General features: G+C 41.7%; 165 protein-coding genes, 1 rRNA gene, 2 pseudogenes and 1 riboswitch (1 of these 169 cut by a window edge). Of the genes and pseudogenes, 59 read left to right on the top strand and 109 right to left on the bottom strand.

Annotated elements, in window-relative coordinates:
• Together IQ19_RS10290 and IQ19_RS10285 are read right to left on the bottom strand one after the other, a co-directional pair.
• A 16S ribosomal RNA gene (locus tag IQ19_RS10290) occupies positions 1-181 on the bottom strand; the annotation flags it as partial.
• Positions 182-457: 276 nt separating this feature from the next.
• A complete protein-coding gene (locus IQ19_RS10285; protein ID WP_144542349.1) occupies positions 458-1,333 on the bottom strand; it encodes a nucleotidyltransferase-like protein in 876 nt (291 codons plus the stop codon).
• 150 nt (positions 1,334-1,483) lie between these two features.
• Here IQ19_RS10285 and IQ19_RS10280 point away from each other — a divergent pair, with 150 nt between their 5' ends.
• Positions 1,484-1,840: a YgzB family protein gene (locus IQ19_RS10280; protein WP_144542335.1), complete on the top strand. Its 357-nt coding sequence runs from the start codon at positions 1,484-1,486 to the stop codon at positions 1,838-1,840.
• A gap of 136 nt (positions 1,841-1,976) precedes the next feature.
• On the opposite strand, the gene perR is transcribed toward IQ19_RS10280, so the two are convergent.
• The 9 genes from perR to IQ19_RS10240 all read right to left on the bottom strand — a co-directional run bounded on the left by perR (position 1,977) and on the right by IQ19_RS10240 (position 8,307).
• Positions 1,977-2,414, bottom strand: coding sequence for a peroxide-responsive transcriptional repressor PerR (gene perR, locus IQ19_RS10275; protein WP_198029704.1), 438 nt, complete (start codon positions 2,412-2,414; stop codon positions 1,977-1,979).
• A 109-nt stretch (positions 2,415-2,523) separates the two neighbouring features.
• Positions 2,524-3,081, bottom strand: a complete 558-nt coding sequence (locus IQ19_RS10270) for a cob(I)yrinic acid a,c-diamide adenosyltransferase (protein WP_144542334.1) — start codon at positions 3,079-3,081, stop codon at positions 2,524-2,526.
• Position 3,082: 1 nt separating this feature from the next.
• Positions 3,083-3,736, bottom strand: coding sequence for a D-2-hydroxyacid dehydrogenase (locus IQ19_RS10265; protein ID WP_338422645.1), 654 nt, complete (start codon positions 3,734-3,736; stop codon positions 3,083-3,085).
• A 48-nt stretch (positions 3,737-3,784) separates the two neighbouring features.
• Positions 3,785-3,862: a hypothetical protein gene (locus IQ19_RS29100; RefSeq protein ID WP_338422647.1), complete on the bottom strand. Its 78-nt coding sequence runs from the start codon at positions 3,860-3,862 to the stop codon at positions 3,785-3,787.
• Between the two features lie 415 nt (positions 3,863-4,277).
• The gene (gene bcp, locus IQ19_RS10260) at positions 4,278-4,748 is read right to left on the bottom strand and encodes a thioredoxin-dependent thiol peroxidase (protein WP_144542333.1); all 471 of its coding nucleotides are present in this window, start codon (positions 4,746-4,748) and stop codon (positions 4,278-4,280) included.
• Positions 4,749-4,830: 82 nt separating this feature from the next.
• Positions 4,831-5,241: a potassium channel family protein gene (locus IQ19_RS10255; protein WP_144542332.1), complete on the bottom strand. Its 411-nt coding sequence runs from the start codon at positions 5,239-5,241 to the stop codon at positions 4,831-4,833.
• Between the two features lie 438 nt (positions 5,242-5,679).
• Positions 5,680-6,465: an ABC transporter permease gene (locus IQ19_RS10250; RefSeq protein WP_144542331.1), complete on the bottom strand. Its 786-nt coding sequence runs from the start codon at positions 6,463-6,465 to the stop codon at positions 5,680-5,682.
• A 3-nt stretch (positions 6,466-6,468) separates the two neighbouring features.
• Positions 6,469-7,260: an ABC transporter permease gene (locus IQ19_RS10245; protein ID WP_144542330.1), complete on the bottom strand. Its 792-nt coding sequence runs from the start codon at positions 7,258-7,260 to the stop codon at positions 6,469-6,471.
• A 39-nt stretch (positions 7,261-7,299) separates the two neighbouring features.
• A complete protein-coding gene (locus IQ19_RS10240) occupies positions 7,300-8,307 on the bottom strand; it encodes an ABC transporter ATP-binding protein (RefSeq protein WP_144542329.1) in 1,008 nt (335 codons plus the stop codon).
• A 455-nt stretch (positions 8,308-8,762) separates the two neighbouring features.
• Here IQ19_RS10240 and IQ19_RS10235 point away from each other — a divergent pair, with 455 nt between their 5' ends.
• From IQ19_RS10235 to IQ19_RS10225, 3 genes are all read left to right on the top strand, one after another.
• A complete protein-coding gene (locus IQ19_RS10235; RefSeq protein WP_144542328.1) occupies positions 8,763-10,058 on the top strand; it encodes a glutamate-1-semialdehyde 2,1-aminomutase in 1,296 nt (431 codons plus the stop codon).
• Between the two features lie 409 nt (positions 10,059-10,467).
• On the top strand, positions 10,468-14,940 hold the full coding sequence (locus IQ19_RS10230) for a glutamate synthase-related protein (protein ID WP_144542327.1): 4,473 nt from the start codon (positions 10,468-10,470) through the stop codon (positions 14,938-14,940).
• Positions 14,941-15,572: 632 nt separating this feature from the next.
• Positions 15,573-16,652: an FUSC family protein gene (locus tag IQ19_RS10225; protein ID WP_144542326.1), complete on the top strand. Its 1,080-nt coding sequence runs from the start codon at positions 15,573-15,575 to the stop codon at positions 16,650-16,652.
• 65 nt (positions 16,653-16,717) lie between these two features.
• Here the strand turns inward: IQ19_RS10225 and nikC are convergent, their stop codons facing one another.
• From nikC to fabL, 10 genes are all read right to left on the bottom strand, one after another.
• Positions 16,718-17,545 carry a nickel transporter permease gene (gene nikC, locus IQ19_RS10220; RefSeq protein ID WP_394137913.1) on the bottom strand — a complete coding sequence of 276 codons (828 nt, stop codon included), beginning with the start codon at positions 17,543-17,545 and terminating at the stop codon, positions 16,718-16,720.
• 88 nt (positions 17,546-17,633) lie between these two features.
• Positions 17,634-18,638 carry an ABC transporter permease gene (locus IQ19_RS10215; protein ID WP_144542324.1) on the bottom strand — a complete coding sequence of 335 codons (1,005 nt, stop codon included), beginning with the start codon at positions 18,636-18,638 and terminating at the stop codon, positions 17,634-17,636.
• Between the two features lie 158 nt (positions 18,639-18,796).
• Entirely contained in the window at positions 18,797-20,407 is a 1,611-nt protein-coding gene (locus IQ19_RS10210; RefSeq protein WP_144542323.1) for an ABC transporter substrate-binding protein, read from the bottom strand.
• Between the two features lie 80 nt (positions 20,408-20,487).
• Positions 20,488-21,462 carry an ABC transporter ATP-binding protein gene (locus IQ19_RS10205; RefSeq protein WP_144542322.1) on the bottom strand — a complete coding sequence of 325 codons (975 nt, stop codon included), beginning with the start codon at positions 21,460-21,462 and terminating at the stop codon, positions 20,488-20,490.
• Positions 21,437-22,453 (bottom strand): ABC transporter ATP-binding protein, encoded by a 1,017-nt coding sequence (locus IQ19_RS10200; protein ID WP_144542321.1) that lies wholly within the window; start codon positions 22,451-22,453, stop codon positions 21,437-21,439. Before IQ19_RS10200 ends, IQ19_RS10205 begins: the two co-directional genes overlap by 26 nt.
• A gap of 336 nt (positions 22,454-22,789) precedes the next feature.
• A complete protein-coding gene (locus IQ19_RS10195; protein WP_144542320.1) occupies positions 22,790-24,538 on the bottom strand; it encodes an ABC transporter ATP-binding protein in 1,749 nt (582 codons plus the stop codon).
• A 292-nt stretch (positions 24,539-24,830) separates the two neighbouring features.
• Entirely contained in the window at positions 24,831-25,361 is a 531-nt protein-coding gene (ntdP, locus tag IQ19_RS10190; RefSeq protein ID WP_026581721.1) for a nucleoside tri-diphosphate phosphatase, read from the bottom strand.
• Positions 25,362-25,685: 324 nt separating this feature from the next.
• On the bottom strand, positions 25,686-25,937 hold the full coding sequence (locus tag IQ19_RS10185; protein ID WP_144542319.1) for a YgaB family protein: 252 nt from the start codon (positions 25,935-25,937) through the stop codon (positions 25,686-25,688).
• Between the two features lie 401 nt (positions 25,938-26,338).
• Positions 26,339-26,539 (bottom strand): gamma-type small acid-soluble spore protein, encoded by a 201-nt coding sequence (locus IQ19_RS10180; RefSeq protein ID WP_144542318.1) that lies wholly within the window; start codon positions 26,537-26,539, stop codon positions 26,339-26,341.
• 87 nt (positions 26,540-26,626) lie between these two features.
• A complete protein-coding gene (gene fabL, locus IQ19_RS10175) occupies positions 26,627-27,376 on the bottom strand; it encodes an enoyl-[acyl-carrier-protein] reductase FabL (RefSeq protein ID WP_144542317.1) in 750 nt (249 codons plus the stop codon).
• Positions 27,377-27,553: 177 nt separating this feature from the next.
• On the opposite strand from fabL, the gene IQ19_RS10170 reads away from it, so the two are divergent.
• Positions 27,554-27,778 carry a hypothetical protein gene (locus IQ19_RS10170; RefSeq protein WP_144542316.1) on the top strand — a complete coding sequence of 75 codons (225 nt, stop codon included), beginning with the start codon at positions 27,554-27,556 and terminating at the stop codon, positions 27,776-27,778.
• A gap of 38 nt (positions 27,779-27,816) precedes the next feature.
• Here the strand turns inward: IQ19_RS10170 and mutY are convergent, their stop codons facing one another.
• Positions 27,817-28,908 (bottom strand): A/G-specific adenine glycosylase, encoded by a 1,092-nt coding sequence (gene mutY / locus IQ19_RS10165; RefSeq protein WP_415801804.1) that lies wholly within the window; start codon positions 28,906-28,908, stop codon positions 27,817-27,819.
• Between the two features lie 54 nt (positions 28,909-28,962).
• The gene (locus IQ19_RS10160; RefSeq protein ID WP_144542314.1) at positions 28,963-29,274 is read right to left on the bottom strand and encodes a hypothetical protein; all 312 of its coding nucleotides are present in this window, start codon (positions 29,272-29,274) and stop codon (positions 28,963-28,965) included.
• 340 nt (positions 29,275-29,614) lie between these two features.
• Between IQ19_RS10160 and IQ19_RS10155 the strand changes: the two genes are divergently transcribed.
• Positions 29,615-30,595, top strand: coding sequence for a metal-dependent hydrolase (locus tag IQ19_RS10155; protein WP_144542313.1), 981 nt, complete (start codon positions 29,615-29,617; stop codon positions 30,593-30,595).
• 38 nt (positions 30,596-30,633) lie between these two features.
• On the opposite strand, the gene IQ19_RS10150 is transcribed toward IQ19_RS10155, so the two are convergent.
• Positions 30,634-30,903 (bottom strand): YfhJ family protein, encoded by a 270-nt coding sequence (locus IQ19_RS10150; protein WP_144542312.1) that lies wholly within the window; start codon positions 30,901-30,903, stop codon positions 30,634-30,636.
• A 128-nt stretch (positions 30,904-31,031) separates the two neighbouring features.
• Here IQ19_RS10150 and IQ19_RS10145 point away from each other — a divergent pair, with 128 nt between their 5' ends.
• Together IQ19_RS10145 and IQ19_RS10140 are read left to right on the top strand one after the other, a co-directional pair.
• Positions 31,032-31,202: a small, acid-soluble spore protein K gene (locus tag IQ19_RS10145; RefSeq protein ID WP_144542311.1), complete on the top strand. Its 171-nt coding sequence runs from the start codon at positions 31,032-31,034 to the stop codon at positions 31,200-31,202.
• 19 nt (positions 31,203-31,221) lie between these two features.
• Positions 31,222-31,380 (top strand): YpzG family protein, encoded by a 159-nt coding sequence (locus IQ19_RS10140; protein ID WP_144542310.1) that lies wholly within the window; start codon positions 31,222-31,224, stop codon positions 31,378-31,380.
• Between the two features lie 24 nt (positions 31,381-31,404).
• Here the strand turns inward: IQ19_RS10140 and IQ19_RS10135 are convergent, their stop codons facing one another.
• The gene (locus IQ19_RS10135) at positions 31,405-31,731 is read right to left on the bottom strand and encodes a YfhH family protein (RefSeq protein WP_144542309.1); all 327 of its coding nucleotides are present in this window, start codon (positions 31,729-31,731) and stop codon (positions 31,405-31,407) included.
• A gap of 224 nt (positions 31,732-31,955) precedes the next feature.
• Between IQ19_RS10135 and IQ19_RS10130 the strand changes: the two genes are divergently transcribed.
• Complete coding sequence (locus IQ19_RS10130; RefSeq protein ID WP_144542308.1) at positions 31,956-32,633, top strand: SDR family NAD(P)-dependent oxidoreductase; 678 nt, start codon at positions 31,956-31,958, stop codon at positions 32,631-32,633.
• A 25-nt stretch (positions 32,634-32,658) separates the two neighbouring features.
• On the opposite strand, the gene recX is transcribed toward IQ19_RS10130, so the two are convergent.
• Positions 32,659-33,468 carry a recombination regulator RecX gene (recX, locus tag IQ19_RS10125; RefSeq protein WP_144542307.1) on the bottom strand — a complete coding sequence of 270 codons (810 nt, stop codon included), beginning with the start codon at positions 33,466-33,468 and terminating at the stop codon, positions 32,659-32,661.
• 102 nt (positions 33,469-33,570) lie between these two features.
• On the opposite strand from recX, the gene IQ19_RS10120 reads away from it, so the two are divergent.
• The 3 genes from IQ19_RS10120 to IQ19_RS10110 all read left to right on the top strand — a co-directional run bounded on the left by IQ19_RS10120 (position 33,571) and on the right by IQ19_RS10110 (position 35,009).
• A complete protein-coding gene (locus IQ19_RS10120) occupies positions 33,571-34,476 on the top strand; it encodes a TIGR01777 family oxidoreductase (RefSeq protein ID WP_144542306.1) in 906 nt (301 codons plus the stop codon).
• A 126-nt stretch (positions 34,477-34,602) separates the two neighbouring features.
• Positions 34,603-34,728 carry a YfhE family protein gene (locus IQ19_RS10115; protein ID WP_144542305.1) on the top strand — a complete coding sequence of 42 codons (126 nt, stop codon included), beginning with the start codon at positions 34,603-34,605 and terminating at the stop codon, positions 34,726-34,728.
• Positions 34,729-34,820: 92 nt separating this feature from the next.
• Positions 34,821-35,009 carry a YfhD family protein gene (locus tag IQ19_RS10110; RefSeq protein WP_144542304.1) on the top strand — a complete coding sequence of 63 codons (189 nt, stop codon included), beginning with the start codon at positions 34,821-34,823 and terminating at the stop codon, positions 35,007-35,009.
• 139 nt (positions 35,010-35,148) lie between these two features.
• Here IQ19_RS10110 and IQ19_RS10105 read toward each other — a convergent pair whose 3' ends face one another.
• Positions 35,149-35,655: a DoxX family protein gene (locus tag IQ19_RS10105; protein ID WP_144542303.1), complete on the bottom strand. Its 507-nt coding sequence runs from the start codon at positions 35,653-35,655 to the stop codon at positions 35,149-35,151.
• A gap of 713 nt (positions 35,656-36,368) precedes the next feature.
• Between IQ19_RS10105 and IQ19_RS10100 the strand changes: the two genes are divergently transcribed.
• The gene (locus tag IQ19_RS10100; RefSeq protein WP_144542302.1) at positions 36,369-37,430 is read left to right on the top strand and encodes a M20 family metallopeptidase; all 1,062 of its coding nucleotides are present in this window, start codon (positions 36,369-36,371) and stop codon (positions 37,428-37,430) included.
• Between the two features lie 86 nt (positions 37,431-37,516).
• On the opposite strand, the gene IQ19_RS10095 is transcribed toward IQ19_RS10100, so the two are convergent.
• The 8 genes from IQ19_RS10095 to IQ19_RS10060 all read right to left on the bottom strand — a co-directional run bounded on the left by IQ19_RS10095 (position 37,517) and on the right by IQ19_RS10060 (position 47,361).
• Positions 37,517-39,346 (bottom strand): ABC transporter ATP-binding protein, encoded by a 1,830-nt coding sequence (locus tag IQ19_RS10095; protein WP_144542301.1) that lies wholly within the window; start codon positions 39,344-39,346, stop codon positions 37,517-37,519.
• Positions 39,339-41,069 carry an ABC transporter ATP-binding protein gene (locus IQ19_RS10090; RefSeq protein WP_144542300.1) on the bottom strand — a complete coding sequence of 577 codons (1,731 nt, stop codon included), beginning with the start codon at positions 41,067-41,069 and terminating at the stop codon, positions 39,339-39,341. The genes IQ19_RS10095 and IQ19_RS10090 overlap by 8 nt, the downstream gene beginning before the upstream one ends.
• A gap of 438 nt (positions 41,070-41,507) precedes the next feature.
• Entirely contained in the window at positions 41,508-42,488 is a 981-nt protein-coding gene (locus IQ19_RS10085; RefSeq protein WP_144542299.1) for a glycerophosphodiester phosphodiesterase family protein, read from the bottom strand.
• Between the two features lie 109 nt (positions 42,489-42,597).
• Entirely contained in the window at positions 42,598-43,308 is a 711-nt protein-coding gene (locus tag IQ19_RS10080) for an ABC transporter ATP-binding protein (protein ID WP_144542298.1), read from the bottom strand.
• Positions 43,301-44,074: an ABC transporter ATP-binding protein gene (locus IQ19_RS10075; RefSeq protein ID WP_144542297.1), complete on the bottom strand. Its 774-nt coding sequence runs from the start codon at positions 44,072-44,074 to the stop codon at positions 43,301-43,303. Before IQ19_RS10075 ends, IQ19_RS10080 begins: the two co-directional genes overlap by 8 nt.
• Positions 44,046-45,023 carry a branched-chain amino acid ABC transporter permease gene (locus IQ19_RS10070; protein WP_144542296.1) on the bottom strand — a complete coding sequence of 326 codons (978 nt, stop codon included), beginning with the start codon at positions 45,021-45,023 and terminating at the stop codon, positions 44,046-44,048. Before IQ19_RS10070 ends, IQ19_RS10075 begins: the two co-directional genes overlap by 29 nt.
• 12 nt (positions 45,024-45,035) lie before the next feature.
• Positions 45,036-45,911: a branched-chain amino acid ABC transporter permease gene (locus IQ19_RS10065; RefSeq protein WP_144542295.1), complete on the bottom strand. Its 876-nt coding sequence runs from the start codon at positions 45,909-45,911 to the stop codon at positions 45,036-45,038.
• A 295-nt stretch (positions 45,912-46,206) separates the two neighbouring features.
• Positions 46,207-47,361 carry an ABC transporter substrate-binding protein gene (locus tag IQ19_RS10060; protein ID WP_144542294.1) on the bottom strand — a complete coding sequence of 385 codons (1,155 nt, stop codon included), beginning with the start codon at positions 47,359-47,361 and terminating at the stop codon, positions 46,207-46,209.
• Positions 47,362-47,639: 278 nt separating this feature from the next.
• On the opposite strand from IQ19_RS10060, the gene IQ19_RS10055 reads away from it, so the two are divergent.
• The 3 genes from IQ19_RS10055 (at position 47,640) to IQ19_RS10045 (ending at position 51,556) form a co-directional block, all read left to right on the top strand.
• Positions 47,640-48,557: a proline dehydrogenase family protein gene (locus IQ19_RS10055; RefSeq protein WP_110066651.1), complete on the top strand. Its 918-nt coding sequence runs from the start codon at positions 47,640-47,642 to the stop codon at positions 48,555-48,557.
• Between the two features lie 187 nt (positions 48,558-48,744).
• A complete protein-coding gene (gene putP, locus IQ19_RS10050; protein ID WP_144542293.1) occupies positions 48,745-50,208 on the top strand; it encodes a sodium/proline symporter PutP in 1,464 nt (487 codons plus the stop codon).
• Between the two features lie 118 nt (positions 50,209-50,326).
• The gene (locus IQ19_RS10045) at positions 50,327-51,556 is read left to right on the top strand and encodes a PucR family transcriptional regulator (protein ID WP_144542292.1); all 1,230 of its coding nucleotides are present in this window, start codon (positions 50,327-50,329) and stop codon (positions 51,554-51,556) included.
• A gap of 316 nt (positions 51,557-51,872) precedes the next feature.
• On the opposite strand, the gene IQ19_RS10040 is transcribed toward IQ19_RS10045, so the two are convergent.
• Positions 51,873-52,058, bottom strand: coding sequence for a histidine kinase (locus IQ19_RS10040; protein WP_144542291.1), 186 nt, complete (start codon positions 52,056-52,058; stop codon positions 51,873-51,875).
• Positions 52,059-52,299: 241 nt separating this feature from the next.
• Here IQ19_RS10040 and IQ19_RS10035 point away from each other — a divergent pair, with 241 nt between their 5' ends.
• Positions 52,300-53,148, top strand: coding sequence for a YitT family protein (locus IQ19_RS10035; RefSeq protein WP_144542290.1), 849 nt, complete (start codon positions 52,300-52,302; stop codon positions 53,146-53,148).
• Positions 53,149-53,204: 56 nt separating this feature from the next.
• On the opposite strand, the gene IQ19_RS10030 is transcribed toward IQ19_RS10035, so the two are convergent.
• On the bottom strand, positions 53,205-53,717 hold the full coding sequence (locus IQ19_RS10030) for a ferritin (RefSeq protein WP_144542289.1): 513 nt from the start codon (positions 53,715-53,717) through the stop codon (positions 53,205-53,207).
• 340 nt (positions 53,718-54,057) lie between these two features.
• On the opposite strand from IQ19_RS10030, the gene IQ19_RS10025 reads away from it, so the two are divergent.
• From IQ19_RS10025 to IQ19_RS10005, 5 genes are all read left to right on the top strand, one after another.
• On the top strand, positions 54,058-54,687 hold the full coding sequence (locus IQ19_RS10025; protein ID WP_144542288.1) for an NAD(P)H-binding protein: 630 nt from the start codon (positions 54,058-54,060) through the stop codon (positions 54,685-54,687).
• Between the two features lie 15 nt (positions 54,688-54,702).
• The gene (locus IQ19_RS10020) at positions 54,703-56,310 is read left to right on the top strand and encodes an FMN-binding glutamate synthase family protein (protein WP_144542287.1); all 1,608 of its coding nucleotides are present in this window, start codon (positions 54,703-54,705) and stop codon (positions 56,308-56,310) included.
• Positions 56,311-56,687: 377 nt separating this feature from the next.
• The gene (locus tag IQ19_RS10015; protein WP_415801806.1) at positions 56,688-57,068 is read left to right on the top strand and encodes a DUF1360 domain-containing protein; all 381 of its coding nucleotides are present in this window, start codon (positions 56,688-56,690) and stop codon (positions 57,066-57,068) included.
• 207 nt (positions 57,069-57,275) lie between these two features.
• Entirely contained in the window at positions 57,276-57,656 is a 381-nt protein-coding gene (locus IQ19_RS10010; protein WP_242020951.1) for a hypothetical protein, read from the top strand.
• The gene (locus tag IQ19_RS10005) at positions 57,653-58,165 is read left to right on the top strand and encodes an endolytic transglycosylase MltG (protein WP_144542286.1); all 513 of its coding nucleotides are present in this window, start codon (positions 57,653-57,655) and stop codon (positions 58,163-58,165) included. Before IQ19_RS10010 ends, IQ19_RS10005 begins: the two co-directional genes overlap by 4 nt.
• 247 nt (positions 58,166-58,412) lie before the next feature.
• Here IQ19_RS10005 and IQ19_RS10000 read toward each other — a convergent pair whose 3' ends face one another.
• Together IQ19_RS10000 and IQ19_RS09995 are read right to left on the bottom strand one after the other, a co-directional pair.
• Positions 58,413-59,204 (bottom strand): alpha/beta fold hydrolase, encoded by a 792-nt coding sequence (locus IQ19_RS10000; protein ID WP_144542285.1) that lies wholly within the window; start codon positions 59,202-59,204, stop codon positions 58,413-58,415.
• A 14-nt stretch (positions 59,205-59,218) separates the two neighbouring features.
• Positions 59,219-59,500: a GNAT family N-acetyltransferase gene (locus IQ19_RS09995; RefSeq protein ID WP_144542284.1), complete on the bottom strand. Its 282-nt coding sequence runs from the start codon at positions 59,498-59,500 to the stop codon at positions 59,219-59,221.
• A gap of 259 nt (positions 59,501-59,759) precedes the next feature.
• Between IQ19_RS09995 and IQ19_RS09990 the strand changes: the two genes are divergently transcribed.
• The gene (locus IQ19_RS09990; RefSeq protein ID WP_144542283.1) at positions 59,760-60,971 is read left to right on the top strand and encodes a CynX/NimT family MFS transporter; all 1,212 of its coding nucleotides are present in this window, start codon (positions 59,760-59,762) and stop codon (positions 60,969-60,971) included.
• A 90-nt stretch (positions 60,972-61,061) separates the two neighbouring features.
• Here the strand turns inward: IQ19_RS09990 and IQ19_RS09985 are convergent, their stop codons facing one another.
• From IQ19_RS09985 to IQ19_RS09970, 4 genes are all read right to left on the bottom strand, one after another.
• Positions 61,062-61,670, bottom strand: coding sequence for an ankyrin repeat domain-containing protein (locus tag IQ19_RS09985; protein ID WP_144542282.1), 609 nt, complete (start codon positions 61,668-61,670; stop codon positions 61,062-61,064).
• An 88-nt stretch (positions 61,671-61,758) separates the two neighbouring features.
• Positions 61,759-62,982 (bottom strand): amidohydrolase, encoded by a 1,224-nt coding sequence (locus tag IQ19_RS09980; protein ID WP_144542281.1) that lies wholly within the window; start codon positions 62,980-62,982, stop codon positions 61,759-61,761.
• A 26-nt stretch (positions 62,983-63,008) separates the two neighbouring features.
• Positions 63,009-64,247, bottom strand: a complete 1,239-nt coding sequence (locus tag IQ19_RS09975) for an amidohydrolase family protein (protein ID WP_144542280.1) — start codon at positions 64,245-64,247, stop codon at positions 63,009-63,011.
• Between the two features lie 101 nt (positions 64,248-64,348).
• Positions 64,349-65,926: a glutathione ABC transporter substrate-binding protein gene (locus tag IQ19_RS09970; protein WP_144542279.1), complete on the bottom strand. Its 1,578-nt coding sequence runs from the start codon at positions 65,924-65,926 to the stop codon at positions 64,349-64,351.
• Positions 65,927-66,223: 297 nt separating this feature from the next.
• Here IQ19_RS09970 and IQ19_RS09965 point away from each other — a divergent pair, with 297 nt between their 5' ends.
• The 7 genes from IQ19_RS09965 to IQ19_RS09935 all read left to right on the top strand — a co-directional run bounded on the left by IQ19_RS09965 (position 66,224) and on the right by IQ19_RS09935 (position 72,979).
• Complete coding sequence (locus tag IQ19_RS09965; RefSeq protein ID WP_144542278.1) at positions 66,224-67,126, top strand: ABC transporter permease; 903 nt, start codon at positions 66,224-66,226, stop codon at positions 67,124-67,126.
• 24 nt (positions 67,127-67,150) lie between these two features.
• Positions 67,151-68,071 carry a nickel ABC transporter permease gene (gene nikB, locus IQ19_RS09960; protein WP_144542277.1) on the top strand — a complete coding sequence of 307 codons (921 nt, stop codon included), beginning with the start codon at positions 67,151-67,153 and terminating at the stop codon, positions 68,069-68,071.
• 22 nt (positions 68,072-68,093) lie between these two features.
• Positions 68,094-69,110 carry an ABC transporter ATP-binding protein gene (locus IQ19_RS09955; RefSeq protein ID WP_144542276.1) on the top strand — a complete coding sequence of 339 codons (1,017 nt, stop codon included), beginning with the start codon at positions 68,094-68,096 and terminating at the stop codon, positions 69,108-69,110.
• A 1-nt stretch (position 69,111) separates the two neighbouring features.
• Positions 69,112-70,104 (top strand): ABC transporter ATP-binding protein, encoded by a 993-nt coding sequence (locus tag IQ19_RS09950; protein ID WP_144542275.1) that lies wholly within the window; start codon positions 69,112-69,114, stop codon positions 70,102-70,104.
• Between the two features lie 165 nt (positions 70,105-70,269).
• The gene (locus tag IQ19_RS09945) at positions 70,270-70,968 is read left to right on the top strand and encodes a sensor histidine kinase (protein WP_242020950.1); all 699 of its coding nucleotides are present in this window, start codon (positions 70,270-70,272) and stop codon (positions 70,966-70,968) included.
• Positions 70,965-71,657, top strand: coding sequence for a response regulator transcription factor (locus IQ19_RS09940; protein ID WP_144542273.1), 693 nt, complete (start codon positions 70,965-70,967; stop codon positions 71,655-71,657). The genes IQ19_RS09945 and IQ19_RS09940 overlap by 4 nt, the downstream gene beginning before the upstream one ends.
• Entirely contained in the window at positions 71,654-72,979 is a 1,326-nt protein-coding gene (locus IQ19_RS09935; RefSeq protein ID WP_144542272.1) for an SLC5/6 family protein, read from the top strand. The genes IQ19_RS09940 and IQ19_RS09935 overlap by 4 nt, the downstream gene beginning before the upstream one ends.
• Positions 72,980-73,123: 144 nt before the next feature.
• On the opposite strand, the gene IQ19_RS09930 is transcribed toward IQ19_RS09935, so the two are convergent.
• From IQ19_RS09930 to IQ19_RS09890, 9 genes are all read right to left on the bottom strand, one after another.
• Positions 73,124-73,498: a cupin domain-containing protein gene (locus IQ19_RS09930; RefSeq protein WP_242020949.1), complete on the bottom strand. Its 375-nt coding sequence runs from the start codon at positions 73,496-73,498 to the stop codon at positions 73,124-73,126.
• Positions 73,499-73,794: 296 nt separating this feature from the next.
• The gene (allE, locus tag IQ19_RS09925; RefSeq protein WP_144542271.1) at positions 73,795-74,559 is read right to left on the bottom strand and encodes a (S)-ureidoglycine aminohydrolase; all 765 of its coding nucleotides are present in this window, start codon (positions 74,557-74,559) and stop codon (positions 73,795-73,797) included.
• Between the two features lie 25 nt (positions 74,560-74,584).
• A complete protein-coding gene (allC, locus tag IQ19_RS09920; protein WP_144542270.1) occupies positions 74,585-75,847 on the bottom strand; it encodes an allantoate deiminase in 1,263 nt (420 codons plus the stop codon).
• Between the two features lie 179 nt (positions 75,848-76,026).
• The gene (allB, locus tag IQ19_RS09915) at positions 76,027-77,415 is read right to left on the bottom strand and encodes an allantoinase AllB (protein ID WP_144542269.1); all 1,389 of its coding nucleotides are present in this window, start codon (positions 77,413-77,415) and stop codon (positions 76,027-76,029) included.
• Positions 77,416-77,652: 237 nt separating this feature from the next.
• Positions 77,653-78,882, bottom strand: coding sequence for an amidohydrolase (locus tag IQ19_RS09910; RefSeq protein ID WP_144542268.1), 1,230 nt, complete (start codon positions 78,880-78,882; stop codon positions 77,653-77,655).
• An 81-nt stretch (positions 78,883-78,963) separates the two neighbouring features.
• Positions 78,964-80,529 carry a glutathione ABC transporter substrate-binding protein gene (locus tag IQ19_RS09905; RefSeq protein WP_144542267.1) on the bottom strand — a complete coding sequence of 522 codons (1,566 nt, stop codon included), beginning with the start codon at positions 80,527-80,529 and terminating at the stop codon, positions 78,964-78,966.
• A 128-nt stretch (positions 80,530-80,657) separates the two neighbouring features.
• Entirely contained in the window at positions 80,658-82,136 is a 1,479-nt protein-coding gene (locus tag IQ19_RS09900; protein WP_144542266.1) for an amidohydrolase family protein, read from the bottom strand.
• Positions 82,133-83,647 (bottom strand): amidohydrolase family protein, encoded by a 1,515-nt coding sequence (locus IQ19_RS09895; RefSeq protein WP_144542265.1) that lies wholly within the window; start codon positions 83,645-83,647, stop codon positions 82,133-82,135. Before IQ19_RS09895 ends, IQ19_RS09900 begins: the two co-directional genes overlap by 4 nt.
• A gap of 143 nt (positions 83,648-83,790) precedes the next feature.
• A complete protein-coding gene (locus tag IQ19_RS09890; protein ID WP_144542264.1) occupies positions 83,791-84,171 on the bottom strand; it encodes a DUF488 domain-containing protein in 381 nt (126 codons plus the stop codon).
• Between the two features lie 133 nt (positions 84,172-84,304).
• Between IQ19_RS09890 and IQ19_RS09885 the strand changes: the two genes are divergently transcribed.
• The gene (locus IQ19_RS09885) at positions 84,305-84,529 is read left to right on the top strand and encodes a hypothetical protein (protein ID WP_144542263.1); all 225 of its coding nucleotides are present in this window, start codon (positions 84,305-84,307) and stop codon (positions 84,527-84,529) included.
• Between the two features lie 225 nt (positions 84,530-84,754).
• On the opposite strand, the gene hemG is transcribed toward IQ19_RS09885, so the two are convergent.
• Positions 84,755-86,140, bottom strand: a complete 1,386-nt coding sequence (hemG, locus tag IQ19_RS09880; RefSeq protein WP_144542262.1) for a protoporphyrinogen oxidase — start codon at positions 86,138-86,140, stop codon at positions 84,755-84,757.
• A 119-nt stretch (positions 86,141-86,259) separates the two neighbouring features.
• Here hemG and IQ19_RS09875 point away from each other — a divergent pair, with 119 nt between their 5' ends.
• Positions 86,260-86,622 carry a DoxX family protein gene (locus tag IQ19_RS09875; RefSeq protein WP_144542261.1) on the top strand — a complete coding sequence of 121 codons (363 nt, stop codon included), beginning with the start codon at positions 86,260-86,262 and terminating at the stop codon, positions 86,620-86,622.
• A 297-nt stretch (positions 86,623-86,919) separates the two neighbouring features.
• On the opposite strand, the gene IQ19_RS09870 is transcribed toward IQ19_RS09875, so the two are convergent.
• From IQ19_RS09870 to IQ19_RS09845, 6 genes are all read right to left on the bottom strand, one after another.
• Positions 86,920-87,984: a C45 family autoproteolytic acyltransferase/hydrolase gene (locus IQ19_RS09870; protein ID WP_144542260.1), complete on the bottom strand. Its 1,065-nt coding sequence runs from the start codon at positions 87,982-87,984 to the stop codon at positions 86,920-86,922.
• Between the two features lie 124 nt (positions 87,985-88,108).
• Complete coding sequence (locus tag IQ19_RS09865) at positions 88,109-88,825, bottom strand: LutC/YkgG family protein (RefSeq protein WP_144542345.1); 717 nt, start codon at positions 88,823-88,825, stop codon at positions 88,109-88,111.
• The gene (locus tag IQ19_RS09860; protein WP_144542259.1) at positions 88,825-90,252 is read right to left on the bottom strand and encodes a LutB/LldF family L-lactate oxidation iron-sulfur protein; all 1,428 of its coding nucleotides are present in this window, start codon (positions 90,250-90,252) and stop codon (positions 88,825-88,827) included. The genes IQ19_RS09865 and IQ19_RS09860 overlap by 1 nt, the downstream gene beginning before the upstream one ends.
• A gap of 17 nt (positions 90,253-90,269) precedes the next feature.
• Entirely contained in the window at positions 90,270-90,986 is a 717-nt protein-coding gene (locus tag IQ19_RS09855; protein WP_144542258.1) for a (Fe-S)-binding protein, read from the bottom strand.
• A gap of 153 nt (positions 90,987-91,139) precedes the next feature.
• A complete protein-coding gene (locus IQ19_RS09850; RefSeq protein WP_144542257.1) occupies positions 91,140-92,924 on the bottom strand; it encodes an L-lactate permease in 1,785 nt (594 codons plus the stop codon).
• Positions 92,925-93,114: 190 nt separating this feature from the next.
• Complete coding sequence (locus IQ19_RS09845; protein WP_144542256.1) at positions 93,115-93,834, bottom strand: FadR/GntR family transcriptional regulator; 720 nt, start codon at positions 93,832-93,834, stop codon at positions 93,115-93,117.
• Positions 93,835-94,264: 430 nt separating this feature from the next.
• On the opposite strand from IQ19_RS09845, the gene IQ19_RS09840 reads away from it, so the two are divergent.
• The 4 genes from IQ19_RS09840 (at position 94,265) to IQ19_RS09825 (ending at position 96,130) form a co-directional block, all read left to right on the top strand.
• The gene (locus tag IQ19_RS09840; protein ID WP_144542255.1) at positions 94,265-94,741 is read left to right on the top strand and encodes a glutathione peroxidase; all 477 of its coding nucleotides are present in this window, start codon (positions 94,265-94,267) and stop codon (positions 94,739-94,741) included.
• Positions 94,742-94,767: 26 nt separating this feature from the next.
• Positions 94,768-95,202: a MarR family winged helix-turn-helix transcriptional regulator gene (locus tag IQ19_RS09835; protein ID WP_144542254.1), complete on the top strand. Its 435-nt coding sequence runs from the start codon at positions 94,768-94,770 to the stop codon at positions 95,200-95,202.
• Positions 95,203-95,313: 111 nt separating this feature from the next.
• Positions 95,314-95,616, top strand: a complete 303-nt coding sequence (locus IQ19_RS09830) for a DUF5634 family protein (protein ID WP_144542253.1) — start codon at positions 95,314-95,316, stop codon at positions 95,614-95,616.
• Positions 95,617-95,713: 97 nt separating this feature from the next.
• Entirely contained in the window at positions 95,714-96,130 is a 417-nt protein-coding gene (locus tag IQ19_RS09825) for a VOC family protein (protein WP_144542252.1), read from the top strand.
• 51 nt (positions 96,131-96,181) lie between these two features.
• Here IQ19_RS09825 and IQ19_RS09820 read toward each other — a convergent pair whose 3' ends face one another.
• The 10 genes from IQ19_RS09820 to IQ19_RS09775 form a co-directional block, all read right to left on the bottom strand.
• Positions 96,182-96,937: an AAA family ATPase gene (locus IQ19_RS09820; protein ID WP_144542251.1), complete on the bottom strand. Its 756-nt coding sequence runs from the start codon at positions 96,935-96,937 to the stop codon at positions 96,182-96,184.
• Positions 96,938-96,980: 43 nt separating this feature from the next.
• Entirely contained in the window at positions 96,981-97,820 is an 840-nt protein-coding gene (locus IQ19_RS09815; RefSeq protein ID WP_415801809.1) for an SPL family radical SAM protein, read from the bottom strand.
• 130 nt (positions 97,821-97,950) lie between these two features.
• Positions 97,951-98,304 (bottom strand): VOC family protein, encoded by a 354-nt coding sequence (locus IQ19_RS09810; RefSeq protein WP_144542249.1) that lies wholly within the window; start codon positions 98,302-98,304, stop codon positions 97,951-97,953.
• Positions 98,305-98,517: 213 nt separating this feature from the next.
• The gene (locus IQ19_RS09805) at positions 98,518-99,984 is read right to left on the bottom strand and encodes a protein adenylyltransferase SelO (protein ID WP_144542248.1); all 1,467 of its coding nucleotides are present in this window, start codon (positions 99,982-99,984) and stop codon (positions 98,518-98,520) included.
• A 209-nt stretch (positions 99,985-100,193) separates the two neighbouring features.
• A complete protein-coding gene (locus IQ19_RS09800; protein WP_144542247.1) occupies positions 100,194-100,349 on the bottom strand; it encodes a DUF1540 domain-containing protein in 156 nt (51 codons plus the stop codon).
• 256 nt (positions 100,350-100,605) lie between these two features.
• Positions 100,606-101,988: a 23S rRNA (uracil(1939)-C(5))-methyltransferase RlmD gene (rlmD, locus tag IQ19_RS09795; protein WP_144542246.1), complete on the bottom strand. Its 1,383-nt coding sequence runs from the start codon at positions 101,986-101,988 to the stop codon at positions 100,606-100,608.
• A 19-nt stretch (positions 101,989-102,007) separates the two neighbouring features.
• Positions 102,008-102,889 (bottom strand): DNA-3-methyladenine glycosylase family protein, encoded by an 882-nt coding sequence (locus IQ19_RS09790; RefSeq protein WP_199749439.1) that lies wholly within the window; start codon positions 102,887-102,889, stop codon positions 102,008-102,010.
• A gap of 304 nt (positions 102,890-103,193) precedes the next feature.
• Positions 103,194-103,985: a delta-lactam-biosynthetic de-N-acetylase gene (gene pdaA / locus IQ19_RS09785; RefSeq protein ID WP_144542244.1), complete on the bottom strand. Its 792-nt coding sequence runs from the start codon at positions 103,983-103,985 to the stop codon at positions 103,194-103,196.
• 121 nt (positions 103,986-104,106) lie between these two features.
• Complete coding sequence (locus tag IQ19_RS09780; RefSeq protein WP_144542243.1) at positions 104,107-105,660, bottom strand: fumarate hydratase; 1,554 nt, start codon at positions 105,658-105,660, stop codon at positions 104,107-104,109.
• Positions 105,661-105,973: 313 nt separating this feature from the next.
• The gene (locus IQ19_RS09775; protein ID WP_144542242.1) at positions 105,974-106,159 is read right to left on the bottom strand and encodes an SE1561 family protein; all 186 of its coding nucleotides are present in this window, start codon (positions 106,157-106,159) and stop codon (positions 105,974-105,976) included.
• 180 nt (positions 106,160-106,339) lie between these two features.
• Here IQ19_RS09775 and IQ19_RS09770 point away from each other — a divergent pair, with 180 nt between their 5' ends.
• Complete coding sequence (locus tag IQ19_RS09770; RefSeq protein WP_144542241.1) at positions 106,340-106,855, top strand: DUF421 domain-containing protein; 516 nt, start codon at positions 106,340-106,342, stop codon at positions 106,853-106,855.
• 12 nt (positions 106,856-106,867) lie between these two features.
• Here the strand turns inward: IQ19_RS09770 and ggt (IQ19_RS09765) are convergent, their stop codons facing one another.
• The gene (gene ggt / locus IQ19_RS09765; protein WP_144542240.1) at positions 106,868-108,574 is read right to left on the bottom strand and encodes a gamma-glutamyltransferase; all 1,707 of its coding nucleotides are present in this window, start codon (positions 108,572-108,574) and stop codon (positions 106,868-106,870) included.
• 415 nt (positions 108,575-108,989) lie between these two features.
• Positions 108,990-109,682: a YtxH domain-containing protein gene (locus IQ19_RS09760; protein WP_144542239.1), complete on the bottom strand. Its 693-nt coding sequence runs from the start codon at positions 109,680-109,682 to the stop codon at positions 108,990-108,992.
• A gap of 163 nt (positions 109,683-109,845) precedes the next feature.
• Between IQ19_RS09760 and yfkAB the strand changes: the two genes are divergently transcribed.
• Positions 109,846-110,967, top strand: coding sequence for a radical SAM/CxCxxxxC motif protein YfkAB (gene yfkAB, locus IQ19_RS09755; protein WP_144542238.1), 1,122 nt, complete (start codon positions 109,846-109,848; stop codon positions 110,965-110,967).
• Positions 110,968-111,003: 36 nt separating this feature from the next.
• Here yfkAB and IQ19_RS09750 read toward each other — a convergent pair whose 3' ends face one another.
• The 3 genes from IQ19_RS09750 to IQ19_RS09740 all read right to left on the bottom strand — a co-directional run bounded on the left by IQ19_RS09750 (position 111,004) and on the right by IQ19_RS09740 (position 114,756).
• Positions 111,004-111,825, bottom strand: a complete 822-nt coding sequence (locus tag IQ19_RS09750) for a YfkD famly protein (protein ID WP_144542237.1) — start codon at positions 111,823-111,825, stop codon at positions 111,004-111,006.
• Between the two features lie 473 nt (positions 111,826-112,298).
• Positions 112,299-113,360 carry a calcium/proton exchanger gene (cax, locus tag IQ19_RS09745; protein ID WP_144542236.1) on the bottom strand — a complete coding sequence of 354 codons (1,062 nt, stop codon included), beginning with the start codon at positions 113,358-113,360 and terminating at the stop codon, positions 112,299-112,301.
• Between the two features lie 253 nt (positions 113,361-113,613).
• Positions 113,614-114,756, bottom strand: a complete 1,143-nt coding sequence (locus IQ19_RS09740) for an acyl-CoA dehydrogenase family protein (protein ID WP_144542235.1) — start codon at positions 114,754-114,756, stop codon at positions 113,614-113,616.
• Between the two features lie 161 nt (positions 114,757-114,917).
• Between IQ19_RS09740 and IQ19_RS09735 the strand changes: the two genes are divergently transcribed.
• Positions 114,918-115,337, top strand: a complete 420-nt coding sequence (locus tag IQ19_RS09735; RefSeq protein WP_144542234.1) for a pyridoxamine 5'-phosphate oxidase family protein — start codon at positions 114,918-114,920, stop codon at positions 115,335-115,337.
• A gap of 67 nt (positions 115,338-115,404) precedes the next feature.
• Here the strand turns inward: IQ19_RS09735 and IQ19_RS09730 are convergent, their stop codons facing one another.
• Complete coding sequence (locus IQ19_RS09730; RefSeq protein ID WP_144542233.1) at positions 115,405-115,788, bottom strand: OsmC family protein; 384 nt, start codon at positions 115,786-115,788, stop codon at positions 115,405-115,407.
• A gap of 191 nt (positions 115,789-115,979) precedes the next feature.
• Between IQ19_RS09730 and IQ19_RS09725 the strand changes: the two genes are divergently transcribed.
• From IQ19_RS09725 to IQ19_RS09715, 3 genes are all read left to right on the top strand, one after another.
• Entirely contained in the window at positions 115,980-117,158 is a 1,179-nt protein-coding gene (locus IQ19_RS09725; protein ID WP_144542232.1) for an MFS transporter, read from the top strand.
• Positions 117,159-117,428: 270 nt separating this feature from the next.
• Positions 117,429-118,256, top strand: coding sequence for a DUF4362 domain-containing protein (locus IQ19_RS09720; protein ID WP_144542231.1), 828 nt, complete (start codon positions 117,429-117,431; stop codon positions 118,254-118,256).
• Positions 118,257-118,547: 291 nt separating this feature from the next.
• Complete coding sequence (locus IQ19_RS09715; RefSeq protein WP_144542230.1) at positions 118,548-120,470, top strand: heavy metal translocating P-type ATPase; 1,923 nt, start codon at positions 118,548-118,550, stop codon at positions 120,468-120,470.
• Positions 120,471-120,720: 250 nt separating this feature from the next.
• Here IQ19_RS09715 and IQ19_RS09710 read toward each other — a convergent pair whose 3' ends face one another.
• Together IQ19_RS09710 and IQ19_RS09705 are read right to left on the bottom strand one after the other, a co-directional pair.
• Entirely contained in the window at positions 120,721-121,545 is an 825-nt protein-coding gene (locus IQ19_RS09710; RefSeq protein ID WP_144542229.1) for a YihY/virulence factor BrkB family protein, read from the bottom strand.
• Positions 121,546-121,564: 19 nt separating this feature from the next.
• Positions 121,565-121,945: a YtxH domain-containing protein gene (locus IQ19_RS09705; protein ID WP_110066719.1), complete on the bottom strand. Its 381-nt coding sequence runs from the start codon at positions 121,943-121,945 to the stop codon at positions 121,565-121,567.
• A 493-nt stretch (positions 121,946-122,438) separates the two neighbouring features.
• Between IQ19_RS09705 and IQ19_RS09700 the strand changes: the two genes are divergently transcribed.
• The gene (locus IQ19_RS09700) at positions 122,439-122,669 is read left to right on the top strand and encodes a DUF1128 domain-containing protein (protein WP_144542228.1); all 231 of its coding nucleotides are present in this window, start codon (positions 122,439-122,441) and stop codon (positions 122,667-122,669) included.
• Positions 122,670-122,709: 40 nt separating this feature from the next.
• On the opposite strand, the gene IQ19_RS09695 is transcribed toward IQ19_RS09700, so the two are convergent.
• The 5 genes from IQ19_RS09695 to IQ19_RS09675 all read right to left on the bottom strand — a co-directional run bounded on the left by IQ19_RS09695 (position 122,710) and on the right by IQ19_RS09675 (position 127,561).
• Positions 122,710-123,702 (bottom strand): HD-GYP domain-containing protein, encoded by a 993-nt coding sequence (locus IQ19_RS09695; protein WP_144542227.1) that lies wholly within the window; start codon positions 123,700-123,702, stop codon positions 122,710-122,712.
• Positions 123,703-123,858: 156 nt separating this feature from the next.
• On the bottom strand, positions 123,859-124,371 hold the full coding sequence (locus tag IQ19_RS09690) for a type 1 glutamine amidotransferase domain-containing protein (protein ID WP_144542226.1): 513 nt from the start codon (positions 124,369-124,371) through the stop codon (positions 123,859-123,861).
• A 95-nt stretch (positions 124,372-124,466) separates the two neighbouring features.
• Complete coding sequence (gene treR, locus IQ19_RS09685) at positions 124,467-125,192, bottom strand: trehalose operon repressor (protein WP_144542225.1); 726 nt, start codon at positions 125,190-125,192, stop codon at positions 124,467-124,469.
• A gap of 72 nt (positions 125,193-125,264) precedes the next feature.
• Positions 125,265-126,254: a class I SAM-dependent methyltransferase gene (locus IQ19_RS09680; protein ID WP_144542224.1), complete on the bottom strand. Its 990-nt coding sequence runs from the start codon at positions 126,252-126,254 to the stop codon at positions 125,265-125,267.
• A gap of 17 nt (positions 126,255-126,271) precedes the next feature.
• A complete protein-coding gene (locus IQ19_RS09675; protein ID WP_144542223.1) occupies positions 126,272-127,561 on the bottom strand; it encodes an FAD-dependent oxidoreductase in 1,290 nt (429 codons plus the stop codon).
• Between the two features lie 237 nt (positions 127,562-127,798).
• Between IQ19_RS09675 and mnmH the strand changes: the two genes are divergently transcribed.
• Positions 127,799-128,857: a tRNA 2-selenouridine(34) synthase MnmH gene (mnmH, locus tag IQ19_RS09670; protein ID WP_144542222.1), complete on the top strand. Its 1,059-nt coding sequence runs from the start codon at positions 127,799-127,801 to the stop codon at positions 128,855-128,857.
• Positions 128,858-129,015: 158 nt separating this feature from the next.
• On the top strand, positions 129,016-129,336 hold the full coding sequence (locus IQ19_RS09665; protein ID WP_144542221.1) for a helix-turn-helix domain-containing protein: 321 nt from the start codon (positions 129,016-129,018) through the stop codon (positions 129,334-129,336).
• A 160-nt stretch (positions 129,337-129,496) separates the two neighbouring features.
• Here the strand turns inward: IQ19_RS09665 and IQ19_RS09660 are convergent.
• From IQ19_RS09660 to IQ19_RS09650, 3 genes and pseudogenes are all read right to left on the bottom strand, one after another.
• Positions 129,497-129,776: pseudogene (locus tag IQ19_RS09660) on the bottom strand (pseudouridine-5'-phosphate glycosidase); the annotation flags it as partial.
• Between the two features lie 14 nt (positions 129,777-129,790).
• The gene (locus tag IQ19_RS09655; RefSeq protein ID WP_144542220.1) at positions 129,791-130,888 is read right to left on the bottom strand and encodes a carbohydrate kinase; all 1,098 of its coding nucleotides are present in this window, start codon (positions 130,886-130,888) and stop codon (positions 129,791-129,793) included.
• Positions 130,889-131,196: 308 nt separating this feature from the next.
• Complete coding sequence (locus IQ19_RS09650) at positions 131,197-132,582, bottom strand: alanine/glycine:cation symporter family protein (RefSeq protein WP_144542219.1); 1,386 nt, start codon at positions 132,580-132,582, stop codon at positions 131,197-131,199.
• Between the two features lie 212 nt (positions 132,583-132,794).
• Between IQ19_RS09650 and IQ19_RS09645 the strand changes: the two genes are divergently transcribed.
• Together IQ19_RS09645 and IQ19_RS09640 are read left to right on the top strand one after the other, a co-directional pair.
• The gene (locus IQ19_RS09645; RefSeq protein WP_144542218.1) at positions 132,795-133,232 is read left to right on the top strand and encodes a MarR family winged helix-turn-helix transcriptional regulator; all 438 of its coding nucleotides are present in this window, start codon (positions 132,795-132,797) and stop codon (positions 133,230-133,232) included.
• Positions 133,233-133,276: 44 nt separating this feature from the next.
• Positions 133,277-134,473 carry an MFS transporter gene (locus tag IQ19_RS09640; RefSeq protein ID WP_144542217.1) on the top strand — a complete coding sequence of 399 codons (1,197 nt, stop codon included), beginning with the start codon at positions 133,277-133,279 and terminating at the stop codon, positions 134,471-134,473.
• 533 nt (positions 134,474-135,006) lie between these two features.
• On the opposite strand, the gene motB is transcribed toward IQ19_RS09640, so the two are convergent.
• The 6 genes from motB to IQ19_RS09610 all read right to left on the bottom strand — a co-directional run bounded on the left by motB (position 135,007) and on the right by IQ19_RS09610 (position 139,271).
• Positions 135,007-135,804, bottom strand: coding sequence for a flagellar motor protein MotB (gene motB / locus IQ19_RS09635; protein ID WP_144542216.1), 798 nt, complete (start codon positions 135,802-135,804; stop codon positions 135,007-135,009).
• The gene (gene motA, locus IQ19_RS09630) at positions 135,797-136,591 is read right to left on the bottom strand and encodes a flagellar motor stator protein MotA (protein ID WP_144542215.1); all 795 of its coding nucleotides are present in this window, start codon (positions 136,589-136,591) and stop codon (positions 135,797-135,799) included. Before motA ends, motB begins: the two co-directional genes overlap by 8 nt.
• A gap of 391 nt (positions 136,592-136,982) precedes the next feature.
• Positions 136,983-137,333, bottom strand: a complete 351-nt coding sequence (locus IQ19_RS09625; protein ID WP_144542214.1) for a hypothetical protein — start codon at positions 137,331-137,333, stop codon at positions 136,983-136,985.
• Positions 137,334-137,483: 150 nt separating this feature from the next.
• Positions 137,484-137,945 carry an STAS domain-containing protein gene (locus IQ19_RS09620; protein WP_144542213.1) on the bottom strand — a complete coding sequence of 154 codons (462 nt, stop codon included), beginning with the start codon at positions 137,943-137,945 and terminating at the stop codon, positions 137,484-137,486.
• Positions 137,946-138,003: 58 nt separating this feature from the next.
• Complete coding sequence (locus tag IQ19_RS09615; protein ID WP_144542212.1) at positions 138,004-138,378, bottom strand: DnaJ family domain-containing protein; 375 nt, start codon at positions 138,376-138,378, stop codon at positions 138,004-138,006.
• 284 nt (positions 138,379-138,662) lie between these two features.
• Positions 138,663-139,271, bottom strand: a complete 609-nt coding sequence (locus IQ19_RS09610) for a peroxiredoxin (protein WP_242020953.1) — start codon at positions 139,269-139,271, stop codon at positions 138,663-138,665.
• A 161-nt stretch (positions 139,272-139,432) separates the two neighbouring features.
• Here IQ19_RS09610 and IQ19_RS09600 point away from each other — a divergent pair, with 161 nt between their 5' ends.
• Positions 139,433-139,621 (top strand): hypothetical protein, encoded by a 189-nt coding sequence (locus tag IQ19_RS09600; RefSeq protein WP_144542209.1) that lies wholly within the window; start codon positions 139,433-139,435, stop codon positions 139,619-139,621.
• Between the two features lie 36 nt (positions 139,622-139,657).
• Here the strand turns inward: IQ19_RS09600 and hutH are convergent, their stop codons facing one another.
• Together hutH and IQ19_RS09590 are read right to left on the bottom strand one after the other, a co-directional pair.
• On the bottom strand, positions 139,658-141,151 hold the full coding sequence (gene hutH / locus IQ19_RS09595) for a histidine ammonia-lyase (protein ID WP_199749444.1): 1,494 nt from the start codon (positions 141,149-141,151) through the stop codon (positions 139,658-139,660).
• Between the two features lie 359 nt (positions 141,152-141,510).
• Positions 141,511-142,362, bottom strand: a complete 852-nt coding sequence (locus tag IQ19_RS09590) for an STAS domain-containing protein (protein ID WP_144542207.1) — start codon at positions 142,360-142,362, stop codon at positions 141,511-141,513.
• Between the two features lie 259 nt (positions 142,363-142,621).
• On the opposite strand from IQ19_RS09590, the gene IQ19_RS09585 reads away from it, so the two are divergent.
• From IQ19_RS09585 to IQ19_RS09570, 4 genes and pseudogenes are all read left to right on the top strand, one after another.
• Positions 142,622-144,715, top strand: a complete 2,094-nt coding sequence (locus tag IQ19_RS09585; protein WP_144542206.1) for a DNA topoisomerase III — start codon at positions 142,622-142,624, stop codon at positions 144,713-144,715.
• 181 nt (positions 144,716-144,896) lie between these two features.
• A complete protein-coding gene (locus IQ19_RS09580; protein WP_144542205.1) occupies positions 144,897-146,213 on the top strand; it encodes a short-chain fatty acid transporter in 1,317 nt (438 codons plus the stop codon).
• A 120-nt stretch (positions 146,214-146,333) separates the two neighbouring features.
• Positions 146,334-146,768, top strand: a pseudogene (locus IQ19_RS28450) (MFS transporter); the annotation flags it as partial.
• A gap of 285 nt (positions 146,769-147,053) precedes the next feature.
• Positions 147,054-148,286, top strand: coding sequence for an aminopeptidase (locus IQ19_RS09570; protein ID WP_144542204.1), 1,233 nt, complete (start codon positions 147,054-147,056; stop codon positions 148,284-148,286).
• A 41-nt stretch (positions 148,287-148,327) separates the two neighbouring features.
• Here the strand turns inward: IQ19_RS09570 and IQ19_RS09565 are convergent, their stop codons facing one another.
• The 5 genes from IQ19_RS09565 to queF form a co-directional block, all read right to left on the bottom strand.
• Positions 148,328-149,521, bottom strand: coding sequence for a hypothetical protein (locus IQ19_RS09565; RefSeq protein ID WP_144542203.1), 1,194 nt, complete (start codon positions 149,519-149,521; stop codon positions 148,328-148,330).
• Between the two features lie 278 nt (positions 149,522-149,799).
• Positions 149,800-151,242 (bottom strand): sodium/pantothenate symporter, encoded by a 1,443-nt coding sequence (gene panF, locus IQ19_RS09560; RefSeq protein WP_144542202.1) that lies wholly within the window; start codon positions 151,240-151,242, stop codon positions 149,800-149,802.
• A complete protein-coding gene (locus tag IQ19_RS09555; protein WP_144542201.1) occupies positions 151,239-151,529 on the bottom strand; it encodes a YhdT family protein in 291 nt (96 codons plus the stop codon). Before IQ19_RS09555 ends, panF begins: the two co-directional genes overlap by 4 nt.
• A gap of 183 nt (positions 151,530-151,712) precedes the next feature.
• The gene (locus IQ19_RS09550) at positions 151,713-152,345 is read right to left on the bottom strand and encodes a queuosine precursor transporter (RefSeq protein ID WP_144542200.1); all 633 of its coding nucleotides are present in this window, start codon (positions 152,343-152,345) and stop codon (positions 151,713-151,715) included.
• Between the two features lie 18 nt (positions 152,346-152,363).
• Positions 152,364-152,861 carry a preQ(1) synthase gene (gene queF / locus IQ19_RS09545; RefSeq protein ID WP_026584082.1) on the bottom strand — a complete coding sequence of 166 codons (498 nt, stop codon included), beginning with the start codon at positions 152,859-152,861 and terminating at the stop codon, positions 152,364-152,366.
• A gap of 113 nt (positions 152,862-152,974) precedes the next feature.
• Positions 152,975-153,020, bottom strand: a riboswitch (PreQ1 riboswitch).
• A gap of 198 nt (positions 153,021-153,218) precedes the next feature.
• Between queF and mscL the strand changes: the two genes are divergently transcribed.
• Together mscL and IQ19_RS09535 are read left to right on the top strand one after the other, a co-directional pair.
• Positions 153,219-153,590: a large conductance mechanosensitive channel protein MscL gene (gene mscL / locus IQ19_RS09540; RefSeq protein WP_144542199.1), complete on the top strand. Its 372-nt coding sequence runs from the start codon at positions 153,219-153,221 to the stop codon at positions 153,588-153,590.
• A gap of 72 nt (positions 153,591-153,662) precedes the next feature.
• Positions 153,663-154,307: a Bax inhibitor-1/YccA family protein gene (locus tag IQ19_RS09535; RefSeq protein WP_144542198.1), complete on the top strand. Its 645-nt coding sequence runs from the start codon at positions 153,663-153,665 to the stop codon at positions 154,305-154,307.
• Between the two features lie 220 nt (positions 154,308-154,527).
• Here the strand turns inward: IQ19_RS09535 and IQ19_RS09530 are convergent, their stop codons facing one another.
• On the bottom strand, positions 154,528-155,253 hold the full coding sequence (locus tag IQ19_RS09530) for a 5-formyltetrahydrofolate cyclo-ligase (RefSeq protein ID WP_144542197.1): 726 nt from the start codon (positions 155,251-155,253) through the stop codon (positions 154,528-154,530).
• A 458-nt stretch (positions 155,254-155,711) separates the two neighbouring features.
• Here IQ19_RS09530 and IQ19_RS09525 point away from each other — a divergent pair, with 458 nt between their 5' ends.
• Positions 155,712-156,053, top strand: coding sequence for a DUF3243 domain-containing protein (locus IQ19_RS09525; RefSeq protein ID WP_144542196.1), 342 nt, complete (start codon positions 155,712-155,714; stop codon positions 156,051-156,053).
• A gap of 45 nt (positions 156,054-156,098) precedes the next feature.
• Here IQ19_RS09525 and IQ19_RS09520 read toward each other — a convergent pair whose 3' ends face one another.
• From IQ19_RS09520 to IQ19_RS27725, 7 genes are all read right to left on the bottom strand, one after another.
• Complete coding sequence (locus IQ19_RS09520) at positions 156,099-156,380, bottom strand: hypothetical protein (RefSeq protein ID WP_144542195.1); 282 nt, start codon at positions 156,378-156,380, stop codon at positions 156,099-156,101.
• Positions 156,381-156,452: 72 nt separating this feature from the next.
• The gene (locus IQ19_RS09515) at positions 156,453-156,989 is read right to left on the bottom strand and encodes a GNAT family N-acetyltransferase (RefSeq protein WP_144542194.1); all 537 of its coding nucleotides are present in this window, start codon (positions 156,987-156,989) and stop codon (positions 156,453-156,455) included.
• Between the two features lie 288 nt (positions 156,990-157,277).
• Positions 157,278-158,636 carry a TldD/PmbA family protein gene (locus tag IQ19_RS09510; protein WP_144542193.1) on the bottom strand — a complete coding sequence of 453 codons (1,359 nt, stop codon included), beginning with the start codon at positions 158,634-158,636 and terminating at the stop codon, positions 157,278-157,280.
• Between the two features lies 1 nt (position 158,637).
• The gene (locus IQ19_RS09505) at positions 158,638-160,029 is read right to left on the bottom strand and encodes a TldD/PmbA family protein (protein ID WP_144542192.1); all 1,392 of its coding nucleotides are present in this window, start codon (positions 160,027-160,029) and stop codon (positions 158,638-158,640) included.
• A 323-nt stretch (positions 160,030-160,352) separates the two neighbouring features.
• On the bottom strand, positions 160,353-161,864 hold the full coding sequence (gene cls / locus IQ19_RS09500; protein WP_144542191.1) for a cardiolipin synthase: 1,512 nt from the start codon (positions 161,862-161,864) through the stop codon (positions 160,353-160,355).
• 167 nt (positions 161,865-162,031) lie between these two features.
• A complete protein-coding gene (locus IQ19_RS28080; RefSeq protein ID WP_199749438.1) occupies positions 162,032-162,202 on the bottom strand; it encodes a hypothetical protein in 171 nt (56 codons plus the stop codon).
• A gap of 122 nt (positions 162,203-162,324) precedes the next feature.
• Positions 162,325-162,495 carry a hypothetical protein gene (locus IQ19_RS27725; protein ID WP_158638757.1) on the bottom strand — a complete coding sequence of 57 codons (171 nt, stop codon included), beginning with the start codon at positions 162,493-162,495 and terminating at the stop codon, positions 162,325-162,327.
• A gap of 116 nt (positions 162,496-162,611) precedes the next feature.
• Between IQ19_RS27725 and IQ19_RS09495 the strand changes: the two genes are divergently transcribed.
• Both IQ19_RS09495 and IQ19_RS09490 read left to right on the top strand, forming a co-directional pair.
• Positions 162,612-163,061 (top strand): SRPBCC family protein, encoded by a 450-nt coding sequence (locus IQ19_RS09495; RefSeq protein ID WP_144542190.1) that lies wholly within the window; start codon positions 162,612-162,614, stop codon positions 163,059-163,061.
• Positions 163,062-163,074: 13 nt separating this feature from the next.
• Positions 163,075-163,572 carry a GNAT family N-acetyltransferase gene (locus IQ19_RS09490; RefSeq protein WP_144542189.1) on the top strand — a complete coding sequence of 166 codons (498 nt, stop codon included), beginning with the start codon at positions 163,075-163,077 and terminating at the stop codon, positions 163,570-163,572.
• Positions 163,573-163,676: 104 nt separating this feature from the next.
• Here the strand turns inward: IQ19_RS09490 and ggt (IQ19_RS09485) are convergent, their stop codons facing one another.
• Positions 163,677-165,458, bottom strand: a complete 1,782-nt coding sequence (ggt, locus tag IQ19_RS09485; protein ID WP_144542188.1) for a gamma-glutamyltransferase — start codon at positions 165,456-165,458, stop codon at positions 163,677-163,679.
• A 332-nt stretch (positions 165,459-165,790) separates the two neighbouring features.
• On the bottom strand, positions 165,791-166,303 hold the full coding sequence (locus IQ19_RS09480; protein ID WP_144542187.1) for an acyl-CoA thioesterase: 513 nt from the start codon (positions 166,301-166,303) through the stop codon (positions 165,791-165,793).
• 159 nt (positions 166,304-166,462) lie between these two features.
• Here IQ19_RS09480 and IQ19_RS09475 point away from each other — a divergent pair, with 159 nt between their 5' ends.
• Together IQ19_RS09475 and IQ19_RS09470 are read left to right on the top strand one after the other, a co-directional pair.
• Complete coding sequence (locus IQ19_RS09475; protein ID WP_144542186.1) at positions 166,463-167,035, top strand: TetR/AcrR family transcriptional regulator; 573 nt, start codon at positions 166,463-166,465, stop codon at positions 167,033-167,035.
• A gap of 76 nt (positions 167,036-167,111) precedes the next feature.
• On the top strand, positions 167,112-168,068 hold the full coding sequence (locus IQ19_RS09470; protein WP_144542185.1) for an SDR family NAD(P)-dependent oxidoreductase: 957 nt from the start codon (positions 167,112-167,114) through the stop codon (positions 168,066-168,068).
• A gap of 15 nt (positions 168,069-168,083) precedes the next feature.
• Here the strand turns inward: IQ19_RS09470 and IQ19_RS09465 are convergent, their stop codons facing one another.
• Positions 168,084-168,884, bottom strand: the 3' portion of a protein-coding gene (locus IQ19_RS09465; protein ID WP_144542184.1) for a magnesium transporter CorA family protein. The gene runs 138 nt beyond the window's last position; only the last 801 of its 939 coding nucleotides appear in the window; the start codon falls outside the window, past its right edge; its stop codon occupies positions 168,084-168,086.

Genomic DNA, 168,884 nt, shown 5'->3' with positions numbered 1-168,884 from the left:
AATTATCCGGTATTAGCTCCGGTTTCCCGAAGTTATCCCAGTCTTACAGGCAGGTTGCCCACGTGTTACTCACCCGTCCGCCGCTGACTTCCGGGAGCAAGCTCCCATCCGTCCGCTCGACTTGCATGTATTAGGCACGCCGCCAGCGTTCGTCCTGAGCCAGGATCAAACTCTCCATATAAGAGTTGATTAAGCTCATAAGTTGTCTTTTTAAAAAAGACTAAAGAATTAACGTTGACGTTTTTGTTCGTTCAGTTTTCAAAGATCAATTTCTCTTTGTTATATTTTGCCTTATCGCTCAGAAGCGACTTTATTAATATAACATGTTTTGTTTCTAACTGTCAACACTTTTTTGAAAGAAATCCGTCAGCTGTGAAAATGTTTTTTGTTCATATCGCAGCGACGGATATAAATATAACAAGGATTTAAATAAAGGTCAATAGCTTTTAATGTTTTTTTACGATAATTTTTTTCCGAGTTTATAATACCGGTGATATATCCCTTGTCCCTTCGTTTCTATATTCACTACTTCTATAATATGTTTATCAATTAGATATTCAAGAAGCATACTTAAGTCAACTGAATATAAATGAAGTTCTTCATGGCTCATAATATCATGGATAGACCATTCTTCTTTTTCACCAAGAATATCTGTAAGATGGGTAATACCTTGTTTAGTCCTTGAATGAATCAAGAACTCACTGGCCAAAAATAACAGTTCCAGTCTTTTTTCCAACGGTTCCTGGCTATTTACAAGCTCTTCATATAACTTCATAATTTCTGGCTCAATTTGTTTCACTTGGTTCCAAACGGTTACCTCGGGATGAAAACCATTTTCGATCACTGCAAGCCTGGCCAGATGATGGAGAGAATGAACAATATGATTATAGGCGTCAAAATAATGGCGGTTCTCAAAAAATGCTTTGCCATCCATGTACCGGCGGATCAGCTTCGCAAACTCCAGCCCCATCTTTAATTTCCTGCCGTAGAACGGAAATTCCCTTAATTCTACTTTCAAATTATGAATATATTCATTTCGATCAAAAAGAACTTTTCCATTATAGAGCCAATCAAAGATCTTGCGGTTTGATCCCAAAAGGATCCATTCACGCAGCTGCTTATCTGTAACTATATGAAGAGCTGCTTTTTTATCCTTATATGTGTAATGTTTAACAAACACCGGTTCATCTGCTTCCTTTACAAGAATCAGGAGCACAGCATCAAAGGTATCTGTAGCAGGAAGTGCTTTTTGCATCTTCTCGGTCATGATCACTCCGAGAGTATTCGCCTGGCTTGCCCGTTCTTGATAAATAGGACGGAGAATATCTTCCATCATAATTCCTCCAGTTTATTGATAGCGTATATCTTCGACAATTATAAATGAAATCCTCCCTAAATGTGAGACATTTTTCGACACCATTCTATATTAATATTTATTTACGTAAAGAGGTTATGGTATAGTTAGCTTTTAGGAGGGAACAGAATGGCTAAGTACTCAAGTAAAATCAATAAAATTCGTACATTTGCCCTAAGTTTGATTTTTATCGGATTTATCGTTATGTACGTAGGAATCTTCTTTAGAAACTCCCCTCTTCTCATGACAATATTTATGCTGCTTGGAATGCTGTTTATCCTTGCAAGCACAGGTGTATATTTTTGGATCGGCATGCTTTCAACAAAAACCGTGCAAGTGGTTTGTCCAAATTGCGGCAAGCATACCAAAATGCTAGGCCGTGTTGATATGTGCATGTATTGTAAAGAGCCTTTAACGCTTGATCCAAAACTTGAGGGCGTTGAATTTAATGAAAAATACAACAAAAAAGATACGAAGCAGAGCTGATAACCTCACCGCTTCATATTCGCGATTCGAATGGCCGGCTAGCTTATAGCCGGTTTTTTATTATAAATTGTTCAGTTTACACTTAAGCAAAAAGAAAAAGCTGTCAGCATCCAGCCGGCAGCTTTGTACTATTTTATTAGTGGGCTTCTTTGCTTGCACATTCAGGACAGGTTCCATAGATCTCCATTCTATGATGGCTGATTTTAAAACCTGTTACATGCGAGGCAAGATGCTCTACTTCATCAAGGCCAGGATAGTGGAAGTCTACAATCTTGCCGCAGCTTTCACAAATGACATGGTAGTGATGAGTAGTTACAAAATCGAAGCGGCTCGATGCGTCTCCGTATGTTAGCTCCTTTACCAGGCCGACCTCACGGAATACTCGTAAATTATTGTAAACTGTAGCCACACTCATATTAGGGAATTTACCTTCTAATGCTTTGTATATATCGTCTGCAGTCGGGTGTGACATGGAGTTTATTAAATATTCAAGTATCGCATGACGCTGCGGAGTGATACGGACTCCTGTTTCTTTCAAAGTATCCAGCGCCTCTTTTAATTCCATTTGCGCCACCGCCATGCACCTCTTTTCCAACAAATATTATTACTTTATAATCTTTATAAATAGTGTACTAATTTTTTACCACATTTGTCAATATTGCAAACACTTTAATAGAGGGAAATCAGCTTTTATCAGCATGCAATGTATGCTCGCTGGATCCTAAATGATGATTTACAATGCGAGCTGAGACAAATAACAAATCGGATAAACGGTTTAAATAGGCAAGAACAAGTGGGTTTACATCTTCCCCCAGTGAGACCGCACAGCGCTCAGCCCTTCTTACGATTGTTCTTGCCACATGGAAGGCAGCTCCAGATGTCTGGCCGCCAGGCAGAATAAAGTTAGTGAGGGCAGCAAGTTCTGTATCCCATTCATCGATTTGTTTTTCCATGAAGGCAATATCCTCTTCTGATATGACCCATTTAACTTCCTTTCCTTTGGGCGTTGCAAGCTCAGCGCCTGCGTGAAACAAATCAGTCTGTACTTTGTGAAAAACTTTTTCTATCTTTTCTTTATTAGTTAAAAATTCAGCTGTTAAGTGGCTTAGCGCCATCCCAATCATTGAGTTGGCTTCATCACATGTGCCATAGGCTTCAACACGGATATCATCTTTATTGACCCTTTGCCCATATACCAAAGAAGTTGTTCCCTTATCTCCAGTTTTTGTATAAATTTTCATCTTAATACCCTCTTTCAAGATCAATCACATTAATATAATCTTTGTTATTTTTAATATATGTATGAAGGTTATGCTTAAAAATTTCAAAAGATCTGGGTAAATAATTTTTAGTAATGCTTGAGTGGTGTGGTGTGACTGTCACATTTTCCATTTTCCAGAACGGATGCGCTTTTGGAAGCGGCTCATTAGCGAAAACATCCAGGTAGGCATGTGAAATCTGGTCTGTTTTTAATACAGAAAGAAGAACCTCCTCCACAAGATCACCTCTCCCTATATTTATAAAAACAGCGGAATCCTTCATGGCTGCAAAATGTTCTTTCTTAAGCAAAAACCTTGTTTCAACTGTACTAGGCAAAACAGATACAAAAAAATCAGCTTTAGGAAGTATTTCACTAAGCTGGCTAATACTATAGATACGGTCTCCCCCAGCTGCGTCTTTCCCGCTCCTATTCACTCCTGCTACATTCATTCCAAAGCATTTAGCTAACCTCGCGATTTCCCCTCCGCTAGCACCGATACCCAGTACCAATAAAGTCTTGCCTCGCAGTTCCTCCATAGGCAGTTTTCTATCCCAAACCTCATCCCGCTCATTTCTCGCCAATGCAGCCATTTGTTTAACATGGCCCAACATTGTACCCAGCGTGAACTCCGCCATCGCAATTTTATGGATTCCCCTCGCATTCGTAACAAGGATTCCTTTTTCCTAGCATGCTTTAAAAGGCATTTCATCCATTCCAGCGGACATTACCATAATCCATTTTAATTTTTTCGATTTATGTATATGTTCCTCCGTTAAATCTTCTCCGTATGAATAAATATTTCTGCATCATAAAAAGATTCCCCGGCCGTTTCAATCCCTTTATAAAACAGAAACTCTGCTTGCGGAAATCCTTTTGCACCTCTTCACGGAGTGCTTCTGGGGGCAATATAGAAGACACAATTTTCATAGGACATCACTCCATCTTCGCTTTTTTCATCATATCACCGATGTCTGAATTGTAGAAACAATACGTTTTTTATTTTAGTACTCTTATTATAAAAAAAAACGGACCAGATAAGGTCCGCTTCGAAAAAAGTATCTGAGGAGGTATGCCCTAATAAAATGATATGCAAAACTTGTTTTTAGGAATGGACAAAAGCCTTGATCCCCTAAAAATAGGCCACCCATTTGCAAATTTATTTTCATTAAACCAGCGCTAGGCCAGGTTTTCCTTAATATATTCAAGAGCTTCCTCTACATGCCCTTTTACTTTCACTTTCCGCCACTCTTTAGTGAGTTTGCCTTCCTGATCAATAATAAAAGTGGAACGTTCAATTCCCATATATTCTTTCCCAAAATTCTTCTTCAGCTTCCATACATCATACTCTTCAGCGGTTTTATGATCTTCATCAGCAAGCAGCAAAAATGGTAAGCCGTGTTTTTCGATAAACTTTTCATGTCTTGTGAGCGGATCGGGGCTTACACCTAAGATAACTGCATTCACGCCCGCAAAGTTCTCATGCTGGTCCCTGAAATCACATGCCTGTGTTGTACAGCCTGGCGTCATGTCTTTCGGGTAAAAATAAAGAACCACATTTTTACCGCGGTAATCTGAAAGCTTTATCTTTTTGCCATTGCTGGCCTCTAGCTCAAAATCCGGAGCAAGGTCTCCAATTGCAACTGCCATACTCTATCACTCCCGTTGGATAAGTTTTTCTTCCTTTAAGACTATCCAACTTTTCACTTAAAAACAACTATTAGGCAGGCAGTCATGTCTGCTTTTCCGCATCAAAAACAACTCTCGCCACAAAGGCTGCAGGTATGACATAGCCAATCAGCGCTTCCATAACAGCAATCATCCTGCCAATCCCAATCGGGCTAATATCTCCATATCCAACTGAAAATAGAGTGACTGCACTAAAGTAAAACCCCGTCTCAAGCCGTTCCAGAAAACCTGCTTCAATATAGTTTGTTCCATCTATTAAAACAACAAGCCCATGTAAATCAAGCAAAATATAAATTAGCCCAAAACCAATCATGATCGTAGCATACAAACTTATCAGATAGAGAAAATTCTCCATAGAAACCCATCTGCCCTTTATCTTTGTTGATGAAAAAAGGGTTTGCAGACTCATGATCATGCATAAAACAATTAGGATTAACGACAAATAAAATGCCATAATGTAACCTCATTTCGAAATGGCTTCAATTTATTTATACGCTTTCAACCCATGCTGTATGACTGCCTGTCTGCACACAAGAAAGCGCAGGCGCCCTTCGGAACAAGCAAATGCCGCTTGTTCCTGCGAAGCTGATTCCAAGGAGCTTGCCTTAGTGCGCATCGACGGAGTGTGGCGGCTGAGGCCTACAGGACAAGAAAGACTTCGTCAACTTTTACATCGCACGACCAAAAGCGGGAGCTTTTGGGAGGAAGTGGCGTTCTTAGTCTGAGTTCCTTTTTGAGATAAAGGAAACACGAAGAGCGATAGCAATTCGATGTTTCCTTATTTTATTGAAGGAAGCACGTCGAGTCGATAGGGTGCGGCAGCTAGACAGTTATCGAAGTTAAAAGTTTTACAGGCACATTAAAAAGCCAGGGATATCCCCCGGCTCTTGTTTCAATTACCTGCACCCCTATACCGTTTTACGCCTGAATTCCAAATCAGGATTGAGATTCCGAAGAATACGATTCCGATAACTGGAGTTAAGAATGAGTAGAGAAACCACTCTTCCTTTCCTAAAAAGAAAGCGGCAGGATAAACACCGACAAAGGCGAATGGCAGCACCCAAGTTAAAACAAAGCGAATAACGCTATTATAAATATCTACTGGATACCTGCCATAATTTCCGATGTTGTACATCATCGGCATAATCGAAGTTCGGGCATCAGCCCAAAAACTGATGCACGCAATCATGATAAATATGCCGCCATACACGAGCATTCCTCCTAATACAAAAAGAAGGAATAAGAACGGGTCTGCCCAGGATAGCTTCAGGCCAAGGCTGTTTCCGGCATAAAACATTACAGCGATTCCTGTAACGGCCCCGAATAGGGATTCAAGCTCCATCCGTTCCAAAACAATTTGAAACAGGCTATGGATCGGACGGGTCAATATCCTATCAAGTTCACCTTTGACAATATACCTTTCATTAAAATCCCAAATATTAAAGAAAGAAGAGAACAGTGCATATGGTACAAGGAAAAATCCGTAAATGAAAATGATCTCATCCCTCGTCCAGCCTCCAAGAAGATTGGTATGGCCGAAAACGACTAATATAAAAATTAAATTGACTGCCTGAAATAATAGGTCTGAGAATATCTCCACAAATAAATCTGCTCGGTATTGCATTCTCGTTTTCATATATTGGGCGACATATTGGAAAAAAATTCTTATATAAAACATCCGTCACCCTCCCTGAATAATAAGCTGTTTTTTCGCAATCACCCATAGAATCTGAATGGGGATCACCAGAATGATTACCCAGACACCCTGAAGAATAATCGCTTGAATGGCTTCATTATTTGAAAAGCTATTTGTAAAGATCATACTCGGTACATAACTGATTCCCTGAAAGGGGAGATACTTCAATATATCCTGTGCCCAATTCGGGAAAAAGCTGATGGGAATAAGAAGGCCTGAAAAGAGATCAATCACAACTCTTTTCGCCCGGATAAGCCCCGTATTATTAAATAGGAAGAAAGTGGTAATACCTGTCAGCAAATTAATTTGTGTATTAATAAAGAAACTTAATAAAATCGACACCGCAAAAAAGAGCCAAGTGGTTAAATCTGCGGAAAATTGGAGCGGGAAAATGAACGAAACAATCACCATACCAGGAACCGAGAAGAAGAACAGCCGGAATACCCCCTCGCCAAGCCCCTGCATTGTTTTCATGCCAAGGTAATTGTACGGGCGTATCAGTTCCACCGCTACCTTCCCTTCTTTAATTTCAGCAGCCATTTCACGGTCAATATTATTAAAATAAAATGCCCTTGCCATCCACGCTACTGCTACATAGGTAGACATTTGAATAACAGACATGCCTTCAATTGCATCCTTTTCGCCATAAATCGCCGACCATAAAAAATAATAGGCCCCGATATTAATGCTGTAAATCAAAATACCTGTATAATAATTAGTTCTGTAAGCCAGCATCATCAGAAAACGGATCCGGATCATTTCAAGATATTTATCCATGAGAACACCCCCAGTTATGGAGTGGAAGGAACCATCCCATTACGATATCCCCCGGTCATAAATATTTCGGATGATTTCCTCTGTCGAAGTTTCTTTAATGTTGATATCTTTTATTTTTAAAGCGGCAACCACCTTTGCAATTAATAGTGATATGAGCTCATCATCATCCTCCACTACTGCCGTAAAAATGGCTTTCTTCTCATCCTTCTCCCATTTCACTTCAGATGATGCTGTAATTTTATTAAGATCAGCAAGTTCCACTTCTTCGAGGAATTGAAATTCTATTTCTTTTCCTTCTCCCCATTTTTCCTTTAGGCTTTTTAATGCACCATCGTAAATGACCTTACCATCATCAAGCATAACCACCCGTTCACACAGGGCCTCGATATCTGTTAAATCATGTGTGGTCAGCAGAATGGTTGTATTATATTTTTTATTAATCTCTTTTAAGAACTCCCTGATTCTCAGCTTAACCAGTACATCAAGCCCGATGGTGGGTTCATCTAAAAACAAAAGCGGAGGGTTATGGATCAGTGCCGCAGCAAGTTCGCATCTCATTCTTTGCCCAAGCGAAAGCTTCCGGACCGGCTTATCCAGCAGGGGTTCTATATCCAATGTTTTTATGACATGTGCCATATGGCTTTCATATTGCTCATCAGATACTTTGTACACCTTCTTCAGAAGCCTAAAAGACTCCTGAACAGCGATGTCCCACCATAGCTGCGATCTTTGTCCAAAAACCACACCAATGGTGCTAACGAACTTTTCACGGTCTCTATGCGGGTTCATTCCATTTACAATGACTCCACCGCTGGTTGGGGTTAAAATTCCAGTCAGCATCTTAATGGTCGTTGACTTGCCTGCTCCATTTTCGCCAATATAGCCGACCATTTCTCCTTGCTTCACATTAAAGCTGATGTCGTTAACAGCTGGTACAATCTTATAGTTTCTTGTTAAAAGGTCCCGAAAAGCACCTTTTAATCCTGAGCGGCTAGAATAAGCTTTAAACTCTTTCTTTAAGTTCCTGACTGTTATTGCATCTTTCATGATTACTCCTCCTGCCAATTAATGCCCTAATGAAATAGTTTAGACAAACAAGCACACCAACACAAATAGAATGCACCCTTTTTTTTTGGCTTTGTTAAACCTGGGTGTTGATTTCAGCTACAGTCACTCGCTATCCGCGGGGTCGAACGGCCCTCGGCGTTCAATGCCTGCGGGTCTCCTTTAGGTACGCTTTTCCGGCAGGACTTTGAACATGCACCTTCGAATAAACTCCGCACGAAGGAATGCGAATATATTTCGTGGATCTCGCGCCTTCCCCTCCAATATTAACAGTGCTAAATCAACAATTACATTAACACAGCCCTATTAAACGCCAGTCTGTTTTCATAGCAATATACAGAATTCTCTGCTTTCCCCTTTAGATTGGACTAACTGCCTTTCGATCATGTTAAAATAATAAATGTACGACTAATTGGATTCATGTCAGGAGGATAATAATGCAATTTACTAATTCTGAAAGATTACATAAACAAGCTCTTGAACATATTGTCGGGGGAGTCAACAGCCCTTCCCGCTCTTATAAAGCAGTTGGCGGAGGTTCCCCAGTCGCGATGGAACGCGCTCAGGGCGCATATTTTTGGGATGTTGACGGCAACCAATATATTGATTATTTAGCCGCCTACGGACCGATCATTACCGGCCATGCCCATCCGCATATTACTGAAGCGATTAAAACTGCTGCAGAGCGCGGAGTTTTATATGGAACTCCAACCCCACATGAAGTGAAATTTGCTGAAATGCTAAAGGAAGCAATGCCTAATTTGGATCAAGTCCGTTTTGTAAACTCGGGAACAGAAGCAGTTATGACAACCATCCGTGTTGCACGGGCTTATACAGGCAGAGACAAAATCATTAAGTTTGCTGGCTGCTACCACGGCCATTCCGACCTTGTTCTTGTTGCGGCAGGCTCAGGCCCCTCAACATTAGGCACTCCCGACTCTGCTGGAGTACCTAAGAGCATCGCTCAGGAAGTTATAACAGTTCCTTTTAATGAAATCGAGCCGTATAAGGAAGCTTTGGAAAAGTGGGGAGACCAGATTGCAGCAGTTCTCGTTGAACCGATTGTCGGCAATTTCGGGATTGTAGAACCTAAACCAGGATTTTTGGAACAGGTAAATGAATTAACCCATGCTGCAGGAGCGTTGGTTATTTATGATGAAGTTATTACTGCTTTCCGTTTTATGTATGGCGGAGCACAGGATTTGCTAGGAGTTAAACCAGATTTGACTGCTATGGGTAAAATCATTGGCGGAGGACTGCCTATAGGTGCTTATGGCGGCAAAAAGGAAATCATGGAAACCGTTGCTCCTCTAGGACCTGCGTATCAAGCCGGAACTATGGCAGGCAACCCTGCTTCCATTCTGTCCGGCATCGCCTGCCTTGAAATACTTAAACAGCCAGGTATCTATGAATATTTGGACCGCCTGGGCGAAATGCTTGAAGAAGGCATTAAAGCCGCTGCAGCAGAATTTAACATCCCGATCACCATTAACCGTTTAAAAGGTGCTCTCACCGTTTATTTTACAGATGAAATAGTTGTAAATTATGAACAGGCAGAAAACACAGATGGCGAAATGTTTGCAAAATTTTTCAATCTAATGCTAACCCAAGGAATAAACCTGGCTCCATCCAAGTATGAAGCATGGTTTGTAACGATCGCCCACACAGAGGAGGATATTCACGCAACTATCCACGCAGTCCAAAATGCATTTCAGCAATTAGGCTCCGAATAAATATTCATTATTTTATACATTAACGGGAGCCATAAGGTTCCCGTTTTCTTTATTAACAGTTATGAAAACGTTTACAATCTTAGTGTTTTTTTATACATCATCAGTTTTGTCCACCTAAACTCTATCCAACTTTTTGTATAAATAATTGATTTCTGAAAATTCATATGATATGATAGGAGAAATCTTTTCTGTAAGTGCGGAGTACGCCAGCAAAAAGATGGGTATAAAGGCAAAAACCTTTCCCAAATAATCACACTATTCATTTAATAAATGCATGATGCATTTATCCTTTCAAAAACATGACTTTTTGAACAACCTCATTTAAAACCCGTAAACAACTAATTTTTAATAGATTACTAATCAGGAGGTGAACGGCTTTAAGGCAAAGCCTTATTTTCAGCCGAATACTATGACATTACAACAATGGAGTCCTTCACTTTTTAAAGAGTTTAACCGTCAGGAGCATGATGCGTGCGGCATCGTTTCTGCTATGGAAAAAAAGAAAGTACCTACACGGGAGAATATTTTCAGCTGTATCAATGCCCTTGTCACAATGAATCACCGTGCCGGCTTTATTAACGGAGAAGGAGACGGTGTTGGCATTCATATCGATATCCCGAGAGAGCTTTGGAAAGAAAAGCTAAAAGAAGCAGGAGCCGATCCGGCAGCTGCAACCCGTGAGGGGTTTGTCGTTGGACATGTATTTATGTCTAGAAGCAAGGACACAGAATCTTTTAAAAAGCATTTAATGCAAAAGCTTGCCGATTCTCAGATTGAAGTCATTTTTGAATCTGAAGAGGTAACAGAATCCTCTGCCCTTGGTCCAATTGCCATTCAGGAAAACCCTGTATTTTGGCAGTTTGCATGTTTATCAGAACAAACCGGAGGAGAGCTTTCTAAAAAGCTTTTTGAATTGATTGTTGATTTTGAAGAAAATGAGCATGTGCATGTCGCTTCCCTAAGCCAGCATCATGCTGTTTATAAAGTAATGGGCGCTGGAGATATTTTGCCTAAATATTATCATGATTTAGCAAACCCGCTTGTTGCTTCAACAATGACACTTGGACATAACCGCTATTCAACTAATACATTATCAAGCTTCTTTCGCGTGCAGCCATTCAGTATCCTTGGCCACAACGGCGAGATCAACACGATTGCAAAGCTAAGAGATGAAGCGAAAATGGTTGGCGTTCCGCTTGTAAAAGACGGAAGTGATTCACAGGATTTGAGCAGAACGCTTGAAACGTTTATTTGCCGTGACGGTTATTCACTATTCGAAGCGATGGATGTCTTGTTCCCGCCAATCGTGAATGAAATCAAATCTTACCCGGAACACCTTCAGGATATGTACTCATATATTCGTGAAGCATGGGGACATTTTGCTCAAGGTCCAGCAGGAATTATCTCCCGCTTTGCTGACGAAGCTGTGTTTAGTGTAGATGCTTTGGGCCTTCGCCCACTGTGGATGCTTGAAACAGAAAGCTCTTACCTATTCTCATCTGAGCCAGGAATTTTTCCATCAAGTGAATATGTCAACGAACCAAAGCCGCTTTCACCTGGTGAAAAAGTTGGATTGAAATGGGATGGCGATACTCTTGCCGTTTATGAACACAGCAATTATCAAGCTGCAGTTTTTGAAAGATTTTCAAAACGTGTTAATGCTGATAACTTCCGTATTCGCCTGCAGGAGCCAAAATTAGAAAAAACAATTTCTATTAACTATCCGGATAAAGTCCATAATGGACAATATAAAGCGTTTGGCTGGGAAAGAGACCATGTCCAGCTAGTAGAACAAATGGCAGAAAAAGGAGCAGAGCCAATCCGTTCACTCGGACACGACTCTCCTCTTGCAGCACTAAATCCGCAACGGAAAAATATTTCAGATTTTATCAAGGAAAGCGTTGCAGTTGTTACAAACCCTGCGATTGACCGCGACCGTGAAACCGAGCATTTCTCAACACGTACCATTATTGGGCAGCGTCCCTCATTATTCGAAAAACAGCAGCCTGGTGCTGTAATTGAATTGCAGACTCCTATTTTAATAGAAGGAAAAGCAGGTTTTGAATGTTCTGATGCTCTTAAACAGCCAAGCTACGATCAGGTAACCAGCTTTTATCAGGAGCAAAAGCTTATTTCTTATCTGTCTACCACTTTTAAGAAAAATGAAACAGTAAAAGAAGCTTTGGACCGTTTATCAGCAGAAGCAGTTGAAGCTGTCCACAACGGAAAGACCCTGCTTGTGCTCGATGATGCAAATGCCCATCAGGAGGATACTTATTGGATTGATTCGCATTTAGCCGTGTCTGCTATTGACCAGGCCCTTGTAAAAGAAGCTTTACGCCGCGAATGTTCTCTTTTGGTGCGCTCTGCTTCCATCAGGTCCTTGCATGATATCATCACAGCATTTGGCTTAGGTGCAGATATAATCAGTCCGTACTATATGTTTATGACAGTGCTTGGCGATTCTGTAACGCCACTAACCAATTTATATTCAGCCCTTACTAAGGGTCTTGAGAAGGTTATTTCAACGATCGGCATTCACGAGTTAAGAGGCTATGGCCGTTTGTTCTCTGCAATCGGTCTGCATGAAGACGTGGCCGAGTATCTGAATATCGTAAACTTCTTCGGTTCAAAGGAACTTGCATTTAATTTCGACGCCTTAAAAGAAGATGCTTTTGCGAGAGCAGAAGATTATCAAAATGAAAAAGAGCGGATCGGGAAGACATTCAGCCTTTTCCCTCGTATCTGGAAAGCTATCGGAGAGGTTGCATCAACAGGCGACTATAGTGCATACAAGGAAAAAATCTCTGAGCAGGAGGACCAAAACCCTACGACAATCCGCCATTTAACTGGATTTAAGGAGACGGCTTCAAACCTAAAGCCGGAGGATATTAGCTTGAATGTAGGAGAGCATGACCTTCCGTTTGTCATCTCCTCCATGTCCTTTGGTTCTCAGAATGAGACAGCGTTCAGGGCCTATGCAGAAGGTGCAGACCGTTTGAACATGGTCAGCTTGAATGGTGAAGGCGGGGAAATTAAGGATATGCTTGGTAAATATCCGAAAACTCGCGGACAGCAAGTGGCATCCGGACGTTTTGGTGTAAATGCCGAGCTGCTCAATTCATCCAACTTGCTTGAAATTAAAATCGGGCAAGGTGCAAAGCCTGGTGAAGGCGGACACCTTCCAGGTTCAAAGGTTACAGCAAAAATTGCCGAAGCACGTAATGCAACAATTGGTTCAGATTTGATTTCACCTTCAAACAACCATGATATCTATTCAATTGAAGATTTGGCACAAATGATCCATGAGCTTAAGACAGCCAACGATAAAGCAAAAGTAGCCGTTAAGGTTCCGGTAGTACCGAATATCGGGACAATTGCTGTCGGTATCGCAAAAGCCGGTGCAGATATTATCACACTAAGCGGATTTGACGGCGGTACTGGTGCAGCCAGAATCCACGCGCTCCAGCATGTAGGCCTGCCGGTTGAAATCGGCGTAAAAGCCGCTCACAATGCCCTATTGGAAGCAGGCATCCGCGATAATGTCGAGCTATGGGCTGACGGCGGAATCAAGAGTGCAGCAGACGTATTAAAGGTAATGCTTCTCGGAGCTAACCGAGTTGGCTTTGGTACATTATCCATGCTAGCCATTGGCTGTACAACATGCCGCGGCTGCCACCTTGACACTTGCCACGTGGGTATTGCTACACAAATTGATTCTGAAGCACAGGCTAAGGAGCATGGTTTAAGAAGATTCGTTCCTCGCCAATTTGACCTTGCTGTCCAAGGCATCATGAATTTGTTTACAGCATTTGGCGAAGAGCTTAAAGCACTTTCAGCTTCTATTGGAGTAAAAAATCTTCAGGATGCTGTTGGACGTTCTGACCTTCTGGTACAAACCAAAGGTGAAAACCAGCTTAATCTGACTCATCTGTTAAAGACACTTGAAATCGGCCAATTCTCTCCACAGGAAGCTCCGGCAGCCCTGCATGAAGCACAGCTACAGGTAGCCGTTGGAGCAGAATACCTGGATGCAAGTGTCGAAGAGTTGCATCAATCACGCGAATTCCAGAGTATCACTTCTGAACAGCGTGTGTTAGGCAGCCGTGTTTCCTGCCACCGCGTAAGAGGCCGTTTGGATGGTTCCTATAAAGGGCTTCCGCCGGTTGACTTAAAATATAAAGGCGGATCCATTCCTGGAAATGGCCTGGGAGCTTACAACAGCTTTGGCATTAATATCGAAGTTGCCGGAGGAGCCCAGGATGGAATCGGTAAGACGTCATTTGGCGGCCAAATCAAGATCTTTAAGGCAAAAGGAAAGAACGGCAAGTTTTATAACGGCTCTGTCGGAAAAGGCTTTGGCTACGGAGCTCAGCATGGTTTGCTTGTAGCCCAGGGAAATGCTGATGCACGCGCAGGAATCAGATTATCCGGAGCCGACATGATTATTGGCGGCCAACTGAAAAAGCCGATTCCTGAAAAGGAATACGGTAATATCGGAACAAACGCCAATATTAAGGGCTTTGCCTTCGAATATATGACAAACGGAAGAGGCCTTGTCCTTGGTGACCCTGGTCCATGGATTTGCGCAGGTATGACTGGCGGTGTTGTTTACTTAAGACACCAGCCGGAAATGGGCTTAACAAAAGAAGCCATCCAGCGCAGAATTGCAAAAGGAGCAAAAGTTTCTGTCACTTCCCTTTCAGAAAAAGGAACGGAAGATGTAAGAGAACTCCTTGGCCAATATATTGCGATGCTGAAAGATCAAGGCCAGACTGATGAAGCTTCCCAGCTTGCTGCCCTCCTTGATCATCCGGCTGACCACTTCGTACAGGTTATTCCGGTTAAAGAACAAGCTGACCCATCTGTTTCTACAGAGTGATTGTTTAGCAGCATAATGAAGAACCGTCCGTGCCTGCGGACGGTTCTTTTTATATTTATTAGTTTGAGATCTAAATGGATACACGGGGTTATTTATGTTTTATTTGCCAATCTTGGCTGTATTCCCGGTTCATAGGCACTATTCCTCGGCTTTAGTTCCCTTCAACGCTCGTATACTCCATTCAACGGCTCTATTCACTCGCTTTAGTTCCCTTTATTGCTCGTATACTCTATTCACTCGCTTTAGTTCCCTTCAACGCTCGTATACTCTATTCAACGGCTCCATTCCCCCGCTTTAGGTCCCTTCATGACTCGTTTACTCTGTTCAACGGCACTATTCCTCCGCTTTAGGCCACTTCATGGATACTTTTCTCCGTTTTCGGAATTAATCCACACTATAAGTCCAAAAAATGTGCATTTAAGCTATCAAAAGTAAATACCCCTTTTACTTTTTCTTAATAAAATTTCATTAAAATGCCCCTTGAACTTCTTTCCATATCCCTGTATAGTACAATATTGTTTAATAATGAGCAAAATCGTTTAAAGTATGTATAATTAGCACTTTAAACGGACCAATCGGTGAGACTATTAATCAACCAGAAGAATGCTTCTGGAGGAAAGGACATATATTGTATGAAGCTTGGCGCCCGCATACTTAAGACGGGAATCGCAATTATATTATCTTTATTTTTATCGGAAGTGTTTAACCTTCCCTCCCCTATCTTTGCAGGGATTGCGGCTATTTTCGCCGTTCAGCCGACCATTTACAGATCTTATCTTTCCATTATTGAGCAGATCCAAGGGAATGCCATTGGCGCATTAATTGCAGTTATTTTCGTGCTTTTGTTTGGAAATGATGTCTTTATTATCGGGCTTGCAGCCATTATGGTTATCACGATTAATCTGAAACTGAAAATTGAAAATACGATTGGTTTATCACTGGTAACCCTGATTGCTATTATGGAAACACCAGGAGACACCTTTTTGCAGTTTGCACTTATTCGCTTTTCCACTATCATGCTTGGGGTATTGTCTGCATTTATTGTTAATCTGGTGTTTTTGCCTCCTAAATACGAAAACAAGCTTTACAATAGGATTTCACATAACACAGAAGAGATTACGAAATGGATCAGGCTTAACATCAGGCACGCCTCTGAGCACAAACTCCTGAAAAATGATATCGACAAAATGAAAGAAAGCAATGTAAAGCTTGAACAATTGTATTTAATGTACAAAGAAGAACGGAATTATTTTAAGAGAAATGATTTGGTTAAGTCACGAAAGCTTGTGATATACAGACAGATGATCTCAACCGTAAAGCGTTCACTTGAGACCTTAAAGAAATTGCATCGCTTTGAAAATGACTTGCAGCAAATGCCTGAAAACTTTCAGCATGCAGTTCAGCAGCAGCTGGATATTCTGATTCACTACCATGAGCATGTAATGCTTAAGTTTATCGGGAAAGTCCGACCGAATGTGGTATTTGAAGAAGGGGACTTCAACTTAAGTAGAAAAGAACTTGTAAACCTTTTTCTGTCACAGCAAAAGGAGCTCAACCTTGAAGATGAATCAATACTCCCTCATACTATGCAAATCATCTCTGCTATTGTGGATTACGATGAGCATGTAGAGCATCTCGATAAGCTAATAACAAGTTTTCAGGCTTATCACAAGGACGAAAATGAGGTTACTATACAGGAGAATTTTGAATAAGAATAGCCCCATGCATCTGGAGCAAGGGCAAGAAAAAAGCAGCTGGGTCTCAGCTGCTTTTTTAATTAATTCTTCATTCGCGGATCGAGAGCATCTCTTAACCCGTCACCCATTAAGTTAAACCCGAGAACAGTAAGCATAATCGCCAGCCCTGGGAAAATCATCGTCCATGGAGCCTGTACGAGATATGCTTTTGCATCAGCCAGCATTTTTCCCCACTCAGGGTTCGGAGCCTCAGCACCGAGTCCCAGGAATCCTAATGCAGCTGCTTCAATAATGGCAGTCGCAATAGCAAGGGTTCCCTGCACAATGATCGGCGCCATACTATTCGGCAGCACATGCTTGAAGAGAATACGGCTATTGCTCATTCCAACTGCTTTGGCAGCCATAATATACTCTTCCTGTTTTACACTAAGCACCCGCGAGCGGATGAGCCTTCCGAAGTTAGGAATATTAATGACCGCGATCGCAATCAGGGCATTTCGCAATGAAGGTCCCAAAACAGCTACAATCGCGATTGCAAGCAAAATACTAGGAAAAGCAAGCATAATATCAAAAACACGTGAAATAATCGCATCAACCCATTTACCGTAGTAGCCTGCGACTACACCCAGAAGGCAGCCTACAACAATGGATCCCATTACTGCAAGGAATCCGACCCATAAAGAGATTCTCGCTCCATAAATAACCCTTGAGAAAATATCCCTTCCAAAGTCATCAGTCCCAAACCAATGCTCGCTAGATGGGGCTTGCAGCCTTTTGGATAGCATTTGTTCATTTATCCCCTGCGGTGCGATAACCGGCGCAAAAACAGCCAGAAGAATAAAGAATAGGACGATGATTGACCCAATCAAAGCCAATTTATTTTTTCTAAAACTTCTCCATGCTTCCATCCAGGGGGAAACCACTTTTTCATCAGCTGGCAAAATCGGCGGCTGAATATCTTTTTGAGTTGAAAGTTCCAAGCTTATCTCCCCCTCCCTAGTTATATTTAATGCGCGGATCTATTGCTGCATACAGCAAGTCCACCACTAAATTGATCATGACAAAGATAAAAGCGATAACAAGAATTCCTGATTGAATAACAGGATAATCCCGGTAGTTAATGGCTTCATAAATATAACGGCCGATTCCAGGCCAGCTGAAAATCGTTTCGGTCAATATCGCTCCCCCCAGCAATAAGCCCATTTGCAGGCCGATTATCGTTAGAACGGGAATAATTGCATTTTTTAATGAATGTTTATAAACAACCCAGAACATTCTTAAGCCTTTTGCCCTTGCAGTTCTGATAAAATCGGATCTCATAACCTCAAGCATTGTCGAACGCGTAATTCTCGCAATAATAGCCATAGGTATGGTGGCTAATGCAAATGCAGGCAAAATCAAATGCTTGACGACATCCCAGAATTGATCTATCCTCCCTTGCAGAAGGGTATCAATCATGTAAATATGTGTAATGGCCGTAATCGGGTTTCTTACCTCTTCCCTGCCCGAGGTAGGCAGCCAATCCAGCTTTATGGCAAACGCCCATTGCTCCATTAAGCCAAGCCAGAAGATCGGCATGGATACGCCAATAAGTGCAAGCACCATGGCAACATAATCAAACCATGAGTTTTGGTACCAGGCACTGATAATTCCTGCATTTACACCTATAAAAACCGCAATTAACATCGCTACAAATGTCAGCTCCATAGTGGCAGCTAAATATGGCCAAATTTCCTGGCTAATCTCAGATTTTGTTCTAATTGATTCTCCAAGATCACCAGTCAAAAGTCCGCTAAGATATGTAAAATATTGAAGGTACCACGGCTGATCCAGCCCCAGCTGCTTCGTTAATGCCTCCACAGCCTCTTTTGTTGCCAATTGCCCCAGAATAATCTGTGCCGGATCTCCCGGAATTGCCCGAATCATAAAAAAGACGATTAGGGAAAGTCCCAGTAATACCGGTATAAGTGAAAAAATTCGTTTGATCGTATAGGACATCATTTACATTTTCACCTCTCTTGAAGGTTGGTACAATATTTTGGAATAGAAAAGGGAGATACAAAACTGTACTCCCCTTTCCCTGGATTATAAGAAGTATGACTCTCTTGCAATTTTCATTGTCTTAGCTGAAAGTCCGCATATCTCTTCAGCCTATAATCTTATTTAAATTCAACAGTTGATAATAAATCAGAACCTGTTGGATGCGGCTTGAATCCTGTTATATCTGCTTTACCCGCAAGGATTGGTCTTGAGTGAACAAGCGGAATCCAAGGAGCATCTTCTTTAATGAGAAGCTGAGCTTGTTTGTATAGTTCTTCTCGCTCTGCCTGGTCTGCACTTGCTTGTGCTTTCACCAATAAGTCATGCACTTCAGGGTTTTGGTAGTAAGAGTAGTTATTGGATCCAATGCTGTCCTGGTCGAGAAGTACGTATAAGAAGTTATCCGCATCTCCGTTGTCGCCTGTCCAGCCAAGCAAGAATGTATCTGCTTCACCATTCTTAGCTTTATCCAGGTAAGTACCCCACTCGTAGGAAACAATTTTAGCTTTTACACCGATCGCATCAAAGTTGGCTTGAAGAGCTTCTGCCACTTTTTGTCCATCTGGCATGTATGGTCTTGGAACAGGCATAGCCCATAGTTCCATTTCAAACCCGTCTTCATATCCTGCTTCTTTTAATAGTTCTTTCGCCTTTTCAGGGTTATATTCATAATCTTGAACATCATCGTTATATCCTGCTACGACCGGAGGCATTGGGTTCTTCGCAGGTTCAGCTGCGCCTGCATAGAAAGCATCGATTAATGCTTGCTTATCAACTGCATAGTTCAGTGCCTGGCGTACCAGCTTTTCTTTCAATGGTCCACGAGTGCTTGTTAATCCAAGATAAGCAACGTTTAGTGTTGGGCGCTCAAACACCTGTAAATCAGGATTTCCTTCAATTTGTCCTACATCACTGAAGTTAACGCCATCAATCAGGTCAACCTCGCCTGTTGCCAATGCATTCAAACGTGCAGAGTTTTCAGGAATAACTCGGAAGATGACTTGATCTAACTTAGGTAAGCCTTCTTGCCAGTAATCTTCATTTTTCACAAGAGTGATGCGGTCATTTGGCTTCAATTCCTGGAATTTGAATGGACCAGTTCCAACTGGATTTTGAAGGAACTTATCACCGTGCTTTTCAACAGCAGCCGGGCTGGCAATTCCGAATGGAGACATAGCCAGGTTCTTTAGGAATGGAGCAATCGGCTTGTTTAAAGTAAACTCTACTGTATAATCATCAACTGCTTTAACTTCAGAGATTTTGTCTCCGAATTGGGAGTTATAATAGTAGAATTGCTCAGCGCTTCCTGCTTTCCATCTTTCAAAGTTAAAGACAACCGCTTCAGCATTGAAATCTGTTCCATCATGGAATTTAACACCTTCGCGAAGCTTTAATGTGTGCTTTAGGCCATCTTCGCTTGTTTCCCATTCAGTAGCAAGGCCTGCTTCAATTTCTGTATCCTGCTCACCAAAGTTAATAAGTGTTTCATAGATATTTTTAGTTACTTTAAAAGATTCACCTTCTGTTGTAATAGCCGGGTCAAGTGAAGTGGAATCACCGCCGCGTCCAAAAACAAGCGTACCTCCTGAAGTTGTTTCTTCTGTATCTGTTCCTTTCTCATTATCCTCTTCTTCCTTCGTTCCGCTGCTTGAGTTGCTGCTGCAGCCGGCAAGTGCCAGTGACAGAAGCATGGCTACAATAAGGAACCAAATACCATTGCGCTTTTTCATTGTTTTCCCCCTTTTTCTTTTGCCTGTTTTACAGGCGTCTTTACATATTTATCATCCATGCAGTGAGCCATTTTGCCAGCTCATCGAGAACTGTACAAATGGCAGGCTGCAAAGTGACCAGGTTCAATTTCCTCTAATTGAGGTCTGTCAGTTTTACAAATATCCATGCATTCTTTGCATCTCGTGTGGAACGCGCATCCAGCCGGAGGATTCTGCGGGCTTGGAATATCGCCGGTTAAAAGCTCCCTGTCTTTCTTTAAAGTCGGATCAGGAATTGGAACTGCACCAAGCAAAGCTCGCGTATATGGATGCAGCGGTTTGTCATAAAGCTGGTCGGATGTTGTGATTTCTACCAGCCTTCCAAGATACATAACTCCAACTCTATCACTGATATGTTTAACCACCCCTAGATCATGGGCAATGAATATATAAGTAAGCTGAAACTCCTTTTGCAAATCTTCAAGCAGGTTTAATACCTGTGATTGAATCGATACATCGAGAGCTGAAACTGGTTCATCAGCAATGATCAGCTTCGGCTTTGTCATAAGTGCTCGTGCAATTCCGATTCTCTGCCTCTGGCCGCCGCTGAACTGGTGAGGATAACGCTTTGCATGGTAGCTGCTGAGACCAACAACCTCTAGCATCTCCCTTACCCTTCGCTTTCGCTCCTCTTTATCGCCAATGCCATGGACGATAAGCGGCTCCTCCAAAATCTGTTCAACAGTATGGCGGGGATTCAGAGAAGCAAATGGATCCTGGAACACCATCTGCATTTCCTTTCTCATTTTGCGCATTTCCCCGGAGCTTAAGCTTGTCAGGTCTTTGCCTTCGAAAACCACGTTTCCATCCGTTGGTTCAATCAGGCGCATTAGCATTCTTCCTGTTGTGGATTTGCCGCATCCCGATTCTCCGACGAGACCAAGCGTTTCTCCTTTATTGACAAAGAAACTGATGTCGTCAACTGCTTTAACATCACCTGTTTTTCTTCCAAAAAGTCCGCCTGTAACCGGAAAGTACTTTTTTAATTGATTAACTTCCAACAGCACTTCGGTCATTCACTACACCTCCTGACTCGTGCAGAAAACAGCGTACAGTGTGCTGTTCTGCTTCTTCAACATTGTAAAGCGGAGGACTTTCAGCCATGCAGCGGTCATGGACAAACTCACAGCGTGCTGCAAATCGGCAGCCTGTCTTGATTGACCCCGGCTTTGGCACATTTCCCGGGATGGAATAAAGACGTTCTTTCTTTTCCCGGACATCCGGTACAGATTGAAGCAGCCCCTGCGTATAAGGATGCTTCGGATTCTTAAAAATCTCTTCTACCCGCGCTTCTTCGACAATTTTTCCAGCATACATCACGATGACCCGCTCGCAGACTTCAGCGACCACGCCTAAATCATGGGTGATCATAATAATTGCTGTATCTAATTTCTCGTTAAGGTCCTTCATCAGGGAAAGGATTTGAGCCTGTATTGTCACGTCCAAAGCGGTTGTCGGCTCATCGGCAATCAGGAGGCGCGGATGGCAAGACAACGCCATGGCAATCATAACCCTCTGCCTCATCCCTCCGGATAGCTGATGAGGATATTCCTTCATAATTTGCTCAGCTCTCGGCAGTCCGACAAGCTTCAGCATTTCAACTGCCTGCTGGGCCGCAGCCTTCTTGTTTACTTTTTTATGTATTTTGATGCCTTCTATCAGCTGGTCGCCAATCGTGAATAAAGGATTCAATGAAGTCATCGGCTCCTGAAAAATCATCGCCACTTCATTGCCTCTTATTTCACGCATTCTTTTTTCTGAAGCGTTCACCAGATTTTCGCCGTCCAAAAGAATTTCTCCTCCAACAATTTTTCCTGGCGGCTGTGGAATCAGCTTCATTATGGATAGGGAAGTAACACTCTTACCGCAGCCGGATTCCCCGACTATTCCAAGGACCTCTCCTTTATTAACGGAGAAGCTTATATCATCCACGGCCGGTACTTCACCATCCGAAGAGAAAAAGGAAGTCCTAAGCTGCTTTACATCTAAAACTGGAGCTTGAGTCACACGGATACTCCTTTCTTAATCATCCTTTTCTATGAATTAGGACATTTTTAACAATTTTGGACCTTAGGTCACTATCTTTTTCTCATTCTATAAAAAAAGATAGTTTAAGTCTACTCATTTTTCTAAATTATTTAAATATAGTAAACATTATATATTTTCCGACAAGATTTTGTGTCATTCTACCTATAAAAATAATAGTTTTCTAATAATATGTATGAAAAGGATGTATATTAATGACTGTTTTTTTCACTTAAATATTGTTACACTATAGCAATTTAAAGCACTACCATAAAAAAGCACACGAAAGCCGACCCTCTTTAGAGCCGGCTTATAGTCCTAATGTTCAAGCTGCTGAACTTGAAATAGCTTATAATAATTTCCTTGTTTTTTCATTAATTCTTCATGGCTTCCTGCTTCCGAAATTTCTCCATGCTCTATTAGGATAATTCGATCAGCATGAGTGATCGTGGAAAGACGATGTGCCACGATAAACGTCGTGCGATCCTTTGCCAATTTTTCCAAGGCTTCCTGTATGAGATGTTCACTCTCAAGGTCTAAAGCAGAAGTTGCTTCATCCAAAACAAGGATGGGCGGATTCTTTAAAAAGATTCTTGCAATGGCAATCCGCTGTTTCTGCCCCCCCGATAGTTTGACACCTCGTTCGCCAACCTTTGTTTCATACCCATCAGGCAAGTTCATAATAAATTCATGTGCGTTGGCAGCCTTGGCAGCTTCGATCACTTCTTCATCTGTTGCTTCCGGCTTCCCCAGAAGGATATTAGTTTTTACTGATTCACTAAACAAAATATTATCCTGGAGCACCATGCCGATTTTATCGCGCAGACTGCGGACTTTAAAGGAACGGATATCGGTGCCATCAAGCAGGACTCTTCCTTCGGTAACATCATAAAAGCGCGGGATCAGGCCCACCAATGAAGACTTTCCGCCGCCGCTCATCCCTACTAGCGCAACCGTTTCCCCTGCTTTCACATCAAGGGATATGTCTTTTAATACAGAAGCTTCATTCTCATTGTATGAGAAGCTTACTTTTTCAAACTGGATATGGCCCTTCACATCCCGGCATTCAATTGCATCAGGTGAGTCATCTATATCGTATTCCTCATCTATCAATTCGAAAACCCGGTCCATGGAGGCAATCGATTGGGTTAAAGTTGTCGATGAATTTACAAGCCTTCTGAGCGGGCTGTACAATCTGTCTATATAGGCAATAAAGGCCATCATCACACCGAGTGAGATATCGCCCTGGATCACCTGATAGCCTGAATACCCAATGACAAGAAGCGGTGAAATATCTGTAATTGTATTAACCACAGCAAACGCCTTTGCATTCCATTTTGTATGGTCAATTGCTTTCGTCAGGAAGTTTTTATTTTGCGTATCAAATTGGGTTTGTTCATAATCTTCAATGGCAAAGCTTTTCACTACAGCCATCCCTTGGACCCGTTCATGCAAATATCCCTGAACTTCCGCCAGAGCCTGCGAGCGGGCTCTCGTCAGCTTTCTGAGATTCCCGAAAAAGTATTTAACCGAAAAAGCATAAAACGGAAATAAAAGCAGCGACACAATTGTCAAAGTAACATCCATATTCAGCATGATCACAACAGCAATTAAAATGGTCGCCACATCAAGCCAAAGATTCATTAATCCGGTTACAACAAAGGTTTTGGTCTGCTCCACATCATTAATAACCCTTGAGATAACTTCCCCAGTCCGGTTATTTGCGTAAAACCTAAAGCTTAGCTTTTGAATATGGGTATATAGCTTATCACGGATATCAAATAAAATTTTACTTGCCACCCACTGGGCAAAATATTGCCGGTAATACTCAATCGGCGGACGTGCAATGGCAAACACCGCGATCATAATGCCCATTACGATTAAGAGTGTGTTTGTTTTATCACTTTGGCTTAATGCCTCATTGCCAATAATATCATCAATGACATATTTGATCAGAAGCGGAATCAATAGCGGAATGGCAAACTTGATAATGCCAATTATGATTGTTCCGATAATCTGAAGGCGATACGGCTTTACAAAATTTAAATATCTTTTTATACTATCCAACCGGCTCGCTCCCCCTCTCTAATACAGCTCTATATTTTCGTTGATAAAAAAGGTGATTTCGTTGAAATATCCTTTTTCCCGTTAATAAATGGACCAAATTGGTTATTGCCGGTACATGCTTCCCGGTAAAAGTAAGAACTTGCTGGTTTAAAAGGCTGTTTTCTCCTTAAAAGGACAGTTATTTTCTTAAAATTACCCCTAATCTCAGCAAACATGCAAAAATAAGGCCAAAAATAAAAACCTGCTGACTCGAAGGTTCAACAGGCGTTATTTTGGCATTTATACCACTTTTTTAGCGTCTGTAAGTTAAGTATCGTTCATACCATATATCAATAAAGTCCGGTGCAAAAGGGCCCTTTCTCTGGCGGATCCAATGGATGAGATTGTCCACATTGGATTTTAAGATGCTGTCAATTACATCGGGATAATTCATTTCCTGACGGTGCCGTTCATACTCATCTTCATCCAATAGATTAAACGTCATATCCGGAAATACTTTAATATCCAGATCATAGTCAATATACTTTAACGCTTCTCCGTCAAAAATAAATGGCGAGCTAATGTTGCAGTAGTAATATACTCCGTCCTCCCGAATCATTCCAATCACATTAAACCAGTGCTGGGAATGAAAATAACAAATGGCCGGCTCTCTTGTAACCCATGTTCTTCCGTCAGATTCTGTTACAATCGTCCGGTCATTACCGCCAATCACTAAATTTTGTGTCCCTTTTAATACGGTTGTTTCCTCCCAGACGCGGTGGATATGCCCATTATGTTTATAGCTGTGAATTTGCATTGGTTCGCCTTCTATGGGTACCGCCATTTTTTCCCCTACTTTCCTATTCCGGAAGCTTTGCAACCTGTAAAAAATTTTCGGCGCTTTTTTAAGCGCCCTCTCCTCCATGCTGAAGCTTTACGCTTTGCAGCATGAGCTCAATACTATTAATAGACAAAAGGCAACAAAGTACGATTCCTGTTTTCTACTATTATAACGGTAAAAGGAAAATTTTAAAACAAAAGAGCCATTGAATTGTATCAACGGCTGCCAAAAAAGGATATAATAGCTGATTTTAACCTTTTAAAATCCTTTAATTGTTTATGTTTTTAAGCTGATTTAGAATCAAACAGTATTTAGAGATAAGTCATTTTAAACGGTTACATTCACTTCCTGGTAGGAGCGGATAACCTCTTCTGTCTGTTCCTCAAAAACACGGTGAATCTCTTTCAGCTCAGATTTCATCCTTGCAATTTCGTACTGGACACTTTCCAGTTCCGTTTCCTGCTGGATAGCTTTAAGTTCTTCCTCAATCTCCTGGCAGCGTTCCAATTCACTTTGCAGATAAAGAAGCTTTTCCATCGTTTTCATTTGCTCTGACACCAGACTGTTAAAGTTTTCCATGATCGTTTCACCGTCCCATTTATTTTTCCTAGTATGTATTATTCGATGCCCCTTCTTCCAACCCTTTGACTACTTATGTTGACTTTATGGAAGTTTTGTCGATTCCTTTTTTCTTGGTCAATTCCAATATAAGTTGTTTCCTTCTTAAGTGGAAAATAAAACTGTTTCCACAAAAACTCTGTAAATTTGTCTGTTGATCAGCTCCAGCGCTCGCTTTCCGCGGGCGGCCCGGGAGCGTCCTTGGCGCATGCGCGCCTGCGGGGTCTCCCTTTGACTCGCGCCTTCCGCTCCAATCAACATAGTGCCAAAATAAACAATGAGCTTTTAACATAGTCTCCACAAAAAAAGAAACCGCCCTTTCCGAATGAAGGACGGTTTCAATTAAGTACAGCTAAATTTAATTAGCGGCTTTGACGGCCAGCGTTTTGGCCCTTTTTAGCTTCAGCTTGCTGGTTTTGCTGTCTTACTTCTGCAGCGTTAGTTTCACTGGCAAATTCAGTGCCGAATTGACCTTGGCCAGCTTGGCCAGCAGATTGAGCGTTTTGTTGTCTCACTTCTTGAACGTTAGTTCCAGCTTGAGTTTGGTTTGGTTGTTTAGCCATTATAATCACCTCCACGCTCATTAATTTAACCCGGTGGGGAGGAAACTATCCTACCTTTTTTATAACCAAAAATATCCAATAGCTGTTCTACACGAGCAGCGAAATGCCGCCATCCACAATAATAGTCTGGCCGCGGATCATGCTTGATTCTTTTCCAATTAGAAACATTACCGTATTTACCATATCTTCAATTTCTACCATGCGCCCTGCAGGCGTCTTGGTTTTTGCTTCTTCCAGAAGCTCAGCACGATTAGGAAAATGCTTTAATGCTTCTGTATCGACCGCACCACCTGAAACAGCGTTTACAATTATATTTTTAGGTGCCAATTCAACTGCCAAATAGCGTGTGAGTGCTTCTAAAGCTGCTTTAGAAACACCGACTGTGGTGTAATTTTCCAGATAGCGGATAGATCCCAGAGAGCTGATGCTTACTATTCTTCCGCCTTCGTTTTTCTCCATTAGCTTTGCTGCTTCCTGCGCACAGAATAATAAAGCTTTGCTGTTAATGTTCATGGTCCAATCCCAATGGGATTCTTCCAATTCCATCGCCGGACGCAAAACACCTGAAGCTGCGTTATTCACAAAAACGTCCAGCCTTCCAAATTCACGGTCAATTTCCTGAAAAAGCCCTTTAATTTTTTCCACGTCGCCAACATTTGCTTTTACTACCAGCACCTTTCTTCCCAGTGCCTCAATTTCGGCAGCTGTCTCATTGGCGGCTGATTTGCTGCGTGCATAATTGATGACAATATCATAGCCTTCTTTTGCAAGCCTAATGGCTGTGGCCTTTCCAATCCCTCTGCTGCTTCCTGTTATAAGCGCTACTTTTTGTGTCATGATTCATTTCCTTTCTTTTATGAATTCCTTTTTCAAAATTAGTTTAAGGATCGCTATCCCGGAAATCTAAAAATAAATTCCCTGTTTCGCTTATCATTTTAGCTTTTTCCATGTATAGATGGCAATTCGGATTAAAACACTATCAGTAATTAAATCGAGATGAAAGGAAGATAGCAAATGTATGTTGGCCGTGATATGACCGAGCTTTCCATGATGCCAAAAACTGACTGGAAGGACAGTGAACTTGCTTTTTATCATCATTCATTTCAGCAAATTATGCCCTATTTAAATGCCGAGGGACAAACCATCCATAGGGAAATAATTGAAGAAATTGAGAGTCGGGGCGGGTTAAAAAGACAGGAAGCCGATTATACCCATGGAACGCGTGTAAGCTACGATTAAGCGATAACCTTTAAAGAGGGGGATACCCCCCTTTTTTTCTATACTTTACTGTCCAAAAATTGCTTGAACATCTTCTGGTGGGAAACCGGAAAAGGGAATTCTTTGATTTCTTCAAGGGTAACCAATTTTAAATCGGCTTCTTCCTTTACAACCGAAATAATTTTCCCTTTGTAAACATTGATATTCCACGTTAAATGGGAAAAAACATGCTCGATTTGGCCTGTCATTTCATCAATTTCGATTTTTGCACCATATTCCGTGTGGAATGCATCCTTCATTTGCTCTTTTTCACTTACATAAGCAAGATTAATCTCTACCATCGGAAACTCCCACAGATTTGCGAGGAGGCCTTTTTCCGGACGTTTATGAATGAGGATTCTTCCTTGATTGTCTGCGAGAACCGCCGCCGCCAATTGCACATTACGCTGCTTTTTTGTTTTCGTTTTTATAGGAAGCTCTAGCTGTGTCCCTTCATGAAAAGCGGTACAATGCTCCCGGACAGGACATAATAAGCAGGAAGGTGACGTCGGTGTACAGATTAAAGCCCCGAGCTCCATCAGCGCCTGATTGAAATGGGATGGATTTTCGTGTGAAATCAGTTTTCGGACCGCAGCTTCAAAAACCTTTCTTGTCGAAGGCTTTGCAATATCGTCCCAGATGGAAAGAATACGGGAAAGAACACGCATAACATTGCCATCAACGGCCGGTTCGGGAATGCCGTAAGCGATGCTTAAAATTGCTCCAGCTGTATATGGTCCCACTCCTTTTAATGAGGAGATTTCTTTGGGTGTATCCGGAACTTTTCCGCCATATTTTTCGTGGACTTCCCGGACAGCCGCCTGCAGGTTTCTTGCCCTTGAATAATAGCCCAAACCTTCCCAGGCCTTTAACACCTTTTCTTCTTTTGCTTCAGATAGATCTTTTATCGTAGGAAACTGCTCAATAAAACGATGAAAATAAGGAATGACGGTATCCACTCTGGTTTGCTGCAGCATGATTTCCGAAACCCAAACCTTATAGGGATCCTGGTCCTTTCTCCATGGGAGATCCCTTTGTTCTGCTTGAAACCAGCATAACAGATCATCCTGAAAACCTTTTATATCAATTGAATCAATATTGTTTTTGCTTATTTCTTTCAATTTTTGCTCCTCCTGATGTTAAACAATCGGAAATATGGGAATATATTAGTACAGTTGCTTTTTTAAAGCCCAGCAATCCATTTTGGCCAATCCGCCAGAAATAAATGGATCCAACCTGCCAAATACATTGTGCTTTTTGGATTTGCGAAGTTTTTTCAAAGCAAAATAATGGGACTCAGTTGGAAGTATAAAGGATTCAATAATCTTGTATGAATCCGCATTATAGTGAGAGATATTAATTTCTGCCGCATCATAATAAGGCAGCCTATTAATCACATTAGACATCACTTCCTGATACTGGGAAAATAATGTGTTTTTCACTTCATATTGCACAATCATTTGAACATTTTGTTTCATTTTAAGCAACTCCTTTAAAGGTACCCATAATTAGCTGTTAATACAAGAAATTTGTTGATACACTTTAGAAAAGCGGAGGCGCCTTGGTCAAACGGAACGAAGACCGCCACGTCCTCCCAAAAGCTAACGCTTTCGGTCGTGCGATGAAAATGCTGACGCAGCGTTCCTTATTCATGCGGGCCTCAAACTTAAGACGTAAACCTCGAAGGGCCTGCCCTCCGAAGGGGAACGACTGCTTAAGATCTCCAAGGGCTAGGCGCCGTAACTAGACAATTATTGAATTTTAAAATTCACACATTCCTACTTAAATCATGTTCCCAAGGAAGGAGGTACTTTCCTCTTGGATACCGGCACACATGTAGTAATGGGGCTGGCGATTGGCGGCATTGCCACTCTTGATCCGGTTGTTGCACAAAGTTCGGCAACTGCAACCAGCGTCATGATTGGAGCAATCGTAGGTTCACAAATACCAGATATTGATACAGTTTTAAAGCTTAGAAATAACGCCGTTTATATACGCAACCATAGGGGAATTACCCATTCCATCCCAGCTGTTCTGCTATGGCCGCTGGTGATATTAGCGGTTATTTATCCGTTTTTTCCGGATGCTAACTTGCTTCATCTTTGGATTTGGACATTTTTGGCCGTTTTCCTGCATGTATTTGTCGACATTTTTAATGCATATGGAACACAGGCACTGAGGCCTTTTTCGTCGAAATGGGTCGCATTGGGAGTCATTAACACGTTTGACCCATTTATTTTCGGGATTCATGTTGCCGGATTATTTATTTGGGCATTTGGTGCCCATCCCGGATATACATTTTTAGTCATATACGGAATTATAGTGGTGTACTATCTGCTGCGTTTTGCAACCCAAAGGAGCGTCCTAAAAGCTGTAAAGGCCATCATTCCAGATGCAACCGAAATCATCATTGCCCCAACCATGAGATTTAACCACTGGCGGGTTGCGGTAATGAGCAAGCATCAGTTTTTCGTAGGACGCGCTGTTAAAAATCACGTCCGGATTCTCGATCAATTCAATCGCGTTCCCGTTCCTGAAACCCCGGTGCTTGAAGCAGCAAAGAAAGATAAGAACCTATCTGCATTCCTATCCTTCTCTCCTGTTTACCGCTGGGAAGTGGATGAATATGATGATTATTATGAAGTGCGTTTCATTGATCTGCGTTATCGAAGCAATGGCCATTACCCGTTCGTGGCTGTTGTCCAGCTTGACCGGGAATTAACCATTCAGTCTTCCTACACGGGCTGGATTTTCAGTGAAGAAAAACTCCGTAAAAAACTGGATATTATTCCCGGGTAAATTTAAAAACAGGCTGCCTTTCCTGAGGCAGCCTGTTTTTAATTAAGTTTATTTTTGTCCTGTTCAAGCAAATGTTTGTATTTAGGATTATTAGCCACAAATTCATGGAGTCTGCTGCCGTAATTTTCTACCCATTGCCTTACAATACGCTCCGTCATTTCGCTGCCTTTATATTCTCTGCCGGCTTTGGCATATGTTGCTTCAAAGTCCTCCCAAAGAAGTTCAATCCATGTTTGGGCCTGGCCGGCTGACAGCTTATCATTTTTTTTCACTAAAAGTTCATAAAGCTTTTGCTGGTATTCATTCATAAAAATCACCTCATTACCATTTATTAAAGGGCTTTAATCATCATAGCCTAGCTTACAAAAACAAATAATAGTACTACGTGAATGGCATTAATGCTGTTCACTCTCTATTCCGTTTTAGGAGGCTGCTTATGCGCAATAAAGCAAGAAATTTCCCAAATCAAAACAACAATAAATTAGAGGGCGAGCCACGGGCTAAAGCGGAGTACGCTTCACGCCGGGCTGATGGCACCATCAATACACACCCTCAAGAACGGATGAGAGCTTCATCAAACCGAGAGAACGATACACCTGATTTTTAAAATTTGAGGAGGCTTGGTTATGGGAAACAGCAAAAAGTTTTTTGGCGACAATCCGTACTCCAGTCCATTTACTTCTCCAAACTTCCGGCCTAAAAAGGCCCATTCACAGGTGAATGGAGAAACCCAGCAAACTCAAGACCTCATCATTTTAGAAAGACAAACTAGAAAGAGATCATAAACTGGTTGAAAGAGGATGTTCAAATCATCCTCTTTTTTCCATTTTTTTAAGCATAGAAATCGGCAAAGCCTCTTCTCCCTTTCCATTTAACCGATATCCCCAAGCAAATACTCCATTCATATATTCAATTTTAAAATACACTCCTGGATCCCCTTCAATTTGATATAATTCCCCTGGCTTAAAATCATCCGGATTGAGCAGGTAGGACTTAGCCATTATCACTTTTCGCTCCAGTACCGCAAACTCATTCACCATACCCATCTGTTCTGCTTTCCTGGCTTTTTCATTCAGGCTGGCGATTTCCTGCTGCAATTCATATGTCGTCATTGTGCTATATCTTTTCTCCTGCATAACGATCCCTCTTACTTTCTCTAGATAATTAAATCCTGTTTGGAACACTCTAACCTATAGAGGATTTATTATTTAAAAAACTTTTCTACATAGCTAAGTATATGGGAAAAAACATGGTTAGAAAAGACTGGAGCTTTCAGACCTAAAGCCTACGAAAAGAAATACACTGCCGATTTTGCTAAAATGATTTTTATAGAATAGTTCTCAAAAGGAGTGATACAAATATGAAATCCCTTATAGTTACGGGTGCAGGATCAGGATTAGGAAGGGAACTTGCATTATTATACGCAAAACAAGGCTTCCATATCATTTTGACGGGACGGACACTCGAGAAACTTAAGAAAGTGGAAAGGGAAATACAAGATGCCGGCGGAAGCGCACAATCCTTTTCTGTTGATGTCACCAAGCTCGAAGAAGTCCGCCAATTTATAGAGGATGCAGTCCGAAGCTATCCTCTCTTCGGCTTGATTAATAATGCCGGAGTTGGCCACTTTGGCCCATTTGAAGAAATGGCTGAAAAAGAAATTAGCGAAATGCTTGATACTAATGTACTTGGCACTATTTATATGTCACAGGCAATTTTGCCTTATTTAAAAGAAAGAAACGAAGGATTGCTGATGAATATCATTTCCACAGCGGGCCTAAAAGGAAAGGTAAATGAAGCTGGATATGTGGCAAGCAAATTTGCTGTAAGAGGGCTCACAGAGAGCCTGCAGAAAGAGCTTGAGGATACAAATATCAAGGTCAAAGCCGTATATATGGGCGGCATGGACACACCTTTCTGGGATGAAAGCGACCACATCAAGGATAAATCAAGGCTTCGCTCTCCTAAAGAAGTTGCAGAGTTGATTTTGGACAGCATTGATGAAGATACAATTGTGATAGAGTCTAACAGAAAATAACACATGGCTTTATGCCATGTGTTTCTTATATATCCTCTTCTTCATTTAAATACTGCGCAATTAAGTCAAATGAAAATCCTTTGCGGAATAAGGTTTGTTTCATTTTCTGCTTGTATTCAAATTTTGGCAGCTTTACATATTTTCTCTTGGCTTTTTCTGCCTGGAATTTTAGAGCTGCCATCTCTTCGTCCTCTTCTTTTTCAAGCTCAGTTTCCGCAATGGCTGCTTGAATAATTTCAAAATTAAAACCTTTGCGCATGAGCATTTGTTCTAGTTTTTGCTTGATTATCTTTGAGGAATCACGGGAAAGTTTTTGTGCCTGTTTACCGCAAAGCTTTATTGCTGTATCGAGCTCAATTTCCATGGGATACTCCTCCAATGCTTCCTCAATTAATTTTGAGGAAATTCCTTTTTCCCTGAGTTCATTGCGGATTAATCCTTTGCCTTTATCTGAAGTGTTCATTTGTGTACGCACGAAAGCTTTTGCGAATTCTTCATCGTTTAAAAATTTATAGTCATATAATTTGTGTATAACTTCCTGTATAACAGGTTCTTCAACTTCTTTTTCAGCTAAATGTTTGCGGACTTCGGTTTCTGAGCGCATCCTTCTGGATAAATACTGAATAGCAGTGTTATAGGCTTTGCGTATATCATCCTTGTAGCCAATTTCACTAAGTGCGAATTCATCAAGCTCCAGTCCTTTTTTCAGCTGGTGTTTAATTAAAACATCTTCATCCACACTAAACGCGTATTCTTCACCCTTGCCATAATCCATATATATATTGTAGCGGTCTGTTTTCTTTTTCTGTACAGTGATTTTCGTAATAATCGGCATTTTCTCCACCTCTTTTTTAATGTAACACATTTAAAAAAGGTTTTAGAAAGAAAAACGTCGTAAGATGTAAGAAAGTATTGCCACTTGAAAGGGGAATTTCCCATGAGAATAGCCATAACAGGAGGTACCGGTTTCGTTGGAAGCGCCTTGACGAAAAAATTATTGGAGAACGGACACGAGCTTTTTATTTTAACGAGAAATGCTGGGAACAAACAAAATTCCAAAAATCTTTATTATGTACAGTGGTTGAATAAAGCTGATTCACCGGAGGATGAGCTTGAAGGAATAGATGTATTTATCAATCTGGCTGGGGAATCCATTAACAGCGGCAGATGGACATTGGAACGCAAGAAGCGTATTTTCAACAGTCGGATTACAGCAACCAAGGAAGTGCTTCGCATTATCAGCCGTCTGGCAGAAAAGCCCTATACCTTAATTAACGCAAGTGCAGTCGGATACTATGGGACTTCAGAAAATGAAACTTTTACGGAAGTATCCAAAAACGCAGGCTCTGACTTTTTAGCTGAGACAGTAAGGCGATGGGAAATGGAGGCCTCCAAAGCGGAAGAATGGGAGGTCCGTACAATTTTTTGCCGTTTTGGTATTATTCTCGAGAAAAATGAAGGTGCCCTTCCACGAATGGCGCTCCCCTATAAATTATTTGCTGGTGGTACAGTTGGATCTGGCTGTCAATGGGTTTCCTGGATCCATTTGAATGATGTTGTCAGCGGGATCCTATTTTGCATAGAAAAAGAACAGCTGCAAGGGCCGGTCAATTTTACTTCGCCAAATCCGGTTACAATGTATGAATTTGGCCAGATCCTTGGAGAGGTTCTCCATCGCCCTCACTGGATTCCTGCTCCAGGCTTTGCTTTAAAAATAGTCCTGGGAGAAATGAGCACCCTTGTATTAGAGGGCCAAAAAGTGCTGCCGAAGAAACTGACAGCATACGGGTATGAATTTTTGTTTAAGAGCTTGAAGCCAGCATTAACGGATATATACTTATAATTGGATTATTTGCGAAGTTTATTCTAAGCAGCAAAATCCATTTTTTCGCGGAATCTTCAGTATCAATTCTTTCAAATAAGGGAAAAATAAGGAAAGTTGAAGCATATTTTGAAAGGATGATACAAAATGGACAAAAAGAAAAAAGACAAATCCAAAAGTACATTATCCAGCATGCAGGAAGTAACCTATTCCAGAGAATTCAAAAGAGCTGACAAAGCCGGCGGATTTGCTGGAAGACAGCCAAAACATTAATTACCACCTATACCAGCCTTATAAATGGCACATGATAAAAGTACGGAAGCAATCTGTTTCCGTACTTTTATTGTTGAAAGGGGTTTTTTAAAATGGGTCGTGCACATGGGCATAAGACTCGTGACCGAAACAAAGCATCACTTCCACAAGTACCAAAGAACATGAAATCGGATGGTTTAGACGTAGAATTTGACCGCGATCTTGCCGATCACGATGACCTCGAAGCAATGGCACGTTCCAAGGCGGCTGACCAGCGTGCTAGAAGCAGACAAAAACGCTAAGCAGCCAGACATATAGCTTCCCATATGGAAGCAGCTCTTTTTCAATGGTGCTGAAGCTAGACAGTTATCAAAGTATAAAGATATACTTCCCTATCTTTAAAAAAGAAGCAGGGCAATATCCCTGCTTCTTCTCATTAAATTAGTGATTATGGACTTCTCTTTTGCCGATGCTGTTTCCGCCTTTTTTCATCATCGTCTTGATATATGGAATTGCAAATCTGTCAACGCCCCAGAAGTATGCACCGCTTCCGGTAAAGAGAAGGATGATTGCGGCTGTATATAATACGGGATTAGTGCTTGTAGTTCCTGCCAGTAAGAAGTTAAGGTTCATAAATGCACCTGCGATTAAAGCTGGGATTGTTGCTGCACCTAGGATAAGTCCGATACCAACAAGCACTTCGCCCCATGCAACTAAAAAGCTGAATAAATCTGCGTTAGGCACTGCTACACTTTCAAGGAATCCTGCGTACCAAGCCTGCACTGCAGGATGATCGCCGCCAGCTTTTGCAATAGCCCCCTGCATAAATCCGCCTGCATCAAACCCATCTGCTAATTTGTGCCACCCTGCTTCAAGCCATTGTATGCCAAGCCAAATTCTTAGTATTGTCCACGCTGCTGCCGCTTGCGGAGTTTTCCACCATTTCATGATAATCATCTCCATATTTTTTGTTGTGAAATTATTCACATTATCTGATAAAAAATTTTCAACCCATTTAGGGTTTTTAAAAGCCGGCCAGCTCTTTGGAAGAAAGGAAGCTTAAGCGAACCACTTTGTGAAGTATTTCACTATCTTTCTTCACTTTTAATATACTCCTTCCAACGCCTTTCTGCAATGGACTTCACCAATTTTTCACAATTATTGGGCTAAGTTTGATCAAGTTGTGAACAGATATTTTCCCACAAGGATGTGGATAATGTTAATAAGTTAAATAACAGCTTTCACCGTGGTATATTACATCTTTTTATGGATGTTAATAAAATCCTGTGGATATTTCCATCGAATTCTGTGGATAGCGTTGATAAGTTTGTGGATCACTTTTAGAACAAGCTTTAATATGTTGATAACTACGTGAATAAGTAAACAACCTGATTATCATACCTTTTTTTCCCCTTACTGGGAAGGGGTCATTTAACTTTTTGTCTTTTTAGCTCTGTTAAACTTGCCGGATTCAGTTGGGCTGAGATTAAGGAACCTTTCTTCAGTTCCTTTTTTATTGGCTTGGAGAGTTGAAGCCAAATGAAAGTTCTTCTTCTAAAAGTAATTTTTAAAAGTACGATTTCTTCTGCCCAAAGCCGGGAATAGGAAAGATATGTTTGCAAAACGGATTCAGTTAAAACTAAAGGAGGACCTTTTAAAATATGCTTGAGAATGTATTGAAGGATCTCATTTCAATTAACAGTTCTACCAAGGAGGGGGCAAACCGGGCAATCGAATATTGCCACCAGTGGCTGTCAGGCCATGACCTCCCTTCTGAATTGATTGAAAACAACGGATATAAAATGGCAGTCTGCGAGATTGGAAGCGGTGATCAAACCGTCATCTTTAATGGCCATGTCGATGTTGTGTCAGGAAAGGATGAGCAATTTATTCCTGTGGAAGTGAGAGATAAAATCTATGGCCGCGGTGCAGCTGATATGAAAGCGGGAGTTGCTGCCATGATGTGTGCGGTCAAAGAGCTTCACAATAAACCCATAGGCGTGAAAATACAGCTCCAAATTGTATCAGATGAAGAAATAGGCGGGTTTAATTGTTCCGGCTATCTCGCAGAGCAGGGGTTTCGCGGTGATTTTGTCATTTGTTCTGAACCCACTCAGCTGGGGATCGCGCTAGAAGCAAAAGGCGTTATCAGGCTGGATATCGAAATTGAAGGGGACCCAGCCCATGGCAGCCGTCCTTGGGAAGGGGTAAACGCAATTGAAAAAGCCTTTGAAGTCCATCAAAAACTACTAAAATTGCCTTTTGCAAAAGAATCATCCGAGTTCTATCCATACCCATCTATTAATTTGGCTAAAATTAAGGGCGGCGATGTATATAATAAAGTTCCTGAAAAATGTGTGATGTCCTATGATATCCGCTACTTGCCTACACAGAATCATGAAGACGTCATCAAACAAATTGAAGGCATTACAAATGGCGAAGTAATCATCAATATGTTCAGTAAACCGCTTGTTACTGAAAGGGACAACCCATTCATCCTTATGCTCGAACCGATCGTCGAGAAACATACGGAAGATAAAGCAGTGTTCTTCGGGCAGCACGGTTCTGCCGATACGGTCTTTTTCGCTAATTATGGTATACCGGCTATCGAATTTGGCCCTTCCGGCTTAAACTGGCACGGTGATAAAGAATATGTTCTTCCTCACTCTATCCATTTATATGTAAAAATGCTTATAGACTTCGCTATGAAGTTTTCGAATTAAAGGAGGACTCTTAAAACTTAATAGATAGAATAAAAGGCGGACTCGAAATTGCTCAAGTCCGCCTTATTATGATAGGCTGCCCCATCTCATGCATGTGCACCAACTGCAGCTTTACCATGCAGCTGATAGTAAAAGCCCTCATGTATGAGAAGCGATTCATGCGTACCTTCTTCAATAATGCACCCCTCTTCAAGGACAAAAATCTTATCTGCATTTTGAATGGTATTTAAGCGATGGGCAATGACGAAGCTGGTCCGGCCCTTCATCAGTTCCTGCAGGGCATCCTGGATTTTTAGTTCTGTCACAGTATCAATGCTGCTTGTTGCCTCATCCAGAATCAAAATGCCAGGATTAGCGAGGAACGCCCTAGCAATAGATAACAGCTGTTTTTGCCCCTGGCTGATACCGCTTCCGTCCTGGCTTAAAACGGTGTCGTATTGCTGGGGGAGCTTCATGATGAACGAATGGGCGTTGGCGAGCTTTGCTGCTTTCTCAACTTCTTCATCTGAAGCTTCCAGCCTTCCGTAACGGATATTTTCACGGACCGTACCCCGGAATAGAAAGGAGTCCTGTAAGACGAAACCCATATTCTTCCGCAGGCTTTCTTTTTTCACAAGGGAGATATCCTGTCCATCTATTAAAATGCTTCCTGTATCCCGCTCATAAAAGCGCGACAGTAAATTGACCATGGTTGTTTTCCCTGCTCCGGTCGGACCTACGAAAGCAGCCGTCTGTCCCGCTTTCACATGGAGGTTAACATTCCTTACCGTATTGCCATCCTCTTCATATGAAAATGATACATTGCAGAACTCGACCTCTCCTTTAATATGCGAAAGCTCCTTAAGATCCTTTTCATTCTTAAACTCTTCCTCTTCATCCATAATGTCAAATACCCGCTCAGCTCCGGCAATCGCAGACAGCAGCGTGTTAAATTGGTTTGCCAGGTCATTCAGTGGACGGGTAAATTGGCGGGAATACTCGGTAAATATGACAATGACACCAATCGAGATCATTCCGTTTAGAGCAAAAATGCCCCCTATCCCAGCAATTATGGCAAAGCTAAGGTTATTCAGGACATTCATTAGCTTCGGAATAAACCCTGAGTAGGTCTGCGCCCAAAATCCTGCTCTCCTAAGCTTTTCCCCTTTTTCATGGAATTCGGCAATGACCTTTTTTTCCTGTGAGAACGTTTTGATGATTCGTTGCCCTGATATCGTTTCTTCAATAAAACCATTCAGCTCGCCCAGATTTTTTTGCTGCTCCTTGAATAGTTTTCCTGTCCTTTTTGTAATCCATTTCATGCCAAGAAACATTAATGGAACAATAATGAGCGTGATCAGCGTCAACAGCGGACTCAGCCACAGCATCACAGAAATCGTGCCAATTAGGGTAAGCAAACTGGAGAACACCTGGATAACCGAGCTATTCAAGGTAGAGCTGACATTCTCGATATCATTGGTAACCCTGCTCATTAATTCTCCTTGCTGCCGTTTATCAAAGAAAGGAATCGGCAGCTTATGCAAATGCCTGAAAAGCTTTGTTCTCATCGTAAAAACAGTTTCTTGGGCGATGCCGATCATCCAATAGTTCTGGAACCAGAGTGAAAGCGAGTGAAACACATAGATCACCGCCAGCCCTGCCAGCAAGGTGATAAAGCCATCGCTATTTCGTGTGACAATATATTCATCAATGGCCACCCCCACTAAAAATGGGCCTAACAAAGCCAATGCGGAACTGATGAGCACCATGAGAAGAACTAGGAACAACAAGCTCTTATTATAGGAAAGAAAGGTCCAAATCCGCTTTAAAGTCGCACCCATATCTTTTGATTTCGCCTTTTTCCCTAGTGAAACCTTTTCGTCAAGCTGGAGAGGAATTTTTTTATATTGGAATGGTCTTTTGAGCTGTTTAAGCATAGTTTCTATTCTCCTCTCCTGATTGGGATTGGAAAATCCTTTTGTATAATCCGGATGTTTTTAGCAGGCTGTCATGATCGCCTTCAGCCAGCAGCTTTCCATCCTCCAGAAGCAAAATCCGGTCCGCTTCAATTGCGGTGCTGATTTTCTGCGTGATAATCAATGTCGTGCAAGTATACTCCTTTAGAGCGCCCAGCAGCTTTGCTTCTGTTTTCATATCCAACGCGCTCGTGCTGTCATCGAGCAGCAAAATTTTCGGCATTCTCACAAGAGCCCGCGCAATCGACAATCTTTGTTTTTGCCCGCCGGATAGATTAACACCCTTTTGCCCCACTCTTGTATCATATTGCTGAGGAAGGTTCATAATGGTTTCGTGAATTTGTGCATTTACAGATGCTGCAGTAATTTCCACCATAGTGGCATCTTCCTTGCCCCATGAAATGTTTTCTTTCACACTTCCTGTAAAAAGCAAGGCTTCCTGCGGCACGAAACCGACCTTCCTGCGGAGGTTCTCCATTTTCATCTTGCGGACATCATGCCCATCAATCTTAACTATTCCTCCAGTTACATCATAAAGTCGGGGAATGAGCTGGAATAAAGAGGTCTTGCCCGCTCCCGTGGCTCCGAGGATGGCGACCGTTTCGCCCGGATTTATTTTAAAGCTAATATCTTCGAGAACCATTTCGGCCGTTCCCGGATATTGAAATGAGACATTTGTGAATTCAATTTTTCCTTCATTGACTGTTAAATCCTTTCGGGAGTCCCAAAGATCCGCTAAATCAACCTCTGTTTCCAATACCTCAGTGACACGATTTGCAGAGGCACGGGCCCTTGAAAAGGCCATAATAATCCAGGAAAAGATCGAAAAAGCAGCCGTTATCCTGGTTGCATAGTTGACAATTGCGACAACCTCTCCCACCTTCACACCCTCTGTATTGACCTGGATGCTCCCAAACCATAGTACACCCAGAATGCAAAGGTTCATAATCAGAAGAAGCACCGGCATGGTTACTTCCATAAGCCGCAATGCTTTGATTGTTCCATCTCTAAGATCCTTATTGGTTCCTGTAAAGCGTTTCACCTCATGCTTTCTGCGGACAAAGGCTTTTATTAAGCGAATGCCCGACAAATTTTCCTGCATAACACTATTTACTGCATCCAGTTTTTCCTGAACCTCTTTAAACATTGAACCCCCTTTGCCCATCACCCAAAACAGGAAAAGAAATAGAAAAGGTGCAACGACAGATAAAATGAGTGCCAGTTTTACATTCACAACAAATGCCATCCCAAGGCCGCCGATAATTAATAGCGGCGCTCTCATCATAATTCTAAGACTCATAAAGACTGTATTTTGCAGCTGTGTAATATCATTGGTCATTCTTGTAATCAGAGAAGAAGTAGGGAAGTGATTAAAATTGGCAAAAGAGAAGGATTGCACTTTTTCATATAAACTTTTTCTCACATCAAAACCGAAGCTTTGGCTGACATGGGCAGCATAGAAGGAATTGATTACGCCTGCAGCAAAAGCTGCAAATGAAGCTCCGACCATGATTCCTCCCCATTTCATAACCTCCTGAAGGTCGTTTTGCATAATACCTTTATCTATGATTTTTGCCATTAGCAATGGCTGAATAAGCTCAACCACGAGCTCTGTCAGCATTAGCAAAAGAGCAACCGCCACCGCGATCCGGTACGGTTTTAAGTATGATAGAATCCTCGCCATTCGTAGTCCCCCAAGCTGTAATTGCAAAATATATGTATAAAAAGCCATTTGAAATCCTTCGATAAACTAAATATTATAACGCTATAAATATAATATCCCTTTTTACAAAATTTTTAAATAATTTACCTGTAAAAAAATTAGAAAAGGGCAGGCGCCCTTAAACATCTGTGTGAAATTCCCAAGTTTAAACAGTCTATAAAAGCAGAAATTGATCTAATAATAAAAAGCTTTGTTAAACTTGCCTGTTGATTTCCGCTCCCAGGCACTCAGCGAACCGCGGGCGGTCCCACGCTCCTCAAACACTAAGCCTGCTGGGCCTCCCTTTGACTCACTCCTATCACTGGAGTCCCGCGCCTTCCGCTCCAATCAACAGAATACTAATATCAACATTGAGCTTTTTCAGAGCTTAATAAAAAAACGCCTGGATGATTCCAAGCGTCAATTTTCCTTGTAAACGGGTGCAATTAGATCAATCCGGTTTGTCCATATACCCCCGGAATAACCAGCGGGAAGACGTCCCAAATCTGCAGGTGTATCAAAGCCTTCCGACCAGCCGCCGTCGCCTGCAACTACGATAACATTTGTGCCTGCTTTATCCATACGGTTTATAAACTTATGAGGCCAGCCCCACATCCATTTTGCATAAGCTTCAGGGATATGCAGCTGCGTCTCTTCACAGGAATTAGGAATATATCCTGTCCAGCCAGCTGCCAGATAGGGCAAGAGACAGCTCTTTAGGGTGGCCTTTGACATCACGCGTATGCCAGGCAATTTCTCCTGAAGCGCAGCAATAGGTTCATCTCCTCCATATACCGTTATTTCCTGCAGCCGGCTTTCCGGGAACTTTGAAAGATATCCAGCAAGCTGTTTTCCTTCATTCGGATCATTGCTTTTAATATGGATTAAAAAGTTGCTTTCCGGAAAATGCTCCATTACATCATCAAGCGAAGGCATAAGTCCGGTTTCTTTTCCTCGAAACGGAAAAGTTTTTCCCTTATCGGCTGTATAACCGTATCCAATGTCGAGCTGTTTCAGTTCCTCCATTGTATGTTCCCTGGTAACTCCCTGGCCATCTGTCCGGCATTCCAGTGTCCAATCATGAAAAACAGCAAACTGGCCATCCTTCGTCGGCTGGATATCCAATTCTATAACATCAGCCCCACCTTCAAAAGCCGCCTCCATTGATGGAATGGTATTTTCTATAAAAGGATGTTCAGGCTCATAAATTCGCTCTGCCGTACACGTATCCCCAGTTATTCCTTCCATATGAAAGGTCTGTGCCATCCCTCTATGCGCCAGCAGCAAAGGCTTCTCTTCCCCTTCTTTTGTAAACAGGGAGCTGTTATTGGCAAACATAAACACGGCAAGGATTAGTAAAAACAAGAGCAGTCTTTTAAAAAACTTTTTGATCTTTTTCATCCGGTCCTCCAAATGGTGTTCTTATATCATTCTCGAACCGATTTTACCATAATTTCATCTTTGTAAATACAAAGGCCAAATCAACCGATTTGGCCTTCAAAAATATATTTTAACTCGATTTCCGTCCCAGATAGGCCTCCATGATTCTTGGGTCATTCAACAGCTCCTGGGAACTTCCTTCTGCTACGATTTTTCCGGTTTCCAGCACATATCCATAATCGGATATGCGCAGAGCCTGCCTTGCATTCTGCTCTACCAGGAGGACTGTTGTCCCAGCTTCATTAATTTCTTTTATAATTTTAAAAATATCAGCCACGATCAACGGGGCCAATCCCATTGATGGTTCGTCAAGGAGAAGAAGCTTGGGCTTGCTGAGGATTGCTCTGGCAATGGCGAGCATTTGCTGCTGGCCGCCTGATAAAGTCCCCCCAAGCTGCTTCTGCCTTTCCTCAAGAATCGGGAATCTTTCCATTACATTTTTAATATCCCGGTCAATCTCATTATCCTTTCGGTGGTATGCCCCCATTTCAAGGTTTTCGAGCACTGTCATCCCTGATAGGATCTGCCGGCCCTCCGGAACAAGAGCAATTCCTTTTCTCAGCAGCTGATCAGGCCTCAGCCCCTTTACTTCCTCACCTTGAAATTCAATGCTGCCCTGCTGCGGTTTCAGAAGTCCAGATATAGTCTTCATGGTCGTTGTTTTCCCGGCTCCGTTTGCTCCAAGAATTGTGACAATGCTTCCTTCTTCGACCTCCAGACCAATGTTCTTAAGCACCTGGATTTTACCATAAAAGGCGGAAATGCCGTTTACTTTAAGCATACATATCTTCCTCCTCGCTGCCGAGATAGGCTTCGATGACATCAGGGTTATTCTGAATGTCGGCCGGTGTTCCTTCTGCAATCTTCTTGCCAAAGTTAAGTACCGCAATCCGGTCGCATAAATTCATTACAAGAGGCATATCATGCTCAATTAGCAGCACAGTAATCCCCTTCTCCTGAATCTTCTTAATAAGGTGAAAAAGTTCGCTTGTTTCTGTTTCATTCATTCCTGCTGCCGGCTCATCGAGAAGAAGAAGCTGAGGACTGCTGGCCAAGGCTCTGGCTATTTCCAGTCTTCTTTGCTGGCCGTATGCCAGGCTGTCCGAGACAACATCCGCATATTCTCCCAAACCAACAAATTCAAGCAATTCATTTGCTTTGCGGCGGATTCTTTCCTCTTCCTGGCGCTGGGCTTTTGTTCGAAAGACACTGCTGAATACCCCTGCTTTGCTCCGGCAATGCTCCCCTACCATTACGTTTTCCTCAGCTGTCATTTGCGGAAATAGACGAATGTTCTGGAATGTCCGGCAAATGCCTTTTTTCGTAATGAGATGGGGCTTCAGGCCATTTATGTTTTCTGCGTTAAATATAATTTCCCCGGAAGTGGGTGTAAACATCGATGTAATCAAATTGAACATCGTTGTTTTGCCTGCGCCATTGGGTCCAATCAGCCCAAAGATTTCTCCCTTATTTATAGAAAATGAGACATCAGACAGAGCACTCAGCCCGCCAAAGTTTTTACATGCTTTTTTGACTTGAAGTACCATGCTTTTGCCCCCTCTTTGATGTTTTCAGCTTAATCCAGTTTAAAATATTTACATCAATAAGTCCCTGAGGACGAACAGCCATCATAATAATGATGATTAAACCGTAAATCATATAGCGGTATTCGCTGATAAAACGAAGCACTTCTGGCATGACGGTCAAGAATAGCGCCCCAAATACCGGCCCCCAAATGACTTCACTGCCGCCAAAGACCGCAAAAATTAAAATTTCGACTGCACGGTGATAGGCAAAATCGGCCGGGCTTATGTAAGCTAGCACGTGCGCAAACAAAGTGCCGGCAAATCCTGCTACCAATGCTCCCTGTGCAAAAGCAAGGACTTTATAATAGGTGATGTTGATTCCCATTGACTCCGCTGCCTTTTCATCAAGCTTGATTGCAGCAAAAGCCCGTCCGACACGAGAACGGTTTTGTCTTCTAAAAAACATGACAATGCTGGTAGTAATTACTAATAAGAGAAGGAAAATAGTTAAGAAAACAAACTGGTTATTTTGCAGGCCGAGCACCTTCGGATCAAAGCCAAAGCCTTTTAGTGTATTCAGGATTTCACGCCCCATATGCGGTATGCCTGATAAACCAACAGCACCCTTTGTCAGCGACTCCCAGTTTACAAAAATAACACGAATAACTTCTCCAAAGCCAAGGGTAACAATCGCCAGATAAACTCCTTGAAGCCTTAAAGTTGGAATTCCGATTATAATTCCGAACAAACCGGCCATTAAGGTTCCTGCGAGTATCCCCACAATAATCGGGAGGTCAAAATTCAGCGTCAAAAGTGCGGAAGTATAAGCGCCGATCCCCATAAACCCAGCATTGGCAAGCGACAGCTGTCCCGTTGATAGTGTAATATAAATGCTTACCCCTAGAATAATGTTGATTAGTATAAAGGAAGCAACCTGTAAGTGATATGGATTAATTAATTCTGCAAGCATGGATTCACCTTCTTACGCTGAGATTTTTTGGCCAAACAACCCTTGAGGCCTAATGAGAAGTATGACGATTATAGCCACAAAAGCTATTGCATCCTTGTATCCGGAATTGCCGTAAACTACAACGAAAGTTTCCGCCAATCCAAGGATCAGCCCGCCTGCCATTGCTCCTTTGACATTTCCCATGCCTCCGAGAATGATAATGGCAAGCCCTTTTAGCCCTATGGATAATCCCATCTGCGGCGTAACAGAGTTAAAAGCCATCCCGACCAGGATGCCGGCAATTCCTCCCATAGCCGATGCAATGATAACGGTCATCGTAATCGTTCTTTTTACATCAACGCCAAGAAGGCTTGCAGTTTCCAGATTTTCCGCTGTTGCCCTTAACGCCTTGCCTGCCTTTGTTTTGCCAAGCCAAAAAGAAAGAGCGTACATCAAAAGTACAGAAATGACAAAAATGACAATCTGCACGAGGTATATGGTAATCGATCCGATCTGAAAACTTATTTCAGCGAATGAAGCACGGAATGGATGATTGCCTGGACCAAAAAGATGATGGGACAGGTTTTCCAGTAATATTGAAACACCGATTGTACTGATTAATGGCGCTAAATGTGAAACACCCTGTTTACTTCGCAGCGGTCTTAGAGCAAAACGTTCAAGCATATACCCCATTGCAGCAGTAACCAAAATGGCTGCCAGGAAAGCGAGCCAAAGCGGCCCTTTGAAGGTTGCTGTCACAACAACGCCGATAAAGGCGCCAAACATAAAGATCTCTCCGTGCGCCATGTTAATAATGCCTAGCACCCCGAAGACTAGTGTAAACCCAAGCGCAACGATGGCATAAATACTGCCAAGGGTTATTCCGTTTATTAATTGTTCAATTAACACGGCTATCCACCTACTAACATTTTTTTATATGAAGCTTGTAATTCTAATTTTTGGCTCTGTTAAACATGAGTGTTGATTTCCGCTGCAAGCACTCAGGGAACCGCGGGATTCCGACACTCCTTGGCGTTCTGCGCCTGCGGGGTATCCCATGGGTACGCTTTTTCCGCTAGAATCTCGTGCCTTCCGCTCCAAACAACACGTGTTAAAATCAACATTTAGCTTTAACACAGCTTAACCCTTAAAAGTAAAGCTCAGGCACTATTGAGCGCCAGAGCTTTACTTAGGATTACCTTTATTATTCAAAAACCTTGAAAGCTCCATCTTCAATCACCAAGACAGTTGGATCCATTACGACATCCCCTTCTTCATCAAAAGAGAACTCACCAAGGATTCCATTAAAGCCCTGGACTTCAGCCAATGCGTCCCGAAGAGCATCACGGTCAGCTTCACCGGCATTTTTCAATGCTTCTGCCATAATATAAAGCGCATCATATGCCTGGGCTGCAAATTGGTCTGGCTTTTTGCTGTATTCTTCTTCATATTTGCTGACAAAATCCTGAACCTTTTCATCTTCTTTTTCACCGTACCAAGGCGTTGCTACAATAAGCCCATTTGCCGCATCACCTGCGATGTTGATTACCTCGGGTGAGTTAAAGCCGTTTCCGCCTACAAAAGGAACATCAATACCCATTTTGCGTGCTTGGTCCATAATGACTGCCCCTTCGTTATATAGAGCAGAAGCCAAAATCAGATCCGGATTTAAGCCTTTAATTTTTGTTAACTGTGCGTTATAGTCGGATTGTCCTTTTTGGAAGGTTTCAATCGTCAATATTTCCAAGCCTTTTTCTTCTGCAGCCTTTTTCATCGTATCAAAGCCCGATTTTGTAAATACATCATCATTTCCATATAGGATTGCAACTTTTTTAGCATCATATTTTTCAATCGCTTTGTCGATTGCAGCCGGGATGGCCAATGCTTCAGGAAGCGAGTTGCGGAATACATAATCCCCTATTTGCGGGATGCCCTCTGCTGTAGTCGATGTTCCCATAATTGGGACTCCGTTTAGATCTGCCTCAGGGCCGACTACATTCATTTCTGTGCTTAAGGTAGGTCCGATAATGCCTGTCACATTCTCGGAATTCATTAATTTTTGAGCTGCTGTCAAAGCTTGGTCCTGCTTGCCTGCTGAATCTTCAATAACAAGGTTTATCTCTACCTCACCTTTGCTATTAATCTCCTCCTGCGCAAGTTTTAAGCCGTTGGTGATCGCTTCCCCATAAGCTGCTCCAGGTCCGCTGATATAGGAAATAACTCCTATATCTGCTTTGACTGCTCCTCCGCCGCTTTGCCCCTCTTTGTCCCCTGCAGCCTGGTTGCCGCCGCATGCAGACAGAACCAGCAAACTGGACAAGGCTGTTAATTTGGCAAATCTCTTCAACTGTTTTCTCATCTTCCAACCCCCGTTTTTTTCAGAAATAAATAAATATTCAAAACTATATTACTATTTAAATACAAATGCTTGGCAATGTAAATAATAATATGGAAACTTTTCTTACATATTATTTTTTTAACTGGATCGGAATCTCGGCAGTCTGGAAAATCTCACCTTCAATTGTCTTCTATCAACAAAAGATGGGGGAAATCTTTGTATTTTCGAAACATTGCCGGCACTTGTCACAGAATTGTAAGATTAATCTAAAGATATAACCAACTGGAGGTGCTATATAAATGGAAGCGATTACAAGGGACTTTTTCCTTTACTTATCTAAAAATGGATTTTTAAACAAAATTGCCCAAAACAAAGGCGGAAGTTTTGCAGCAGGAAAATTAATTGGCGGTGTGGATTTTAAAAGCAGCGTGCGCTTTATAAGAGACTTGAATAATCAAGGACTTTCTGTAACTGTTGACCATTTGGGTGAATTCGTTGATTCGGTTGAGGTGGCGAATGAACGGACAGAGGAATGTATCTCGACTATTGAGATGATCAGCAGAGAAGGTTTGGATTCGCAAGTATCCCTTAAAATGACTTCCCTTGGCCTGGATATTGATCATGATCTTGTCGTAACAAATATGACTAGGATTCTGGATACAGCTGAAAAGCACAACATTATGGTTACAATTGATATGGAGGACGTTCCCCGCTGCCAGGCAACTATAGACTTGTTTAAGCAGTTTAAAGAGAAATACAGCTGTGTTAGTACGGTTCTTCAGGCCTACTTATATCGCACTGAAAAAGACTTGCAGGATCTTGGCAAGTATCAGCCTTTTTTGCGGCTTGTAAAGGGAGCTTACAAAGAGTCACCTGAACACGCCTTCCCTGAAAAAAAGGATGTGGACGAGAACTATAAAAAGCTGATTGAACAAAGTCTGCTGAATGGAAATTATACGGCGATAGCTTCCCATGACGACCAAATCATCGAGTATACAAAAGAGTTAGCAAAGAAGCATAACATTCCAAACGATCGCTTTGAATTCCAAATGCTTTACGGCATGAGAAACAAAACACAGCTGGAACTCGCGAAGCAAGGCTACAGAATGCGTGTTTATGTACCTTATGGAATGGACTGGTACGGCTATTTCATGAGACGGATGGCTGAACGCCCCGCGAATATTGCCTTTGCTTTTAAAGGTATTTTCAAAGGATAATACACTAAAAATTATTTTTCTTTCAAAATATTAAAATCCGGCTATAATAAAAACAAAATATTATTTTTGCACATACAAATGGAAGATTTCCTAAGTAATGAGAAAGCAAGGCAGCACGCTTTCTCACAGCTTATTTTATCTAAATATTTACAAAATTAAAAAACACTATATCAAAGGGGGTTTATGTATGGATTATGCATTGCTAATATCCATTACCATCTATATGATCGGGATGCTTTGGATTGGCTATTACGCCTATAAACGAACGTCCAATCTATCAGACTACATGCTTGGCGGAAGAACACTTGGTCCTGCCGTTACCACTTTAAGTGCTGGTGCATCCGATATGAGCGGCTGGCTGCTAATGGGGCTTCCAGGTGCCATGTATGCCACAGGCTTAAGTGCATCCTGGATTGTTATCGGATTAACGCTCGGAGCATGGGCTAACTGGCTGTATGTTGCTCCGAGGCTGCGCACTTATACTGAAGTAGCTAATGATTCAATCACCATTCCTGGGTATTTGGAAAACCGTTTCGGCGATACATCCAAGATCCTTCGCCTGATTTCAGGATTAGTTATTATGATTTTCTTCACATTCTATGTTTCATCAGGCATGGTTTCCGGAGGCGTATTATTTCAAAGCACATTTGGTCTAGAGTATCACACAGGTTTATGGATTATCACCGGTGTAGTTGTTGCTTATACTCTGTTTGGCGGATTCCTTGCGGTTAGCTGGACAGACTTTGTTCAAGGTTTGATCATGTTTATTGCACTGATTCTCGTACCATTAGTAACATTGTTCCATGTAGGCGGATTCGGTCCGGCTATTGATACAGCCAGATCTATTGATCCGGCACTTCTTGATATCTTCACTGGGACAAGCCTGCTTGGCATCATCTCCTTGTTTGCCTGGGGTCTTGGCTACTTTGGACAGCCGCATATTATTGTCCGCTTTATGGCAATCAGTTCTGTAAAAGAAATCAAAAAAGCCACCCGCATCGGGATGGGCTGGATGATTTTCGCAAGCATTGGCGCAATGCTGACAGGTTTTATCGGCATTGCCTATGTTGCGGATACCGGGATAAACCTTGAGGATTCAGAAACCATTTTCATCTTATTGGGAGATGTCCTATTCCATCCGATTATTACTGGATTCTTAATAGCAGCGATCCTTGCTGCTATCATGAGCACGATTTCTTCCCAGCTGCTTGTGACTTCGAGTTCACTGACGGAGGACTTGTACAAAACGTTCTTCCGCCGTTCAGCATCAGACAAAGAGCTTGTCACGATTGGGAGACTATCTGTATTGCTTGTATCGATCGTAGCATTGGTTATTTCATGGGAGAAGAACGAAACGATTCTTAACCTAGTAGGCTATGCATGGGCAGGATTCGGAGCCTCTTTCGGACCGCTAATCATTCTTAGCCTTTACTGGAAGCGCATGACAAGATGGGGAGCTTTAGCAGGAATGGTTGTTGGGGCATGCACCGTTATAATTTGGTCAAGCGCAGGCTTATCCGGAATCCTTTATGAAATGATTCCGGGCTTTGCTGCCAGCCTCATTGCGATCATAGTGGTAAGCCTTCTAACAGCAAAACCTTCAACAGAAATAGAAAAACAATTCGACGACTTTGAGAAATCATTTAAATAACCTTTCATGCTAGGACTGGGCCAGAACGGCCCGGTCCTTTTATTTTCGACATTATTCGGGTGGTACCTGGTACTGATTTTCTCTATAATAAAAACAGCAACACTTAGGAGGTAGCCGAATGAGCCAGCCGCTGGAGAAGATTCTTAATATATCAGATATAGACGAAATAACGGAATTGGTCAGTACCTTTTTAAAGAAGCCTGTCGTCATCGAGGATGAGCAGTTTTCGCTGCTGGCCTACAGTTCATATTATATTGAGCATTTTGATCTGGCCAATCAGCAGACGATTTTTTCTAAAAGATGGCCTATTCCCATTTTAGAAAAGTTTATGGATGAAGGCATTGTCGATCAGCTGAAAACCATTCCTGAGCCATTCCGCATTAAAAGGATGGAAGATATCGGGCTTAACCAGCGTGTGGTCGTTAGCGCTAAATACAAGGATCAGATTTTGGGTTATATTTGGGTTCAAGAAACGGATGGATTGCTATCGGATAATGAAATGAAGTTTTTGCTTGAAATCTCTTTTCATATTGGCAAGCTTCTTTACCAGAAAAACTTACTAAAGCTGCGCAAAGATGAGGAGAAACATCAATTTTACAGAAAGATCATAGACCGGACATACCAAACGGAAGACCAAATCAAATGGGAAGCAGCCAATGTGAAAATCATCCTTCCGGAGGCATTCATCATAAATGTATTTACAGTCGCCAGGGCAGATGAAGAAATTTTTGCCGAGCTGACCGAAACAGTGCGCCTGTTTGCGAACGCACTCAGCCATCCGGCTCACATTTTTACAAACCAACTGGAGATTATTGTGATGATTGGCAGCAGCTCTCCAGCGCCAGGCAGCCTTTCAGAAGATGCACATGAATTAACCAACACAGTCCTTAGCCAATTTAAGCAGCAAGCAGTGTATGCGGGAATCGGCGGTGAATATACCTCCATCCTTAAACTGCGGAAAAGCTATGCAGAGGCGCAGGAGGTCATTAAAGCCGCCAAATTTATCGGCTCGCCTGAAGAATTGCCATATGAATATAAGAAACTGTGGGTCTTCCGGTATTTGGAGCCCATTGCACAGCATAACAGCAAGACGAATTACGTTAATGAAGACCTTTTGAAGCTGCAGAAAAAAGACCATGAAAGCCAGACCAATTTACTGAAAACACTTGAGGTTTATTTATTAAATAACTGCCGTCTCAAGCCTACAGCAGAACAGCTCTTCATTCACTCAAACACGTTAAAATACCGGATGAAGCAAATTACAGATTTAACTTCCATCGATTTTGACGATTTTAATACAAGATGCCAGCTATATATCGATTTACAGTTGCTGAAGCGTAAAAAATAAAGCTGATTCCTTGAATGGAGTCTGCTTTTATTTTGCTTTAATTGGGAATTTCAATGGAAACTTTGCTGGTATTTACTTTTCTTTAGATAATTTTCCACCAAGAAACTGAAAATTATGGAGAGTTATGACGACCTCTTTTTCCTCTGTCCTCTGAGTATCGGCTTCATGAAGCGTCTATGGCGTCCTTCTGCGAATTCTGTACTTTTGCATTTTGGTCATTCATCTTTATTTTAACATCTCGGCAACTCCACCTATTTTAAATACATTCCGCAGCATAAAAGTTCCAAAAAAAATGCCTGTCCGGGGATCAGGCATTTTAATTTTCTTCTTTTTCAGGCTTGAACAGAAAATACGAAATGGCACCGGATAAGAGCGCTGCACCGGCTGCTATTAACATTCTGATTGACATGTCTATTTGCTGATAATCCTTGTTAAGCATCCACATAGCGGCAGCTGCTACAAGAATCATGATGGGAATCACTATAAGTTTTCTATTTTTCAAGATTTCTTACTTCCTTTCATTGCACTTCACTATGGCGGGTTAGTCTACATTCTATTATATAAAAAATGAGAGCAAATGGATAATTACACACCTTTATTGCAAACCCTTCCAATTGTCATAATTATTAAACCTTATTTTTTTGGCCGAGTTCCCTTTACAAAGGGTCTTTATGGGCTTTATAATCCCGTTGTTCCACTTTTTACGGAAAGCGAAAAAAATGTTAAAAAAGGAGGTTGCGGCGATGCGACAAAAAATACTTTCCTTTTTATTGATAAATCTAGGAGCATTCCTTGTTTCAATAAATGTCCACTTTTTCTTGTCTCCCAATAATTTAGCAACAGGAGGAGTCAGTGGATTGTCGATTATCATGAATGATTTGTTCCCAGGGCTCTCAATCGGAACTTTCATGATTCTTGTCAATATCGTACTTTTTTTGGTCGGATTTATTTTTCTCGGCTCAGGCTTTGGTGCTAAGACCATTTATGCAAGCTTTGCCCTGTCATTTTATGTATGGGTGCTAGAAAAATTTGCCCCAATCAGCCAGCCGCTTAGCGATGATATTCTTATACAGCTGATTATCGGCCAATGCATCGCCGCAACTGGGATGGCAATTGTCTTTAATCAGCAGGCATCCACCGGCGGAACTGACATTATCGCTATGATTTTTAATAAATACTTAAACATTGAAGTAGGCCGGGGGGTGCTGCTGGCGGATTTATCGATTGCTCTATCCTCCGCCATCCTATTCGGGCCGCAAGTCGGCTTGTATGCGTTCTTTGGTGTCATCATAAATGGATTTGTCATTGATTATGCACTTCAGGAATTTAATTCAAATAAAGAAATCGTCATCATCAGCCGCCACAGCGATGAAATTAAAACCTATATTGTCCATGAGTTAGGCAAAGGTGCAACCATCCATATTGCTACTGGAGCCTTTACCTCAGACCAAAAAGAAGTGATTACGACCATCCTTGGCCGCAAAGATTTTACAAGGCTGAAAGGCTACATCACACAGGTTGATAATAAAGCATTTATCACCGTCCATACTATGAATGAAATTCTCGGACAAAACTTCAAACGATTAGCTTGACTATATAAAGTAGCCTCATCCACCGTGGATGAGGCTTTTTCTTCTTTTGCCATTACCTATAAGTACTCCCCTCCAGGAGTAAATGTCCTTTTTGCCAGTTCATTTTCAAGCATAAAAAATGCATTGCTGTCATCATCAATCCGTTTTAGCTTCTGAATCAAGCTATCAAATAAGGCTTCTTCCTCGACCTGCTCTTCAATGAACCATTTTAAAAAGGTCATGGTCGCATGCTCCCGCTCATCAAGGGCGAGATCTGACAAGTTGTAAATTCGGCTGGTTACTTCCTTTTCATGAGCCAGCCCTTTTTCAAACACATCCAGGACAGAGTTAAAGTCATTATTGACAGGCGGAAACCCTTCAACGGTCACCCGTGCCCCAATATCATTTAAGAAATTGTAAAACTTCATGGCATGGAAACGTTCTTCTTCTGCCTGGACTAAGAAAAAGTTTGCAAACCCATCCAGGTTTTCAGCGGAACAATAGGCTGCCATAGCTAAATAAGCATGCGCTGAATAATACTCATAATTCATTTGGCTGTTTAATTCTTTGATTAGTTTATCGCTCAACACCGCAATTCCTCCTATAATTCTTTCTTCTATTACCATTCCCAATGAGGACTGAATCAAGCGTAAAATCTTTACAAAATCCAAATTATTAATAGCTTTTTTCCGTTCTTTTCAGGATCAAAAATTGTGGAATTATTATAAAAAAATACTTATATTATCAGCAAGTTCAGGGATTCGTTTGAACAAGTTGAATCGTCTGCTGATAAATTAACCATGCTTAATAATGAAATGGAATAGAAAAAAGGCATAGCGCAGCTCCAAATGGGGCTGCGTTTTTTTGTTTTAGCCCTTTTGGTTTTAAAATAACCCCTTGTGGAAAAAGGGTAGAAAAGGAGGCGTTTACATGAAAGTGGTCGTTATCGGTGCCAACGGAGATGTTGGCGAGCATGTAGTCAGGAAGCTGGCAGAGAAAAACATAGAATCTCTTGCAGTTGTAGCCAATGAAAATCAAATTGAAGATTTAAAAAAGATTGGTGCGGCTAATGCAGTGGTATATGACGAACAAAATCTTTTATCCCAGCTTCAGTCATCAGATGCTGTCATTTACTTAACAGGTGTCAATCCGAAAAAGCACACAAGCAAAACCGTCATGGTTGACCACCAATCTGTTTCAGATACGATCCAATTAGCACACAAATCAGGTGTGAAGCGATTTGTGATGATGAGCGCAGTTAAAGCTGAAGAGAGAGAGAACGACCAATCCCGGACGATCGCTGCCAAAGATTTGCCTGAGGATATGCTAAAGGGTGCCAATTTTATTTATACAGTCGTACGACCTGGCCAATTAACAGATAAACCAGGGACCGAAATGGTAAAGGCAACCAATAAAATACATGATAGGTCAGCAGAAATCCCCCGTGAGGATGCAGCAGCAGTTCTTGTTGAATCTTTGGAACACGAAGCAGTTTTTAATAAAACGATAGAAGTATCCTCAGGTGACACCCCTATCCATGACGCACTAAACTTATTTTAATCGAAGGAGGACCATATGAGCTTAACAGATTATCTAGTTATTGCACTATTTATATTTATTGCACTTGTCATTTTAATACCAGTCTTCCTTTTTATCTATTGGTATATAAAAGATGACAGGCAAAAACAGCATTCCATACTCAGAAACTTTCCGGTTATCGGGAAGGTACGGTATATAACAGAAAAAATCGGGCCTGAATTAAGGCAATATTTGTTTAATAACGATACAGAAGGCAAGCCTTTCTCCAGGAAAGAGTATCAGGACGTCGTGAAAGCGGGAAAGTATAAAGAAAGACTAATAGGGTTTGGATCAATAAGGGATTTTGATGATGAAGGCTTTTATATTCGGAATACATTGTTTCCAAAGCTGGTCGATGAAATGAAGGTTGATAACACCAATAAAATTAAAACACGTGTTTATAAAGTTGATGGTAACAACTTGTTTTCAAGAAAGGAACATAGTGAAGAAAAACTGGCAGATCCCTTTTATTTGCGTGATGAAGATGCTGTCGTCCTGGGTGAAATCACCTGCAGACATCCATTCAGAGTCAAGGGGCTTGTCGGACAATCGGCCATGAGCTATGGTTCCCTTGGCGAAAAAGCCATCACTGCCTTGTCAAAAGGTCTTGGCCTAGCTGGCGGCACTTGGATGAACACCGGTGAAGGCGGTCTTTCCCAATATCATTTGGCAGGAAGCCCGGATATCATTATGCAAATTGGGCCGGACATGTTTGGCGTACGAAAACCAAACGGAGAATTTTCATGGGAGGAATTTAAAAAGAAAAGTGAAATCCCTGAGGTTAAAGCTTTTGAATTAAAGCTCGCCCAGGGTGCAAAAACCCGCGGGGGTCATGTTGAAGGCGAAAAGGTTACAGAAGAGATTGCCAGTATTCGCCTTGTTGAAGTCGGAAAAACGATTAACAGTCCAAACCGTTTCTATGAATTTGATGATGCCCCTTCCATGTTTGATTTTATTGAAGAACTGCGTAGTGTTGGCGGCAAGCCGGTTGGAATGAAGATCGTAGTCGGTGACCTTGATGCCCTCGAAAGGATGATTTCATATATGAAGGAAAGCGGCATAGGCCCTGATTTTATTACAGTCGATGGAGGTGAAGGCGGTACAGGTGCAACCTATCAGGAGCTCGCTGACAGTGTTGGTCTTCCAATCCAATCCGCTCTGACTGTGGTAGACGAAATGTTGAGACAGTATGAAGTTCGAGACCGTGTAAAAATCATCGCCTCCGGAAAACTAATTACACCTGATAAAATTGCGATCGCTCTTGCAATGGGCGCAGACCTCGTCAATATCGCCCGAGGCTTTATGATCAGCGTTGGCTGCATCATGGCGCAGGTTTGCCATACAAATCACTGTCCTGCAGGAGTAGCTACAACCGACAAGAAGCTCCAGGACGGATTGATTGTTGAGGAAAAACATTATAGAGTCTGCAACTACGTTATCTCTCTAAGGGAAGGACTTTACAATCTTGCCGCTGCTGCCGGAATTGAGAACCCTACCTTATTCGAAAGGAAGCATATTGTTCATAAAGATAAATTTGGCAGAGTCTCTCCACTCGAGGAAATTCTGCAGGCAGCAAAAAGAACACAAATGCAAAAGGAAGGCTGAAGAAGAAAAAAACCTGGTCCCAATTGGGATTAGGTTTTATTTATCTTTATTCAATATTTTTTCCGCATAAAGAGAATGACAGCAATTGAAGTTTCAGCATTTTACTGACTCCCTTCTTCGATTCTACAATCACATCCGCAACCCTCAGTGGAGCGTCCAAGTGTGGCCCCTCTTTTGTTGTGCTCATCCCGCACACTGGAATTTCAGAAAACTTTTCTGGAATAATCAAAGTACAGATCAGCTATATAGCCGATCTGTTTTTTTGTATGTCTATGGATTCATTTTAATTCCATTTGTGAACACTTCGTGAACACATCCATGTATATCTTTACTTTCCTTTTTTGCGGTAAAACTAAGCTTACAAAAAGGAGGAGAATATTGTGGAATTATCCTGGATGACTTTTATTATGATTATATTAGCAAGCTACCGCTTAACTCATTTAATTGTTTTCGATAAAATAACAGAGCCCATTAGGAACCTTTTTTTAGTGAAAAGAGAATCACCTTCCCACCAAATTAAGAAAGTACCAAAGTCGATGTTCGGATATTTGCTGACATGCTATTGGTGCACGGGTATGTGGTCAGCTATCCTGCTCGGATCGTTATACATCCTTCTCCCGTCATTGGGAAGGTATCTAATTTTTATTCTTGCTATTGCCGGCGGGCAAGCCATACTGGAATCATTTGTTGGCGTTAATATTAAAAAGACAGAATTATATGCTGATAAACTCAAGAAAGAGACTTTTAAAGCCAATTAGTAAGCAAACTGCCCCAGAGGCTTTGTTACTGTCCTGGGGTAGCTTTTAATAAGAAATAAGATTTACCATCTGCCCCTTTTTCTTACATAAAAACAGGACTATTGTGGGATTTTGTCGTTTTAAATCGAATTCCCCCTGCAATCAAGGTATAATTTAGATTGGAAAAAATAGATACATAGAAAATGCTTTATATAGGGGAGGATTTATATGATGGGATGGGTAATAGCCATTTTGTTTGGTTCAGCAGTCGTGCTGCTCATTTTATCGTTTTTTAAAACGACGCAATCCAAATCAAATCTTGAGCAACAAATTGATCAGGTTACTTTTTCATTAAAGAATGAAATCCACGAGCTGCAGCAGCAGATCAGGAATATTGAATTAGATGCAGAAATTACAGCACACCAATCAGGCTCAATGAAAGGATCATCGGAGGATCGCTTATTGCTGCGTGAGATTCTTGACCTTCATAAGCGCGGGTATTCTTTTGAGAGCATTGCCTTAAAAAAACAGCTTACACCTAATGAGGTGGAGCGGATGCTTTTACCTTATTTATCGAAAAGGGCTGAAAGGAGTATGGTTGCACAATGACACCTAATTCCTTGCGCAGTTTTGCAGCAGGCCTTTTAGTGGCTGCCATTTTGACTGGCGGTGCCTACTTTTTTGGTCCTTCTGAAGCAAAAAGTACGGAGAAACCGGGGAATAAAACAGAAAATGCGGCTAAACAGAAAATGCTGACTGACAAAGAAATGATCGATCTGCTGTCTTCTAAAGGCTTTGTGATAAATACAGAAGATGAGTGGAGCGATCAGCTCGCTGCCGCTGCAAAAGCCAATGAAAAAAAGGAAGAAAAATCGGAAGAGAAATCAAATAAGGAAACCGGCGAGAAGGTTGTCTATCGTACCATCTTGACCGTCTCGATGGGAATGACAAGCATCGATGTAGGAAATGCCTTAGAGCGTGCCAACATTATCGAAAGCGGAATCCAGTTTTACAAAGATGTTGAAAAACGCGGCTTGGCGAACGAACTGCGTCCTGGAACATTCGAAGTGGAAAGCGGAATGACAACAGATGAGATCATTTCGGTAATTTTTAAGTAGTTTTAATAGAAAAAGCTCCTTTTAGGCAATTAAAGGAGCTTTTTTCTATGGTTGAATCCTGAAAGATGAACGAAAGCTATTTATTTCGGGCATTAAAAACTTTTATTCTGCGGTTAGAAAGAATTTATGTGCGCATAGCCCCGATTTATATGCTGATAAAAAATTTTATGTGCGGATAGACCAGATTTATGTGCGGATAAAAATCTGATGGCTCCTTCACGTTTAAAGTTTTATCTTATGGTTCTGCTTAAGCCTGCTTACTCCTCCAAAAATCCGCGAACACTTCAACAAGCTCAGCAGGCGCTTCATACATGCTCATATGCCCTGCACCTTTAATGGTCACCTGCATGATGTTCGGCCCCACGACGGTAAAAGACTTCTCCGGCGGGACGATCTGGTCTTTTTCACCAGCGACAATTAATACCGGAAGCTTCGTATTTTTTAGAACATGATTCCGGTCCGGCCTCCGTTTCATCGCTTTCAAAGCCGCTTTTGCACCTTCCGGATTAGTGCCATAACCAATCTCTTTTGCCTGTTGAAGTTCTTCAGGGTGCTTTTCTCCTGACGCAAAAAGATTGGGAACGAGTCCATCAACAAAGGATTTAATTCCTTCTGCATCGATTTTCCCAGCCGCCACTCCCCTCCCCTTCTTCCCTTCTTCAGAATCCGGGTTGGCTGTTGAATGGACGAGAGAGAACTGTTTCAGCCTGTCCTCATAAGCTTCAGCAAAAGCAAGTGTTACATAGCCGCCAAGCGAGTGGCCAATGAGAGACACTTTCTCCAATCCCAGCTCCTCAAAAATACCTTTAATCATTTCTGCCATCGTTTCAACTGAAATATCTCCCGCAGGCAAACCAGAACCTCCGTGTCCGGGAAGGTCCACCGCAATTAATCGGTGTTTCTCTGCCAGTCCAGGAATCACCTGCTGCCAATAGTCCTTGCTGCCGCAGAATCCGTGAATCAGAACAATTGGATCTCCCTGGCCTTCATCATAGTAAGATATTGCTGTTCCATTAACTTCTGCTCGTTTAGCATCCATTCTAAACACCCGCCTTATTTTGCTAGTACATCCTGGTATTCACTTTTTCGATCAAAGACAACTTTCGCGTAAGAGCAAACCGGTACAATCTTAAAGCCCTTCCCACGCGCCTCCTGTACAACACTTTCTACTAACTTTCCTGCAATTCCCTGACCGCGGAGTGAATCACTCACATACGTATGGTCAATCGTTACCTGAGATTCACCGCTTGGTACAAAAGTAATTTCAGCGGCCATATTCCCTTCTTCATCATTTACAAAAAAGCGGTTCTCTTCTTTTTGAATTTCTGCACTCATTTAATTCCCTCCTAATAAGGTTTCCAAAGCTCAACTGCTAATTCTAATATGTCCTTATGCTTGTATATTAGCATATTAATTGGAAAAATTATCTTACCTGGGTTCTATAAAATTTCCCTCTTTTCTGACGCCCTTAAACACGATCACTCAAATTTTCTTTTCCTCTATACTTTTATCAGAATATTCATTATAATAATTCGAATAGCGTAATAATTCCATTTCCCTTTAGAGCACTATTTAGACATAGCGGGGTGAAAAAATGTTTCCTGTAAAAATAAATAAAAATACAGTTTTAATACTAGGCATCATCTTTGTTGCTTTTAATCTTAGACCTGGCATAACTGCTGTTGGACCGCTGATTAGTTCAATCAGATATGATATTGGAATCTCAAATGGGCTGGCTGGCCTGCTCACGACCCTTCCTTTGCTGGCTTTTGCCCTTCTTTCTCCTTTTGCGCCAAGAATCGCCCAAAGATTTGGCAATGAAATGAGTATTTTGGGCGGACTCGTTGTACTGGGGGCGGGAATAATCATCCGCTCTACCATCTCTTTATTTTTGGGTACGGCTTTAGTCGGCATGGGAATCGCGGTATGCAATGTCCTTCTCCCTGGAATAGTAAAGGAACGCTTCGGAAAAGTGGGATTGCTGACAGGGGTTTACACATTTTCCATGGGACTGTGGGCAGGCCTGGCCCCTGGACTAAGTGTGCCTCTAGCAGAAAAATGGGAGATCGGCTGGTCCTGGTCACTCGGCGTTTGGATTATTTTGGTGGTAATGGCCGTTCTGATCTGGCTGCCACAGCTTAAAGCAACAAAGGAGAACACCGACAGGCAAATTGTCTCCTCCAATTCTTCTCTCTGGCAATCCGGTATCGCCTGGCAGGTGACCCTTTTTATGGGCTTGCAATCACTAGTTTATTTCTCCTTTATCACTTGGCTGCCTGAGATTCTTAATGATCGGGGATTTAATATCGAAACAGCAGGCTGGATGGTCACACTGCTGCAATTTTCAGGTCTGCCAGCTAATTTTATTATCCCTGTTCTTGCAGACCGGCTTCCAAACCAAAAAGCGATAGCTGTTGGAATTGGCGTCTTTTGTACTGCTGGTATAACAGGGCTTCTTCTTAATATAAATTCTTTTATAATCATAGTGGGCATTATACTAATCGGCATTGCTTTAGGTGCGGCCATCAGCCATTCATTAACATTGATCGGTTTGCGTGCGGCCAATGCTAAACAGGCTGCCGAATTATCAGGCATGGCTCAATCGGCAGGTTATTTGCTTGCTGCCCTTGGCCCGTTTTTGATCGGTTATATATACGACTTTTTTCATAATTGGACACTTCCGTTAATCCTGCTAGTTTTGGCTACAATTGTTTTCACACTGGCCGGAGTCGGTGCAGGGAGAAATCAATATGTATTGGAAAAAGTCTTTATAGATAGAAAGAAATCCCCTTCTACGATTGTGTAGAGGGGCTTCTTCCTTCTTCCTAAATCTTTACCGCCTTTTATGGAATCCTTAATTGTCCTATAGTAATGAATGCTGTTATTTTCTAAATGTTCATTCTGCACCTGCTTCTAATAAAATTTCCTCTATTTCTTTATATCCTTTTCTTCTAGCAAGCTCAATCGGAGTCACTCCATATTGATCTGCCAATTCAGTATCGGCACCGTTTTCAAGCAATAGTTTAATAATGGCCTGCTGCCTTGTGTCGCCATTATTCAATACGATGGCTTCAATCAAAGGTGTCCAGCCGCAATAATTTGTATGATTTACGTTAATATCTGTTGATGTTAAAAGCTCCCTGACCACCTCGATATGCCCCTTTTCACTTGCCGGAGTAATTCCCACACCACCAAATCGGGTGACAAGATTTAAGTTAGCGCCTGCACTTATCATTAATCTTACTAGCTTTAAATCTCCATTAATGCACCCAAATAAAAATGGATTTAAACAAGTTTGATCTTGCCGATTAATATCTGCACCTGCATCAGCCAGATACTTTACGACATCATAATGTTTATTCATTGCAGCCAGCAATATGGCAGTCCGCTTCTTTTTATCCTGCATGTTAATATCTGTGCCCAGCTCAAGGGATTTTTTCAAACTCTCTAGATCGCCTGTTCTCGCTGCATCAAAAAATATTTTGCTTTCATTCGTCTTAATCATAATATCCTCCCAAATTTAAAAGTTTGTAACCATTCATTTCTTTAAGTTATTAAAATAGGAAGCCCAACCTTCGGACTTCCGCATCACGCTATGATAACTGGCCTGAAACCATCTTTCCTTTAAAGATTACCGCTTCTCGCTTAGTCGTTCTTGCTACTGCTTCGGCAGAACAGGAAGCATCGAGAAGAACTAAATTTGCATCATCTCCCTCAAGCGGCCACGCTACCTCGCCATCCTTGTTTAGTGGGACAGGACCCCCAGTAGCCCATTTTAAAGATTGTGCTAAGGAAAGTTCATCGCTCTTACGGTAAAGTTCGCCATATCGCGTTACCTTTTCTAATAAATCTCCATTCCCGAAAGGTCCCCAGGAATCATAGAAACCATCGCATCCCAGATAAACATTTACCCCTTTTCGGTCCAAAAGTTCAATTGGAGGGAGTGATTTTGTTATTGGGATGGTGGACATGATCGACATTCCGAGCTCACTCAATTTATCTGCAATTTCTTCTGCCTGCGGGACAGGAATTTCACCCAAGCTGAACGCATGGCTCACAGCAGCGCGATTGTGCCACTTTGCATCTTCGACCATCTCAGCAAATTTATCTACCGTATAATACCCTACATGTCCGCCGTCATGTAAATGGATGTCTATATCTGCATTAAATTCTGTACCAAGATTCATTATTTCATAGAGTGATTTTTCAATGTTACGGTCAATTCCTGCAGGATCAAGACCACCAACAATGTTAGCTCCGGATCTCATGGCTTCTTTCATAAGCGGAATCACATTTTCTCTTAATAAACCGTGTTGAGGAAATGCAACAATTTCATATGTCAACTTATCCGAATAGTCCTCTAAGGCAGCTTTCACGCCTTCCAGGTTTTTCAAGCCTATATAGGGATCAATATTTACATGGGTACGAATATGAGTTGAACCCTTTGAAAGGAGAAGCTCGATCATTTTGCTTGCCCGCTGTTTGGCTGTAGGAGCTAATTCCTCAAGCTCCATTGCTTCATATTGCAAACGTTCTTCTAAATTTTTGACCGTCCTGCATGCCTTCCAATCAAGAGATAGATAGGTTTTATCAAGATGATTATGCATCTCCTTAAAAGAAGGCAGCGCTAGAAATCCTTTGCCGTCCACTGTTTCTTCATTCTCGGAAATTTCAAAACTGCTGATTTGTTTTTCTATTATTTTTCCATCTTCTATTTTCAAATGGAAGAGTTCTGTTTTTGTAATGTATGTCCCCTTGTCATCTTGAAGATATCCTGTTTCCAACTTAATATTTGTTAGCCAATACGGAGTTGACATTGTATTTCCCCCTTTGCTCTTTTAAGTTATGCATTCATAGGATCCATTTCTGTTAATTTACTTTCAACCTTCTTGCCTTTGAAAAATAATGACTCAACAGTTGCCCTTCTAGCAATTGCCTCTGCTGAACATGTCGCATCAACTAATATCATCGTCGCATCATCACCGACTTTTGGCCAAACTCGTTCACCATCTTTATCTAATGGAGTAATCCCGCCGGTTGCAAATTTCAAAGCAGATGATAAGGAATATTCATCAATCAATCGGAATCTTTCCGCAAGAGTTCCAAGCTTCTGGATGGTGTTCCCTGTTCCAAATGGGGACCAATGATCAGTGATGCTGTCATGCCCTACAGACACTTGAATGCCATACCCATCAAGCGCTAAGACTGGAATAGTTGGACGATTAATTGGAATAGTGGTAGTCACATCAATCTCATGTTCTTTTAGTATTGCCGCCATTTCAATAAGCGTTTCTCCATGCAGATCACCTAAAGCAATCCCATGGCTAATCGTCGTCTTTCCTATTAGACCTGCTTCTCTTGTGTAATCAGCCATTCTCTCGAATGTAAAAGCTCCCAATGTGTTAGGGTCATGAAGATGGATATCGACTCCTTTTTTATGTTCAACCGCAATTTCAAATATTGTATTCAGTGACTTTTCAATGTTCCGGTCTACTGTAGCCGGATCAACACCGCCAACTAAGGTGGCTCCATTTTTCATTGCATCACGAATTAATTGAACAGAATCACTTCTTAGGAGTCCGTGCTGCGGGAATGCCACGATTTCATATGTAAGAACATCTTCATATTTTTTTAATGCATTTACAGTAGCTTCTAAATTTTTTAGTCCAATTACTGGGTCGACATTACAATGCGTGCGAATATGAGTATGGCCATTTTTCAAATACAGCTCAATCATTTTTTCAGCACGCTCTTGTGCGGTTGGAAGAAGCTTTGGCAAAAGCTCTTTTTCCTCTTCTAATCTGGTGAAAATTCCTTTTGTGATTGGCGTACAGGCTTTCCAAGGACCTCCATAATAAGTTTTATCAATATGAATATGCATATCTCTAAATGAAGGAAGTAAAAGCTGATGCTTGGCATCGAACTGGTTTTCATCGGAACCTGGAGCACTTTGGGTGATTTCTGTGATTTTTCCACCCTCCATTTTCAAGTGGCAAATTTCTGTGCTGGTACCGGCAATTCGTCCATTTTCGTAAATGAACCCTTTTTCCAGACGAACATTTGTTATCCATTGAGTAGTCATATCAATTCCTCCTAAAGTTGAGAATGAAGGAAAAGTACTTTTTGAACAAAAGTACTTTTCCGGTTTTTCGATGTTAATTTATCATTACCATCGACTTCTATTTACTCAATTACTGCATCATCAATCATCAGGTAGTTTGCAGCATTTAACCAAAAGCCGCTTACATTTTTACTATGGGCAGCCATATGTTCGTAGTTGCGGATCGGAATATAAACGGCATCCTCTAATTCCATTTGCATCACTTGCTCATAAAGCTCTTTACGCTTTGCTTCGTCAGTCTCTCTGCGTGCCGCTTCTATCATTTTGTCTACCTCTGGATTACTGTAATAGAAATGGTTTCCAGGAGGTCCCTGTGAAGCAGTGTGGAACAGGTTGTACTGGTTATAGTCTCCATCCCCTGTTGCATTTCCCCATCCGCCAATAAATAGATCATGTTCTGATTTATCAATCGTATCGATATAAGCACCATATTCCATTACTTGAATGTCTACCTCAACGCCTATCCCCTTTAATTGGGATTGAATAACTTCAGCCATATTGATACGTTCTTTTCTATCGCTGGTGAGCAATTTGAGCTGGAGTCCATCTTCATATCCGGCATCTTTTAACAATTTTTTTGCTTCATTTAAATCATAATCATAAGGCTTTACATTCTCACTGTGGCCAAAAACCTTTGGGCTCATAGCCGCATTTGCAAGTGTACCTACGTTGTTATAAACCCCTTTTATGATCGCTTCTCTCTCAACGGCATGGCTAATTGCTTTACGGACTTTAACATCATCCAGAGGTTTTTTCTTTGTATTAAACCCGATATATTCAACAGCAAGTCCCTCTGCACGGAAAAGCCCCATAGAATCGGATGATTCAATTCGTTCAATTTCCGTAACAGGCACCTGATCGTTAATATGAGCCTCCCCTGTTTCGATCATAGCCAATCGAGTTGCATCTTCTGGGACAACTTTAAAAACAACCCGGTCAATTTTTGGCTGTTTCCCCCAATAGTTTTCGTTTTTCTTCAAAGAAACTTCCTGGCCGGTCTTCCAGGCTTCAAATACAAATGGTCCTGTACCAACTGGATGTTCAGTCAGCTTTTCAGGGTTTTCAGCTAATGCTTTGGGGCTTATGATACTTCCTTCGTTACTTGCCAGAATTGAGAGAAGCGGAGCATAAGGATATTCAAGTAATAATTGTACTGTGTATTCATCAATAACTTTTACTTCATTAATCATCGCGAATTTCTCTCGCTGCGGGGATCCTGTGTTTGGATCCAGCAAGCGGTCAAAGGTTGCTTTTACTGCTTCTGAGTTAAACGGAGTCCCATCATGAAAGGAAATGCCCTCTTTCAGCTTAAACTCCCAGGTCGTATCATCAATGACATTCCATTCAGTTGCCAGAGAGGGCTGAATGTTCATGTCTTTATCTGGTTCTACTAAAGTTTCATATACTTTTTGATAAATAATATTTGCAGAAGGTATATCTGTAATAAAGTGAGGATCTAATTTTGTTGCATCAGATAAACGAACAACTGTAAGTGTACCCCCTTCTTTCTTCCCTTCCGTTCCATTAGCAGGACTCTGTTCTGTATTTGATTGTGTAGAACAAGCTGATACAAACAACATCATTAAACATAGAAAAACCAGCAGCATTCCATTCTGAAATAGTTTTCTATCTTTTTTCATTCTTTCTCTCCCCTTTTTTTGCATTTTCGAAATATTTAAACGTTAAAAACCTATTTTCACCATCCCTCCGTAACTACTTATCTGCATTATAGAAGATGTTGAATTTCAATATTTACAGAATATTTACGTGTTTTTTAAAGATTTTGACAACTATTTTAAAAGATATTTACTTTACTGGTAATTTTGATAATTTTAATAAAACATCACTCATTTTTATACCAAACTGCTTTGAAAGGAGGAAGGGTGATTTCTCATTCAGAATTTTAATTCAAAAAAATTTTATAGGGGGGAAATAAGATGACAGTTGAAGTAAAAACCGAACAGCCTAATATTGCTGCAAAGTCTTTCATAAGTAAAAAGGAATCAAGATTAAAAGATTTTCTATCTATATTAATCCAGAATAAAGCGGCTTTAGTTGGAGCCATAATCATTCTTATTTATATCTTCATGGCAATGTTTGCACCGCTGCTGGCTCCTTATAGTCCATACGAAATTGATTTGGAAAATAAATTGACACCTCCATCCTCTGAGCATTGGATGGGAACAGATGATAAAGGAAGAGATATTTTAAGCAGGATCCTATATGGGTCAAGGCTGTCCATGGGGGTAGGTTTTGCTGCTGTATTATTCGGTGCATTCTTTGGAATTATTTTTGGGTTAGTAGCCGGCTACTATGGAAAATGGGTTGACACCATTATCATGAGAATGATGGACGTCATGCTTGCATTCCCAGGAATCCTATTAGCCCTTGCCATCATCGCTGCTCTTGGTCCTAGCCTTATCAATGTAACAATAGCAGTTGGGGCTTTCTCTGTTCCTTTATTTGCCAGGATTGTTCGCGGATCTACTTTAGAAGTAAAACGCCTTGAGTATATTGATGCTATCCGCTCGCTAGGAGCAAATGATTTAATAATTATTGCCAAACATATTTTTCCAAATATTCTTTCACCCATTATTGTACAGGGAACGCTGCGATTAGCTACAGCCATTTTATCAGCCGCTGGATTATCATTCCTTGGCCTGGGTGCCCAGCCACCATCACCAGAGTGGGGAACCATGCTTAGCAGCGGAAGAGATTTCTTATTCTCAGCACCGTATATTGCCTTATTTCCGGGCCTCGCCATTTCCATTCTAGTTCTTGGATTCAATATTTTCGGTGACGGCTTGCGGGATGCATTTGATCCGAGAATGAAAAAATAAAGAGCCTATGAGGAGGTTATATCTATGCTGATGTTTATATTACGCCGGGTCTTCCAAACCATTCCGGTTATTATTGGAGTTACTTTTGTTGTCTTTTTTATCATGCAGCTCGTTCCGGGAGATCCTGCCGTACTGCTTGCAGGTGAAGGTGCTTCAAAAGAAACAATTGAAGCCATCCGTGAACAACTTGGATTAAATCAGCCTCTATATATCCAATACTTTGAGTATTTAACAAATGTTTTTAGAGGGGACTTAGGTGTTTCATTAAAAAATAGCCAGCCCGTCCTTGATGAGATATTGGTAAGATTACCCATAACAATTGAACTTGCCTTTTTTAGTATCATCATAACAATCGTGCTGGGAATGGCTGCAGGAATCATATCAGCTGTCAAACCTTATTCTTTGACAGATGTCAGCGTTATGCTTGTTGCACTCCTGGGAATTTCTCTCCCAAGTTTCTGGTTTGGTCTAATGCTAATGTATTTCTTCTCTGTTAAACTGCAAGTCTTGCCAGTTGCAGGATGGGATAGCCTTCTGCATGTAATCTTGCCAGCCGTAACCCTTGGAGCTGGCGGAGCGGCAATTGTTGCTAGAATGACAAGGTCAAGCATACTGGAAGTTATTCGCCAGGATTATATTAGAACAGCGCGTGCAAAAGGACTTCGTGAACGTATCATTATATATAAACACGCTCTTAGAAATGCACTGATTCCAGTCATTACAGTTGTCGGGCTTCAGTTTGGCGCTCTGCTTGGAGGTACTGTACTGGTTGAATCAATATTTGCCATTAATGGCCTAGGCAGAATGATTGTTGATGCGATTCGAATGCGTGATCTTCCAATGGTCCAGGGCGGCGTTTTGTTTGCCTCACTTATTTTCGTAACCGTAAATTTATTCGTAGATGTCTTTTATCGGTTCTTCAATAAACGAATTGAGTTAAATTAAGTTAAGGGTGGGTGACCTGACCGTGAACAAAAAAAATAAGCTTATTCTTGAAGTAAAAGGGTTAAAAACGCATTTCACAACAAAACGCGGAGTAAGCAAAGCCGTTGATGGCATCGATTTTACATTGCATAAAGGTGAGACTTTGGGAATTGTAGGAGAATCGGGATGCGGGAAAAGTATGACCTCCCTTTCCATTCTCCGCCTGATCCCTTCTCCTCCGGGGAAAATTGCTGGCGGATCCGTTTTATTTAAAGGAAAAGATTTAGTTACAATGACAGAGGATGAAATGAGGAAAATTCGAGGAAATGAAATATCGATGATTTTTCAGGAACCTATGACTTCATTAAATCCTGTAATCCCAGTTGGGGAACAAATTGCGGAAGCTTTGAGGCTGCATCAAAAGATGGGAAAAAAAGCCGCCTGGGAAAAGTCAGTTGAAATGCTGAAGCTGGTAGGAATCCCTTCTCCTGAAAAGAGAGCTAAACAAGAACCTTTCCAGTTAAGCGGCGGGATGCGCCAGCGAGTAATGATTGCAATGGCCCTTGCCTGCACACCGGAAGTATTAATTGCAGATGAACCAACAACAGCATTGGATGTTACGATTCAAGCGCAAATACTGGAGCTGATTAAAGAGCTGCAGACAAAAATAGGAATGGGCGTAATAATGATTACTCACGATTTGGGTGTAGTTGCAGAAACATGTGATAAGGTAGCCGTTATGTATGCCGGAAATATTGTCGAGCACGCTTCTACTGAGCAATTATTTGCTAATCCCAAGCACCCTTATACTCAGGGGCTGCTGAACTCATTGCCTAAGATCCATGAAGATCAAGACGAATTAATTACGATTGACGGCAGTGTCCCTAGCCCATACAATATGCCAGCCGGATGCCGCTTTGCTTCTAGATGCCCATATCGGGAAGACATATGCATAACACATCAGCCAAACCTTATAAATCAGTCTGATGGGGTTAAAGTGCGGTGCTGGAAATATACAGACGAATGGACTGGCAATAGAGATAAAGAGGGGGTTATCTAGCATGGAAACAGCAGAAAAAAAGATCATCTTGCAAGTGGACCATTTAAAACAATATTTTCCTGTGAAGAAAGACTCCTTCTTCAAGCCAAAAGCATATGTAAAAGCGGTGGACGATATTTCATTTGAGCTATACGAAGGTGAGACATTAAGTATAGTTGGAGAATCAGGCTGCGGTAAATCAACTACAGGACGTGCAATTTTAAGACTTGATGAGCCGACTGATGGAAAAGTTCATTATATGGGGCAAGATATTTTGGGACTAAATAAAAAGGAAATGAGGAAACTTAGAGGAGATTTGCAGGTTATTTTTCAAGATCCTTTTGCTTCTCTTAATCCTCGGCAAACAGTTAAGCAAATTTTAAATGAAGCAATGGCCATCCAGGAAGTAGTTGACAAGCCAAAGCGAAAGGACAGGATGCTGGAATTACTTGGCTATGTTGGTCTTTCTGCAGAATCCCTTGATAGATATCCGCATGAGTTTAGCGGTGGACAGCGCCAGCGTATCGGGATTGCCAGGGCGCTGGCGGTTGATCCGAAACTAATTATTTGCGACGAAGCTGTATCCGCCTTGGATGTATCAATCCAAGCACAAATTCTCAATCTCTTGAAGAATTTGCAAAAACAATTTAAACTGACATTTCTTTTTATCTCTCATGATCTGAGTGTGGTCAGGCACATTTCAGACCGGGTTATGGTGATGTATTTAGGAAAAGTGGTTGAAATAGCAGAGAAAAAAGAACTGTTTGATTCTCCACTCCATCCATATACACAGGCCTTATTATCTTCTATTCCTGTTCCGGATCCAACTTTAAAAAGAGACCGTGTCATTTTAAAAGGAGATGTGCCGTCACCCATAGATCCTCCTAGAGGCTGCCGGTTCCATACACGCTGTCCCTTTGCTGTAGAAAAATGCAAGCAGGAAGAACCACCCTTAAGGGAGCTTGTGAAAAATCATTTTGTAAGCTGTCATATTGCAGAAGATTTGCCAGTTTAAAACAAATACATCTATTTTGCTTAAAATGTTATATTAAAAAAGGGAGATGTTCGCATACATCCCTTTTTTAATACTTAAGGAGAAACATGTACGATGCTGCCTATTGAATCCTTCTCCATTTATATTATGTTTTGTGTTCTGGTTCCTTTGCTGGGATCCTTTACCTTGCTATTTTTGTTTGTTTTTGAAAAAAGAATTGATTTGCTTGAAAGACAGAAACGTGAGATAGCTTTAGAGAGAGAATTGCAAACAGCTTTATACAATCAATTGAATCAGGAAATACAGCCGCATTTCTTTTTTAATACCTTAAATTCAATACTGGCTTTGGCAAGACTGGACCGCAAAACAGAATTAATTCGCTCCATAGAGACTCTTTCAAAACTTCTAAAATTTAAGTATCGAACAATTAATAATTTCATACCAATCGAAGATGAGCTTACTTATGTAAATTATTATCTAGAGATACAAAAAACCAGGTTTAGAGATCGGCTTCACTACGAAATTCAATTGGACAAACATGTAAATAAAGCTATTATTATTCCTTTTTTAATTCAGACTCTTGTGGAGAACGCTTTTAAACATGCTTTTGAAAGACATATTGGTAATGCCTTTTTAAAAATTAATGTTCTAAAAATAGAATCATCAATACATGTATCTGTGTGGAACAACTCATTTGAAAGCACTGAAACCAGTCACTCTGATGGGGGGCTCGGATTAGAGAATATAAAAAAGAGACTTGAGCTACTGTTTCCGGAAGATGAAACTTCTGTTCAATTAAGGAACGAAGGGGGCGGAACAGCTGTTTTGGCTATTTTCCCCTTTGTAATTAAGTCAGAAAAACTGGAAGGTGAAAAAGTGCAATGAATATCTTGCTTGTAGACGATGAACCAATTGAACTGGAGCAATTGGAATATCTCATTCAAAAGAAATTTTTAAACTGGAAATTTTTCAAGGCACAAGATGCCTCCCAAGCCCTCCAAATAATTAAGCAGCATGACATCTTTCTCGCTTTCCTTGATATTCAGCTCCCAGGCAAATCCGGTCTTGATTTAGCTATGGAACTTTCCGTTAACAATGATATCGATATAATTATGGTCACTGCCTATCAAAACTTCAAATATATCCAAACATCACTCAGGCTTGGAGTTATTGATTACATTACAAAGCCTGTCATTGAGGAGGAGTTATTGTCAGTTTTGGCAAGGTATGAACGAATAGGCAGTTACTCGGAGCAAATTGTAAAAGCTTTGCAAATTATACAAAAAGAATATAGCGAGAAACTAACCTTGAACTATTTAGCTTCTAAAATTCATATTAATTCAGCCTATCTGAGCAGAAAATTCCATGAGGAAGTGGGAATGGGATTTTCCGAGTACCTAAATGAATTTCGATTAAAACAGGCCCAGAAAATGCTGATTGAAAGTCCAGATTTAAGTATTAGCGCCATTTCAGAGAAGTGTGGCTTTAACAGCCAGCATTACTTCAGCCAGATATTCCGGAAAATGACTGGCCAATCACCTAGGGATTACCGTCTGAAGGAGACTTCCCAATGAAAAAAAACGATTTCCAATTTTACATAAGCGGAGCATTCCACCTGGGAATCGGTTTTGGAATTGTTAGTCTTTTGTCCAGATGGGTAACTGGGAATACAATTCTCTCCTCTCCAGAAACATTAATCAAGTATGGACTAACCGGAGGAATCGGCTATTCGCTTATGGGCGCGCTTGCGCTAATTTTATTCGGAATTTTAGCAAAAAAGATCCGGGATCGGTTCCATGATCAGCAAACAATAGGTGATGTCTTAAGGGAAAGATTGACTCCAGGCGGTTATTGGTACATGATCTCTATTCTTCTCGTGATTAGTATTCATTCCATATTTGTCCAGGCTATGGGTGCAGGAATTCTTTTGCATATGATTTTTCCATGGCCAGTTTTTTCTGGAATGGCTATATTTTTATTGTTTTGTTTTTTTATTGGCGGAGCAGGAGGTATGCAAAGAATCCATCAGCTTGCAGGAATCAATGTAGTGTTGATATTCAGCGCGGTCATAATTATTCCTGTTTACTTTTATATCCAGGAAGGGGTATATCCTGTTTATGAAGGGATTAAGTTATATCATCCATATATACTTTATGTTAAAAATACAGAAGCTATTTGGTTTATTTTCACTGCCATTTTAATAGGCTTTGGACAAGTTATAGTTGATCGTGCCTCATGGCAAAGAGTCTTTATCATACAAAAAGAAAAACTGCGAATGACCTTTACATTAGCAGGTTTAATATGGGCAACCATTCCGCTTGCATTATCATCTTTAATAATGATTATTATTTTTGGGAGAAGCTATGATTCAATTTATTCTTTATTATTTGAGCTTGTTGGAAAAATCAATTCAACTTTGCTTATTGTCTTATTTATTCTTTTTTGCTTTAGTTCCATTTCATCTGCTATTAGCGCAGAATTGCATGCTACTGTCACATTAATAATTAAAAATATATTCGATTTACTCCATCCCCTGAGCAATAAAGAAAAGTGGAGATATACTTATATTTTTTCCGGAATCATTTGTTTATTTTTACTTATTATCGTAAGTATATTACCTCCTAACCCTCTTGAACTGTTGTTTTTTTTCGGAAATATCTATGCTTCAATGATCGTGCCAATGCTATATATTATCCTAGGCAATAAAACATTGCCTGCCCTCATTCCCTTAGCTTCAATCATTGGGACAGCCGGGGGCTTTGCTGCTTTGCCTATTGTGGAAAATCTCATAACGATTTGGATCAGTTTTTTCATATCAAGCTTAATTTGTTTAGTTTATTTCATCTATAATATTTTAAAAATGAAGTTGTCGTATAAATTCTCAAAGAGATATTAGCTTGGGAGCGGACTTGCTTTTGTTTAATCTTTTTCAGGATCAATCGCATTTATGTATTTGAATTAACCGATCCTTCTCTGCCAGATACATTTATATAACATCTGGCAGAGAAGGAAAAGTATGTGCCTGTACGAAATTTTGCATTTAATATCTTGTTATATCCATTGGCAAAGAACCGGCAGCAAAGCCGACAAATAAAAATCTTTCCTCACCAGTATTTCTCATCCCATGAATCTGGTTAGGCTTGGCAAGGATCACCATGCCTTTCCCTATTTGGATTTCATTCTCCAAGTCCGGGAAGTATGTTCCTGTTCCCTCGATACAAACCCAAATATCGTCTACATTTGAATGGGAATGCAAGTATACTTCCTGTCCTGGTTCCAGACACCAAACAGCACCTACCGTTTTATCTGTTTCATAAAAATAGTTCTTTTGAGGATTATTAGGATCAAATTTTGCTATCTTATCAATTTCAAAAACTCTTTCTTCCATGATCTGCTGAATGTTTGACACTGCCATTACTCCTCCCCATATATTTTTTTATCTAAATATTCTGTTAAATTTGCCTGTTGATTTCCGCTGCAGGCACTCGCTTTCCGCGGGCGGTCCAGGAGCCTCCTCGGTGCTCGCACCTGCGGGGTCTCCCGTTGACACGCTACTCCCGCAGGACTTTGAGTAAGCTTCCTTGAGTAAACACCGCACGAAGGAAATGCGAATGCATTTTCGAGGATCTCGTACCTTTTCGCTCCAATCAACAGGGTGCTAAAAATCAACAATAAGCTTTAAAATAGCCTATCTAAAAATAAAACAGGCTATTACAGTTCCGCATCCCGATTGCAATCCTTGGAGTAGACATAGGTTAAATTTTCCCTCCCCACAGCATAGGCTGCCTGGTGTACATAAGGACCCATGAAAATATAATCACCTTTTTTGACTGGAATCCACTTATTATCGAGATTATACATCCCTTCCCCGGTAAGTATATATGCACCGTGCTCTTGAACATGTGTTTCAATAAACGGGTGGCTGGCAGCAGGATCGAAAGACAAGATATGGAAATTCATATCAAAATCCAAATCAGCAGGCAATAGATCTTTTATGTTTACATTGTGCATATCATCGTAGTTCCTGTATTCAATTCTGTTTGCATGGCCGGATACAGCCCATGGCTTTCGCCCTTTAAGAGGACGGTATTTTTGCTTGTATAAAAAGAGCTTAGAGTCCCCATCCTTCATATTTTCCAGATGCATCTTTACTCCCGGCGGGCAGTAAAGATATCCGCTTTCCTCCAAGATAAACTCTTGCTCGCCTGCAACAGCCTTCAATTTCCCCTCTATAATGTAGACAAATGTCTGTATATCTTCTTGGCCCCCAAACCCTTCACTATTACCGCCCCCTTTTTTCATTGTCACATAGTAGTCGACAAAGCTTGCCCCAAGCTTGGGCGAACCTAAAATAGAAATAATACAATTATGAAATCCAGGAATAACATTGTTCACTAATCCTTCAGGTGCAATTAAGGCGTACTTCCCATGTTCTATTACAGACCTGCTTGATAATAAGTCGTTTGGATAGCCCATTCAAAAACTCCCCTTTATATCAATTTTATTTATAAGCTAGTTCATATAGAGTACCGATCAGTGCTTTAACTCCTTCAGCTAAATCATCCGGCTCGGTATATTCATCCGGGTTATGGCTAATGCCCTTATGGCTTGGAACGAACAGCATAGCCGTTGGGATGAAAGGTGCAAAAATTTGTGCATCATGGCCGGCACCGCTGTGCATTACCTTATAACTCAAGTTTTTTTCCATACAGTGATTTTCAATAATTTCTACAATTTTAGGATCCATTGGGACTGGATCAGTATCGAGCCATTTTTCAATGGTCGCATCAACTTCATGCTCTCTTGAAATATCTTTTATTTTTTCAGTAAATGCTTCAGTAAAATGGACAATGACATGTTTGTCAATATGACGCAAGTCTAAAGTGAAAACGGCTTTTCCCGGTACCACATTCGCAATGTTGGGTGAAATATCAATCCTCCCAACTGTTGCTACCAGCGGTTCACCATACTGCTTTGCCAAGTTGAGCATTTCATGGATCATATGGCTTGCAGCAAAAGCAGCATCTTTGCGGTAATTCATTGGTGTTGTTCCAGCATGGTTCGCTTCACCAGTTACCTCAATCGTAAAACGCCTTTGTCCAACTATGCTTTTTACGACACCGACAGATTTATTTTCGTTTTCAAGAACATTTCCCTGTTCAACGTGGACTTCGACGAAGATCTTCAAATCCTGGCGCGGAGCTTTTTTTTCTTCTCTAAAAGCAAACCCTGCTTTACTCATTGCTTTAGCAAATGGAACACCATTGGAATCTACCAGATTTTCAACATCCTTCTTAATTGCGCTTCCAACGATATTCTTCGAACCCCAGAAGCAGTAAGGAAATCTGCTCCCTTCTTCCTCTGCCAATGAAACAACCTCAAGATTTCGTTTTGGCATTCCATATTGTTCCTTCAAAAAGATTATTGCTAGAATCCCAGCCACAATGCCGTATTGGCCGTCATATAATCCGCCATTTTTCACAGTATCTATATGAGACCCTGTTAAAACCGTCTCACCATGATTTTGTCCCTTCAATACTCCGCTTAAATTTCCAACTTCATCAAACTGTACCTTTAAGCCTTCGGTTTCCATCCAGGATTTCAGAGCTCGCTGAGTATCCGTCCATTGTTTGGAATAAAGGAGACGGGTAATCCCCCCTCCTGGATCCTTCGCAAATGTCCCCAGCCACTCCAGCCTTTTCACAATACGTATTGCCAAATTTTCAAATTCAAGCTTTCCATGGCATTTGATTAAATCTTCCATACCCAATAATCCTCCCAATGTTTATTGTATTTCTATGGTATTGGCGGGTTCTACGTCTTGAATTGAATTGGGGCTCTACTAAACTTCTTAAATAGTTTGCTTTCCTTACTTCCTGTGTAAAAATCTATTACTTCTTATCATTTTTTTTAAAAAACTTAGTAAAAAGCAGTAATAGAGAATTATACGTTCATAGCTTCTGCTTGACTTTTGCTCCTGATAACTTGGCCAAGAGGTTCCCCGGCAATCCCCTGGTCCAAATCATATACAACGATGCCGCGAACAAGGGTTTTGGTTACTCGGCAATCAATCGTTCTTCCAATATAGGGACTCTGCTTATGGCGATAAAATAGCCCTTCTTCCTTTACAACATAAGAGCGATTGGCATCAACTAAGATAATATCGGCATCCATTGATACAGCTATTTCTCCCTTATTAGGAATGTTAAAACGCTCAGCCGGATTGGAGGAAATCATCTTTACAAAATTAGTTATCGGTATATTACGTTTCAAAACCGCTTCATCAAACATTAAATCTACGTTATTTTGACAGCCGGTGATTCCTCCCCACACTTCAAAAAAATTATTTGAAGAACTTTGCTTCATTTCAGGTGGACATGGTGAGTGATCAGACGTTAACATATCAATCTTGCCTTCTATTAACTGCTGCCAAAGTTTTTCTTGTTCTTCTCTGCTGCGAAGCGGGGGTGAACATTTGGCAGCCGGGCCAATTTCCTCGAATTGTGCGGCAGTGATTGTAAAGTAATGGGGACAAGATTCAAGTGACACATCCTGTCCCTCTCTTCGGGCCTTTGCAATTTCCTCTACTGCTTCAGCAGTACTGATGTGCACAAAATGGAGCCGGCACCTTGTTTGTTTCCCTAAATAAAGAGCACGTTTTACTGCCTCAACCTCAGTAAAAACAGGCCGGGATAGGACATAATCTGCCGCAGTAATCCTTCCTTGCCCAGCCATTTCTTCCCCTAACCGGTCTGTAATAAGGGCATTTTCCGCATGGATCGATAAAATATGCCCCAACTCTGCAATCTTTTTCATCCCTGTATAAAGCGTATAATCATCCACATTCGAAAAATCATTGGGGTTATCAGTACCGCAGGTGGACATAAAGCATTTAAATGCTACAACTCCTTCATCAGAGAGCTCTTTAAGTCTTTCAAGATTGCCTGGAACAAGTCCGCCATAAAATGCATAATCAATATAATTCTTCCCTTTTGCTGCTTCGGCCTTTAAATACAGGGTTTCCCTGTCTATCGTAGCTGGCAGGGCATTTAAAGGCATATCTACATAACATGTGGTCCCGCCAGCTGCCAATGCTTTTGTCCCTGTTATAAAACCTTCCCACTCCGTTCGGCCGGGTTCACAAATATGCACATGAGTATCAATCATTCCAGGCATGACATATTGTTCACTTGCATCTATGGTCTGTTCAGCTTCATTGTCAATTGTTTCAGCAATCGCTGCAATTATTCCATTTTTAATTGCTATATCATTTCTTCTTACTTCGTCCCTGAAAACAACTTTACCACCCTTTATAATCAGATCATATTTCATCGTTTTTCTCCCTTTACGCTTTAATAAAAACGTCTATGCAATCCTCATACTGCATACTGCAAAGAGATATTCTAGCGGAACTCCCCCAGAGTATTACGAAAGGTCTCTTAATTATTAAATTATATAAAATAATCAAACTATTTTTTCTGAATTTTTTTACCTGTTTTTTAGTTATTTTTACTTTTTGCATCCACAACATAGGTTAGGGGATAGCTTGAGATTTTGATAGAGTTATTTTCAAATATTACCTGCATTACCGTAAACTAAATTCCCCTTGTAAAATACCGCACTGCGTTCTGATCTTCTTGCAATAGCCTCTGCCGAACAGCTTGCATCGATCAGGATCATACTGGCTTCATCTCCTGCTTTGGGCCATATCTGATTCCCCTCTTTATCCAAGGGTGTTTTACCTCCTGTAATAAACCGCATTGCCTGGGAAAGAGATTTTTCATCAGTCCACCTGTACCGTTCGATTAAGCGGCCAGCTCTTTCCAGAATATCTCCGTTTCCTGTAGGCCACCATGAATCAAAAATATTATCATTCCCAACTGCGACTTCTACTCCGCATTCATTTAACAGATTAACTGGAGGTATCGCTCGGCCTATTGGAAGGCTGGTAACGATCGAAATACCTGCATCCTTTAAAATATTTGCCATTTCATATGCTTCTTCTCTCGAAACATCTCCAAGTCCAAATGCATGGCTGATCGCAACTCTTCCTTCCCAGCCTGCTTCCTTTGTTAAAATGGCCAGCCGTTTCATCGTAAAAGTCCCAAGATGGCCAGGATCATGTAAATGCAAATCAATATCTGCATTTCCCTCAACAGCCAAATCCATTAATTGAACGAGTGAAGCTTCAATATTGTTGTCAACGGTTGCAGGATCTACCGCTCCCACAATTCCTGCACCTTTCCTAACGGCTTCTTTAATAAGCTGAGGAGTTCCTGAGCGCAGCAAACCGTGCTGGGCAAACGCAACAATTTCGGAGCTGGCATAATTTGAAAACTCCTCCAATGTTTGCTGAACCCCTTCTAAATTCTGCAGTTTGACTTCAGGGTAAATATCCACATGAGTTCTAACGTGAGTTGATCCAAATGATATTAATTTCTCAAGCAATGCTTTTGACCGCTGATGGGTGCTTGTTGGTATGGATGCCAATGCACTTTTTTCTATTTCACAGCGTTCAATGACACTTGAAGCAGGGCTGCAGGCTTTCCACTTCTCCCCCATGTATGTTTTATCAAGGTGAACATGCTTTTCGACAAAGGATGGCAAAAGAAGCAGTCCCCCTGCATCTTTTACTGGTAAGTTACCTGAAAAACACTCCCAGTCTTTAACAACTTTTGCAATGCGCCCGCCCTCTATTAATATATGAAATAAATCTGTTATTGTACCTATCACTCTATCATTCTCTTTCTTGTAACCACATTCCAGCCGCACATTCTTTATCCAATAATTCCCTTTCATATTCATTCCCCTTTCTTTATTTAAGATCCTGGACAAGATAAAAGGGCATCCAGAATGGATATCCCTCTTATCTTTGACAGCTTATTTAATTGAAATATCATTGATCTCCAAGTAACCAGAAGGACTTATAGAGAAGCCTTTCACTCCTTTTGAAATTGCAGCCATATTCTCAATCACACGGACCGGAATATATACGGATTCTTCCATTTCAATTTCCTGAGCCTTTTCATATAGCTCTAAACGTTTATCCGAATCCTTTTCAGCACGAGCAGATTCTATTAAACTATCCACTTCTTTATTGCTGTAAAAGAAAGTATTGCCAGCAGCACCGTGAGAACTGCTATGGAAAAGATTATATTGATTGTAATCAGCATCTCCCGTTGCATTTCTCCAGCTTAAAATAAACATTTCCGTGTCGCCTCTGTTTGCTTGTTCGACAAATGTGCCATATTCAAACACTTGTATATCCACTTTAATTCCGATTCCTTTTAGCTGTGACTGAAGCACCTCTGCCATATTTATCCATTCCTTCTTGTCCATCGTTTTTAATGTTGTTTCAAACCCATTCGGATAACCTGCTTCAGCCAGCAGTCTTTTTGCTTCATTGAGATTATATTCGTATGCTTTCATACTTTCATGGTATCCGAAAACCTTAGGCCCCAATAGCGAGTTTGATTTGTTTCCGATATTGTTAAATACTCCTTCTATAATGGAATCCATCTCAACTGCATGTCCAACTGCTTTACGGACCCGAGCATCATCAAATGGCGTCTTTTGTACGTTAAAACCAATATACTCTGTGCCAAATCCTTCGCTGCGGTATATTTCAGAGTTTCTGGAGCTTTCCACCGTATCCATCATGGTGACAGAAAGTGGTTCAGCTATATGGGCTTCACCTGTTTCAAGCATTGAAATCCTTGTTGTTTCTTCCGGGACAACCTTAAATAAGACCTTATCTAGTTTAGGTTCAGCACCCCAGTATTTTTCGTTTTTATTAAACACAATTTCTTTGCCTGGGGTCCAGGACTCGAACACAAATGGACCTGTCCCAACTGGCTCCTGAATTATTTTTTTTCCGTATTTTTCAATCGTTTTTGGTGCGATAATTCCGGCTTCATGACTGGCCAAAATGGAAAGTAAAGGGGAAAACGGCTCTGACAATTTAAATTGAACAGTATATTCATCAACTGCCTTTACTTCTTCTACCATTTTGAATACAACGGCCCTAGGGGAAGCAACTTCCGGATCTAACAGCCGGTCAAATGTAGCTTTCACAGCATCCGCATTAAATGCAGTCCCGTCATGGAATGCTACATCTTTTCTGAGCTTGAACTCCCATGTTGTATCGTCCAACTGTTTCCACTGTTCTGCCAGCAAAGGTTTTATTTCAGCATTTTTGTCCCGGCCAACAAGCCCCTCATAAATTTTATTATGTGTAACGCTGGCAGCATTGATTGTGGACATGAAATGATGATCTAAATTTTCAGCGTCAGACAAGCGGGCTATAACTAAAGTCCCGCCGCTATCAGACGTTTTACCCTTGGTGTTTTGACTTGAGCTAACGTCCTGTTTTGTTGAGCAGCCTGCAATAAGGATTGCCATCAGCATAATTAAAACTAACTTCCCAAATCTTCTTTTTGCTTTCATAGACTATACCCCCTTTTATTAAAACCATAAGGTCTTTGTCTAATTATATAAAATATTCAGATTACTTAATTTCCATTATCTTTACTAGTTTTTTAAATATTTCTACTACTTGATTATCCTTGAAGAATTTATCCTTTGCTGATTGAGTCAACAACTTTAAAAGACGGCGGCAGCAATTCATTCTCAGGAAGCTGCTGATAATCTCTCTCCATATATCCTTTTCTCATCTTTTCAAAGTATTTTTGACCTTTGCATTTTATTTCATCTAAATTAAGATTAGGTATTTTTCGGTCTTTCATTACTACATTCCCATTTATAATTGATAACTTTACATCTCTTCCGGTTCCACTTGCAATCATGGTTCGTATGGGATCATCTAAAATCCCCATATGAAATCCGTCTAAATCGATAGCAATGATATCTGCTTTTGCTCCAGCAGCAAGACGCCCCAAATCGTCCCTGCCAAGAAAATTCGCCGCGCCCAGTGTAGCCGCCCGGTAAAAATCAGCGTATGCTGAATCCTCAACTTCTTTATCTACTATCCGTGATAGCATGCTCCCTGTTCTTATATTTTGAAACATATCCGGAGGGAAGGTATCTGTTCCCAAAGCTAAATTGATTCCAGCCCTTTTATACTTCGCAAAGGATTCCATCGCCTGGCCATGCCTCCCAATAATTAAAGGACAATGAATAACAGTCGTATTTGTTTCCTTCAGCAGCGCCAAATCATCTCCCTCACCTGCTAGTGCCTCACTGTATCCGGAAATAAAATGAGCATGTGGAATTCCTGTTTTTTCCCCTAAAAATCCAAGATTATACAAATGCCTTATTGGGGTTACGCCATGGTTATTAATGATAGTATGATATTCAAAACTGCCTTGGGCTGCATGCAATTTGATCGGAACACCCAATTTATCACTATAATGTTTTGTCTGGATTAAACTTTCTTCCGTTTGACATTCAATCCGTTCAGGTGCAAGCATTCCCCTGACCAATCCATTAAAAGAGCCATCAATTTCCTCCACAAATCTTACAGCTCTTTCCAATCCTTTCCTTCCTGCATCTTCATCCCAATAAATCTTTATATTTCCATCACCCTGAACGACCCTAACCCCCGATTGATAACTTGGACCCAGATAAATCCGCAGTCCCAAGCTTGCTGCATGGCCGGCTGCCGAGGCTAGCTCCTCATATGTTTCTGCCCATCTCTTATAGTGCACAGAAGTAATTGGCATTGCCGTTGTAATACCATGAAGGATTAGCTGGGAATATGCATATAGGGATTTGAAAGCCTCTTCTTCCTCAGTCATAATTTCACGATGTCCCTGCTCAACATAACGCTCGGACCAAAGCAGATTTTTCTGTCTTGTCGTACTGGCTTCCATATGCAAAATGTCGTGATCAATATCTCCCAATGCATTTAAATCAATGAACCCCGGACTAATTAAGGCATTACCAACATCTATTACCTTATCAGCTTGACCTAAGTAATTTTTTCCAACATAGACAATCGTATGGCTTTCATATACAACCTCAGCATCTTCTAAAATGACATGATCTTCCCCATCATAACCGATAACATATTTTCCCTTTAGCTTGGTTTTCATTGGTTATCCCCTTTCGCCACAATAGAAGTCCAGTCTTCTTCGTTATAGTTGGTTCCATCAGCATAGCTACGTGTATGACCCCAAAAGTATTTCGTCTGCTGCATATATTTTTCGAGGCCAGCACGTTTAATTGTTGAAAAAGCCTCTTCATTTGCTTCGGCTAAAACTTTCCTTTCATCAACTGAACATGCATTTCGGCCTTTCATCACGATCTTGCCATCTACGATAACATGCTCTACATCATTAGCTGTAGCTTGATAGACAAGCCGGTGAATATGCATAAATTCAGGAGTTAAATGCGGCTGCTGCAGATTGACTGTAATGACATCGGCCTTTTTTCCAATTTCAAGAGAGCCAAGTTCATCGTCCCACCCAATGCATTTGGCAGCATCAATTGTAACCATCTCAAGAAGCTTTCCAGGCGGCAAGCAATATTCATCTCTATGGGCTGCCTGATGAATGAACTGTGTTTTCCTCATCGCTTGAAACATATCAAAACTGGTTGATGGAGAAGTTCCATCTGTTGAGATTGCAACCGTCGTTCCAAGCTCCAGTAATTCTATGATCGGTGTGCGGGCATGAATTTGAGAAAAACCCGGTGATGCACTCACATTCGTCCCTGTTTCTGCTAAAACTTTAGCCTCATCGAAAGATATCCCCCGGCAGTGCTGTAGATGAACATCCGGACCTAAAAGAGCATTCTCCCAATCCCGTACCGCTAAGTGAATCATCCCTCCAAAAGCATCAGAGTGAATCCTGGTATTATATTTTCTGGCAATCTCCCTTATTTTTTTGGCCTGGTAAAGATCATGCCCAGTTAATTTACGAAGCTTGGCAGGCGAGGTTGGACCCGAGGGTTCAACCGATGTAACGATTACAAAAGGTGTAATAAATGCTCTTGTCCGATCTTCATTTGCATGGTTTAATGCCTCAATTACCGCTTCTGCTCCATTTAACACTTCCTCGTAGGTTACATCTCTTGTAATTCTCTTACCGTCTATCCACCGGCTGAATAAATGTGGCCATGGCGGGTTGCAAGGCCCAGTGCACACAACCTCCCTAACACCGGTTTCAGCGTAAGCCTTTGCATGATTGATGGCAAAAATAGGGTCATCTGATCTTGGCATTGATCCAAGAACAGAGACACCCGTCGTTATACCCGCTTTTAATCGGTCAAGAGCAGAGAGCTTCCCTTCATAGTACCAAAAGTCATCTGTTACAAAGTGCTTATAGGTATTCGTCATAATCGGCATCCAAAAGTCAAGATTCTCCATGGCGATCGTCTTGAACATCGAGTGTCCGCCATGGCCATGAACATCTATTAACCCTGGTAAAATACAATGATGACTGCAGTCAATTATTTCCTTTGCCTCATACTTTTCAATTAGTTTTTCACTAGTATCCACATCCAGGATCCTGCTTCCATTTATCGCAACAGCTCCATCCTGGATCATCCGTCTATTTCGATCCATTGTAACGACCGTTCCATGAATCAGCAGTAAGTCAATCATTTCCTTCCTCCCTTCCCTTCCTCTTTATCTACAATTATAGGGAAGAAAGAAATATAGAACTTTCGGAATTATTACTTTTATTTAAACTATTTCTACCTTTTTTTTCATAATTTATACTTGTAAAGATATAATAATTTCTAAAATTAGGTGTCTTCCCTTTGATTTACTTTTCTTATCAATTCTTCATATAAAACACGGGCGTGATTATGGATCGGGTCTTTCGCGGCATATAGTAAGGTGACCTTATTCACTTTGGATATATTGGCTAACTCTTCTATCTTGCGGATCTTCTCTTCCTGCGTACGTAGCTCAATTAGATATTTTTCCCGAAACTCATTAAAAAGTTCAGGTATATGATTAAACGCTTTTCTTAGCTCGCTGCTTGGTGCAATATCCTTTTCCCAAGCAGATAGGCGTGCAGCCTCTTTCTTTATTCCCCGCGGCCAAAGCCGGTCGACTAATACACGGTAGCCGTCATCTTCTTCAAGTAGATCGTAAATTCTCTTTATAAAAATTGCTGCCATTTGCAAGCACCTCTTCCAGAACGGTTCCTTATTAATATTTTTCGTTTCCATATCTATTGTGATTTGCTATTATTTTACTATAAACACACTATACAAATTTTTCTAATTCCATGAAACGTGAGGTGTAAGAAATTTGACAGGTACAATTGCAGTCATTATGATTTTCTCCATTCCCATTATCGGCATCCTGACTTTTCATACACAAAGACTGGCAAAAATTAAACATAACATGATTAAAGATGAAATCACCCTGGAAAAGCTGAAACAGGAAAACTTCCTGCTTGAAACGGAAAAAATGAAGCTTGAACTTGAGCAAATCAAAATGGAAAACACCCATGATAAAACGAATATTATATAACTTTTTTTAGTGCTTTCTTCGGGCCTCTTTTTTCCGCCTCCAAAGGAACGGTAAATAAAATATCCTGCTGAATCTATCAAAGTAACCTCCTTCCAATCCTTAATAAAACACATATTTTGATAAAGCGGTGGTATGAAGATAATAATAATAAAAATGGAAAGCGAGTTTGCTTAAGAACAAAGGCGCATAATAAAATCCCCTTCTTTTCAGGAGGGGATTTTATTATTATATATTCTCGATAATTTTCCTGGCAGTGCTAGCCCCGTTTTCGATACAGTCTGGTATACCGACCCCGTAATAGGAGCAGCCGGCAAGCCATACTCCCGGGTAATCCTCAGCCAGCATGCATTCAAGTGCAGCCACCGTTTTCGGATGGGTGATTAGGTAGTTTGGCATTTTTTCGGTCCAATTGGTCACTTCGCTTGCTGCAGGCTCAGCCTTAATGCCTAGGCTTTTTTCTATATCAGCCAAAGCCACCTGCAGAAGTTCTTCTTTATTCATTTCCTTTAGAGATGCAAATGCCGGATGGCTGCTTTTATAAAATACTCTTACAAGCAGATTGCCGCTTTCAGATGTGTGCTGCCACTTGCGGCTTGTCCATGTGCAGGCATTGCATGTTAATTCATCGGTATTTGCAACGATAAAACCTGTACCGTCAGCTGGAAGCTCGCTGTCCGGTATATTAAAAGCCACATAAATGGAAATAAGCGAACTATTTTTGAGACCGCTAAACTCCTTTTCAATCCCTTGGTCATCGAACAGCTTTTCAGCTGTATTATGGGGGATGCTGAGCACGATATGATCTGCTTCCAGACTTTCCCCATTGGTAAAAGTAACCCTGTATCTGCCATCTGCTTTTTCAATTTTGGCTGCCTGGGTATTTTTCAAAATTTCGGCACCATTCAATTTTTCTTCATAAGCACGAATCAGTGCATCCAGGCCGTTTTTAAAGGAAAGAAATTTCTTTCCTCCGCCACTCTGGAATGCTTTTCGGTTTTCTTCAAACCCCTTAATGATGCTGCCGTACTTCTCTTTATAGTCGAACACTTGCGGTAGGGTAGAAGCAAGTGTCAAGTCGCTGAGATCACCGGAATAAACTCCGGAAAGCACAGGCGCGATTTGTTTCTCGACCAATTCTTTTCCGAAAAAGTGCTCCAAAAATTCGCCGATGGAATCATTCTTCGTAAAACCTTCATTTTTCGTATAAAAATCCTTTAGCGCTGCAACTTTACCTTCTGCAGACACAAGGGTCGTTTTTGCCAGTGATTCAACGCTGGCTGGAATCCCGAATACAGAATCTGCCGGAATGAGCTTTAGCTTTCCATCGCTGTATATATACGAACGCCCCGCTGCGTTATAAACGAGCTCTTCTTCCAAACCAAGCTCTTGGATAAAATTCATCTCATTGGCTTTACGGGCAACAATCGAATCGGCGCCCGCTTCCATCATAAAGCCGCCTTCCCTGACTGTGCGAATTTTACCGCCCAGCTGTGCTGATGATTCTGCCAGCACAAGCCTTATATCGGATTGATTTTCTTTTTTCCATTTATTCAATTCGTACATAGCGGACAGCCCTGTAACCCCGCCACCAATGACCAATACTGTTTTCACCTGTACACACCTCTATTTACATCCAATTCATATATAAAGTGTACCACATAATATCTGGATGAAAGAATGTGATGGTTTGTCGAAATGATGAATATATATTAGGAAAGGGGGGAGTGCACATGAAGCATTCAGTCCTTACGATGAACCTGCTTCGATATTCAGTATCATACGTTTTTATCGTATCCGGTTTTATGAAGCTGATCAGCGCGGAAACAGGCAATGCTTTTGTGAATCTGGGGCTTCCCTATCCCGAACTTCTCATGCATGTTGTCGCTTTTCTAGAAATCGTATGCGGTGTATTAATTCTTTTTAATAAAAGTGCTAAAAACGCAGTCATTCCACTTATCTGCATTATGATAGCAGCCATTATCCTGACAAAAATGCCAGCTCTTGATTCAGGTTTTATGCCTTTTGCCTTTGACGCCAGGCTGGATGTCATCATGCTTGTACTGCTTTTCATTTTATATAGGCAATCTAGGTAAGCAGAACAGATTTTATTAAGGAATGCTGATAGGACGGGAAGTGACCGATATATTTGAAAAAGTGACCGATAAAATAAAAATCTGACCGATATATCGAAAAAGTGACCGATAAAATAAAAATCTGACCGATATATCAAAAAAGTGACCGATTTATTTAAAATCTGACCGATAAACAGGGGAAAGTGACCGATATATCCGAAACACCCTATAAATTTCATGAGAGAATCCCTTCCAAATAGATGTTTAGATTTAGAACGAAATAAAGAAAAAACGGAGAACTCAGCCTCTCCGCTTTTTTCATTTCCGAAACCAATTCGCATGCTCATCCATATGCAAAAATGGAATGTCCGTATTAACTTCTCCAGTTATCCGATCGAACTCGACATCCTGCCCGCCAAGCCACTTGGAAAAATCAAATTTTATCGGCTTCCGATCTCCACCTAATGAGAACCAGGCCTGCATCTCCATTGGCAGGTAAGCGGATGTATGGATCGTCCCAGCCCAGCTGCCATAAAGATCGGAAAAAACGCCTTTGTCTGTATCATTTAGAAGCCGGAAAGCATCACGGGCGCTTAAAGGCTGCTCCTGGCGGATTTTCATCACATCCAGCCTTCGCTTACTATCAACCAGATGGTTCCGGTTTTCATGCTTCATAATTTCAAAATGGTTCGTGCAGGCAGTTGTCTGGCGGATTTCTACTCCCCGGGGAGAGGTTTCCACCGCATAAGTCTCACCGCTTCGGTCGTATACCACATAAGTAAAAGAGTGGCGATGCGGAATTTCCTTAAGCATATCGACCGCTTCATGGACATTGGCACATGACTCCAGTATAAGCCTGCCAATCATACAGCATATAAAACCATCCCCCGGATTTTTCCGGTTCATAAAGTTATAGCCAATCACAAGCCCTTTTTCATTCATGCCATCCATCCGGCCCGTCACCCGCTGGCTGGGTCCCATCATCGCATAGCCCTGATCTGTTGGCTGATAAAAGGTATAACGCCCCTCATATGTTTTTGGATGATAATCATAATTTCGGATCAGGTAGTCTTCACCAGTCATAATTGAACAGCCTGATCGGACATAATCCAATCGATAGCCTCCAAACTCTTTTAGTACCCTTTCCATGGGCCACCCTAGTGCTTCCTGCAATCCAAGCAGTTCATCCCAAATGCCAGGCGCGAACCTAGTAATCGCCTTCCTCACTTCACCCTCATTAATCGAGAAGCGCGGCTTTCTCACCTTCCATTGATCCTCGCGGTTTTTTACAGACAGTGAATCCTTTAACCTCTCTCCTTGCATATATCCAAAATCAAAGTGGGTACCCCGAAATTGTATAATATCGCTGTAAATCTTCTTCAAAACAAATCCCTCTTCTTTTATTTTCTTTTGTTAAGGATATATGAAGAGTAACTGAAAATCTAGCAGACGGACCTGCCTAGAAAATATAAAAACTGATCCGCAGCCCACCTGCGAATCAGCCAATTTATTTATCATCTACAATTATATAAGTAGCCCTTACCGGTCCATGTACGCCGACAATTAAATTCATTTCAATATCAGCGCTATTGCTTGGACCTGAAATAAAATTCACGCAAGACGGAACAAGCTCTCCATTTTCAACTTTATTATGGATGTGTTTTGCAACCTGGGTCATCCTTGGAACAATGGTGCTTTTCGGGATGATAGCAAAATAGATGACAGGAAGAAGGCTAACCGCACGCCCCTTCCCTTTATCGCTGAATAAAACAACGGTCCCAGACTCTGCAAGTGTGGCATCACTGAAGGTAATCCCGATGTCCGCTGTCGCCGAGAAGGCGAGATTCTCTTCGCCCCCCTCTTGATCCCAGACTCGAACCGCGATTTCTTCTTCATTTAATTCTTTCGGAAGACCGGATAATCCAAATTCTTCAAAACGCGGATCATCCCATGTTACCACAGATTTTCCGCCATATTCCTTAATCAGGTGCGTAATCAGTGCAGGCAGTTCTGATGAGACTGTTTCATGTACATCTGTATGGATAAGCAAGCATTGTTTTTTCAGTACCTCCACAAGCTCATCCTGGGTTGCTCCTTTTAGGACACCCCATTGGGGATTATGGTCCCATTCAGGCCTCTCAACCTGATGGCGGCGCTCCCTCCCCAAATTTTTCGCAAGGTTATCAAGGAAAGAATTACGATTATAAACTTGTCCAGCTGCCATCATTCTCCCCTCTCTTTCTTTCTCTTTTTATACAAATCCCTAAATCGGTCTTTCTTAGGTGCCGGGAAATCGCGGATCTCCGTCCAGTTTTTCAGCGGGCCTGGCCCATCAGAAATTTTATCATCCTTGACAAACGCTCCTAGAGCTTTCGGGGCAAGCCTTGACCCAATATTATACATGGAAGGTGAAGCCGTCCCCATGCTGAACGCCTTCATTGATATGTTTTCAAAAACAGGTGCTTTTCCCTCTTTTTCAACAATTCCCTGACGGTGGCGAAGCAAATGTTCATGCAGAGGGATTTTCACCGGGCAGGCTTCCGTACAGGCTGCACATAAAGTAGAAGCATATGGCAGCTCCTTATATTCGTCATATCCTCCTAAAAGTGGAGTCAATACTGCTCCCACTGGTCCCGGATAAATCGACCCATATGAATGTCCCCCTACATGGCGATATACCGGGCACACATTAATGCAAGCTGCACAACGGATGCAGTGCAGGATAGACTGGAATGCAGTTCCAAGAATTTTAGACCGGCCGTTATCTACAATAACAAGATGGAATTCCTCAGGGCCATCCACTTCTCCCACTTGTTTTGGACCTGTTAATGCGGTAATGTAGCTTGTCAGCTTTTGACCTACTGCAGCACGGGTCAGCAGGCTCACAAGAACCTCCATCTCTTCCCAAGTTGGTACGATCCGCTCCATCCCCATCACCGTGATTTGTGTTTTCGGGATGGTTGTGACCATTCGCGCGTTCCCTTCGTTCGTTACGAGGGAAATCGTTCCTGATTCAGCAATGGCGAAATTGCAGCCTGTAATTCCGATATCTGCCTGCAAAAACTCCTCACGCAGCTTTTCCCTTGCAAACAATGCAAGCTCCTCCGGCTTTTCTGTCTTATCATAGCCCAGCTTATCCCTGAAAACGTCACGGATCTGCTCTTTGTTTTTATGCAGGGCCGGGGTAACAATATGGGACGGTGGATCATGATCATCCACTTGCAGAATCCATTCTCCAAGATCGCTTTCAATCACTTCACAGCCGGCATTTTCAAGCGCTTCATTCATATTGATTTCTTCTGTTACCATCGACTTGGACTTAACAACTTTCTTGCCATTGTTCTTTTTCACGACATTAGTAATATACTCATTTGCTTCTTCTGCGGTTTCAGCGAAAAAAACATGTCCGCCGCGCTTTGTCACATTCTCGCTCAGAAGCTCCAGATAATAATCAAGATTTTCAATGGTATGAGTCCGAATTTCCTCACCAAGCTTCCGCCAGTCTTCCCAGTTCCCCAATTCTTCAGCAGCATTTAACCTTCCGCTGCGAAAACGTCCCTGGGCAGAGGAAACCGCTCCACGCATAAATAAATCGCCTATTCCGTCCGAGACACGTTCTTTAAAGGGTTTCTCCCCTATTTTCATAGCCAATTATGCTTCCCCCTTCTCTATCTGCTGTTTAATACAGAGGCTATATGCATCACCTTTATCGGCTTTCCTTTTCGGTCAATACGCCCCCCAATATTCATTAAGCAGCCGCAGTCGGCTCCTACTAAAATTTCTGCTCCAGAATCTTCAACACTCTGGACCTTTTCATCTACCATTTGCTCGGAGATTTCGGACATTTTTACTGAGAAAGTTCCGCCAAAGCCGCAGCAATTATAATTATGTGGGAGCGGTTTCATTTCCAGGCCATCCACTTTGTTTAATAGTTTCATTGGCGCTTCCTTTACACCCAATAATCTTGTCATATGGCAGGATGTGTGGTAAGTTGCTTTACCATTAAGCTTTGCCCCTACATCCTCCACTCCTAAAACATCCACAATAAACTGTGTAAGTTCATACGTCTTATCCGCTAATTTCTGGGCACGAGGTTCCCATACCGGGTCTCCCTTAAAGACATGTGGATACTCTCTAAACATAGTTCCGCATGATCCGGAGGGAGTAACAACATACTCTGAATGCTCAAAAACATTAATCATATGCTTCATCGATTCTTTTGCTTTATCTACATAGCCGCTGTTATACGCCGGCTGTCCGCAGCAAGTCTGCATTTCCGGAAAATCGACTTCACATCCGAGCCTTTCAAGCAATTCCACTGTATCCAACCCAACATCCGTCTGAAAAATATCTATTAAACAGGTTACAAATAATGATACTTTCATAGGTCTCACCTTTTCTTTCTTCAGGTAAATTCAAATTTTGCCATTCATTTAACTATATACAGTCTAAGCCTTTACTACCGCCTAGTCAACAGGTCATCTGATGACTTTAACGAAATAGAGCAAGCTCCCTCAATGGGAGCTCGCCAAATTTCATTACGCTGTTTTCCTCAACTGCTTAGCTTCCATTCTATTTTGCTTCTGGCCTTTGGCAATAAGCGCTACAATGAATCCAGCCACAACAGCAAGTATGACGGTTCCAATATTCAAGCCAATTCCGTTAATGGCCACATAGCCAATTCCGCCTGCAAAAATAACGTAGAAGGTCATTGGAATCAGCGTTTTTCTTATCAGATTCCCTTCCTTGCCTATTAATCCGGCAGAAGAAGAAGCTGCGACGACGTTGTGCACACAAATCATATTTCCGGCTGCACCGCCGACAGCCTGCAAAGCAACAATGGTTGCTGGTGCTGCAAGGATATTATCAGCTACACCAAATTGGAATAAAGAGAACATCATGTTACTAACTGTATTGCTTCCTGCTGCGAACGCCCCGATTGCACCAATTGCTGGTGCCGCAAGCGGCCAATAGCTTCCAAATATATTTGATATTCCCTCTGCCAACGCAAGAGGCATGCTTGTATAATCAGCAGCATTGATGCCAGAGTTGATAAACACCTGTACCATTGGAACTGCGAAAATCAGGGCAGCCATTGCACTAACAATCGTTTTAAAAGAGTCCTTTACTGCACGTCCATACTCTTTCATATTCATCTTAAATATAAAGATTGATAGCAGTGAAACAACAATAAATATGAACCCTGGAAGATTCAATGGTTTCGATTCAACTGTAATCGCCGTTCCAAATAAACTTTCAAACCTGATGACCAAGGCTTGGAGCCATGCGGAGAACGGCAAATATTTCAATCGTGTTAAAACTAATAAAATAGCTACTAATAGATATGGCAGCCACGCAGCCATGAATGATACTTGCTTCTTTGGTTTTTCCGATTCGTCTACCTGAAGTGAACCAGTCCATGACGGATCCCAAGTGCCTTTTTCGTCAAAATCCCATGATTTTTCAGGAATAAACAATCCTTTTTTAGCAGCAGGCACGACAATGGCTAAGCCTATTAAACCGCCAATCAGGGATGGAAACTCCGGTCCAAGAAGGTTTGCTACTAAAGCATACGGAACTGTAAATGCCAAACCTGCAAAAATAGCAAACTTCCAAATTGCCAATCCTTCTGCAATCGATTTATTTTTTCCGAAGAAGTAAGTCAGCATTGTCACCATAAATAGAGGAATAAATATGCCTATAACTCCGTGAATAAGGGCAACTTGTCCGCCAATTCCATTTATGTAAGCATCAAAAGTCGTTCCTTGTTCAGCAATATAGCTTTGAACTAATGGTGAATCCTTTAAACCGGAATTAACACCTATTAGAATGGGCGTACCCACAGCACCGTATGAAACTGGCGTAGATTGCAGGATAAGCGCAACCATAACGGCTCCCATTGCAGGAAAACCAATTGCGACCAAGAGAGGTCCCACAATTGTAGCAGGTGCCCCCCAGCCGGCTGCACCTTCAAGGAAGGATCCAAACAGCCAGCAGACGATAATGGTCTGAACACGGCGGTCCGGCGAAATGCTCATAAACCCTTTACGGATTGTAAAAATGGCACCGCTTTTTTTTAATGTGTTTAAAAGAAGAATTGCACCAAATACGATCACTCCCACTTCCAGCGCTGTCACAACCCCTTTAACCCCGGCTGCAGCAACCTGATTTCCGGGCACTTCCCAAATAAACATGGCCATAATAATCGTTAGAACCAACGATACTGGCATAGCCCTCTTAGCCGGCCATCTTAAAATAACCAAAAATAAAAAGACTGAAACGATAGGCAATGTTGCAATTAAAGCCAGTGTACCAATATTCAAATACCTCTTCCCCTTTCATGCTGAAAAATTTCTTCTCCCTTTGAACTAATCATATTAACAGGTCATCTGATGACTTTATTATAATAAACAGTATAATTAAAACGCTTTCATATCTCAATAGTATTTTTTAAAAATTTTAAAAATAAAGCCCGACCGTTAAAAGGCATCTTAACGGTTGGGCTCTTTTTACTTACACTTCTATTTCATGAAAATATTTCATCAATACTTCTTCCACACTTTGGAGATGCTCGAGCAATAACCTTTGTGCCTTAGCCCCGTCCCTTTGTTCTAATGCTTCATAAATGCTTGAATGCTCGTGGGTTAGACGGCCCAATGTGGATTTTTCAGAATAAAGCCATAACCGGCGCGTTTCTCTCATAGTAGTAACCATCATTTCCGATACATTATTCATAAGGCTGATCAGCAAATCATTTTGTGATGCTTTTGCAATGGCCATATGGAAACGAAAATCTGCCTCTTCCCCTAATTCTTCATCATTGGCATTTTTCATCTGTTCAAGCGCCTCTTTGATTTCGCTAAGCTGATCTTCCGTCCATCTTAACGCTGCAGCTTCCACTGCCCCGACCTCCAAGATCCGGCGGACCTCCAGCAGATTTTTCACATCATCCTTTTTCATTAAAACAGCTATTTGCACAGGCAGTTTGAGCATATTGGAATTGAACTCGCGGACATAAGTCCCTTCTCCCTGATGCATTTCCACCAGCCCCATAGCCCGCAGTGCACTTAATGCCTCCCGGACTGCTGAACGGCCAACCTGGAAATTTTCCGCCAGCTGCTGCACCGAATCCAGCTTATCCCCGGGCTTCAATTCCCCTGACTTAATCATATCCATAATGGCCTCAGCCACTTCTTCATATATTTTACGCGGTTTAATTCGTTTATAATTCAACAGTGTTCACCTCGTTATGTATCTACTTATGATTCTATAGTAATATTGGTGAAGCGACAACGGCTAATTTGTAAGCGGTTCCTTTGAATAGAACAAATAGGGCGTCCTCAAAGTATAGCTTTTGGACACCCTCTTTTGATAAAACAATAGCTATAAAAGGTACATATGCATGATGCTTATCGATGAATATGACATCTCTTATCTGGCTGGCTTTCGCTATGGGGAAAGTTGAATTTATTTCTTCCACTAACTGGTCATTTTCAGGAAATGGAGCTGATTTCCCTGGATAAAACCAATAAATCCATATTGACTACTTTACGGAACAGCATCATGAATAGTTTCAGAAAAAAGCTAATTAGTTGCATTACGATTTTAAATCGCCTAAGATTAAATCGCACACGATACAAAACCTTATTCAGGAGGATTCTTTATGACAACTGTTTATGATTTTGAGGTTAAAAAAACAAATGATGAACTGAAATCTTTGAAAGACTACGAAGGAAAGCCATTGCTTATTGTCAACACTGCAAGCAAATGCGGATTAACCCCACAATTCAAGGGGCTTCAGGAACTATATGAAAAGTACAAGGACAGTGGCTTGGAGATCCTGGGCTTTCCTTGCGATCAGTTTAATAACCAGGAATTTGATAACATTAGTGAAACAACAGAATTTTGCCAGATCAACTACGGTGTAACCTTCCCGATTTTCGCGAAAATCGATGTAAATGGAGATAACGCCGACCCTTTATTTGTTTTTCTAAAAGAACAGAAAAAAGGACTCCTATCGAAGAACATCAAGTGGAATTTCACAAAATTTCTTGTGGACCCCAAAGGCAATGTTGTTGAACGATATGCTCCAACAACGGAGCCAGGAAAAATTGAGGACGATATAAAGAAAGTAATATAATTACTACTAAATTTTCAGGTGATCATGTGAAAGATTTTTTAACACTGGACAAACAGCTTTGCTTTGCAGTTTATGAAACAGCAGGCGAATTTACCAAATTGTATACAAGCGCTCTTCAGCCATTCGGCTTGACTTATCCCCAGTACCTTGTCCTTTTAGCACTTTGGGAAAAAGACGGAGTAACCGCAAAGGAGCTTGGAGAAAGACTAAATCTGGGAACTGGAACCCTCACGCCAATGATTGCAAGGATGGCATCAAATGGCTGGCTCCGGAAAGAAAGGTCCAAAACAGATGAACGAAAAATAAATATTTATTTGCAGGATAAAGCCCGCCAAGAAAAACATCCTATTACCCAAAAAGTCAGCGAAACCATCCAAACGTGCCGAATTGAGCTGGAGGAATATGAACAGCTGATGATGCAGCTTGGGACACTGCGAAGGAAGGTAAAGGGGCGGATTTAGGGAAAGCAAGAGTACCTCACTAAACTGGGGTACTCTTTTTATACCTCTACGTTTAATAACCCCGAAAAAAGCCATATTAAGTATAGGTTAAATCGGAAAGGAGCATAAACGATGGATTTTTTACCACGAGAACAGATCATCAATGCATTACAGGAGCCGTTACAATCCTACATATCCAAATATGGGATTGATGACATTGGGATTTTTGAGGAAGAAGGCCAGGATAACCAATACTATATGGGCTACACAGTGAAAAAATCAGGAAAAACTTATCATATACATAGCCCGTATACCAAGAATGATAATGGCGGCTTAGCCCCTGTAAAAAATGAGTGGACGGTTGAAACCGATGAGCCCCAAAAAGATGATCGAAGGGGATTTAACGATTTAGATCAAGCTTTCCGGGAGATTTAAATTTTAGTAATAAAGGTTTATGAACCCTTTTGGACTATATTTAATTTCGAATTTTTTGTCTATAATGAAGTTAGATTTTTAAAAAGGAGTGAAAAGAATGGCTGTTAATGCCTACCTTAATTTTAATGGAAATACCCGGGAAGCTGTTGAGTTTTACGCGGAGGTTTTTGAAACAGAGAAACCCGAGATTATGACTTTTGGGGACTCTCCTCCCAACCCGGAATATCCATTGCCTGAGGAAGCAAAGAATTTGGTTATGCATACACGCCTTAACATTTGCGGCAGCAACGTGATGTTTTCTGACACATTCCCTGGGATGCCTTTTACGGTTGGAAATAACATCAACCTTGCTATAGTGATTAAAGAGCCGGATGACCTTAAAAAGTACTTTAACAAACTGAAAGAAGGCGGTACTGTAGGCATGGAGCTGCAGGAAACATTCTGGAGCAAATGTTATGGCCAATTAACAGATAAGTTTGGGATAACCTGGCTGTTCAATTATGATAGTGAATAACAAATACATATTTCATGTAAAAATGGAGGCTTCAGCTGAAAGCCTCCATTTTCATTCATCATTTAACAAATGATGGATCATTCTTTTTTGATTATCAAAAAACTGTTTCATGATCCTGTAATGATTTGTTTCTTCTAGTTTTTTTTCTATAATGCCTTCCTCGCTGAATTCATAAATTGCGGCAGTAGGATACGCCATGATGATCGGCGAGTGAGTGGCAATGATAAACTGTGAGTGTTCATTAACCAAATCATGGATTCTTGTCAGCATGGACATTTGCCGTAACGGAGAAAGCGCAGCCTCCGGTTCATCCAATATGTATATTCCGTTGCCGCGAAAGCGATGAAGGAATGTGGAAAAGAACGCCTCTCCATGTGATTGTTCATGCAATGAACGGCCGCCAAAGGAATCAATCACCCGAGGCCCGCCCCCCTCACGATCCATTTCTTCAATATTGGAAGCAACATTATAAAAGCTCTCCGCCCTTAGGAAAAATCCATCCCTTGGTTTATCAAAACCCTTTATTACCCTAAGATAATTCCCAAGCTCAGAATGGGTATCAAACGTTGAGAAGTTAAAATTGAAAGATCCGCCTTCAGCATTAAACCCCAAAGCAACCGCTATCGCTTCCAGTAAAGTAGATTTGCCCATCCCATTCTCACCAATTAAAAAGGTAACCTTCGGGTGAAAAGGCAGCTCGTCCAACGTCTTAAAACTAGGAAGATTAAAGGGATAGTCTTTAAAGGAAGGTACAGCATCTCTTTTAAGGCTAACGCTTCTTACATACTGCGCACTTAATATATCCATACTAATACCTCCAATTGATTTTCTCATACTTTAACATTTTTCCCTATTTACGATCAGGGCTAAAGCCGCTTTTGGATACGCCGAGTTGAATCGGAGCATCTTGAAATTCCTGCTGGAGCATCTTTAAAACGACTTTATAGGCTGAAGGATTATACCATTTTTCCAACCCCAAATCTTCATAAATCATGCGGATCCCGAGTTTCTCAGCCCTTCTGCCCCTGCTTCCGTCTCCCATCCAAAAATCATCAATCGTTACTCGGTTGGCAATTGATTTTAGCTTAGCGGGAAATTCCCTTGAGCATGGCAGCAACGGGGCGATTGTTGCTTGTGTTATGATCCCAGCTTCTTTGATTTCTTTTAACGCAGCCATTCTTGCCGGGATAGGCGGCGCCGATGGAGCAAACGTCTTCCTGACTTCATCTTTGTCCGTCTCAATCGTCATGGAGATCCTGATTTTCTCTCCGAATTGCTGGAATAGGTCAATATCCCGCTTTACTAAGGGAGACCTAGTTTGAACATGCAAAAAGTCCGGCTGATTCTTAAGCATTACTTCCAATAATCTTCTTGTAAGCTTTGAAGTGTACTCAATAGGCTGATAAGGGTCAGTTGAAGAGGACATAAACAACGCTACAGGTCCTCCTTTTTTAGCCTTAATCAATTCTTTTTCCAAAAGCTCTGCGGCATTCGTTTTAATATCAATCCATGCCCCCCATTCCTCTTCACGGAATATAGAACCAGGAAGCTCCCTTACATAACAATACTTACATCCGAATACACATCCGGCGTAAGGATTTAAAGAATGGGAAAAATCATCTATCGCACCTTTGGCAGGGGTTAGTATACTCTTTGAAACGATCTCTTTTAGCTGTATATCCACATTGATCACCTATTTTATAAAAACGAACATAAGTTCTGTATATAGATATAATATCTTTTAGTCGAAAGTACGTCAATCCTGATTAGAAGTATGGAAACGATAAGGGTGAGGGAGCGATAGGTGAGTTTTTCGATTTCTAAAAGTTTGAGAATTCCACGATCTCTATCTGATTCCCTGAAGGATCTTCAATAACAAAATAACGCCCAGGAGGACAAGGCTGCGGCTCATCAAAAAGCACTTTCACACCAGCCTCCTTCATTCTGCTGAAATCTCGATTAATATCCTTGGAAAGAATACCAGGCAAAACATTAGAATCCCGTTTTTCTGCCTCAGTTTCCTCCAGGACAATTGGAACCTCACTATGGACAAGACTGGCAATTTTTTCTCCATAATGCTTCGAAATTTCGAAATCCAAAATCTCTGTATAGAACTTAATAGCAGCTTGCAAATTATCTACCTTTACGGTTAGTACACATAGCTTATTCAACATGGAAATTCCTCCCTTTAAAAATAGACCTAACAGTACTTCTATTTATGAGTTTACAATTCCTGCTAATTTGATAATCTTTTTAAAGAGAATAAAAAGCGCCTAACCAGTGTTAGGGTCAGACGTATCCTAAACAAAAAATGCTATCTCAAGTAAAGAGATAGCATCCTGGTAAATATTTGAGAGAAGCAGTAAGCCTCTCCTAATGTTTCTATATCATGTACCGCAATAAGTTCGGTAAGGACGTGCTGATGGTTCGGGCAATTGGCAGTATTCATCCTGTTCAGGCGAATATGCATATGGGTTTGAAAGTACATCAAGAAGCTTTTTCATCACATTGTAGTCTCCTTGCTTTACTGCAGCTTCCAATGCCTCTTCTACCTTGTGGTTTCGAGGGATAAGTGCAGGATTGCTGTTCCTCATTAATTGAATTGCAGCGTCTTTCGATTCTTCCTGCCTGCCCAGTCTTGATTGCCACTTCTCATACCACTGGGTAAACTCAGGGTTTCCACCTAGATCCGTATCCTCCACATTATTCAAAGTTAATGAGCGGAAGGTGTTGGTATAGTCAGCACCAGACTTCTGCATGATCTTGAGGAGGTCTGTAATAAGTGTTTCATCTTCCTCTTCTTCGTTTATGATCCCCAGTTTTGCTCTCATGCCCCTGAGCCAATGACTTTGATATATTTTATTGAAATCGGAAATGGCATCCTGGGCTATTTTTAAAGCCTCATCCTGATCTTCATGAAGCAAAGGCAAAAGAGTTTCAGCAAACCTTGCGAGATTCCACCCGCCAATATAGGGCTGGTTTCCATAAGCATATCGGCCTTCCCTATCAATAGAGCTGAATACGGTTGCCAGATCATAGGAATCCATAAAGGCGCATGGTCCATAATCGATGGTTTCTCCGCTAATAGCCATGTTGTCGGTGTTCATAACCCCGTGTATGAAGCCGACCAATTGCCATTCCGATATCAGCGCAGCCTGCCGCTTGATTACTTCCTGAAGCAGGGAGAGATATTGGTTCTCATTTCCTTCAATTTCGGGATAATGGCGCTTAATTGTATAATCAGCCAGCGCCTGCAGTTCCTCAACCGGCCTCCAATTTGCAATATATTGAAAGGTACCTACGCGCAGATGGCTGCCAGCCACTCGGGTTAGAATGGCCCCAGGCAGCTCAGTTTCACGAATGATTGACTCGCCGGTTGTCACCACTGCCAGGCTTCGGGTCGTTGGTATTCCAAGCGCATGCATGGCCTCGCTGATGATGTACTCGCGCAGCATGGGCCCGAGTCCAGCACGGCCATCTCCCCCACGGGAATATGGAGTCCTGCCTGACCCCTTAAGCTGAATATCAACCCGTTCACCCTCCGGAGTGATTTGCTCGCCAATCAGCATTGCACGGCCATCACCTAACATATTAAAATGCCCAAATTGGTGCCCTGCGTAAGCTTGAGCAAGAGGCGAAGCCCCTTCAGGAACCTCGTTGCCGGCAAGTATGGCCAGGCCATTTTCGCTTTGCAGCGCTTCAGCGTTCAACCCCAGTGAATTTGCCAGCGAACCATTGAGTATGACCAAGCGCGGCGAACTTACAGGATTTGGATTAACGCTGGAAAAGAATGATTTCGGTAACCTGGCATAACTGTTGTCAAAGTTCCATCCTGTTTCTTTCTTATTTGTCATCGTATCCCCTTTTCTTGTTTGACTTTTTTATCAGATTTTTCTTTATTCTGTTATAGTTCTCTGCTTAACATTTGCAGCTTTTTATAATGTCTTCTTCTTCTATTTTATTATACCTTTTCGCCTTAATGATGGCTCAAATAAAAAAGGTGCCTGCCCCCTAGTTCGTTAATAAACGAAAGTACTAGCGGCCAGACACCTATCCTATTTCACTACTCGCGATGTTCAAAGGTTTTACAAGCTGTTTCCTCAACATCCTCTGCCTCTCTGCCATTTTGGCCAATGACATAAATAGAATCGGCAACACATTTATCTCCTTCTGCCCAGTATTTGCAGTTTTCTACGTTACATAATACCTCAACTTCCATGTAGGCCACCTCCTTATTGGTTTAGTAATCAATACCCCTTTTGGAGAGGGACTAACCGCCAATTTTCAATTAAAGGAGATGCCTGTCCAAAAGAAAGACTCTTGGACTTAACTATTTTAAAAAAAAAATGCCTGCCACTACCGAATTTATGTCACCTAAACATTTCAGGAGTGCAGGCACTTTCCTCCACCCTTTTTGTACTAACTTTATTCCAATAGCTGACATAAAAACGGAAAAAGTGGGGTTTGTTTGTTAGTTAATTTTTGAAAACCAGCTCCGTCACACTTTCCACATGTGCCGTCTGAGGGAACATGTCCACAGGCTGAATTCCATTTACTTTATATTTGGGACTAAGAACTGAGATATCTTTCGCCAATGTCGATGGGTTGCAGGATACATAGACAACTTTCTTTGGCTGCACTTTTAAAATTGTTTTAAGCAGCTGCTGATCCAGGCCGGTTCTTGGCGGGTCGACGATGATGACGTCTGGTTTCCAGCCTTCTTTTGTCCATTTTGGCAGCCATTCTTCAGCTTTTCCGACCACATATTGGGCATGTTTGATGCCGTGGCGGGCAGCATTTTTCTTGGCATCTTCTATGGATTCGCGAATGATATCCATGCCGCGGATTTCAGCTGCCTGGTCTGCCACCCATAAGCCAATTGTTCCAACTCCACAGTAGGCATCAGCCACTTTTTCTTTCCCGGTAAGTGCCGCTGCTCTTTTTACTTCGTTGTAAAGCTTGACTGTCTGTTCCGGATTGAGCTGGAAGAACGTCCGGGCTGATAGTTCAAACTGCAGGTCTCCGAGCGTTTCCTGAATAAAGTCGCTTCCTTCAAGATTCATGGTTTCCTGTCCAAAAATCAGAGAAGTTTTTTCACCATTAACATTTTGGATGATTGATTTTACTTCAGGCAGCTCGCTCTTGATTCTTTCAATAATAATATCCTTCTTCGGAAGGTCTTTTTGTGTTGTTATAAGTACAACTTGAAGTTCACCTGTCTGGATTCCGACTCTGGCAACTATTGTTCGAACGATTCCTTTTCGGGTTCTTTCATTATATATAGGAATTTTCAAGTCCTGAAGAATTCTTTTGACCGTTTCTGTCGCCTGTGTTGTTTGTGGATGCTGGACGGCACAATGTTCGATGTTTATCAGGCGGTGTGAATTCATGCCATATAACCCTGCCAGTACTTTTCCGTCTTTTTGGCCAACCTGAAATTGGCTTTTATTTCGGTAGTTCCATGGGTCTTCCATACCAATTGTTTCTTTTATATTGAGCTTTTCAGGGTCAAGCTTTGTATGGCGCTCCAAAGCTTGAATAATGATATCACGCTTCTCCATCAGCTGTCGGTCATAGCGGAGATGCTGAAGCTGGCAACCGCCGCATTCGTGATAAACAGGGCATGGCGGCTGGACACGGTACTCCGATTTTTTGCGGATTTTTTTTATTTTTGCCTCAGCAAATTTCGGGTTTACTTTCGTTGCTTCTGCCACAATTTCCTCGCCTGGCAATGCTCCTGGCACAAAGACGACCTGCCTTTTAAAATAGCCGACGCCCTCGCCGTTGATGCCAAGTCTTTTGATGGTCAGCGGAAATGTCTGCTTTAATTTTAATTTAACGGTTTGTTCCTGTTTCATGGTGCTTCATCACTCCAAGTTACTCGATGCTCCTCCATAAGTAGAGGGAGGCATAGCTTAAATAAGGATTCCAGCTCTTTGAAAAATTCTCCATTTCATGAAGAGTCGGTTTCGCTTCTAATTGAAATAGTTTTTTTAATGCATTTTGTATGCCTATGTCTGCGAACGGAAAAAGGTTTGGCCTGCCGAGTCCGAACATCAGGAAGTTCTGCACTGTCCAGGGGCCGACACCACGCAATTTGATTAGTTTATCATAAATTTCGTCATCTGAAAGATTTTTAAGCTGTTCAAAGCTTAAATTTCCTGAAGTTGCCTCCCTTGCAATACCGATTACATACTCTGCTTTACGTCCGCTGAATTGCAGTTCGCGAAGATCTTCTACCGTAAGTTCCGCCACTCTTTCCGGAAGCGGGTAAAACCAGGTGCCTTCCTTTTCAAAGCCAAACGCCTTAACAAAACGTTCTGTTAAAGTGTGGGCAAATGAAAGGTTCAGCTGCTGATGAATGATGCACTTCAATAGGCATCCATATGGATCAAAGTCAAGGACGATTGGTGTTCCATAATGCTTATCGAAAATCGGCTTTAAATCTGTATTTTGAAAATGCTGATGAATCGTCTCGAGTGGCAAATTCCATTGAAAAATTTCCGATAGGCGTTCGGCTGCTTTTTCTTTAAAAGGGCCATCTGTTCCTTCAATTAAAAATTCAGGAGCCTCAGTCGTTCCAATGGCTTTTACTTTTCCCACAACTGGTGTACAGTTCAGCAGCATTGGCACTTTCACGGACCGGCCGACATGATCAACTTGATTGAGAGGATCAATCGATAGCCGGTCCAGTACAAGGTCAAAATTATAAGGTCCTTCTACTTGTATCTTTTCCAAGAAGAATCCGTCCTTTATCATTTTCCCCGATTATAGCATTTTTTGTTGAGCTTTTACTAAAAATGTACGTCCTATAAAGAAATAGACCCTAAATTTGGGTCTATTTCTATGCCTTAATAGAATTTAGTAATGTTCAAGTCCATTTTCCGCCTAAAATTTAAATTTAACGGCCAATTCAGGTAAAATACCGGCCGATTTATCATTTTAACGGCCAATTCATACGATATACAGCCCATACTCGAATGCCGAATGGATTTTATTAATTTTATCGGCCAATATTGGAGATTTATCGGCCAATTTCATTAGTTTATCGGCCAAACCCAAATCAGTAAAGCATTCTCTCTCCAATTGCCTGCTCCCATGACAAATCATCAAGGCTCTTAAACGAATAGCCGCGCTTTTTCAAATCCTGAATGGCTTTTTCCAATGCATCTGCATTATCCTTCGAAACAGTGTGAAGAAGCAGGATACAGCCAGGATGAATTTGTCGCATAATATTATCATATGAGTATTGCCAGCCTTTTTGCCTGTCCGTGTTCCAATCAACAAAAGCCAATGACCAAAATACATGGGTATAGCCTTCTTTTTGGGCTAGAGCCAATGTCCTTTCGCTAAAAATTCCGCGAGGCGGGCGCAAATAAGCCATTTGCTTAACACCCGTTAGCTTTTCTGTTTCTGTCCGGACCATTTCTAGCTCTTTTACAAATTTCTCATCGCTGACTCTTGTCATATCGGGATGATGCCAGGAATGGTTCCCAATGATATGCCCTTCAGCAGCCATCCTTTTAACTAGATCTGGCGCACTTTTTAAATAATGCCCTGTTACAAAAAAGGCAGCCGGAACTTCTTCCTTTTTTAAAACGTCCAAAATTTGGCCTGTATATCCGTTTTCATAACCATTATCGAAAGTTAAATAAATATCCTTTTTGCCTGTGTCGCCTTTATAATACGAGCCATGCCTTTCAAGCAATGAATCCAGCGGTTTCCCTGCTTCTGCCGGCACCTCATCCTTTGCTTTTTTAAACCCCCAATGGATCGGAGAGTTTCCATAGTCCGCGTATGCTGTTCCAGAAAAAAACAGGAAAAAAGCACTCAGGACGATGCTTAGTTTTTTCATCTGAGCTCCTCCAATATTTTTTTCTTAGTGTTTGTGATAGGGATAAAAACATTCGCAGGCTTGATTGGCAAAAAATTGCACAAAAAAGAGAGACCTGTTACAGTCTCTCTTGCTATATTGATTAGAATACACGCTCTTTGAATTGAGCCAATTTTTCAAGGGATGATTTATCTACATCTTTATGAAGGCTGTTGCCATGGGAGTCCATTGTGACAACGGCTGTAAATCCTTCAACCTTTAAGTGCCACATTGCTTCAGGGATGCCGAATTCCATAAGATCGACGCCTTCAACAGACTTGATGCAGTCTGCATAGTATTGGGCCGCTCCACCGATTGCATTTAAATAAACGCCGCCATGCTCCTGAAGGGCTGCTAATGTTTTTGGCCCCATTCCGCCTTTTCCAATAACCGCGCGGATGCCGAATTTTTTCATAATATCACCCTGGTAAGGCTCCTCACGAATACTCGTTGTCGGGCCAGCCGCTTTTACATGCCACTTACCTTCCTCGTCTTTCATCATAACAGGGCCACAGTGGTAAATAACCTGTCCGTTAAGATCAACTGGAGCATCATGGTCCATTAAATGGTGGTGGATGGCGTCACGGCCCGTGTACATCATGCCGTTGATTTGTACCACATCCCCTACCTTCAGGCTGCGGATCTGCTCTTCAGTAATTGGCGCCTGCAATGTAACAATATTTGTTTGTTCTTCCGTTTCGACTGCTGCAGCTGTTTCAAGCTCAGCTTCAGTTGCACCGAAGTCGATTTTCTCGCCTTCCTGGTACATCCACTCATTAATTTCGCCAGTTTCCATGCTTACGGCAACGCCAAGGCGGCGGAATGCCCAGCAATTATAGGCAACAGATACGAAGAAGCTGGCAGGGATACGGTTCATTACGCCAACTTTACAGCCTAGAAGTGTTGTTTCTCCACCAAAGCCCATTGTGCCGATTCCTAGTTCATTGGCGTTTTCTAGCACATACTCTTCCAATTTGCGAAGATCTTCATTTGGATTCACATCATCTACAGAGCGGAAAAGCTGTTCTTTTGCGAGGTCATAGCCTGAAGAACGGTCTCCCCCGATGCCCACGCCAATGAAGCCGGCGCTGCAGCCTTGTCCTTGTGCCTGGTAAACAGAATGCATGATGCATTTGCGGATGCCGTCCAGGTCGCGGCCAGCTCGGCCAAGACCTTCAAGCTCGCAAGGAAGACTGTATTGGATATTTTTATTTTCACACCCGCCGCCTTTTAAAATCAGGCGTGCGTCGATGTAGTCTTTTTCCCATTGTTCAAATTTAATTACAGGCGTTCCAAACCCAAGGTTGTCCCCGCTGTTTTCGCCTGTCAATGAGTCAACAGAGTTCGGGCGAAGCTTTCCGTCTTTTGTTGCCTTGGCGATCGCATTTTTGATCGCTTCCTTCATCACAAGCTGATTGGCGCCAACAGGTGTTTTAATTTTGAAAGTTGGCAAACCTGTATCCTGGCAAATTGGCGACACATTATCGTCAGCCATTTTAATATTATTTGTAATCGTTGCTAAGCTCATTGCTGCTCTTGTACCGGCGCTTTCTCTTTCCTTCGCCGCTTTAATTGCACGGCGGACGTCGCGCGGAAGATTTGTGGATGTTTCAACAATCAGCTGATACATGCTTTCCTGAAACTTATCGATATTCATTGCTTTGGTCCCCTTCCCTTTACTCCCTATATAGCTCTTATCTATTATGAAAATTTCAATTATTTATCGTCTACCATTATACTCCTATCCGAAACGTATTTAAAGACCCACCTTGCAATCGTTTACAGGATTAAAGAGGAAATTTCGTCATGCAAAAAGTGATAGCAGGAATAGTGGCCTGTTTCTTATAAGTTGGCGTGGTATCAGCAAAAATCAGCATTTGAAAGGCAAAAATCACGTTTTCGCTTTTGCAAGGGAGTACTTCAATACAGGAAATGGTGCCAACAATTAAAAAAGAGCCCATAGGCTCCTTTTAGTTTTCCCGGTTATTGAATTCACGGCATTTGGATTCAAGGTCGTCAATCATTTCAATTAAACGGTCAATGTCTTCGAGTTCCGTGTCCTCTGGCTCAATTGCTTCCAATACGTCCAGGAACATATTTAAGCGCTGTTTTAAAAAGGTTACTTGCGTATTTTTGTCATGAATCGGACTTCCCAAAACGTTCTCTCCTTTCGTCTCGTTTACATCCTACATGAATTTCAGTATTTCGGCAAATGCGTAGTTGTACATAATATACCCACCCTTCCTTCTGCTCAATATCCCTTTTCAAAAAAATTGCTGGCTGTTTATTTAATACTCTTTAAAGGAATAGACATTATATGAAGAGGAGGAATAGATATGTTTTTTTCAAGTTGGCAGGATATTGGAAGAGTCCTTTTAATCGGATTGTTGAGCTATGCTTCGCTTGTCCTATTTCTCAGAATTTCAGGCAAACGAACTTTATCAAAAATGAATGCATTTGATTTGGTCGTAACCGTTGCCCTAGGTTCTACTCTTGCCACGATACTTCTTAACAAAAAAGTATCCCTTGCTGAGGGGCTGACAGCTTTCACTCTTCTAATTGGACTTCAATATATTGTTGCATGGCTCTCAGTCCGTTCATCCAAGTTCAGTGAGTTAATCAAATCCAATCCTGACCTGCTATATTATCAGGGAAGTTTTATAAGCTCTTCATTAAGAAAGAACCGTGTTTTGGAAGTCGAGGTATTGCAGGCAGCGCGTGCTCAAGGCATCTCTTCTTTAAAAGATGTGGAAGCCGTAGTGCTTGAAACTGATGGGAATATTTCCGTCATTAAAAAGAGCAGCTTTAGCAGCAGCTCAACCCTTTCAAATGTAAGCCAAAAGAAAAGCTGACGCCATAAGGCATCAGCTTATTATTTGATCTTCAGTTATTCCGGCTGCTTTTCCTTCACGGCTGGAGTCAGCTGCCCCATATAGGCGGCCTCTTTCTCGGTCGATTTGAATGGCCTGAACATTGCCGATTCGGCTTGGATCATCTCCAAATTCAAACCCCCTTGACTCCATTTCTCCTTTGGCCTCCATGCTGATTCCAGGTTCCCATTCAATTAGCGGACCTGCGCTAGCAAAAATTCGAGGTTCTTCAATCGCTTTTTTTAAATTCATCTTATGATCAATCACATTAATAATCGTTTGGAATACTGAGCCGATTATAGTCGGCCCCCCAGGTGAACCTAGAGTCAGGACCGGCTTATCATTCTTAAACAAAATCGTTGGACTTTTGCAGCTGACCGGCCTTTTATCTGGCTGTGCCTCATTAATTCCGCCCGGGTTGGCATCAAAATCAGTTAACTCATTGTTAAGCAGGAACCCATACCCTTTTACCATAATGCCGGATCCAAATGGATGCTCTACCGTAGAAGTGCATGCCGCAATATTGCCCCATTGGTCGACAACGGTAAAATGGGTTGTTTCACTCTTCTCCAAATCATCAGGCTGGCGAATGACTTGATTAGGGTCCCCATCCTGGTATTTCCATGGATTTCCAAAATCTATGGCATCATTCCGTCGTTCAAAATTAACAGCCTTTACCCTGTCAGCAATATAATTATCATGGAGCAGCCCTTTAATCGGCAGATCCGAAAATTCCGGATCACCTGAGTAGGCAATTTTGTCAGCAAACGCCAATCGCATCGCTTCCGTTATCAGATAGTACTTTTCCCATGACTTTGCATCATACTGGCTTAAGTCAAACTTCTCAAGGATTTTTAAGATTTGGATTACTGTCAGCCCGCCAGCACTCGGAGGAGCAGATGAAGCTATTTTGTAGCCTTTGTACTCTCCCCAAATTGGCTCGTCAACTGTCAGCCGGTAATTTTTTAGATCTTCAAGGGTCATAAATCCGCCCTCTTCCTTCAGGTTTGCAACAATTGCCTCTGCAATCTCTCCTTCATAAAAAGCGGAGATCCCTTCTTTTTGCAAAATCCGGAATGTTTTAGCCAGGTGTTCTTTTACAAGGCTATCTCCTTCTTTAAGTGGTTCACCCTCAGGAAAATAAAAAGCTTTCGCTTCTTTGCCAAGTCTGTAATGGAAATTCTGCAGTGCTTCTTCGAGTACCCAGTTTACTTCAACGCCGCTCTCAGCAGCTTCTACCGCCGGCTGAATCAAGTCAGCCAGCGGTTTGGATCCGTGTTCTTCCAAAGCTTTATCCATTGCTTTTAAGATTCCTGGAATGCCAACAGCTGTTCCATGGGTAGAGCGTTTGCGGAAGTCAATTACTTCCCCGTTATCGTCCAAGAACATTTCCGAATGTACACCCTTTGGCGCTCTTGTATGTCCATCATATATTTTTACATCTTTCTTTTTATTATCATATACCATGAAAAATCCGCTTCCTCCAATGCCTGTCATCATAGGCTCTACTACATTTAAGGCGAATTGGATGGAAACGGCTGCATCAACTGCATTTCCGCCTTCCCTTAATATCTTTTCGCCAATATCGGTTGCGACCGAATGAGGACTTACAACCATACCGGCCGTCCCAACCGCAGTTTCTCTTTCATGCGACTGTTTTTCCATATCCTTTGATAATGATTTCCCTCGTCTATAACCCATACTTTTAACCTCCAGAGATTGTCCTTCATCTATACTTAAGGGTTACCCCCCTCTTCTATATATGAAACAACCATGATTAGGAAAAGGTACCAAAACAACATGATCCTTTCCTTTACCACAAAAAAGCCTCTGCCTATTTTAGTGGCAGAGGCTTTTTTTTTTAGCTCTGTTAAAGCTTATTGTTGTATTTTAGCACCCTGTTGATTGGAGCGGAAGGCACTAATCCCACGAAAATGCATTCGCATTTCCTTCGTGCGGTGTTATTTCAGGGAAGCTTATTCAAAGTCCTGCGGGAGTGCGGATCAAAGGAAGACCCCGCAGGAGCAAAGCGACGGGGAGCGTCGGACCGCCCGCTGTTCGCTGAGTGCCTCGTGCTGAAATCAACAGGCAAATTTTACAGAGCCTATTTTTAAAATTATAGGTTATTGCTGTTCTTTTGAACATCCGGGCTATAGCTTACAGCACTTTCATCACGCTCAACAGGGTAAGCTGAATCTGTGCTGTTCGTTGAGCCTGTTGTTTGAAAGCCAGATGTTGAGCCTGAATTTGAGCCTGAGCTTGCATTTGAACCTCCGCTGTTTTCAACGGGATTTTCCATTAGCTCAGAGCCGGCTTCTTTTACTTTTGAGCCGATATCTGCGAGATCACTTTTTGCTTCCTTAGCTGTTGACATAGCTTCGTTTGAAACTTCTTTCACCACATCCATATTGCCAAATACATCTTGGTTTACACGCTGATATAAATTCTGTGCGTCTTTAATAGCATCTTTCAATGTGTTTGAAGCATTTTTAAACTGGTTAATCATATTTTCTTTTACATCGCCAGGATTATCTTTCACTTCAGAAATAAGGTTTGCAGAGGTATCTTTCAAATCCATAGCTTTCGTTTTCACTTTTGTTCTTGTTTGGGTATCAAGCATTGCCAGCGCTCCGCCAATAATTCCGCCAAGAACGATGCCTTTCATTAGCTTGCTATTCTGTCCATTATTGGAGCTCATTGCATTCATATCTTGTCCGTAAGTTGAACTCATTGTATTCATGTCTTGTCCATAAACTGAATCCATAGTAGTTGTTGTGTTTGTTGTATTATAAGTATTCTTCTGATCCATGTTGAATCCTCCTCTTAATTTTTAAATTTAATTATTGATTGTTATTGAATTAATTCCCGCCGGAGAGAAAAATAAACTTTTAAAATGCATTTTTAGTTCAATCTATCGATTGACATTTGCTATTAAAGATTAAATAATGTCAAAGGACTTCGTTTAAAAGGAGATTTCTATGAATACTGAACTTTTACCCATAACAACTAAACATGATCCGTGGGAAGCTTATATGGACATAGACCAGCATGGGGAATTACGATTATCAAATATTGAATTTACGACTACAGTTTTATGCAACATGCGCTGTGAGCATTGCGCAGTTGGCTATACACTGCAGCCTAAGGATCCTGACGCTTTGCCAATTGAACTATTGCTGCAGAGGCTTGAAGAGATTCCACATTTAAGATCCTTGAGTATAACAGGCGGCGAACCAATGCTTTCAAAAAAATCAGTGGAAAATTATGTAGCGCCTTTGCTCCGCTACGCACGTGGAAGGGGTGTCAGAACCCAGGTAAATTCTAATCTCACATTGGAATTAAATCGTTACGAAGAGATCATACCGTATTTGGATGTCCTGCATATTTCACATAACTGGGGAACAGAAGAGGACTTTATAGAAGGCGGATTTGCCATGATGGAGCGAAAGCCCAAAATCGAGCAGCGCCAAAAGCTTTTTAACAGAATGATCGAAAACAGCCGGGAACTAGTTAAAGCTGGTGTCATGGTATCTGCTGAAACAATGCTGAACAAACGGACACTGCCCCATCTTGAAACAATTCATAAGCAAATTACCGAAGAAATGAAATGCCAGCGCCATGAAGTCCATCCAATGTATCCCTCGGATTTCGCTTCTTCTTTGGAAACGCTATCTCTCGAAGAATTAAGATCAGCTATCCACCACCTTTTGGATGTGCGGAATAAGGATACATGGATGCTTTTTGGCACCCTGCCCTTCTATGCTTGCAGCAGCAATAAAGAAGATTTACAGTTATTAAAAAGATTGCATTCATCTAAAAATGTAACAGTCAGAAATGACCCGGACGGCCGGTCACGTTTAAATATAAATATTTTCACAGGGGATGTTATCGTCACTGACTTTGGTGACACACCTCCACTAGGGAATGTAAGGAATGACCGGCTAGAGAATGTTTATCAAAAATGGGGCAAAACGGAGCTTGCCGATTCTCTTAATTGCCATTGTCCCGGGGTCAGATGTCTTGGACCTAACGTGCTTGTGAAAAACAGCTATTATAAAGAAACCGACTTTAAGAAACTTCGATCCAATATTTAACAATAAAAGCCAGCCTGAAAATGGCTGGCTGCTTTCTTATCTTGGCCGTTCGGAAACGACAAATCCAAATGTGACGTGATCCTGAATCGGGATCCATGCACCAATTCCCTGAGAAGTTACATTTTTGATGACAATCATTCTTTTGTTCCCTTTTAACATTAAGTAAACTTCCCCATACGTTACTTTCCCTTTTTCATTAATCGCAGGTGCATAACCATACAGATAGCCTAATCGTTTGGGAGGAATATTATATATATGATCTTTTTTTGTACCTGCCCCAATGATCGTCTCAAAAGCAAGTGGAAGCCCTGACTTTTCCATCGCTTTCAGGAGCATCATCTTCTTCACATCTTCAGCATTGGGAACTTTTGCTGTTAATCCCCCACGGACAACCTTTTGCGCTTCCTGTACATAATGGATTTGGTACGGTGCTTTTCCTCCGCGATTGTCAAAGTAGTTCGTGTTAATTTTTTGGTACTCCCAGTTCGGAGAGGTTTCCGATGATTCATAATTAAGCGGCCATTGCCCGAGATATACGATTGCCCGGTATCCGATTGCAAAAGGAGTGCTGCTGACCGATGTTTCATTCAGCATACGGATGAGATCCGGATTTTCGATTTTTACCTTGGAGGAGTCAATCAGCTGCTGGGCCAATTCACTCGGCTGCAGAGTTGGCATATCCTGCGCCGGATTCGGATAGGTATTTTCTTTCGTAACATTCAACACCGAATTTGGAACGTTGATCGATTTTTGCGGCTGTTTCGCAGGTTTCTCAGCCCCTTTTTGTGCCTCGGCAGCCGGATGGAATGACAGCATTAATATAAGACCTAAAAAAAGAATGCTAACGTATTTTTTCATGATGTCTTACTCCTTTCAACTCACAAACTTTTTAGGTTTGATTATAGTTTTTTCGGAGGACTGGGATATTATCCATACCATGAAAAATAAGCCCGGCTACAAAAGCTATTATTTCAGCCATATTTTCATTTGTAATGATTTTGTAAAAATCAGAATATTTACAAATATCAAATAACGTTGTATAATTAACTTACTCTCAGCAAAAGGAGGGCAGATGAAGTCAACCGTACTTTTATTTTAAAAGGAGGATGAATCCGTTTTTTGTTAAGTCATCAGCAAGTTAGGTTACGTGATCAAATCTCAACATGAAGGTTGGTGATCAATGCCTGAAAGCGAACAGAATGCTAATCCTCTAAAAACATATACCTTTATGAAAAATGTACTTAAATACCAAATATAAAAACCGACTCTGAGATCCATTCAGAGTCGGTTTGTTTAATGTTGCCTGATTTCGAGATCGGCTGCTCGTGAGTCTATAGCAGATAAAAACCAATTCCCATAATTATATACGCAGCCAGCAGAGTAGCGCCTTCAAACCAGTTCGTTTCACCATCGTTCCCGATGACAATCATTAGAAGCACGGATGTAACCATTGCGATTAACTCAGGCAATGTAAAAACTAGCGGCATGGCTGTCGGGAACATTAAGGAGAGCAGCACGAGGACTGGCGCCACGAACATCGCAATCTGCAAGGTGGAGCCAACAGCAATTTCGACCGCAATATCCATTTTATTTTTATAAGCCATAATGATTGCAGATGCGTGTTCTGCCGCATTACCAACGATGGCAACGATCACTACACCAATGAATAGCTCAGTCCAGCCAAACGCTTCTCCGACTTCTTCAAACGTATGAACCAGATTTTCCGATACATACGCAACTGCCACAGTAGCGATAGCAAGGACGGCAATCGCCTTTCCTTTGCTCCACTCCGGTTCTTCTTCCTCATGATGGCTGCCCTTTTCCTCATTATGCTGATAGACACCTCGATGGGTTACAAGTTTAAAGAATAAGGCTGCTAAATATAGTGCTATTAAAATAACGGAGATGCCGATACTGAAGGTGATAGTTTTCGCTTCATCCATCGTCATCGCAAAGACTTCAGGGATGACAAAGGCAACGATCACGCCGAACATCAGCAAGCCCGAGTTATGCCTGGCATCATATACATTAAATGTCTGGGTTTTAAACTTTACTCCGCCAACAAAAAAGGATAAGCCTGCAACCAAGAGCAAATTCCCTAATACAGATCCTGTCAGTGATGCAAGAACCACGCTAACCAGCCCTGCTTTTAACGCGAAAATCGAGATAATAAGCTCGACGGCGTTCCCGAAGGTGGCATTAAGCAAGCCACCGATCCGTGGGCCTGCTACAATGGCAAGGCTTTCCGTTGCTCTTCCCATATAGCTGGCCAGCGCAATAATAGTAATGCAGTAGATGGCAAACAGCAGAATATTGGACCAATGCATCAGTGTGCCGATTACAGAAAGCGGTACGCCGGCAAAAGCCAGCACCATGAAAATTTTATTTGTCATATGTCTGTCTCCTTTTTCTCATAATGTTCTTTTATTCTTGCCTTCTCATCCATTTTTTTGGCATATGTGACTATATGCAAACCAAAATAGGATGAAATATTAATACTCCATATTAAATATGTAGAAACTATCCTTCTTTATTAACCTTTTTCAAAAAAAATCAAACCTATACATTTAAATAGGGTTGTGCACTTTTTTGCTTATAGCTTTCCATGCAAAAAGCTGCCGTCATAAGACAGCAGCTCTTTAGTCGTCAGCTGATTGCATTTTTAGCCAATAGTTGAATGGTCATGTCATCCATGGGCGGGTTATGGAGGCCAGCGCGGACATCACGGTAATAGCGCTGCAGGGGATTTTTTTCAGAAAGGCTTCGTGCACCGACTACCCGCATCGCCAAATCCACTACAGTAATAGCCGCGTTTGTTACAGCAAGCTTGACTGCTCCCAATTCCGGCCCCATACTGCTCTGAACTTCCTCCTCTTCTTCATCCCACTGCTTCGCAACTGAATAAAGAAAATGGCGGGCTCTCATCAGTTCAAACTCCATCTCCCCGATTTTTTGCTGAACGTTCGGTAAATCAATGATGGAACCTTTAATGCTATTTGGTGAATATTCTTCTGCAAAATCGATCGCATAAGTTTGAGCCGCCTGGGCAATGCCTAAATAACACGCAGGAATATGAAGCAGCCACCCCGCCGCCCCTTTCTTGACTGGCTTAAAAAGCTCGACAAGTGCCTCTTCTTTCACACTTACATCTTTTAAAATAAGGTCGTGGCTCCCTGTACCCCTCATTGCGATGCTGTCCCATGTTTCCTCAAGTGATACACCGTCTGCAGTCCGGGGAATCAGAAAATTTCCCGTTTCGCCACTTTCTGCAATCGTTGCGCTCACATTAAAGTAATCAAGTACAGGCGCCATCGTCGTAAAGCTTTTTCGGCCATTGATAACCCATTTATCACCATCTCGAACTGCAGTCGTAAAAGGCTTCCCCCCCCTGGTCGGACTGCCCGTTTGGGGCTCCGTTGCACAATTGTTCATTAATGCGCCATTATGCACTTCTTCACATAACGCCTTAAACGTTGATTCTTCCCAGCTTTTTTTCTCGCCAAGACTTTTAATGATTCCCATATGCCAGCCAATAGATAAAGCTGTAGAACCATCGCCTTCCGCTATCTTTTCCTGCAAACGGATAAATTCATAAAGAGAAATTTCCTCGCCTCCATAGCGCTTGGGAATGGTTAAAGACGTATATCCTGACTCTTTCAGCTCAGCGATATTTTCAAAAGGGAACCGGCCCTCTTCATCATTTTTAGCTGCTCTTAATAAAAATTTTCGGGAAAGCTCTTCCATTAACTGGACTCGTTCTTCAATGGTATTCAATTCCTGGAATTTCAAGTTTGAGCACCCCTTTCTTTTTTAAAACTGTAATTCTTATTATTTTTGTCGGAATTATTATACTAAATTTTTATAAAATTGTTCTAGCAAGACGCATTATTTGTCATAAAACAGACTGGAACGTGCAGATTAAGATGGAAGAAATGAAAGGAGAATTATGTATGAGTGAACAATTAAAAAAGAAAATGATGGACATGCTTGATGAATCTGGAGTTGGAACCCTGGCCACCATCCGGAACAGCAAGCCCTTCAGCCGGTTTATGCTATTTTTTTATGAAGACCTGACGATTTATGCGGCCACAAATAAAAATACTCATAAAGTGGAGGACATTGAAACAAATCCAAATGTCCACATCCTTCTTGGCCTTGATGTAAAAAATGCAAATGGAGAATATTTCGAAATCGAGGCTAAAGCGAGCATTGATTCCTCCCCGGAAAGCCGCCAAAAATTCTGGGATGAAAAGCTGAGGAATTGGCTCTCTGGCCCGGATGATCCCAACTATATCCTTTTAAAATTGGAGCCTGAACATATTCGGTATTTCTCCAAAGCGGGTGAACATCCGGAAGAGCTATCGATATAAATACAAGGAAGAGGGATCCTCTTCCTTGTATTTATATCGCAGTTTACGGGCTGATGGAAGTTTCACTTTATACAATCTCAAATGTCTCGACAATCTCAATGCTGTCTTCCACAGAGCGTACCATTGAACAGTTCTTTCTCGTCAATTCAAGTGCTTTATGGAGCTTCGCTTCATTTAAATCATTACCTTTAATAAGGAAGTGGATATGGACCTTTTCGACCCGATCGGCGATTTCTTCATTTCTTTCGACACTCGTTTTCATTTGAATATCCTCAAAATCCATGCGCATTTTTTTCATGATTTTTCTAAGGACCCCACCGCTGCACACAGCCAAAGAAGCGACAAGGAGCTGGAAAGGCCTAAAACCATATTCCTCATCCCCTGCAATATCCAGGCGGCCAAATGGCAGCTCTGTATAAAAACCTACTTCTTCCTTCATTTTGAAATCCATGGTATTCGCCCCTTTTTACTTTATATTTATATTGAGATTACACTATTTTTTCTGTAAACAAAACTATTATGTCAGTTTCATTCGGGAAATGGCCTGATTCTCCATTATATTTCTCTTGCCAAGACTCCTTATTCCCGATACCATCATTTAGGAGACATTTTTAAGTCACGTTCAGAAAAAGAGGTTTTAATATGAATAAAGAAACAACGCGTTTTTGGATACTCATTAGCATTGTTGCGATTTCAGGGTTCAGCCAGGGAATGCTCCTTCCGTTAATCGCCATTATTTTTGAAAATGACGGCATTTCCTCCAGTTTGAATGGCTTGAATGCAACTGGGTTATATATTGGGATACTCCTAATCTCTCCTTTTATGGAATATCCATTGAGAAAGTATGGGTATAAGCCGGTTATTATACTGGGCGGACTCCTTGTTGTTCTCTCCCTTGTTCTTTTTCCAGTTTGGAAGTCATTCTGGTTTTGGTTCATTTTGCGGCTCCTGATTGGAATCGGCGACCATGCCCTTCATTTTGGAACACAGACCTGGATCACGTCCTTTTCACCGGAGAATAGACGCGGCCGGAATATTTCACTGTATGGATTATTCTTTGGAGTTGGATTTGCTGTAGGGCCTTTAATGGCACCGCTTGTAAAAATCAATGAGACACTCCCGTTTATTGTATCTGCCATTCTATGTCTGATCGCCTGGATGTTTTTATTTACTCTGAAAAACGATTATCCGGAACAATCCATTGAAATCAATTCGTTTAAAGAAACTATGAAGCGTTTTTCAAAGGCTGCCAAATATGGCTGGGTCGCATTTTTACCGGCTTTGGGTTACGGATTTCTGGAGGCATCTTTGAATGGGAGCTTTCCTATATATGGCATGAGGATTGGGCTTGAGGTTTCCAGCGTGTCACTTTTGCTGACTTCGTTTGCAATTGGCGGAATTGTGTTCCAGCTCCCACTCGGAATCATGAGCGATAAATATGGAAGACGTAATGTTTTAATAGGTGTACTGTTTATTGGGTCTATTAGCTTTATCGCTGCAAGCTTGCTGGAAGAATCGGTGCTGGCGCTTACTGTGTGCCTATTTATTGCCGGTATGGTGGCTGGCTCCACCTTTTCACTCGGTATCACCTATATGGCAGACTTAATGCCCAAAAATTTATTGCCGACGGGGAATTTGCTTTGCGGGGTCGCTTTTAGTGTTGGAAGCCTGATTGGCCCTTATATCGGCGGACTTTTTATCCAATTTTTTAAATCAGTCAGCTTTTTTAACATAATCAGCGTTATGCTTTTGCTTATCTTCCTGGCAGTCACATTGTTCGGAGATAAACAGCCGGTTTTTGAAAAAAGCCAGTCATTTTAAGGGGATCTGTATGGAGTTCCTCTTTTTTGTGGAGTTTGGCGGCTTTTCAAGGGGAATTTTTCGCTGTAGTTGCTAGCGGACATGTTTTTCTGCAGCTTTGGCCTTTTTATATGCAAGTTTTTTATTTTATTTGTAATTTTCCTTATTTACTTGCCAGTTTTAAAATATATTTGCACGCAGCCAGATATACACAAAATCCTCATGTTAGCGATAATCTTTCGTTTGTAACATTTTTCCTCTTCCTCCGTCTAATGGAATGAGGTGAATGGGATGAAGAATATTACGGCATTTTTATTATCTTCTTTATTACTGGCTGGCTGCTCACAGGCCAATGGTGTTAACCCACCTTTAGACAACTATAATCCAGACCCAAAAGATGTAATTGATTCTCATGGAAGCATTGAACATTTAGAAGAACTTGATCGATTTATTGAACAATTTAACAAGCAGAAAAAAGCTAAAGTACGGATTGTCCAATATACAATTGAAGGGGATCCCATTCTGACAGACTTGGATTATGATAGGGAAATCATTCATTATCAACACGACACGACCAGAGACCAATACGGTTCGGGCAGCATAACCAAAAAAACTTGCCAAAATATCACCAAAACAGAAACCAATACAGAAACATACTATAATCTCAACTGCAGCGGGACCCAGGAGGAAATCATTTATATCGAGCATGACACCTCTTCTCAGGACCGCTTTGAGTTTAACCTTAAGTATGGCGTTGGCAAAAAGAACGAAATCAATACAAAAGATCAGCAGCTTGTAAAGAATCTGCAAAATGGGGAAATGGTGACTGTCAGCGATTTTCAGTTTTCTGAAGAAGAGTTAAACAGAATATACAAAGCAATGATTTTTGCAAACTATTTGAGTGAAAAAAAATTATCAGATTCCTGTAAGCAAAAACCTTATGAGAGCTACGAACTAACTGTCTGGATTAATGGCGGAGAACGCCATTTTGAATGGACGGAATGCGACCAAAGCCCGGATGGCCAAAAAATGTCGGCTATGAAAGACCAAATCCTTGAAATCCTTAAGCAAAATGAAGCCTACAGAGCGCTTCCTGCTTCTAAAGGAAATTATGAATAGAAATAAAGCATTTGTCAGAATTCTAATGGACTGTTTAGCTTTTCAATTCATAGGTTATATAGTAAAATAAAGATAATAGAATACAATATTTGCATAATGCTAAATGCATTATCTCATATGACCGGTTTTAATGCTGTCACCTCCATGGTGGCAGCTTTCGTCGTTTTTTAGGGGTATTGAATGTGATTATTCTTCTCAATAAGGTGATTGAGAAGAATCATTCATTTTATTCACACAACCGGAGATAAATTGGAATTTATATAAACACAACTCATTTTAGGAGGAGAAACCATGAGTATGGAAGCAAAGGCTTTACTAAAAAGCAGCAATACACCTGATGAAAACTTCTTGGAAAAAATTAAACCCCATGCCGAACTAATCGCAGCTCTTTTCAGCGGCGTACTAATTCTGTCAGGATGGCTTTTGGACCGCAGCGACCTGACAACGGCATCCATTGTCACTTATTTGCTCGCCTTTATCATTGGCGGTTTTGCAAAGGCGAAAGAAGGCATCGAGGAAACAATTGAGAATAAGGAACTGAATGTTGAAATGCTGATGATATTTGCAGCAATCGGATCAGCTATTATCGGCTACTGGACAGAAGGTGCCATTTTAATTTTCATTTTCGCGGTCAGTGGCGCTTTGGAAACGTACACAATGAATAAAAGCCACAAGGAAATTTCGTCTCTTATGGAATTGCAGCCGGAAGAGGCGTTAAGAATTATTGATGGAACCGAGGAACGCGTCCATGTTTCAGAGCTGGCCATTGGGGATCAGATTTTGGTTAAGCCCGGTGAGAGGGTTCCGTCTGATGGAACAATTGTAAAGGGGTATTCTTCCTTGGACGAGGCAGCCATAACTGGGGAATCTCTCCCTGTTTCCAAGACTGCTGAAGACCCGGTATTTGCGGGCACAGTTAACTTGAACGGTTCGATTACAGTTGAAATAACCAAACCGAATAATGAAACGCTTTTTCAAAAAATCATCGAGCTTGTGCAATCAGCACAGAGTGAGAAGTCTCCTTCTCAGCTTTTTATTGAAAAGTTTGAGGGCACATACGTAAAAATCGTTTTGGCCGTTGTTATATTAATGATGTTCGTACCGCATTTCCTTTTAGGATGGAGCTGGACAGAGACCTTTTACAGGGCGATGATCCTGCTGGTAGTTGCTTCGCCATGTGCCCTTGTCGCATCCATCATGCCGGCAACTTTATCGGCAATTTCAAATGGTGCCAGGCACGGAATCCTTTTTAAAGGCGGCGTTCATCTCGAAAACTTAAGCCACCTAAAAGCGATTGCTTTTGATAAAACCGGGACTTTGACAAAAGGCAAGCCGGAAGTAACAGATGTCGTGGTCAAACAAGGCCTTGCTAAAGAGGATGTGCTGCTGAAGGCAGCTTCCATTGAAAGCCACTCCAACCACCCTCTTGCGAATGCAATTGTCAAATATGCTAAAGAGAACATTTCCGTACCGCTTGTCCACCCGGAAAGCATTGAAGATGTAACTGGCTTTGGCGTCAAGGCCACTGTCGGCTATGATGAATGGAAAATAGGCAAGGCTGCCTTTGTTGGAAAAACGGAAGCAAAGGCATTTGCAGACGGTGCTGCAGACCGAATGGCAAGTGAGGGGAAAACAGTCGTTTTTATTCAAAAAAATGATGAAGTTGTAGGCCTTATCTCATTAAAGGATGTGGTTCGCGAAGAAACAAAGCAGGCCATTGACCAGCTTAAAAAGCAGAACATTTACACCATTATGCTGACAGGGGACAGCCAAACAACTGCTACAGCCATTGCCAGCGAAAGCCATGTAAATGATCATATCGCTGAATGTCTGCCTGAAAATAAAGTTGAGCATCTTAAAAAACTGAAGGAAAAGTACAGCAATGTCGCAATGGTCGGAGACGGAATTAACGACGCCCCTGCCCTGGCAACTGCCAATGTAGGGATTGCCATGGGTGAAGGAACCGACGTTGCATTGGAAACTGCTGATGTGGTTCTAATGAAAAATGATCTGCCTAAAATTGCGGAGGCCATTGACCTATCACGTCGCATGAATCGGATCATAAAGCAAAATGTCATCTTTTCCATTACCGTCATCATGTTTTTGATTGCATCCAATTTCCTGCAGATTCTTGATTTGCCTTATGGTGTTATCGGACACGAAGGATCTACAATATTGGTTATTTTAAACAGCTTGAGACTGTTAAGGTCATAAGAAAAAGCCTGGGAACTCAAACTCCCAGGCTTTTTTGAAGTACAGGTATCTATTTGCTTATTAATGGTAACCGTTTTGCCCGTTAGCAGAACCGGATGTTTTTTGTTTTGGTTTATTCTTCCCTTTTTGCTTTGTTCCGCCGTCTTTTTTCGTATGTTTTGTCATGATAAGCCCTCCTTAAAGATGAGTTCCCCCATCTATATTGTGTAACTATTGACGCTTTTTTAAGAAGGAAACTGCAGGAATTTTTTCAGCAATCTTCTTTTTTAAATTTAGTATTGATGGCATTGATTTCCCCGCCGAGAATGATGATAATTCCCGATATATAAAACCAGATCATCAGGACAATGATGGCCCCGATGCTACCATAAGTAGCGGAAAAATTGCCAAAGCTGCTGACATAGTAGGAAAAAGCAAGCGAAGACAGCACCCAGCCGACTGTGGCAAACAGCGCACCTGGCACCGCACTTATACAGGTCAGCTTTTTATTGGGGGCAATCCAATACAATCCTGTAAACACAATAAACAGGATAATAGGACTGACAAGCCAGCGCAGCATATTCCATACCGCCAGAAATTGGCCGGACAACCCGAACTCGGAAAATAAAAACAGTCCGATTTGCTTTCCGAATACAGGAAGAAGCAAAGCCAGCACAAACACAAAAATCATGGCAAAGGTCAGCAATATGGCCATTCCTCTGGCAATAAGGAATGGGCGGCTTTCTTTTACGTCATATGCCTTATTAAAAGCCCTTACTACCGCATTAATGCCGTTTGAAGCAGACCATATGGTTGCGATGATCCCAAAGGAAAGCAATTTTCCATTTTTCTGCGTAATTTCATAGATATTTGTTTCAATCAGCTTCATCGTTTCACCCGGGGCAAAATCACGAATAACATTTAATATGTCTTCTGTTGTAATCGGCAAATACGGAAGCAATGTCACTAAAAAAATTAATAAAGGAAAAAGAGAGAGAAGGAAAAAATACGCCAATTGGGCGGCAAGACCCAGCACATCATCTTCCTCTACTCTCCTCCATAAGTTTGGAATCAGAGTCGAAAAAGCTCGTCCCATTCCAACACCTCACTTGAGTTTAATGCGGAGCCCGAACCGTCTCACCAGCAGATTCCTGTGGCGTTCCACTTGATCCCTTCGGCTTTATATCGCTAAATGCCTGTTTGGTATTTTGGACAATTTCTGTTACTTCTGGAGCCATCTCTTTTAACTCCTCTACAGTCCCAGTAATAAAAGCCACATCCTCACTCACTTGCTCAATTGCTGTCTTGACTTTATTCGACACTTCCTTCACCTGGGTAACGGCTTCATTTGGATGCTTTAAATAATAACCTACATCACTGGACGTTTTTTTGCAGTTATAGACAACGGTTTCTCTTGTTGTCTTGTCCAGCATGCTCAATGCTCCTCCTGCAAGTGCTCCATAAAATACACCTTTCCAAAACAGTGATTTCCCCATATTTTATTTCTCCTTTGGCTAATTTATTATATGAAAATTTAATTCATTTTTTCCCTTTATTTAAAATGACGAAACCCCTCTGTTCCGCAAATTAGTATCGTTTGTATTATATACGATCCGTCTCTCCTATATTTTCTACTAATTTCCATTGTAGATGCAACCCTTAATTCAGTTGACATTTTTTTAAGAACATGGAAAGATGAAAAGAAAAGCGGAAGGCGCCCGTTTAAGGAGCAGACTAAAAACGCCACGTCCTGTGGCAACGTCTGCATGACCCGCATCCTGCGGGCCTCAAGCATAAGACGAGCCCTGTAAGGATTTGCTCTTTCCTTCTGCAAGGGATTGGCTTATGTCTCGAGTCCCTAGGAGCCGAAACTAGAAATGCTTATGACCTCGAGCCGATGGCGCCTGTAGCTAGACAATTGAAAAGCGGAGACCCGTGACCTTACAGTTACTGCTTCTTCAAATACATAACAATGAGAGGATGTCCGGCATGAATAATTTATCGGAAAAATCGGTTGAGAATGTTGAGTACATGATCGAAGCAATAAAAGAAAAGTTAAAGGTTCTAAACCTAGGGGCTATCAAGCCATCCCATTTTGATGAGGAAATGTATGAAGAATTAAAAGACATCTACGATCTTGTTATGAAAAAAGATTCCTTCAGCCCAAATGAAATGCAGGCATTGGTAGAAGAACTCGGCAATCTTAGAAAAAATAAATAAATTGAAAGCAGCCATTTCATGACTGCTTTTTTACTGGATACTAAGAAGACCCCTCGCCCTCAATAATTCCCGATATTAATACAGTATGGTGTTCAGCTAATGAAATCTCCACGCCTGTATCCAAATATCGGATAAATGGACGCTGCAGGCTGTTGAGAATTTTTGTTACAATCGCTTTCCGGCCATTATTTAAACGGACCTTACTGCCAGGGATATAGGATGGCACTTCCTGGACAAACTGTTTAACCAACTCAACGGTAAATACTGTGCCGCTTTTCGCCATCATGTATTCCATTGCTTCATGAGGAGGCATTCCACCTTTGGAAATCAAATTATCATACATATTGGAAATTCCGCAAATTTGGGCAAATTCATGGATTTGGCTGCCCTCCAACCCCCGGGGACTGCCGCTTCCATCTGCATGCTCATGATGCTGATAAGCCATATGGGCTGAAAGAAGACTGATTTCACGTCTTTTCCGAAGAAACTCAAATCCTTCCTTTGCATGGTCTTCTTCCTTTTCTGCGATTGCTTTTCCGATATCATGAAGCAGGGCTCCTACAGCAAGATCCCGAATTTGCATCTGCGAAACCTGTCTTTTTTTCGCAAGCTTTAGAGACAGCAAAGCCGTGTTGACCGCATGTGCAAAGTCCCTTAGTTCCTCAGCCAGCGACGAAGCAGGAACCAGGACAATCGCTTTGCGCCTTCCAACTTCTTCTGCAAGCTTCAAGGCCAGCTTCTGCACTTCGCGGACTGGAAGCTCCTCCTTATTTGCAGCAGCCCGGAAAGCTCTCTGCACCGTTTCAATTGCATCGATCCATGTTGGAAAGTCAACCATTTCATCTATTGTAATTCCGGAAGACTCAGCATCTTCCACAAATAAATACCGGATATCCATTTCCTTCAGTCTGTCCAAATATACCGGGTGGATCGAACGGCCTGCAGCAAGGAGGATACGCCTCTGCTTGTCATAAATCGGCTTGGCCAGCTGCATTAAATTATGATTATATTCATCTATGCTAACCAGTCTCATTTTCACCACCTCCATTTTCCTTAAGTATACAAATACAAGGATAAGCTGTCATTTGATTTTCAGGATAATTTACTGAAAACACCGAAATATATTCTTGTTTACCCAATCAACTAAAAACCCCCTGCCACTTTCGGCAGAGGGATTTGTAAATTTAATTTATAATAATTTAAGCGATTCGCGGGTAAAGGCAGGGATATCGTCCGGCTTGCGGCTTGTGACAAGCTGGTTCTGGCATACGACTACTTCTGTATCCTGATAGTTTGCGCCGGCGTATTCCATATCGGCTTTAATGGACTTGTAACCTGTAGCGTCGCGGCCTTCAAGCGTTTTTGCTGTAAGAAGCAGCTGCGGCCCGTGACAGATTGCAAAAACCGGCTTCTTATCGTCCATGAACGATTTAGCAAACTGTACGAAACGGTCATCTGCACGAAGCTGGTCCGGAGAGAACCCGCCTGGCAGGAATAACGCATCAAAGTCCTGCGGGTTTACGTTATCGATGCTCTCATCGATTTCAACAGCAGCTTCTCCCTGCTTTCCTTTTACAGTTTTTCCTTTTTCCTTCTCAATTGTTACCACTTCATGGCCTGCTTCTTTAAATGATTGGGCAGGGTCTGTATATTCTACATCTTCAAACATATTCGTCATTAAGCAAGCGATTTTTTTACTCATAGGTAATCCTCTCCTTTGAAAAAAATCTTCACATAATGGAGATTTCCCTTATCAGACGGGCTTAAAACGTTAGATTGCATATTTCAGGAAAAGTTTTAAAACACCTGGCTGTCCATTCTTCTCGCAAAATCAACAAACCTGAATTTGTCCGGCCTATGCCTGGATTCCGTGTATTGGAAGAGTGTTGCGTCATCAAAATAAATATAATTTTTCACAACGACAATCGCACGGAAGCCTTCCATATCTAGGAGTTTCCAATCCTCTGCAGTCGGTTCCTCCACTGTAAATTCCTTTTTTGCAAAACTGATTTTTTTCCCTAACTCTCCTTCAATATAGGCAAAGATAGAGCGGTGGCATATTTCCTCAGTTAAGCCAGGCACATATTTTTCAATTAAAAAATCTTTGTCCAATATGATTCTTTCATCTTCTATTTTTCTGACACGGAAGACTTTCCACACTTTTTCACTTTTTTCAATTTGAAGATGCTTCATCGTCTCAGAATCTGGCTGAGTTAAGGAAAAACTATCTACAATCGTTTCTGCCCGCTGGCCCATTTTTCCGGCAAGCTCCTTAAAGCTGACCAGGCCCGAAATAGGGAACTGCAGCTTTTTTAAATCAAGAACCATCGAGCCTTTGCCGCGGATTTTCTGGATAAACCCGTTTTGGGCAAGCAAATTTAAAGCCTTGCGAATGGTTTCCCTTGAAGTTGAATACATCTCAGTCAATTCATTTTCTGAAGGCAGAATGGATCTTGGGGGATACTTGCCCTCCTGAATATGCCGGGCAAGTTCCTCATAAATTACTAGGTATTTATTTCTCATTTTTATCACCGTTTAGTCCTGTTTTATCCCCATTCTACCATTTTTTCAGAACTGTATCCTGTAGACCTTTATTTACTTGCTCGACAGCTGTATAAAATACCAGCCGCCTTCTGTTACAACGGGCTTATATGTTTTTATTTTCAAATTTAATTCTTTCGCCATATGGATGATATCCTCCTCAGCCGGGGTCGGATATAGATTTTCAAAAGCGGAGAAGAAGCTATTGAAAACGCTTGAAAAGGCTTCCCCTTTTTTTGAGTGGAGAATGGGAGTGATAATCGTTATTGAACCATTTCGGCTGAGCCAGCTTTTCAAACGAAATAATAGCTGCTTGCGATCCTGGGGTTCGATATAGTGAAGCAGATTGTTGACCATAATCAAATCTGCCTTATTTTCAGGCATATAATCATGGACATTGGAGTTGATGATGTTAATATTTTTATAGTCCCGGCAATTATTTCGGGCCGATTCTGCGACCTCTTCATTAATCTCTATCCCTGTCAAATCAGCATTGGGAAACTTTACGCTGATCCTGGTTAAATAGCCTCCTTCTCCACAGCCAATGTCGATAATGCGCTTGATCTTATTTTTTCGGATCATTTTTAAAAGCCGCGGCAGGGCAAGCTGCTCAAGGAGTGATGAGGTTCTAGCCACAGTTGGCCCATGCTCTTCATGGTCAAAGGTATTTCGTTTATTTGAACGAAGCAGCTCCGGATATGAAAGCAATGTCGGGATATGCAGCTCCATCATTTCTTTAAGGATGATCCCTGTAGACCGTGGGTTTTTCGGTGTGGAAGGCAGACTGAATTTGGACGCTGTTTTAATTTTGTCCTCCCCTTTCTTTTTTAAATGGCGGATGGCCAGTCCAACCTCTACCCATCTTAAAAGCAGCTCCTCCTGCAGATTCTTGCTTGATGCCACATCCTTAACTGTCCTCCATTTCCGGAACTGCGAAAAAAGATCAAGTTCGAAGCCTACATAAGCATGCCAGCTATACAGAAACGGCTGGTTTTTTTTCATCCAATTCCTTGCTTTCAGTAAACGCACATATTCTTTTATCATCGTTGTTCAACCTTCTTTCAGCATTTCCAAGGATAGTCGTCTTTTTCTGTGTAAAAGTAATTCCTTTTTGCATCGGTGGAAAGGCCTCTTTTTCTAGCTGGCAGCAACCCCGCCTGAACGAAGCGGTCCAAAACCGATTCGGACCAATATCCAAGCCCCGAGACATTCAGCATTTGCTTGAATTGGAGTTTTTTATCCCTTTCGATTTGCTTTAATCCTTTGCGCCGGATTCCTGTAATGAACCGGTTCGAATAGGAATAGGCTAAAGCGGATAAATGGCTGAGGCTGATCATTTTTTGAGCCCGGAGCTTTCGGACTTTTTCATACCACTTCAGCCTGCTGGACGAAATTCTTCCGGTTGCATACATCCCTGCAAACAATTCACCAAGGACATCCGCATCCTGTATAGCCATATTCATACCCTCACCAGCCATTGGATGGACCGTATGTGCCGCATCCCCCAATATGGCAAGCCTGCCATTCACATATTTATCAGCATAAAAGGCTGTTGGAATCATTAGCTGAATATCCTTCCAATCATTCAGCCTCGTTACGAAACCCTCCAATTCCGGAAAAAGTTCCAAATAGTTTTGGTGGAAATGGTCAATCCCCTTTGCGAGATACTCCTTATAAGTACCCTCTGGAATTAAGTAAACAGATCTGACCTTTGATTCGGGCAGCGGAAATAAACCGAGGAACCGTTTATCTTTTGAAATAATTTTTCCTTCATCCAGTGACTGAGGCCTTGGAAAAGTGACAGTCAAAAAATGATGGTTATACTCTATTTTTTTAATTTTGCTGTTCATTTCTTTTCTGGTAATGGAATTCCTTCCTTCTGCGCCTACATAAAAATCAGCCTTCACGGAGAGTCGCTCATTCAATTCCTTCCTCTCGACTATTAAGCGGCCATCACAGTATCCTTTTCCAATAGCACCGGATAGGTACTGGAAGTTCGGATATTGCAGTGCCTGTTTGAGAAGAATTCCTTTCAGCTTTTCATGCTCGATCATAACGGCATAATCATAGTCTCCCGGCAATATGCTATAATCCATGGAAAACTCGTTTTCTCCCTCCTCAAAACCAATCCTGGAAAAAGAAAAACCATTACCTCGAATCTCATTCAGAACATCAAGCCGTTCGAAAATCTGCATACTCTTCGGCTGCAGGAGCTCACCTTTATAAATGGAAGACGGCGCTTCAAGCTTTTCAATTACCAGTACATCGATCTTCGACCTGGCAAGCTTCAGCCCAAGCGTCAATCCGCCAATCCCCCCGCCGACAACAGCTACCTCCGTATTCGAGGACATATTTCACACCACCTTTGCCCTTTATTTATCCTCCTTTTTAAAATGCAAAACCAATGGATATGCTGATATTACAGTGTTTGGAAAATTTTAATAGACCGTTCACATGAAAAAAGGAGTATGATAAGAGAGGCACCTATATTTTAAAATTCTTGTATAATAGATAGAATAGAATCATACAAACTAAATTTTTGCTCCATTTAGGACAATCTATATAGCATTAAACTTGGAGGCATTTCTATGAGAGAAATAACAGTCGAACAATATATTCAAATGGATAAAGCAGTTCCGGTTGATGTAAGGTCTCCAATTGAATTTGAGGAGTGCAGCATTCCAGGAGCTGTGAATGTACCGCTTTTCACCAATGAAGAACGTGTGGAAATTGGTACTCTATATAAAAAAGAAGGTTCAGATGCTGCTAAATGGAGAGCGATGGAGATGGTTTCACCGAAAATTCCATCCATGCTCGGGAAAATTCGGGATCTGAAAAATGAAGGCTATCAGCCTGTTATATACTGCTGGCGCGGCGGAATGCGCAGTAAATCTGTAGCCACCTTTTTAACATATGCAGGAGTCTCTTTCCCTCGTTTAGTAGGGGGATACAGAGCCTACAGGCAATACATTCTTGAAAACACAGCTGGATTAATTCCTGATCAATCAGTTGTTCTGCACGGCATGACTGGCGTGGGAAAAACCGATGTACTGAAAGTATTAAACGAGAGAGGTTATCCTGTCATAGACCTTGAAGAAATGGCGGGACACCGCGGCTCAATCTTCGGCTCCTTTGGAATGGGTGACGGCAGCACCCAAAAAACCTTTGACGCGCTGCTGTATCAAGCACTTTCAGAGGTTAAGGGATCGTCATATATCATTATGGAAGCAGAAAGCAAGCGAATCGGCAAGGTCGTTCAGCCAGATGAACTGCTGGATACGAAGAAAACCGGCATCCACATCGATATGTTCGCCGGTATGGAGTCCCGTGTTCAGCGAATTCTAAGGGATTATGTTGAGCCCTACAAACAGGAAGAATGGTTCAAACCAAAAGTCAGTGAAAGCCTTGTATTTATCAAAAAAAGGCTCAAAGACCCTGAAATTCGTGCCCAGCTTGAAGAAGCAGTCGAAAAAGAAAATTACGAACTGCTGATCAAGCTTTTATTGGAACACTATTATGACCCGCGCTATGCATTTAAGCAGCATGATTATGAAGGTCAATTCCACCATGTGCATGCTGATGATGTTGAAGCAGCAGCTGAAGCCGTCATCAAGATTATTGAAACACAAAATGCTCCCGTCCTGTGACGTAGAGCATTTTTTTAATTTGTAAAACGGTCTATATCATTTGGTTAATGCTGTGGTATGATGATAATAATATTGAACAAATTTGTTCTTAATATAGAACCAGCGTGTGAATTCTGCTCTAAATCATATTACCTACAATAAAAGGTGTGTGAGATACAATGATCGGTGATCGTGTTAAAAGACTTCGCCAAGAAAAGAGAATGTCCTTATCCGAGCTTGCTGAACAGGCCGGTGTGGCCAAATCTTACCTAAGTTCTTTAGAGCGCAACCTGCAGACAAACCCATCCATACAATTCCTTGAAAAAATTGCTGCCGTATTAAATGTCCCTGTCGAACATTTAATCAACGAGCAAATTAATAAGGACGAGCTCGATACAGAATGGATAAAAATCGTCAAAGAAGCGATGGAATCTGGTGTATCCAAAGAGCAATTTCGGGAGTTTTTGGATTTTAATAAGTGGAGAAGCGGACAGAAATAAAAATTTTTAGAGTCTGAAATATTTCAGGCTCTATTTATTTCAAGCCCCTATACTATTGCCTATAAATACTTGGTTTACCGGACCTCAGTTAATACTTCCTTCGCTCCATTTTTATGTAGAAACTCACGGATCTATTTTTTTTCAAGGCCTAAGTTTTAGGCAGGTCACGTCTGCTTGCCTTTTCTGCTTCCTTCCTTTGGGCCAGAAACCCCAGCTCCTCATCAGATTGGCCAATCTTCATTTTTCCATTTATAATCGCAATAGTTGCAGGCACTGCTCCATTTTTCCGAATAATTTCTTCAACTTCTTTTGCCGTCTGGACATTTTGAGGGGTATGGCATACCATGTGAAATAATCGTTGATTCCAATGCAACACCCAGTTTATTTACTTTCTTTGCTTTCAAAACTTCTTCTGAGTACTCCATCCATTTTTCTAACATGATGTCACGTTTCCTTAGTTAAAATATTGTTTGAATGTTTCCTTTAAGCGTGTATTATTTAGGTTCGGATTAACTGTTTCTAGTGATTGCAGCGCCAGCATCGAGCAGGCCATTCCAATTTTACAAGCATCCTCTGTGTTCAAGCCCTTCAAATGTGAAAAAATAATTCCGGCTACCAGTGAATCTCCAGCACCTGTCACATCGGCAATTTTCACCTTCGGAGGAAGCAGCACACCTGCTTCTCCTTCGTTGGTGAAGTAAATCAGCCCTTTATCCCCCCGGCTAATGACTACTTTTTGTGCACCTTTTTTCATTATTTTCTCTGCGGCTTTAAAAAAATCTCCTTCACTGCTGATTTCCATTCCCGTTAAAGCTTCCGCCTCATTTTTATTGGCAATCAGCCAGGTCACGCCATTCAGATCCTTCGGCAAATTTTTTATTTTCGGTGCAGATACAGGGGTTATACAGAGCGGTATACTCTCTTCATCACATCTTGCAATAATCTGCTTTAGGACACGAGGAGGAAAGTTAGTGTCAAGTATGACCATTTCGGATGAGGCAAGATAGCCCCACTTCTTCTCAATAAACTCAGTGTTAACATTTTCATAAATAGACATATCGGCTAGGGCAACGGCCATTTCTCCTTCATGATCGAGCACTGCTGTATAAGTGCCCGAGGTGAGCCCTGCCAGGGACTGTGAGGCTGAGACATCAACAAAAGCTTTTGTATATTCGATCAGCCATTCTCCGTCAGGGTCGTCACCCACAACAGTCATCAGGCCAACATCACAGCCCAGCCTCCCAAGGTTTTCGGCTATATTGCGGGCTACCCCGCCGCAGGACTGAGAGCTCTCAGCCGGATTTGATGTCCTATACTGAAGTTGGCCTGTCACCTGAATCTTCCTATCAATATTGGAGCCGCCAATACAAAGCACTTCTTTTTTTACGGGAAGGACGTAGGCTCTGCCCAAAATTTTCCCCTGCTTAGTTAGCGTAGAAATATACCCAGCAACAGCTGACCTGGAAAGCCCCGTCTTTTCAGCTAAATCATTTTGTGCGATAAATGGATCCTCTTTAATCAGCTGCAAAATCAATGACTCTTTTTCGTTCATAATTAATCAGCCCTGTCGTATTACACTTTTGTTTATATTATGTACTTTTGTCCATAAGTAAAACAAGTGTTATTTTTCAAATAATTCTATAAAGGTTTTATTTCCCATATTTCTAGCATATTTATTCGCTAGTTAACTGGTTTGTTTGCTGGATTAAGTAATTGTTCGCTAAATTTTATTGTTTATTCGCTGGATTTAACTATTTATTAGCTAGTTTCCAGCATTTATTCGCTAAGTTCACAATTAGGTTGGCGGTTCGGCTCAATCTATAAAAAAATGCCTCCCGCCATAAGACGGAAGACCTTTAATTACGCTGCACTATCATCTTTTTTAATATCTTTTAAATAATATTTTTCTGATGTAAAGAATTCGTTTTTCAGCTGTTTGACTTCTTTGCTTAGGAGCAGGACAGCTACGATGTTCGGTATCAAAATCATAGCGAGAGCCAGGTCAAGGAATTGCCAAATGGTTTTCGCCGCTCCTACTGAACCGAGAACAATGGCACCGATGTAAACAACTTTGATTGCTTTTCCGGCAAAAGAACCAAAAAGGAACTCGGCCATTTTGGAGCCATAAAAAACAACCACAATGATAGTCGAAATGACAAAGAATATTAATGAAATGGCAACCAGCACACCACCGAAGGAACCGAAATACTGTGTGAATGCAGCTGCAGTCAAAGCTGAAGGGTCTTCCATTGCGCCCTCCCTTGTCCAAACACCTGACGATAACACGACAAAGGCAGTAGCTGTACACACAATCAGTGTATCAACGACGATTCCGACAATTGCCCAGAAACCTTGCCTTACCGGATGGTCCGTTGTTGCAGCAGCATGGGCAATCGGCGCCGTTCCAAGTCCTGCCTCATTGGAATATAATCCTCGTGCAAATCCCCAGCGAATGATTTCGCCAATTGCCGCACCGGCAAATCCGCCTATTGCAGACATTGGCTGAAACGCATAAGTGAAGATTAATTCCAACACTTCAGGAAGTTTGCCAAGATTCATAAATAATATAATCAGAGCACTGCCTACATAGATAAGAGCCATGAATGGTACAACAATCTCTGTTACCTTCCCGATCCTTTTTATACCGCCAAAAACGACTAATGAAACGAGAACAGCAACAGCAATTCCCGTATAAAGCCCATTGATGCTGAAGGTTTCGCCAACAGCCGCAGCTACTGCATTCCCCTGAACCATAATGCTGGGAATCAGTTCAATCATGAGCGCAAAAGCAAAAATAACTCCAAGCCACTTCATATTAAGCCCTTTTGTCATATAATACATCGGCCCGCCGACATATTCGCCTTCTTCATTTTTCTCGCGGTACTTTACAGCCAGTACACTTTCGGAGAATTTAATCGCCATACCGATCAGGGCAATGACCCACATCCAAAATACAGCACCAGGTCCGCCAAACATAATGGCAGCCGGAACACCGACTATATTTGCTGCACCGATGGTCGATGAAAGTGCAGAGGTCAAAGCCTGCAGAGGTGTAACTGTTCCTTTTCCTTTCGGCTTTTTAAAAATGCTTCCGAACGTTTGCTTAAAAATATATACCGGGTAACGGAACTGGAAAAAACCTAGCATAAAGGTTAAATATAAACCAGTACCCGCTAATAATAGGATGATTGGGTAGCCCCAAAGCCATCCTGAAATACTTGCAACGATCTCTAATAACTTGTCCAAAAAAATTATCCCCCTTGTAATGTTTACACAGCTGTCCTTGATGTTCTGTTTCCCTGTTTTTTACCAGTTAAACATTCAGCTAGAAAAAGTATTAAACCTTTGATAAGTGTAGTACGGTTATCAATCTCCAGCCCAATTCCTACTTGCAAGGTAGACATATTCTTAAAAATCATGTATAGTTAGCTAGGTAACTATATTAAGAAGGTGATCTCATGGATTCTAATCAAAGCGAACTTTTTCACTCCATAAATCAATTTACTCGCCATTTTTCGAAAATACTTAATGAAAGTTTGGTGCCGCTGGGTTTGTATGCTGCTCAATGGACCATTATCTATCGACTTAAAACAGGCGGTCCGAGCACGCAAAAAGAGCTTTCTTCCTATCTGGGCGTTGAAGCGCCAACTATGACACGGACACTGGCCCGTTTGGAGAAAGCCGGATGGATTATAAGAACAATAGGCAAGGATAAACGAGAAAAGAGAATCTTGCTAACCGGCACAGCCATACAAGAATATGACAATTGGCTCAACGCCGTCCGAACAAGCGAAAGCCATGTACTAAAAAACATTACCGAAGAAGAAATCAACACCATGATCAAACTCATGGCAAAAATGAAAGAAAATATGGTACCAGGCACCTATACCAACTGAGGAAAGTGGTATAGGTGCCTGGTACCGATTGTTAGGAGGTCAACATGAAGAAACAGCCGTTATGGACGAAGGATTTTTTGAGTATTTCTATTACTAGTTTTTTCTTATTTATGGGTTTTTATATTTTGCTGACAACGCTTCCTCTTTATATTTTGGATGATTTAAAGGGTGACGAGACACAGGTAGGTCTGATTATATCGGTATTCCTGATTGCCGCAGTGATCAGCCGTCCATTTACTGGAAAGTGGATTGACGAGCTTGGCCGCAGGAAGATTTTGCTTGCTTCATTACTAGTGTTTGCAGTCTCATCCCTGCTTTACTTTTGGGCTGACTCAACACCAGCTTTGCTTGCATTGAGGTTCCTGCACGGAATCGGCTTTGGTATGGCAACGACAGCAACCGGAGCGATTGTCGCGGACTTAGTTCCCAATGAACGCAGAGGCGAAGGTCTTGGCTACTATGCGATGTTTATGAACCTGGCCATGGTTATTGGCCCATTTGCAGGCTTGACGATTGTTCAATATGCAAACTTTGTATGGATTTTCGCTTTATGTACGGCTTTATCATTCATAGCGCTTTTATTGGGTGTTTTTGTAAAAATGCCACAAAGAGCAGAAGGCACCGCCAAGCATCCAAAATTTACTCTTTCAAGCTTGTTTGAGAAAAACGCAGTTCCTGTTGCTGTCGCAGCGGGCATTCTTGCATTTGCTTACGCAGGAATTCTTTCCTTTATTTCTGTTTATGCCAAAGAGCTTGGCCTGCTGGAAGCTGCAAGCTTCTTTTTTGTTGTATATGCGGCGTTCATCATCATGTCCCGCCCCTTCACAGGCCGCTGGTTTGATACTTATGGTGAAAATAAAGTCATTTATCCAGGCATCATCCTGTTTGCCGCCGGATTATTTTTGCTTAGCCAGGCAAACGGCACCTTTTTATTCCTGCTGTCCGGTGCAGTTATCGGATTAGGCTACGGCACCATCGTTCCAAGCCTTCAAACAGTAGCGATAAAACAAGCCGACCCATCGAAAAGAGGCCTTGCTACTTCTACCTTCTTCACACTATTTGATACGGGGATTGGATTAGGTTCCTATGTTTTGGGAATACTTGCGGTTCAAACAGGATTTTCAACCCTTTATTTCATGCTTGCGGGAGTGGCGCTGTTTGGCCTGTTTGTCTACTATATTCTTCACGGGAAAAGGAAAGAGCCAAAAACAGTGCACTCTGAAGCTAATCTGCCGTTATAACTTGTATAGCTACTTATTCAAAAAAGAGCCCATTGCGGCTCTTTTTTTTTGTTTGTCAACCCCTGATTGTGTATATTTTCCGAATATTCTCTGTATTTTTTATGAAAATTGCATATAATGTAAGTAAGGGGAGAACAGTAATTATTATTTAAAGGAGGTTTATGCATGACCATTGTTCATATTTTGAACTTTTCTATTCCTATTGCGTGTGTCTTTCTTTTTGGCGTAATGGTTGACCGCATGTGCAAACCGGACGGATCTGAACAAGAAGCAAATGAATAATGGAACTTCATTTGTAAAGTTGCTGGATTTCAGAGCTTTTTTTTGTTTTTTAGACGCCCTTCCTGCTGATTTTAGAGGAAAATTTCAACATATCCAGGCAAGAAAGCAGTATATTTGCAAGCTCAGCTATTTTATTAGCAACTTTTGATTTTTATTAGCAACTTTTGATTTTTATTAGCAACTTTTCTATTTTATTAGCAACTTCAATAATTCCGCATTTTTCCTTCACCTAAAAAAAGAAATCAGCAATTCTAAGACTGATTTCCCGTTCTTGGCAATATTAAAATTTCTACCCGTCTGTTTTTGGCTCTGCCATCTTTTGATTCATTGTCGGCAACCGGCTGGAATTCGCCAAATCCCTTTGCGCTAAACCACCGTGGATCCAGTTTATCGTGATGCAGGATCATTTTCATAAAATTAACCGCCCGCATCACACTCAGTTCCCAGTTTGATTCAAAGCGGGAATTACGGATTGGAACATTGTCTGTATGCCCGCTTATAATGATATTCCGAGGCGGATCCATAACGAGGAGCTCTGCTATTTCATTCGCTATTTTTAAATCCCCGGTCCGAACCTCTGCACTTCCTGAGCTAAATAGGACATTATCTCTGATTGAAACAAGCAGCCCCTCTGTGGTTAAAGAAGTCTCCAGCTTATCTGCCAAATTCTTATTCTTAATAAATGCATTTACTTTTTGCTGAAGAGAGGCCAGTTCTTCCTGGTCTGCCGCCTGCTTAAGCTGCTCTTTTTCCAGCTTATCAAGCGCAGCCATTCCCTCAAGATCTTTGTCTGGATTCTCTAAAACAGCATCTGTTGATTGCATCTGGCCATCGGGCATCGGGCTTGGAAATTCCAAGACACCTGTTCCGCCAGTAAAAACGTCATTGAATGCTTTCGATAACTTCTGAAACTTTTGTGCATCAACAGAACTCATGGCAAAAAGAACAATAAAAAGTGCCAGCAGCAGGGTTAATAGATCAGCATATGGCAGAAGCCAGGATTCATCCACATGCTCTTCGTGATGCTGCTTCTTTTTTCGCCTACTCATCCTTGGCCTCACTGCTTTCTTCAAGGAATTTTCTGCGTTCCCCTGAAGGAAGATAGGAAGCCAGTTTTTGTTCAATTACCCGCGGTGCCTCCCCTTCCAGGATGGACAGGATTCCTTCAATCATCATGCTCTTCAGCTTTGCTTCCTTCTTCGATTTTCTCTTTAGCTTATTGGCAAAAGGATGCCAAAGCACATATCCCGTAAAGATCCCCAGTAAAGTCGCTACGAACGCCGCACTGATGGCATGGCCCAAGCTGGTTGTATCATTCATATTTCCCAATGCTGCGATCAATCCAATAACAGCCCCCAACACTCCGAGAGAAGGAGCATATGTGCCTGCCTGGCTGAAAATCAAAGCTCCCGATTGATGCCTTTCTTCCATGGCATCGATTTCTTCGCTCAACACATCACGGATGTAATCAGCGCTTTGACCGTCAACCGCTAGAGTTAGCCCGTTTTTTAAAAAAGTGTCTTCGATTTCATTGGTTTTAACTTCAAGGGCAAGCAGTCCTTCTTTCCTTGCCAGTTGGGCCCAATCTGAAAACATTTTAATCATTTCAGTGGGATTCATGAGCTTTTCTTCTTTAAATAAGACCCCAAATAGCTTTGGTACCCTTTTTACTTCACTCGTTGGAAAAGCAATGGCAACTGCCGCTGCCGTTCCCAAAATGATAATCAGGATAGCTGCAGGGTTAAGGAGAACTGCGGGGCTTACCCCTTTATAAATCATCCCTGCTCCAACCGCTATTAACCCTAAAATTATTCCTATTATCGTTGTTTTATCCATGCATGCCACACCTATCTATGTAGTCTAAAAAAACCGCAATGCTATCTACTATTAATTTCGGATACTTTTTACAGTTCTTTAGGAAAATTTTCTTATGCGTTATTTTTCGATTGCCTGTTGATTTCCGCTCCAGGCACTCAGCGAACCGCGGCGATCCGACGCTCCTCGGTGCGAGCGCCGCCTGCGGGGGCTCCCTTTGACACGCTCCTCCCGCAGTGCTTTGAGTAAGCATCTTTGAGATAACACCGCACGAAGAGAATGCGAATGCATTATCGAGGACCTCGCACCTTCCGCTCCAATCAACAGGGTGCCAAAATTAACAATGAGCTTTAACACAGTCATTCATTTAATACAGGACAAGGTTCAAAACCCTGTCCTGTATCCGCATATTTTAGATCCAGCGGCAGCCGCAATGCCTTCTGTGTCTTCTGTCGTCATCCTCTGCACCCCGCACCCTGTCACCTCTGCAGCCTCTTCCAGTTCCGGCTAAATCTCTGTTATACCATAAGTCACCAGCGCCTTCTATATCATGACGGCGATGTTTTCTGCAATCATCTCTGCGATCACCTCTACGGTCGTTTCTTCGGTCATCACGGCGATCTTTTCTGCGGTCATCTTCAATTCCTCCTACATCGTCACGGCGGTGTCTTCTATCATCATCTTCTTTAACAATAACCTTGTCTGCCCGAATTTCCACTTCATCTGCATTGATCTCAAATCTTCTTCTCCAATTGTTTGACATTTGAATACCTCCTTTCTCCTGGATACTATAGAATATGTTTCTTCGGAGGTTTCCGCATGGACAAAACCCCAGACTATCAGAAATTGTGCATGTCTTTTATATAAAAAAACAAAAAAACTCCTTTCCTTTAAGGAGAGAAGTTTTCCTGAATTATATTTTTTGAAATACTAGATTATTTATCTTCATTAAGTGCTTTAATGCAGCCTGGAACGTGGCATGTGTTTCCGCATTAAGCTCAATGCCTGATAAGACAATCTCTTTTATTAACTGTGGCGTCATGCCGACAAAATAAGGCTTTACCCCCATTAGGTGAATTGATTCAGTTAGATTTCGGATTTGCTGGCCCAATTCAACAAGGCACATCCGCTCAATTCGCTCGACCGTAATATCGGTAAAATCGATGATGGCAAACTCTATATCATGATCTTTGATATGTTTCAATATTTTAACGGTAATCTTTTCAAACCTTTCTGCCATAAGGAGGCCTGTGATCGGCACCAAAATAGTTTGGGGAACAATCGATGGAATGATGGGTGCAGTCATATCGGCGATGGTCGCTTCGTATTCCTCTATCCTTTTTTCAAGAGACTTTATATATTCATCTTTATTCATGTTTTCTCCTTAACTTATTCATTCTATGCCAACCAGGCGAACTGTAAAATGGCCAGCTTTAGAACAATTTATTGTTAATTTTTTCTTCGTAGTTTTTAAAAATCGACGAATTGGTATTTAGTCTTCTTTTCGACATCATGCTATTAAAACGAAGCATTTTTTCATTCAGCTTCTGCTGCAATTCCTTCTTTTCTTCACTATTCTCGCATTTTTTGATTAAGTCCTCAATTGTGAGCAATTCCTGTTTAATTTGGGACTCTTCCTCGGTATAGCCTGCATTTTTCAAAATGCGGTAAGCCATTCTCAGGTTTTCCGGCACTGACGCCAGATCATCAAAAGGAAGCGGCTTTCCATAGCCAGGCAAGTTGTCAAACTCGCCATCCTTAAACGCCTTTTTAATCCGATCTTCAGAAATAATGGAAAAGAAGTCCATCCTTCCAGTTCCCCCTTTACATAATTTGTTACTTCCTATTATATATTTTCAACGCTGCTTATTAAAGGAATTATATTTTTACGAAAGGCTACGGGGCCTCCCTTTGATCCGCACTCTCGCAGGTCATTGAATAAGCATCCGTGAATAGACACGGCACGAAGAAAATGCGAGAGCACTTTCGTGGAGTCTCGCACCTTCCGCTCCAATCAACAGGGTGCAAAAATCAACATTGAGCTTTAAAACAGCCCTATGAAAAAACAAGAGAAAGCTTCCACTTCCTCCTGCTAGATCTTCCCTATTAAATTCGGATCCCTGATGATTCCAGGCTGGCCTGGCTTCCAATTTGCAGGTACTCCCTGCCCTGTCTGCTGGGCATATTGAATCCCCTGCATAATTCTGACATGTTCATGAAGATTCCGGCCAACTTCCCCTGGATAAATTAATTTTGCAGAGATGATCCCATTTGGATCAATAAAAACGGATGCTCTTACGGCTGCCCCAGAATTTTCATCCAGAACCCGGTATGCTCTGCTGATTTTATGTGTCCTGTCGCTTACCATCGGAAAATTTACTTTTTTTAAAGAGGGAGAGGTCTCCTTAAATACTTTGTGCGAATATACACTGTCCGTACTAATGGACATGACTTCACAGTTGAGTGCTTTTAAGTAAGGATTAATAGCGGCGACCGCCGCCAATTCTGTCGGTCAGACAAAAGTAAAGTCGCTTGGATAAAAAAACAGCAGTACCCACTTGCCCTTATAATTCTCTAAATTGATTTTTTTTATTTGATTATCAATAATGGCATCAGCGGTGAAAACCGGAGCACGGTCCCCACGGCTTGCGCAAAAAACCGTTGGGCTTGCAGCGACGGCTGCGTTAAATTCATTCACCATTCCTTTGCTCCCTTCATACTTCAATATCCACCATATATACTTATGCTTTTAAAAAGGAAAATGAACGCGAAAGAATGAAAATAAGCTGCCATACATAGTCTTTAAACTCGGGGGAAAAATAGTGAAAGACCCGTAACCTTAAAGATGAAAGGAGCATTACCATGTCACGTGGAGTACATTTCAACCATAAAAGAAAGCATCATCCAGGGAACTTTCCTGAACATACAATGGTAGAACAGCATACAACTGAAGCTCAAGAAGACGAGGAATTAATTGTTACACAAGAAGCATTTAAAAACCGCTTTGAAGAAGATGAAGCAAAAGAGCTTGAAGATCGAGCTAAGGAATAAAAATCAGGGTCTGAAAAATTTCAGACCCTGATTTTTTTATATTGCTTCAATATCAACTTTTTTTAGCCAGGAAGCGCATGCTTCAATATCCTTTGAGAAAATGCGATCCTTAGTAATGGAAGGGACAATTTTTCTGGCTTCTTCATAGAATTTCTTTGTTTTATCAGCCATTTTTTCTGATCCGCGGTATTCTGCTGCCTGCAGTGCGCAAATTAATTCAATGGCAAGGACTTTATTAACATTTTGGATAATCTGATATGCATGCCTTGACCCAATCGTTCCCATACTGACATGGTCTTCCTGATTCCCAGAGGAAGGAATCGAATCGACACTTGCCGGATGTGCAAGCGTTTTATTTTCCGATACAAGGGAAGCCGCCACATATTGGAGAATCATCGCACCTGATTGCAGGCCTGGCTCCGGGCTTAAAAATGGCGGTAAATCACTTAGCTGCGGATTGACAAGCCTTTCAATTCTGCGCTCAGAAATATTGGCAAGTTCCGCGACAGCAATTTTCATAAAATCCATTGCGAGTGCAATCGGCTGTCCATGAAAATTCCCGCCGGAAATGACGCTTTCTCCATTATCAAAAATGAGCGGATTATCAGTAGCTGCGTTCATTTCAATCTCAAGCTTTTCTTTTACATAATCAAGTGCCTGCCAGGAAGCACCGTGCACCTGCGGAATGCACCTGATCGAATAAGCATCCTGAACCCGGATTTCTCCCTGCCTAGTAATCAAACTGCTCCCTGACAGGTATTCACGCATCCTCCTTGCTGTATCCACCTGCTGCTGATAGCCTCTTGCCTGGTGGACATTTTCATCAAAGGCGTCAATAATTCCATTTAAGCCTTCCATGGTCACAGCGGCAATCAATTCACTTTGATAAGCCATCCTTTCTGCTTCAAGATAAGCTACGACACCCATCGCAGTCATCGCCTGCGTACCATTGATAAGCGCAAGGCCTTCCTTTGCTTCCAATGTTAGCGGCGCTATACCTTCCTGCTCAAGAACTTCCAATGCCGGCTTCCTTTCACCATTGTAAAATACCTCACCCTCCCCTACTAAGACCAGTGCTAAATGGGAAAGAGGCGCCAAATCGCCGCTTGCACCAAGCGAACCTTGCTGGGGAATGACCGGATGAATATTTTTATTAACCAGTTCTAGAAGCGTCTCGATTACTGCTGGGCGAACTCCGGAAAATCCTTTTAATAATGCATTGGCTCTTAAAAGCAGCATTGCTCTTGATACAGACTCAGAAAATGGCTCTCCGACACCACATGCATGCGAGCGGATCAGGTTTAATTGAAGACCCTGTACATCCCCTTGATCAATGAGTACATCGCTAAATTTTCCAAAGCCAGTATTAATGCCGTAAATGACTTTTTCCTCACTGACAATTTTTTTCACTGCTGCATGGCTATTTTTAACAATCGCCATACTCCCTTCAGATGCTGCTACTTTTTCTCCTTCAAATAAAACTCGATTGACTTCTTTCAAAGTAAGCTGATTTCCATTTAAAATAACCATTTTATTTTCCCTCCTATGCGTTAAAGTCATCATAGATCCTGTTAGATTTTCCATTTCATTTCCTCCTCGGTACATTAGCGAAATAAAGAAAAGGCTGTATTTCAAACACAGGTTTGAAATACAGCCTTTTTAAACGGATTATTCGCAGCAAAATTTTTTGGGTGTTTCATGATCATCAGTCCAATGCCTTTATATTTTCTGAATATAATTAATCTTATGTGTTCTAATGAATGTTTGTCAATTAATTTTTACCAGTTTTTAACAAGTTAGATTGTTAGAATGGTAATACAGTAAAGCATTTTAACTCTTCTTCATAATAAAAAGAGCTGGTACTCATGCCAGCTCTTCTCTCCCCATTATTATTCTTTGTTTTCTATCCTTTGCCTTCTCAAAGCATGCTTTAATGTACTGTAAGTATCTATGCCTGTAAAGTCCAAGCCCAACTGGATGGAAGTCTGGGCAACTTCAGGGCGAATGCCGGAAATGGTTGACTTTACACCCAGCAGCTTTAACCCTATTGTCAGTGAAAATATTTGGTGGGCAACCATCGTATCAATAATGGCAACACCCGATAAATCGATAAAAAGGTGTTCTATGTTTTCCTTTGCACATTTTTGCGGGATTTGCTCCAAAAGCAATTGTGCACGCTCCGTATCAATATTGCCGATCAATGGCAGAACAGCAGTTGAATCTTTAACAGGAATAACTGGAGATCCAAGTTCGTTGATCAAATTTTGCTGTGCTATAAGCCTTCTATTTGTAAGGTTATAGTACTTCTCCGTAAACTTATTAATTAACTTATCGAATGCTGTATTAATGATGGAACTCCACTTCAAGATATCGTCTGTTGAAATTTCATCCTGATTTTCCTTTATAAACTTCTCAACAAAATGCCAAAATGTTTCTCTTACATTGCTTAAAGCTTCAAGGACTTCATAAATAGGCGTATCCGATTCAATTCTGCTTTCCGCTACTGTGCTGGCCCACCTCTCCATGTTTTCGGCGAATTGCTTCTCGTCTTCCAGCAGAGCAGTGGAAACGGTATAGTTAGTAAAAGCGTTTTGTTCGCGCAGCAATTTCTCGTAAGCTGGATCTGCATCGGCTGAGTAAATGGAATCTTCCTGTTTTTCTCTCATTGAAAGCCACTTGTCAGTAATGTTTTTTGAATTGGCTTGAATAAAATCAAATAGTCTTCTGTATTTTAAATCCATAATTTCACCTTGTCTTTCCATTTGTAAAGATATTGGTAATTTCATTGTAAAATGAATGGGTTTTAAATTGAAAGCAATACACCTTATGCCACATATCTTATCTTTCCAAACCAGCTGAACGTTTATATCTTTTTTCTTTGAGGATTACCTATCTTGTTCAATAAAGATAACCCCTCCATTACAAATTTTGATGCTTTTCCGCTATACTGAGTAAGGATAGAAAAGGATTGCGGTCTTGCCGTAATCGAAAGGAGTTACGATGAAATCACTAGTTCTTGCAGAAAAGCCCAGTGTTGCACGTGAAATTGCAAGGGTGCTGGGCTGCCGGCAATCACATAAAAGCTATATAGAAGGCGACAAATATGTCGTTACTTGGGCGCTGGGACATCTAATCGAATTAAAGATGCCCGAACACTATGACAGCAAATATAAAACATGGAAGCTGGAGGACCTGCCTATCATCCCTGATCAAATGGGGCTGAAGGTGATGAAACAGACAAGCCACCAGTATAAAGCAATTGAAAACCTGGCAAAGCGTACGAATATCAATGAGGTCATTATTGCTACGGATGCCGGCCGCGAAGGTGAGCTTGTCGCACGCTGGATACTGGAAAAAATCCGCTGGCGCAAACCAATCAAACGATTATGGATTTCCTCTGTTACAGACCGTGCTATCCGGGATGGATTTAAAAATCTGAAGCCGGGGAAACAATTCGACGATCTATATGAATCCGCAGTCTGCCGGGCGGAAGCCGATTGGCTCATTGGCTTAAATGTAACAAGAGCACTGACCACCAAATATAAGGACCCTCTTTCCGCAGGAAGGGTGCAGACACCGACTCTGGCGCTTATTATGGAAAGGGAAAAAACCATTCAAAAGTTTGTTCCTAAAGAGTACTGGACCATTCGTGCCCAGGTAGGGCCTCTTCAGGCTGATTGGGAAAAGAACGGTGAAAAACGCGTTTTTTCAAAAGAAACAGCTGATGAAATTGTCTCTAAAACAAAAGGGCAAAAAGCCATTATCCAATCTATAAACCGGAAGGAAAAAACGGAGCCGCAGCCGCTTCCTTATGATTTGACCGAGCTGCAGCGTGATGCTAATAAACGTTTTGGCTTTTCGGCCAAGAAAACATCAAATGTGCTGCAGAAGCTTTATGAACAGCATAAGCTTGTCACATATCCGAGAACAGATTCCCGCTATTTGACAAAGGATATGGAAGCAACCATGATTGACCGCCTCCATGGCATTGCCGCTTCCTATAAGGACGAAGTGCGGCAGATCCTGGCAAATCAGGGGAATGTACTGGCGAAGCGGGTCTTTAACAATGAAAAGGTCACTGACCACCATGCCATAATCCCAACGGAGGAACGTGTCCATCTTGGTGATTTGTCCACGGATGAGCGCAAGCTGTATGAATTAATCTTGCGCAGATTCCTGGCACTATTCCATAACCCATATAAGTATGAAAGCATCCATGCCGTTATTGACATAAACGGCGAAACCTTTACAGCCAGAGAAACGGCAGTTATCGATTTGGGTTATCGCAAGGTTGAACGGAATACCGATGAAGAAATAGGAAAGCAAAGCCTTAAAAACATCTCAAAAGGGCAATCCTTTACGGTTCAATCAACAGAGGCAGATGCCAAGCTGACCGAACCGCCGCTCCGTTATTCTGAAGCGGATATTTTGACCCAAATGGAAAAATACAGCCTTGGAACACCCGCCACAAGAGCAGAAATTATTGAACGCTTGCTTGAGACGGAAGCAGTGGAACGGCAAAATGGCCGCCTTCATCCAACCAAAAAGGGCAAGCAGCTCATGGACCTTGTAAATAATGATTTAAAGTCGCCTGAACTGACTGCCAAATGGGAACAGGATTTAGAAAAAATTGCACGAGGAAAAGCAGACCCAAAAGAATTCCTGCAGAACATCCGCAAGCAGACAAGGACATTGGTATCCGAGATTAAAAAGAGCGATAAGTCTTATCGTGCCCATAATCTGACAGGCTCGAAATGCCCCGAATGTGATTCCTTCCTGAAAGAGAGGAACACAAAGGATGGGAAAATACTGGTCTGTTCAAATCTGGAGTGCAGTTTCCGTAAGCGGAAAGATCCGAAGCTTTCGAACCGCCGCTGCCCTCAATGCCGCAAGAAAATGGAAATCCACCAGGGCAAAGCAGGTGCATACTTCCAATGCCGCCCATGCAACGTCGTTGAAAAAGCCCAGGACAAGAAAAAAGCAGTCAATAAACGCGAAGAACGAAAACTTGTCCAAAAATATACCCAAAAGGAAGACTCCTTTGGAACAAGCCTTGGCGATTTGCTTAAGGCTGCGATGGAAGATAAGGATTAAAGCTTTGCCCCCGGCTGATGCCGGGGGTTTTATTTTTTGATCCCCGATAACTGTTTAGCTTCGGCTCTCCTAGACTATACGTACTTCCCTCCAACGCACCGCCGATCAGCTAGAGCTTTTCTAAGAATATTGAGCTCGTCCTCTCCATAGCATGTACTAACACTGAAAGGAGAGTGACACAATGTTAACGAGAATGGCAGACCGTTTTTCAAAGCTCGTAGAGAAATATCTTCCGGATGCTTTTGTCATCGCTGTATTGATGACACTATTTGTCTTTATCCTTGGGCTTTTCATGAAGCCATCCGAGCCTGTGGAGTTGTTTAAATCCTTTGGTGACGGTTTCTGGGTGTATCTCGCTTTTACTATGCAAATGGTCCTCCTGCTGATGACCGGAATGGCGCTTGCTTCAGTCCCAACAGTCGAGCGAATCCTTGAAAACCTGGCATCCAAAGCACAGACTGCTAACCAGGCTTACGTACTGACTTTTCTTATTTCTTCTGCCGCTTACTATATTAACTGGGGACTTGCCGTTGTAGTTGGAGCCATTATTGCCCGTGAAGTCGGCAAAAGGAATCAGAATGCACACTTTCCCCTTTTAATTGCGGCAGCATATGCGCCTACTGTTTTATACACAGCTGGTTTATCCAGCTCTATTGGGCTTACTGTAGCGACTGAAGGACATTTTCTGGAGAAAGTGGCTGGAGTGATCCCTACTTCAGAGACGATTTTTCATCCAGGCACCATCACTATTCTGGTTGCTCTTTTAATTACCATTCCGATCTTCATTGTATTGATGGCACCTAAAAAAGGGATTATATCCTATACTCCTCCGACGAATTCCAAAAAGGCAGCTGAACAGGAGGAAAACTCGAATGACACACCTGCAGGAAAGCTGGAAAGCACTCCTTTTCTAGGAATAGCTATTGGGTTAATAGGCCTCATTTATATTGTTTTTGAATTTGTAAATGGGCGTAACCTGGATTTAAATCTTATTAATATTGCTTTTCTCTCACTTGGGCTGATTCTTCATAAATCACTGATCCAATATGCAAAGGCCTTTAAAGAAGCAGCTTCTGCCATTTCGCCTATTATTCTGCAATTTCCTTTTTATGCCGGCATCATTGCCGTTCTTGGAAGCTCTGGACTTGCAGAATCTATTATTAACGGAATGACATCAATAGCCAGCAAAGAGACTTTTGATATTTTCACTTATTGGACAGCTGGCTTCGTTAATATTCTTGCTCCTTCAGGCGGAGGGCAATGGGCTTTGCAGGGGCCGCTTCAAGTACCTGCCGGCCTTCAGTTGGGAGTGGATCCAGCGGTTACAGCTATGGCTGTCGGCTGGGGTGATGCCTGGACTAACTTAATCCAGCCTTTCTGGGCACTGCCAATTTTAAGTGTCGTCGGCCTTCATATCCGCCATATTATGGGCTACTGCATCTTATTAGGCATTTGGGTTGGATTCATTACAACAATTCTTATGTTTTTTGTTTATTAATGTGAAAAGGCCAAATCCAATGCGATTTTTGGCTTTTTTCATAGATAAAAACATCTTGTATTTTGTTCAAACTTGGTATTATGATAGCGCTATTCTGATAATCGAAGTCGGGGAAACAGCATGAGAATAAGAGATTGGGATAAGAATTTAAAGGTGAGACTATTTGGGGAAGCGCTAATGAATATTACGTTTTGGATGTTCTTCCCGTTTTAACGATTTATTTTGCGGATGAATTCGGAAAAGACAAAGCCGGGTTATTGCTTATTTTTTCGCAGGTTTTTTCTGTGCTGGCCAACTTAATGGGAGGCTATTGTGCGGAACGATTCGGGCGAAAGAGAATGATGGATCTAGCAGCCTTTGGGCAGGGAGTATCCTTTTTAGTTTTTTGCCTCCGCGAGTTCTCCCTGGCTGAATTCTCCTGTACTTGGCTTTGTCTGCTTTGCTCTAGTGGGTGTCTTCAGTTCATTTTATTGGCCAGCAAGCCAGGCGATGGTGAGGGGCCAATATTTTGCTGCAGCCTCCCTCCGATTTACCATCGGGAAGACCATTGCTCCTATATCCATTCCGCTAACGGTCTGGATCGGATTTGGACATTTATCATCCTGGCTTTACTAGCCGTATTAAGTTTATTCTTATATTGGCTGATGTTTGCACCTCCCGAAAGGAGCAGTACAATTAATGCTAAAAAGGAATCTGTATAAGGTTCCTTTTTTATTTGCTTTCTCCATCCCGGGATGGAGAAAGCAGGTTCTCGGGCATGATTTTTAGGTCAATATGTTTCTTTTTCCGAATAGAAAAGCTACAATTGATAATGAAGATTCTGACAAAGGAGAATACATAATGAGCAACTTTCAAAACAATTTAGAAAAGTACGCTGAGCTGGCTGTTAAGGTTGGCGTGAATGTCCAGAAGGGCCAGACGCTTGTTGTTAACACTACGCTTGATGCTGCAGAGTTTGTCCGTGTGGTTGTAAAAAAAGCTTATGAAGCAGGTGCACACAATGTTGTTGTGAACTGGAGCGACGACACGGTTACACGCACAAAGTATGATTTAGCCCCGGATGACGCTTTCACAGAGTACCCGGAATGGCGTGCCAAGGAAGTAGAAGATTTGGCTGAAAAGGGGGCGGCATTTATGTCCATTGTTTCAGCAAGCCCTGATTTGCTGAAAGGCGTAAAATCAGAACGGATCGCCAGCTTCCAAAAGGCTGCAGGAACGGCGCTTGCGAAATACCGCAAGTTTATTCAATCCGATAAAGTCAGCTGGACTGTAATTGCTGCGCCATCCCCAGCATGGGCAAATATGGTATTTCCTGACGCACCTGCAGAATCAAAAGTGGAAATGCTTTGGGATGCTATTTTTAAAGCAACTCGAACTGATCTGGACAATCCGGTTGAAGCTTGGAAAAAGCACGATGAAACACTTCATGAAAAAGTGGACTATCTGAACAGTAAGCGTTATAAGAAGCTTCGCTACAAAGCTCCTGGAACTGACCTTACAATTGAGCTGCCAAAAGGTCACTTATGGGTTGGAGCGGGCAGTGTAAATGAACAGGGACATGAATTCATGGCAAACATGCCTACGGAAGAAGTTTTCACCGTTCCTTATAAAACTGGTGTTAACGGCACAGTTTCCAGCACAAAGCCATTAAGCTATGGCGGAAACATCATCGACAACTTCAGCCTGACATTTGAAAATGGACGCATTGTGGATGTAAAAGCAGAAGAAGGCGAAGAAATTCTTAAGCAGCTTGTTGAAACTGATGAAGGCTCGCACTACCTTGGTGAAGTAGCCCTTGTTCCTTACAACTCGCCAATTTCCCAGTCAAACCTGCTTTTCTATAACACTTTATTTGATGAAAATGCCTCCAACCACCTGGCAATCGGCAGTGCTTATGCATTCTGTATTGAAGGCGGAAAGAAAATGTCCAGCGAGGAGCTGGCGGAAAACGGACTGAACGAAAGCTTAACACATGTTGACTTCATGATTGGCTCAAGCGAAATGGACATTGATGGCATCACAGGGGATGGCAATGCTGAACCAGTATTCCGCAAAGGCGATTGGGCTTTTTAAGTAATAAAATAGGGTATCATTTCTTTAAAAAATCATGCGAATTATTCCGCATGATTTTTTGTTGATTTAGTTAAGTATATTTTGCTGACCTGGTCCTCTTCATCAGAAAAAACTTCGATGGAGTACTTATCAGCCGTGTACACCGAAATGGTTCCACCTGAATTCGGCTCATCAAACACTTCGGCTGGATTTCCAAATAGGGTCTTTATCTCATCGATCGTGGTTCTCATCCGCTGACCAGGGATGGAGATAGCTGTTACATTACCGGTTTCACGTTCAAAGTAATAGGTAATATCAGGGTACCTTACATACGGGCTATTATCTTCGGGATTCTTTTCTATAAAGTCCGGCTCTGATTTTATAATTTCGGTTATATTTGTGCCAATTGGATAAGGACTACCAAGCGGAATCCCTTGTTTTGCTTTTTCAATTACATCACTGCTAAGTTCAAGATTCTTAAATGGATAATAGTAGGCTTCATCTTCTATCCATTGATTCATCCAGCTGGCATTATTATTCTCGCTCTCTAGCTCTTCACGATCGTGAAGAGTCAGGGAAAGGGTTTCCTCGTTAAAAAGCCATGTTGAAAAAACCAATTTATCTTGTTTGCTTTGGGCAGTTTGGATAAACTTCTGGTTTACTCTCTTTATTTTCGCCAGTGAAGAAGTGATTACTTCCTTCTCAGAACTAATCTCGATTATTTCGCCATCTTTAATTGCCAATAAATGGCCCTTGGCTCCGTCCTTACCTTTCGGCTGAAAAACTGAAATGATTGTCTTGTTTCTCATTTTTAATGTATACGCTTGTTCCTTCGAAGGGTTAAAAACCATTTCGCCATTTTCACTAAGGACATCCTGTTTAAAAGCGACGTCAGATTCCTTTTCTGCCAAATAGACCGAGTAATGCCCTCTATAATAGGAATCACCTTTTTTGCCTTTTTGGCTGTCTTCCTCCAGGATTGTATTACTTTCATTTTCTGCAAAAAGATATACGATATATTTTTGTTTTCCATCAGCAGCTTCAAATTGGTATAAAGACTCATTATTAAGCCAAGCAGTATCTTTTTTCTCTTTCCCTTCTGTTTTCACAGCAGGAAATTTATTTTCTGCCTCAACTTTATCTTCTTTTTTAAAAGTAACATCCTCTGTATTTAATGAAGCATTGGTTTCACTTGAGCAGCCTGCTATTACAGACGATAACATGACCATCGATATGATATATATAAAATTTTTCATTGTAATCTCCCTAATGTTTTAAAAACATTTCCATTTAAAGTCAAATGTTACAAAAACTTTGCCTTTAACCTACTAAGTGTAACAAATAGAGATCGTTTCTACAAATCTACCAATATGCTCATTTTTTTATAAAAACAAGTATTTCCTTTCATATCCTCTGTTTAAGGCAATTCTCCTGCTTCAATCAAACGTTTGATTGAAGAGGGTTCCGGCCAAGTATAACAAAAAATCCAGCCTTAAAAGCAAAGCAGGCTCCAGTTATAACGGAGCCTGCTTTTTTACATTTCAGCAGCTGCTGACGATGGTTTTTCGGTAAAAAGGCTCACTGCTACATAAGTTAGCAGTGATAATACAATAGGCAAAACAACTGTATTCATGCCCAGCGCATTGGGATAAAAGGTATGAAAGAGGATATAGGAGCCTGTTCCAGTAAGCATGGAGGCTACTGCGCCGAACTTATTCCCTTTTCTCCAGTACAGGCCGAGCACAACCGGCCAAATGAAGGCTGCTTCAAGTCCCCCAAATGAGAATAGGTTCAGCCAAATCAGCAGGTCAGGCGGACTGAGGGCCATTAGAAATACCAGAACGCCTAAGAGAGCGGTAACACTAAAGCTCATTTTTTTAATTGTGTTTTCACTGGCATCAGGCTTTATGTAATTGATATACACATCTTTTACTATGGCTGAACTGACAAGCAGAAGCAAGGAATCAACGGTTGACATGATAGCCGCCATCGGAGCAGCCAGTACAATTCCAGCCAGCCAGGGAGGAAGCACTTCCATTGCAATCATCGGCATTACTTTATCCCCAACTTCAATCCCCGGAAGAATCGGACGGGCGAATACACCGATTAAATGCATGCCAAGCATGATAGAGCCAACCACCACGGTTCCAATAATAATCGCCCGGTGCATGGCTTTTGCATTTTTATAAGACATGGCTCTCACTGCAACCTGCGGAAGACCAACCACACCAACTCCCACCAATATCCAGAAAGATGAAACATATAAAGGCGTGAGCCCGCCATCAAAGCCATACGGAGTAATAAGATTTGGATTCTCTGCCGAGAGGTCACTGATTATATTGGATATTCCTCCACCTGCCACAATGACAGCAATTAGAAGGATCAAGGTTCCGATAAACATAATTGCTCCCTGGACAGCATCGGTCACCGCTACAGCACGGAAGCCTCCAATAACCACATAAACCATTACAGAAGCTGCAAAAATAAACAATGCGGAAATATAACTTAACCCTGTTAATGACTCAATTAATCTTGCACCACCAACCCATTGAGCCGCCATTGCGGAAAACAGGAAAATAATGATGCTGAGAGCTGAAAGCCAGACTACCCATTTGCTGTTATATCTTTCTTTCAGGAAATCTATGAGCGTGACCGCATTGTACTTCCTCGCTGTGATTGCGAATTTCTTACCAAGAACCATAAGAACGAAGTAGCCTGTAACCACCTGTGACATGGCAAGCAATACCCAGCCAAGCCCCTGTGTATAAGCTACCCCGGGACCTCCAATAAAACTGCTGGCACTTCCGTACGTAGCAATCATCGTCATTGCCAGGATGAACCCGCCCAGCTGCCTTCCGCCCAGGAAGTAATCCTGAAGAAATGAATTCCCTGATTGCATTTGCCTGCTGGACCAAAAGCCAATAAGAAATATAATGACTAAAAAGATGAGAAGAGGAGCCACGACTTCCCAGTTCATTCGGAATCTCCCCCTTCCGATCGATCTTCAAAAGGAACTTCTTTAAAAAGGAATCTAACGGCTGCAGTTACCAGCACCACCATAATAAGAAAGCCCGCTACACAGCTATAGAAAAACCATGCCGGCAATCCAAAGATGTATGTATATTCCTCTGCAGGGCCCGAGCCCATTCCATAGGCAAACCCATACCACCATATAAAATTAAAAAGAACGAGTCCAATTCCGATCCATGCCTCTTTTTCAGCAATTTTAAAGCGAGGATCTTTTTTATGTCTATCTATCTTCATCTTTTCCCCCTTCAGTGCTTTCTTTTAGTATGTATTAATTGGAAGGTATTCTTCCATTCGGTTTTAAGAAAAAATACAGAATATTCCCTAAACATAATCCCATTTATATTATTTTTGTGCAACAAAAAAAAGCAGATTGCTCTGCTTTTTTGATACTATTTTAAAAATAGATTTAATGCAAGCTTATGCCGCAGCATTTGCTTCAGCACCAGTACGTTCCTTTTTCGCCATTTTAACAAATAAATAGACTAACGGTGTATCAGCAACCGCTACGATAAATTTAAAGATATACTGAGTGGCGGCCATTCCGATTAAAACCCCAAGCGGCATTGTGCCATAGAAAGCAATCAGAATAAACACAGTCGTGTCAATCAGCTGGCTCGAAGCTGTTGATAGGTTGTTGCGGATCCACAGTTTTTTGCTGCCGTGCTTTTCTTTCAATTTGTGAAAAACAAACACATCAAGATTTTGGCTTACCAGGTAAGATATCAGGCTGGCAATGGTTACCCGGAAGCTGCCGCTTAGAATCGTTTCAAACTCGGCTTGTGCACCGAAAAACGGCGCTGATGGAAGATGGATGGCTGCGAAAATAAAGACCGCTGCAAGCAGCTGGGTCACAAAACCGGCAAATACCGTTTTGCGGGCTGCTTCTTTACCATAAACCTCACCGATAATATCTGTAATCGGATACGTAAACACATAAACGATTACAGCAGCAGGCAGGATCGCCCAGCTTCCGATGCTGAACAATTTAACAGCCAGGATATTTGATAATATAAGCAGCCCTGCAAAGGCTGCATTTAAATATAAAAGCAAAGATATTCTCCTCTCACATTAACGATTGTCAATGGTCTCCGGATAGAGATCATGGTTCATTAAGCGGTAATCCGCCATTTTTTCATATTTCGTTCCCGGCTTGCCATAGTTGCAATAAGGGTCAATCGAAATCCCGCCTCTTGGCGTAAACTTGCCCCATACCTCAATATAGCGCGGATCCATCAGTTCGATTAAGTCGTTCATAATGATATTCATGCAATCCTCATGGAAATCGCCATGGTTTCTGAAGCTAAAAAGATATAGCTTCAAGGACTTGCTTTCTACCATTTTTTGATCTGGAATATAGCTGATATAGATGGTCGCAAAATCAGGCTGCCCCGTTTTCGGGCATAGACTCGTAAACTCGGGGCAATTGAATTTTACAAAATAATCGCGGTTTGGATGCTTATTATCAAATGCCTCCAAAATCTCAGGCGAATACTCAAAAAGATACTTCGTGCCCTGATTTCCCAATAAAGTAATATCCGTTAATTCCTCATCTTTTCTTCCTGACATAAAAAAAGCCTCCCTTTATATGATCCCGCAGCATCCAAGAGAAGTCCAAAAACATAGCCTAAAAAAACAAAAAACCATATCCTCTCTAGGATATGGTTGATTTTTGTATAATCAAAGCCATAGTTTTTTATAGAGGGTGAAGCTATGAACCTCTCCCGTTGATACGGGAATATTCTAAATGTAATTGTCATAGTTACTATAGAGAAAAAGCTTGTTTCTGTCAACGGATATTTTAGGAAAGGCCCGGGCTTTTACTGTTAGAGGCTCTCTTCATTTTAATGCTGCCGCATCTAGTCTTCCCCTTTCCCTTCATAGTATAATAACGGTAATTTGTACAGAAAGGTGATATGGAATTTTATGTGGAATGAATTTAAAAAGTTTGCACTAAAAGGAAATGTGCTGGATTTGGCTGTGGGGGTTGTCATTGGGGCTGCATTCGGAAAAATTGTTTCTTCCCTCGTTGATGATATTATCATGCCGCTCGTCGGACTGCTTATGGGTGGAGTAGACTTCACAAACCTAATGGTAAAAGTTGGGGGAGCCGAAGTAATGTACGGTTTATTCCTGCAAAATGTCGTGGATTTTCTGATCGTTGCATTTTCTATCTTTATGTTTGTGAGAATTATCAACAAACGCTTCAAAAAGAAAGAAGAAGCCAAGCCTGCACCTGTTGTGGATAAAAATGTGGAGCTTTTAACAGAAATCAGGGATTTATTAAAAACCAAATAAAATCGTGAAACCTTATAGGCAGACTTACCGTATATACATATATAAAAATAATCTTAGAGGAGAAATGAAAAAATGTATGTACAGCACACCGCAAACAGCAATAGCTACTTGCCATCGGTACTAAGGGCATTTGCATTCTCACTTGGAATTGCTTTTATCGGGACGATGGCTGGCGTTTTTGTTCCGCCTGCATTGTTTCTGCCGTTAGTTATTCTTGAAGTCGGAATGCTGCTTTTTGCTTTTCTGCTTCGCCGTAAAAAGGCAATTGGCTACACGTTCCTCTATGTTTTTACGTTTATATCAGGGGTGACAACTTATCCAATCGTTGCGCATTACCTTGCTGCCATTGGGCCGAATCCTGTTCTGGTTGCTCTTGCAACTACCACGGTTGTTTTTACAGGCCTGGCAGTCTACGCGACAACAACTAAGCGTGATTTATCATTCCTTGGCGGTATACTTATGGCTGCATTGCTTGCACTTATTGCGATCTCGATTTTTAACATCTTTTGGCCGTTAAGCTCTGCCGGAATGCTGGCATTTTCCTTCATTGGAGTGCTTGTTTTCAGCGGATATGTCCTATTCGATTTCAACCGCATGAAGCATTATGGTGTTTCAGCTGAAGAAGTGCCTTTGATGGCTCTAAATCTATATCTTGATTTTATCAATCTGTTTATCAATATCCTGCGTATTTTCGGGATTTTGGGAAGCAGGGACTAAAAAAAAGCAGGGCCGTTCCTGCTTTTTTCTTTTGGCGCAGAGCATTATTTCTGTAATCCTTTGTAAAGGTCCGTTATGATCAAAAGTATCTATGGGCCATAAAACGATGCCCAAATGGAAAGATAGTGTGGAAGCATATTGATGAATCACCTGAAAATCATGCAAAATTGATGATGTTTTAAAGCAAATGGATGAAATAAAAGCCTAAAAGGCAGCCTGGTTATTTTGCTGCCTTCCCTTTTGTCATCTCCCAAACTTCCCTCAAGACCGGCATTTCTTCCATTTCTTCTTCTGTCACAAGCTCCCATTGGATGCCGTCGGGCTTGGGATAAGGGGTATTCGTTTGAATCAGTTCCTTTTCGGTTGCAATCCAGTCCACAGTTAAATCATAAGGATCTCTTGGTATATCTGCATCGGTTACCTGGGCGCTATTAACCGTTCCAATCACAGGGATTGGAGGATTGCCAAGCTCCCTGATAATGGCATATTCCCGGTCAGCATACCCCTCGCCCTTCCCAACTCGCCTTCCATCCCTATGGAGCCCCACCGATCCTGCAAAAAATAAATCGATCACAGGAAGTTCAGTAAGAGGAATTTCTTTTCCATATGAATGGATATGCTTAAGGCTCGCGGCTTTTCGTTCATCACCTGCAGGAACCCATTCAGGTTTTACCATAATAAAGCCTGCTTTCAGCCTTGGAGTCGGAACCAGCAATGTCTTACCGTCTTTTAAAATTTGTGTACGGATCGGCAGCTGCGGACTGTCAGGATTCACTTTTATTACCTTTGCTTCTTTGTATTCGGGCATATTAAAAATAAATTGTGCCGCCATTTCCGCACCTTTGAAATTGGGAATTCTATTTTTCAGTGGAAAAGGAAAACGTCCGAGCTTATTTTCCTCAAGATAATTCCATATGTATTCACGGATTTCTTTCTTTGTATTCAAAGCATTCACTCCCTTCCCTTTTATTTTATCCATCTTATATAAAACTGAATAGAAAAAGGGTTTTCCAATTACCACATTTTTCTTTTAAAAAAAATGTTTTGGGACGGGCTATCGTGGTAAACAGATAATGCAAGGCCAATAACAAAACGGAAGGGACTGGTTCACGATGAAAAGCGTAACAGCGACTTCAAGGTTCGTCATTGGCATTGCAAGAAACCAGGGAGGATTTGCAGATCGTTCGAAAGGCACTCTCGTCTATAACCGATATATTTAAAATCGGTTTGATTATGCAAATCGTAATTCCTTAGGTTGTCCGTCATCGGACTTAAAAAAGGTGCAGACCAATCGGTTTGCATCTTTTTTAATGGTTTAAGTTCAACGGAGCCTCTAGTAAATGGAAGTTTAGAATATTGCCAGAACGGATATCTATTAAGAAAACTCGTTAGGAGGAAAAGACCATGAATGAACAAGAACACGTAATCAAACAAGATGGCGAATTGGATACAGGTAATGTAAAAAAGGCAATGGGCCGAATCTCAGATGAAAGAGCTGAAGATATTTTAAGCAGCTTTGATGAGTTTAAGAGCTATCTAAGCGAAAGAATCGAACTAGGCAAGAAGCTGGGCCTAAATGAAGAACAGCTTGCGGTTACAGCTGAAAAGGTTGCTGCTTACCTTGCAGAAAATGTAGAGCCAAAAAATCGTGAAGAACAGCTGCTGAAAGAATTGTGGAAGGCTGGAGATGAAGAAGAAAGGCATAAGCTGGCGCATATGCTCGTCCGCCTGACTGAACAGGGTTAATTAATAAACGGCCGGAATCGTCTGCTATTGACTGTTCCGGCTTTTTTATTGCTTAAGTTCTTTATAATGATGGATAAATTGACTTGGCTCTGATTTTACATGAAAGGAATACAGTCCCCGGTTTGTATGAAGATAAAGGAATCCGAGTTCCGAATTGGACGCCCTATAGGACATATCCCATACTTCATCAAGCAGAAATTTTTCCGATGGCGAAATGATATGATCCTCATACAGATGAAGATGGTGCTCCTGTTCAATATACTGCTGCTGATTCCAGTCGATCGTACGGCTGACAACAACAAAAGGATGGGAAGCAATGATTCTCACAAGAACCTCCATTTATGAAAAGTTATGCTTCCATTGAAACATAATGAAGAATCAGATTCAAACTATGCGTGTTTAGCCTGTGTATTCTTCCCGTAAAATCGCATAATAAGTTAAATCTACCGGCTTCCCGTCTCTTACTGCATGCTGGCGCAATACTCCTTCATGCTTCATTCCTGCCTTCTCCATAATCCTCCAGGATCCTGGATTATCGGTAAAAGCAAGCGCATAGATCCGGTTATGTTTCATTTCTTCAAAACCGTATTTAATAACAGCCGTAGCCGCCTCTGTTCCATAACCTTTACCCCAGTACGGCTTGCCGATCCAATAGCCGATTTCTGCTCTTCTGCTTGCATTTGGACCTGAAATATTAATCAGCCCTATTAAGCTATTATTGTCTTTTAGAGTGATGGCAAAAATAGCAATCTTTCCTTTCTTCTCGGCTTCCAGAATACTTGTAATAAATTCCTGCGCTCCACCTTTAGGATAGGGATGCGGGATATTTAAAGTGGTTTTTGCCACATCATAATCGCTCGCATACTCTTCTACCTTTTCTGCATCATCAAGTGTAAGCTTTCGAAGAATAATGTGGTTAGCCTCGAGGGTTTTCATGTTTTTAGCCTCCTTTTTTAAAGTATCCTCAGTAATTCTCTATCGAAACTCAATTTCCTTTATATTAAGCTTTACACCGGCAGCTTTTCATATCTGAAGTTAATATCAAACACGTTTCTGACTTTATCTTGCATATTTAAGAGTTTATCTAGCAAATCTGTGAATTTATCTAGCAGTATTTCATTTTTATCTAGCATGTTCCAAAATTTATCTAGCATTTCACACAATCTAAAAAGGCACACCCTTAGATGTGTGCCTCTCTATATACCAAAACTTATTCCAGTACATTTACTCAACTGTTACCGCAAGCTTTTTTATTAAAAGAGAAGGCGACCCGATATAGCCTGATGCCATAAATCCCATGGAGAATTCCAAATCAGATCCGATGGCTTCGATATTATTCAGCAGCTCATAGAAATTGCCGGCAATGGTCATTTGATTGATAGCGTTTTTAATTTTTCCGTCTTTGACGAAATACCCGTTTGCTGCTATAGAGAAGTCCCCTGATACGGTATTCGCTCCCGAGTGGAGTCCGGACAGTTCGGTAATGACGATTCCCTCAGAAATGGATGACACTATTTCATGATAGCTTTTATCAGATGGAACAACATGGAGATTAGTTGGAGCTACCGTTAACGCTCCCTTATAGGAGGCTTTATAGGCATTTCCTGTCGATTCCACTCCTTCTTTTTGCGCTGTTTTACGGTTATGCATCAGCGAAACGAGCTTGCCGCTTTTGACAATATCCTTTTTAACTGTTGCAACACCCTCGCTATCAAAGCTTGAACTGAGCAGCCCTTCTTCCAAAAATGGATCGTCTACAATACTCAATGACGGGACCGAAATCGCTTCGCCTGTTTTTCCGTTTAAGGCTGATTGCCCTTTTTGTGTATTTTCTGCTGAAAAAATAGGGGTGAATGTTTGCAATAATGCACTCGCTGCATCGTTCCTTAACAGAACTGGGTAGTTTTTGCTTTCAGCACTTTGAGCATCTAGCTGCGACAAGGCTTCTTCCACTGCATGTTTTGCGATTTCTTCAGGTTTTAAGATCGAGAAGTTTCTTGTAAACTTCGAGTACTCTCCATTTTTCACTTGATCACCCTGCTTAACGATGACCGATACATAAATACCCACATGATTCTTTTTTTCGCGGAGGTTGAGGCCTTTGCTGTTCATAATGGCTCTTTTTGTTTCACCGCTGCTCAGCATAAAATAATCAGTTCCTGTTACTCGTTCATCATACGCATAGATATGCTTTTCAATTTCCTTAAGCAAATTAATTTTTTCGTGAATCGATACGTCCGCTAAATTAGTTGAATAGAAGTTTCCTTCTTCATACTTTTCGCTGCCGGCAAAAATCTCTTCCTGCACTTCATCCTCTATGAATTGGGCGTTTTCCTTGGCGTTTTCAATTAGAAAAGAAAGTGATTCTTCATCAAGCTTTTCCGTAAATGCATAGCCCATTTTGCCTTCGTAAAGCCCTCGGAAGGAGGTTCCGAATACTTCGGAAGTGTCATAGGAATCGATTTTCCCTTTATATAGCTCACAGGCAAACTTCTCTTCCCTCTCATAATAAAGCTCCATATCGGTAAAACCATGCTGCTCCCCCAAATGAAAAAGCTTTTCCTTAAATTCCTGCAAATTCATTCTATTCGTCCCCCTTTCTGCCGCCAACGGTCATTTCGCTCACACGGATTATCGGCTGGCCGACGTTCACAGGAATGCTGCCGCTTTGAGACCCGCACATTCCGGCACCATGATCCAGATTATTCCCTACCATATCTACAAGCTGAAGAGTCTTAGGGCCATTTCCGATTAATGTGGCACCTTTTAGCGGTTTGCCGATTTTCCCATTCTTCACAAGATAAGCTTCCATCACGGCGAAATTGTAATCGCCGGTTGTTGTATTCACCTGGCCTCCTCCCATATATTTCGTATATATGCCTTGCTCTGTGTTCGAAATTATCTCTTCGGGAGTGGATTTGCCATTGGCAATATACGTATTGGTCATCCTGGAAGTCGGTGCAAAACGGTAGGATTGCCTTCTGCCTGAGCCGGTTGACTCCATGCCCATTCTCCGCCCGTTAAATTTATCAATCAAGTAACCTTTTAAAATGCCGTTTTCAATCAGAACATTTTTGCGTGCTTTTTCGCCCTCATCATCAATTGTGATGGAGCCCCACTCATTGGCGATTGTGCCGTCATCAATATATGTAACGACATCCGAAGCCACTTTTTCCCCAATACGGTTGGCAAAAACAGAATTCTCTTTCGCGACAGATGTGGCTTCAAGTCCATGTCCGCATGCCTCGTGGAAAATAACACCGCCGAATTCATTATCAATGATGACAGGGAATTTCCCGCTTGGGCATGGATCTGCACCTAGCATCGTAACTGCAATGCGGGAAGCTTCATTTGCATAATGCTCAAGGTTCAGGTTTTCCATAAACTCAAAGCCTTTATGGGCCCCAGGTCCGTAAAATCCCGGCTGCATCTGGTTGCCGTCCACTGCAATCGATTGAATCGCAAGGCGGCTGCGCACTCTGCGGTCTTCTACAAACTTGCCTTCCGAGTTGGCGATCAGTACATTCTGCTCTTCATCCAAATACCTTACAGTAACCTGCTGGATGCTGTTATGATAGTTTTTCGCAATTTCGTAAGCCCTTTTCATAATATCCACTTTGCGGAACTTCTCAACTTCCCTCGGATTTAACGAGATCGGATGTGCTGCAGGAATGATTTCCTTTTGCAGCTGGGATGGCTTCATCATCGTGTTTCCTTTGATTGCCTGCGCAGCATTGCCCGCTGCTTTTAGCAAACCTTCCTTTGTCCCATCCGTTGTATAAGCATAAACGCTCTGAAGGCCTTTAAACACGCGTATGCCAATACCATAATCACGGCCTGATAAACTGCTCTCAATTTTCCCGCCCTGCAATGCAAGGTTATTGGTAAAGCGATCCTCGACGAAAACTTCCGCAAAATCCCCGCCAGTGGCCAGGGCCGCCGCAATGACATCTTCAATAATAGATTGTGAAAGCATGAAAAAACCCCCTTCTTCTTTCTAACTTTTCAAACTATTCTAATCATACCGTACTAATATTTATTTTAGTATGCTTTTTTCCTTTTTTGACCAATAGGAAGAATGATTGTTCCTCGGTCTGGAGACTTAAATGGAAATGAATGATGGGCTTTTGGCAGGTTTTGTTCATCTATTTGCAGAATATCACAATCTATTTGCAGGTTAGGCCGTTCTATTTGCAGGTTAGGCCATTCTATTTGCAGGTTTCATTCTCCTATTTGCAAAGTTCACAATTCCCTGGCAGACATAAAAAAGGCGCCTATCCAAGGCACCTTTTCTAACCTTTACAGAACACCCGAAAACAGCCGGGCGAATGATTCTTTTGATCTTTCAACAAAACCTCTTTTATAGTACTCTACAGGACTTATTTTAACGCTCTCCTCCATATCCTCCTCATAATGGGCGACAAGATCGCGGATGGAGCTTGTGCCGTATAGGAATACATTTACTTCAAAATTCAAGTGGAAACTCCTCATATCCATATTGGCTGTTCCAATCGAAGCGAGAATTCCGTCGACGATAATGATTTTTTGATGTAAAAAGCCTTTTTTATAAGAATAAATCTCCACTCCGTACCGCAGCAGCTCCGGGAAGTAAGATCGGCTCGCATATTGGGTGAGGAAGCTGTCGTTAATTTCCGGCACTAGGATACGGACCTCCACCCCTTTAGCTGCCGCTACCCTCAACGCTGTCCTGATTGATTCGTCTGGAACAAAGTATGGCGTGGCAATCCAAATGGATTTGGCTGCACTAGAGATCATGGAATAATACAAATCACTCATGATGCCCTGCTGTGTATCAGGACCGCTTGCAACAACCTGCACCGCCCCATCCAGCACATCATCGTCAATCGGATACTTTACATCTCTATATTGCTCGAGTACCTCTTCTTTACTGACATATTCCCAATCCAGCAAAAATACTGTATGAAGTGTGTAAACAGCCTCGCCTTTTAGGATCATATGGGTATCCCGCCAGAAACCGATTTTTTCGTCTTGGCTCAAGTATTCAATGCCGACATTGAGGCCGCCTACAAAACCGACCTTCCCGTCAATTACTACAATCTTGCGGTGATTGCGGAAATTGAATTTCTGATTGAAAAATCCGTATTTTAGAGGGGAAAAAGGCCGTACTTTAATGCCTGCTCCCTCCATGGATTGCAGATCCTCCAGGGAAATGCCCATGCTGCCTGCCGCATCAAAAATAAACAGCACTTCCACACCTTGCTTGGCCTTATCAATTAATATATTTATGATTTCTTTTCCAAGTCGATCTGAACGGAAAATATAATATTCCATATGGATAAACTCTTTTGCTTCTCGCAGTTTTTTCTTTATTTCATTAAAGGTTTCCTCGCCATTTTTCAGCATCTTTGCCCGCGAATTGGTGCTAAGCGGCGTTAATGCCACATTATTGGCAAACCTGGCAAAGCATAGCTGGCTGTCCTGCAGGAAGGAAATATCCGGGGTATCCTCTCTCTTCATCAGTCTTTTCCATTCATCCCGGTCCCTGCTCCTTTTGCTTTTAAACAGATAGCCTTTCAAGTAAAGCTGTCCGGAAAACAAGTAAAAAAGATAACCAAACACCGGGAAAAACACAAGAACATACATCCATAAAAGGGTCTGATGGGGGGAACGGTTTTCGAGCATCAATGAATAGGCACTTATTAAAATGGCCGTGCCATACAAAATAACAGCACCTATTTTGATTAGTGTGCTGGCATCTGTAAAAAATATCGTATAGGCTGATACAATTAAGATAAATACAAAAAGTGACTCGATTCTGCGTCTTCTCATGGCCCACTTCTCCAACTCTAAAAAGGTTACAATTATGTAAGTATCTTATACCCTTCCTGATGCCCAAAAGAAACCAGGTACCATTAGTTTTTCCTATTTTCAGGAGAAGAAAGCATTATTGGGCAAAAAAAGAAGCCTTGCCTTATTGCGCAACGCTTCCCATTTTATTATCCGCCTCCGGTATACCGATTGTCACCCATCATATAATTCGAGTTTTCTCCCGGCTTTTCGTTTGGGCTGATGCCTTTCTGCAAGGTATTATTATTCTTCTTTCGCCTGCGGTCAATGCTGTAGGCAAAGGCAAGGGTCACTAAAATTAAACCAAATAATACGCCCATCTTTCGTCCCCCTTTTTATATGTATATTCATCATCGGCAAACCTTTGCTTTAATATTCGAGGGGGGAAATTCTTTTTTCCTCTAAAAAAGAGAGCTATAAATTATAGCCCCCTCACTTTACATTATTTTCTCATGTTCTCCTGGTCTTTCAAACGGTTCTGCTGATCCGGCAAGCGTTCCTGATCCTTCAGTGATTGCTGCTTGTCCTGCTGGGACTGCTGCCCTTTTACAACATCTTTTAGGTCTTTGCTGTTTTCCTGTGACATTTTAATCCCTCCTGTTATCCTTTTCATTCCTGTTCCCCTATCTTGGTTGGAAAAAACTAATTTTTATAAAAAAGTAAAAGGGTTTTGTGCAGGTACAGAGAAACTAATGGAAATAGAATTATAACCATAGGGGGAGTTGCAGGGTGAAAAAGTGGTCAACAGAAATAGAAATTCAAGCTCCGATAGAGAAGGTATGGGGGCTATTAAATGGTTCTGAGGAAAACATGCAAAAAATCATGCCCCAGGTGGTCGAGCATAAGCCGGTTAAAATAACAGATGAAGGTGTCGGAAGCATCTACCGGCAAAAATATAAAGAAGGATCAAGGGTTGAAGAATACGAAGTAGAAACCCTCAAGTATTCGGATACTCCAGATCATAAAGAGCTGAAGGTCGGATTTCGCCTTGCTAATATGTTCGATATCACAGCCCACTATGAAATGGCCAAATTGAATGAGAATAGAACCCGGTTCAAATACACGGCCACGAACCAGCCGTTAAAATGGTTTGTAAAACTCTTCTTAATGTTTGCGAATGACAAGGTCGTTAAAAAATTTGCGGAGCGGGTCAAGCATGTAGCGGAGGCAGAAGCGTGAAGGAGGCAATTAAATGGAAATAAGGCTATTACAGCCTGATGACGCTGTAAAATACAAAGAATTGAGATTAGAAGGATTAAAAAAGAACCCGGAAGCATTTGGTTCAAGCTTTGAAGAAGAAGTTGGGCGTCCCCCTGAAGTTTATGGAGAAAGGTTTAAAGCGGAGAACTCCTTTCACTTTGGTGCATTTGAAGGCGGTCGGCTTGTGGGCGTGGTTAGCTTAGTAAGGGAAACTGGATTAAAAATGAAGCACCGGGCCAATATTTATGCAATGTATGTGACCGAACCGTCCCGGCAAAATGGCATCGGCAAATTGCTGGTTGGCGAAGCATTGGAAAAAGCGCGGGCATGGGACGGGGTTGAACAAATCCATTTGGCTGTCATGTCAGAAAATGCGCCAGCGAAAAAGCTTTATTCCGCTTTTGGGTTTGAAGTATACGGCAAGGAGCGGCATGCCTTGAAGATCGATGGTGAGTACTATGATGAGGAACTAAGGGCATTGTATTTTTAACTGCACAAAGGCAGCTTCCTGTTTTAGAGGGGGCTGCCTTTTCTGGTTAGCGCTCCACATAAAAAACAGCGCCCCGCTGCAGCAGGGCGCTATCTTTCTAAGTTCTATTTTCCTTTATCTTTTCCTTTGCCTTTCAGATCAACACCGATGGCTGCTCCGTTGCGGCTGGAGTCTGCCACGCCTTTGAAGGTACCATTTTCATGGTCAATCAAAATGCTCTGAACGTTTCCGATTGTTGTCGGATTCGGACCGAAGTTATGGCCCATCTCATTCAGATGATCAAGGACTCCCCCAGAAATCCCCTCTTCATAGCGATAGGAATTCAAATTGTTCGTATAGATGCGCGGCTCCTCTACCGCAGCCTTTAGTTCCATATCATATTCGATTGCATGAAGAATGGTTTGCAATACAGACGTGATGATAGTCGGACCTCCTGGTGAGCCTACTGTCAGTACAGGTTCTCCACCTTCAAAAACAATCGTCGGTGTCATGGAGCTTAACGGACGCTTGTTCGGCTGAACTTCATTGGCTCCTCCTGGAACTGCATCAAAGTCTGTCAGCTCATTATTCAGCATGAAGCCGTATCCGGGAACCATTATGCCGGTCCCAAATACCTGTTCAATTGTTGTTGTATAAGAGACGACATTCCCCCATCTGTCTGTTACTGAAAAATGGGTGGTCTCGCCATATTCGCGGTCATTTGGCTGATAAGCCGCTTCATAATTTGCTGCGCTGTTTTCATACTTCCATGGATCGCCAGCTTCCGGATTTGCATTCACTTCATCCAGGCTGATCAGCTCCTGGCGCTCTTTAATATATTCCGGGTGGAGCAATCCATTAGTTGGAACATTTACGAATTCCGGATCGCCTGCATATGCCGCACGGTCCGCATAAGCTAAATGCATCGTTTCAGCTAGCAGGTGGTATTTTTCCCAGGATTTTAAATCATACTGTGATAGATTAAAATCATCCAAAATCTTCAGCATCTGCAGCAAAAATACACCGCCCGAGCTTGGAGGAGGCATGCTTGCTATTTCATATCCCTGATAGTCTCCCCAAACCGGTTCATCAATGGTCACGTCATAGTCTGCAAGATCTTCCGGCGTCATCGATCCGCCGAAATCCTGAACAACACCGGCGAGGGCTTCAGCAATTTTCCCATTATACAGAGCGTCTGCCCCTTCAGAACGAATCATTTTCAAAGTCTTTGCCAGGTCTTTCTGTACAAGATGGTCCCCTTCTTCCATAGGTTCTCCATTTTGCAGAAATACTTCGCCTGCAGCCGATCTGTTCAGCTTATCCTGATTATCGGCAATTGCATTCGCCAAAACCGAATCAATCGGGAAACCTTTATCAGCCAGCTTAATAGCCGGGCCAATCAGCTGCTGCATTGGACGTGTTCCCCACATATCCAGAGCCGTTTCCAATCCTTTCAAGGTCCCTGGTACCCCAACTGCAGTACCGCCGGTTGAACGCTCAGAAAATGGAATTGGATTCCCGTTTTCATCCAGGAACATATCAGGTGCTGCCCCGGCCGGAGCACGCTCCCGGCTGTTAATGATGGTCGTTTCCTTGGTCTCACCATCATACACCATCATGAATCCGCCGCCTCCAATCCCTGACATCATCGGTTCCACCACGTTGAGTGCAAACTGGACAGCAACTGCAGCATCAATGGCGTTACCTCCCTTTTTCAAGACATCCGCCCCAATCTGCGATGCGAGCGGATGGGCCGAAGCCACCATCCCGTCATCGCCGACGTCAACCTGGCTATAGCTTTCATAGTCATTTTTAGGCTTTTTTGCCTGGCCGGTTAAAGGCATTGTCCCGGCCACTAGTAAAATACTAAAAAAAACGGCTAAACTAGCTTTCCAAATTCTCTTCATCTTTTTCCTCCTTTATTAGGTTTCTTCATGTCTACCGTAAGAGGCTGGAAAAAGATTATCAAGAAATAAGAGTTAATATTCTGAAAGTTAAAACTATTGAACTATGAGCTAATATGTAAAAAGTTCCAAATAACTTAGCAGACTAGGAATAAATGAGGAGTTATTTTTTATACATGTTTTCCCTTTAAAAAATGGGGGATTCTTTGGGAGAAACAGCGTGAGGGGCTATTCCTCCCAGCAAAAAAACTGATTTATCTTTCAGTTCCAGTCTGGATGCGATCTCATTAGCAAGGATTGCAGGCATGACTCTTGAACCCATTCCTCTCCCCTATCTACCAGGGCAAACCTGTTCCGTATTTTTTTGCTCTTGCCTCGCTGTCTTTTTTGCGTTTTTTCCGGATTTCAGCGCGTTCTTTGGCTGTTTCATATAAACTCTTTTCTTCATCAGTTTCTGGCACTACGGAAGGCACTGGAGTTGGCTTGCCATTTTCATCGATGGCAACCATCGTCAGGAAAGACATGGCGCAAACATTTCGTTTGCCTGTGACAAGATCTTCGGCAATTACTTTTACAAAAATCTCCATCGAGGTTCTGCCTGTATATGTTACAAATGCTTCCAGGCAAACCGAATTGCCTTCATATACGGGATGAAGGAAGTCAACGGAATCAGTAGATGCCGTTACGATATTTTTTCTTCCGTGGCGCATAGCGGCAATGGCTGCCACATCATCTATATAGGCCATAAGCTTCCCGCCAAATAAAGTTCCGTATGTATTCGTATCAGGCGGCAGAACAATGCTTGTTTTTACTGTAAAAGACTCTCTGCATGTTTTGGTTTCATTCATGTTGTTTCCTCCTGAAAGCTATAAATATTTTCTTCAAGCATACCAAAAGCTTCTGGCTAATAAAAATAATTTGGAAAGTTTATCAAAATTATGTTGCCAAAAATATCCTTAGCGGCATATAATTTTATTGACCAATGTTCAATAATGAAAGGTGATTTGATGAGCCCAAGAAAAGCAGCCCAAGATGACCTAACAAAAGAAGCGATCATTACTGTAGCACGTGACCTGTTTGTACGGGAAGGATACTCAGCCGCATCCATGAGAAAAATTGCGGTTACCCTCCACTGCAGCCACGGTGCCATCTATTATCATTTCAAAAATAAAGCCCAATTATTTTATGAAATCATTGAAGCCGATTTTCAGAAGCTCAATCAGGTGCTGGAAAGTGTTCTGGCTGAGCCTGCAGAAACCAATGAACAAAAGCTATATAACATTCTTTATCGGTATATCCAATTCGGCCTTACCCATCAAAAACATTATGAATTGATGTTTTTGATTCGGGACGATGACGTTAAAAGCTATCTTCAGGAAGGACCGAATAAAAGCTATTTACATTTTGCACAGGCTATTAACTCCCTCACCGAAAAACAGCTCTCCATAAAGGAGATATGGTCAATATACCTAAGTATGCACGGTTTTGTGACTCATTATTGCAAATCAGAAACAGCATTTGAAGAAGTGAAGGAACTAGCCTCTTCACATGTGAATTTTTTAATCAAAGCGATTAGGTAAAGAAATGAAGCTTCATTTCTTTTATTTTCACCCTTATTTGAACAGTGGTCAATTAAATGTGAAAAGGATGATAAATATGTTTAAAACAGCTGCAGTGCTGGGAGCTACCGGCGGAATGGGCTATGCTTTGACAGAGGCTCTTTGCCATAAAAATATTCGAACAATTGCTTTTGCGAGATCAGAAGAAAATTTACTTAAGTACAAAGAGGAGTGGGGTCCAAATGCTGAGGTTTTTGCAGGAGATGCCATGAATCAAGCTGATGTTGAAAAAGCTGTTTCCGAAGCGGATGCCGTATTCCATGCTATCAATATCCCTTATCAGAACTGGGACCCGGCACTGTCTATTATCCTGGATCATATCCTGGACGTTTGCCGCAAGCAGAATAAGCCATTTATCTATGTTGATAATATATACTCCTACGGTCGGCACTCCATGCCTGCCACCGAAACATCCGCCAAGAATCCACACACAAAAAAGGGCAAGCTGCGCCAAACCTTAATTGAGAAAATCAGGAATTCAGGTATGCCTTACATCATTGCTCATTTCCCTGACTTTTACGGCCCGCATACAGGCAACACCCTTTTACAATACACCTTCCAGCAAATTGTGGATAAGAATAAAGGCATGTTTGTCGGTAAAACCACCATACCCAGAGAGTTTATTTTTATAAAGGATGGGGCCAAGGCATTAGCTGACCTCGCCCTAAAAGAAGAAGCGTACGGTGAAGTATGGAATATTCCAGGGGCAGGAACGATTACAGGTGAAGAAATCGCCCGTATTGCATCCCGGCTTCTCAATAAACAAGTCTCTTTTAAGCCTGTTCACAAATGGATGATCCGTGCCATTGGCGTCTTTGATCCTTTCATGAAGGAATATACCGAAATGATGTATTTGAATGAAACCCCTGTAATTCTAGATGGCAGCAAATACGAAAAGCGCATTGGAGATCTTCCTAAAACAACTTATGAGGATGGAATTAAGCAAAGCCTGGAACATTTACAAAATAAAATAGATAGGAATGCCGCAATTTAACGGCATTTCTTTTTTCTATTTAAAGAAAGAATTTTTCTTTCTTCCCCTCAATATATCTCCCATCCATCCTTTTTTAACGAGCATAATGTAAAGAGCTGCTGTTGTCGCAACAATTACGAATAGGGATAATGGATATCCAATTCTCCAGTCAAGCTCCGGCATATACTTAAAGTTCATACCCCACAGCGCCCCCCATGATGCTACTGGAGTCATTAATGTGGTTATAACCGTCAGCGTTTTAACAATCTCATTTCCGCGGTGCATAGATACCATTTCTTCAAAATTCACCAGATCATCAATTTCCTGCTGATATTCCCTTACAAGGGTATATCCCCTCTCAATTCTTTTACAGGTTCTTTTGAATTCCGGTCCTTTAGTTACCTCTTCCCCAAAGGCTTCCTCAACCCCCAGCCTGATTTCTTTAACTGGAATCATTAAATTTTTCCATACTAAAATCTGATGGCGGAGCTGATAGATTTCTTCGAGGCGATTAATATTGTTTTTCTCTTTTATCTTCCAGAGCAAATCATTTAAACGGACTTCAAATTTATCTATCTTCTGGATGTTATCACTTAAAACTTCACCCAAAATGACAAAAAAACCATCAATTGCATTGTTTGTATGATCCATTTTTTTTAAAAGCAAAGAGTTATCTGATTGAATGACAGAGGAATCAAAATTTACAGTTATAAGAAAATCCCTCGTTAAAAAATAGTGAAATAAACTATTTTTTTCTTGCTCGCTGGTTGTTTGCTGATATATAAGCGAGCCGCTTAAAAACTCTTTTGCACGCACCGTAGTATCCATTTCCATCAC

The organism is Cytobacillus oceanisediminis (assembly GCF_007830235.1).
GTDB classification, from domain to species: Bacteria; Bacillota; Bacilli; order Bacillales; family Cytobacillaceae; genus Cytobacillus; species Cytobacillus oceanisediminis.
The sequence above is the reverse complement of the archived record's forward strand: the minus strand, read 5'-3'. Positions and strand labels throughout refer to the sequence as shown.

Coding starts and splice junctions, on each gene's coding strand:
- IQ19_RS10285 (WP_144542349.1), bottom strand. CDS start 1,333: ATGGAAGATATTCTCCGTCCTATTTATCAAGAACGGGCAAGCCAGGCG.
- IQ19_RS10280 (WP_144542335.1), top strand. CDS start 1,484: ATGGCTAAGTACTCAAGTAAAATCAATAAAATTCGTACATTTGCCCTA.
- IQ19_RS10270 (WP_144542334.1), bottom strand. CDS start 3,081: ATGAAAATTTATACAAAAACTGGAGATAAGGGAACAACTTCTTTGGTA.
- IQ19_RS10265 (WP_338422645.1), bottom strand. CDS start 3,736: ATGGCGGAGTTCACGCTGGGTACAATGTTGGGCCATGTTAAACAAATG.
- bcp (WP_144542333.1), bottom strand. CDS start 4,748: ATGGCAGTTGCAATTGGAGACCTTGCTCCGGATTTTGAGCTAGAGGCC.
- IQ19_RS10255 (WP_144542332.1), bottom strand. CDS start 5,241: ATGGCATTTTATTTGTCGTTAATCCTAATTGTTTTATGCATGATCATG.
- IQ19_RS10250 (WP_144542331.1), bottom strand. CDS start 6,465: ATGTTTTATATAAGAATTTTTTTCCAATATGTCGCCCAATATATGAAA.
- IQ19_RS10245 (WP_144542330.1), bottom strand. CDS start 7,260: ATGGATAAATATCTTGAAATGATCCGGATCCGTTTTCTGATGATGCTG.
- IQ19_RS10240 (WP_144542329.1), bottom strand. CDS start 8,307: ATGAAAGATGCAATAACAGTCAGGAACTTAAAGAAAGAGTTTAAAGCT.
- IQ19_RS10235 (WP_144542328.1), top strand. CDS start 8,763: ATGCAATTTACTAATTCTGAAAGATTACATAAACAAGCTCTTGAACAT.
- IQ19_RS10230 (WP_144542327.1), top strand. CDS start 10,468: ATGACATTACAACAATGGAGTCCTTCACTTTTTAAAGAGTTTAACCGT.
- IQ19_RS10225 (WP_144542326.1), top strand. CDS start 15,573: ATGAAGCTTGGCGCCCGCATACTTAAGACGGGAATCGCAATTATATTA.
- nikC (WP_394137913.1), bottom strand. CDS start 17,545: ATGGAAGCATGGAGAAGTTTTAGAAAAAATAAATTGGCTTTGATTGGG.
- IQ19_RS10215 (WP_144542324.1), bottom strand. CDS start 18,638: ATGATGTCCTATACGATCAAACGAATTTTTTCACTTATACCGGTATTA.
- IQ19_RS10210 (WP_144542323.1), bottom strand. CDS start 20,407: ATGAAAAAGCGCAATGGTATTTGGTTCCTTATTGTAGCCATGCTTCTG.
- IQ19_RS10205 (WP_144542322.1), bottom strand. CDS start 21,462: ATGACCGAAGTGCTGTTGGAAGTTAATCAATTAAAAAAGTACTTTCCG.
- ntdP (WP_026581721.1), bottom strand. CDS start 25,361: ATGGCGGTACCCATAGAAGGCGAACCAATGCAAATTCACAGCTATAAA.
- IQ19_RS10185 (WP_144542319.1), bottom strand. CDS start 25,937: ATGGAAAACTTTAACAGTCTGGTGTCAGAGCAAATGAAAACGATGGAA.
- IQ19_RS10180 (WP_144542318.1), bottom strand. CDS start 26,539: ATGGCTAAACAACCAAACCAAACTCAAGCTGGAACTAACGTTCAAGAA.
- fabL (WP_144542317.1), bottom strand. CDS start 27,376: ATGACACAAAAAGTAGCGCTTATAACAGGAAGCAGCAGAGGGATTGGA.
- IQ19_RS10170 (WP_144542316.1), top strand. CDS start 27,554: ATGTATGTTGGCCGTGATATGACCGAGCTTTCCATGATGCCAAAAACT.
- IQ19_RS10160 (WP_144542314.1), bottom strand. CDS start 29,274: ATGAAACAAAATGTTCAAATGATTGTGCAATATGAAGTGAAAAACACA.
- IQ19_RS10150 (WP_144542312.1), bottom strand. CDS start 30,903: ATGAATGAATACCAGCAAAAGCTTTATGAACTTTTAGTGAAAAAAAAT.
- IQ19_RS10145 (WP_144542311.1), top strand. CDS start 31,032: ATGCGCAATAAAGCAAGAAATTTCCCAAATCAAAACAACAATAAATTA.
- IQ19_RS10140 (WP_144542310.1), top strand. CDS start 31,222: ATGGGAAACAGCAAAAAGTTTTTTGGCGACAATCCGTACTCCAGTCCA.
- IQ19_RS10135 (WP_144542309.1), bottom strand. CDS start 31,731: ATGCAGGAGAAAAGATATAGCACAATGACGACATATGAATTGCAGCAG.
- IQ19_RS10130 (WP_144542308.1), top strand. CDS start 31,956: ATGAAATCCCTTATAGTTACGGGTGCAGGATCAGGATTAGGAAGGGAA.
- recX (WP_144542307.1), bottom strand. CDS start 33,468: ATGCCGATTATTACGAAAATCACTGTACAGAAAAAGAAAACAGACCGC.
- IQ19_RS10120 (WP_144542306.1), top strand. CDS start 33,571: ATGAGAATAGCCATAACAGGAGGTACCGGTTTCGTTGGAAGCGCCTTG.
- IQ19_RS10115 (WP_144542305.1), top strand. CDS start 34,603: ATGGACAAAAAGAAAAAAGACAAATCCAAAAGTACATTATCCAGCATG.
- IQ19_RS10110 (WP_144542304.1), top strand. CDS start 34,821: ATGGGTCGTGCACATGGGCATAAGACTCGTGACCGAAACAAAGCATCA.
- IQ19_RS10105 (WP_144542303.1), bottom strand. CDS start 35,655: ATGAAATGGTGGAAAACTCCGCAAGCGGCAGCAGCGTGGACAATACTA.
- IQ19_RS10100 (WP_144542302.1), top strand. CDS start 36,369: ATGCTTGAGAATGTATTGAAGGATCTCATTTCAATTAACAGTTCTACC.
- IQ19_RS10095 (WP_144542301.1), bottom strand. CDS start 39,346: ATGCTTAAACAGCTCAAAAGACCATTCCAATATAAAAAAATTCCTCTC.
- IQ19_RS10090 (WP_144542300.1), bottom strand. CDS start 41,069: ATGGCGAGGATTCTATCATACTTAAAACCGTACCGGATCGCGGTGGCG.
- IQ19_RS10085 (WP_144542299.1), bottom strand. CDS start 42,488: ATGAAAAAGATCAAAAAGTTTTTTAAAAGACTGCTCTTGTTTTTACTA.
- IQ19_RS10080 (WP_144542298.1), bottom strand. CDS start 43,308: ATGCTTAAAGTAAACGGCATTTCCGCCTTTTATGGTAAAATCCAGGTG.
- IQ19_RS10075 (WP_144542297.1), bottom strand. CDS start 44,074: ATGGTACTTCAAGTCAAAAAAGCATGTAAAAACTTTGGCGGGCTGAGT.
- IQ19_RS10070 (WP_144542296.1), bottom strand. CDS start 45,023: ATGCTTGCAGAATTAATTAATCCATATCACTTACAGGTTGCTTCCTTT.
- IQ19_RS10060 (WP_144542294.1), bottom strand. CDS start 47,361: ATGAGAAAACAGTTGAAGAGATTTGCCAAATTAACAGCCTTGTCCAGT.
- IQ19_RS10055 (WP_110066651.1), top strand. CDS start 47,640: ATGGAAGCGATTACAAGGGACTTTTTCCTTTACTTATCTAAAAATGGA.
- putP (WP_144542293.1), top strand. CDS start 48,745: ATGGATTATGCATTGCTAATATCCATTACCATCTATATGATCGGGATG.
- IQ19_RS10045 (WP_144542292.1), top strand. CDS start 50,327: ATGAGCCAGCCGCTGGAGAAGATTCTTAATATATCAGATATAGACGAA.
- IQ19_RS10035 (WP_144542290.1), top strand. CDS start 52,300: ATGCGACAAAAAATACTTTCCTTTTTATTGATAAATCTAGGAGCATTC.
- IQ19_RS10025 (WP_144542288.1), top strand. CDS start 54,058: ATGAAAGTGGTCGTTATCGGTGCCAACGGAGATGTTGGCGAGCATGTA.
- IQ19_RS10020 (WP_144542287.1), top strand. CDS start 54,703: ATGAGCTTAACAGATTATCTAGTTATTGCACTATTTATATTTATTGCA.
- IQ19_RS10010 (WP_242020951.1), top strand. CDS start 57,276: ATGATGGGATGGGTAATAGCCATTTTGTTTGGTTCAGCAGTCGTGCTG.
- IQ19_RS10005 (WP_144542286.1), top strand. CDS start 57,653: ATGACACCTAATTCCTTGCGCAGTTTTGCAGCAGGCCTTTTAGTGGCT.
- IQ19_RS10000 (WP_144542285.1), bottom strand. CDS start 59,204: ATGGATGCTAAACGAGCAGAAGTTAATGGAACAGCAATATCTTACTAT.
- IQ19_RS09995 (WP_144542284.1), bottom strand. CDS start 59,500: ATGAGTGCAGAAATTCAAAAAGAAGAGAACCGCTTTTTTGTAAATGAT.
- IQ19_RS09990 (WP_144542283.1), top strand. CDS start 59,760: ATGTTTCCTGTAAAAATAAATAAAAATACAGTTTTAATACTAGGCATC.
- IQ19_RS09985 (WP_144542282.1), bottom strand. CDS start 61,670: ATGATTAAGACGAATGAAAGCAAAATATTTTTTGATGCAGCGAGAACA.
- IQ19_RS09980 (WP_144542281.1), bottom strand. CDS start 62,982: ATGTCAACTCCGTATTGGCTAACAAATATTAAGTTGGAAACAGGATAT.
- IQ19_RS09975 (WP_144542280.1), bottom strand. CDS start 64,247: ATGACTACTCAATGGATAACAAATGTTCGTCTGGAAAAAGGGTTCATT.
- IQ19_RS09970 (WP_144542279.1), bottom strand. CDS start 65,926: ATGAAAAAAGATAGAAAACTATTTCAGAATGGAATGCTGCTGGTTTTT.
- IQ19_RS09965 (WP_144542278.1), top strand. CDS start 66,224: ATGACAGTTGAAGTAAAAACCGAACAGCCTAATATTGCTGCAAAGTCT.
- nikB (WP_144542277.1), top strand. CDS start 67,151: ATGCTGATGTTTATATTACGCCGGGTCTTCCAAACCATTCCGGTTATT.
- IQ19_RS09950 (WP_144542275.1), top strand. CDS start 69,112: ATGGAAACAGCAGAAAAAAAGATCATCTTGCAAGTGGACCATTTAAAA.
- IQ19_RS09940 (WP_144542273.1), top strand. CDS start 70,965: ATGAATATCTTGCTTGTAGACGATGAACCAATTGAACTGGAGCAATTG.
- IQ19_RS09935 (WP_144542272.1), top strand. CDS start 71,654: ATGAAAAAAAACGATTTCCAATTTTACATAAGCGGAGCATTCCACCTG.
- IQ19_RS09930 (WP_242020949.1), bottom strand. CDS start 73,498: ATGGCAGTGTCAAACATTCAGCAGATCATGGAAGAAAGAGTTTTTGAA.
- allE (WP_144542271.1), bottom strand. CDS start 74,559: ATGGGCTATCCAAACGACTTATTATCAAGCAGGTCTGTAATAGAACAT.
- allC (WP_144542270.1), bottom strand. CDS start 75,847: ATGGAAGATTTAATCAAATGCCATGGAAAGCTTGAATTTGAAAATTTG.
- allB (WP_144542269.1), bottom strand. CDS start 77,415: ATGAAATATGATCTGATTATAAAGGGTGGTAAAGTTGTTTTCAGGGAC.
- IQ19_RS09910 (WP_144542268.1), bottom strand. CDS start 78,882: ATGAAAGGGAATTATTGGATAAAGAATGTGCGGCTGGAATGTGGTTAC.
- IQ19_RS09905 (WP_144542267.1), bottom strand. CDS start 80,529: ATGAAAGCAAAAAGAAGATTTGGGAAGTTAGTTTTAATTATGCTGATG.
- IQ19_RS09900 (WP_144542266.1), bottom strand. CDS start 82,136: ATGAAAACCAAGCTAAAGGGAAAATATGTTATCGGTTATGATGGGGAA.
- IQ19_RS09895 (WP_144542265.1), bottom strand. CDS start 83,647: ATGATTGACTTACTGCTGATTCATGGAACGGTCGTTACAATGGATCGA.
- IQ19_RS09890 (WP_144542264.1), bottom strand. CDS start 84,171: ATGGCAGCAATTTTTATAAAGAGAATTTACGATCTACTTGAAGAAGAT.
- IQ19_RS09875 (WP_144542261.1), top strand. CDS start 86,260: ATGAAGCATTCAGTCCTTACGATGAACCTGCTTCGATATTCAGTATCA.
- IQ19_RS09865 (WP_144542345.1), bottom strand. CDS start 88,825: ATGGCAGCTGGACAAGTTTATAATCGTAATTCTTTCCTTGATAACCTT.
- IQ19_RS09855 (WP_144542258.1), bottom strand. CDS start 90,986: ATGAAAGTATCATTATTTGTAACCTGTTTAATAGATATTTTTCAGACG.
- IQ19_RS09840 (WP_144542255.1), top strand. CDS start 94,265: ATGACAACTGTTTATGATTTTGAGGTTAAAAAAACAAATGATGAACTG.
- IQ19_RS09830 (WP_144542253.1), top strand. CDS start 95,314: ATGGATTTTTTACCACGAGAACAGATCATCAATGCATTACAGGAGCCG.
- IQ19_RS09825 (WP_144542252.1), top strand. CDS start 95,714: ATGGCTGTTAATGCCTACCTTAATTTTAATGGAAATACCCGGGAAGCT.
- IQ19_RS09820 (WP_144542251.1), bottom strand. CDS start 96,937: ATGGATATATTAAGTGCGCAGTATGTAAGAAGCGTTAGCCTTAAAAGA.
- IQ19_RS09810 (WP_144542249.1), bottom strand. CDS start 98,304: ATGTTGAATAAGCTATGTGTACTAACCGTAAAGGTAGATAATTTGCAA.
- IQ19_RS09805 (WP_144542248.1), bottom strand. CDS start 99,984: ATGACAAATAAGAAAGAAACAGGATGGAACTTTGACAACAGTTATGCC.
- IQ19_RS09800 (WP_144542247.1), bottom strand. CDS start 100,349: ATGGAAGTTGAGGTATTATGTAACGTAGAAAACTGCAAATACTGGGCA.
- rlmD (WP_144542246.1), bottom strand. CDS start 101,988: ATGAAACAGGAACAAACCGTTAAATTAAAATTAAAGCAGACATTTCCG.
- IQ19_RS09790 (WP_199749439.1), bottom strand. CDS start 102,889: ATGATAAAGGACGGATTCTTCTTGGAAAAGATACAAGTAGAAGGACCT.
- pdaA (WP_144542244.1), bottom strand. CDS start 103,985: ATGAAAAAACTAAGCATCGTCCTGAGTGCTTTTTTCCTGTTTTTTTCT.
- IQ19_RS09780 (WP_144542243.1), bottom strand. CDS start 105,660: ATGAATATCGATAAGTTTCAGGAAAGCATGTATCAGCTGATTGTTGAA.
- IQ19_RS09770 (WP_144542241.1), top strand. CDS start 106,340: ATGTTTTTTTCAAGTTGGCAGGATATTGGAAGAGTCCTTTTAATCGGA.
- ggt (WP_144542240.1), bottom strand. CDS start 108,574: ATGGGTTATAGACGAGGGAAATCATTATCAAAGGATATGGAAAAACAG.
- IQ19_RS09760 (WP_144542239.1), bottom strand. CDS start 109,682: ATGGATCAGAAGAATACTTATAATACAACAAACACAACAACTACTATG.
- IQ19_RS09750 (WP_144542237.1), bottom strand. CDS start 111,825: ATGAAAAAATACGTTAGCATTCTTTTTTTAGGTCTTATATTAATGCTG.
- cax (WP_144542236.1), bottom strand. CDS start 113,360: ATGACAAATAAAATTTTCATGGTGCTGGCTTTTGCCGGCGTACCGCTT.
- IQ19_RS09735 (WP_144542234.1), top strand. CDS start 114,918: ATGAGTGAACAATTAAAAAAGAAAATGATGGACATGCTTGATGAATCT.
- IQ19_RS09730 (WP_144542233.1), bottom strand. CDS start 115,788: ATGGATTTCAAAATGAAGGAAGAAGTAGGTTTTTATACAGAGCTGCCA.
- IQ19_RS09725 (WP_144542232.1), top strand. CDS start 115,980: ATGAATAAAGAAACAACGCGTTTTTGGATACTCATTAGCATTGTTGCG.
- IQ19_RS09720 (WP_144542231.1), top strand. CDS start 117,429: ATGAAGAATATTACGGCATTTTTATTATCTTCTTTATTACTGGCTGGC.
- IQ19_RS09715 (WP_144542230.1), top strand. CDS start 118,548: ATGAGTATGGAAGCAAAGGCTTTACTAAAAAGCAGCAATACACCTGAT.
- IQ19_RS09710 (WP_144542229.1), bottom strand. CDS start 121,545: ATGGGACGAGCTTTTTCGACTCTGATTCCAAACTTATGGAGGAGAGTA.
- IQ19_RS09705 (WP_110066719.1), bottom strand. CDS start 121,945: ATGGGGAAATCACTGTTTTGGAAAGGTGTATTTTATGGAGCACTTGCA.
- IQ19_RS09700 (WP_144542228.1), top strand. CDS start 122,439: ATGAATAATTTATCGGAAAAATCGGTTGAGAATGTTGAGTACATGATC.
- IQ19_RS09695 (WP_144542227.1), bottom strand. CDS start 123,702: ATGAGACTGGTTAGCATAGATGAATATAATCATAATTTAATGCAGCTG.
- IQ19_RS09690 (WP_144542226.1), bottom strand. CDS start 124,371: ATGAGTAAAAAAATCGCTTGCTTAATGACGAATATGTTTGAAGATGTA.
- treR (WP_144542225.1), bottom strand. CDS start 125,192: ATGAGAAATAAATACCTAGTAATTTATGAGGAACTTGCCCGGCATATT.
- IQ19_RS09680 (WP_144542224.1), bottom strand. CDS start 126,254: ATGATAAAAGAATATGTGCGTTTACTGAAAGCAAGGAATTGGATGAAA.
- IQ19_RS09675 (WP_144542223.1), bottom strand. CDS start 127,561: ATGTCCTCGAATACGGAGGTAGCTGTTGTCGGCGGGGGGATTGGCGGA.
- mnmH (WP_144542222.1), top strand. CDS start 127,799: ATGAGAGAAATAACAGTCGAACAATATATTCAAATGGATAAAGCAGTT.
- IQ19_RS09665 (WP_144542221.1), top strand. CDS start 129,016: ATGATCGGTGATCGTGTTAAAAGACTTCGCCAAGAAAAGAGAATGTCC.
- IQ19_RS09655 (WP_144542220.1), bottom strand. CDS start 130,888: ATGAACGAAAAAGAGTCATTGATTTTGCAGCTGATTAAAGAGGATCCA.
- IQ19_RS09645 (WP_144542218.1), top strand. CDS start 132,795: ATGGATTCTAATCAAAGCGAACTTTTTCACTCCATAAATCAATTTACT.
- IQ19_RS09640 (WP_144542217.1), top strand. CDS start 133,277: ATGAAGAAACAGCCGTTATGGACGAAGGATTTTTTGAGTATTTCTATT.
- motB (WP_144542216.1), bottom strand. CDS start 135,804: ATGAGTAGGCGAAAAAAGAAGCAGCATCACGAAGAGCATGTGGATGAA.
- motA (WP_144542215.1), bottom strand. CDS start 136,591: ATGGATAAAACAACGATAATAGGAATAATTTTAGGGTTAATAGCGGTT.
- IQ19_RS09625 (WP_144542214.1), bottom strand. CDS start 137,333: ATGTCAAACAATTGGAGAAGAAGATTTGAGATCAATGCAGATGAAGTG.
- IQ19_RS09620 (WP_144542213.1), bottom strand. CDS start 137,945: ATGAATAAAGATGAATATATAAAGTCTCTTGAAAAAAGGATAGAGGAA.
- IQ19_RS09615 (WP_144542212.1), bottom strand. CDS start 138,378: ATGGACTTCTTTTCCATTATTTCTGAAGATCGGATTAAAAAGGCGTTT.
- IQ19_RS09600 (WP_144542209.1), top strand. CDS start 139,433: ATGTCACGTGGAGTACATTTCAACCATAAAAGAAAGCATCATCCAGGG.
- hutH (WP_199749444.1), bottom strand. CDS start 141,151: ATGGTTATTTTAAATGGAAATCAGCTTACTTTGAAAGAAGTCAATCGA.
- IQ19_RS09590 (WP_144542207.1), bottom strand. CDS start 142,362: ATGGATTTAAAATACAGAAGACTATTTGATTTTATTCAAGCCAATTCA.
- IQ19_RS09585 (WP_144542206.1), top strand. CDS start 142,622: ATGAAATCACTAGTTCTTGCAGAAAAGCCCAGTGTTGCACGTGAAATT.
- IQ19_RS09580 (WP_144542205.1), top strand. CDS start 144,897: ATGTTAACGAGAATGGCAGACCGTTTTTCAAAGCTCGTAGAGAAATAT.
- IQ19_RS09570 (WP_144542204.1), top strand. CDS start 147,054: ATGAGCAACTTTCAAAACAATTTAGAAAAGTACGCTGAGCTGGCTGTT.
- IQ19_RS09565 (WP_144542203.1), bottom strand. CDS start 149,521: ATGAAAAATTTTATATATATCATATCGATGGTCATGTTATCGTCTGTA.
- panF (WP_144542202.1), bottom strand. CDS start 151,242: ATGAACTGGGAAGTCGTGGCTCCTCTTCTCATCTTTTTAGTCATTATA.
- IQ19_RS09555 (WP_144542201.1), bottom strand. CDS start 151,529: ATGAAGATAGATAGACATAAAAAAGATCCTCGCTTTAAAATTGCTGAA.
- queF (WP_026584082.1), bottom strand. CDS start 152,861: ATGTCAGGAAGAAAAGATGAGGAATTAACGGATATTACTTTATTGGGA.
- mscL (WP_144542199.1), top strand. CDS start 153,219: ATGTGGAATGAATTTAAAAAGTTTGCACTAAAAGGAAATGTGCTGGAT.
- IQ19_RS09535 (WP_144542198.1), top strand. CDS start 153,663: ATGTATGTACAGCACACCGCAAACAGCAATAGCTACTTGCCATCGGTA.
- IQ19_RS09525 (WP_144542196.1), top strand. CDS start 155,712: ATGAATGAACAAGAACACGTAATCAAACAAGATGGCGAATTGGATACA.
- IQ19_RS09515 (WP_144542194.1), bottom strand. CDS start 156,989: ATGAAAACCCTCGAGGCTAACCACATTATTCTTCGAAAGCTTACACTT.
- IQ19_RS09510 (WP_144542193.1), bottom strand. CDS start 158,636: ATGAATTTGCAGGAATTTAAGGAAAAGCTTTTTCATTTGGGGGAGCAG.
- IQ19_RS09505 (WP_144542192.1), bottom strand. CDS start 160,029: ATGCTTTCACAATCTATTATTGAAGATGTCATTGCGGCGGCCCTGGCC.
- cls (WP_144542191.1), bottom strand. CDS start 161,864: ATGAGAAGACGCAGAATCGAGTCACTTTTTGTATTTATCTTAATTGTA.
- IQ19_RS28080 (WP_199749438.1), bottom strand. CDS start 162,202: ATGGGCGTATTATTTGGTTTAATTTTAGTGACCCTTGCCTTTGCCTAC.
- IQ19_RS27725 (WP_158638757.1), bottom strand. CDS start 162,495: ATGAAAAGGATAACAGGAGGGATTAAAATGTCACAGGAAAACAGCAAA.
- IQ19_RS09490 (WP_144542189.1), top strand. CDS start 163,075: ATGGAAATAAGGCTATTACAGCCTGATGACGCTGTAAAATACAAAGAA.
- ggt (WP_144542188.1), bottom strand. CDS start 165,458: ATGAAGAGAATTTGGAAAGCTAGTTTAGCCGTTTTTTTTAGTATTTTA.
- IQ19_RS09480 (WP_144542187.1), bottom strand. CDS start 166,303: ATGAATGAAACCAAAACATGCAGAGAGTCTTTTACAGTAAAAACAAGC.
- IQ19_RS09475 (WP_144542186.1), top strand. CDS start 166,463: ATGAGCCCAAGAAAAGCAGCCCAAGATGACCTAACAAAAGAAGCGATC.
- IQ19_RS09470 (WP_144542185.1), top strand. CDS start 167,112: ATGTTTAAAACAGCTGCAGTGCTGGGAGCTACCGGCGGAATGGGCTAT.